At 58.5% G+C, this 227,766-nt stretch carries 228 protein-coding genes, 9 tRNA genes and 1 pseudogene (1 of these 238 cut by a window edge); 136 read left to right on the top strand and 102 right to left on the bottom strand.

The genetic code is table 11. The annotated features are described in order from the left end of the window. The 3 genes from K6117_RS03725 to K6117_RS14530 all read right to left on the bottom strand — a co-directional run. Positions 1 to 849, bottom strand: partial view of a helicase HerA-like domain-containing protein gene (locus tag K6117_RS03725; protein WP_221792368.1) — the 5' portion only. 750 nt of this gene lie to the left of the window's left edge; only the first 849 of its 1,599 coding nucleotides appear in the window; the start codon lies at positions 847 to 849; its stop codon lies off the left edge, out of view. 120 nt (positions 850 to 969) lie between these two features. Beyond that, entirely contained in the window at positions 970 to 2,343 is a 1,374-nt protein-coding gene (locus tag K6117_RS03720) for a putative O-glycosylation ligase, exosortase A system-associated (RefSeq protein ID WP_221792367.1), read from the bottom strand. Next, the gene (locus tag K6117_RS14530; RefSeq protein WP_281422090.1) at positions 2,336 to 2,470 is read right to left on the bottom strand and encodes a hypothetical protein; all 135 of its coding nucleotides are present in this window, start codon (positions 2,468 to 2,470) and stop codon (positions 2,336 to 2,338) included. Before K6117_RS14530 ends, K6117_RS03720 begins: the two co-directional genes overlap by 8 nt. A 129-nt stretch (positions 2,471 to 2,599) precedes the next feature. On the opposite strand from K6117_RS14530, the gene K6117_RS03715 reads away from it, so the two are divergent. Together K6117_RS03715 and K6117_RS03710 are read left to right on the top strand one after the other, a co-directional pair. Continuing rightward, positions 2,600 to 3,826, top strand: a complete 1,227-nt coding sequence (locus K6117_RS03715) for a TIGR04063 family PEP-CTERM/XrtA system glycosyltransferase (protein WP_221792366.1) — start codon at positions 2,600 to 2,602, stop codon at positions 3,824 to 3,826. A gap of 32 nt (positions 3,827 to 3,858) precedes the next feature. Next, a complete protein-coding gene (locus K6117_RS03710) occupies positions 3,859 to 4,845 on the top strand; it encodes a hypothetical protein (protein ID WP_221792365.1) in 987 nt (328 codons plus the stop codon). Positions 4,846 to 5,116: 271 nt separating this feature from the next. On the opposite strand, the gene K6117_RS03705 is transcribed toward K6117_RS03710, so the two are convergent. Then, a tRNA-Pro gene (locus K6117_RS03705) sits at positions 5,117 to 5,193 on the bottom strand. Between the two features lie 147 nt (positions 5,194 to 5,340). Between K6117_RS03705 and yajC the strand changes: the two genes are divergently transcribed. Genes yajC through secF form a run of 3 tightly spaced genes read left to right on the top strand, consistent with a single transcriptional unit; the run spans position 5,341 to position 8,339 of the window. After that, complete coding sequence (gene yajC, locus K6117_RS03700) at positions 5,341 to 5,682, top strand: preprotein translocase subunit YajC (RefSeq protein ID WP_221792876.1); 342 nt, start codon at positions 5,341 to 5,343, stop codon at positions 5,680 to 5,682. A gap of 55 nt (positions 5,683 to 5,737) precedes the next feature. Continuing rightward, positions 5,738 to 7,351 (top strand): protein translocase subunit SecD, encoded by a 1,614-nt coding sequence (gene secD / locus K6117_RS03695; protein ID WP_221792364.1) that lies wholly within the window; start codon positions 5,738 to 5,740, stop codon positions 7,349 to 7,351. 13 nt (positions 7,352 to 7,364) lie between these two features. After that, positions 7,365 to 8,339, top strand: coding sequence for a protein translocase subunit SecF (secF, locus tag K6117_RS03690; RefSeq protein ID WP_221792363.1), 975 nt, complete (start codon positions 7,365 to 7,367; stop codon positions 8,337 to 8,339). Here secF and K6117_RS03685 read toward each other — a convergent pair. Next, positions 8,323 to 9,495: a glycosyltransferase gene (locus K6117_RS03685; protein ID WP_221792362.1), complete on the bottom strand. Its 1,173-nt coding sequence runs from the start codon at positions 9,493 to 9,495 to the stop codon at positions 8,323 to 8,325. The two genes, secF and K6117_RS03685, sit on opposite strands and share 17 nt — an antisense overlap. Positions 9,496 to 9,597: 102 nt before the next feature. Here K6117_RS03685 and K6117_RS03680 point away from each other — a divergent pair, with 102 nt between their 5' ends. Genes K6117_RS03680 through ligA form a run of 3 tightly spaced genes read left to right on the top strand, consistent with a single transcriptional unit; the run spans position 9,598 to position 14,099 of the window. Further along, positions 9,598 to 10,377, top strand: a complete 780-nt coding sequence (locus tag K6117_RS03680; RefSeq protein WP_221792361.1) for an outer membrane protein assembly factor BamD — start codon at positions 9,598 to 9,600, stop codon at positions 10,375 to 10,377. Positions 10,378 to 10,386: 9 nt separating this feature from the next. Then, positions 10,387 to 12,048, top strand: a complete 1,662-nt coding sequence (gene recN, locus K6117_RS03675) for a DNA repair protein RecN (protein WP_221792360.1) — start codon at positions 10,387 to 10,389, stop codon at positions 12,046 to 12,048. Next, complete coding sequence (gene ligA / locus K6117_RS03670) at positions 12,048 to 14,099, top strand: NAD-dependent DNA ligase LigA (RefSeq protein WP_221792359.1); 2,052 nt, start codon at positions 12,048 to 12,050, stop codon at positions 14,097 to 14,099. The genes recN and ligA overlap by 1 nt, the downstream gene beginning before the upstream one ends. On the opposite strand, the gene K6117_RS03665 is transcribed toward ligA, so the two are convergent. Then, positions 14,093 to 14,485: a YkvA family protein gene (locus tag K6117_RS03665; protein WP_221792358.1), complete on the bottom strand. Its 393-nt coding sequence runs from the start codon at positions 14,483 to 14,485 to the stop codon at positions 14,093 to 14,095. The two genes, ligA and K6117_RS03665, sit on opposite strands and share 7 nt — an antisense overlap. After that, a complete protein-coding gene (locus K6117_RS03660) occupies positions 14,482 to 15,528 on the bottom strand; it encodes a quinone-dependent dihydroorotate dehydrogenase (protein ID WP_221792357.1) in 1,047 nt (348 codons plus the stop codon). Before K6117_RS03660 ends, K6117_RS03665 begins: the two co-directional genes overlap by 4 nt. Before the next feature lie 429 nt (positions 15,529 to 15,957). Here K6117_RS03660 and K6117_RS03655 point away from each other — a divergent pair, with 429 nt between their 5' ends. Further along, the gene (locus tag K6117_RS03655; RefSeq protein ID WP_221792356.1) at positions 15,958 to 16,254 is read left to right on the top strand and encodes an SEL1-like repeat protein; all 297 of its coding nucleotides are present in this window, start codon (positions 15,958 to 15,960) and stop codon (positions 16,252 to 16,254) included. Here K6117_RS03655 and K6117_RS03650 read toward each other — a convergent pair. Genes K6117_RS03650 through K6117_RS03630 form a run of 5 tightly spaced genes read right to left on the bottom strand, consistent with a single transcriptional unit; the run spans position 16,235 to position 19,626 of the window. Next, positions 16,235 to 17,374 carry a GNAT family N-acetyltransferase gene (locus K6117_RS03650; protein ID WP_221792355.1) on the bottom strand — a complete coding sequence of 380 codons (1,140 nt, stop codon included), beginning with the start codon at positions 17,372 to 17,374 and terminating at the stop codon, positions 16,235 to 16,237. The two genes, K6117_RS03655 and K6117_RS03650, sit on opposite strands and share 20 nt — an antisense overlap. Before the next feature lie 5 nt (positions 17,375 to 17,379). After that, on the bottom strand, positions 17,380 to 18,159 hold the full coding sequence (locus K6117_RS03645; RefSeq protein WP_343211736.1) for a glycerophosphodiester phosphodiesterase family protein: 780 nt from the start codon (positions 18,157 to 18,159) through the stop codon (positions 17,380 to 17,382). A gap of 1 nt (position 18,160) precedes the next feature. Continuing rightward, positions 18,161 to 18,646: a RidA family protein gene (locus tag K6117_RS03640; RefSeq protein WP_246604794.1), complete on the bottom strand. Its 486-nt coding sequence runs from the start codon at positions 18,644 to 18,646 to the stop codon at positions 18,161 to 18,163. Between the two features lie 54 nt (positions 18,647 to 18,700). After that, positions 18,701 to 19,333, bottom strand: a complete 633-nt coding sequence (locus K6117_RS03635) for an HAD family hydrolase (protein ID WP_221792353.1) — start codon at positions 19,331 to 19,333, stop codon at positions 18,701 to 18,703. After that, the gene (locus K6117_RS03630; protein ID WP_221792352.1) at positions 19,330 to 19,626 is read right to left on the bottom strand and encodes a DUF3572 domain-containing protein; all 297 of its coding nucleotides are present in this window, start codon (positions 19,624 to 19,626) and stop codon (positions 19,330 to 19,332) included. The genes K6117_RS03635 and K6117_RS03630 overlap by 4 nt, the downstream gene beginning before the upstream one ends. A 42-nt stretch (positions 19,627 to 19,668) precedes the next feature. Here K6117_RS03630 and K6117_RS03625 point away from each other — a divergent pair, with 42 nt between their 5' ends. Beyond that, positions 19,669 to 20,034 carry a response regulator gene (locus K6117_RS03625; RefSeq protein WP_221792351.1) on the top strand — a complete coding sequence of 122 codons (366 nt, stop codon included), beginning with the start codon at positions 19,669 to 19,671 and terminating at the stop codon, positions 20,032 to 20,034. Positions 20,035 to 20,179: 145 nt separating this feature from the next. Here K6117_RS03625 and K6117_RS03620 read toward each other — a convergent pair whose 3' ends face one another. Then, positions 20,180 to 21,595, bottom strand: a complete 1,416-nt coding sequence (locus K6117_RS03620) for a sigma-54-dependent transcriptional regulator (protein WP_221792350.1) — start codon at positions 21,593 to 21,595, stop codon at positions 20,180 to 20,182. 131 nt (positions 21,596 to 21,726) lie between these two features. Here K6117_RS03620 and msrA point away from each other — a divergent pair, with 131 nt between their 5' ends. Beyond that, entirely contained in the window at positions 21,727 to 22,260 is a 534-nt protein-coding gene (msrA, locus tag K6117_RS03615) for a peptide-methionine (S)-S-oxide reductase MsrA (RefSeq protein WP_221792349.1), read from the top strand. On the opposite strand, the gene recF is transcribed toward msrA, so the two are convergent. Genes recF through K6117_RS03595 form a run of 4 tightly spaced genes read right to left on the bottom strand, consistent with a single transcriptional unit; the run spans position 22,261 to position 25,465 of the window. Further along, positions 22,261 to 23,343 carry a DNA replication/repair protein RecF gene (gene recF, locus K6117_RS03610; RefSeq protein WP_221792348.1) on the bottom strand — a complete coding sequence of 361 codons (1,083 nt, stop codon included), beginning with the start codon at positions 23,341 to 23,343 and terminating at the stop codon, positions 22,261 to 22,263. Between the two features lie 21 nt (positions 23,344 to 23,364). After that, complete coding sequence (locus tag K6117_RS03605) at positions 23,365 to 23,724, bottom strand: DsbA family protein (protein WP_221792347.1); 360 nt, start codon at positions 23,722 to 23,724, stop codon at positions 23,365 to 23,367. Between the two features lie 9 nt (positions 23,725 to 23,733). After that, a complete protein-coding gene (locus K6117_RS03600) occupies positions 23,734 to 24,102 on the bottom strand; it encodes a DsbA family protein (RefSeq protein WP_221792346.1) in 369 nt (122 codons plus the stop codon). 19 nt (positions 24,103 to 24,121) lie between these two features. Beyond that, positions 24,122 to 25,465 (bottom strand): M48 family metalloprotease, encoded by a 1,344-nt coding sequence (locus K6117_RS03595; RefSeq protein WP_246604793.1) that lies wholly within the window; start codon positions 25,463 to 25,465, stop codon positions 24,122 to 24,124. Between the two features lie 271 nt (positions 25,466 to 25,736). Here K6117_RS03595 and K6117_RS03590 point away from each other — a divergent pair, with 271 nt between their 5' ends. Both K6117_RS03590 and K6117_RS03585 read left to right on the top strand, forming a co-directional pair. Beyond that, on the top strand, positions 25,737 to 27,866 hold the full coding sequence (locus K6117_RS03590; RefSeq protein ID WP_221792344.1) for a malate synthase G: 2,130 nt from the start codon (positions 25,737 to 25,739) through the stop codon (positions 27,864 to 27,866). 41 nt (positions 27,867 to 27,907) lie between these two features. Next, positions 27,908 to 29,437: a lipopolysaccharide biosynthesis protein gene (locus K6117_RS03585; RefSeq protein WP_221792343.1), complete on the top strand. Its 1,530-nt coding sequence runs from the start codon at positions 27,908 to 27,910 to the stop codon at positions 29,435 to 29,437. Between the two features lie 7 nt (positions 29,438 to 29,444). Here K6117_RS03585 and K6117_RS03580 read toward each other — a convergent pair whose 3' ends face one another. Next, positions 29,445 to 30,251, bottom strand: a complete 807-nt coding sequence (locus K6117_RS03580; protein ID WP_221792342.1) for an NTP transferase domain-containing protein — start codon at positions 30,249 to 30,251, stop codon at positions 29,445 to 29,447. Between the two features lie 73 nt (positions 30,252 to 30,324). Here K6117_RS03580 and K6117_RS03575 point away from each other — a divergent pair, with 73 nt between their 5' ends. Beyond that, complete coding sequence (locus K6117_RS03575; RefSeq protein WP_221792341.1) at positions 30,325 to 31,077, top strand: phosphocholine cytidylyltransferase family protein; 753 nt, start codon at positions 30,325 to 30,327, stop codon at positions 31,075 to 31,077. Here K6117_RS03575 and K6117_RS03570 read toward each other — a convergent pair. From K6117_RS03570 to K6117_RS03555, 4 genes are read right to left on the bottom strand one after another with little or no spacing between them, the layout of a single operon-like run. Beyond that, the gene (locus tag K6117_RS03570; RefSeq protein ID WP_221792340.1) at positions 31,055 to 32,203 is read right to left on the bottom strand and encodes a CDP-glycerol glycerophosphotransferase family protein; all 1,149 of its coding nucleotides are present in this window, start codon (positions 32,201 to 32,203) and stop codon (positions 31,055 to 31,057) included. The two genes, K6117_RS03575 and K6117_RS03570, sit on opposite strands and share 23 nt — an antisense overlap. A 6-nt stretch (positions 32,204 to 32,209) precedes the next feature. Then, positions 32,210 to 32,659, bottom strand: coding sequence for an HIT family protein (locus K6117_RS03565; protein WP_221792874.1), 450 nt, complete (start codon positions 32,657 to 32,659; stop codon positions 32,210 to 32,212). Positions 32,660 to 32,667: 8 nt separating this feature from the next. Next, positions 32,668 to 33,768, bottom strand: coding sequence for a CDP-alcohol phosphatidyltransferase family protein (locus K6117_RS03560; protein WP_221792339.1), 1,101 nt, complete (start codon positions 33,766 to 33,768; stop codon positions 32,668 to 32,670). Next, the gene (locus tag K6117_RS03555) at positions 33,765 to 34,439 is read right to left on the bottom strand and encodes an HAD family hydrolase (RefSeq protein WP_221792338.1); all 675 of its coding nucleotides are present in this window, start codon (positions 34,437 to 34,439) and stop codon (positions 33,765 to 33,767) included. The genes K6117_RS03560 and K6117_RS03555 overlap by 4 nt, the downstream gene beginning before the upstream one ends. Positions 34,440 to 34,574: 135 nt before the next feature. On the opposite strand from K6117_RS03555, the gene K6117_RS03550 reads away from it, so the two are divergent. The 4 genes from K6117_RS03550 (at position 34,575) to K6117_RS03535 (ending at position 35,991) form a co-directional block, all read left to right on the top strand. After that, positions 34,575 to 34,663 (top strand) — tRNA-Leu (locus K6117_RS03550). Positions 34,664 to 34,766: 103 nt separating this feature from the next. Continuing rightward, on the top strand, positions 34,767 to 34,961 hold the full coding sequence (locus K6117_RS03545) for a hypothetical protein (protein ID WP_221792337.1): 195 nt from the start codon (positions 34,767 to 34,769) through the stop codon (positions 34,959 to 34,961). 33 nt (positions 34,962 to 34,994) lie between these two features. Next, positions 34,995 to 35,474 carry a hypothetical protein gene (locus K6117_RS03540; protein WP_221792336.1) on the top strand — a complete coding sequence of 160 codons (480 nt, stop codon included), beginning with the start codon at positions 34,995 to 34,997 and terminating at the stop codon, positions 35,472 to 35,474. Between the two features lie 100 nt (positions 35,475 to 35,574). After that, positions 35,575 to 35,991 (top strand): hypothetical protein, encoded by a 417-nt coding sequence (locus K6117_RS03535; protein WP_221792335.1) that lies wholly within the window; start codon positions 35,575 to 35,577, stop codon positions 35,989 to 35,991. A gap of 21 nt (positions 35,992 to 36,012) precedes the next feature. Here the strand turns inward: K6117_RS03535 and K6117_RS03530 are convergent, their stop codons facing one another. The 10 genes from K6117_RS03530 to K6117_RS03485 form a co-directional block, all read right to left on the bottom strand. After that, positions 36,013 to 37,554 (bottom strand): ATP-binding cassette domain-containing protein, encoded by a 1,542-nt coding sequence (locus tag K6117_RS03530; protein WP_221792334.1) that lies wholly within the window; start codon positions 37,552 to 37,554, stop codon positions 36,013 to 36,015. Further along, positions 37,551 to 38,348: an ABC transporter permease gene (locus K6117_RS03525; RefSeq protein ID WP_221792333.1), complete on the bottom strand. Its 798-nt coding sequence runs from the start codon at positions 38,346 to 38,348 to the stop codon at positions 37,551 to 37,553. Before K6117_RS03525 ends, K6117_RS03530 begins: the two co-directional genes overlap by 4 nt. Further along, positions 38,345 to 39,265, bottom strand: a complete 921-nt coding sequence (locus tag K6117_RS03520; RefSeq protein WP_221792332.1) for an ABC transporter permease — start codon at positions 39,263 to 39,265, stop codon at positions 38,345 to 38,347. Before K6117_RS03520 ends, K6117_RS03525 begins: the two co-directional genes overlap by 4 nt. 36 nt (positions 39,266 to 39,301) lie before the next feature. Further along, positions 39,302 to 39,718, bottom strand: a complete 417-nt coding sequence (locus tag K6117_RS03515) for a DUF3035 domain-containing protein (protein WP_221792331.1) — start codon at positions 39,716 to 39,718, stop codon at positions 39,302 to 39,304. Beyond that, the gene (gene lspA / locus K6117_RS03510; protein WP_221792330.1) at positions 39,711 to 40,223 is read right to left on the bottom strand and encodes a signal peptidase II; all 513 of its coding nucleotides are present in this window, start codon (positions 40,221 to 40,223) and stop codon (positions 39,711 to 39,713) included. Before lspA ends, K6117_RS03515 begins: the two co-directional genes overlap by 8 nt. A 4-nt stretch (positions 40,224 to 40,227) precedes the next feature. Next, entirely contained in the window at positions 40,228 to 43,011 is a 2,784-nt protein-coding gene (gene ileS / locus K6117_RS03505; RefSeq protein ID WP_221792329.1) for an isoleucine--tRNA ligase, read from the bottom strand. 11 nt (positions 43,012 to 43,022) lie between these two features. Then, complete coding sequence (locus tag K6117_RS03500) at positions 43,023 to 43,964, bottom strand: bifunctional riboflavin kinase/FAD synthetase (protein WP_221792328.1); 942 nt, start codon at positions 43,962 to 43,964, stop codon at positions 43,023 to 43,025. Positions 43,965 to 43,986: 22 nt separating this feature from the next. Continuing rightward, complete coding sequence (locus K6117_RS03495) at positions 43,987 to 44,463, bottom strand: dihydrofolate reductase (protein WP_221792327.1); 477 nt, start codon at positions 44,461 to 44,463, stop codon at positions 43,987 to 43,989. A gap of 45 nt (positions 44,464 to 44,508) precedes the next feature. Beyond that, entirely contained in the window at positions 44,509 to 44,730 is a 222-nt protein-coding gene (locus K6117_RS03490; RefSeq protein ID WP_221792326.1) for a hypothetical protein, read from the bottom strand. Between the two features lie 139 nt (positions 44,731 to 44,869). Beyond that, complete coding sequence (locus K6117_RS03485) at positions 44,870 to 45,361, bottom strand: RNA pyrophosphohydrolase (protein ID WP_221792325.1); 492 nt, start codon at positions 45,359 to 45,361, stop codon at positions 44,870 to 44,872. Positions 45,362 to 45,557: 196 nt separating this feature from the next. Here K6117_RS03485 and K6117_RS03480 point away from each other — a divergent pair, with 196 nt between their 5' ends. From K6117_RS03480 to K6117_RS03450, 7 genes are all read left to right on the top strand, one after another. Further along, complete coding sequence (locus tag K6117_RS03480; RefSeq protein WP_221792324.1) at positions 45,558 to 47,432, top strand: 2-oxoacid:acceptor oxidoreductase subunit alpha; 1,875 nt, start codon at positions 45,558 to 45,560, stop codon at positions 47,430 to 47,432. Then, positions 47,429 to 48,469, top strand: a complete 1,041-nt coding sequence (locus K6117_RS03475) for a 2-oxoacid:ferredoxin oxidoreductase subunit beta (RefSeq protein WP_221792323.1) — start codon at positions 47,429 to 47,431, stop codon at positions 48,467 to 48,469. Before K6117_RS03480 ends, K6117_RS03475 begins: the two co-directional genes overlap by 4 nt. A 307-nt stretch (positions 48,470 to 48,776) precedes the next feature. Beyond that, complete coding sequence (locus K6117_RS03470; protein ID WP_221792322.1) at positions 48,777 to 50,186, top strand: cryptochrome/photolyase family protein; 1,410 nt, start codon at positions 48,777 to 48,779, stop codon at positions 50,184 to 50,186. Positions 50,187 to 50,266: 80 nt separating this feature from the next. After that, entirely contained in the window at positions 50,267 to 51,379 is a 1,113-nt protein-coding gene (locus tag K6117_RS03465; RefSeq protein WP_221792321.1) for an ABC transporter substrate-binding protein, read from the top strand. Positions 51,380 to 51,385: 6 nt separating this feature from the next. Further along, complete coding sequence (locus tag K6117_RS03460) at positions 51,386 to 52,330, top strand: ABC transporter permease (protein WP_221792320.1); 945 nt, start codon at positions 51,386 to 51,388, stop codon at positions 52,328 to 52,330. Then, entirely contained in the window at positions 52,327 to 53,175 is an 849-nt protein-coding gene (locus tag K6117_RS03455; protein ID WP_425514679.1) for an ABC transporter permease, read from the top strand. Before K6117_RS03460 ends, K6117_RS03455 begins: the two co-directional genes overlap by 4 nt. After that, positions 53,172 to 54,323 carry an ABC transporter ATP-binding protein gene (locus K6117_RS03450; protein ID WP_221792319.1) on the top strand — a complete coding sequence of 384 codons (1,152 nt, stop codon included), beginning with the start codon at positions 53,172 to 53,174 and terminating at the stop codon, positions 54,321 to 54,323. The genes K6117_RS03455 and K6117_RS03450 overlap by 4 nt, the downstream gene beginning before the upstream one ends. Positions 54,324 to 54,342: 19 nt before the next feature. Here the strand turns inward: K6117_RS03450 and K6117_RS03445 are convergent, their stop codons facing one another. From K6117_RS03445 to dapB, 4 genes are all read right to left on the bottom strand, one after another. Then, positions 54,343 to 55,326, bottom strand: coding sequence for a zinc transporter ZntB (locus K6117_RS03445; RefSeq protein ID WP_246604791.1), 984 nt, complete (start codon positions 55,324 to 55,326; stop codon positions 54,343 to 54,345). A 42-nt stretch (positions 55,327 to 55,368) separates the two neighbouring features. Then, positions 55,369 to 55,779, bottom strand: coding sequence for a hypothetical protein (locus tag K6117_RS03440; RefSeq protein WP_246604790.1), 411 nt, complete (start codon positions 55,777 to 55,779; stop codon positions 55,369 to 55,371). Between the two features lie 49 nt (positions 55,780 to 55,828). After that, the gene (gene nth / locus K6117_RS03435; RefSeq protein ID WP_221792318.1) at positions 55,829 to 56,488 is read right to left on the bottom strand and encodes an endonuclease III; all 660 of its coding nucleotides are present in this window, start codon (positions 56,486 to 56,488) and stop codon (positions 55,829 to 55,831) included. Between the two features lie 161 nt (positions 56,489 to 56,649). Continuing rightward, a complete protein-coding gene (gene dapB, locus K6117_RS03430) occupies positions 56,650 to 57,414 on the bottom strand; it encodes a 4-hydroxy-tetrahydrodipicolinate reductase (protein WP_221792317.1) in 765 nt (254 codons plus the stop codon). A 182-nt stretch (positions 57,415 to 57,596) separates the two neighbouring features. Here dapB and K6117_RS03425 point away from each other — a divergent pair, with 182 nt between their 5' ends. From K6117_RS03425 to K6117_RS03350, 16 genes are all read left to right on the top strand, one after another. Beyond that, positions 57,597 to 58,598, top strand: a complete 1,002-nt coding sequence (locus tag K6117_RS03425; protein WP_221792316.1) for an SDR family NAD(P)-dependent oxidoreductase — start codon at positions 57,597 to 57,599, stop codon at positions 58,596 to 58,598. Between the two features lie 106 nt (positions 58,599 to 58,704). Continuing rightward, complete coding sequence (locus K6117_RS03420; RefSeq protein ID WP_221792315.1) at positions 58,705 to 59,658, top strand: NosD domain-containing protein; 954 nt, start codon at positions 58,705 to 58,707, stop codon at positions 59,656 to 59,658. Between the two features lie 139 nt (positions 59,659 to 59,797). Continuing rightward, the gene (infA, locus tag K6117_RS03415; RefSeq protein WP_123152747.1) at positions 59,798 to 60,016 is read left to right on the top strand and encodes a translation initiation factor IF-1; all 219 of its coding nucleotides are present in this window, start codon (positions 59,798 to 59,800) and stop codon (positions 60,014 to 60,016) included. 15 nt (positions 60,017 to 60,031) lie between these two features. Further along, a complete protein-coding gene (locus K6117_RS03410) occupies positions 60,032 to 60,619 on the top strand; it encodes a Maf family protein (protein ID WP_221792314.1) in 588 nt (195 codons plus the stop codon). After that, complete coding sequence (locus K6117_RS03405) at positions 60,612 to 61,586, top strand: ribonuclease (protein WP_221792313.1); 975 nt, start codon at positions 60,612 to 60,614, stop codon at positions 61,584 to 61,586. Before K6117_RS03410 ends, K6117_RS03405 begins: the two co-directional genes overlap by 8 nt. Then, entirely contained in the window at positions 61,583 to 61,744 is a 162-nt protein-coding gene (locus tag K6117_RS03400; protein WP_221792312.1) for a DNA gyrase inhibitor YacG, read from the top strand. Before K6117_RS03405 ends, K6117_RS03400 begins: the two co-directional genes overlap by 4 nt. A gap of 78 nt (positions 61,745 to 61,822) precedes the next feature. Continuing rightward, positions 61,823 to 61,898, top strand: a tRNA-Phe gene (locus K6117_RS03395). Positions 61,899 to 62,098: 200 nt separating this feature from the next. Continuing rightward, positions 62,099 to 63,820 carry a putative bifunctional diguanylate cyclase/phosphodiesterase gene (locus tag K6117_RS03390; protein WP_221792311.1) on the top strand — a complete coding sequence of 574 codons (1,722 nt, stop codon included), beginning with the start codon at positions 62,099 to 62,101 and terminating at the stop codon, positions 63,818 to 63,820. A 39-nt stretch (positions 63,821 to 63,859) separates the two neighbouring features. Beyond that, positions 63,860 to 64,726, top strand: a complete 867-nt coding sequence (locus K6117_RS03385; RefSeq protein WP_221792310.1) for a TonB-dependent receptor plug domain-containing protein — start codon at positions 63,860 to 63,862, stop codon at positions 64,724 to 64,726. A 27-nt stretch (positions 64,727 to 64,753) separates the two neighbouring features. After that, on the top strand, positions 64,754 to 66,001 hold the full coding sequence (locus tag K6117_RS03380; protein ID WP_221792870.1) for a TonB-dependent receptor plug domain-containing protein: 1,248 nt from the start codon (positions 64,754 to 64,756) through the stop codon (positions 65,999 to 66,001). Between the two features lie 14 nt (positions 66,002 to 66,015). Next, positions 66,016 to 66,570 carry a YfiR family protein gene (locus K6117_RS03375; protein ID WP_221792309.1) on the top strand — a complete coding sequence of 185 codons (555 nt, stop codon included), beginning with the start codon at positions 66,016 to 66,018 and terminating at the stop codon, positions 66,568 to 66,570. Then, positions 66,567 to 68,882 (top strand): response regulator, encoded by a 2,316-nt coding sequence (locus K6117_RS03370; protein ID WP_221792308.1) that lies wholly within the window; start codon positions 66,567 to 66,569, stop codon positions 68,880 to 68,882. The genes K6117_RS03375 and K6117_RS03370 overlap by 4 nt, the downstream gene beginning before the upstream one ends. Next, entirely contained in the window at positions 68,879 to 69,649 is a 771-nt protein-coding gene (locus K6117_RS03365; protein WP_221792307.1) for a response regulator, read from the top strand. Before K6117_RS03370 ends, K6117_RS03365 begins: the two co-directional genes overlap by 4 nt. A 100-nt stretch (positions 69,650 to 69,749) precedes the next feature. Continuing rightward, positions 69,750 to 70,661, top strand: a complete 912-nt coding sequence (locus tag K6117_RS03360) for a lysozyme inhibitor LprI family protein (RefSeq protein WP_221792306.1) — start codon at positions 69,750 to 69,752, stop codon at positions 70,659 to 70,661. A gap of 9 nt (positions 70,662 to 70,670) precedes the next feature. Then, positions 70,671 to 70,847: a DUF4169 family protein gene (locus K6117_RS03355; protein ID WP_221792305.1), complete on the top strand. Its 177-nt coding sequence runs from the start codon at positions 70,671 to 70,673 to the stop codon at positions 70,845 to 70,847. A gap of 4 nt (positions 70,848 to 70,851) precedes the next feature. Continuing rightward, positions 70,852 to 71,046: a DUF1289 domain-containing protein gene (locus tag K6117_RS03350; protein ID WP_221792304.1), complete on the top strand. Its 195-nt coding sequence runs from the start codon at positions 70,852 to 70,854 to the stop codon at positions 71,044 to 71,046. 201 nt (positions 71,047 to 71,247) lie between these two features. On the opposite strand, the gene K6117_RS03345 is transcribed toward K6117_RS03350, so the two are convergent. Together K6117_RS03345 and K6117_RS03340 are read right to left on the bottom strand one after the other, a co-directional pair. Further along, complete coding sequence (locus K6117_RS03345; protein WP_221792303.1) at positions 71,248 to 72,414, bottom strand: acetate/propionate family kinase; 1,167 nt, start codon at positions 72,412 to 72,414, stop codon at positions 71,248 to 71,250. Next, entirely contained in the window at positions 72,411 to 73,361 is a 951-nt protein-coding gene (locus K6117_RS03340) for a bifunctional enoyl-CoA hydratase/phosphate acetyltransferase (RefSeq protein WP_221792302.1), read from the bottom strand. The genes K6117_RS03345 and K6117_RS03340 overlap by 4 nt, the downstream gene beginning before the upstream one ends. A 117-nt stretch (positions 73,362 to 73,478) precedes the next feature. Here K6117_RS03340 and K6117_RS03335 point away from each other — a divergent pair, with 117 nt between their 5' ends. The 6 genes from K6117_RS03335 to K6117_RS03310 all read left to right on the top strand — a co-directional run bounded on the left by K6117_RS03335 (position 73,479) and on the right by K6117_RS03310 (position 80,107). Continuing rightward, complete coding sequence (locus tag K6117_RS03335; RefSeq protein ID WP_221792301.1) at positions 73,479 to 73,901, top strand: NAD(P)H-dependent oxidoreductase subunit E; 423 nt, start codon at positions 73,479 to 73,481, stop codon at positions 73,899 to 73,901. Then, a complete protein-coding gene (locus K6117_RS03330) occupies positions 73,898 to 75,355 on the top strand; it encodes an NADH-ubiquinone oxidoreductase-F iron-sulfur binding region domain-containing protein (RefSeq protein ID WP_221792300.1) in 1,458 nt (485 codons plus the stop codon). Before K6117_RS03335 ends, K6117_RS03330 begins: the two co-directional genes overlap by 4 nt. Further along, positions 75,352 to 78,210 carry a formate dehydrogenase subunit alpha gene (gene fdhF / locus K6117_RS03325; protein WP_221792299.1) on the top strand — a complete coding sequence of 953 codons (2,859 nt, stop codon included), beginning with the start codon at positions 75,352 to 75,354 and terminating at the stop codon, positions 78,208 to 78,210. The genes K6117_RS03330 and fdhF overlap by 4 nt, the downstream gene beginning before the upstream one ends. Next, on the top strand, positions 78,207 to 78,410 hold the full coding sequence (locus K6117_RS03320) for a formate dehydrogenase subunit delta (RefSeq protein WP_221792298.1): 204 nt from the start codon (positions 78,207 to 78,209) through the stop codon (positions 78,408 to 78,410). The genes fdhF and K6117_RS03320 overlap by 4 nt, the downstream gene beginning before the upstream one ends. Further along, positions 78,407 to 79,192, top strand: a complete 786-nt coding sequence (fdhD, locus tag K6117_RS03315; RefSeq protein WP_221792297.1) for a formate dehydrogenase accessory sulfurtransferase FdhD — start codon at positions 78,407 to 78,409, stop codon at positions 79,190 to 79,192. The genes K6117_RS03320 and fdhD overlap by 4 nt, the downstream gene beginning before the upstream one ends. Positions 79,193 to 79,336: 144 nt before the next feature. Continuing rightward, complete coding sequence (locus tag K6117_RS03310; RefSeq protein WP_221792296.1) at positions 79,337 to 80,107, top strand: DUF2569 domain-containing protein; 771 nt, start codon at positions 79,337 to 79,339, stop codon at positions 80,105 to 80,107. On the opposite strand, the gene K6117_RS03305 is transcribed toward K6117_RS03310, so the two are convergent. Further along, positions 80,083 to 81,654 (bottom strand): hypothetical protein, encoded by a 1,572-nt coding sequence (locus tag K6117_RS03305; protein ID WP_221792295.1) that lies wholly within the window; start codon positions 81,652 to 81,654, stop codon positions 80,083 to 80,085. The two genes, K6117_RS03310 and K6117_RS03305, sit on opposite strands and share 25 nt — an antisense overlap. A 587-nt stretch (positions 81,655 to 82,241) precedes the next feature. Here K6117_RS03305 and K6117_RS03300 point away from each other — a divergent pair. The 15 genes from K6117_RS03300 (at position 82,242) to K6117_RS03230 (ending at position 95,734) form a co-directional block, all read left to right on the top strand. Further along, on the top strand, positions 82,242 to 82,439 hold the full coding sequence (locus K6117_RS03300) for a Flp family type IVb pilin (RefSeq protein ID WP_246604871.1): 198 nt from the start codon (positions 82,242 to 82,244) through the stop codon (positions 82,437 to 82,439). 74 nt (positions 82,440 to 82,513) lie between these two features. After that, positions 82,514 to 82,711, top strand: a complete 198-nt coding sequence (locus K6117_RS03295; protein ID WP_246604789.1) for a Flp family type IVb pilin — start codon at positions 82,514 to 82,516, stop codon at positions 82,709 to 82,711. A 160-nt stretch (positions 82,712 to 82,871) separates the two neighbouring features. Further along, a complete protein-coding gene (cpaB, locus tag K6117_RS03290; RefSeq protein ID WP_343211747.1) occupies positions 82,872 to 83,783 on the top strand; it encodes a Flp pilus assembly protein CpaB in 912 nt (303 codons plus the stop codon). After that, positions 83,755 to 85,245, top strand: a complete 1,491-nt coding sequence (locus K6117_RS03285) for a type II and III secretion system protein family protein (protein ID WP_246604787.1) — start codon at positions 83,755 to 83,757, stop codon at positions 85,243 to 85,245. The genes cpaB and K6117_RS03285 overlap by 29 nt, the downstream gene beginning before the upstream one ends. 10 nt (positions 85,246 to 85,255) lie before the next feature. Continuing rightward, positions 85,256 to 85,510, top strand: coding sequence for a hypothetical protein (locus K6117_RS03280; protein ID WP_221792293.1), 255 nt, complete (start codon positions 85,256 to 85,258; stop codon positions 85,508 to 85,510). 17 nt (positions 85,511 to 85,527) lie between these two features. Further along, positions 85,528 to 87,183, top strand: coding sequence for a pilus assembly protein TadG-related protein (locus tag K6117_RS03275; protein ID WP_221792292.1), 1,656 nt, complete (start codon positions 85,528 to 85,530; stop codon positions 87,181 to 87,183). Next, positions 87,180 to 87,758, top strand: coding sequence for a TadE/TadG family type IV pilus assembly protein (locus tag K6117_RS03270; RefSeq protein ID WP_246604786.1), 579 nt, complete (start codon positions 87,180 to 87,182; stop codon positions 87,756 to 87,758). Before K6117_RS03275 ends, K6117_RS03270 begins: the two co-directional genes overlap by 4 nt. Beyond that, the gene (locus tag K6117_RS03265; protein ID WP_221792291.1) at positions 87,755 to 88,378 is read left to right on the top strand and encodes a TadE/TadG family type IV pilus assembly protein; all 624 of its coding nucleotides are present in this window, start codon (positions 87,755 to 87,757) and stop codon (positions 88,376 to 88,378) included. Before K6117_RS03270 ends, K6117_RS03265 begins: the two co-directional genes overlap by 4 nt. Positions 88,379 to 88,388: 10 nt before the next feature. Further along, positions 88,389 to 89,594, top strand: a complete 1,206-nt coding sequence (locus tag K6117_RS03260) for a CpaE/TadZ family protein (protein ID WP_221792290.1) — start codon at positions 88,389 to 88,391, stop codon at positions 89,592 to 89,594. 2 nt (positions 89,595 to 89,596) lie between these two features. Next, the gene (locus K6117_RS03255; protein WP_425514685.1) at positions 89,597 to 90,973 is read left to right on the top strand and encodes a TadA family conjugal transfer-associated ATPase; all 1,377 of its coding nucleotides are present in this window, start codon (positions 89,597 to 89,599) and stop codon (positions 90,971 to 90,973) included. A gap of 4 nt (positions 90,974 to 90,977) precedes the next feature. After that, positions 90,978 to 91,976 (top strand): type II secretion system F family protein, encoded by a 999-nt coding sequence (locus K6117_RS03250; RefSeq protein ID WP_221792289.1) that lies wholly within the window; start codon positions 90,978 to 90,980, stop codon positions 91,974 to 91,976. Further along, entirely contained in the window at positions 91,976 to 92,947 is a 972-nt protein-coding gene (locus tag K6117_RS03245; RefSeq protein ID WP_221792288.1) for a type II secretion system F family protein, read from the top strand. Before K6117_RS03250 ends, K6117_RS03245 begins: the two co-directional genes overlap by 1 nt. Positions 92,948 to 92,949: 2 nt before the next feature. After that, complete coding sequence (locus tag K6117_RS03240; protein ID WP_221792287.1) at positions 92,950 to 94,344, top strand: tetratricopeptide repeat protein; 1,395 nt, start codon at positions 92,950 to 92,952, stop codon at positions 94,342 to 94,344. Next, positions 94,341 to 95,174, top strand: a complete 834-nt coding sequence (locus tag K6117_RS03235) for a tetratricopeptide repeat protein (protein ID WP_221792286.1) — start codon at positions 94,341 to 94,343, stop codon at positions 95,172 to 95,174. The genes K6117_RS03240 and K6117_RS03235 overlap by 4 nt, the downstream gene beginning before the upstream one ends. Then, positions 95,171 to 95,734, top strand: a complete 564-nt coding sequence (locus K6117_RS03230) for an A24 family peptidase (protein WP_221792285.1) — start codon at positions 95,171 to 95,173, stop codon at positions 95,732 to 95,734. Before K6117_RS03235 ends, K6117_RS03230 begins: the two co-directional genes overlap by 4 nt. Before the next feature lie 29 nt (positions 95,735 to 95,763). Here K6117_RS03230 and K6117_RS03225 read toward each other — a convergent pair whose 3' ends face one another. The 3 genes from K6117_RS03225 to K6117_RS03215 are packed head-to-tail and all read right to left on the bottom strand — an operon-like array spanning position 95,764 to position 97,634. After that, positions 95,764 to 96,195, bottom strand: a complete 432-nt coding sequence (locus K6117_RS03225; RefSeq protein WP_221792284.1) for a nuclear transport factor 2 family protein — start codon at positions 96,193 to 96,195, stop codon at positions 95,764 to 95,766. Positions 96,196 to 96,241: 46 nt separating this feature from the next. Further along, a complete protein-coding gene (locus tag K6117_RS03220) occupies positions 96,242 to 96,844 on the bottom strand; it encodes a hypothetical protein (RefSeq protein WP_221792283.1) in 603 nt (200 codons plus the stop codon). A 40-nt stretch (positions 96,845 to 96,884) separates the two neighbouring features. Further along, on the bottom strand, positions 96,885 to 97,634 hold the full coding sequence (locus K6117_RS03215) for a transglutaminase-like cysteine peptidase (RefSeq protein ID WP_221792282.1): 750 nt from the start codon (positions 97,632 to 97,634) through the stop codon (positions 96,885 to 96,887). Positions 97,635 to 98,053: 419 nt separating this feature from the next. Between K6117_RS03215 and K6117_RS03210 the strand changes: the two genes are divergently transcribed. Continuing rightward, positions 98,054 to 98,572, top strand: coding sequence for an acyl-CoA thioesterase (locus K6117_RS03210; RefSeq protein ID WP_221792281.1), 519 nt, complete (start codon positions 98,054 to 98,056; stop codon positions 98,570 to 98,572). A 48-nt stretch (positions 98,573 to 98,620) separates the two neighbouring features. Here the strand turns inward: K6117_RS03210 and K6117_RS03205 are convergent. The 5 genes from K6117_RS03205 to K6117_RS03185 all read right to left on the bottom strand — a co-directional run bounded on the left by K6117_RS03205 (position 98,621) and on the right by K6117_RS03185 (position 102,123). Continuing rightward, a tRNA-Ser gene (locus K6117_RS03205) sits at positions 98,621 to 98,712 on the bottom strand. Between the two features lie 405 nt (positions 98,713 to 99,117). Next, positions 99,118 to 100,041, bottom strand: coding sequence for a hypothetical protein (locus K6117_RS03200; RefSeq protein WP_221792280.1), 924 nt, complete (start codon positions 100,039 to 100,041; stop codon positions 99,118 to 99,120). A gap of 119 nt (positions 100,042 to 100,160) precedes the next feature. Continuing rightward, a complete protein-coding gene (locus K6117_RS03195) occupies positions 100,161 to 100,571 on the bottom strand; it encodes a hypothetical protein (protein WP_221792279.1) in 411 nt (136 codons plus the stop codon). A 344-nt stretch (positions 100,572 to 100,915) separates the two neighbouring features. Then, positions 100,916 to 101,425 carry a helix-turn-helix transcriptional regulator gene (locus K6117_RS03190; RefSeq protein WP_246604785.1) on the bottom strand — a complete coding sequence of 170 codons (510 nt, stop codon included), beginning with the start codon at positions 101,423 to 101,425 and terminating at the stop codon, positions 100,916 to 100,918. Continuing rightward, entirely contained in the window at positions 101,422 to 102,123 is a 702-nt protein-coding gene (locus K6117_RS03185; protein WP_221792278.1) for a cytochrome b/b6 domain-containing protein, read from the bottom strand. Before K6117_RS03185 ends, K6117_RS03190 begins: the two co-directional genes overlap by 4 nt. A gap of 372 nt (positions 102,124 to 102,495) precedes the next feature. Between K6117_RS03185 and K6117_RS03180 the strand changes: the two genes are divergently transcribed. Continuing rightward, complete coding sequence (locus tag K6117_RS03180; RefSeq protein ID WP_221792277.1) at positions 102,496 to 103,269, top strand: DUF1134 domain-containing protein; 774 nt, start codon at positions 102,496 to 102,498, stop codon at positions 103,267 to 103,269. A gap of 61 nt (positions 103,270 to 103,330) precedes the next feature. Here the strand turns inward: K6117_RS03180 and K6117_RS03175 are convergent, their stop codons facing one another. From K6117_RS03175 to K6117_RS03135, 9 genes are all read right to left on the bottom strand, one after another. Then, entirely contained in the window at positions 103,331 to 103,996 is a 666-nt protein-coding gene (locus tag K6117_RS03175; protein WP_221792276.1) for a glutathione S-transferase family protein, read from the bottom strand. After that, positions 103,993 to 104,439: a transcription antitermination factor NusB gene (gene nusB, locus K6117_RS03170; RefSeq protein WP_221792275.1), complete on the bottom strand. Its 447-nt coding sequence runs from the start codon at positions 104,437 to 104,439 to the stop codon at positions 103,993 to 103,995. The genes K6117_RS03175 and nusB overlap by 4 nt, the downstream gene beginning before the upstream one ends. Next, positions 104,436 to 105,728: a histidinol dehydrogenase gene (gene hisD, locus K6117_RS03165; RefSeq protein ID WP_221792274.1), complete on the bottom strand. Its 1,293-nt coding sequence runs from the start codon at positions 105,726 to 105,728 to the stop codon at positions 104,436 to 104,438. The genes nusB and hisD overlap by 4 nt, the downstream gene beginning before the upstream one ends. Further along, on the bottom strand, positions 105,712 to 106,374 hold the full coding sequence (gene hisG / locus K6117_RS03160) for an ATP phosphoribosyltransferase (RefSeq protein ID WP_221792273.1): 663 nt from the start codon (positions 106,372 to 106,374) through the stop codon (positions 105,712 to 105,714). The genes hisD and hisG overlap by 17 nt, the downstream gene beginning before the upstream one ends. A gap of 86 nt (positions 106,375 to 106,460) precedes the next feature. After that, a complete protein-coding gene (gene ribH / locus K6117_RS03155; RefSeq protein ID WP_221792272.1) occupies positions 106,461 to 106,880 on the bottom strand; it encodes a 6,7-dimethyl-8-ribityllumazine synthase in 420 nt (139 codons plus the stop codon). Between the two features lie 2 nt (positions 106,881 to 106,882). Beyond that, positions 106,883 to 108,154 (bottom strand): 3,4-dihydroxy-2-butanone-4-phosphate synthase, encoded by a 1,272-nt coding sequence (gene ribB, locus K6117_RS03150; protein WP_221792271.1) that lies wholly within the window; start codon positions 108,152 to 108,154, stop codon positions 106,883 to 106,885. A gap of 73 nt (positions 108,155 to 108,227) precedes the next feature. Next, entirely contained in the window at positions 108,228 to 108,833 is a 606-nt protein-coding gene (locus tag K6117_RS03145) for a riboflavin synthase (RefSeq protein ID WP_221792270.1), read from the bottom strand. A gap of 22 nt (positions 108,834 to 108,855) precedes the next feature. Then, on the bottom strand, positions 108,856 to 109,812 hold the full coding sequence (gene ribD / locus K6117_RS03140; protein WP_221792863.1) for a bifunctional diaminohydroxyphosphoribosylaminopyrimidine deaminase/5-amino-6-(5-phosphoribosylamino)uracil reductase RibD: 957 nt from the start codon (positions 109,810 to 109,812) through the stop codon (positions 108,856 to 108,858). A gap of 17 nt (positions 109,813 to 109,829) precedes the next feature. Continuing rightward, positions 109,830 to 110,180: a hypothetical protein gene (locus tag K6117_RS03135; RefSeq protein ID WP_221792269.1), complete on the bottom strand. Its 351-nt coding sequence runs from the start codon at positions 110,178 to 110,180 to the stop codon at positions 109,830 to 109,832. A 139-nt stretch (positions 110,181 to 110,319) separates the two neighbouring features. Between K6117_RS03135 and aptA the strand changes: the two genes are divergently transcribed. Then, complete coding sequence (gene aptA / locus K6117_RS03130) at positions 110,320 to 111,624, top strand: omega-aminotransferase AptA (RefSeq protein WP_343211733.1); 1,305 nt, start codon at positions 110,320 to 110,322, stop codon at positions 111,622 to 111,624. A gap of 34 nt (positions 111,625 to 111,658) precedes the next feature. Here the strand turns inward: aptA and K6117_RS03125 are convergent, their stop codons facing one another. Continuing rightward, positions 111,659 to 112,702 (bottom strand): polyprenyl synthetase family protein, encoded by a 1,044-nt coding sequence (locus tag K6117_RS03125; RefSeq protein ID WP_221792268.1) that lies wholly within the window; start codon positions 112,700 to 112,702, stop codon positions 111,659 to 111,661. 111 nt (positions 112,703 to 112,813) lie between these two features. On the opposite strand from K6117_RS03125, the gene K6117_RS03120 reads away from it, so the two are divergent. Genes K6117_RS03120 through K6117_RS03110 form a run of 3 tightly spaced genes read left to right on the top strand, consistent with a single transcriptional unit; the run spans position 112,814 to position 113,980 of the window. Next, complete coding sequence (locus K6117_RS03120) at positions 112,814 to 113,098, top strand: chorismate mutase (protein ID WP_221792267.1); 285 nt, start codon at positions 112,814 to 112,816, stop codon at positions 113,096 to 113,098. Next, positions 113,091 to 113,576: a PaaI family thioesterase gene (locus tag K6117_RS03115; RefSeq protein WP_221792266.1), complete on the top strand. Its 486-nt coding sequence runs from the start codon at positions 113,091 to 113,093 to the stop codon at positions 113,574 to 113,576. The genes K6117_RS03120 and K6117_RS03115 overlap by 8 nt, the downstream gene beginning before the upstream one ends. Further along, entirely contained in the window at positions 113,573 to 113,980 is a 408-nt protein-coding gene (locus K6117_RS03110; RefSeq protein ID WP_221792265.1) for a PaaI family thioesterase, read from the top strand. The genes K6117_RS03115 and K6117_RS03110 overlap by 4 nt, the downstream gene beginning before the upstream one ends. Here the strand turns inward: K6117_RS03110 and K6117_RS03105 are convergent. The 6 genes from K6117_RS03105 to K6117_RS03080 all read right to left on the bottom strand — a co-directional run bounded on the left by K6117_RS03105 (position 113,964) and on the right by K6117_RS03080 (position 119,512). Next, positions 113,964 to 115,010, bottom strand: coding sequence for a COX15/CtaA family protein (locus K6117_RS03105; RefSeq protein WP_221792264.1), 1,047 nt, complete (start codon positions 115,008 to 115,010; stop codon positions 113,964 to 113,966). The genes K6117_RS03110 and K6117_RS03105 overlap by 17 nt on opposite strands. A 75-nt stretch (positions 115,011 to 115,085) precedes the next feature. Next, positions 115,086 to 115,754 carry a nitroreductase gene (locus K6117_RS03100; RefSeq protein WP_221792263.1) on the bottom strand — a complete coding sequence of 223 codons (669 nt, stop codon included), beginning with the start codon at positions 115,752 to 115,754 and terminating at the stop codon, positions 115,086 to 115,088. Between the two features lie 188 nt (positions 115,755 to 115,942). Further along, positions 115,943 to 116,017 (bottom strand) — tRNA-Asn (locus K6117_RS03095). 96 nt (positions 116,018 to 116,113) lie between these two features. Then, on the bottom strand, positions 116,114 to 116,893 hold the full coding sequence (locus K6117_RS03090; protein WP_221792861.1) for an NAD kinase: 780 nt from the start codon (positions 116,891 to 116,893) through the stop codon (positions 116,114 to 116,116). Next, the gene (gene moaA / locus K6117_RS03085; protein WP_246604783.1) at positions 116,893 to 117,903 is read right to left on the bottom strand and encodes a GTP 3',8-cyclase MoaA; all 1,011 of its coding nucleotides are present in this window, start codon (positions 117,901 to 117,903) and stop codon (positions 116,893 to 116,895) included. The genes K6117_RS03090 and moaA overlap by 1 nt, the downstream gene beginning before the upstream one ends. Before the next feature lie 28 nt (positions 117,904 to 117,931). Next, positions 117,932 to 119,512: a lysine--tRNA ligase gene (locus K6117_RS03080; protein ID WP_425514678.1), complete on the bottom strand. Its 1,581-nt coding sequence runs from the start codon at positions 119,510 to 119,512 to the stop codon at positions 117,932 to 117,934. Positions 119,513 to 119,625: 113 nt separating this feature from the next. On the opposite strand from K6117_RS03080, the gene K6117_RS03075 reads away from it, so the two are divergent. The 14 genes from K6117_RS03075 (at position 119,626) to dnaN (ending at position 136,119) form a co-directional block, all read left to right on the top strand. Next, positions 119,626 to 120,195: an NnrU family protein gene (locus tag K6117_RS03075; RefSeq protein WP_221792262.1), complete on the top strand. Its 570-nt coding sequence runs from the start codon at positions 119,626 to 119,628 to the stop codon at positions 120,193 to 120,195. 23 nt (positions 120,196 to 120,218) lie between these two features. Continuing rightward, entirely contained in the window at positions 120,219 to 123,005 is a 2,787-nt protein-coding gene (locus K6117_RS03070) for an ATP-dependent DNA helicase (RefSeq protein WP_221792858.1), read from the top strand. Beyond that, positions 123,002 to 123,544, top strand: coding sequence for a SixA phosphatase family protein (locus K6117_RS03065; protein ID WP_221792261.1), 543 nt, complete (start codon positions 123,002 to 123,004; stop codon positions 123,542 to 123,544). The genes K6117_RS03070 and K6117_RS03065 overlap by 4 nt, the downstream gene beginning before the upstream one ends. A gap of 51 nt (positions 123,545 to 123,595) precedes the next feature. Beyond that, positions 123,596 to 124,603 carry a UDP-glucose 4-epimerase GalE gene (gene galE / locus K6117_RS03060; RefSeq protein WP_221792260.1) on the top strand — a complete coding sequence of 336 codons (1,008 nt, stop codon included), beginning with the start codon at positions 123,596 to 123,598 and terminating at the stop codon, positions 124,601 to 124,603. 91 nt (positions 124,604 to 124,694) lie between these two features. After that, positions 124,695 to 126,977: a phosphoenolpyruvate--protein phosphotransferase gene (ptsP, locus tag K6117_RS03055; protein ID WP_221792259.1), complete on the top strand. Its 2,283-nt coding sequence runs from the start codon at positions 124,695 to 124,697 to the stop codon at positions 126,975 to 126,977. A 133-nt stretch (positions 126,978 to 127,110) separates the two neighbouring features. Next, positions 127,111 to 128,139 carry a helix-turn-helix domain-containing protein gene (locus K6117_RS03050; protein ID WP_221792258.1) on the top strand — a complete coding sequence of 343 codons (1,029 nt, stop codon included), beginning with the start codon at positions 127,111 to 127,113 and terminating at the stop codon, positions 128,137 to 128,139. A gap of 66 nt (positions 128,140 to 128,205) precedes the next feature. Beyond that, entirely contained in the window at positions 128,206 to 129,114 is a 909-nt protein-coding gene (locus K6117_RS03045; protein ID WP_221792257.1) for a tetratricopeptide repeat protein, read from the top strand. Further along, a complete protein-coding gene (tilS, locus tag K6117_RS03040; protein WP_221792256.1) occupies positions 129,104 to 130,117 on the top strand; it encodes a tRNA lysidine(34) synthetase TilS in 1,014 nt (337 codons plus the stop codon). The genes K6117_RS03045 and tilS overlap by 11 nt, the downstream gene beginning before the upstream one ends. A 67-nt stretch (positions 130,118 to 130,184) precedes the next feature. Further along, on the top strand, positions 130,185 to 132,134 hold the full coding sequence (gene ftsH, locus K6117_RS03035) for an ATP-dependent zinc metalloprotease FtsH (protein ID WP_221792255.1): 1,950 nt from the start codon (positions 130,185 to 130,187) through the stop codon (positions 132,132 to 132,134). 66 nt (positions 132,135 to 132,200) lie between these two features. Beyond that, on the top strand, positions 132,201 to 132,791 hold the full coding sequence (locus tag K6117_RS03030; protein WP_221792254.1) for a LemA family protein: 591 nt from the start codon (positions 132,201 to 132,203) through the stop codon (positions 132,789 to 132,791). 32 nt (positions 132,792 to 132,823) lie between these two features. Beyond that, a complete protein-coding gene (locus K6117_RS03025; RefSeq protein WP_246604782.1) occupies positions 132,824 to 133,681 on the top strand; it encodes a TPM domain-containing protein in 858 nt (285 codons plus the stop codon). Further along, positions 133,675 to 134,355: a TPM domain-containing protein gene (locus K6117_RS03020; RefSeq protein ID WP_221792253.1), complete on the top strand. Its 681-nt coding sequence runs from the start codon at positions 133,675 to 133,677 to the stop codon at positions 134,353 to 134,355. The genes K6117_RS03025 and K6117_RS03020 overlap by 7 nt, the downstream gene beginning before the upstream one ends. Next, complete coding sequence (locus K6117_RS03015) at positions 134,352 to 134,876, top strand: NUDIX hydrolase (RefSeq protein WP_246604781.1); 525 nt, start codon at positions 134,352 to 134,354, stop codon at positions 134,874 to 134,876. Before K6117_RS03020 ends, K6117_RS03015 begins: the two co-directional genes overlap by 4 nt. A gap of 133 nt (positions 134,877 to 135,009) precedes the next feature. Then, a complete protein-coding gene (gene dnaN / locus K6117_RS03010) occupies positions 135,010 to 136,119 on the top strand; it encodes a DNA polymerase III subunit beta (protein ID WP_221792252.1) in 1,110 nt (369 codons plus the stop codon). Positions 136,120 to 136,181: 62 nt separating this feature from the next. On the opposite strand, the gene K6117_RS03005 is transcribed toward dnaN, so the two are convergent. Continuing rightward, on the bottom strand, positions 136,182 to 136,712 hold the full coding sequence (locus K6117_RS03005) for a YceD family protein (protein WP_221792251.1): 531 nt from the start codon (positions 136,710 to 136,712) through the stop codon (positions 136,182 to 136,184). Then, on the bottom strand, positions 136,712 to 137,233 hold the full coding sequence (locus K6117_RS03000) for a ubiquinol-cytochrome C chaperone family protein (protein ID WP_246604780.1): 522 nt from the start codon (positions 137,231 to 137,233) through the stop codon (positions 136,712 to 136,714). The genes K6117_RS03005 and K6117_RS03000 overlap by 1 nt, the downstream gene beginning before the upstream one ends. 117 nt (positions 137,234 to 137,350) lie before the next feature. On the opposite strand from K6117_RS03000, the gene K6117_RS02995 reads away from it, so the two are divergent. Beyond that, a complete protein-coding gene (locus tag K6117_RS02995; protein WP_246604779.1) occupies positions 137,351 to 137,833 on the top strand; it encodes an outer membrane protein assembly factor BamE in 483 nt (160 codons plus the stop codon). 32 nt (positions 137,834 to 137,865) lie between these two features. Further along, positions 137,866 to 138,696 (top strand): ATP-binding protein, encoded by an 831-nt coding sequence (locus K6117_RS02990; protein ID WP_221792250.1) that lies wholly within the window; start codon positions 137,866 to 137,868, stop codon positions 138,694 to 138,696. Here the strand turns inward: K6117_RS02990 and K6117_RS02985 are convergent. From K6117_RS02985 to yaaA, 5 genes are all read right to left on the bottom strand, one after another. After that, a complete protein-coding gene (locus tag K6117_RS02985; RefSeq protein WP_221792249.1) occupies positions 138,693 to 139,004 on the bottom strand; it encodes a DUF952 domain-containing protein in 312 nt (103 codons plus the stop codon). The two genes, K6117_RS02990 and K6117_RS02985, sit on opposite strands and share 4 nt — an antisense overlap. Beyond that, entirely contained in the window at positions 139,001 to 139,282 is a 282-nt protein-coding gene (locus K6117_RS02980; protein ID WP_246604778.1) for a putative hemolysin, read from the bottom strand. The genes K6117_RS02985 and K6117_RS02980 overlap by 4 nt, the downstream gene beginning before the upstream one ends. Next, positions 139,248 to 141,989: a DNA gyrase subunit A gene (gene gyrA / locus K6117_RS02975; protein ID WP_246604777.1), complete on the bottom strand. Its 2,742-nt coding sequence runs from the start codon at positions 141,987 to 141,989 to the stop codon at positions 139,248 to 139,250. Before gyrA ends, K6117_RS02980 begins: the two co-directional genes overlap by 35 nt. A 210-nt stretch (positions 141,990 to 142,199) precedes the next feature. Then, entirely contained in the window at positions 142,200 to 142,907 is a 708-nt protein-coding gene (locus K6117_RS02970; RefSeq protein ID WP_221792248.1) for an SDR family NAD(P)-dependent oxidoreductase, read from the bottom strand. Further along, on the bottom strand, positions 142,904 to 143,662 hold the full coding sequence (gene yaaA / locus K6117_RS02965) for a peroxide stress protein YaaA (protein WP_221792247.1): 759 nt from the start codon (positions 143,660 to 143,662) through the stop codon (positions 142,904 to 142,906). The genes K6117_RS02970 and yaaA overlap by 4 nt, the downstream gene beginning before the upstream one ends. 208 nt (positions 143,663 to 143,870) lie before the next feature. Here yaaA and K6117_RS02960 point away from each other — a divergent pair, with 208 nt between their 5' ends. Next, positions 143,871 to 145,103, top strand: a complete 1,233-nt coding sequence (locus K6117_RS02960; protein ID WP_221792246.1) for a tetratricopeptide repeat protein — start codon at positions 143,871 to 143,873, stop codon at positions 145,101 to 145,103. Between the two features lie 90 nt (positions 145,104 to 145,193). Here K6117_RS02960 and K6117_RS02955 read toward each other — a convergent pair whose 3' ends face one another. Next, positions 145,194 to 145,691, bottom strand: a complete 498-nt coding sequence (locus K6117_RS02955; RefSeq protein ID WP_281422088.1) for an Lrp/AsnC family transcriptional regulator — start codon at positions 145,689 to 145,691, stop codon at positions 145,194 to 145,196. Positions 145,692 to 145,984: 293 nt separating this feature from the next. Between K6117_RS02955 and K6117_RS14580 the strand changes: the two genes are divergently transcribed. From K6117_RS14580 to K6117_RS02905, 10 genes are all read left to right on the top strand, one after another. Continuing rightward, positions 145,985 to 147,892 (top strand): histidine kinase dimerization/phospho-acceptor domain-containing protein, encoded by a 1,908-nt coding sequence (locus K6117_RS14580; protein ID WP_221792245.1) that lies wholly within the window; start codon positions 145,985 to 145,987, stop codon positions 147,890 to 147,892. Between the two features lie 117 nt (positions 147,893 to 148,009). Then, positions 148,010 to 149,059, top strand: coding sequence for a polysaccharide deacetylase family protein (locus K6117_RS02945; RefSeq protein WP_221792244.1), 1,050 nt, complete (start codon positions 148,010 to 148,012; stop codon positions 149,057 to 149,059). 40 nt (positions 149,060 to 149,099) lie between these two features. Further along, positions 149,100 to 149,175, top strand: a tRNA-Ile gene (locus K6117_RS02940). 161 nt (positions 149,176 to 149,336) lie between these two features. Further along, positions 149,337 to 150,365 carry a zinc-binding dehydrogenase gene (locus tag K6117_RS02935; protein ID WP_221792243.1) on the top strand — a complete coding sequence of 343 codons (1,029 nt, stop codon included), beginning with the start codon at positions 149,337 to 149,339 and terminating at the stop codon, positions 150,363 to 150,365. Positions 150,366 to 150,569: 204 nt separating this feature from the next. Beyond that, positions 150,570 to 150,749: a hypothetical protein gene (locus K6117_RS02930; RefSeq protein WP_221792242.1), complete on the top strand. Its 180-nt coding sequence runs from the start codon at positions 150,570 to 150,572 to the stop codon at positions 150,747 to 150,749. A gap of 173 nt (positions 150,750 to 150,922) precedes the next feature. Further along, positions 150,923 to 151,783 (top strand): 3-methyl-2-oxobutanoate hydroxymethyltransferase, encoded by an 861-nt coding sequence (panB, locus tag K6117_RS02925; protein WP_221792241.1) that lies wholly within the window; start codon positions 150,923 to 150,925, stop codon positions 151,781 to 151,783. Between the two features lie 118 nt (positions 151,784 to 151,901). Then, the gene (locus tag K6117_RS02920) at positions 151,902 to 152,633 is read left to right on the top strand and encodes a tetratricopeptide repeat protein (protein WP_221792240.1); all 732 of its coding nucleotides are present in this window, start codon (positions 151,902 to 151,904) and stop codon (positions 152,631 to 152,633) included. Beyond that, positions 152,630 to 153,955: a PQQ-like beta-propeller repeat protein gene (locus K6117_RS02915; RefSeq protein WP_221792239.1), complete on the top strand. Its 1,326-nt coding sequence runs from the start codon at positions 152,630 to 152,632 to the stop codon at positions 153,953 to 153,955. The genes K6117_RS02920 and K6117_RS02915 overlap by 4 nt, the downstream gene beginning before the upstream one ends. Beyond that, positions 153,952 to 155,340, top strand: a complete 1,389-nt coding sequence (gene der / locus K6117_RS02910) for a ribosome biogenesis GTPase Der (RefSeq protein ID WP_221792851.1) — start codon at positions 153,952 to 153,954, stop codon at positions 155,338 to 155,340. Before K6117_RS02915 ends, der begins: the two co-directional genes overlap by 4 nt. Further along, entirely contained in the window at positions 155,324 to 155,596 is a 273-nt protein-coding gene (locus K6117_RS02905; protein ID WP_246604776.1) for a sulfurtransferase TusA family protein, read from the top strand. The genes der and K6117_RS02905 overlap by 17 nt, the downstream gene beginning before the upstream one ends. 150 nt (positions 155,597 to 155,746) lie before the next feature. Here K6117_RS02905 and K6117_RS02900 read toward each other — a convergent pair whose 3' ends face one another. Then, the gene (locus K6117_RS02900) at positions 155,747 to 156,238 is read right to left on the bottom strand and encodes a MarR family winged helix-turn-helix transcriptional regulator (protein WP_221792238.1); all 492 of its coding nucleotides are present in this window, start codon (positions 156,236 to 156,238) and stop codon (positions 155,747 to 155,749) included. A gap of 77 nt (positions 156,239 to 156,315) precedes the next feature. On the opposite strand from K6117_RS02900, the gene K6117_RS02895 reads away from it, so the two are divergent. The 4 genes from K6117_RS02895 (at position 156,316) to K6117_RS02880 (ending at position 158,904) form a co-directional block, all read left to right on the top strand. Next, on the top strand, positions 156,316 to 157,428 hold the full coding sequence (locus K6117_RS02895; RefSeq protein WP_221792237.1) for a branched-chain amino acid aminotransferase: 1,113 nt from the start codon (positions 156,316 to 156,318) through the stop codon (positions 157,426 to 157,428). Positions 157,429 to 157,556: 128 nt separating this feature from the next. Beyond that, positions 157,557 to 157,631 (top strand) — tRNA-Gln (locus K6117_RS02890). 332 nt (positions 157,632 to 157,963) lie between these two features. Continuing rightward, on the top strand, positions 157,964 to 158,344 hold the full coding sequence (locus tag K6117_RS02885) for a helix-turn-helix domain-containing protein (protein WP_221792236.1): 381 nt from the start codon (positions 157,964 to 157,966) through the stop codon (positions 158,342 to 158,344). Continuing rightward, on the top strand, positions 158,341 to 158,904 hold the full coding sequence (locus K6117_RS02880) for a hypothetical protein (RefSeq protein ID WP_221792235.1): 564 nt from the start codon (positions 158,341 to 158,343) through the stop codon (positions 158,902 to 158,904). The genes K6117_RS02885 and K6117_RS02880 overlap by 4 nt, the downstream gene beginning before the upstream one ends. Positions 158,905 to 159,453: 549 nt before the next feature. Here K6117_RS02880 and K6117_RS02875 read toward each other — a convergent pair. From K6117_RS02875 to K6117_RS02860, 4 genes are read right to left on the bottom strand one after another with little or no spacing between them, the layout of a single operon-like run. Further along, positions 159,454 to 160,866 carry a sensor histidine kinase gene (locus tag K6117_RS02875; RefSeq protein ID WP_221792234.1) on the bottom strand — a complete coding sequence of 471 codons (1,413 nt, stop codon included), beginning with the start codon at positions 160,864 to 160,866 and terminating at the stop codon, positions 159,454 to 159,456. Between the two features lie 3 nt (positions 160,867 to 160,869). After that, complete coding sequence (locus K6117_RS02870) at positions 160,870 to 161,586, bottom strand: response regulator transcription factor (protein WP_221792233.1); 717 nt, start codon at positions 161,584 to 161,586, stop codon at positions 160,870 to 160,872. A 48-nt stretch (positions 161,587 to 161,634) separates the two neighbouring features. Then, on the bottom strand, positions 161,635 to 162,171 hold the full coding sequence (locus tag K6117_RS02865; protein WP_221792232.1) for a hypothetical protein: 537 nt from the start codon (positions 162,169 to 162,171) through the stop codon (positions 161,635 to 161,637). Positions 162,172 to 162,200: 29 nt separating this feature from the next. Then, positions 162,201 to 162,794 (bottom strand): hypothetical protein, encoded by a 594-nt coding sequence (locus K6117_RS02860; RefSeq protein ID WP_221792231.1) that lies wholly within the window; start codon positions 162,792 to 162,794, stop codon positions 162,201 to 162,203. A gap of 267 nt (positions 162,795 to 163,061) precedes the next feature. Here K6117_RS02860 and K6117_RS02855 point away from each other — a divergent pair, with 267 nt between their 5' ends. After that, the gene (locus tag K6117_RS02855; RefSeq protein WP_221792230.1) at positions 163,062 to 164,645 is read left to right on the top strand and encodes a hypothetical protein; all 1,584 of its coding nucleotides are present in this window, start codon (positions 163,062 to 163,064) and stop codon (positions 164,643 to 164,645) included. Between the two features lie 489 nt (positions 164,646 to 165,134). After that, positions 165,135 to 165,734 carry a hypothetical protein gene (locus K6117_RS02850; RefSeq protein WP_221792229.1) on the top strand — a complete coding sequence of 200 codons (600 nt, stop codon included), beginning with the start codon at positions 165,135 to 165,137 and terminating at the stop codon, positions 165,732 to 165,734. Between the two features lie 6 nt (positions 165,735 to 165,740). Here the strand turns inward: K6117_RS02850 and K6117_RS02845 are convergent, their stop codons facing one another. Beyond that, complete coding sequence (locus tag K6117_RS02845; protein ID WP_221792228.1) at positions 165,741 to 166,295, bottom strand: recombinase family protein; 555 nt, start codon at positions 166,293 to 166,295, stop codon at positions 165,741 to 165,743. A gap of 896 nt (positions 166,296 to 167,191) precedes the next feature. On the opposite strand from K6117_RS02845, the gene K6117_RS02840 reads away from it, so the two are divergent. Both K6117_RS02840 and K6117_RS02835 read left to right on the top strand, forming a co-directional pair. Then, positions 167,192 to 168,679 carry a hypothetical protein gene (locus K6117_RS02840; RefSeq protein ID WP_221792227.1) on the top strand — a complete coding sequence of 496 codons (1,488 nt, stop codon included), beginning with the start codon at positions 167,192 to 167,194 and terminating at the stop codon, positions 168,677 to 168,679. 336 nt (positions 168,680 to 169,015) lie between these two features. After that, entirely contained in the window at positions 169,016 to 169,345 is a 330-nt protein-coding gene (locus K6117_RS02835) for a hypothetical protein (protein ID WP_221792226.1), read from the top strand. Here the strand turns inward: K6117_RS02835 and K6117_RS02830 are convergent. The 9 genes from K6117_RS02830 to K6117_RS02790 all read right to left on the bottom strand — a co-directional run bounded on the left by K6117_RS02830 (position 169,336) and on the right by K6117_RS02790 (position 176,374). Beyond that, positions 169,336 to 169,515 carry a hypothetical protein gene (locus K6117_RS02830; protein WP_221792225.1) on the bottom strand — a complete coding sequence of 60 codons (180 nt, stop codon included), beginning with the start codon at positions 169,513 to 169,515 and terminating at the stop codon, positions 169,336 to 169,338. The two genes, K6117_RS02835 and K6117_RS02830, sit on opposite strands and share 10 nt — an antisense overlap. Positions 169,516 to 169,624: 109 nt before the next feature. After that, complete coding sequence (locus tag K6117_RS02825; protein ID WP_221792224.1) at positions 169,625 to 170,209, bottom strand: hypothetical protein; 585 nt, start codon at positions 170,207 to 170,209, stop codon at positions 169,625 to 169,627. Between the two features lie 61 nt (positions 170,210 to 170,270). Then, on the bottom strand, positions 170,271 to 170,624 hold the full coding sequence (locus K6117_RS02820; protein WP_221792223.1) for a hypothetical protein: 354 nt from the start codon (positions 170,622 to 170,624) through the stop codon (positions 170,271 to 170,273). Then, positions 170,621 to 171,178 (bottom strand): HD domain-containing protein, encoded by a 558-nt coding sequence (locus K6117_RS02815; RefSeq protein ID WP_221792222.1) that lies wholly within the window; start codon positions 171,176 to 171,178, stop codon positions 170,621 to 170,623. The genes K6117_RS02820 and K6117_RS02815 overlap by 4 nt, the downstream gene beginning before the upstream one ends. 284 nt (positions 171,179 to 171,462) lie before the next feature. After that, the gene (locus tag K6117_RS02810; protein WP_221792221.1) at positions 171,463 to 172,968 is read right to left on the bottom strand and encodes a hypothetical protein; all 1,506 of its coding nucleotides are present in this window, start codon (positions 172,966 to 172,968) and stop codon (positions 171,463 to 171,465) included. Between the two features lie 85 nt (positions 172,969 to 173,053). Then, on the bottom strand, positions 173,054 to 173,776 hold the full coding sequence (locus K6117_RS02805) for a DUF6602 domain-containing protein (RefSeq protein WP_221792220.1): 723 nt from the start codon (positions 173,774 to 173,776) through the stop codon (positions 173,054 to 173,056). Further along, positions 173,773 to 174,531: a nucleotidyltransferase family protein gene (locus K6117_RS02800; RefSeq protein ID WP_221792219.1), complete on the bottom strand. Its 759-nt coding sequence runs from the start codon at positions 174,529 to 174,531 to the stop codon at positions 173,773 to 173,775. Before K6117_RS02800 ends, K6117_RS02805 begins: the two co-directional genes overlap by 4 nt. Continuing rightward, positions 174,528 to 175,541, bottom strand: coding sequence for a hypothetical protein (locus K6117_RS02795; RefSeq protein ID WP_221792218.1), 1,014 nt, complete (start codon positions 175,539 to 175,541; stop codon positions 174,528 to 174,530). The genes K6117_RS02800 and K6117_RS02795 overlap by 4 nt, the downstream gene beginning before the upstream one ends. A gap of 11 nt (positions 175,542 to 175,552) precedes the next feature. After that, the gene (locus tag K6117_RS02790; protein WP_221792217.1) at positions 175,553 to 176,374 is read right to left on the bottom strand and encodes a type ISP restriction/modification enzyme; all 822 of its coding nucleotides are present in this window, start codon (positions 176,372 to 176,374) and stop codon (positions 175,553 to 175,555) included. 217 nt (positions 176,375 to 176,591) lie between these two features. Here K6117_RS02790 and K6117_RS02785 point away from each other — a divergent pair, with 217 nt between their 5' ends. Continuing rightward, on the top strand, positions 176,592 to 177,050 hold the full coding sequence (locus tag K6117_RS02785; protein WP_221792216.1) for a hypothetical protein: 459 nt from the start codon (positions 176,592 to 176,594) through the stop codon (positions 177,048 to 177,050). A gap of 78 nt (positions 177,051 to 177,128) precedes the next feature. Here K6117_RS02785 and K6117_RS02780 read toward each other — a convergent pair whose 3' ends face one another. Together K6117_RS02780 and K6117_RS02775 are read right to left on the bottom strand one after the other, a co-directional pair. Then, positions 177,129 to 177,551 (bottom strand): hypothetical protein, encoded by a 423-nt coding sequence (locus tag K6117_RS02780; protein WP_221792215.1) that lies wholly within the window; start codon positions 177,549 to 177,551, stop codon positions 177,129 to 177,131. A 23-nt stretch (positions 177,552 to 177,574) separates the two neighbouring features. Continuing rightward, complete coding sequence (locus tag K6117_RS02775; protein ID WP_221792214.1) at positions 177,575 to 178,855, bottom strand: hypothetical protein; 1,281 nt, start codon at positions 178,853 to 178,855, stop codon at positions 177,575 to 177,577. Positions 178,856 to 179,369: 514 nt separating this feature from the next. Here K6117_RS02775 and K6117_RS02770 point away from each other — a divergent pair. Both K6117_RS02770 and K6117_RS02765 read left to right on the top strand, forming a co-directional pair. Continuing rightward, complete coding sequence (locus tag K6117_RS02770) at positions 179,370 to 179,912, top strand: recombinase family protein (RefSeq protein ID WP_221792213.1); 543 nt, start codon at positions 179,370 to 179,372, stop codon at positions 179,910 to 179,912. Positions 179,913 to 179,931: 19 nt separating this feature from the next. Beyond that, on the top strand, positions 179,932 to 180,516 hold the full coding sequence (locus K6117_RS02765; RefSeq protein WP_221792212.1) for a hypothetical protein: 585 nt from the start codon (positions 179,932 to 179,934) through the stop codon (positions 180,514 to 180,516). A gap of 355 nt (positions 180,517 to 180,871) precedes the next feature. Here the strand turns inward: K6117_RS02765 and K6117_RS02760 are convergent, their stop codons facing one another. The 4 genes and pseudogenes from K6117_RS02760 to K6117_RS02750 form a co-directional block, all read right to left on the bottom strand. Then, positions 180,872 to 181,912, bottom strand: a complete 1,041-nt coding sequence (locus tag K6117_RS02760; RefSeq protein WP_221792211.1) for a zinc-dependent alcohol dehydrogenase family protein — start codon at positions 181,910 to 181,912, stop codon at positions 180,872 to 180,874. A 97-nt stretch (positions 181,913 to 182,009) separates the two neighbouring features. Beyond that, positions 182,010 to 183,188: a tyrosine-type recombinase/integrase gene (locus K6117_RS02755; protein ID WP_221792210.1), complete on the bottom strand. Its 1,179-nt coding sequence runs from the start codon at positions 183,186 to 183,188 to the stop codon at positions 182,010 to 182,012. Between the two features lie 81 nt (positions 183,189 to 183,269). After that, a pseudogene (locus K6117_RS14610) lies at positions 183,270 to 183,443 on the bottom strand (DUF6538 domain-containing protein); the annotation flags it as partial. A 167-nt stretch (positions 183,444 to 183,610) separates the two neighbouring features. Next, positions 183,611 to 183,685: transfer RNA gene (locus K6117_RS02750), tRNA-Gly, on the bottom strand. Positions 183,686 to 183,869: 184 nt separating this feature from the next. Between K6117_RS02750 and K6117_RS02745 the strand changes: the two genes are divergently transcribed. From K6117_RS02745 to K6117_RS02705, 9 genes are all read left to right on the top strand, one after another. After that, a complete protein-coding gene (locus K6117_RS02745) occupies positions 183,870 to 184,766 on the top strand; it encodes a tetratricopeptide repeat protein (protein WP_221792209.1) in 897 nt (298 codons plus the stop codon). Beyond that, positions 184,766 to 185,404, top strand: coding sequence for an LON peptidase substrate-binding domain-containing protein (locus K6117_RS02740; protein ID WP_221792208.1), 639 nt, complete (start codon positions 184,766 to 184,768; stop codon positions 185,402 to 185,404). Before K6117_RS02745 ends, K6117_RS02740 begins: the two co-directional genes overlap by 1 nt. Before the next feature lie 79 nt (positions 185,405 to 185,483). After that, positions 185,484 to 186,479, top strand: a complete 996-nt coding sequence (locus tag K6117_RS02735; protein ID WP_221792207.1) for an agmatine deiminase family protein — start codon at positions 185,484 to 185,486, stop codon at positions 186,477 to 186,479. After that, positions 186,479 to 187,540, top strand: coding sequence for an alanine racemase (gene alr, locus K6117_RS02730; RefSeq protein ID WP_221792206.1), 1,062 nt, complete (start codon positions 186,479 to 186,481; stop codon positions 187,538 to 187,540). The genes K6117_RS02735 and alr overlap by 1 nt, the downstream gene beginning before the upstream one ends. Further along, the gene (locus K6117_RS02725; RefSeq protein ID WP_221792205.1) at positions 187,537 to 188,319 is read left to right on the top strand and encodes an MlaE family ABC transporter permease; all 783 of its coding nucleotides are present in this window, start codon (positions 187,537 to 187,539) and stop codon (positions 188,317 to 188,319) included. The genes alr and K6117_RS02725 overlap by 4 nt, the downstream gene beginning before the upstream one ends. Beyond that, positions 188,316 to 189,092, top strand: a complete 777-nt coding sequence (locus K6117_RS02720) for an ABC transporter ATP-binding protein (protein ID WP_246604775.1) — start codon at positions 188,316 to 188,318, stop codon at positions 189,090 to 189,092. The genes K6117_RS02725 and K6117_RS02720 overlap by 4 nt, the downstream gene beginning before the upstream one ends. Positions 189,093 to 189,094: 2 nt before the next feature. Next, positions 189,095 to 189,511: a VOC family protein gene (locus tag K6117_RS02715; protein WP_221792848.1), complete on the top strand. Its 417-nt coding sequence runs from the start codon at positions 189,095 to 189,097 to the stop codon at positions 189,509 to 189,511. Further along, positions 189,505 to 190,242: a hydroxyacylglutathione hydrolase gene (gene gloB, locus K6117_RS02710; RefSeq protein WP_221792204.1), complete on the top strand. Its 738-nt coding sequence runs from the start codon at positions 189,505 to 189,507 to the stop codon at positions 190,240 to 190,242. The genes K6117_RS02715 and gloB overlap by 7 nt, the downstream gene beginning before the upstream one ends. A gap of 23 nt (positions 190,243 to 190,265) precedes the next feature. Beyond that, the gene (locus K6117_RS02705; RefSeq protein ID WP_425514677.1) at positions 190,266 to 190,490 is read left to right on the top strand and encodes a hypothetical protein; all 225 of its coding nucleotides are present in this window, start codon (positions 190,266 to 190,268) and stop codon (positions 190,488 to 190,490) included. 4 nt (positions 190,491 to 190,494) lie between these two features. On the opposite strand, the gene K6117_RS02700 is transcribed toward K6117_RS02705, so the two are convergent. Both K6117_RS02700 and K6117_RS02695 read right to left on the bottom strand, forming a co-directional pair. Continuing rightward, positions 190,495 to 193,578: an intermembrane phospholipid transport YdbH family protein gene (locus K6117_RS02700; protein ID WP_221792203.1), complete on the bottom strand. Its 3,084-nt coding sequence runs from the start codon at positions 193,576 to 193,578 to the stop codon at positions 190,495 to 190,497. A 48-nt stretch (positions 193,579 to 193,626) separates the two neighbouring features. After that, complete coding sequence (locus tag K6117_RS02695) at positions 193,627 to 194,925, bottom strand: AmpG family muropeptide MFS transporter (protein ID WP_221792202.1); 1,299 nt, start codon at positions 194,923 to 194,925, stop codon at positions 193,627 to 193,629. A 126-nt stretch (positions 194,926 to 195,051) separates the two neighbouring features. On the opposite strand from K6117_RS02695, the gene K6117_RS14400 reads away from it, so the two are divergent. The 3 genes from K6117_RS14400 to K6117_RS02680 are packed head-to-tail and all read left to right on the top strand — an operon-like array spanning position 195,052 to position 198,811. Continuing rightward, positions 195,052 to 196,452 carry a pseudouridine synthase gene (locus K6117_RS14400; protein WP_246604773.1) on the top strand — a complete coding sequence of 467 codons (1,401 nt, stop codon included), beginning with the start codon at positions 195,052 to 195,054 and terminating at the stop codon, positions 196,450 to 196,452. Beyond that, entirely contained in the window at positions 196,449 to 197,000 is a 552-nt protein-coding gene (gene rsmD, locus K6117_RS02685) for a 16S rRNA (guanine(966)-N(2))-methyltransferase RsmD (protein ID WP_221792201.1), read from the top strand. Before K6117_RS14400 ends, rsmD begins: the two co-directional genes overlap by 4 nt. After that, complete coding sequence (locus tag K6117_RS02680; protein WP_221792200.1) at positions 197,000 to 198,811, top strand: ABCB family ABC transporter ATP-binding protein/permease; 1,812 nt, start codon at positions 197,000 to 197,002, stop codon at positions 198,809 to 198,811. Before rsmD ends, K6117_RS02680 begins: the two co-directional genes overlap by 1 nt. A gap of 48 nt (positions 198,812 to 198,859) precedes the next feature. Here K6117_RS02680 and gyrB read toward each other — a convergent pair whose 3' ends face one another. Then, positions 198,860 to 201,361: a DNA topoisomerase (ATP-hydrolyzing) subunit B gene (gene gyrB / locus K6117_RS02675; protein ID WP_221792199.1), complete on the bottom strand. Its 2,502-nt coding sequence runs from the start codon at positions 201,359 to 201,361 to the stop codon at positions 198,860 to 198,862. Between the two features lie 114 nt (positions 201,362 to 201,475). On the opposite strand from gyrB, the gene K6117_RS02670 reads away from it, so the two are divergent. Continuing rightward, a tRNA-Gly gene (locus K6117_RS02670) sits at positions 201,476 to 201,549 on the top strand. A gap of 211 nt (positions 201,550 to 201,760) precedes the next feature. Then, complete coding sequence (locus tag K6117_RS02665; protein WP_221792198.1) at positions 201,761 to 202,390, top strand: trimeric intracellular cation channel family protein; 630 nt, start codon at positions 201,761 to 201,763, stop codon at positions 202,388 to 202,390. 22 nt (positions 202,391 to 202,412) lie between these two features. On the opposite strand, the gene K6117_RS02660 is transcribed toward K6117_RS02665, so the two are convergent. The 3 genes from K6117_RS02660 to K6117_RS02650 form a co-directional block, all read right to left on the bottom strand. After that, positions 202,413 to 203,264: a class I SAM-dependent methyltransferase gene (locus K6117_RS02660; RefSeq protein WP_221792197.1), complete on the bottom strand. Its 852-nt coding sequence runs from the start codon at positions 203,262 to 203,264 to the stop codon at positions 202,413 to 202,415. 80 nt (positions 203,265 to 203,344) lie between these two features. Then, on the bottom strand, positions 203,345 to 204,856 hold the full coding sequence (locus K6117_RS02655; RefSeq protein WP_221792196.1) for a TadA family conjugal transfer-associated ATPase: 1,512 nt from the start codon (positions 204,854 to 204,856) through the stop codon (positions 203,345 to 203,347). Positions 204,857 to 205,016: 160 nt separating this feature from the next. Next, positions 205,017 to 205,496, bottom strand: a complete 480-nt coding sequence (locus tag K6117_RS02650) for a hypothetical protein (protein ID WP_221792195.1) — start codon at positions 205,494 to 205,496, stop codon at positions 205,017 to 205,019. A gap of 100 nt (positions 205,497 to 205,596) precedes the next feature. Between K6117_RS02650 and K6117_RS02645 the strand changes: the two genes are divergently transcribed. The 3 genes from K6117_RS02645 to K6117_RS02635 all read left to right on the top strand — a co-directional run bounded on the left by K6117_RS02645 (position 205,597) and on the right by K6117_RS02635 (position 208,503). Then, positions 205,597 to 207,048 carry an FAD-binding oxidoreductase gene (locus K6117_RS02645; protein WP_425514684.1) on the top strand — a complete coding sequence of 484 codons (1,452 nt, stop codon included), beginning with the start codon at positions 205,597 to 205,599 and terminating at the stop codon, positions 207,046 to 207,048. Positions 207,049 to 207,115: 67 nt separating this feature from the next. Continuing rightward, complete coding sequence (locus K6117_RS02640) at positions 207,116 to 207,886, top strand: SapC family protein (protein WP_221792193.1); 771 nt, start codon at positions 207,116 to 207,118, stop codon at positions 207,884 to 207,886. Between the two features lie 53 nt (positions 207,887 to 207,939). After that, positions 207,940 to 208,503 carry a cytochrome b gene (locus K6117_RS02635; RefSeq protein ID WP_221792192.1) on the top strand — a complete coding sequence of 188 codons (564 nt, stop codon included), beginning with the start codon at positions 207,940 to 207,942 and terminating at the stop codon, positions 208,501 to 208,503. Positions 208,504 to 208,688: 185 nt separating this feature from the next. Here K6117_RS02635 and K6117_RS02630 read toward each other — a convergent pair whose 3' ends face one another. Further along, positions 208,689 to 210,239, bottom strand: coding sequence for a tetratricopeptide repeat protein (locus tag K6117_RS02630; protein WP_221792191.1), 1,551 nt, complete (start codon positions 210,237 to 210,239; stop codon positions 208,689 to 208,691). A gap of 241 nt (positions 210,240 to 210,480) precedes the next feature. Here K6117_RS02630 and K6117_RS02625 point away from each other — a divergent pair, with 241 nt between their 5' ends. The 6 genes from K6117_RS02625 (at position 210,481) to K6117_RS02600 (ending at position 215,980) form a co-directional block, all read left to right on the top strand. After that, entirely contained in the window at positions 210,481 to 211,014 is a 534-nt protein-coding gene (locus K6117_RS02625; RefSeq protein ID WP_221792190.1) for a PEP-CTERM sorting domain-containing protein, read from the top strand. Between the two features lie 464 nt (positions 211,015 to 211,478). Beyond that, positions 211,479 to 212,066: a PEP-CTERM sorting domain-containing protein gene (locus K6117_RS02620; RefSeq protein WP_221792189.1), complete on the top strand. Its 588-nt coding sequence runs from the start codon at positions 211,479 to 211,481 to the stop codon at positions 212,064 to 212,066. 450 nt (positions 212,067 to 212,516) lie between these two features. Then, positions 212,517 to 213,122, top strand: coding sequence for a PEP-CTERM sorting domain-containing protein (locus tag K6117_RS02615; RefSeq protein WP_221792188.1), 606 nt, complete (start codon positions 212,517 to 212,519; stop codon positions 213,120 to 213,122). A gap of 436 nt (positions 213,123 to 213,558) precedes the next feature. Further along, complete coding sequence (locus K6117_RS02610; protein ID WP_221792187.1) at positions 213,559 to 214,143, top strand: PEP-CTERM sorting domain-containing protein; 585 nt, start codon at positions 213,559 to 213,561, stop codon at positions 214,141 to 214,143. A gap of 231 nt (positions 214,144 to 214,374) precedes the next feature. After that, positions 214,375 to 214,821, top strand: a complete 447-nt coding sequence (locus K6117_RS02605; protein WP_221792186.1) for a hypothetical protein — start codon at positions 214,375 to 214,377, stop codon at positions 214,819 to 214,821. Positions 214,822 to 215,407: 586 nt separating this feature from the next. Continuing rightward, complete coding sequence (locus tag K6117_RS02600) at positions 215,408 to 215,980, top strand: PEP-CTERM sorting domain-containing protein (RefSeq protein ID WP_221792185.1); 573 nt, start codon at positions 215,408 to 215,410, stop codon at positions 215,978 to 215,980. Positions 215,981 to 216,046: 66 nt separating this feature from the next. Here K6117_RS02600 and K6117_RS02595 read toward each other — a convergent pair whose 3' ends face one another. Further along, positions 216,047 to 216,226 carry a hypothetical protein gene (locus K6117_RS02595; RefSeq protein WP_221792184.1) on the bottom strand — a complete coding sequence of 60 codons (180 nt, stop codon included), beginning with the start codon at positions 216,224 to 216,226 and terminating at the stop codon, positions 216,047 to 216,049. Between the two features lie 234 nt (positions 216,227 to 216,460). Between K6117_RS02595 and K6117_RS02590 the strand changes: the two genes are divergently transcribed. The 5 genes from K6117_RS02590 (at position 216,461) to K6117_RS02570 (ending at position 219,142) form a co-directional block, all read left to right on the top strand. Next, positions 216,461 to 216,778 (top strand): AtpZ/AtpI family protein, encoded by a 318-nt coding sequence (locus tag K6117_RS02590; protein ID WP_221792183.1) that lies wholly within the window; start codon positions 216,461 to 216,463, stop codon positions 216,776 to 216,778. Positions 216,779 to 216,833: 55 nt separating this feature from the next. Then, positions 216,834 to 217,625, top strand: coding sequence for a F0F1 ATP synthase subunit A (locus tag K6117_RS02585; RefSeq protein ID WP_221792182.1), 792 nt, complete (start codon positions 216,834 to 216,836; stop codon positions 217,623 to 217,625). A gap of 53 nt (positions 217,626 to 217,678) precedes the next feature. Then, complete coding sequence (locus K6117_RS02580; RefSeq protein ID WP_221792181.1) at positions 217,679 to 217,906, top strand: F0F1 ATP synthase subunit C; 228 nt, start codon at positions 217,679 to 217,681, stop codon at positions 217,904 to 217,906. Between the two features lie 95 nt (positions 217,907 to 218,001). Next, complete coding sequence (locus K6117_RS02575) at positions 218,002 to 218,496, top strand: F0F1 ATP synthase subunit B family protein (RefSeq protein ID WP_221792180.1); 495 nt, start codon at positions 218,002 to 218,004, stop codon at positions 218,494 to 218,496. Beyond that, positions 218,489 to 219,142, top strand: a complete 654-nt coding sequence (locus tag K6117_RS02570) for a F0F1 ATP synthase subunit B family protein (RefSeq protein WP_221792179.1) — start codon at positions 218,489 to 218,491, stop codon at positions 219,140 to 219,142. Before K6117_RS02575 ends, K6117_RS02570 begins: the two co-directional genes overlap by 8 nt. Before the next feature lie 89 nt (positions 219,143 to 219,231). On the opposite strand, the gene K6117_RS02565 is transcribed toward K6117_RS02570, so the two are convergent. Then, positions 219,232 to 219,405, bottom strand: a complete 174-nt coding sequence (locus K6117_RS02565) for a hypothetical protein (protein WP_221792178.1) — start codon at positions 219,403 to 219,405, stop codon at positions 219,232 to 219,234. A 267-nt stretch (positions 219,406 to 219,672) separates the two neighbouring features. On the opposite strand from K6117_RS02565, the gene K6117_RS02560 reads away from it, so the two are divergent. Further along, positions 219,673 to 221,790, top strand: coding sequence for an autotransporter assembly complex protein TamA (locus tag K6117_RS02560; protein ID WP_246604772.1), 2,118 nt, complete (start codon positions 219,673 to 219,675; stop codon positions 221,788 to 221,790). A gap of 2 nt (positions 221,791 to 221,792) precedes the next feature. Continuing rightward, positions 221,793 to 225,995, top strand: coding sequence for a translocation/assembly module TamB domain-containing protein (locus K6117_RS02555; RefSeq protein ID WP_221792177.1), 4,203 nt, complete (start codon positions 221,793 to 221,795; stop codon positions 225,993 to 225,995). Positions 225,996 to 226,086: 91 nt separating this feature from the next. On the opposite strand, the gene K6117_RS02550 is transcribed toward K6117_RS02555, so the two are convergent. Beyond that, positions 226,087 to 227,658, bottom strand: coding sequence for a Do family serine endopeptidase (locus tag K6117_RS02550; RefSeq protein ID WP_221792176.1), 1,572 nt, complete (start codon positions 227,656 to 227,658; stop codon positions 226,087 to 226,089). Between the last annotated feature and the right edge of the window lie 108 nt (positions 227,659 to 227,766).

Here is a 227,766-nt window from a genome sequence, read left to right as displayed (position 1 = left end):
CTTGGGTGCTTCATCGAACAGCAGATGGGCCTCATCGAAAAAGAAGACGAGCTTGGGTTTGTCGGGGTCGCCGATTTCCGGCAATTGTTCGAATAATTCCGACATGAGCCATAGCAAAAAGGTCGAATAGAGCTTGGGGCTGGCCATCAACCGGTCGGCGGCGAGGATGTTGATGATTCCGCGTCCGGACTCGTCACAGGCGATGAAGTCGGCAATGTTAAGGGCCGGCTCCCCAAAGAAATGATCGCCGCCCTGGCTGCGCAATTGCAATAAGGCGCGCTGGATCGTGCCGACCGATTGTTTCGAAACATTGCCGAAGCTGGTCGAAATCTCGTCCGCCCGGTCCGCAATATGGACAAGCATGGATTGCAGATCGTCAAGATCAAGCAACAACAGCCCGTCCTTGTCCGCGATGTGGAAGGCGATGGTCAGCACGCCTTCCTGCACCTCGTTGAGGTTCATCAATCGGGCCAGCAGCAACGGCCCCATTTCGGAAATGGTGGTGCGGATCGGATGGCCCTGTTCGCCGAACAAATCCCAAAACTGGACCGGATTTTCGCGATATTGCCAGTCGCTGTCGCCGATTTCGGCTGCGCGCGCCGCCAATATGTCGTGCATCTTATGTTGGGCGGAACCGGCCATCGCCATGCCGGCAAGATCGCCTTTCACATCCGATACGAACACCGGCACCCCGGCGCGGCTGAACCCTTCGGCTAGAGATTGCAGGGTGACGGTTTTGCCCGTGCCGGTCGCGCCCGCAATCAGCCCGTGGCGATTGGCGCGTTTGAGATTGAGCAACTGACGCTGCCCGCCGCCAAGGCCAATGAAAATCCCGTTTTCGTCGCCCATCGCTGCTTACTCCCGATCTGATCACCAAGTGACAAACGCTATCATATGGGCAGAGGATAGCGGGGCCGATGACGGGCGGGAAGGGCTATTCGCCCGCCGATATCGATGGGCTGCGATAATTCATGTGGCGCTGGGGCGCGGCGGCCCTTTGCCCCAGACCACGCCTTGAAGGGCCAAGGCCTGCCGTTCTTTTTCGAGTCTGCGAATATAGGTGTGGAAGCCCATTTGGGTGGCGAGCAGCAGCAGGACAAATGACTGCCATGCGATGCCGACGAACAAAGAGCCGGTCAGAATAATCAATTGGCAATGTTGCAGCGCGGTAGCGAGGGGCGCGATCCATATTTGATCGGGATCGGTGCTGCGTTTGTAACGGCGGCGGATGCGACCCATGTGCCACAGATTCATCACGTGAATAAGCAACCAGATGGCCAGCCCGGGAAAGCCCTGTTCCCCCAGCATTTCAAAATAGCTGGAATGGAATGCCCGCGCCTGATCTTTCACCTCTTTCAACTGCACCGAAGAGGTAGTGTCGTCGCCAATGACCTGTTCCGTATGATAATCGAGCTTGTTCTCGCGATAAATTTCAAAGCCGCCGCCAAGTGGATGTTTCAGCGCGTAATCCCAGGTCCATTGCCATACGGCAATGCGGGTCGATGCCGATTGGTCGGCCTTATATTCCTTGATCGTATTGAAACGATCGCTGAAGCTTGAAGGCAGAAAGATCGGGGCCATCATCGCGGCAATCATGATGGCCGCGATATAAGGCCCGCGTCTTTTCATATCCCGCAAGGTCAACATGCCCAGCATGGCAACGCATATCATGCCGGTGCGCGCCTGCGTCCCGACAGGCATCAGCAAAGATGCGAAGGTCAGTGCCGTCGCGAACATCGTCACGCGCCAGTCGCGCGGGAAGGTCTTGCCATGATGATGGAGCCACCAGATCAACGGGATAAAGGAGATGGCGCACATCGAGATGATGCTGCCTTCATATAGCCCGGTATTGTTGCTGATAATCAGGTTGAGAACGCCATAGCCGCCGCCAGACGCCAAGGTCTTGATTCCGCCGATGATGATGATGGAGGAGGCCGAGACGACCATGAACAATATCACGGCCTCGATCCGCAGGCGCGTGGTCAAGGTGAACGGCACGAAAATGGCAAAGATCATCGCCCGCCACACCCAATCCCATTTGGCCAGCGCTTGCAGATGATAATCAGCATATATCGTCGATACGCCCGCATAGCCGAGCAAAAGCAGCATCAACAACTGGCCCATGGCCAAACGGCTGTTGCGCTTGTTGTCGAACAATAGCCACGTCACCACGGTCAACAAGGCGGCAATCAGCGACAGCGGGATGCTGTTCAGCAGCAGAAAGGCCAATCTTTGCGGGCTGACGAGGTCGATATAGATATAGGTCGGCACGAACAGAAACGGGCGTCGAAAGCAGAGGCCGAACATCAGTGCCAGAAATGCGATGAAGAACAGATCACGCATCGTCGCGGTTCCACCATGCCTTGGGCGGCTTTGGGTTGTCGCTATCGACGTCATTCATGTGCATCAGCCGCCATGTGGCGAGCAGCAGCAGGCCATGGGATATAGCAAGGGCGAAATTATCGATCATCGCTGCTGTAACATCCCATTGTCTACGCTTACCTTTTTCCGTCTCTAACGAACTGAGGTTGACGCTCCGTTAAATCTTGTATGTCAGAGATAGATGCTTGGTTTTGTTGTGCAGCGTGGAAAAAGTTCAATGTCGCTTCGTATCTTGCATGTGCTCGATCACAGCCTGCCCATGTTCAGCGGCTATAGCTTTCGCACCCGTGCCATTTTGAAGGCGCAACAGGCATTGGGCTGGACCGTGGCGGGCTTGACCGGCGTACGCCATGATGGCGGCGGGCTGGCAGAAGCCGAGACGGTTGACGGCATTGATTTCTTTCGCACGACACCGCGCAAACAGTCGGGATGTCCCTTTATCGGGCCACTGTGGTCCTTGTTTGAGGTGTTGGCGCTGCGGCGGCGGACAAAGGCGCTGATCCGTGATTGGCGGCCCGATCTGGTGCATATTCATTCGCCGGTATTGAATGCATTGGGGGCAATGGCGGTGGCGCAGGCGAAGGGCCTGCCGGTGCTTTATGAAATTCGGGCGTTTTGGGAGGATGCGGCGGTCGGCAATGGCACGGGCCGGGAAGGGTCGTTGCGTTATCGCCTGACCCGCTGGCTGGAAACCCGCGCGGTGCGCAAGGCCGATGCGGTTGCGGTGATCTGCGATGGCTTGCGTCAGGATTTGCTCCGTCGGGGTATTGACGATGCACGGATCATGGTCTCCCCCAATGGGGTGGATATGGCGATGTTTGGCACAACACTCGCGCCCGACTGCGCCCTTGCACAGCAGATGGGGATCGATGGGGCGGAGGTGATCGGCTTTATCGGCTCATTTTACGATTATGAGGGGCTGGACATTTTATTGGCCGCGATGCCCGCATTGGTCGCGGCGCGGCCCGGACTTCATCTGGTGCTGGTCGGCGGCGGGCCGATGGAGGGCGCGTTGCATTTGTTGGCACAGGCCAGCCCGGTGGCGGCACATATTCATTTCATTGGCCGGGTGCCGCATGATGAGGTGGCGCGTTATTATGGGTTGATGGATGTGCTGGTATTCCCGCGCAAGGCGATGCGACTGACCGAATTGGTAACGCCGCTCAAGCCGTTGGAGGCGATGGCGCAGGGTAAATTGGTCGCCGCATCCGATGTCGGCGGCCATCGCGAACTGATCCGCGATGGCGAGACAGGGACATTATTCCCGCCCGACGATCCGCCTGCGCTGGCGACGGCGGTGGCCGACATGTTCGCGGATCGCGCCCATTGGGCGACGCGGCGTCTGGCGGCTCGTGAATTTGTCGCGCGTGAGCGTAACTGGTCGTCAAACATTTCGCGATATAAGCCGGTATATGAACGCCTGCTTGGCAGGATGTGTCGATGAGTATGCCTGTGGTGAGTAAGGATAGCGTAGCGATGTCGAACAGGGTTGAGACTGGCAATATCGGCCAGACAAACGGGCGCATGCGGCGGCGCTCTCTCTTGGCGCGGCTGGTGCCGCTGCTGGGCCTTGCGGTCGGCGCGTTGGCAGCGGTGGCAGTGTTGCGTGCGCCCGCATGGCTGATTGAGCAATTGGTGATCGAGGCGCGGCTGGGCGATTATATCCCCGCCGCCCAGCCGCCATTGGGAATGAACGCCCGGATCGCGCTGGCGTTGTGCATGGGCATCGCCGGCACGGCCTGCACCTGGCTGACGCTCAAATGGCTGTTCGTGCCGAAGAATCGGACGCAATGGCCAGTGGCGACGGCATCCACACCGATGGCGCGCGACCTGCATATTGCAGATGAACCGCCCGCCATATTGAAGGAAAAGCAGCAAGTGGGCAGTGCCGGGTTGATGGGCTTGCTGCGACGGCGTCAGCCCGCGACATCGCAAGTTGCTCCCGCTGAGGCGACTGAGGACATGCCGATCCGCAGGCGTCGCCCGATTCTCGCGGCAAGTGAACTTGGACCGCCACTCGACGATATCGATCCCCAAGCCGTTGGAGAATGGCATCCGGCGGAGGAGGTGCCGACTGCCTATGTGCAGCCTGAGTATACGCAACCGGCATATGTGCCGTCTGAATATGCACCGGTTGAGTCGCTTCCACCCGAATATGCGCCAGTTTCAGTCGGACTAGATGAATCGGTGCTGGATCTGGGACCGATGATATTGTCCCCGGCGGTTGAGCCTGCGCCCCATGCGGTTGAAATGACGATCATGGCATCGTCGGAATCGGTGGAACAGGGGGTCGAATCACAGGTTATCATCGCAACCGATGAAATGCCTGCCGCAGCCATATCATCGTTGCACCCGCGCCCGTCGCCTCACGAGAATTTCCCTATGGGGATGCGGTCAAGGGAGGCGCTGGATGCCGCAACCATGCCGTTGGATGCGTTGATCGATGGCTTGAACGGCGTTTGATGGGTGGTCGTGGGTTTACATTACCGAATATTCCTGCACCGGTAGCGGTGGATATGTCTGCGGCAATTGGTTGGCGGCAGGATAGCCCGTCTGATCGATATGCTGCGGCTTCATCTATGCGTGTCGCCGCTATGCGTTAATATTAGGCCCATCGGTACCCGGAAAACCAACGATCACGGCCAACGGTGACGGAGTCGTGCGGCCTGATCTGATGTAAGCGCCTGATATGGCGCACCGACTATGTGCAGAGGATGTGGATTTGCGGATAATTTGGTCGGGGCGACAGGATTCGAACCTGCGACCCCCACACCCCCAGTGTGATGCGCTACCAGGCTGCGCTACGCCCCGACCGGAAGGCCGCGAATAGTCGGGATGATGCCGCTTGGCAAGCCCGGCCATTGCCTATCGCGCCGATTATGTGATAGCCGCCCGAACTCGGAGATTTGAAACCCACTTGGTGGGTCGCCGCCCGATTGAGATAGAAAGCCTGATTTGATGTTCTCTACTACTGCATTTGCCCAGACCGCCGCAGGTGCCGCGCCTTCTGGCCCGGCTGCATTTTTTATGCAGGTTGCGCCGCTGCTGTTCATCTTCGTCATTTTCTGGTTTCTCGTGATCCGTCCGCAGCAGCGCCGGATGAAGGACCAGCGCGCGATGATCGATGCTGCCAAAAAGGGCGATACGGTCATTACCGGCGGTGGCCTGATCGGTCGCGTCACCAAGGTGGATGGCGATGAAGTCGAAATCGAACTGGCCGCCAATGTGCGCGTGCGGGCGATCAAATCGACGCTGGCCGATGTGCGCCCCTTGGGTGGTGCCAAGCCCGCCAACGATTGATTGCTGCCCAACGACTGAGTTGCTGAGGCCAAGGTTTTGAAGAGAGGAATGCCGCGTGCTTGATTTCCCGCGCTGGAAAGTCTGGCTGATCTGGTTGTCGATTGCACTGTGCGTGGTGTTTGCCATTCCCAGCATTGTCCCGGGTCAGTATCTCAAGGCGCTGCCCAAGAGCTTTGCCGAGACAAAGATCAATCTTGGTCTCGACCTTTCCGGGGGGAGTCACATCCTGCTTGAGGCGGATCGTGGCAGCTTCATCAAGCAACATATCGAGACGATGGAAGAAACCGTCCGCACCGAAATGCGGCGCGGTGGCGACAAGATCGAGATTGGCGATATTTCGACGGCGGGCAATCGCCTGAGCTTTTTCGTGCGCGATCCGGCCCAGATCGACGAGGCGCGTGAGCGGATTTCCAAATTCACCGCGGGCGTCGGCATGACCGGCCAGCGCGATTGGAACGTCGCGTTCGAAGATGGCAACCGCATGGTGCTGACCCCGACAGAGGCCGGGATCAATGCCGCGCTCGACAGCGCGATGGATGTCGCGCGCGAAGTCGTATCCAAACGCATCGACGAAATGGGGACCAAGGAACCGACGATCATTCGTCAGGGCCAGGACCGGATCGTCGTACAGGTGCCGGGTTTGCAAGACCCCGATGCGTTGAAATCCTTGCTCGGCAAGACCGCCAAGCTTGAATTCAAGCTGGTCGATCAAACCGCCACGCCGGAACAGGTTGCGCAGCGTCGCGCACCTGCAGGCAGCGAAATTCTGCCTTATTCGGCGGATGCCGGGCCGGGCGTTGCAGGCGGCTTTATTGCGGTGCAGCGCCGGGTGATGATTTCGGGCGATCAGTTGCTCGATGCGCAACAGGGCTATGATCAGACGTCCAACCAGCCGGTCGTCAATATCCGGTTCGACGGGGCGGGCGGGCGTCGCTTTGCCAAGGTCACGCAGGATAATGTCGGCAAGCCTTTTGCGATCATTCTCGATGGTCAGGTGCTGTCCGCGCCGAACATCAATGAACCGATCCTTGGCGGTTCGGCCCAGATTTCCGGCAGCTTTTCGGTCGAAGGCGCGAACCAGCTCGCGATTGCGCTCAGGTCGGGCAAATTGCCGATCGCGCTCAAGGTCGTGGAAGAACGCACCGTCGGTCCGGACCTTGGCGCGGATTCGATCCGCAAGGGCGCGATTGCCGGGATCGTGGCGACCATCGCGGTCGTCTTTTTCATGATGATCACCTATTTGCGGTTCGGCGTGTACACCACGCTCGCTTTGCTGGTGAACGCGTTGATGATCCTTGGGGTCATGGCGATCTTCAATGCGACGCTGACATTGCCGGGGATTGCCGGTTTCGTTCTGACCATCGGGGCGGCGGTAGATGCCAATGTGCTGATCAACGAACGCATTCGCGAAGAACAGCGCCGGGGCCGCAACATCCGTTCGTCGATCGAATTCGGCTATAAGGAAGCCAGCCGCGCCATTTTTGACGCCAACATCACCAATGTGATTTCGGCGATCATTATGTTCTGGTTCGGTACTGGCCCGATCCGTGGTTTTGCCGTGGTGCTTGCCATCGGCATCGTCACTTCGGTCTTCACCGGCGTGACCTTCACCCGTCTGCTGGTGGCAGATTGGGTGAAGCGTTCGCGTCCCAAAGAACTCGTGATTTGAGGAATATCCGGCCATGCGTCCGTTAAAACTCGTCCCGGATAACACCAATATCCCGTTTCTTTCCTATCGAAACTGGGCGATGGCCCTGTCGATCATCTTGATCATCCTTTCCATCGTCTTGTGCTTTACGCGCGGGTTGAACCTTGGCGTCGATTTCGTCGGCGGGCAGATGGTGCGGGTGTCGCTCGATCGTCCGGTGGAGATTGAAACGCTGCGCGCGGATATCGAACGCCTCAACCTTGGCGATGCCAGCATCCAGCAATTCGGCGGACCGAACGAAATCTCGATCCGTATGCCGGTGCCGCATGGCGGCGAAGATGCCGCCAACAAGGCGGCCGGACAGGTCAAACAGGTCGTGCTGAAATCCTATCCTGGCGCGCGTTTCGATGCGGTCGAAACGGTGTCGGGCAAGGTGTCGGACGAATTGTTCCGCACCGGCATGTTGGCGCTCAGCCTCGCGATGCTGGGGATTTCGCTCTATATCTGGTTCAGCTTTGAATGGCAGTTCGGGGTCGGGGCGTTGTTCGCCTTGTTCCATGACGTGGCGATCACCTTCGGCTTTTTCGCGCTGACCCAGCTCGAATTCAATCTGAACGTGGTGGCGGCGTTGCTGACCATCATCGGCTATTCATTGAACGATACGATTGTCGTCTATGACCGCGTGCGAGAAAATCTGCGGAAATTCCGCAAGATGGAGATTGTGCCGCTGCTCGATTTGACGGTCAATGAAACGCTGTCGCGCACGATGATGACCTCGCTCAGCCTGATCGTCGCGTTGTCGATCCTGTTGTTCATGGGCCCGGATGTGATCTTCGGCTTTACCGCCGCGATGTTGCTCGGGATTGTCGTTGGGACTTTCTCTTCTGCCTATGTCGCCGCGCCGATTCTGGTCTGGCTCAAGGTCGGGCCGGACAGCTTCATCCCGCCGGAAGAGCGGCGGATGGGTGGCGATGTCGATAATGCAGAGCGGATTACGCCGCGCGATTAACGAGTTGGGCGAGGTGTTGATATAGCACCTCGCTATTGCGCTGCCACGTAAAGGGCGCGGCCAAGTTTTGAGCAGCGGCGCGGTCGGGCGGTGTGTCGATCATCGCCCGAATGGCGGTCGCAATGGCCGCCGGTTCGGGCGCGACCAGATGCCCGGCTTGGCTGTCCCCCAATAATTCCCGCCCCCCGCCGACATCGGTGATGACAAGCGGTGTTCCGCAGGCCAGCGCCTCCACCCATGCATTGGCCAGTCCCTCGGACGCAGAGGGCAGGCACATCACCTCCGCCGCCGATAGCCAGCGGGCAATTTCGGTTTGAGTGATCGCGCCGGTGAATTGCACACGGTCCGCCACGCCAATGGCCGCTGCCTGTCGCCGCAAGCGATCCGCCTCCGGCCCCTTGCCGATCAGCACCAGTCGGGCATCGGGCAGATGTGTCATGGCGTCTATCACCAATGACTGGCGCTTGCGGGGGATAAGCGCGCCGATGGTGGCGATGAGCGGTCCTGTCACCCCCAAGGTCTGTTTCGCCTGCGCGCGGTCCATCGGCTGGAAAGTGGCGAGATCGACGCCGGTATAATGCAGGCGGATCTTGTCGCACTCCATTCCCAGCGTGATCATATCATCCCGCAATGCTGCCGATACCGCCAGCAAGCCATCGGCCTTAAGACCGGACTGCAAGACCTGTGGCCCGGTGTCATGGCGGTTGCCCCAATAATGAATGTCCGCGCCGCGTGCCTTGATTGAGAAGGGGATGCCCAATGCTTGCGACAACAGCATCGCCACCGGGCCATCAGGCCAGAAAAATTCGGCATCGATCACGTCGAACGGTTTTTCCCTGTGCAACTTCTCGACCAAAGGCATGATCGCACGGGCCATCAGGCCGGGGGTCAGTCGCGCACCGATGATCGGCCACAGCGGAAAGCGCGGACGGTGGACCGGGATACCCGCCCAGTGTTCAAACAGCGGCAGTTGCCGGAGCGCCGCATAAGGCCCGAATCTGTCCAAGGGGGCAAGCGGCAGGCCAAGCGGGGAAATGACCGTGAGGTCGACATCCGGGCGCTGGGCGAGGTGGCGGGTCTGGTGGCCGACAAAGACCCCGAATCCGGGGCGCACGGCATCCGGGAACAGGGTGGATAGGGTGAGTACGCGCAACATTGACCCGCTTTATATCAATCAAATGTTGCGATCACCTTATTGATGCGAACAATGGACAATAGTCGCTTGGCGGATGCGATTGGCTCGGTTAAGACATCGCCCATGCGCAAGAACATGTATCGCCCCGCCGCCCTTATTCTCGCAGCCCTTGCTGTGTTGCCGCTTGCCGGTTGCGCGACGAAGAGCAAGAGCAAGGCAGATGCCAGCTATGTCGCGCGGGATGTGGATACGCTCTACAATCTCGCCAAGGACCGGCTCGACCGTCGTCAGTATAAGCTCGCTGCCGCGCTGTTCGATGAGGTGGAGCGCCAGCATCCCTATTCGCCTTGGGCCCGTCGCGCCCAGTTGATGAGCGCGTTCAGTTACTATCTGGCCCGCGATTATGCCGAATCCATCGGTTCGGCCCAGCGCTTCCTCGCGATCCATCCGGGCAATCGCGATGCGCCTTATGCCTATTATCTGATCGCGATCAGCTATTATGAGCGGATCGAAGACGTTACCCGCGACCAGAAGATCACCCAGCAGGCGCTGGATTCGCTGGAAGAGCTGGTGCGCCGCTATCCCGACACGCGCTATGCCGCCGATGCGCGGGTCAAGCTTGACCTTGTGCGCGATCATCTCGCGGGCAAGGAAATGGAAATCGGTCGTTTCTACCAGCGTCGTGGCGAATGGTTGGCGTCGGTGATCCGTTTCCGCAAGGTTGTCGATGATTATGGCACGACCACCCATTCGCCCGAAGCCTTGCTGCGCCTGACCGAGAGCTATCTCGCCTTGGGCGTGCGGGATGAGGCCAAGCGCGCTGCGGCGACGCTCGGCCACAATTATCCGGGGTCGAAATGGTATGCGCGCGCCTTTGAGTTGATGAACAAGCATCCTGCCTGATATTAAGGCATGCTGACACATCTCGCCATTCGTGATGTCGTCCTGATCGAGGCGCTGGACCTGGAGTTTGGCGCAGGGTTGGGTGCGCTGACGGGTGAAACCGGGGCGGGTAAATCGATCTTGCTGGATTCGCTGGGCCTTGCACTGGGTGCACGGGCCGATAGCGGGCTTGTCCGCCACAATGTGCCGCAAGCGAGCGTCACCGCCAGCTTCGACGTGCCGCCCGATCATGCGGTCCATGCGATCTTGGCCGAAGAGGGCTTTGCCGGGGAGCCGGGCGAACCGTTGATTCTCAAGCGCATCGTCAAGGCCGATGGCGGCAGCCGCGCCACGATTAACGGCATGCCGGCGGCGGTCGGGCTGATTCGTGATATAGGCGCGATGCTGGTCGAAATTCATGGCCAGCATGATGAACGCGGCCTGCTCAACCCGCGGGGGCATCGGGCATTGCTCGATAATTTCGCGCGGCTGGATGCCGCAATGGTGGCACGGCTGTGGCAGGAATATCGCGAGGTCGAGGCCGAATTGGCCGGGGCGCGCGACCTGCTGGAAACGGCGCTGCGCGACCGCGAATATCTTGAACATGCGGTCGGTGAATTGCGGAAATTCGCGCCTGAACCGGGTGAAGAGGAAATTCTCGCCGAACGCCGCGCCTTGATGATGAAATCGGCGCGGCTGGCCGAGGATCTGCACAAGATCCGCGATTTGGTCGAACCGGGCGAGGCGGGGCTGTCGAAATTGCGGCAGGCGGCGCGCTTGCTCGAACGGATCGCGCCGGAACATGCGGTGCTGGCCGAGGCGCTGGCGGCACTGGATCGGGCGCTGATCGAAGGGTCGCTGGCCGAGGAAAAGCTGGAAGAGGCGGCGCGGGCGATGGTCTATTCGCCTGCTGATCTCGATGATGACGAGACGCGCCTGTTCGATCTGCGCGCGCTCGCCCGTAAATATAGGGTGCAGCCGGATCAATTGGCCGAACATGCCGATGCGCTGGCCGCGCAATTGGAGGCGATTGAAACCGGGGAAAACCGGTTGGTCGGGCTTGAGCGCCGGGTCGAGACCTGTCGCAAATCCTATGTGCAGGCGGCGACCGCGCTGTCGGCGGCGCGACGCGCGGCGGGTGCACAATTGGACCGGGCGATGGCAGGCGAATTGCCGCCGCTCAAATTGGATGCCGCGCGCTTTCGCACCGTGGTCGAGCCATTGGCGGAAGGCCAATGGGGCGCGGGCGGCATGGACCGGGTGGAATTCGAGATCGCGACCAATCCCGGCGCGCCCTTTGCGCCGCTGATCAAGATCGCATCTGGCGGCGAATTATCGCGCTTCATCCTCGCGCTGAAGGTCGCTTTGGCCGAACAGGGCGGGGCGGTATCGATGATCTTCGACGAAATCGACCGGGGCGTCGGCGGCGCGGTGGCGAGCGCGATTGGCGAACGCCTGCATCGCCTGTCACGCGTGGCGCAATTGCTGGTCGTCACCCATAGCCCGCAGGTCGCGGCACGGGCCGACCATCAATTTCTGATCGCCAAGACCAGCGACGGCACGGTCGCGCGCACCGGGGTGCGGCAATTGTCGCAAGTTGAACGGCGCGAAGAAATCGCCCGTATGCTCTCTGGCGCCGAAGTGACCGATGAAGCCCGGTCGCAGGCGACCCGACTGCTCGAAAGACTGTAATGACCGAGATCGCGCATATGACCGAGGCCGATGCCGCCAATCGGTTGATGCGGCTTGCCCGCGAGATTGCCAAGCATAACCGGCTTTATCACAATGACGATGCGCCGGAAATTTCGGACGCCGCATTCGATACGCTGATGCAGGAAAATGCGGCGATTGAGGCGGCGTTTCCGCAATTGATCCGCGTGGATAGCCCATCGCGTTTGGTCGGCCATGCGGTGTCGTCGCCGCTGGCGAAGTTGCCGCATGCCAAGCCGATGCTGTCCTTGGGCAATGCCTTTGCCGATGAGGATGTGGCCGATTTCATCGCGTCGATCCGGCGATTTTTGCGCCTGTCGGATGATGAGGGGGTGGCGCTGACCGCCGAGCCGAAGATCGATGGCCTGTCGTGTTCGCTGCGCTATGAACATGGCGCGTTGGTACTGGCGGCAACGCGCGGCGATGGCGCGGTGGGCGAGGATGTCACCGCCAATGTTCGCCATATTGCCGATATTCCGCAGCATTTGCCGGATACTGCCCCGCCCGTGTTCGAAATCCGGGGCGAGGTCTATATGGCCAAGGCGGATTTCCTTGCGCTCAATGCCCAGCAGGCGGCACGTGGCGGCAAGATTTTCGCCAATCCGCGCAATGCCGCCGCTGGGTCGCTGCGCCAAAAGGATGCTAAGGTCACCGCCGCCCGTCCGTTGCGGTTTCTCGCCCATGGCTGGGGCGAGGTGTCGTCTTTGCCTGCCGATACCCAATATGGGGTGATGCAGGCGATAGCGACTTGGGGTGTGCCGGTCGATCAACGGCTGGTCCGTCTGGTGGGCGGGGATGCGGTGTTGGCCCATTATCGCGCGATTGAGGCCGAACGCGCCGATCTGCCGTTCGACATTGATGGCGTGGTCTACAAGGTCGATCGGCTCGATTGGCAGGAGCGCTTGGGCTTTGTCGCGCGTGCGCCGCGTTGGGCGATTGCCCATAAATTCCCGGCAGAACAGGCGCAGACCAATTTGCTGTCGATTGATGTGCAGGTGGGCCGCACCGGCAAATTGACGCCAGTCGCCCGGTTGGAGCCGGTGACGGTCGGCGGCGTGGTTGTCAGTAATGCGACCCTGCATAACCCGGATGAAATCGCGCGGCTGGGCGTGCGGCCCGGTGATCGCGTCGTGCTGCAACGCGCGGGCGATGTGATTCCGCAGATCGTGACCAACCTCACGCGCGATGTGCCGCGCGCGCCTTGGGCCTTTCCCGATCATTGCCCGGAATGCGGATCGGAAGCGGTGGCGGAAGAGGGCGAGGTCGATGTACGCTGCACGGGCGGGCTGATCTGCCCGGCCCAGCGGATCGAGCGGTTGAAGCATTTCGTCAGCCGGGGCGCGCTCGATATCGAGGGCTTGGGCGAAAAGAGCATATCCGAATTTTTCGAGGCCGGATTGATCCGCAGTCCGGCGGATATTTTCCGCCTGCATCGCCACCGCGCGGCCATTTTGGGCCGGGAGGGCTGGCAGGAAAAATCGGTCGATAATCTGATCGCGGCGATTGAGGCCAAGCGCAACCCTGCGCCCGAACGCTTTCTCTTCGGCCTTGGCATCCGCCATGTCGGGCAGGTGACGGCCAAGGATCTGGTCAAGGCCTTTGGCACGGTCGAACGCGTGGCCGAAGTCGCGACCCGCGAAGACGGTGCGCTGGAACTGACCGGCATCGATGGCATCGGCCCGGTGGTGGCGGAAGCCCTGCGCGAATTTTTCCATGAACCGCATAATCGTGCGGCGTGGGATGATTTATTGTCGGAAGTATCGCCGCCCGCCTTTGTCTCCAACGTTCGCGCATCGCCGGTATCGGGCAAGATCGTGGTGTTTACCGGCAGTCTTGAAACCATGAGCCGGGATGAGGCCAAGGCGCAGGCCGAAAGCCTCGGTGCCAAGGTGTCTGGTTCGGTATCCGCCAAGACCGACCTTGTGGTCGCAGGGCCGGGGGCGGGGTCGAAGTTGAAAAAAGCGAGCGAACTTGGCGTGACGGTGATGGATGAGGCGGGCTGGCACGCGTTGGTGGGTGAGACGACTCAATAAAATCGCATCGCCATGAATTGCATCGCGATCAGCGCCAATAATCCAAGCCAGATCAGCACGATCACAATCGCTGCCTTATTGCTGACCGGTCGGTGGCTGGCGGCTTCGGCGGTGGCGAGATGGACGGCCCAGCGGTCATCGGGGATCAGCCGGGTGAACAGCCAAATGCCAAGCGGCAACAACAACAGATCATCCAGCATGCCCAAAACCGGAATGAAATCGGGGATAAGGTCAATCGGCGACAGCGCATAACCCGCGACTAGCCAGCCAATGAGGCGGGTCGGCAATGGCACTTGCGGATCGCGGGCCGATAGCCAGACGGCATGGGCCTCGATCCGCAAGCGATGGGTGAATTGCTGCACCCGTGCCATAATTTTCGCCCTCATCGCCCGATGGCTTGGCTGATATTGGCAAAGCCATCGCGGGTGAGCAACGTCTTCAATTCGGCGCAGATGCGGCTGGCGAGGCCCGGCCCATGATAGACCAATGCGCTGTAGAGCTGGACCAATGACGCGCCCGCCCGGATGCGGGCATAGGCCTGTGCGCCCGTGCTGATCCCGCCTGCTGCGATCAACGCCAGTTCCCCGCCCGATGCGGCGCGGAAGTCCTTCAACCGTTGCAGCGCCAGATCATGCAGCGGCGCGCCCGACAGGCCGCCTGCTTCGGCGGCCAAGGCAGAATGCAAGGGTGGGCGGGTGATCGTGGTGTTGGAGACGATCAGCGCATCGAGCTTTTGGGCGAGGCCGACCGCGACAATATCGTCAATATCCGCCGGTTCGAGATCGGGCGCGACCTTGAGGAAAACCGGCGGACCTTTATCGCCCGCGACCTCTGCCCTCGCGGCCATCACGCCCGCGAGCAATTCCTCCAACGCGCCGCGATCCTGCAAGGCGCGCAGGCCGGGCGTATTGGGGGAGGAGATGTTGATGGTGAGATAGCTCGCCACGCCCGCCATGTTGCGCACGCCGGTCGCATAATCTTTGATGCGGTCGGTCGCGTCCTTGTTCGCGCCGATGTTGACGCCGATGATGCCAGACTTCCCCTTTATCCGCTGCAACCGCTGGAGCGCCTCCATCTGCCCGCCGTTGTTGAAGCCCATGCGGTTGATGACGGCCTCGTCTTCTTTCAGGCGAAAAAGGCGCGGGCGCGGATTGCCCGTCTGTGGCAAGGGGGTGAGCGTCCCGACCTCGACAAAGCCGAAGCCCATGCCGAGCATCTGGCGCGGCACCTGTGCATCCTTGTCGAACCCGGCGGCAAGGCCGATTGGATTGGAGAAATTAAGGCCCGCCACTGACACCGACAGCATTGGGTCAAGGGCAGGCGGCGCACCTGCGGGTAGGCAGGACAAGAGCCGGATCGTCGATTTATGCGCGGTTTCGGCATCAAGGGCAAAGATCGCGGGGCGGAGCAAAGGAAATAGGCTGGTCATGGCCCCATCTATGCCAGCGGGGCGGGGATGCGTCAAAAGCCGAGTTTGGGATATCCGGCATCGGTACAGCAGAGGCTGCATCAGGGGTGCCATTTTAGTTTCGGCCATTGCGGTCGTTACTGACTCGGTAAGCATGGCAGGCGCGGTGTTTCGTTATTGTCAGATTGGCAAAAGAGCGCGCGAGGGCAACGTGGATGAGACGAAAAACATCCAAAATGGGGGGTGGTTAACCAGTGGATCGGGCTAAATTGTCAAGGATCATGGTTAATGAGCGGTCAGTGATCGCCGTGTATTTCTCCTGAATACCCTATTTTTACAATGAGAAGGTCAGAAAAACATCATCACCAAACAAGATGGATGCAGCGTTAACTATTTTTAAAACCATTATGGTCAGAACGGTTATCAGGAACATCCAAGGAGGGACAGACCATGGGTAGTATTGCAAATTACACGGATTTTCGGATCGATAGTCAGTTGGCGGATGCGGCGGCTGGTAATTATGAAGCCTGTTATGAACTGGGCGTGGTCTATTCGACCGGGCTGCATGGCGTGGATATGGACCTTATTCAGGCGCATAAATGGTTCAACCTTGCCGCAGTGCGAGGCGATGAACGGGCACAGGCCTGCCGCGCGGAAGTATCGGAAGAAATGACCGCGCGCGAAATCGTCGAGGCGCAGCGTCAGGCGCGGGCATGGTTGCAGATGGTCAGTCGTCAGGCCGCCTGAACGGTAGCATTTCCGCCAGTTCGGTTGCGTGCAGTTGTAGCGTGCGGCGTTCGCGTGCCACAAAATCGGCCACCGCCTCGCGAAAGCGGGTGTCGGGCAGATAATGGGCCGAGCGCGTGATGATGGGCGCATAGCCCCGGGCGATTTTGTGTTCGCCCTGCGCCCCGGCCTCGACCCGCGCCAGATGGTGCTCGATCGCGAAATCCATCGCCTGATAATAGCAGAGTTCGAAATGCAGGAACGGGCGGTCATCGGTCGTACCCCAATAACGCCCGAATAAAGCCTCCGCCCCGATCAGATTGAGCGCGCCCGCGATGGGCCGGTCGCCATCATAGGCAAAGACCAGCAAAATGCGGTCGGCCATGGCCTTGTTCAACAGCGAAAAGAACGACCGGGTCAAATAGGGCGTGCCCCATTTGCGCGCGCCGGTATCTTGATAAAATGCCCAAAAGGCGTCCCAATGCGCCTCAGTAATGTCGCTGCCGGTCAGATGGCGGATGTCGAGGCCTTGGCGCGCGGTGTCGCGTTCCTTGCGGATCGTCTTGCGCTTGCGCGACGGCATCTCGCCAAGGAAATCGTCGAAGCTTTGATAGCCCCGGTTTTCCCAATGATATTGCAGTCCATCGCGGATCAGCCAGCCCGCTTGTTCAAACAAGGCGACTTCATCCTCGGTGATGAAATTGGCATGGGCGGAGGACAGGTTGTTCTGTTCCGTCATCGCCGCCATCCCGGCGATCAAATGGCTGGCCACTACCGGGTCGTTGGATAGCAAGCGGCGGCCCGTGACCGGGGTAAACGGCACGGCGGACAGGAGCTTCGGATAATAACGGCCACCGGCCCGTTGCCACGCATCGGCCCAGCCATGATCGAAGATATATTCGCCCTGACTATGGCTTTTGCCCCAAAGCGGGGTGGCGCCGATCAGCTCGCCCGCATCATTGGTCGCGAGCAACGGCATCGGCTGCCAGCCGGTGTCTGCAATGGCGCTGCCCGATTGTTCGAGGCAGCGCATGAAGGCGTGGGTCAGGAACGGGTCGTCATTGCCCGCGCATCGGTCCCATTGGCCCGCATCAATCTGCGCAAAGCCGCTGGCGGTGGAGAGCTTTGGCGTGTTCGGCACAAAAATTATTCCAATAGCCCTTTGGGCGCATCGGGGCCGGGCCGCTCGAAAATCATCTCATCGGCATGGTCGATGGCGATATGTTCGTCCGCCGGGGTTTTCACCGTCCATGTCAAAATCGGCATCCCCTTGGCTCGCATCCTCTTGCTGGTGCCGGACGGCAGGTCGCGAATGTTAAGGGCGAGGAAATCGGGCTGTGCATGGCGGATGGCAAAGCGGCGGAAGACCCGGCCTTGCAGTCGCTGCCACCAGTTTTTTTCCTTTTGTTCGGTAATGACAAGGCCACGAATAATATCGGGCGCATGCAGGCGGAACCAATGGCCGACATCGGGATGGAAGGACATGACCGCAAACGGGCCGGTATAGCCTTCCAACGCGCGGCGCACCGGTTGGCAACGATGGGCGACCGGCGTGGAAGAGTCTCGTGGTGCCTTGACCTCGATCAGCAGCGGCACCCGGCCTTGCACCACATTGAGAATATCGCGCAGCGCGGGGATGTTTTCATCTCCATCGCGCAACGGGAGAGCGACAAGCTGTGCCGCTGTCAGCGCCTCTGCCGGGCCGGTGGCGTGGGTCAGCCGATCCAGCAGGTCGTCATGAAAGACCATCGCCTCGCGATCCTGGGTCAGGATCGTATCAAGTTCGATCCCGAACCCCTGTTCGACTGCCGCCCGGGCGGCGGCGCGGCTGTTTTCCGGCACGCCCGGCCCGTGTAGCCCGCGATGGGCAAAGGGCTGGGCCGTCAGCCATTTGGCCCTTGTCGCTGGGGCAGCCGAGCCTGTCACGTCAGACCTGTTCCGCCTCATCGGCGGTCGGGCGCAGCGCGATGATCGCGTCAATTTCGACGACCGCGCCCAAGGGCAGGGTCGGCACGCCCACGGCGCTGCGGGCATGGCGGCCAGCCTCGCCAAAGACCATTTCCATCAGTTCGGATGCGCCATTGGCGACCTTGGGCTGATCGGTGAAATTGCCGGTGCTGTTGATGAAGACGCCCAATTTCACGATCCGTTCGACCCGGTCAAACGAGCCGAGCGCAGCCTTGGCCTGTGCCAAAATCATCAATGCGCAGGCGCGGGCGGCGGATTGGCCAAAGGCGATGTCGCGGTCTTCGCCGAGACGGCCCAACATGACCTGACCATCCTTGAACGGCAATTGGCCGGAAATGTGGAGCAGGCCGCCCGCTTCGACAGTGGGGACATAAGCCGCGACCGGGGCCGCAGCAACGGGGAGTTGGAGGCCGAGTTCGGCCAGCTTTTCATCGTAGTTGATCATGACCTGTCGATAAGCATGGGCGCGCGCACAAGGTCAAGTCGTGATCGTATAGCTTTATGCCTTATCGGCCTGAACCCCGGCCCGCATCCGTTCCAAAATCCATTCCAGCGCTTCTGGCCAATGATCGACCCGGTGATGGGCGTGGCGCGATGCCGGGACGGTCGGTGCGATTTCCGGATCGACATGCATATGAAGCCGCCAGACCGAGGGCGCATCTTCCGCAACGGAATGATGGTGATGGCCATGATCGTCGACGAACACCGCGACGCTCGGTTGGTATTTCTCGATCAACTCCACCACGCGCGGCCCTTTCGGCCCTTGATTGCAATAGACCGGGAAATGGATGCCCAGTTTCGCCAATTGATCGACCCGGTCTTGTTGCCGGTGATATTCAAGATTGGTCAACACCACGACATCGGCAAATTCGGCGATATGGTGGATCGATTCCTTGGCATACGGCGCGGGCGTTTGCGTGTGCATCGCCTGATCGAAAAAGCCGCCGACGAGCGCCCACATTTCATCCCGGTCCACCACCGGATTGCCCTCACGACGCCGCATCGATTGGGCGTAATCCTGCCCGGTCAGCTTGAAATCGATGCCATGATGCTGGTCTAGCCATTCCCCAAAGGGGGTAAGCATGTGCAACAGCACATCGTCGCAATCGGTGATGAGAAGGGGTTTTGTCATGATGAGAGTGAGGTATGTGCCTGCACCATCCGCGTCAAGGGCAGGTCGAGCGCCTGTGCGCAGGCGATGAGGTCCGGTTCATAGCCCATCAGATAATCGAGCACAGCAAGATGAATCGCCGGTTCCATGATCCGCTGGCGCAATTGATCACCGGTCAGGCCGGTCAAGCCCAGTAATCGATCGGTGCGCGGCCCGTCCTGCAATACCCAGACCAAGGCCTGTAGGGCGATGGTGCCAGAATCATTGCCTGTGTCATTGGCGCTGCCGTCGGCGATTGAGTTGTCCTGTGTCATCCCCTACACAGGTGGCAGTTTGCGATCATGGGGTCAAATGGCGTGGCGAAGAAGGTATTGGTTGTCGAAGATAACGAGCTGAACTGCCGCCTGTTCTGCGACCTGTTGCGCGTCCATGGCTATGACAGCGAAGCCGTGCGCGATGGCCGGGAAGTGATCGACAAGGTGCAGGAGTTGCGCCCGGACCTCATTATCATGGACATCCAGATGCCACATGTGAGCGGGCTTGACCTGATTCAGGCGATCAAGGGTGAGGCGGAAACCAAAATGATCCCGATCATGGCGGTCACGGCCTATGCGGCGCGCGGTGATGAAGAGCGCATCCGGGCGGCAGGGGCCGAGGGTTATGTCTCCAAGCCGATTGCGCTGATGCCGTTCATCGCCGAGGTGCAACGCTTGATAAATTAGGCTTTTTGTCGGGAGTTGTGAGGCCCGTCTTTGATCATTGTCCCAACGGCGGCATCGCCGCCGCAAGGCGGAACGGCCGCCCGAGCTTATTGCGAGGAAGCCAAGGCGACGGATGTCGCCGCCCGGCGTTTGAGGGACTAATAAATCAAGCCACCTCAGAAATGCCCAATTCCGCGAGCTTGCGATAGAGCGTCGAGCGCCCGATGCCGAGGCGACGGGCGACTTCCGTCATGCGGCCACGATAATGGCCGATGGCAAGGCGGATGACATCGGCTTCGATCTCATCAAGCGTACGAATATGGCCTGCGCCATCGAAGAGCGCCACGGGTGCGGGCGCGGTGAGGGCGGTCAGATGGGCGCGTTGGGCTGGCATCATCGGTAATGACGCGACCGGCTGGCGCGTGATGCGGGCGCTTATCTGCGGGAAATCAAACATGGTCAGCACATTGTCGTCGCATCGTGCGGCGGCGCGGAACAACACATCATGCAACTGCCGGACATTGCCCGGCCAGTCATAACGCATCAGCAGCCGGAGCGCGGCATCGTCGATATTGAGTGTCCGCTGTCCCGCCATGCGCTTGAGGAAATGCTGCGCCAGATGAGGAATGTCATCCAGCCGGTCGCGTAAGGGCGGGATCAGGAGCTGGACCGCATTCAGGCGATAATAAAGGTCTTCGCGAAAACGTCCGGCCTCGACCTCTGTCGCGAGGTTGCGGTTGGTCGTGGCGATGATGCGGACATCGACGATCTTGCTGCGTTGCGCGCCCAAGGGCTGGACCTCGCCCGTTTGCAGCAGATGGAGCAATCGGACCTGCGCGGGCAGGGGCAATGCCCCCACGTCATCCAGCAGGATCGTGCTGCCATCCGCCTCGGCAAAGCGGCCAATATGGCGGTCGAATGCGCCGGTGAACGCGCCGCGTTCATGGCCGAACAATTCGGATGCGATCCGATTTTCCGGGATCGCGGCGCAGTTGACGATGGCCATGTCCCGTTTGGCGCGCGACGATGCGCCGTGAATGGCATGCGCAAAAGCATGGGTGCCGACGCCGCGTTCGCCCTCGATCAGGACGGGAATGCGCGCGCGGGCTGCCTTGGCAGCAATCGCAAGTGCGGTGCGAAAACCGGGGGTTGCGCCGACGATTTCCTCAAATCCCAATGCCGGGGAATGTTTCTCGCTGAACGGGCGGAGTTCGCCTTGCAGGACATCCGCCACGGTCGCGAGTTGGAGAGCGTGGAGCAATTGCGGTTGTGATATCGGCTTGCGCAGATAATCAGTCGCGCCTGCGCGGATCGCGGCATCGGCGGCGTTATGATCGGCCAGCATCATAATGATCGGGAGGTCAGGATAGGTGGCCCGCAATCGGGCGATGTCCTGTTGATCGTCGATCAGCGCGGCCCGCATTTTCGGCCCTTTGGGTGCATTCAGCGCCCATAGGGCCGCATCGCCATTTGCTGCTTCACAAAGCTGCCAGCCCATTTGCGCGACCATGTTCGATACCAGCCGCCCTAGCGCCGGATCGTGATTGATCAGCAATAGCCCCTGCGCGTCGCGCTGCCTCATTTGTCCCCCAAGCATTCGATAATGCGGTCTCGTTATAGCCGGATAATGGTAAATGAGACCCTAACGTCCTTGCGATAAACAGCGGCGATAAAGTGGCTGGCGGATGTGGATTTTACGCCTATATTGGCGGCATGACGACAAAATATGCGATCCTTGCTGGCGGTTGTTTTTGGTGCACCGAGGCGGTTTTCCGCCAGTTGCAGGGTGTATCGGGCGTCGAAAGCGGTTATATCGGCGGACATATGCCCAATCCTGACTATCGTTCGGTGTGTGGGGGCGCGACTGGCCATGCCGAGGCGATCCGTATTGCCTATGACCCGGATCAGATCGGTTATGATGCGTTGCTCGATATTTATTTCGCGACCCATGATCCGACCCAGTTGAACCGACAGGGCAATGATGTCGGCACGCAATATCGCTCGGCGATCTTCCCGCTGGACGATGACCAATTGGCGGCGGCACAGGCGGGGATCGAACGGGCGCAGGCGGATTGGCCGCAGCCGATTGTCACGACGATCGAGGACGGTCAGGCGGTTTGGTACCCGGCTGAGGATTATCATCAGGATTATTGGATCGGCGAAGGCCAGCGCAATCCCTATTGCCTCGCGATCATTCCGCCCAAGCTCGCCAAGTTGAAAAAGGGCTGGGAACAGCGGCTGAAATAATCAGGCTTCGGTAATGGCGTGGTCTTTCACCAGATAGAAGCGCATCGCATCATCCCCGGCAAAGAGCGATAGGTCGGTGCCGGTCATCCAATATTGCGAGCCGCTGGCCGCCAGCCGTGCGAACAAGGCGGCGCGGCGCAACGGGTCGAGATGGGCCGCGACTTCATCCAGCAGCAGGATCGGCGGTTCGCCACGCTGTTCGCGCACCAATTCGGCATGGGCGAGAATGAGCGCGAGCAACAACGCCTTTTGCTCGCCGGTCGAACAACGGTCGGCCGGTTGCTGCTTTGCATAATGGGTGACGTTGAGGTCGCAACGATGCGGACCGGAGAGCGTGCGCCCGGCGGCGGCATCGCGCGCGCGGCCACGCGCCAATTCTTGGGTAAAGGCGGCTTGATCCAGCCCGATCCAGCCTTCCAGCGCCAGCACAGGCCGGGCAAAGGGACCATGATCGACCACCGCCAGTTTCTGCCCCAAGAGATCGAGCGTCTCACGCCGGGCGCTGTCCAGCATCGTCCCATGTTCGGCCATCTGGCTTTCAAGCGCCATCAGCCATGCAGGGTCGGCGGGGCGTTCATCTGCCAAAATGCGGTTGCGCTGGCGCATCGCGGCCTCATAACGCGCTGCATGATGGGCATGGGCGGGGATCAATGCCTGCACCAACCGATCGAGAAAACGGCGGCGGCCACTCGCCGGTTCGGTGAACAGCCGATCCATCGCCGGGGTCAGCCAGATCAATGTCAGCCATTCGGACAGGGCGCTTTGCGTTGCCTGTGCGCCATTGATCCGCACCATACGGCGTTCCGGTGCATCGGCGGTCGTGCCGCAGCCAAGATCCACCGGCCCTTGCGGCCCGTTGATCCGCGCCGCTACACCAAAGCCGCCTGGACCGCCGCTTTGCGCCATATCGCCAAGCGCCGCGCCGCGCAGGCCGCGACCCGGCACCAACAGCGAAATCGCCTCCAGCACGTTCGTCTTGCCCGCGCCATTTTCGCCGACCAGCACATTTGCGCCCCGCGCCGGGTGGATCACCGCGTCGCGATAGGAACGGAAATGGGTCAGGCTAAGGCGTTCAATCTGCACAGGGCCGAGCCGTAGCGTCAATCAGTCCTTTTGGCCAGCGGTGCGGGCCTTGCGGGCTTCTGCCACCGCCTGACGCAGCGTATCATAGCCGACCGCGCCGGAAATGACCCGGTCGCCCACCACGAATGTCGGGGTGCCGGAGAAGCCGAGCTTGCGCGCAATCGCGACATTTTTTTCCAGTTCCTGGGCAATGGCCGGATCGGTCAGTTTCGGCACGATGCCGATTTGATCGACGGTCTTGTTCAGGCTCGCGCTCGATAACGGGCCTGCGGCGAACAGGGCATCATGGAACGCATAATATTTGCCCGATTGTGCGGCAGACAGGCTGGCCTTGGCCGCCAGTTCGCTTTCCGCGCTCAGGATCGGGAGTTCGCGGAACACGATTTTCAGCTACGGGTCGCTTTTGAGCAGGCGATCCACATCCTTCACGCTCGCGCGGCAATAGCCACAGGCATAATCGAAAAATTCGACCAGCACGACATCGCCCTTTTCATTCCCGGCCCATGCGCCGGCAAATGGCGTTTCGAGCATCGAGCGATAGGTGGCGATTTGTTTGGCCTGTTCGCGTTGCTGCAACCGCTCCATCGCGGCGGGGATGACCTCCGGATGGGTCATCAGATAGTCGCGGACGATGTTTTCGATTTCGGCACGATCCATATGGCCCGCAATCTTGCCAGTCGCGGCAAGGCCGCCCACCGTGCCACCGCCGATGACCAGCCCGGCCAGACCTGCCAATATCATGCCCTTGTTCAACTTCATGTGATTCAACGCCTTTTGATCATCGCTTTTTATGCTTCTTGTCATCCATAGCGTCGCGCGACGTCATGGCAATATCTTGCGCCCTGATCCAATCGGGCGTGTCCTTGGGAATTCCTTTCATCGCGGCTTCGGCGCTGTGCATGGCGGGGCCGGGCTGTCCTTCCAGTGAATAGCGCTCCGCCGTGGCCAGTGCGGCGCGGGGGCGGTCGCCTTCATGTTCATAGACGATGCCGAGCTGATACCACGCAAAGGGGTTGTTATTGTCGCGCTGCACCGCGATCCGCAGCACTTTCTTGGCCTCGGCATAATTACTGTCATCCTCGGTCGCGATCAGGGCATGGCCAAGAATGGCGGCAATCAATGGCTCGCCATTGGAACGAGCGACGGCCTCTCTCAGGGCTGGAATCGCCTCTTTGGGCTTGCCGGATTCGAGCAGGATCTGCCCTTGCAGTTCAAGGAAATAGGGGTCTTTGGGCGCGATTTTCATCAACGCACCGGTTTCTGCTGCCGCCTTGTCGGGCCATGCAGCCTTATGCCACGCATAGGCGCGGGCATAATGGGCAGGGACCGATTGGTCGCTTTCCGGATAGAGGCGCTGGGTGACGACCGGGTCTTCGAGATAGCCGGTCAGCTTGGCCTTGATCCGCAGGAAACGGGCCTGCAACGCCGGGTCGCTCGGCTTGGTCCAATAAGGCGAGGCCTTATATCCATCCTCCAGTATCGCGATACGGTCGCGCGATAAAGGGTGGGTCTGGGCATAGGGATCAAGCGAGGCGTAGCTGGAGGAATAGCGATATTCTTCCTGCATCAGCTTGCGGAAAAATTCGATCGAGCCACGCCCGGAAAGATGGGATTTCAGCAGATAAGATGCGCCCGCCAAATCGGCGCTGGATTCCTGCGCCCGGCTGAATGCGAGATATTTGCCCATCGCGGCCTGTTGGCCCGCCATCAGGATCGCCATGCCCGCATCGCCGCCGCCGCCCGCCGCCATCGCCGCAGCGCCCAACAGCAAGGACAGGATCGAAATACTAGTCGCGGCATTCGCGCCTTCGCTGGAGCGGATGATATGGCCGCCCGCGATATGGCCGAGTTCATGCGCCACCACGCCTTGGAATTGCTCGACATTATCGGACGCGCGGATCAGCCCGCTATGGATGTAGATCGCCTGACCGCCCGCGACAAAGGCATTGATTGATTTGTCGTTGAGCAGGACAATGTCGACATTGCCGGGTTTCAGCCCTGCAGCTTCGACCAAGGGCGCGGATGCATCGCGGAAAAAAGCCTCGGTCTCGGCATCGCGCAGCACCGATTGCGCGACTGCCGGTTGTGCCAGCAGCATGGCCAGACCGGCAAAGGGAGTCATTAACCGCCGCAGCGGCAAGGGGAGGCATGTCATCAGGGCAGACTAGCCTGAGCAATGATGAACCGCAAATGAAGGCGGCGGCATCCGAGGCTTTAGTCTAATTCCCGCCATATTGCGTTGCAAAATAAGCAGGCAGCTTATAGATGAAATCCACCTGTCTCCTCCCCATTGAGAAGGTCACATCATCACATGCCCGCGCGGGCGCAAGGACGGCTATCGGGCCGCTCGGGCATGAATCAGCGTGGGTTGTCAGGGTTGTCAGGGATTTAAAATGACCAACTATGTCGAACGTTTCGGGTTGAAGGTCGCGGCTGAACTTGCTGCTTTCATTGAACAGGACGTGCTACCGCTGACCAATGTCGCGGGGGATGCTTTCTGGTCCGGCGCAAGCGGCGTGTTCGAACGATTCGCCCCTGAAAATCAGAGCCTTCTCGCCAAGCGCGATCAGTTGCAGGCCAAGATCGACGATTATTATCGCGACGGTGCAGGCAAGACCGCCGATAGTGCGGCGACGACCGAATTTTTGCGCGAGATCGGTTATCTTGTGCCGGAACCGGCCCCGTTCCAGATCACGACCGATCATGTCGATCCTGAAATCGCAACGATGGCCGGGCCGCAATTGGTGGTGCCGGTACTGAATGCGCGCTTCTTGCTGAATGCCGCCAATGCGCGTTGGGGTAGCCTGTATGATGCGCTTTATGGCACGGATGCGTTGCCGGGCGCGGCCCAGCCCGGTGGCTATGATGCCGCGCGGGGCGCGCAGGTGATTGCACGGGCGCGGGCGTTTCTCGATGAGGCATTCCCGCTCGCAGGCGGGATTAGCTGGACCGATTATCCGGGCGGCCTGCCGGTGCTGGCCGACCCGGCGCAGCTTGTCGGCCTGACCGGCAGCAAGGCTGCACCAACCTCGATCCTGCTGCGTCACAATGGCCTGCATGCCGAAATCGTGATCGACCGCAACCACCCGATTGGCAAGACCGATCCGGCTGGCGTGGCCGATGTCGTGCTGGAATCGGCGCTGACCACGATTGTCGATCTGGAAGATTCCGTTGCGGCCGTCGATGCCGAGGACAAGGTTGCGGCCTATCGCAACTGGCTCGGCCTGATGACCGGCAATCTGGAGGCGAGCTTTGCCAAGGGCGGCAAGACCCTGACCCGCAAGCTGGAGGCGGATCGTAGCTTTACTGCGCCCGATGGCGGTACATTGACGCTGAAGGGCCGCAGCCTGTTGCTGGTGCGCAATGTCGGCCATTTGATGACGAACCCTGCGGTGCAGCTGGCCAATGGCCAAGACGCGCCGGAAGGCATTCTCGATGCGCTGATCACCAGCCTGATCGCGACCATCGATTTGAACGGCAAGGGTGTCCACCGCAACAGCCGTGCAGGGTCAGTCTATATCGTCAAGCCGAAGATGCACGGGCCGGAAGAAGCGGGCTTCACCGACCGCTTGTTCGATGCGGTGGAAGATGTGCTGGGCCTTGCCCGCAACACGCTGAAGGTCGGGGTGATGGACGAGGAGCGCCGGACTTCGGCGAATCTCGCGGCGTGCATCCATGCGGTGCGCGAACGGTTGATCTTCATCAACACCGGCTTTTTGGACCGGACCGGCGATGAAATGCACACCGCGATGCAGGCGGGCGCGATGATCCCCAAGGCCGAAATGAAATCGAGCGACTGGATCACGGCCTATGAAGCCCGCAACGTCGCCATCGGTCTTGCGTGCGGTCTGTCCGGCAAGGCGCAGATCGGCAAGGGCATGTGGGCCGCGCCCGATCGCATGGGCGATATGATGGAGCAGAAGATCGGCCATCCGCTGACCGGTGCCAACACCGCATGGGTGCCATCGCCGACGGCGGCCACGCTCCATGCGCTGCATTATCACAAGGTCGATGTCTTTGCCCGTCAACGGGAAGTGGCTGGCCAGCCGGTTCCGGCGCTTGAAAAGCTGCTGACGATCCCGCTGGCGCGTGGCCGCAACTGGACGGCGGAAGAAGTGACCCGCGAACTCGATAACAATGCGCAGGGCATTTTGGGCTATGTCGTGCGCTGGATCGATCAGGGCGTGGGCTGCTCCAAAGTGCCGGACATTCACGACATCGGCTTGATGGAAGACCGTGCGACCTTGCGGATTTCGTCGCAGCATATGGCGAACTGGCTGTTGCATGGGGTCTGCACCCCGGCGGATGTCGATGCGGCGTTCAAGCGCATGGCGTTGAAGGTCGATGGCCAGAATGCGGACGATGCATTGTATGAACCGATGACTGGCCATGAGGAAACGAGCTTCGCCTATCGTGCGGCGCGGGCCTTGGTGTTTGAGGGCGTATCCCAGCCGAGCGGCTATACCGAGCCGCTGCTGCATGCATGGCGTCGGCGCAAAAAGGAAGCGGCTGCCAACGCTTGACCCTTTGACACGGCGCGAGATCGGTATAGGGGGTTAACCCCATGATCGAAAACGGCTCCGTTACCCAGCATGATGTCGCCCGAGGGGCGGGGGCTGCGCTTGTGGCGCGGCTCGGGGCCGTGTTCGAACTGATTTCCCAGCCGCTTTATGTGTGGATGTTCGGGCTGGCGGGCTTTGGCGTCTATGCCGTGATGTGGGCGGCGATCAATCTGGTCGAAAATGTCGCCGATCTTGGCGCGACCTCTGCCCTGCAACGGGTGGTCCCGCAGGAAAATAGTCGGGCAGGCCAGTGCAAGGCATTGCTGGCGGCAATGGTGATCGGGGTGTTGCCCAATCTCTTGCTGGCCGTCATCGGTTTTGTCGGCGCGCCATGGCTGGCATCCTATATGAACGTCGCGGCAAATGACCGGGATATGCTGGTCGGTGGGATTCGGCTGTTTGTCTGGGCCTTGCCTTTATGGGCATTTATCGAGGTGGCAACCTCGGCCTTGCGGGCGCAGCAGGTGTTCGGGGCGGAAGTGCGCCTGCGAATATTCTGGGAGCAGATCATCCGCTTTGCCTTTGCCTTTGGCTTTTGGTCGATCGGCTTTGGGGTGGAGGGGCTGCTTTATGGCCATCTCGCGTCATTATTGGCAACGGCGTTGCTGTCGATTCGCTTGCTGTTACGCTATTATGATTTTCGCGCCGATGATGAAGCCGGTGATGAAACGGGCCATTGGGGGCGGCGGTTCCGTTTGGTCCTGTTTGCGGGGCTAGGGACGTTGCCTGCCAATATCACGGCCCGTATCTATGGCGATGCGCCGCCGGTTATCGCCAATTTACTGGTGCCGGGGGCTGGCGGGGCAGCAGCAGCAGCCATTTACACCATCGCTCGCAAGGTCAGCTCGGTCGTGCAGCTGATCCGCATCGCCTTGTCCTATGTCGTCACGCCCTTGGTATCCAAGGCCGCCGGGCAGCGCGATCATGCGGCGATAGAGTCCATATATGGTTTTTCCACGCGCTTGTCGGTCGTTATTGCCTTGCCGCTGACGGCGTCGATGATGGTGGGCGGGCCGGCCATTCTTGACATGTTCGGGCCGGGGGCGCTGGCGGGCTGGTCGTTGCTGGCCATCCTTACCTTTGCCCGCGCGGTCGAGGCGTTTGCCGGTCAGGCCTCGGCAGTCCAACAGGTGATCAGCTCTTATCATCACCCATTATTTGCGAGCCTTGGCGGGATGGTTTTTGCCGTATTGGTGGGGGTGGTCGTGCTGCCTTTTTCGGCAATGAATGCCATTGCCGCGGGGGTTGCCGTCGGCATGATCGCGGCGGCGCTCATTTCAATGTATCAGGTCAATCTGCATGAAGGACTGCACCCCTTTGGCGCGCCCTTTGGCCGGGTCTTGCGTAAAACATTGGCGGTGACGGTCTTGGTTGCCCTGTTGTCCGGTCTGTCGCTGCTGGCGCCGCCCTTTGTTCGTCTGGGGCTGTTGCTGCCGATCATGTTCGGCGGCATCTGGTTGGGGCTGCGCGTCGCCTTGCCTAAAGAGGACAAGATGGCCTTTGGTCGTTTGAGTCGGCGTTTACGCCTCTGACGCTCTATTATGCGTCGGATGGAGGCCTGCCTGCGAGGATGGTCGTTACCAGCACATGATCGTCCGGTTTGTCGACATCGATTGCGGCTTCGGCAAAGGGCAGGATCGCAGGCTTGGCCCGCACCCCGATCCGTCGTCCGGCAATGGCCAGCGCCTGTGGCAGCGAAAGAATGCGCAAGGCCGCGCCCAATAAAAGCGGCAGGCCGAACGCCCCGATCACCGCGCGCCCCTTTTTGCGATGCTGTTCAATCGTGCGCCAGATTTCCAGCACGGGCAGGGCCTTGTTTGATGCGAACCAGAACAAATTCGCGCCGCTATACGCGCCGCCTCTGAATTTTAGCCAAGTGCGCCGATTATGCGGATAGGCGCGCAACAGGGTGCGCGCTTCCACCATCGCCGCGACCACATCGGCATCATCTTGATGGCAAATGTCGAGGAAATGCTCGGCAATGGCGTGGGTCAGTAAGACATTGTCGACCGTCGTCACCATCAAGGGAAAGTCCGCGTCAGGCGATGCCATCAGATCGATCAAAGTCCCGCTGATCGACGGGCCGCAGGTGCGGAAAATGACATGGGGATGGGCGTCTTGCCATGGCTTGCCCATATGCTCCGCGAGCAATTCCGCCTGTTGTGCCAGCACGAAGATGCGTCGCGCCCCGGATAGATGGGGCAAGAGGTCGAGCATCCGCGTCAGCATATTGCGACCATTGACCTCGACCAGCGCCTTTAGCTCTTGTCCGAACGCGGCGGCGAGTGGATCTTTGCCGGGGCGTTGTCCCGCGAGCAGGGCAATATCAAAACCAGTTGCATTCATTGAAATCTTATAAGCCCGTATCTGGGGCAGACAATCATAGTTCCGCCATTTTTTTCACGCAGAGCCTGCCGCCATGATTGAAAAAGCTATTATTCTCAGTGCAGGGCAAGGGTCGCGCCTGTTGCCGCTAACCGCCGAAATGCCGAAATGCTTGATCGCGTTGGAGGGTAAATCCCTGCTCGCATGGCAGATTGAGGCGCTTGCAGCGGGCGGCATCCGCGAGATTGACGTCGTGACCGGATTCATGACGGATAAGGTCGAGGCTGAACTGGCCAAGCTAGCCCGTCCGGGGCTGATCCTGAAAACGGTGTTTAATCCCTTTTTCAAGGTCGCGGATAATCTCGGCTCGTGCTGGATCGCGCGCGCAGGCATGGACCGCGATTTCGTAATCCTGAACGGCGATACGTTGATCTCGCGTGAGATTGTGCAGCGCGTGTTGTCGACAGAGGCATGGCCGATCACCGTTACCGTCGATATCAAACCCGCCTATGACAGCGACGATATGAAAGTATCGCGCGATGGCGATCAGTTGAATGCGATCGGCAAGACGCTGACGGCGGATCAAAGCAATGCGGAATCTATTGGTTTCCTCGCGTTTCGGGGTGAGGGCGTGGCCCTGTTCCGCGACACGGTGGAAAGCTTCATGCGCACCCCTGCCGGGGTCGAAAATTGGTATCTGAAGATCATCGATGCGATTGCGCCCACGGGCAAGGTCGGCACGGTGTCGATCAAGGGGCTGGATTGGGCCGAGGTCGATTTCCTGAGCGATATCGAGGTCGCGACCAAGCTGGCGCAAAAATGGATCAGCCAGCTTGGTGGTGCATGAAGTCGAGGATTTGATCGGCGGCGATTTCCGGGGCGTTATCGGGTGCGCCGTTGAATGCATCGAGGATCGCCTGCCGCTGAATGTCCTCGAAATCTGAAAATGTTGCAAAGCTGCGATCAATAGCGGCAATGATGTCGTCAACGCCTTCGATCACGGCGCCAAATCGCCACATCGCATAATCGGGGTCGTTCTCCCAATCTTGATGATGCGCGTTGATGAAAATGCACGGGCGCGGGTGTGCGGCGAACTCATAGACCTGGCTGCTGACATCGCCGATATAGAGGTCGGCGGCGTTGGTATAGGTCATGTCGCTGCAACGTTCGGAGCCAAGGTCGATGATCACCCGGTCTTTTTCGGCCAGTTGCTCGAGCGCGCTACGGCTTGCCGAATGGAGCGGCTCGTTTTCGAACATGCGGACATGCGGCGCCACGATCAGATTATATCGGCCGTCCTGTTTAACCGCCTTGATCAGCGCGCTGGCACATGCATCCCAAGACGATAGCGCCGGGGCGAAATGGGCATTGTACAATATGGTCTTGCGGTCATTGTCGAACAGCCTTGGCGGCGACAGTGTTGCGCGCTTTTGCACCGCCGCCAGCTTGATATAGCCGGAGACAAGGCAATTGTCCGGTCGGACGACGCCCGCATCGATCATCCGTCGCTTGTCTTTCGGGCCGGCGACGATGACAAGATCGAAGCACTTGATGCGTTTTTCAAATCCCTTCGCGCGATCGCCTGCGCCATGGGGAATGTGGATAAGCGCGGGGCATGCGCCCGGTAATGACTTCAAAACGGTCGTGGTGCGTTCGGAAGTCAAAATCGCATCGCATCGCCGCATCGCCCTCGCCCATTGCAGCAAGGCGGGGAGCTTGGGGTGCGAAATTCCCATCAGTCGCGCGGTCAATGCCCGCATCCATCGGCTGATCTCCATGATCACGAAGGTGCAGGGCGCAGCGTCGAAACTGGCGAGCATGGCCTCGGCATGCGTCTGTTCTTCCTGACTGAGCACGAAGATCGTCACGCCGACCCCCGGCTTGCGCGACAAGGCTGCGACCACTGGCACGATATGCAAATATTGGTGACGCCCCCCGATGAGGCTGACGCCAATATTGAGGGGGCGGCGCATGACGGATCAGACCGTCGGTGCTGGCATGGCGGGAAAACCGGACTGCAAATGCGTTACCAATGCCGATGTTTCGGCTTCTGAAAGGCTATGCGCCTCACCCAGAGCAGGGGGCTTTGGCCAGCCGGCATCTTCGATAGTCAGCCCTGCACCGCTGCGACTGCCCACATAGCGCGGGATGACATGGAAATGGACATAAGGGTCGACCATCATCAGCATCAGATAATTGATCCGATCATAGCCGATCACGGTTTTAAGCGCGGCTTCAATCTCATGGGTGATCGTCGCCAGTTCGGCATAAGCGCCGGGCAACAGATCGCCAAAGGCCATGGCTTCGCCCTTGGCCGCGAGAACGAGCGAGCCCAATGTCGGTTGCGCCGGGCGGACCAGCAATATCCAATAGGCATATTCGCGGACCAAGGTCTGCGGATAGCCGAATTTGCGGATAGTGTCGTTCACGCCCTCATTCATGCCGGGGCTCGCAACCATGATATAATCGGCTTGCCCTGCGCTTTGACAATCGCCGCCTGCAACATCTGGAGCAGGTGAATGCCGAGCGAAATGACCGTCCAATAGGCGACCCAGATCAGGCCCAGATCGGGCCGACCGATCAGCAGTCCCGCAAACAGCAGGACCATATTCGGGTTGCGCCGCGCGGTGATCAGGCGGAATTGGGAATCAATCGGCCGCCAGACATGGATATGAATGCCGAACGCCCAGATGAAGATGCCCTCGATCACGCGTTGGGCGACATAGCCGCCAAAGATCGCGATGAGGATGAAAATGAACATGTGGTAGCCGAGCGGATAGCCCACTGTCGCACAGCCGAATGCCCATGCCAGCCACCAGAATGGCGGGTGGACCAGGTCGATGCCATGATCGAACACATTGCCCCAATAAGACGAGGTGATGGTGCAGCGCGCGAGCTTGCCGTCCACCGTGTCCAGCACCATGAAAATGAAGCCGAGCAACATGCCGGTCCAGAAATAGCCGGCATAGAATAAATAGGTCGCGGCCACGCACAGGATCGCGCCAATGGCCGTCACCATATTCGGGGTCATGCCGAGCTTGGCCGCGATACGGGTCAGTACCAGTGCGAATTCAGGCCATAGATATTTGGTGAGAATATCCGTCACGCCCTTATAGGCGCCGAAATAGCTCTTGCGCTCGATCTCCTTGACGGTGGTCGGGGTGAGGATCGAGAGGAACGGGGTATCGAGCTTGCGTAGCTCGTGATTATAGATTTGCGGCTGGCTGTTGAACTCGATCACCGCATGATCCGCCGGGATCTCACCGCGCGCCAGCGCTGCCGCGTCATCCGCATGGCGCAGATGGGCGAGCACCGGCACGCCGCTGATGGTGACGACGATGCCGGGATTGGCCGTTACATGCCGCAGCCATTGCGGGTCGAAGGCATAGCCCGTGTCCGCCCAAATGGCCGCATCGGGCGCGAGCGCGCTCTCCACCTGTTGCTTGTCGAACAGGCGGGTGATCCTAATGGCGCTGGTCATGCCCCAGATGGGCGTATCATTATCACCGGTTAGGATCAGGCGTGGGCTGTTGGTCATGCGAATGTCTTTACGCTCCAGCCGTTATTGACGGCAATATGATGCAATTTGCGTGAGGGATTAACCGCCACCGGCCCCGTTGACCAGCGCAGCGTCGGCAAATCGGATGAACTGTCGGTATAGAAACGCGCTTCCATGCCCGTCTTGGTAGCACCTTGATCGTCAAGCCATTGCTGGATCATGTCAAGCTTGTCCTGCCCATAGCAATTGGGCGATGCGATCCGCCAAAGATAGTCGCCAACGGGCGCCTGTGCCTGCACCGTGGCGATGACATGCTCCATGCCGAGCAGACGTCCCAAAGGCGCCGCGTAATAATCGGGGGAGGCGGTGGCGAGTACCAGCCGATAGCCATCGCGACGATCCCGTTCGATCAGGTCGAGCACTCCGGCATGCACATTGCGGCGCATCACATGGTCGGCATAGGCATTACTGAGTGTCGCCAGTTCATCTGCTGTGATGCGTGATCCGACCAACAGCAGGAAGCCGCGTTCCTTCAGGGCCTTGCGATCATATATTTTCGCGACATAGCCCAGCATCAGCACGATCCAAATGGGCAGCAGCAGCAAGCGCCAGATCGCCCGTCGCCGTGCGGCGAAGATCAGAAATGGCGTATAGGTGCCGATCCGGGTGATGGTCCGGTCAAGATCGTAAATGGCGAGCTTCATCGTCATTGTCTAAACGGTCCGCACGAGGTGAAGTCAAGGCTGAGGGGCAAAATCAACCGGCATTATCAAATTTATGGCGCCCGCCCGATCCACCCTCTTGGCCTTTTCGGATCGCCTGCCTATAGCGGCGATACATGCTGTGCGGGCGTGGCGAAACTGGTAGACGCACCGGACTTAAAATCCGTTGGACCGTAAGGTCTGTGAGGGTTCGATTCCCTCCGCCCGCACCATGTACCATTCCCTATCGAGATGATGGCGAAACCAGCTTCACTTGCGGTTGAAGGTGATTTTCAGTGTGTGCGCCGTGGTGGTTTATAATGTAAATACATTTACATGCGTAAAAGTTCTTTATATGTTCCAATTTTGTTTTTGGGGCGTATCATGACTAGTGGCGTAAGTAGAGAGCAAAAATCTGCCGATCGTCTCGCTTTTGAACATTATCTGATTCCAGAAGATATTGTTGGCCAATCGGAGGATCGCGCGCGGATTGCCGGGGCCATTTATCGCCGGGCGACAGGGGTAAGATAACCATAATGGTACATCATTGATTGGGGAGATGTGATGACAAGCATCGGACGTGCGCTCTTTTTTCGGCTGGCGATATTGGTGGTCGTGCTTGCTGGTGGTGAGACCATTGCGGCGGCACGGCAGGCGAGGGCGTTTTCTCCGGCTGATTATTTGTACCTGCCGCCCCTGTCGGCAGCAGAGCGGATTGAGTCAAAAGAATTATTTCCGATCTTGAGATATCGATCCTTCCCTGCATCCTTGCGCGCCCTGATGCAACGATCAGATATCGAGCTGAATCGATGTATATTCTGGCCAAGTCTGGAGAGTGCGATGGGCAGGCGGGCGTGTAATATGTGGCGTCGGGCGAGGGTGAAATTGGAATCGCATGGGTGGTGCTGGGGCGGATCGCGGATACTCGCCGAACAGCATTGGCTCCCTTGCGCGCAAGACCCCTTTTATTTCGAAGGTGCCTTGATGGGTGAGGGCGATATGTTTTCGGCTGCCGATATACAGGAGGCAAGGACGCGGCGTTGATGGCGCATCAATGACGGAGGAGTGGATGATGGCAAGCATTGGGTGTGCGAAAATGTTTCAATTCGCCGTGTTGGCGGTCTTTCTTGCCGGCGGTTGGATAATGACGCATCCTCCGCATGAGGGGCAGTTCAGCCAGGCCGATTATTTGTATTTGCCACCTCTGCCGGCAGAAGAACGGTTCGATATTGAGAACGCCATACCCATCAGTAAATTTGCCACCTATCCCGCCGCGGTGCGCGTGTTGATGCAGCGTGCCGAATTTGAGCAGGGTCGATGCAGGATTGGGCCGGGTCATGATGGTCCGATGGGCGGGGTGGCGATGTGGGGGTGCAATATATGGCGGCGTGCGCTGGCGATATTATCGGCGCATGGCTGGTGTTGGGGCGGGTCGGATATTGTCGCCGAACAACATTGGTTGCCTTGTAAAGAGGTGCCTTATGCTGCCGCAGGCGCTTGGGTGGAATATGAAGATTATTTTTCAGCAGCCGACATTCGGGAGGCGCAAAAATGGCATTGATTAAGTTTGCCCATGACCTTCTTATTGGCTGGCGGCGATCAATGCGCGGCTGATGTCGGTGTGTGGTGCGCGGATCAGCATTTCCGTGTCGCCCTGTTCGATGATCCGGCCCTGATCCATCACGATCACCCGATGGCAGAGTTGCCGCGCTACCGCGAGATCATGGGTGATCATCAGCATCGCCAGCCGCCTTTCGCGCTGCAATCGGCGCAACAGATCGAGAATGCGGCCCGCGACCAGCACGTCCAGCGCGGAGGTCGCCTCATCAAGAATCAGCATCGCGGGATCGGTGATGAGCGCGCGGGCAATCGCCACGCGCTGCGCCTGTCCGCCAGACAGTTCATGCGGGCGTCGGTCGGCGAGATTTGCGTCCAGCCCGCACTCCGCCATGATGCTGAGGACAAATTGGCGGCTGGCCCCCCGTCCAAGGTGATGGGCAGGCTCTGCGATGATATCGGCCACGCGCCAGCGCGGATCAAGGCTCGCGACCGGGTCTTGAAATACCGGCTGGAACCCCGCGCGATCATGTGCCTGCATCTTGGCGCGGGGTGGGAGGGGCAGGCCGCGCCATGTTACCTCCCCCGCATCGCACGGCCCAAGTCGGGCAATGGCGCGGGCCAAGGTCGATTTGCCCGATCCCGATCCGCCGACAATCGCGACGGCCTCGCCCTCATGCACCATCAGGCTGGCATCAGCGACGGCCTGCAAATGCGGGCGTCGCCAGCCCGGCATGGGGAAGCTGACGGCGATGTCCTGCGCTGCCAACAGGGCGGCGCCGATTACCGGGCGCACCGGTATGGGATCGGTCAGGCGCGGTGTCGCGGCCAGTAATTCCCGGCCATAGTCGCTGGTCGGTTGCGATAATATCTGATCGGACGGGCCGGTTTCGATCATGTCGCCTTGGCGCATGATGATGATCCGGTCCGCGATGCTGGCGACGCTCGCCAGATCATGGCTGATCAGCAGCATCGCCATGCCCCGGTCGCGGCACAGGCGGTTGAGCAAGTCCATCACCTCACGCCGCAAGGTGGCATCAAGCGCGGTTGTCGGCTCATCCGCGATCAACAGTGCCGGGCGATGGGCAAGGGCCATGGCGATCATCACGCGTTGGCGCTGGCCGCCCGATAGCCGGTGCGGAAATTGCCGCAGCCGTTCGGCTGGCCGGTCGATCCCGACATCCACGAGGGCCGCGATGAGCGTGTCCTGATCGGGCAGGGCCGCACCTGCTTGGCAGAAGGCCTCCGTCAGATGGGCGGCGATGTTGAGGTGCGGCGACAGGCTGGTGAGCGGTTGCTGGAACACGAAGCCTGCATGTCGCGCGCGCAATGCGGACAGGCTGGCGGCATCCGCGCCGATCACCGGTTCGCCGCACAGATAGGCCTCGCCCCCGGCCACGCCCGGCGACAGGCCGAACGGGGCCATCCAGCTTTGCGATTTGCCCGATCCGGATTCGCCGACCAAGGCCACACATTCGCTCGGCGCAATCGCGAGGTTGAGGTTTTGGACGACCTTGCGGCCCTCAATCGCGACCGTGACGTTGCGATAATCGAGGACCGCCGTCATGCCGCCCACCGGTCGCGCAGCCGTTCACCCAGCAGGGTCAGGCTGATCACCAAGGTCACCAGCACCCCACCCGGCACCAGCAAGGCCATCGGGAACACATCCATATCGTCTGCGCCTTCCTTCACCAAAATGCCGAGCGAGGTCATCGGTTCCTGCACACCAAGGCCGAGGAAGGAGAGGAAGCTTTCCACCATCACCACCTGCGGCACCGTCAGCAGCAAATATGCGAGGATCACCGCCGCCATATTGGGCAGGGCATGGCGGAAAATGATGAAGCGCGGGCTGGCACCTGCGGCCTCTGCCGCAAGGATGAACGGGCGCTGGCGCAAGGCGAGCATCTGCCCGCGCACGACCCGCGCCATCGTCAGCCATTCGACCGCGCCAATGCCGATGAACACCAGCAGGATCGACCGGCCAAATACGACCATCAACAGGATCACCACGAACATGAACGGCAGGGCATAGAGCGCATCGACGATCCGCATCATCACATTGTCGATCCGCCCGCCGCACCAGCCCGCGAGCGCGCCCCATAAGGTGCCGATGAGGAGCGAGACCGATGCTGCGGCAATGGCGACCATCGTTGTGATCCGCGTGCCGATCAATGTGCGGGACAACAGATCTCGCCCGACACTGTCGGTGCCGAGCAGATGGCCGGGGGTGAGGGCCGGGCTGCTGACATGATCCCAATCGATGATCCGATAATCCCATGGCAGGAACGGCGGCAACAGCCAAGCGGCGGCCAGAATCAGCAGCACCAACATGGCGGGCAGGGCATTTAACACCCGGCTCATCCGCGCACCCGTGGATCGAGCCAGCCGTACAGCACATCGGCGATGAGGTTGAACAACACGATCAGCGCGGCGTAGAGCGTCACCACCCCCATCACCAAGGGATAATCACGATTGAGCGCGCCCTGCACGAAATAGCGCCCAAGGCCGGGCAGCGCGAATATCGTTTCGATTACCACCGCACCGGTCAATAGCCCTGCCGCCGCTGGCCCGGCGTAGCTGATCACCGGCAATAAGGCGGGGCGGAGCGCATGGCGGGCGATCAATCGCCAGCCCGATATGCCGCGCCCCTGTGCGGCGCGGATATGGTCCTGCGTCATGATCTGGGCCAGCCCGGCGCGGGTGAGCTTTGCCACCGCGCCCATGGTCGGGAGGGTGAGCGCAAGGACCGGCAACACAAGGTACACGGGCGCGCCATCGCCCCAGCCCGCGACCGGCAACCAACCGAGCCACAGGGCAAAGACCAGCGCCAATATCGGCCCGGTGACAAAGGTCGGTAGCGCGGTCAGCAAGGTCATGCAGAGCATCAGGCTGCGGTCGAGCGGGCCATTGGGGCGCAATGTCGCGGCCAGCCCAATGGCGATGCCGCCCGCCATCGCGAGCAGCAGCGCCAACGCGCCGATGAGGAGCGAGACCGGCAGGCCGGTCCAGATCAGATCGGTGACGGTAAAATCCCGATAGACAAGGCTTGGCCCGAAATCGCCATGGGCAAGCCCGGTGATATAGCGCCCGAACTGGACGATGATCGGTTGATTCAGCCCATAAGCGGCATCGAGCGCGAGGCGCGTTTCGGGATCGAGCGGGCGTTCGCCGTCAAACGGGCTGCCCGGCGCGAACCGCATCAGGAAGAAGGACAGAAAGACGACGGCCAATAACGTCGGGATCGACGCCATCAGCCGTCTGAGGATCAGCCCGAACATGTCAGCCGAAACTGCGGGCCGACCCGGTGCGGACGCTTATTGCGGGGTCGCGCCGGTGGTCGGTGCGGTGCTTTCCGGTGCGTTCAAAATGTCCTGCACGCCCGCGCCCTTGTCGACGACATTGGTGTTGGGGTCGGTCACGTTCGAACGGCTGGTGCCGGTGCGCACGCCGCCCGCTGCCGAGATCAGGCCGCTTTCCGCCGCAGAGCGCACGGCAGCGCCGCCGAACATCGCCTGCAACGCCTGGGTGCTGCTATCCGCTTCTTGCGGGCGCGGCGCGCCGGGACGCGGCGGGGTGAGGGCGAAATCGGGCGGGATCACCAATGGCGCATGACGCGCGGTGGCGAATTCATCCGGGCGTTCGCGGTTGATCACGCCGCCGGTCTTGCCACCGCAAGCGGAGAGCGCAAGCAAGGTCGAGGCCGCAGCCACGGTCAGGATCGTCTTACGCATGTTCCGTATCTCCGTTGTTCATCTTGTTCGTGGTGAAGAAAGCCCGCACCAATAATATCAATACGCCTATCGTAATCGCGGCGTCGGCAACATTGAAGACCAAAAACGGTCTGAACGCACCAAAATGCAAGTCGATGAAATCAACCACATAGCCGAACCGCGTGCGATCGGTAATGTTGCCGATTGCGCCGCCCAATACCAGCGCCAATGCATAGACATCTGCCCGCATCCGTTCGCGCAATATCCAATAAGAGACGCCGAGCGCGATGAGCGCCGTCACGCCCACCAATATCCAGCGCTGTGCCGCGCTATCCGCCGTAAACATGCCGAGTGAAATGCCGTGATTTTCGACCCAGCTCAGATTGAGAATCGGGCTGAGCGTGATCACTTGCCGCGATTCGAGCGCCAGCGGGCGGATGATCGCGAATTTCGTCGCCTGATCGACCGCAAAGACCAGCAAGGCGATGAAAAAGCCCAAAAAGCGATGATGGATTTTGGCCGTCATCAGATCAGCCGTTCACCACATCGTCGCAACGATCGCATAATGCGCCGTCTTCCGCCACATCCGGCAGCAAGCGCCAGCAGCGACCGCATTTGTGATGTTCGGTCTTGGTGATCTGAATTTCGTTCACACCAGCGACTGGTTTCGCAGATGCCGTGATGAACAGTTCAGCCAGATTAATGTCGCGATAGCCACCAACAATTGCATCAATGTCCGGGATCGCGACTTCCGCTTCAAGGCTGGAGCGGATGATCTTTTCGCGGCGCAGCGGTTCAATCGCTTCGGTTACTTGGGTCCGCAACGCGCGCAACTCGCTCCATTTAACCGCGAACGTGCTGTCGCCATGCCATGCGCGTTCCATTTCCGGCCAGACAAGGAAATGGACCGATCCATCTTCCGACGGATAACGCGCCTGCCACACTTCTTCTGCCGTAAAGCAGAGGATCGGGGCGGCATAGCGCACCAAGGCGTGGAACAGCAGATCGAGCACATGGCGATAGGCCCGGCGCTTCGGATCATTCGATGCATCGCAATAGAGGCGGTCCTTGCGGATATCGAAGAAGAAGGCCGAAAGGTCGTTGTTGCAGAAATCGCTCAGCGCCCGGGCGTAACGGTTGAATTCATAGTTCAGCGCCGCGTCCTTCAACTCGTGATCGAGTTCGGTCAGCAGGTGGAGAACATAACGCTCCAGTTCCGGCAGGGCGTCAAATGCAACGGCTTCTTCTTCAGAATATCCATCAAGAGCACCAAGCAAGTAGCGGAAGGTATTGCGAATCTTCCGATAGGCATCCGAGGTGCCGGCGAGTACCTCTTTGCCGATGCGGACATCGTCGAAATAATCGGTGGAGGCGACCCACAAGCGCAGAATGTCCGCGCCGGATTCGTTCAGGATCTTCAACGGATCGACGACATTGCCCAAGGACTTGGACATTTTGCGACCCTGACCGTCCAGTGCAAAACCATGGGTCAGCACCTCCCTGTAAGGTGCGCGGCCACGGGTGCCGCAGCTTTCGAGCAAGGAGGATTGGAACCAGCCGCGATGCTGATCCGAGCCTTCGAGATAGAGATCGGCAATCGTGCCGACGCCATAACGCGCCTCGACCACAAAGCTATGGGTGGAGCCGGAATCGAACCATACATCGAGGATGTCGTTGACGACTTCATAATCGGCGAGATCGTAATCCGCGCCCAAGAGCGCCTGATGATCGGCGGCGAACCATGCGTCTGCGCCGCCCAGTTTGAAGGCGTCGATGATCCGGTGATTGACGGCAGAATCATTGAGATACTGGCCGCTCTTGCGATGGACATAGAGCGCAATCGGCACACCCCATGCGCGTTGGCGGCTGATCACCCAGTCCGGGCGGCCTTCGACCATCGCAGTGATGCGGTTTTCGGCGCGTTCCGGCACCCAGCGCGTATCGCGGACCGCGCCAAGCGCGGTTTCGCGCAAGGTCGCGTCGTTATGGTTCTTGTCCATCGGGATGAACCATTGCGGGGTGCAGCGATAGATGACCTTGGCCTTGGAGCGCCAGCTATGTGGATAGCTATGCTTGAACGCCTCGGCGGACAGCAACGCGCCCGCATCACGCAGGTCGGTGCAGATCGGGCCTTCCGGCGCGTTCAGCTTGGGGTTGATGACGGACAGGCTCTCGCCGCCCATCCATGCCCAATCGGCGCGATAGCGGCCATCCGGTTCCACCGCGAATACCGGGTCGATGCCATTGGCCTTGCAGGTGAGGAAATCGTCCTCGCCATGATCTGGAGCTAGATGGACAAGGCCGGTACCCGCATCGGTCGTGACGAAATCACCGGCGAGGAACGGACGGGGCTTGGCGAAAAAGCCGCCCTTTGCATGCATCGGGTGACGGGCGGTCGCGCCAGCAAGGTTTGCGCCGCTGAACGTCTTGATCGTCTTGGCATTCGCAAATTGCGCGATCAGCGCCGCGCGTTCGACCGACAGCAGCCAGCGTGCGCCGTCTTCACTTTCAAACAGGCCATATTGAATCTCCGGCCCAAAGGCGAGTGCCTGATTGGTCGGGATGGTCCATGGCGTCGTCGTCCAGATGACGGCCTTGGCGCCGACCAGCTCCGGCGCATTTGGCGCGTCAGAAATTTCAAACGCCACCTCGATCTGGGTCGAGGTGATGTCTTCATATTCGACCTCGGCTTCGGCGAGCGCGGTCTTTTCGACCGGGGACCACATCACCGGCTTGGACCCGCGATAGAGCTGGCCGCTTTCGGCGAATTTCAAGAGTTCTCCGACGATTGAGGCTTCCGCCTCATATTTCATCGTAAGATAGGGGTCTTCCCAATCGCCCATGATGCCAAGGCGTTTGAACTGTTCTTTCTGCACGCCGACCCATTTGGCGGCATAGGCGCGGCATTCGGCGCGGAACTCATTGGCCGGGACTTCGTCCTTGTTGAGCTTCTTGTCCTTATAGGCCTTTTCGATCATCCATTCGATCGGCAGGCCGTGGCAATCCCAACCCGGGACATAGGGCGCGTCTTTGCCCATCAACGATTGCGAACGGGTGATGATGTCTTTGAGCACCTTGTTCATCGCATGGCCCATGTGAATGTCGCCATTCGCATAAGGGGGGCCATCATGCAGGATGAACTTCGGCGCATCCGCGCGTTGTTCGCGCAGGCGCTGGTACAGGCCGAGCTTTTCCCAATGGGCGAGAATGGCCGGTTCCTTCTGGGCCAATCCGGCCTTCATCGGGAAATCGGTCTTCGGCAGGAAGACGGTGCCTTTATAGTCTTCGGTTTTTTGGCTTGGCGTGTCGGTCATGGTCACAGGCTCTAGGCAAGGATGGGGTAATCGGCAAGGATTTGCCGTGCCTGATCGCAATCGGCCCGCATTTGGGCCGTGAGCGCATCAAGACTGTCGAATTTTGCTTCCGGGCGGAGATAGGCGATCAGCTCGATTTCGAGAATCTGATCGTACAGGTCGCCCGAGAAATCGAAGAAATGGGTTTCCAGCAATTCAATCGGCGGATCGAAGCTGGGGCGAATGCCGATATTCGCCGCGCCATTCAGCACGCGCCCATCGGGCAGGCGGCCCCGCACGGCATAGATGCCGTATTTCGGGCGGACATAATTGCCCAGCACCATATTGGCGGTCGGCATGCCGATGGTGCGGCCCAGCTTTGCGCCATGCTGGATTGCGCCTTCAATCGTAAAGGGGCGGGTGAGCAGCCGCGCGGCGGTCGCGCAGTCGCCATCGCGCAGCGCATCGCGAATGCGACTGGAGGAAATAACGCCCTCCTCATCGCGCACCGCCGCGACGGTTTCGACGATCAGGCCGTCCGCTTCGCCTTCCTTGTGCAGCAGGTCGACATTGCCGTCGCGGCCCTTGCCAAAGGTGAAATCATCGCCCGTCACCACGGCGCGCGCGCCTGCACGGTCGATCAGCCAATCATGGATGAAATCTACGCCGCTGACGCCTGCCAGTTCTTCGGCGAAATGATAGATCATCATCGCATCCGCGCCCGCCGCCGTGAACAGATGTTCGCGCTGATTGAGCGTCGTCAGGCGGAATGGGGCGGCGTCCGGTTGGAAATAGCGGATCGGATGCGGATCGAAGGTCGCGACAATCGCCGGACAGCCGAGTTCCCGCGCGCGCGCCACCGCCCGACCGACCACGGCCTGATGGCCGAGGTGGAAGCCGTCGAAATTGCCAAGCGCGATCACGCCGCCGCGCAGCGCCTGATCCAGCCGATCCTGTCCGTGTATTCTTGTCATGACGAGCGGCGCTATAGGGCGTTTAAACGCGTCTTGCCAGTGTCACGAAACGATAGCCGTCATGATCCTCGCGCGCGGTCTCTTTCCAGTCCTGTTCATCGAAAGGCGGCATGAATGCATCGCCCTGCACCTCCAGATCGACTTCGGTCAGTTCGATCCCATCGGCGCGCGCCATGAACAGGTTGAAGATTTCCGACCCGCCGATGATCCAGATGGCCGCAGGGTCGCCTTGGCTGGCCAATGCCAAGGCTTCATTCGCATGATGGACGACTTCGGCCCCTTCGCGCTGCCAATCATGGTCGCGGGTGAGGACGATATGGCGGCGACCGGGCAGGGGCTTGGGGAAGCTCTCAAATGTCTTGCGCCCCATCACCATCGGCTGGCCCATGGTCAGCGCCTTGAACCGTTTGAGATCGGCGGGGAGGTGCCAGGGCAATTGGCCGTCAAGGCCGATGACGCCGTTCACAGCGCGGGCGAGGATGAAGATGATCGGTGGCATGTAGCCTGAACTAGCCCGGGTGGGCGCGGAAGGAAAGGCCGCACCTTATTTTACGGCGGACTTGTCCCGGATGCTGTCGAACAAGACGCCGCCCGCGATGAAGACCGAGAAGGTGCACACCGAAAAGAATACCCAGCCCATATTGCCCGGATATTGATGCAGATAATGTTCGCCGCGTTCGACCGCGCCGACGGACAGCGCATAAATCACCGCGCATGCTTCAAAGCGGGTTTTGATCTGAAAGAGGCGGGCGATTTTGCTTATCATGAAAATCTATAAGCAAGCACCGTGCCAATCCCGGAAAATTGCGATTTCGGCATTAACAGACATGGTTACTTGTAAATTAATCCGACAGTTTTTGAGGTTAATAGGCCATTTTTGTGTTAACTATTGCGCGATTTTTGCGTTATTCTGCCGGGCCGATCAGTGGGCGGAACTCATCAAGAATGTCGTGATACAGTGCCTGTTTGAACGATACGATCAATTGCGGCACCTGTTCCGGTTCGGCCCAGCGCCACGCGCGGAATTCCTGATGCTCGGTCATGATGTTCACATCGTCATCATGGCCAAGGAAGCGCATCAGGAACCAGATTTGCCGCTGGCCACGATATTTGCCCTTCCATAATTTGCCGATCAGATCATCCGGCAGGTCGTAAAAGCGCTCCTCGGAAGATTGGGCGATCAGGCGAATCAAATCCGCGCGGATGCCGGTTTCTTCGCCGACCTCGCGGATGGCGGCATCGAGCGGGTCTTCGCCCTTGTCCACCCCGCCTTGCGGCATCTGCCATGCATCGGCGCTGCTGTCTGCGCGCTGGCCTACGAAAACCAGACCTTCGCGGTTCAGCAGCATGATCCCGGCGCAGGGGCGATAGGGCAAATGGGCAAAGCTGTTCGACATCGGGATTCCTGATCTGGCGTGGTGATGATGGGCTGGTTTCACTTTAGCTGTTTTCGATCAAGCGCAAATTAGGCTAGAACCCAAGTCTTTCTGGGACAGGGTGCAGCATTTCTTCGTTGAGGAGAGGCCTGCTCTGTCCTAGGGGAGTGGAGCAAAGTGGCAATTGACTTGCCATATAACGACGCAGGAAATTGGAATGGCATCAGTCGCTCAGACGCTGGAATCCGGCAGTTCCGCCGCAATTCAGAATGACGAATCAATCGTTGTCCGCTTCGCAGGCGATAGTGGCGACGGCATGCAGCTCACGGGTGGGCAGTTCACGCTTTCATCTGCGCTGTCGGGCAATGACTTTGCGACATTCCCGGATTTCCCCGCTGAAATTCGCGCGCCGCAGGGCACGACCTTTGGCGTGTCGGCGTTCCAGATCAATTTCGGTTCGGGCGCGATCGATACGCCGGGCGATGCGCCGGATGTGCTCGTCGCGATGAACCCGGCGGCGTTGAAGACCAATGTCGGCAATTTGAAGCCGGGTGGCCTGATCATCGCCGATGAAGGCGAATTCACCGCCCGCAACCTCACAAAGGCCGGTTACACGGTCAACCCGCTCGACGATGGCAGCCTGAACAAATGGCAGCTCGTCAAGTTCAACATTTCCCAGCTCACCCTTGATGCGGTCAAGCCCTTTGGCCTTGGCAATAAAGAGGCGCTGCGCTGCAAGAATATGTGGACGCTCGGTCTCGCCTTGTGGATGTTCGACCGTGATCGTCAGCCGATGATCGATTGGCTGAACGGCAAGTTCAAGAAGAACCAAGTGCTGGCCGATGCCAATATCGCCGCGCTGAACGCAGGCCATGCTTATGGCGAAACCATCGAAATCGGTGGTCAGGTCAAGCGTCATCACGTCAATCCAGCCCCGGTTGCCCCCGGCCTGTATCGCACCATCACGGGTGCAGAGGCCGTGGCTTATGGTCTGGTCGCGGGCACGCAATTGGCGAGCATGCCGATGTTCTTCGGCGGCTATCCGATCACGCCTGCGTCTTCGATCCTGCATTATCTGTCGGCGCTCAAGGAATATGGGATCACCACATTTCAGGCGGAAGACGAAATCGCCGCTATCGCCTCGGCCATTGGCGCAAGCTATGCGGGCCAATTGGGCGTGACCTCGTCTTCGGGGCCGGGGATCGCGTTGAAGGGCGAAGCCATCGGCCTTGCGATCATGACCGAATTGCCGCTCGTCATCGTCAACAGCCAGCGTGGCGGCCCGTCGACCGGCCTGCCGACCAAGACCGAGCAATCGGATCTGTATCAGGCGGTCTATGGCCGCAACGGCGATGCGCCGATGCCCGTCATCGCCGCACGTTCGCCTTCGGATGCGTTTGATTGCGCGATTGAGGCAGTGCGGATCGCGGTGCAATATATGACCCCGGTCATGTTGTTGACCGATGGCTATATCGGCAATGCGGCAGAGCCTTGGGCCGTGCCGGATATGTCGACCTACAAGCCGTTCCCGGTCAAGTTCCTCGACACCGTGCCGGAAGGCGGGTTCAAGCCGTTCTCCCGCGATGAAAAGCTCGCGCGGCCTTGGGTCAAGCCGGGGACACCGGGCCTGATCCATCGCATCGGCGGCATCGAAAAGCAGATCGACACCGGCCATATCGATTATTCGCCTGCCAACCATCAGGCCATGACCGACATCCGCAAGGCCAAGGTCGACGGCATCGCCAACAGCATTCCCGATCAGGATGTGTGCATCGGCGCGGCGGGCGGCAAGCTCGCGGTCGTCGGCTGGGGTTCGACCTATGGCGCGATCCATCAGGCCGTCAGCCGCGCCCGCGCCAAGGGGCTGGATGTGAGCCATATTCACATCCGCCACATCTGGCCGATGCCGAAGAATATGGGCGAATTGCTGCATAGCTATGACAAGGTCATCGTGCCGGAAATGAACACGGGCCAGTTGAAAACCGTGCTGCGCGATCAATATCTGGTTGATGCCAAGCCCGTGAACAAGGTTTCCGGCCAGCCATTCACCATCGCCGAACTTGAAGTTGCAATCGAGGAGTCGCTCGCATGAACGATATGACCACTATCGCCAAGACGACGCCCAAGGATTGGGAAACCGATCAGGAAGTGCGTTGGTGCCCCGGCTGCGGCGACTATGCCATTTTGAAGGCGGTGCAGCGCACCATGCCGGAACTGGGCGTCAGCCCGGAAAAGACGGTGTTCGTATCGGGTATCGGCTGCTCGTCGCGCTTCCCATATTATATGGAAACCTATGGCTTCCACACCATTCACGGTCGCGCCTGCGCGGTCGCGACGGGGGTGAAGCTCGCGAATCCGGAACTGGATGTGTGGATCATCACCGGCGATGGCGATGCGCTGTCGATCGGCGGCAACCACACGATGCATTTGCTGCGTCGCAATCTGAACTGCCAGTTGTTGTTGTTCAACAACGAGATTTACGGCCTGACCAAGGGGCAATATTCACCGACCAGCCAGGTGGGCACGAAGAGCCCGTCGACGCCGTTCGGTTCGGTCGATCGTCCAGCCACGCCTTGCGCCTTTGCGATGGGTGCGGGTGCGCGTTTCATTGCCCGGGCGATTGATACGAACAAGAATCTGCCGACAGTGCTGAAGGCGGCCCACGCCCATCAGGGCGCGGCGTTCGTGGAAATCTTCCAGAATTGCATCGTGTATAATGACGATGTGTTCGCGCCGTTCACCGAAAAGGCCAATGCCGGTCCGCACCAGCTGTGGCTGGAAAATGGCAAGCCGATGCTGTTCGACGGCGGCAAGAAGGGCATCGCCCTTGATCGGAAAGAACTCCATCTCAAGACGGTCGATGTTGTCGATGGCGATTGGGAAGCGGCTGGCGTCATCGTCCATGATGTCAAGAACCGCTCGGTCGCCCATATGTTGATCGACCTGCGTCTGGTCGATGGCTTCCCGATTGCGTTGGGCGTGATCTTCGACGATCCGCGCCCAACCTATGACAGCGCCGTCATCGCCCAGAATATCGAAGTCTCGAAGGGCAAGACCCCGGACCTGCAAAGCCTGCTCGCCAAGGGGCAGACCTGGACGGTCGAGAAGGACAACACTGTTTTCGGTTGAGTGGTTTCACTTTTTTGTTTGTCCCTCAAACGCCGGGCGGCGGCATCCGCCGCCTTGGCTTCCTCGCAATAAGCTCGGGCGCGCGTTCGCGCTTGCGGCACTGTGTGCCGTTGGTGGCCATTTCCAAGGACTGACCTTGCTATCCCCCGCCAACGGCTGCGTTAGCAGCCGCAAGGCCGAACGGCCACCGCCGCTTATTGCGGCGTAGCCAAGCGGGCGGATGCCCGCGCCCGGCGCCTGAGGGGTAAACAAAAACGCGGGGCTAAACAAAAATGGACTTTATCGCCCAACGGGATAGTGAAGCGTGATGACCCAATCATCTGCTACCCCCGTCATCCTCTGGCTCCGTCAGGATTTGCGCCTGTCCGATCAGGCGGCATTGGTCGCCGCCGTCGAAAGCGGGCATCCGGTATTGCCGGTCTATGTCCTGGATGATGCGGCTGCGGGGGATTATGCGGTCATGGGGGCGGGGAGATGGTGGCTGCATCACAGCCTGTCCGCCTTTGACGCGAGTCTCAGGGCCAAGGGATCGCGCCTGATCCTGCGCAAAGGGAATAGCGCGGATGTCCTTGCCCAATTGGCGGCAGAGACCGGCGCGGTGGCGGTGCATGCGACCCGCCATTATGAACCTTGGCACAAGGCCGCCGAACAGGCCGTGGCGGCGCGCATGAAACTTAATGTGCATGAAGGCGCGGTGCTCTATCCGCCTGCGCTGGTGCGCTCGAAAACCGATAGCCGCTATCGTATGTTTACCCCTTGGTGGAAGGCGTTGCTCCAGCATATGCCGCCGCCCAAGCCCTTGGCCGCGCCACAGGCGATCCCTGCGCCGACCCTCTGGCCGGACAGCGACGTGCTGGATGACTGGTCCCTATTGCCGCGCAACCCCGATTGGGCGGCGTCGTTCGGCGAATATTGGCAGCCGGGCGAAGAGGCGGCCAAGCAGCGGTTGCGTGATTTTCTGCCGCATATCGATGCCTATAATGAGGACCGGAACTTTCCCGGCAAGGTGATGGGCGTATCGCGCCTGTCGCCGCATCTGCATTTCGGGGAAATCTCGCCCGCGCTCATCTGGCATGTCGCGGCACGCGAAGCGGGCGAGGGTGCTGCGCCCTATCTGCGCGAGGTCGGCTGGCGCGATTTCGGGATCAATATGATCGATCAGTCCCCGGATTATGGCTGGGTCGATGGCCGCGCGGCGCGGGGCGCGTTTCCATGGCGCAGGCCGGATCAGGATGAGGCCGCCGCCCGCGATCTAAAGGCATGGCAGCGCGGCATGACCGGCTATCCGATCATCGATGCGGGGATGCGGGAATTATGGGCGACGGGCTATGTCCACAATCGCATTCGGATGCTGGTGGCGAGCTTTCTCGTCAAGCATCTCTTGATTGACTGGCGCTGTGGCGAACGCTGGTTCTGGGATACGCTGGTCGATGCTGATTATGGCAATAATTCTGTCGGTTGGCAGTGGATCGCCGGGACCGGGTTTGAATCCAATCCCTTTGGCCGGATCATGGCGCCCTTGGGCCAATCGGAGAAGTTCGATTGTGGTGCCTATATTCGGTTATGGGTGCCGGAACTGGCGGATTTGCGCGATCCTTATATCCATGATCCGGAGGAATTCGGGGTCCGGCCCAAAGCCTATCCGCGCAAGATCATCGGCCATATGGCGGCGCGGACGCGGGCGATGGCGGCGTCTTCGCAGTTGCAAAAAAATTGACACAAATGGGCTTGCTCTAATTTATCAATGCCATAAGCTAACCCCATATGTAGACGCCATGACATCACAGGAGTCGAGCTATGGATAAAATGTCGTTGTTGCGGGATTCGATCATGGGCCGACGCTCTTTGCTGAAGAGTCTAGGCGCAGCCGCCATTGGCATCAGCTTCACCGGGGGACTTGCGGCCTGTAGCAAAGGCGGAGACAAGGCCGCGGGCGGCAAGGAAGAGCCAAAGCTCAATTTCTACAATTGGGATACCTATATCGGCGAAACCACGCTGGATGATTTCCGGGGCGCGTCCGGCATTGATGTGAACATGAGCCTGTTTGCTACCAATGACGAATTATTCGCCAAGCTGCGTGCGGGTAATCCCGGTTTCGATGTGATCGTGCCAAGCAATGATTTTGTCGAACGGATGGTCAAGGCAGAAATGCTGATGCCGCTCGATCATACCAAGATTCCGAATTTCAAAAATGTCGGCGAGGCGTTCAAAAATGTCTCGTACGATCCCAGCCGCGCCTATTCCATGCCCTATACCTGGCTGACCTTGGGCATCGGCTATCGCAAGTCCAAGGTACATGCCAAGCCGGATAGCTGGAAGGTGTTGCTCGACAGCGATGAATATAAGGGCCGGATTGCCTTGCTGTCCGAGGCGGGCGATCTCTTCCGCCTTGCCGCCAAATATAAGGGGCATAGCGTCAATGGCGTGACCAAGGAAATGATGCCGGAGCTGGAGGCCATGCTGAAAAAGCAAAAGGCCAATGTGAAGGCCTTCCACGAAGACAATGGTCAGGATTTGTTGTTGTCGGGCGAGGTTGATCTCGTGCTCGAATATAATGGCGACATTGCCCAGATCATGAAGGAAGATCCGGACATCGATTTTGTCATTCCCAAGGAAGGCAGCCAGTTCAATTCGGACAATCTGGCGATCCCCAAGGGCGCGCCGCATCCTGAAAACGCCCATGCGTTCATCAATTATCTGCTGGATGCCGAGGCAGGCAAGAAGATCAGCGAGACCATTCTCTATCCGACGCCCAATGAAGCGGCGAAGGCGCTGATGCCAGCAGAATATAAGAATAATCCGGTGATTTTCCCGCCGGCGGACGTGCTCGCGAAATGCGAATATGCCGCCTATAATCCGGAACTCCAGCCGCTGTACGAAGAAGCCTTTACCCGCATTCGTGCGGACTGACGGCCAATGACCGGCGCAGGGGGGCAGAGCTGGCGCACACAAAAGCGGGTGTTTGCGACGATCGCGACGGGGCCGATTTTGTGGCTGCTGTTGTTCTTCATTATCCCCTTGGCGGTATTGTGGGCCTATAGTTTCGGGCGCAATGTCGGCCTGACGGAAATCGAGATCAGTGGCACCTTCGCCAATTATGCCAAGGCGATCGAGCCTTTATATTTGCAGATTTTCGGCAAATCGATTGCAGTCGCGGGGTTGACGACCTTCATCTGCCTGATCGTCGGTTTTCCGGTGGCGCTTGCGATCACCTTTGCCACGCCGAAGTGGAAGCCTTGGCTGTTGCTGGGGATCATGCTGCCGTTCTGGACCAACCTTTTGATCCGCACCTATGCGCTGATGGCGGTGTTGCGGACCGAGGGCTATGCCAATCAGAGCTTGGGCTGGCTGTGGCAATTATCGAGCAATGCGCGGGTGGTGCTGGGGTTGCAGCCGCTTGACGCGTTTGAACCATTGCATCTGCTCTACAATAATTTCGCGGTGGTGCTGGGGCTGGTCTATGTCCATTTGCCGTTCATGGTTTTGCCCCTTTATGCGGCGCTCGATCGGTTGGATCGCTCGTTGATCGAGGCGAGCCTTGATCTGGGCGCGGGGCATTTTCGCACCTTGTTGACCATCGTCGCGCCCTTGGCCGCGCCGGGGATTATTTCCGGGGTCGTCATCACCTTCGTCCCGGCATTGGGGGCCTATCTCACCCCCGACCTATTGGGTGGGACCGATAGCCAGATGATCGCCAATGTCATCGAACGCCAGTTCAAACGCGCCAATGACTGGCCGTTCGGCTCGGCTTTGTCCTTCATGTTGATGTATGCGACCTTCATCATGATCGCATGGCAGGCGCAGCGCGAACGCAAGCTCATGCGCACGGGCATCGGGCCAGATGTGGGAGCGCGGGCATGATGCGCCGCCTGCGCCCGGCGATTGCGCCGCTTGATTATACCAGGCGCTGGTCGATGCGCCTGTGGGTCGGGCTGGTGATGTTCTTCCTTTATGCGCCGTTGGTCGCGTTGATGGTGTTCAGCTTTAATGACAGCCGCCGCAATATCGTCTGGCGGGGCTTCACCACCAAATATTATGACAAGGTGATGCACAATGACATGTTGATGGAGGCGCTGGGCAATTCGCTTACCATCGCCTTTTTCACGACGATCATTTCCTTGGTCTTGGGCGGCCTTGCAGCGGTGATGTTGTGGCGTTTTCGCTTCCCTTGGAAAGCGGCGGTGGAAGGGGCGATGGCCCTGCCGATTGTCGTGCCGGAAATCTGTTTCGGCGTCGCGATGCTGATCTTCTTTGCCCAGATCGGCTGGCCGACCGACATGCCATGGCCGTTCAGCCTTGGTGCGATCACCATTGCCCATGTCACCTTTTGCTTCCCGTTTGTTGCGATGGTGGTGCGGTCGCGTCTGGCCTCGTTCAATCGCGAGGAAGAGGAGGCGGCCAAGGATTTGGGCGCAAGCGAATGGCAGGCGTTTCGCGATGTGTTGTTGCCGCATATGAAGCCGGGGCTGATCGCGGGGGCGCTATTGGCATTCACCATGTCGCTGGATGATTTCGTCATCACCTTTTTCACCTCTGGCCCGAATACCATCACCTTTCCGGTGAAGGTCTATTCGATGGTGCGTTTCTCGGTCACGCCTGAGGTGAACGCCGCATCGACCTTGTTGATCGTGCTGACCGTCATCATGACGAGCGTGGCGCTCTATTTTCAAAACCGCATGGTTCAAAGCGGGAAAGGCCCAGCATGACAAACTCTCCGCCGAACCGGGCCAATAGCGATACTGCGGCGATCAAGCCGATTATCCAGATCCGCAACGTGACCAAGAGATTTGGACAATTGGCGGCGGTGGACGATGTGTCGCTCGATATCATGCCGGGCGAATTTTTTGTGCTGCTGGGGCCATCGGGCTGCGGCAAGACGACCTTGTTGCGGATGATCGCGGGGTTCGAACTGCCGACCGAGGGGCAGATTTTGATCGACGGGCAGGACATGACCGGGGTGCCGCCCAATCAGCGACCCGTGAACATGGTGTTCCAAAGCTATGCCGTGTTCCCGCATATGAATGTGCGGGACAATGTCGCTTATGGCCTGAAAATCGCGCGCACGCCGAAAAAGGACATTCGTGATCGGGTGAATGAGGCGCTGGCGCTGGTGAAGCTGGACGGGCTGGGGGATCGTATGCCCGATCAGCTATCGGGGGGGCAGCGGCAGCGGGTGGCGCTGGCGCGGTCGTTGGTGATGCGGCCCAAGGTGTTGCTGCTGGATGAGCCTTTGTCCGCGCTCGATGCCAAATTGCGGGCGGCGATGCAGTTCGAACTCGCGGATTTGCAGGAAAAGGTCGGGATCACCTTTGTCACCGTCACCCATGATCAGGATGAGGCGCTATCGATGGCGAGCAGGATCGCGGTGGTGAACAAGGGGCTGATCGCCCAGATGGCGACGCCGTCCGATCTGTATGAATATCCGGCCAATCGCTTTGTCGCGGATTTCGTCGGCTCGGTGAATTTGTTCGAGGGCAGGCTGATCGTCGATGAACCGGAGCGCGCGGTGGTCGAATGTCCCGCCCTTGGCCGGGTATATATCAATCATGGCGTGACCGGCCCGCATGAAGGCACGGTGCATGTGGCTTTGCGACCAGAGAAGATATCGCTCTATCGCCAGGGCGAGGCACCGCCCGCGCCGGATGCGCCGGTCGGCCATAATCTGGCGGATGGCGTGATCAAGGGCATGTCCTATCTCGGCGACATCACCGTATTTCAGATATTGATGCCATCAGGGCAGGTGATGCGCGTATCGCGGCCCAATCTCTCGCGCTTCGATCAGGAGGATTTTACGTGGGAAGATCGGGTGTCGATGCGCTGGCATTCGTCCAGCCCGGTGGTCTTGCTGGCCTGATCTCTAGCCTTCTGGCCCCTTAACCGCGCGTCCAGCGGGTGCGTTTGAAATAATAGGCCATGGCGAGGCTGACGATCAGACAAAAGCTGACCACGCCCCAAAAGGCCCAAGGCGCATGGGCATAAGGGATGCCATCGACATTCATCCCCAACAGGCCGGTGAGGAACGTCAACGGCAGGAAGATCAGCGCGACGATGGAAATCAGCAACGCGCGCGTATCCATCAATTCCGAACGGCGGTCGGTCAATTCTTCGCGCATCAGCGCGGATCGTTCGCGGATCGCCTCCAATTCTTCCCCCATGCGGGCGAAGCGATCGGCGGCGTTGCGGAGTTGCAGCACATCATCATCGTCGAGCCAATCCGGCCCCGCGACCGAAAACCGTTCCAGCGCGTGATATTGCGGCAGGACGAAGCGGCGGAATTCAATCGACTGGCTGCGAATTTCGCTGACCTTGTGGCGGTGGAGATAGAGCGGGGCGGATTCCATCCCCAGTTCGAGATCATCCAGCGCATCGCCCAATTCCGCGATCTGATTATCGAGCCGTTCCGAAACCAGCGTCGCGAAACAGGCGACGAGATCGCCCGGATCGCGGTGTCGACCGGCGTTGAACTTATCGATCACCGCCGCCATGACCTCGCTGTCGCGCATGCTGACGGTAATCGCCCGATGGGGGGTCAGCCACATGCGGATCGAGACCAATGCGTCCTGATCATCGCCGGGAACAAGGGCCGGGGCGCGCAGGTTCAGCAGCACCCCATCTTCAATCGGCTCGTAACGCGGGCGGGTTTCCATCGTGACCAGTGCCTGACGCACCAGTTCCGGCACATGATCCTGCTGTGCCAGCCATGTGATGGTGGCGGGATCGCGCCCGTTCAGATGCGTCCATTCGAACATCAGTTCAGCATGGGCGGGATCACGATATTGCATCGTCATCGTCGCCATTTGCTTAGGTGCGGTCTTGTCCGCCATGTCACATTCGCCCGGTTGAAAATCCGCCATCATGCCATCTGTTTATGCGCGATGGCGGTCTTGGCCAAGCGTTGATTATTTCGGTATTTCCATCGGCTGGAATTTGCCAAGGCCGCATGATGCGCCAAGGCCCAGACCGCCGTTAAACCCGCCATTGCTGTGCAGCACGGTGATCATATCGACCGAACATAGCTGCGACAAGCTGGTCTTGTAGAGGAAGCGTTCCTCAAACCCAAGCGAGGGGCAGCTATAAGGCAATTCATTGCGCATGATCTTGCGATTGCTGATATAAAAATCGATAATCTTGTCGTTGCGGACACGGGTGTTGCGGATTTGACTGAGGTTGATGCAATTGACGGGCTCGCCGGTCGGCTTGGCCAATTCCCATTTCTTGTCTTTCGACCGGGCATCGGCATGTTCTGTAAAGCCGATGCCGCCGCCAATCAGGGCAGCCAATAATGCGGGTATCATGATCTTCTTGTTCATGTCGCCACTCCTGTACACGTCCCGGCAATGATGTGCCGGTCACTCGGCCTTATGAAGCCTTGGTCTTCAATATAGGCGCAGGTGTTTTGGATTTAAAGGCACAGCAACTGGCGACCGGGCAGCGCCAGCATTTGGGCGTGCGCGCCTTGCAAATATAGCGCCCATGCAGGATCAGCCAGTGATGGGCATGAAGGCGGAATCGCGCGGGCGTGGCCTTTTCCAGCTTTTTTTCGACCTCCAGCACTGTTTTGCCGGGCGCAAGGCCGGTGCGGTTCGACACGCGGAAAATATGGGTGTCGACGGCAATCGTCGGCACGCCAAAGGCGGTGTTCAGCACCACATTGGCGGTCTTGCGCCCGACGCCGGGCAGGCGTTCGAGCGCCGCGCGATCCTGTGGCACCTCGCCTTGATGTTCGCGGACCAATATGTCCGACAAGGCGATGACATTCTTGGCCTTGGTGTTGAACAGGCCAATGGTCTTGATGTGTTGTTTTAAGCCCGCTTCGCCCAAGGCCACCATTTGCGCGGGCGTTTTGACCCGTTCAAACAACGCGCGGGTCGCCTTGTTGACCCCGATATCGGTCGCCTGTGCCGATAAGGTGACGGCGACCAGCAATTGATAGACATTGCCATATTCCAGCTCGGTCTCCGGCTTGGGATTGTTCGCCGCGAGGATGGAATAGAAGGTCTCGATGTCGGTTTTTTTCATCTTTGTTTTGTCCCTCAGACGCCGGGCGCGGGCATCCGCCCGCTTGGCTTCCTCGCAATAAGCTCGGGCGGCCGTTCGGCCTTGCGGCACGGCGTGCCGTTGGTGGGGGATAGTGAGGTCTGTTCTTTGAAAATGCTACCCCCGGCGTGTGGCGCTCCCCATCAAAGCCCCAGCACATCCTCCATCCGGTAACGGCCTGCGGGCTTGCCGTGCAGCCATTGCGCCGCCTTGATCGCGCCCTTGGCAAAGATCACCCGGCTTTCGGCGCGGTGGCCGATTTCGATGCGTTCGCCATCGGTGGCGAAGATGACCTGATGGTCGCCCGCGACCGAGCCGCCACGCAGCGCGGCAAAGCCGATATGGCCCGGCTGCCGCATACCCGTAATCCCGTCGCGCCCGCGATCCGCCACATCGGCAAGTGGCACGGCACGACCCTTGGCCGCGGCTTCACCCAACAACAGCGCGGTGCCGGAGGGGGCATCGACCTTGTGGCGATGGTGCATTTCGACAATCTCAATATCCCAATCGTCGCCCAAACGCGATGCGACATCGCGTACGACCGCCGCCAACAAGGTGACGCCAAGTGAGGTATTGCCGGTTTGCAGGATCGGGATATGCGTGGCTGCCGCATCGATCAGGGCGTGATGTTCCGGCTCCAGCCCGGTCGTGCCGACGACAATCGCGCGATCTGCGGCCTTTGCGGCCTCCAGATGCGCGCCAAGCACCACGGGGGAGGAAAAGTCGATCAATACATCGCATTGGCTGGCCAGCGCCGCGACATCGGTGCCGACCGGCTGGCCCGCGACCTTGGCCGATACGCCCGCGCGATCCACGCCGCCTGCAACCGCTACGCCCGCCTGTGCGGCTACATCGGCGATTGCCTGTCCCATGCGGCCCGCCGCGCCCAAGATACCGATTGTCGTCATCTGTCTGCCTTTGTCGATCTTTGTGGGGCTTAATGGGCCGAATGCGAGTTCAAGGCAATATCGAGCTGCGTATCAAACGGTGTATGGTTCCGGGCAAGATGGGCCAATGCGCCACAATCTTAACAACTTGTCGCTTTATCGGACGCATGAAGCCCGTTCCGGGTGGATAGGAAAAGCAGAAAATGGCGACCATCATCGTTACCGGCGTAGCAGGTTTTATCGGCATGCATCTGGCCGATCGTCTGATGGCGCGAGGCGATCATGTGATCGGCATCGACAATATGAACGATTATTATGCGGTCCAGTTGAAGCGAGACCGCATTGCCTTGCTGCAACAGCAATATGGCGGCCGTTTTACGTTTCTCGAACTTGATTTTGCCGATGATCGGGCGCTGGAGGCAGGGCTTGCCGGGCTGGAATTCGACCGCATCGCCCATTTGGGGGCGCAGGCGGGGGTGCGCTATTCCATCGAAAATCCGCGGGCTTATGTGCAGTCGAACCTTGTCGGCCATCTCAATCTGATGGAAATCGCCCGCGCGCGTCAGGTTGCGCATATGGTCTATGCATCGTCATCCTCGGTCTATGGCGGCAATAAGGAATTGCCGTTCCGGGTGGAAGATCGGGTCGATTATCCGGTCAGCCTCTATGCTGCGACCAAAAGGGCGGATGAGCTGATGAGCGAGAGCTATGCCCATCTCTATCGCATACCGATGACGGGACTACGATTTTTCACGGTCTATGGACCATGGGGACGACCCGATATGGCGATGTGGATTTTCACCAAGGCGATTTTCGCCGGTGAGCCGATCCCGGTATTCAACCATGGCCAGATGCTGCGCGATTTCACCTATATCGACGATATCGTGTCCGGCGTGGTCGCGTGTATCGACAATCCGCCGCAAGACGATGGATCGATAAAGGCAGGCGGCAGCGCGTCGCCGCATCGCATCTATAATATCGGCAATCATCGCGCCGAAGAACTTGGCCGGATGATCGATGTGCTGGAAGACGCGATCGGATTGAAGGCGGTGCGCGATTTTCAACCGATGCAAGCGGGCGATGTGCCTGCGACCTATGCCGATATCAGCGCCATTCAGGCCGATCTCGGTTTCCAGCCCGCAACCGGGATCGAATCGGGCATCCCGCGCTTTGTCGATTGGTATCGCGCCTATCATCAATTGTGATGCGCGCGGGTAAAATGGTAAATATCTGGCCGTAAACCATTAATCATGTGGACGGCTTGGGCTGTAAATGGCAATTTCAACACGATGTTTGTTGGAGTAACGAGTCGTGTACAAGTCGATTTTCCCATCCCTGCTCGTGGTCCTGCTATTGGCCCTGCCGGCGGTGGTGCCGGTACTGGCTCAGTCCGAAAGCGCCCCGTTCGAGATTGAGGAGACGGGCCAGAGTTTCTGGCGGCTGGACGATGCGGTCGCGGAGATGGGGGCGAAGCCGGTCACGATCAATATCCAGCCCGGCACCTATCATGACTGCGCGGTGTTCGAGGATCGCGACATCACCCTGCGCGCGGACAGGCCGGGGTCGGTGATTTTTGACGGCACCATTTGCGAGGGCAAGGCGGCGGTGGTCTTTCGCGGCAGAAATGCGGTGGTGGACGGTATCATCTTCCAGAATATGGTGGTGCCGGACGGTAATGGCGCGGGCATAAGGTTGGAGCGCGGCCATCTGCGCGTCGTGAATGCGGTATTCCGCAATAGCCAGCAGGGCATATTGACCGCCCCGGACCCGACATCGGCGATCGTCATCGATCACAGCACCTTTTCCCGACTTGGCCGGTGCGATGGGGGCAATGCGTGCGCGCACAGCCTGTATGTCGGCGATTATGGCTCGCTGACCATCACCAATTCCCGTTTTGAAAAGGGGACGGGCGGCCATTATCTCAAGAGTAATGCAGGCCGGAACAATATCACCGACAACAGCTTTGACGACAGTCAGGGCGTGGCGACCAATTATATGATTGATCTGCCCTCCGGTTCGGTTGGCAGCATCACCGGCAATATGTTCGTGCAAGGCAAGAACAAGGAAAACCATAGCGCATTCATTGCCATTGCGGCGGAAAATCGCGGCCATCGCTCCGGCGGACTGGTGATTGCTGATAACAAGGCCTCGCTTGCGCCGAATGTGCCATGGTCGACATGGTTTGTCGCGGACTGGAGCCATGAACCGCTGCGGATCGGCCAGAACGCGCTGGCGCAGGGGATCGGTGTGAAACAATTGCGGTGAGGTGAGGGGGGCATTTCAACCTGCATTGGGGCTCCTTTCGTCCATCGCCCTTATGTGTACGCTTTTCCTTCCCTTCTACGTTGTTTCGCGCTAAGGCCCCGTTCGAAATTCCTCGAATTCCGGATAGTAAAGAGACCGCATGGCGAAAGAAGAATTGCTGGAAATGCGCGGGACGGTGGTTGAATTGCTGCCCAATGCCATGTTCCGCGTGAAGCTCGAAAATGACCACGAAATTCTCGGCCACACCGCCGGGAAGATGCGTAAGAACCGCATTCGTGTGCTGGTTGGTGATGACGTTTTGGTCGAACTGACCCCTTATGATCTGACCAAGGGCCGGATCACTTATCGCTTCAAATAGGCCGGGACGGGCATTTTGCCGCTGATCCTTGCTTCCGCCAGCCCGCGTCGGCTGGAGCTATTGGCGCGCCTTGGCGTGGTGCCTTTGGCTGTCGATCCCGCCGATATTGACGAACATCACGGCAAGGCCGAACTGCCGCTCGATTATGCGCGGCGCATGGCATGGGAAAAGGCGGCGATTGTTGCCGCGCGCCATCCGGGCAAGATCGTGCTGGGCGCGGATACGGTCGTGTCCTGCGGTCGGCGCATCCTGCCCAAGGCCGAAGATGAAAAGACCGCGCGGCAATGTCTTGAGTTGCTGTCCGGTCGCCGCCATCGCGTGATCAGCGCCGTCACCGTGATCGATGCCGAGGGCAATGCCCGCCATCGCGATGTGACGACGATTGTCGCTTTCAAGCGCCTGTCCGATGATGAACTTGCCGCCTATCTGGCGCTGGGTGATTGGCATGGCAAGGCCGGGGGCTATGCCATTCAGGGGGCGGCAGAGGCGCTGGTGCGCTTCCTGTCCGGCTCCCATAGCGCGGTCGTCGGCCTGCCTTTGTATGAAACCCGAATGCTGCTGCTGGCCAGCGGCTGTGCCTCGGATAGCCTCTGTCTTGGCTGAATGGCTGTATGAGGCGGGCATCGGCGAACGCCGTGCCGTGCTGATCGACGATGACCGGATCATTGCCGCCCGGATCGAAACCGATGAAGACGGCTTGCCCCCCGATAGCTTGGTTGAGGCCCGTTTGGGGCCGCAGGTAGTGCCAAAGCGCACCGCGCTCGCCACGCTGGAGAATGGGCAGGCGGTGATGCTTAATAAGCTGCCCAAGGGCGTGGCGGAGGGCGGGCGCTTCTTGTTGCGCGTCACTAGGGTGCCGATCCCCGAACCGGGCAATCCCAAGCTGGCACAGGCCTTTCCGGCCCCGGACGAATCACCGATTGCGGGGCCTGATCTGCTGGCACGGATCGAGGCGACGGGATCGCCGGTGCGCCATTGCCTGCCGCATGAACCTGATTGGTTTGAACAGGCAGGTTGGGGCGAGTGTTTGGATGAGGCCGAAACGGGCCTGATTCCCTTTCCCGGCGGGTTGTTGCGGATGAGCCTGACCCCCGCGATGACGATTTTCGACGTGGATGGCAGCCTTGCCCCTGGCGCTTTGGCGCGGGCGGCGGCGCAGGCGGTGGGGGAGGCGATCATGCGTCATGACCTTGCCGGGTCGATTGGCGTCGATTTTCCCAGCATGGAAGGCAAGGCCGAACGGCTGGCGGTGGCGGAGATATTGGATGCCGCGCTGGAAGGGCCGTTTGAGCGCACCGGCATCAATGGCTTTGGCTTCCTGCAAATTGTCCGGCCACGGCGGTTTATATCGTTGCCGGAGCGGGTGAAGGGGGATGCGGCGGGCCATCGGGCGCGGCGGTTGCTGCGGCAAATCGCGCGGGAGGTGCCGCCGGTCGCGGTGGATCGACCGGTGGACAGGAGTGTGCTGCGCTGGCTGGAGCAGCGGCCACAATATCTGGAGCAACTGCGCCGGGCGACCGGCGCTGCGATTGTTTTTCGCCTGCGAGATGTTAGTGAGGCTGCATCATGACCAGCAAAAATACCAAGAACTGCCCGATCTGCGGTAAGCCGCCATCACGCGAACACGCGCCTTTTTGCTCGGTTCGCTGCAAGGATCGCGACCTTGTTCAGTGGCTGAACGAGGGCTATCGCATCCCTGTTCGAGAGCAGGATGACGAGGGCGAATAAAATTTTTTGGTTTGAAGGCTGGACAGCCACGCCGTTCCAACCCTATAGGCCCGTCACCAACCGGCGGTAACGCCAAATGCCCGGGTAGCTCAGTTGGTAGAGCATGCGACTGAAAATCGCAGTGTCGGCGGTTCGATCCCGTCCCCGGGCACCATTTCCCAAATATCCCTGACATGACGGCAATGCGCCTTTGATCGGTTTCGGATCATGTTGACGGCCCGAAACGGGTGGTGCGCGATCTTGTGGCCCGATCGACCGTAAAACCATAAGATGTTGTTAAGAATTGACTGATAGCCGCGTTGGGCTATGTCCTTGGCGTCGAGTATGTGGCGTATTAGCTATTGGTAAAAGTCTATGTTGCGTATCAATGGACCATCTAGGCCGGTCATGATGCTGTGCCGCACCTTGCTGGTGGCGGGGGGCATTATTGGGCTTGGTGCGCTGGTGGGGAGAGTGGATTCGTCCCTCCCGATCTTATTATTCCCGATGACGGCCTTTATATGCGGCATTATCGTTGCCCGAAACAAATGGCGGATTGATCGGATATCTTTGGCTATCAGCGAATCCGGACGCAATCTGGAATCAATTGCCCGAGGTCATTTCGACGTGTCCGCGCAGGATGCACATATCCCCGAGATCACATCGCTCAATGATGCGATTAGCCATATGTCGGTGCAGGTGCGCGAAACGGTTGAAAATCTGCAATTGGCGGCCCAGCGCGATCCGCTGACGCGTCTGCCTAACCGTGCCCATTTTCAGTATCTGGTGGAGCGCCAGATCCTCGACCATGAACAACAGGATCTGGTGTGCGCGCTGCTGTTCATCGATTTTGATGGCTTCAAGGTGATCAACGATACCCTCGGCCATCGCGTGGGCGATCAGATACTGCAAATGGCATCCGAACGGCTGAAGCTCGCGACACGGGTGGCGGATCGGGTCGGGAGGGTGGTGCAGGATGAACCATCGGTCCCTACGGCCCATTTGTCGCGGCTGGGCGGGGATGAGTTCACAGTCTTTCTGGGCGATATCCAATCCGAGACGATGGCGCGCAAGGTGGCGGGACGGGTGTTGCGCGTATTGGCCGAACCGTTCGAACTGGGTGCGCGGTCGATTGCCGCGGGCGCCAGCATCGGCATCGCGATGTGGCCGCGCGATGGCGATAATTACGATCAATTGCTCCGCGCGGCGGATACCGCGATGTATCATGCCAAGCAACAAGGCCGGGGCAGGATTGAATGTTACAGTGCGGTGCTGGACGAGGAGGCGCGTGCCAGTGCCGAATTGGAACAGGAGTTGCGGCAGGCACTGGCCGAAAACCAGTTCGTGCTGCATTATCAGCCGCTATATGATTGTCGCACATTGCAAATTGCATCGGTAGAGGCGTTGATCCGGTGGAATCATCCGCGTCGCGGTTTGTTGCTGCCCGGACATTTCATGCCGATGGCCGAGAAGATGAGCCTCATCAACGACATTGGCGAATGGGTGCTGTCCACGGCAGTCCGCCGCATATCCGCATGGGCGGAGGATGGGTTGCGGGTTAAGGTGTCGGTCAATGTATCCCCTCATCAATTGCGGCAGATGGAGTTTGTGGCGCTGGTCAAGGCGTCCTTGCATCGCTGGAACGTGCCGCCGGAATTGCTTGAACTGGAAATCACCGAAACAAGCGCGATGAAGGATGTCGAACTCGCTGCCGATCGGTTGACGATGATGCGGGCGCTTGGCGTGTCGGTGGCGCTTGATGATTTCGGGACCGGCTATTCCAACCTTGCCAGTCTGACGACCCTGCCGATCAACAGCCTGAAACTCGACCGTTCATTGATCGAACATATTGTCGACCATCCGGATGCCCGAACTCTGGTGCAGACGATGATCGGCATGGCATCGGGCCTTGGCTTCAAATCGGTGGCGGAAGGTGTGGAAACCGGCGAACAGTTGGAAATGCTGTCGGTGATGGGCTGCAATATCGTGCAGGGCTATCTGCTGTCCCGTCCGGTGGATGAGGAGACACTCCGCAAGTTGCTGGATGGAACTCATTCCGGACCAATGTTTAATAACCCATTGGGGAAGAATCTCTAGCGTCGATCACCTAACAGTTGGTGAGCGTTGCGTATGTATGTGAATTGGAAGAATGTTGTTTTGGCTGGCGTGATGTGCGCCGGCGTCATGCCGGTGGCGGCATTGGCAGCCGAAAATACGGCCCCGGCCAATGTGACCGGAGATACGGCTGTCGATGGACTGCTTGATCTGCCATTGGAGGAATTGCTGACGGTGGAATCGACTTCGGTCGCGAAAAAGCGACAGAAAGTCAGTGAATCTGCAGCTGCCGTGTTTGTCATCACCCAGGAAGATATTCGCCGTTCCGCGGCATCCACGATTGCCGATCTGTTGCGGATGGTGCCGGGGATGGAAGTGGCGGACATTCAGCAAGGCAATATCGTCGTATCGGCGCGCGGCTTCAATTCGATGTTCTCCAACACGATTACCGTGATGATCGATGGTCGCCCGACATATATGTCATCCATTTCGGGCATATTATGGGACATGACGTCGCTGCCCGTGTCGGACATTGAGCGGATTGAAGTGGTGCGCGGGCCGGGGACGACGCTTTGGGGTAATAATGCCGTCAATGGCGTCATCAACATCATCTCGCGCCACAGCAGCGACAGCCAAGGCGTGATTGCCGATGTGCGATTGAGCGGGCGCAAGCAGCAAGGATCGATATCCTATGCCGATCAATTGGGTGATGCGTTCAGCTATCGCCTGTATGCGATGGGCTCGGCGGATGGGGGCTATGTCGATCAACAGGGCAAGGATCTCACCACGACCACCCATCATGCGTCACTTGGCGGGCGGATGGATTATGAACCGGATGGCGACAACACATTCACCTTCCAATCGGAAGTGGCTAAGGGGAATAACAGCTTTGCCCTGAATGTGCCGCGGTCGGACCCGTTCAACCTCGGCTATGATCGGCAGGTGTAGCATAATGATTTCAACAGCTTATATGCGCTGGGCCGTTGGACCCATCGCGCAGGTGCCGATCTGGATTGGTCTGTACAGGCGAATTACGATCATTTTACCCGCGTTGAAGTTGGCCCGCGCATCAAAAATGATACGTTCAACCTCGATTTCGGGGCGCGTTGGCGGGCTAGCCCGCATCATGAGTTGAATGTCGGGCTGACCGGGCGTTTGTCCCATGATGATGTGCAGGGCAGCTCACTTCTGTTTTTCGACAAGCCTGTGGCGACGGATCGCTGGATCAGCGGCTATGTCCAGGATGATATCAGCCTTATTCCCAACCGTCTGCGGCTGACGCTTGGCAGCAAATTTGAATATAATAATTTCACCGGGTTCGAGGCACAGCCCAGCGCCAAGCTGTTTTACCGCATTTCGCCTGCGTTGGCGGTATGGGGCGGTGCATCGCGGGCGGTGTTGACGCCTTCGCGGATCGAGCGCCACGGACAAGGGATGTTGACCCTCAGTAATGCGGGCACTGCCCAGGCGTCGTCCGGTATGGATGAGACGACCTATGTCCGGCTGGAAGGTGTGCGGCATCTCAAATCGGAACGGCTCGTGGCACTGGAATTAGGGGCGCGCGCCCAATTTGACCGCAATTGGTCGTTGGATCTGAGTGTTTATGCCAATCATTATGATCGCCTTCTCACGATGGAACCGATCGGTTTTGAACCGATTTACGTGCCATTCGTGCCGTTCCCAGTCGGGTCGATCATCATTGCCAATGTCGCCAATAACGGCGAGTTAGACAGCCGTGGCGTTGAAGTGCTGCTGACCGGTCGATTGACGCCTTTTTGGAAGGTCGATTTCAATTATTCCGAAATTCATTTCAGCAATATGCTACCAGTGGCGCGTCCCCCGATTATCTCCAATATCGGTATGACCGAAATTGGTGCCGCCAATGTGCAGCCGGAGGCGCAAAATGGCGGCGCGAAATTGTGGATTTTCCCCGATTATTCGCCCAAGCATCAGGTCGGTTTCCGCAATATGCTGGATATCGGGGATAAAATATCGATCGATACGCATGTGCGTTATGTCGCGTCATTGGTGAATGGCCGCGTGCCTGATTATGTCAGCCTTGATGCGCGGTTGAGCTATCGCCCGACCGAGACGATCGAATTGTCGCTTGTCGGGACCAATCTGAATACCAAAAAGCGTCAGGAATATCTCCACCCGCTGATTCCGGTGCCGGATAGCTATACGCCGCGTGTCGTTTCGATGCAGGCGCGCGTTCGGTTCTGAGGAGAGGGAGGGCCATGCGCGTCTCCACGGGCAAGATCATCAACACCAGATTGACCCGTGCGGTGACGTTATGGGCGCTGATGATCTGTGTCGCCGTGACGGGCGTACAGCCGGTGCGGGCGGATGAAAATAGCCCGAACCGGCTGAAGGCCGCGATCATGTTCAACATCTTGCGGTTCGTGAATTTCCCGTTGGAAGATGCGGGGCGGGCATTGCGCCTGTGCGTGGATCGGGATGAAGACGCTGCGCGCGAATTGGCCCTGCTGCATGGTCGCCATGTCGGCGACAGGGATGTCGAAGTCCGGCTGATGGATTTTGCGGCAGTCGGCGGGGCTGGTTGCGACATTGCCTATCTGGGCAATGGCTCCGCCGCCAGCATCGCGCGATTGAGCCAACGGGGCCGCTTGCTGGTGGGCGATGGTCCGGGATTTATCAATGGTGGCGGGACCATCGGTCTTGTCCGATTTGGCAATCAGATCCGGTTTGAAATCAACGCGCGGGCTGCGCGTCAATCGGGGGTGTCGATCAGTTCCAAGCTGATGCGTCTTGCTGCACGGGTGCAATCATGATCCTGTTTCGAACAACACATCTGTTTTCCGCCCTTGGGTTTCGCGCCAAGCTGAAATTATTGACGTTGCTGTCTGTCGCCTTTGCATTGTTATTATCCTGTATCGGGCTAATCGCGGTGCAATATCGCAATGACCGGGCGGCATCGCTTGGCCGCCAGTTGCAGATTTCGGAAGTGATCGCGGTCAATCTCAGCGCCGCGATTGTGTTCGGCGACCGCGCGGCGGCGCGGGAAAGTCTGGGATCGGTGCGCGGCATCACCGATATTGATTGGGCCGGGGCCTATAATGGCAAGGGCGCGTTGGTGGCAGGCTATCGTGGGGCCGAGCTTATCGGCACCGCCGACCCGCGCCATTTGATCACGCTGAGCACCCCGCATGAAGCGTTTAAATTATTGGACGGCGAAATTCGCCGACCGATATTGGTCGATGGCGAACGGGTTGGCGAATTGCGGGTCGGCTTTCATTATCGCACCATCGGGGCGATCCTGTGGGATGCCGCGCCAAGCGCGTTCGCGATCTTTTCATTATGTATGGGTTTCGCCTATTTCGCGGCCAAATGGCTGGGGCGCATGGCGTTCGATCCGATTGAACGTTTGTCGCGGGCCATGGGCCGGATCGGCCAGTCCGGGGATTTTAGCCTGCATCTGTCGCGCGATCAGGACCGGGATTTCAACGTCATCGTCGATAGCTTCAACGCGATGGTACTGGAGATTGAGGCGCGCAACACCGAATTGTCGGATGCGGCCAGCAAGCTGAGCCTTGCCCGCGACGAGGCGGAAAAGGCGAACCTCGCCAAATCGCAATTCCTCGCGAATATGAGCCATGAATTGCGCACGCCATTGAATGCGATCATCGGCTATACCGAAGTGCTGCAAGAAGAATTGATCGCCGCCAACATGGGCCGGTCGGTCGAGGATGTGCAATGGATTTATAGCTCGGCGCATCAATTGCTCGTGCTGATCAACGAGATACTCGATCTGTCCAAGATCGAGGCGGGCCATGTCGATCTGGATGTGCATGAATTCGATGCGGCAAGGCTGTTGCAGGAAGTCGGCGCGATGCTGGAACCGCTGGCGGTGCAAAAGGACAATCGCCTGCAAATTCAGATTCATCCCTCAATGGGGATGGCGCGGACCGATGCGACCAAATTGCGTCAGTGCCTGCTCAATCTCGGCAGCAACGCCTGTAAATTCACCGAACATGGGCAGGTGTTCATCCTCGCCCGCGCCAGCGAGGACATGTTGTATTTCGATGTGGCCGATACGGGCATCGGCATGACGGAAAAAGAATTGAATCGCTTGTTCAAACCCTTTGTGCAGGCCGATGCCTCGACCACCCGCCGTTATGGGGGGACGGGCCTGGGCCTTGCCATCACTTGGCGTTTTGCCGAATTATTGGGGGGCGATGTGACGGTCGCGAGCGCGCCGGGCGAGGGGACGAATTTCACCTTGCGGGTCAAGGCCGATATGCGGATCGATGATGATGCACCGATCCCGGCGGCGGTGTTGCCGCATCCCGAAGACATGGTGACGGCGCGCAACAGCGATCGTCCGCTGGCGTTGATCGTCGATGACGAGCCAAGCGCGGTGCAATTGTTGATGCGGCTGGTAAAGCAGGCGGGTTATGATGCGATGGTCGCGGGCGATGGCGAAAGCGGGCTGATGAGCGCGCGTACCCATCAGCCGGACTTGATCCTGCTCGATATCGGCCTGCCCAAAATGGATGGCTGGCAGGTGCTGGATGCGATGGAAGGGGAAAATAGGCTGCAATCCATCCCGACGGTGGTGGTGAGCGTGGATGACAATCGCCGCCGGGCGCTTGATTCCGGCGCGTGCGAGCATCTTGTCAAGCCGGTGAACCGCCACGAGCTTTCGGATATTCTGACCCTATATGCAGGCCGCAATGATGGGTTGATCCTGATCGTTGAGGATGATGCCGCCACCTCGCGGCTATATGAACGCGGTATCGGCCAGATGGGTTTCGCGACCAAGACGGTGACCAATGGGCGGGACGCGCTGGAGGTGCTTGCGCAGCGCCATGTCAGCCTGATCGTGACCGATTTGAAGATGCCTCATGTCGATGGCTTTGAACTGGTGGATGCTGTGTCGCAAATGCCGCCAGACCGCCGCCCGCCGGTGATCGTCGTCACGGGCAAAGTGTTGCGCGAAGACGAGGCCGAATTACTGGCAGGCAAAATCGTCCAGTTGCTGCCGAAAAGGGGGCTGTCCCCCCGGACGCTCGTGTCTAATATTGCCGGTATTTTTGGGCGTGTATCGGCAGCGCCTGTGACTTTAAGCGGAGAAACCGCATGAACATGCCCTTTTCGATCAATGCCCAGATGGATCAGCCTGTCCATGTGCTGGTGGTGGATGATGTCGAGGCCAATCGCGCCGTCTTGTGTCGCCGGTTGGAAAAATTCGGCTATAGCTATCAATCGGCAGACAGCGGCGCTGCCGCCTTGGCGATATTGCAGCAGGACATGCCTGATATTATCCTGCTCGATTATATGATGCCGCAGATGAACGGGGTGGAGGTGCTGCGCCAATTGCGCCGCGATCCGCAGACGCAGGAGGTGCCGGTCATCATGGTAACGGCGCGGACCGAGGGCGATGCCGTGATCGAGGCGCTGGAAGCCGGGGCTGATGATTATGTGACCAAGCCCATTGATTTCGAAGTGTTGCGGGCGCGCATGGAAACCCAGCTTGAAAAGCGCAGCAGCGCGAAGCAATTGCGCCGGGTGAATGCGGTGCTGGATGAACGGGTGACGCTGCGGGCGATGGCTTTGGCCGATTTGCAGGATGAACTGCGCGACGAAATCCGGCGGCGGCAGGCGCTGGAGGCGGAAGTCGAGGCCGCGCGCAAACGCGCCTTGCCCGTGCAATTCGATAGCGTGCAGGTGGCCGAACTGATTATCGAGATCGACCGGATTACGTTGAGCATTTTCAACGCCGCCACCGGTGGACGTGCGCCCAATCTCGCCTTGCTGGCGGAAATGCGCAAACTGGTGGGCGCGGCGGTGGCGTTGGTAGGGGGGGGCGGTGAAGCCGGAGAAGCGGTTCCCATGCGTAATATGGCCTGAATATCGCTACATGGCGGCTTTTTGATTTGAAATATGCGTATTGGGGGCGCTAATCCCCTTTGGATGCATATTTCAGGCTGAAGAGCCGGGGGAACCATTGATGTTGAAACTGTTGTTGCCGCTATGTCTGTCGCTGGCCTTGGCGGGGTGCGGCAAGGCCGAGGTGCAGTGTTCGGACGAGGCCGCCCGCGAGGTCGTGACCGATTTGATGCGGGACCAGCTCAAGCAGCGGGTGTCGGACAATCTTTCCAACGATCCCAATGCCGCAGGCGCGATTGGCCCGTCGAAAATCAAGGCCGCGATTGCCAAGCTCAACTTCATGGTGGACGATATTCGCACCTCCAAGGAAGACCCCAACAGCACCAAGCGTCATTGCACCGGCACGTTGAAAATCCGTTTCCCGGTGGAAATGCTCAACAATGCCAATAAGTCGCGCAGCGCATTGGCGATGACCAGCGTGTCCGATTTCGCCGATGCGAGCGGGGTTGAACGCGCGGCGGATAATTTCACGACCGAGCTGAATTTCAGCATCCAGCCGACCGATGACGGCAAGAAGATTTTCGCGGAAACCGATAGCGAAAACGCCATCCTGCCATTTTCCGCCGAAATTCTGGTGTCCGATCTGCTCAACCCGGCGATTGAAGGCGCGCAGCGTCAGCAACAGATCGTCGCGCAGCAGCAAGAAGCGGAATCGCAGGCGGCCTTAGATGAACAGCGCAAGGCCAATCTCGCGCTTGCTCAGACCGAAAACAAGCTGGCGGTGCAGGTGATCGGCGCATTGTGGCAATCGCTGCCCGCCGATACGCGCGAGCAATTATTGCCGCTGCAACGGGCATGGATTCGCAAGAAAAATGCGGATTGCCGGGTCGAGGCCGCAGGCACCTCCACCGATCCGAGCGAATTGGAAACCGCGCGTCTGGGTTGCGAGACGCGGGAAAACCAGTCGCGCACCAATTGGCTGCGGCAATATCAGAACCCTGAAAGCGATGGCAGCGAGGGGTATAATCAGTAAGCTGGGATCATGGGTGAGGTGATCAATCTTCGTCAGGCCCGCAAGGCCCGCGACCGCAGCGCCAAACAGGTGCAGGCGGCGGCCAATCGCGCCTTGCATGGCCGCAACAAGGCGCAGCGGCAGGCTGAAGAGATGGAGGCTGCTCGGCTGGCCCATCTGCTCGACGGCGCGAAGATCGACGATTGATCGGATGGACCTGCCGCAAAATGAACCGGTGACGCCATCGCCTTGCAACGGTGTCTGCACGATAGATCGGGCCAGCAACTGGTGCGTGGGTTGCGGGCGGAACTTGGATGAGATCAGCCAATGGCCGACTGCCGATGAGGCCAAGCGTCGGGATATTGTCGCGCGCCTGCCCGCACGCATGGCCGTGCTTGGGGGCTGATTTTCTAAGGCCCGTGATGGGGTTTGGTGCCTCTTGCGCCTCGTCCCTAGTCCCTCGTCATTCCCGCGAAGGCGGGAATCCATAAAGCACCACCGGATTGAAGGGCGTGTACATCTCATTGGTCCGCGCTGTCTGGATTCCCGCCTTCGCGGGAATGACGAGGGGTGGTGCGGGAATGACGAGGGAAGAGTGGGGGGTGACCTAAGCGATCAATGCGCGGGTCGCGCGCGCGATGGGGAGTTCCTCATTCGCCTCGATCACCTGCACCCGCACCGCGGATTCCACGTGGCTGATGGTCGCGGCATTGCGGGCATTGGCCGAGGTATCCAGCATGATGCCCGCCCAGCCAAGCCCATCGCAAATGCGCGCGCGCATCGCGGCGCCATGTTCGCCGATGCCGCCGGTAAACACCAATATATCCAACCCGCCCAGCGCCGCCATGAGCGACCCTATTTCACGCGTCGCGCGATAGGCGAACAGGTCCAGCGCCTCAATGGCGCACGGGTCGCTGCTTGCCTCCAAGATGCGGACATCGCCGCTGATCCCCGATACGCCCAACAGGCCAGATTGCTTGCCCAGCATATCGGACACGGCCTTGGGCGTCATGCCGCGCTGTTCGATCAGATGGAGGACGAGGCCGGGATCGATCGCACCGCTGCGGGTCCCCATCATCAGGCCATCGAGCGCGGTCATGCCCATGGTGGTGGCGATGCTGCGTCGCTCCCGCATCGCGCACAGGCTCGCGCCATTGCCGAGATGGGCGACGATGACCCGGCCATCGGCGCGGGGACCGGCAAGGCTGGGCAATATTTCCGCGATATGCTGATAGGACAGGCCGTGAAATCCGTAACGTTCCACCCCTTCATCCGCCAGATGCCGGGGCAAGGGGAAGAGCTTGGCCAAGCGGGGCTGGGTGCGGTGGAACGCGGTATCGAAACAGGCGATCTGCGGCAGATCGGGCCATGCGGCGGCCACGGCGGCGATACCAGCAAGATTATGCGGCTGATGCGCGGGCGCGAGCGGGACGAGGGTTTCCAACTGCGCGAGCATCTCCGCATCGACCCGCATGGGGGCCGCGAAATCGCGCCCGCCATGGACGACGCGATGGCCCGCCGCCACCAGTTCCAGCCCGGCGATCTGTTGGGTCAGGCGATCCAGCAGCCATTTGACCTGCACCTTATGGCCACCCGGTTGCAAGACCGCCCCGTCCAATATCTGCGCCGCAAAGGTGCCGGTCGCCTGGATGGTCGGCGTGTCACCCGCCTCATCAATCACGCCGCGCAGATGGAGGTCGAGCTTTACCTCATCATACAAAGCGAATTTGACGCTGGATGATCCGGTGTTGAGGACGAGGATGAACGCGCTCATGATTTGGCTTTCACGCGGTGGCGGGCGAACAACAGGGCGAGCGCCGCCGAGGCCGTGCGGGCGTCGGCATCGTCCGAACGGCTGGTCAGCATGATCGGCACGCGCGCGCCCAATACAATGCCCGCGACTTGTGCACTGGCGAGGTAGATCAATTGCTTGGCGATCATATTGCCCGCCTCCAGATCCGGGGCGATCAGCACATCCGCATCGCCCGCGACCGGGGACACGATATGCTTGATCATCGCGGCCTCATGCGAGATCGCATTATCGAACGCGAGCGGGCCATCCAATAAGCCGCCGGTGATCTGGCCGCGATCCGCCATTTTGCACAGGGCTGCGGCTTCGATAGTCGAACGCATCCGGGGGTGGACGGTTTCAATCGCCGCCAAAATCGCGACCTTGGGCAACGCGATGCCGAGCGCATGGCACAGGTCAATCGCATTGCGGATGATGTCGGCCTTGTCCTCCAATTCCGGCACGATGTTGATCGCGGCATCGGTGATGAACAAGGGCTTGTGATAATTGGGGACGCCGAGCATGAACACATGGCTGATCCGCCGGTCGGTTTTCAAGCCGTTCGGGGCCATGACCGCGCTCATCAATTCATCGGTGTGGAGCGACCCTTTCATGATCGCCTCAACCTCGCCCGCACGGGCAAGGCGCACGCCTTCTTCTGCCGCTGCATGGCTATGTTCGGTATCGACCCGATCAATGCCGGTAATGTCGATATGCGCGGCAGTGGCGGCGGCATCGATCTTGGCCCTTGGCCCGATCAGGATCGGATCGATCAAGCCTGCATCGCGGCCCTGCACCGCGCCGAGCAATGAGGCCTCATCCACCGGATGAACGACCGCCGTCCGCATGGGGGGGAGGTGCAATGCCTGTGCCAGCATCCGCGCAAAGGGGCTGTCATGCGGATCGCAAGGGGCATTGTTGGATGTGTGCATTACTTAATCTCCGTCGCCGGATGGCATGGTATCTTGGTACAAGGCGCGATACTCGATTGTCGACCTATTATCGGTTCAACATCTGGGCATTCCCAGAGATTTATATATGATGGCGACATGCAACAGCTTGATGACATCATCGCCAGCCATCAACATCAGCAAGGTCCGCTTTTGCCGATCCTGCATGAGGTGCAGGTTGCCTATGGCTATATCAGCGAAGAGGCGATCCGGGCGATTGCGGCCGGGTTGAACCTCAGCCGTGCCGAGGTGCATGGGGTGGTGAGCTTTTATCATGACTTCAAGGCCGCACCCGAACCCTATCCGGTGGTGAAATTATGCCGGGCAGAGGCGTGTCAGGCGCGGGGCGTGGCGGCGCTGGATCAGGTGGTGGCAGATGCCACCGGGGTCGCGATTGAAACGGTCTATTGCCTTGGCCTGTGTGCGGTGGGGCCTGCGGCAATGCTGGCGGGGGGCGAGGTGCATGCGCGGCTGACGCTAGAGAGTTTTGCGGCGTTGCTGCAATCGGAGGTCGCGCGATGAAGGTGCGTTTGTCCGATGATGCGGTGGCGCGGGCCACTGGCGCGGATGCGGTGGCGGCGGCGTTTATCGCTGCCGGGGTGGAGGTTGAGCGCGTATCGAGCTGGGGGATGCACTGGCTGGAGCCATTGGTCGAGCTGGACGGGCTTGGCTATGGCCCGGTGACGGTGGCGGATGTGCCAGCGATCATTGAGGGGAAGGCAAGCGGCATCGGTCGGATCGAGGATCATCCCTTTATAGCGGCCCAGACCCGGATCACCTTCAAGCGGGCGGGCAGGACGCGCCCCTTGAGCCTTGACGATTATGCCGCGACCGGCGGGTGGCAGGGGCTGGCCAAGGCGCGAGATATGGGCGCGGCGGCGGTGGTGGACGCGATCATCGCATCTGGCCTGCGGGGCCGGGGCGGGGCGGGCTTTCCGACCGGAATCAAATGGCGGACGGTCGCCGGGGCGCAAGGTCCGCGCAAATATATCGTCGCCAATGCGGATGAGGGCGATAGCGGCACCTTCGCCGACCGGATGTTGATGGAGGGCGATCCGTTTCAATTGATCGAAGGCATGGCGATTGCGGGCCTTGCGGTCGGCGCGGATGCGGGCTTTGTCTATATCCGGTCGGAATATCCAGATGCGATTGCCAAGATGCGGGCCGCGATCACGGCATCGGCGCATTTGGTCGCGCCATTTGCTTTGGAGGTGCGGGTGGGCGCGGGGGCCTATGTCTGTGGCGAGGAAACGAGCCTGCTCAATTCCATCGAGGGCAGGCGCGGCGAGGTTCGGGCCAAGCCGCCATTGCCTGCATTAAAGGGGCTGTTCGGCTGTCCAACCGTCGTCAATAATGTCCTGACCTTTGCCACGGTGCCGTGGATCATCGCGCAAGGGGCGGAAAAATACGCCGCCTTGGGCATGGGCCGTTCGCGCGGGACGATGCCGATCCAGCTTGCGGGCAATATCCTGCATGGCGGGCTGTTTGAAACCGGTTTCGGCATGACTTTGGGCCAATTGGTCAATGACATTGGCGGAGGGAGTTTTTCGGGTCGTCCGGTCCGCGCGGTGCAGGTCGGCGGGCCATTGGGGGCTTATCACCCGGTCAGCCAGTTCGATCTGCCATTTGATTATGAGGCCTTTGCCGCCGCCAATGGCTTGATCGGTCATGGCGGGATCGTGGTGTTTGACGACACTGTCGATATGGCGCGCCAAGCCCGGTTCGCCATGGAATTTTGCGCAGCGGAAAGCTGCGGCAAATGCACGCCCTGCCGGATTGGATCGACCCGTGGGGTGGAAACGATCGACCGGATTATCAACGGCGAGGAGGTCGCGGCCAATCTCGCGCTTGTCACGGACCTTTGCGACACCATGAAATCCGCGTCTTTATGTGCATTGGGCGGATTTGCGCCCTATCCGGTGATGTCGGCGATCACGCAATTTCCGGAAGATTTCGCGGGAGGTGAACAGGCATGACCTATCAGCCGCAAGCCGATTACGGCACGCCTGCATCGGGCGCGCATGAAATGGTCACGCTGATCATCGACGGGCGCGAAGTGACGGTGGCGGCGGGAAGCTCCATCATGCGGGCGGCGGCAGAGCAGGGAACGGCGATCCCCAAATTATGCGCGACCGATATGTTGGAAAGCTTCGGTTCCTGCCGATTGTGTCTGGTGGAAATTGACGGGGTGAACGGCACGCCCGCCAGTTGCACCACCCCGGTTGCCCCCGGCATGGTCGTGCATACCCAGACACCTCGGCTGCAAAAATTGCGGAAAGGGGTGATGGAACTCTACATCTCCGATCACCCGCTCGATTGCCTGACCTGTGCGGCCAATGGGGATTGCGAATTGCAGGATCAGGCGGGCGCGGTCGGCCTGCGCGATGTGCGCTATGCGGCGGATGCGACCCATTTGGGACAGGCGAAGGATCTGTCCAACCCCTATTTCGATTTCGATCCGGCCAAGTGCATCGCCTGTTCGCGCTGTGTCAGGGCATGCGATGAGGTGCAAGGTACGCTCGCGCTGACGATGGAGCATCGCGGCTTTGCATCGAAAATTTCGGCGGGGCTGGCCAGCGATGATTTTCTGGGGAGCGAATGTGTGTCCTGCGGTGCCTGTGTGCAGGCCTGTCCGACCGCGACATTGATCGAGAAATCGGTGGTGGAGATTGGCACGCCGGATCGGTCGGTTGTCACCACCTGCGCCTATTGCGGGGTGGGCTGCACATTCCGGGCTGAAATGCGCGGTGAACAACTCGTGCGGATGGTGCCGTGGAAAGAGGGCAAGGCCAATCACGGCCATAGCTGCGTCAAGGGGCGCTTTGCCTGGGGCTATGCCCAGCATCGCGACCGGGTGCTGAAACCGATGATCCGCGCGTCCATCGACCAGCCGTGGCGCGAGGTCGAATGGGATGAGGCAATCCAATATGCCGCCAGTGAATTACAGCGGATCAGCGCCCAATATGGCCGCCATGCCTTGGGCGGGATTACGTCCAGTCGCTGCACCAATGAAGAGACGTTTCTCGTGCAGAAATTGGTGCGGGCGGGCTTTGGCAATAACAATGTCGATACCTGTGCGCGGGTGTGCCATTCGCCGACCGGCTATGGTTTGAAAACGACCTTTGGCACCTCGGCGGGGACGCAGGATTTCGACAGCGTCGATGAGAGCGATGTCATCCTTGTGATCGGCGCGAACCCGACCGATGCCCATCCGGTCTTCGCCAGCCGGATGAAGCGGCGGTTGCGGGCTCAGAATGGCAGGCCGGGGGCAAGGCTGATCGTGATCGACCCGCGCCGGATCGATCTGGTGCGCTCTCCCCATATTGCGGCGGATTATCATCTGCCGCTGCGTCCCGGCACCAATGTCGCGGTGCTGACGGCGATGGCCCATGTCATCGTGACCGAAGGGCTGGTGGATCACGCCTTTATTGCCGAACGCTGCGATGCGGAAGAATATCGCGACTGGGCGGATTTCGTCAGCCTGCCGCGCAATAGCCCGGAGGCGCTGGAGCCGGTTATGAGCGTGTCTGCCGCCGATCTGCGCGGGGCGGCGCGACTGTTCGCGACCAGCGGCAATGGCGCGATTTATTATGGTCTGGGCGTGACCGAACATTCGCAAGGTTCCTCCACCGTGATGGCGATTGCGAACCTTGCGATGGCGACCGGCAATATCGGGCGGCGCGGGGTGGGGGTGAACCCGTTGCGCGGCCAGAATAATGTGCAGGGCGCATGCGATATGGGCAGCTTCCCGCATGAATTATCCGGCTATCGCCATATTTCGGATGATCAGGTGCGTGCGGATTTTGAACGCGATTGGGGGGTGGCGCTCGATCCCGAACCGGGCTTGCGTATCCCCAATATGCTCGATGCCGCGACCGATGGTAGCTTCAAGGCGATCTATATTCAGGGCGAGGATTTGCTGCAATCCGACCCCAATAGCAGCCATGTCGCGGCCGGATTGGCGGCGATGGAATGCGTGATCGTCCATGATCTTTTCCTGAATGAAACAGCGAATTACGCGCACGTCTTCTTGCCCGGTTCGACCTTTTTGGAAAAAGACGGGACGTTCACCAATGCCGAACGGCGCATTCAGCTGGTCCGCAAGGTGATGTCGCCATTGGCGGGGCTGGCGGATTGGCAAGTGACGCAACGGTTGGCGCAGGCGATGGGGCTGGATTGGGATTATGCCCATCCGTCTGAAATCATGGATGAGATCGCGCGCCTGACCCCGACATTCGCAGGGGTGAGCCATGCCCATCTGGATACGGCGGGATCGCTGCAATGGCCGGTCAATGCGGCGGCGCCCGAAGGCACGCCGATCATGCATGAGCAAGGCTTTGTGCGCGGCAAGGGCAAGTTTGTCGTGACCGATTATGTCCCGACCGATGAAAAGACTGGGCCGCGCTTTCCGTTATTGCTGACCACGGGCCGGATCTTGAGCCAGTATAATGTTGGTTCGCAAACGCGCCGGACATTGAACGAGGTCTGGCATGATGAGGATGTGCTCGAAATCCATCCGGTCGATGCCGAAGATCGCGGGTTGAAAATGGGGGATTGGGTGAAACTCGCGAGCCGCGTCGGGGAGACGACCCTGCGGGCCTATGTCACGCCCCGTGTCGCGCCGGGGGTGGTGTATACGACCTTCCATCACCCGGAGACACAGGCCAATGTCGTCACCACCGAATTTTCGGATTGGGCGACCAATTGCCCGGAATATAAGGTGACGGCGGTGCAGGTCTCGCCCTCCAACGGCCCAAGCGACTGGCAAAGGGCGCATGACGCGCGGGCCACGCAATCGCGGCGGATCAGCCATGGGGAATTGCCCGGATGACCCATTTGGAAAAATTGGTGATGATGGCGAACCAGATCGCCCAAAATCTCACACATGAACCGGACCCGGCGGCGGCGGTGGCGGCACATATTCGCCTGTTTTGGGACCCGCGGATGCGAGCGATGATCTGCGCGGAGGAGGTTGGGGGCCTCATCCCGACGGCCAAGGCGGCGGTGGCGTTGATTAGGCCAGCGGCATGACGGCGAGCCGGATTGCGCCCGTTCGGCGCGTGACGTTGGCGGGAGTGGAGGCGGCCAGCCGCGCTATCCCGGTCGAGGTGCCGGTGGCGATTGAATATAATGGTCTTGGCTATGCGGTGATGATGGCGACGCCGGTCGATTTGCATGATTTCGCGCTCGGTTTTTCATTGTCCGAACGGGTCGTGACGACGGCGGAAGATGTGACCGAGGTCGAGGCGGTGGAACTGGCGCAGGGCTGGTTGCTGCGGATTCAGATTGCGGAACATTGCTTTGCCCCGGTGCGCGAACGCATCCGGGTGCGGGTGTCGGACAGCGGCTGCGGCCTGTGCGGGCTGGAAAATCTTGAACAGGCGGTGCGCGATGTGCCGCGCCTTGCGCCTCGATTTCGGCTGGAACGCGCGGCGGTGTTTCGCGCCTTGGGCGATCTTGGGACGCATCAACCGCTCAATCAGGCAACGGGTGGGGTGCATGCCGCGGCCTTTTGCGCGCCGGATGGGGAAATCCTGTTGGCGCGGGAGGATGTGGGCCGCCACAATGCGTTCGATAAGCTGATTGGCGCGATGGCGGGGCAGGGCTTGTCCGCCGCCAGCGGGTTTTTCCTGCTGTCGTCGCGGTGCAGCTATGAACTGGTGGAAAAGGCGGCGCTGGCGGGCGGGGCGCATCTTGTCACCATCTCTACTGCCACCAGCCTTGCGGTCGATCGCGCGATAGCGGCGGGGATGACCTTATTGTCACTCGCGCGTCCGGATACGGTGTTGCTGTTCAACGGGGAGGTGGATTGAGCGGGCGACTTTATTCGCTGCTCGTGCTGAATATTGGGGATTTTCATCGATTATGGATGAATTCGCCTGAAATTGAATAAATAATTAACTTATTAACGGGTATTTTGATGCTCTGTATATTTGCAGAGTGAAGGAATGGCCGCCATGATTGACCGGTTCACATCGAGTCTGACCCGCCGCAGCGTTGCGGTCGTGCGTTCACTTGATGCCGAGATGCCTGTGATCCTGCTCGTCTGGGTAGTGGTTGCCAGCATGGCATGCGTCATGCGGATCGGCCTGCCGGATGCGCCTGTCAATGACGCGCATTGGACGGTGGCCTTGCCTTATGTGCTTGTCGTGGGTGGCCCGGTGGTGGCGATGCTGCTGGCGCTCCGTCTCTTTCCTTCTGGGGCGCTATACACGCAGCCGGAAATCCGGTTGTCGCGCTATGGCCGCTGGGCGCAACTTGATTGCGTCAAGGTGCGCCGCCTGCCGCAATTCGGCGCGGCAGGGCTGATGGCGCTGTTGCTGCTCGGCATTTTGCTCAATGTCCCGGTGCGGACGTTTGAATTTCTTGTCGCCATGCCGGCGCTTGATACCGCCGCTTCCGACTCCTTGCGCATGGCCGTTTATGCGATGACGGCGGATATCGTCATGACCTCCAGCCTTTATGCCGTTGCCTTTGTGATGGCGTTGCGGCTTGTCCCCTGGTTTCCGCGCTTCCTCGGCATCGTATGGGGTGTTGACCTCTTGACGCAGCTGGCAATCGGTCAGCTCGTATCTGGTCAGCAGATGCCGGGGTCGATCAATGCCGCACTCAGCCTGATGCTGGAGGGCAATATCCAAAAGGCAGGGATCGGCATTGCCTTGTGGCTGCCCTATCTCATCATGTCGGACCGGGTGAACCTGACCTATCGTAACCGGGTGCGGATCTGATCGGCCTTGGCTGACGCCTTGATCGGCTCCTGCCGTATGTGGATGACGGCCCATTTATCCGCGTAAAAACGCTTCCAGCCGGGTTCGCGATCCATATATTTGGTGAGCTTGTGTTCCGGCGGCAGGAGGCTCCAACGGAAATGCCATTTCTTGTCCGCGACCCGCCATTTGCGAAGGTCGTCGGCACTGGTGATATCGAAATATTCTTGCATGAACTTGTCGCCATACATATCGGCGCGCCCGTCGATGAACACAGGGATGCCCGCGTAGATCAATGCCCCGCCCTTGCCATATTCATTGAATCCGGGCTGTGTCCGCAAGGCGGCGGGGAGCTTGGAAATCGCCTTGGAAGGGGAGCCGTCGCTGTCCGGGCGTTGCATCGGGGTCAGGAGCCTAGCAAAGATCAGGCCCGTGGGCGCCAATGCCAACGCGGCCAATAACCAGCGATAGTGATGCCAATGCCGCGCGACGGTCGAGAGAATATCGGGCCGGGGCAGCTCGCCCTCGCGGAGATAGGCGCGGCCCAATGGTTCGATCAGGATCAGGCTGGTGACAATCAGGAAAACCGCCTGATGGCGCACATGGGTCAGTGCCATATGCAGCAGGAAAATGATCAGCAATAAACGGACAACCGGTATCCGCACGTTGCGGAATAAACAGGCAAACAACCCGAGATACAACGCGAAGCTGAAATAGCTGATGCTGGTAAAATTGGTGCTATGCCATTCGGAGATCATCGACAATGTCTTCATCGTCGATACGGTCAAGGGGAACATCAGCCCTTCTACCCCCGAGGGGGTCGCGATGGCCGCCAACAGGCAGACAAGGCCGAACAGCGCCCATTGCTTGATGATCTCGATATAGGCCGACCTTGGCGATGGCCTTGGGGTCGATACCAGCGCATCCAGCGCAAAGACTGCCGACAGGAACAGGCCGATAGCATAGCTGCCATGCAGATTGGCCCATGCCAGCATCATCATTGCCAACCACAAGCTTGGTGCCGTGTTCCGCTCCCGCGCGCGCAGCATCGCCACGACCCAACAGGCGAGAAACACCCAGACGAGCACATGCGGCCGGACCAAGGTGGCGGGCAATAAGCCGAAAAAGCATAAGGCGGCGATGCTGGTGGCGGTTACCGGCGTCAGCCAACGCTGTGCGTAGAGCGAGATGATGGCGATCACCAGCCCAAAAAAAAGACCGAAGACAAGCATCAGCCCCGGCCAGCCCAATGTCGCAAAAATGCCATGCATCACGACTTCGGCCAACCATTCATGGGCCACCCATGGACGACCATGAAAGGTGTAGGAAAAGGGGTCGGTACTGGGGATTTGCAGATGTTCAATGATGTAGCGCCCGGCAGCGAGATGCCAGCCCGTATCGCCATCTTGCAGGACATTGGGGTGGAACATGAATACCGTCGCCGCGATCAGCGCGGAGAGAAACGTCAATATCAGCCCATTGGTCGAAGACAGGGTTTTAGGCTGAGGTTGGGCGACAATGTTGTCCGCCATCGCCTGTTCGGGTGCGTGTTGAATTGAAACCGGCATCAAATGATCCATTTCCCCCGAGCCTGCGTCATTGCCATCTGCGATACGCCGGGCGGTCTTAAAAAATGCCTCTAAGGCGTAAATCTTTAAATCAGACCTATAAACATGAAATCTGCAGCTGGGGAATGGCTTCTTTGGCGGCGTGTTCGATTTCTTGGTACTGTAAAATCATGCTGGCTATGGGGAGGCGATATTGTTTGGCCCTGACAATTCGTGTCAATTTTTGATGTATGAACATCCGCGACGGCGATAGTTAATATCGGGTTGAAGGTCCGAATCAATCCAGTTGAAAGCAAGGGCGCGGTCGCAGATTGAAATCGTTGAATTAACTACAAAAAATGTAAAATACTATTTTCGACAAATATTAAATTATTGAAAACAAGCAATTAAAAATTTATTTATTGACACTTGAGCCATTTCGGCGCTTTTTCGTGGCAAGCAATGATGTGTTTTCCGTCTTTGGCCGGCAAGCTCCCATCTCAAAATAGGGGGCAACCGGGTCGCGCAAGGTCGATGGCCCTGGCACATCTCAACTGCTTTTTATTACTCGGATTTTTTCGGGTGGGGACGAAACAGGGAGTGTGATGATGAAGTCTTTTCTCAAAAATATGTGGAATGATCAAAGCGGCGCATCGGCAGCTGAATATGCGCTGATCCTCGCGATTGTCGGCACCGGCATTGCGCTGGCGGCGGTTGTTCTTGGTGGCTCTATCGGTAATGCGATGAATAAGTCATCGAATTGTATTTCTGCTACTACAGCAACAAGAAACGCTGCTTGCCAATAATCTTGGGGGTGCTGCATGTTATTTAATGCTGCGGCACCCTTTTGATTAACTAGCTGTATGTGGAGAAGAGTAAGATGAAAAATTTTCTCAAGAATATGTGGAACGATCAAAGCGGCGCATCGGCAGCTGAATATGCGCTGATCCTCGCGATTGTCGGCACCGGCATTGCGCTGGCGGCAGTTGTTCTAGGTGGCTCTATCGCTAATGCGATGAATAAGTCATCGAATTGTATTTCTGCTGATTCCGCTGGTAGAAATGCTGCCTGTCAGTAATCTGTTGGGGTGTTGCATGCAGTTTAACGATGTAACACCCTTTTGATTATTTAGTAGTATTTTGGGGTGGCTATAAACTTCTATAGCTATTCGATGTCGGCTTCGGCCTTCACGCATTTCGGGGGAAAGCGTCACCATGCCACAGCAACGATCATTGATCGTGATAGCCCTTGCCATCGTGCTGGGGCTTGTTGCCGTTTACCTGGCCAATATCTGGCTGGGCGGCGTCGAGCAGAAACAGCAGCAGGTTGCTGCGCCGACCATGGCCAAAGTGGCCGTGGCGCGGGTCGAAATGGACTATGGGACGGAAATCACCCCTGAAATGGTCCAGATCGTCGATATGCCGGCGGCCAATCTGCCCCAAGGCGCGTTCGGTTCGATGGCCGAATTGTTGCCGATGAACAAGCCACGCGTGGCGATCCGCCCGATTGCGGTGAACGAGGTGATCCTCGCTTCCCGCGTCTCCGGCGAAAATGGTCGGGCATCATTGTCGGCATTGCTGCATCCTGACATGCGCGCTGTGTCCGTGCGGGTGAGCGAAGCTTCCGCCGTGGCCGGGTTCGTTGTGCCGGGTGAAATCGTCGATGTGCTGATTACGCGGACGATGCCGTCGACCGATGGGTCTTCGGGCGAAGTCACCGATGTGTTGTTGCAGCAGGTGCGTGTTCTCGCGATGGATCAGAACGCCAGCGAAAACACCCAAAAGCCGGTTGTCTCCCGAACGGCTACGCTGGAAGTGAGCCAGGTCGATGCGCAGAAGCTCGCGCTGGGTGAGCGGGCCGGGGCGTTGAGCCTCGTCCTGCGCAAATCGGGCGAAGCGAAGAAAGATACGCCGAACATCGTGACAACGGTCAGTGTCGAAGACCTGCGCGATGGGGCCTATGGCGGCGGTTTCCGCAATGCAGGGCCAGCCTTTGTGCCAAGCGCGCCCAGCATGACTACGACGTCCGCCAGCCCGGCATGGCGTCCGGCAAAGGCCGTGCGTCGCAAGCCGTCCAACCAAGTCACCGTTCAGGTTGTGCGCGGCACGACCAACACCAGCTATGAGGTTCGTCGTCATGCAGGGTTCTAAGTCCTTCGCCCGCGTGGCGCTCTTGATGGCTGCCACCGCGTTGCCGCTGTCGCCGATCATGGCATCTGGCGTGCAGGCCATTGGCGGCGACGCCGGGGCGCTGCATTCCGGCCAGCTTGATGTGCCGGTCAACAAAAGTCAGGTGCTGCGCGCCGACACCCCATTCACCAAGGCGATGATTGGCAATCCCGACATTGCCGACATCATGCCGATGAGCAACAAGTCGCTTTATGTCCTTGGTAAAAAGGCCGGGACGACGACCTTGATGCTGTATCAGGGCAGCACACTGACCTCGGTCGTGGATGTGACGGTCGGCCCGGATGTCGTGTCGCTGCGTCGCCAATTGTCCGATCTGATGCCGAATGAGAAGATCGCGGTGCGGATGTCGAACGAGTCCGTCGTACTGTCGGGCGTCGTATCGAGCGGCCCTGCCATCGACCGCGCCCGCCAGATCGCCGGCACCTATGCCGGTGACAAGGTCGTCAACATGCTGTCGATCGGCGCCTCGCAACAGGTGATGCTGGAGGTCCGCTTTTCGGAAGTGAACCGCACCGTCGGCAAGCAAATCGGCCTCAATCACAGCTTTGAAGGCAATAAAGTGTCGGGTGTGATTGGCGATGGCGTCGATCTGTCTTCCACGTTGAACAGCGCCTTTGGTGCGGGGTCAGTGGCCTATTCAATCGGCAGTTTGAAGCTGTTTTCGACGCTGGATGCGTTGGAGCGCAAGGGTCTGGTCAAGACGCTGGCAGAGCCGACATTGATCGCCTTGTCGGGTGAAACCGCATCCTTCCTTGCAGGTGGCGAATTCCCGGTGCCTGTATCGCAGGATAATAGTAATGGTGGTAGCGGTGGCGGCTCCATCACGGTTGAATTCAAGCCGTTTGGCGTTGGCCTTGGCTTTACCCCGACCGTGCTGGACGATGGCATCATCAACATGGTGGTCGAACCGGAAGTCAGCTCGATCGATCCATCCGCCTCTGTCACTGTTAATGGCTTGAACGTGCCGGGTCTTCAGACTCGCCGTGCCAAGACAACGGTCGAATTGCGCGATGGCCAGTCCTTTGTGATTGCGGGCCTGTTGCGCAATGATTTCAACGATACCATGCGCCAGATGCCGATCCTTGGGTCAATTCCGATCCTTGGTTCATTGTTCCGTTCGACCGGGTTCCAGAAGAGCGAAACCGAACTGGTCATCATCGTGACGCCACGTCTGGTGCGACCGATGAAGCCAGAAGACGTCCAACTGCCGACCGACCGAGTGGGCAATCCGCATGAGCTCGACCTTTTCCTGTTGGGTCGGACAGATACGGCGGTGGGCATCAATCCGCTTGATCCCAATGCACCGCCGCCGGAACAGCGTATGTCGAAATCTGGCGCGGTCGCACCAGCACCGGTTCCGGCACCTGCTGGGCAGGGCAATCCGAAGACGGGGCTGGACGGCCCGGTCGGCCATGAATTCTAGGAGTCAGGCAATGAACATCAGAAATCTGGCCGTTGCGCTCATGCTGGTGCCGCTTGCGGCCTGCACCGCGAATGACACGACATTTGGCGGTGCCGTGCGACACAATGTGGCGATGCAGGTCATCGATCCGGACCCGCAATATCAAGGTACGCCGATGGAAGGTGGCGATGGCGAAGTCATCGGCAAGGCCGTCGAGCGTTACAAAAAGGGTGCGGTCAAGCAGACTGTTTCCGTCAAGACGACAGAAGCAGTGAGTTCCAAATAATCGGGAGTTTTTCGTTCATGTTACGGGGCTGGATCAAGCGGGGCTGGCAGGACGAGAGGGCTGCAGTTGCGCCGACGGTCGCGCTTGCCCTGTTCGGCTTGATCGCGGCGGGCGGTCTGGCGTTCGATTATGCCCGAATGGCGGCGCTGGATACCGAACTCCAGAATGCGGCGGATCAGGCGGCATTGGCCGCGGCCAGCCAGCTTGACGGGATTGTGGCCGATACCGCCACTGCCGAACTTGGCGCACAGGCGCGGGCGACCAATGCCGCCAGCCAATTGGTCCAAAATCTCGCAGTATTCGCCAATGACGGCAATGCGTTCGCGGTTACGATTCAATCTGTCACTTTTTGTAGCGCGTTCAACGATGCGGTCGTCGACACGACTGCGGCCTGTACTGTGGCTGCCGGTGATGCGGACACCAAGGTTGCATGGGTGACGGTTGCCTCCCGCAAGGCCGTTTATGCGTTGACGCCGGTGATGGCACTGATGGATTCCGGTAACATGTCGGCGGAGGCCGTCGCCGGACTTGGCGCAGCGATTTGCAAGGTGCCGCCGGTCATGATCTGCAACCCGCAAGAAACCGGGGGCAATACCAGTTTCAATGTGGGCGCGCTGGTCGGCAAGGGCCTCAAGCTGGTGTCAACTGGGGGTGGTGGATGGGCGCCGGGGAATTACGGCTATCTCAACACCAATGGCGGCAGCAGTGGCGCACCGGGTATTCGCGAGGCGCTTGGTTGGGACACGCCGCCGGGGCAATGTTTGCCTGAAACTGGCGTTGATACCAAGCCGGGGGTGACCGTTACCGTGACGGATGCGCTCAACACCCGTTTTGATATTTACGATAATGGCGCTGGCGCAGGTTGCCCCTCGGGCGGCAATTGTCCTGCATCGATCAATTCGACCAAGGATCTGGTGCGCGCGCAGGGCAATAATGCCGCCAGTTGCACCCTTGGCAATAATGGCTGGAAAGAGGTGGGTACCACCAGCGCAGATGTATATTGGCCAACGACGAACCAGACGCTCGCAGCTCAGGGGATGAATGCGCCAAAGGCAATGGGCTATCCGCGCGACATTTGTCATGCGATTGATTCTGGCGCTGCCGGTGCATGTACGACTGCTGTTGGTAGTGGGATATGGGATCGAGACGCTTATTTTAAGACGAATTATGGTTGGGCGACTGCCAGCGCATGGCAGACCAATACCAATACGGCTCTTAATCCCTTGCCATCCAATCCCACCCGTTATGATGTGTATGTTTGGGAAATTCTCCATCGTGGGGAAACAGTAGGTGGGCGAGCGATCCTCAGTACGTCTGGTCGCGGCACCGGCGTCGGTAATGGTGCAAATGAATTACGTGCGTATAATGCCTCTGTATGCAGCGATATCAAGGGATATGGCACAGGCACAGTGCCGGGCGGCAGTGTGGTTGATCGCAGGCGTTTGTCGGTCGCGGTCGTCAATTGCCTTGCCAATAGCGTCAACGGCAGTTCAACCAACGTCCCGGTCGAAACCTGGATCGATGTATTCCTGACCGAGCCATCGGTCAATCGAACGGGGCGTACACAGGCTGGCGACATTTATGTCGAGGTCATTGAAGAAGCGACTGCCGGGGCATCGGGCGCGACTGCAGGTCAGGTGATACGGCGCGATATGCCGTATTTGATCCGATGATGGGCGATGTTCGCGCCTTTTTGTCGCTCTGGTCCGACCGCACCGGCACAGCCGGGGCGGAAATGGCGCTGGTGACGCCGTTGTTGATGATCATTATGTTCGGTGCGTTCGACCTTGGCAATTATTTCTACAGCCAGCATGTCGTGGTGAAGGCCGTGCGCGATGGCGCGCGTTATGCGGCGCGGCAGGGCTTTGGCCATTATAGCTGCCCGACCGGATCGGCCACTGGCACCGTCGTCGATGCGGCGGGTGTAACGGCGGCGACCTTGCAGACCAATGTGAGCGATGTCACCCGGACGGGCAAGCTGCACCCGGTCGCGACGGACTCGAAGGACAGCCCACGTCTTGCCTATTGGACGACGACCTATGACAGCCCCAATACAGCGGTCAATTTGGCGGTGAAATGCACGCCGATCACTAATTACAGCGGAATTTATAAAGGGGCGCCGGGCGGCGTGCCTACGGTACGGGTGTCGGCAGACGTGAAATATCAGTCCTTGTTCAACACCATCGGTTTCAATGCGACGACGCTCTATATGCGGGCGGAATCCGAAGCGGCGGTGATGGGGTTATGAGCGGCTTCCTCTCTCGTCTGCGGCGTTCGCGCAGCGGTGCCACGGCGGCGGAGTTCGCGCTCGTGCTGCCCGTATTGTTGCTGTTCTTGTTAGGGATCATCGAGGTCGGGCGGCTGATGTGGTTTTGGAACAAGGCGGAAAAAGCCACCCAATTCGGCGTGCGCTATGCCGTCGTGACCAAGCCGGTGCCGACGGGCCTTGCGGGCTATAATTTTAACGGTGTCGGTGGCCTGACGCAGGGCGATCTCATTCCCGATACGGCTTATGGCCGGATGACCTGCACCAGCACGGGTTGCACCTGCGATACGGGTACGTGCGGTTGGGGCACAGCAGCGGACAATGCCGCTTTCACCAAAATATATGATCACATGAAATTGATATTGCCGGAACTGCAGGTCGCAAATGTAGTGGTGCAATATTCGCCATCGGGTCTGGGATATGCAGGAAATCCCAGTACGACCATGCCCGATGTTTCTCCGCTGGTGACTGTCGGCATTACGGGACTGGTCTACACACCAATGTTGTATACGTTGTTTGGAAGTACAGGGATTACTTTGTCTGATGGCCTTTTTCAGTCGTCGTTGACGATGGAAGACGCGTCGGGCGCGGTATCGAATTAAGGGACATGTTGTGACTAAAATGGGAGAACGCGACATTAACGGCCAGAACTTCAACGTTCATCGCGAACAATCGGTGGCGCGGATGCTGATGTCTGCGCAGGAGATCGCGGAACTCAATGTCATTGGGACTGACATTGCGGGTTTCACGATCATTGCGCATGCGATTGATGCCGCGGCCAAGATTCCGGTGGATGATGTCGCATCGTCGCAGGTGTTGCTGGTCGAACTGCGTCAGGATGATCCGGCGTCGATGCAACGGTTGGTCAGCCTGTGCGAAGATGTGCCGAACGGGCGCATCATTGCATTGGTCCGCGATCCATCGATTGCCGTTGTGCGCCTGTTGATGCGCAATGGCCTGACCGATGTGCTGACCTTGCCGCTGATGCGCGACGAACTGGAGCAGGTATTGCACCAGATTCGCGATTCCATGCAGGAAGAGGCGGTTGCGGATCATCAGCTTGGCAAGGTCGTGGCGATCATCCCAAGCGTGGGCGGCGTGGGCGTGACGACATTGGTGACGCAGGCGGGCGCGTTGCAAGCGCATCGCGATGAAGACCTGTCGCGTGAGGCCTGTATCATCGATCTCGATCTCCAGTTCGGCAATGCGGCGACCTATCTAGGTCTTAATCCATCGCTGACGGTGGCGGATATGATCGAAGCCGGTCCGCGCCTTGATCGCGATATGCTGCTTGCGGCCTGCGCCAAGGGGCCATTGGGCGTCCGGGTAGTGGCTGCGCCGCCGGACATCATGCCATTGGAAGCGGTCAGCACCGATCAGATTTTCAATCTGGTCGATCTGGCAGCCCGCGAATTTCGCACGGTCTTCCTCGATTTGCCGTGCAATTGGACGAACTGGTCCTTGTCGCTGATCGGGCGGACAGACCTGATCATCTTGGTGATCGAGCTGACCGTGGCGAGCCTGCGTCAGGCGCGCCGTCAGCTCAATTTGCTGGCGAGCCAGGGTCTGCAAAAGGTGCCGGTGATGATCGTCGCCAATCGCGTGCAAAAGCGCCTGTTCCGCACCATCAGCCTCGCCGATGCCGAACAGGCGTTGAAGCATCCGGTGCATTATTCGATTGAAAATGACTTCCCGTTGCTCTGCACGGCGCAGGATCAAGGGGTGTTGATCGGTGACATCAAATCAAAAAGCAAGGTGGCCAAGGATCTGGTGACCATGCTGGAAGGATGCGATGAAATGTTAGGACGCAGCGAATGAGCATGTGGCAGATCAAGAAGCCGGGCGAAAATTCTCCGCCCATCGACAATGAACCGGCTGTTCGGCCGACGGTGATGCAGAACGGCGTCGCGCGTGGGTCGGGCGTCGATCGTGCGACGATTGATCTCAAGGTGGAAATCCACCGTCAGCTCCTTGATCTGATTAACCTGTCGGCGCTTGAAACCATGTCGCGCGCGCAGGTCGAGTCCGAAATCGGCGATATCGTCCAAGAACAGCTCGCGAAACAGCACCACGCGCTTAATCTGGAAGAGCGTCGCCAATTGGTTTCGGACGTGCTGGATGAATTGCTGGGTCTCGGGCCGTTGGAGCCTTTGCTCAAGGACCCGAGCATCACCGATATTCTCGTCAACGGCTATAATACCGTGTTCGTTGAACGCGGGGGCCGGTTGGAAGAAACCCATGTCCGGTTCAAGGATGAACGCCATTTGCTGCGGATCATCCAGAAGATCGTGTCGGCGGTGGGCCGTCGCATCGATGAGTCCGCGCCATTGTGCGATGCCCGACTTTCCGATGGCTCGCGCGTTAATGCCGTGATTCCGCCTTTGGCGGTCGATGGGTCGTCGCTCTCGATCCGTAAATTCGCCAAAGTCCCGATCCGCATGGAAAAGCTGATCGAATTCGGCAGCGTGCCGGAACCGATGGCGCAGGTCATGCAGGGCATCGTCGCAGGACGACGCAACGTGCTTATTTCCGGCGGTACCGGTTCCGGTAAGACGACGCTGCTGAACGCGATGTCTGCCTATATCGATGGCCGCGAACGCATCGTCACGATCGAAGATTCGGCGGAATTGCAGCTGCAACAACGCCATGTTGTCCGGCTTGAAACCCGCCCGCCCAATATCGAAGGCAAGGGCGAGGTCACCCAGCGCGATCTTGTGAAGAATGCGCTGCGTATGCGGCCTGATCGTATCATCATCGGTGAAGTTCGCGCCGGCGAGGCGTTCGACATGTTGCAGGCGATGAACACCGGCCATGACGGGTCGATGACCACCGTCCACGCCAATACCGCCCGCGATGCATTGACCCGTATCGAACAGATGATCGGGATGAGCGGGATCGACATTGCGCCGCGTTCCGCACGCAACCAGATCGCCTCGGCCTTGAACATCGTGGTGCAGGTCGCCCGTCTGCCGGACGGCAAGCGCCGGGTCATCAGCCTGTCGGAACTGACCGGCATGGAAGGGGAGGTCATCACGATGCAGGACATCTTCCGGTATAAGCTGACTGGGCGCGCCGATGACGGTTCCGTTCTCGGCCATTTCGAAGCGACGGGCATTCGACCGAAGTTCATGACCGAATTGCATGACCGTGGCATCAACCTGCCGGCGGAACTTTTCCGCCCCGATCAGAAGTTCTAACGCCATGACCACAGACATGCTGCGCCTTGCGATCCTGATCTTGCTTTTTATGGCGGTGATGCTGTCCAGCGAGGCGTTGCTGAGCTGGTATCGCGGTCGCAATTACAGCGAACGGGCGGTCAACCGGCGATTGAAGTTGATCGAAGGGGGGATGGCCCGCGAGGCCGTGACGTCCAAATTGCGGCTCGATACCGCTGCGCCGACGGTGCTGCCTGCGCCTTTCGATGGCTTCGAGCATCGTCTTGCCCATATGCTGCATGCGGCGGGCCTGAATTTCCAGCCGATCTTTATCCTGCTGTTGATGGTAGGCGGGATGCTGGCGATTATCGGGAGCGTCAGCCTGCTGACCTTTAGCGGGGGTCGCCAGATGTCGCTTGGTACCTTTGTGATGGTGGCCAGCTTCGCCTTGGCGGTCTCGGTGATCTTGCCAATGATGGTGTTGTCGCGGATCGCGGCAAAGCGGCGCAAAAAGGTGGAAGCGCAATTCCCGGTGGCACTTGATGTGTTTGTGCGCGGTTTGCGCGCCGGCCATCCGATTGCGTCCGCGCTTGATCTGCTGACCACGGAAATGTCCGATCCGATCGGCAGCGAGTTCGGCCTTGTCGTCGATGAAGTCACTTATGGCGCGGAATTGTCGGATGCGTTGCAGTCGATGGCGGATCGCTGGGAATTGCAGGACATGCAGATGTTCGTCGTCAGCCTGTCGATCCAGCGGGAAACGGGCGGTAATCTTGCGGAAATCCTCGAAAATCTCGCTTCAGTGATCCGTGATCGCGCATCGATGTTCATGAAGGTGCGCGCGCTCAGTTCCGAAGGCCGGATGACGGCGGTGATCCTGACCGGCCTGCCGATCATGGCATTTTCGGCGTTGTTCATGCTCAATTCGTCCTTTTACCTCGATGTGGCGGACGATCCGGCGTTTATTCCGGGATTTGGCGGGCTGCTGATATTGTATCTGATCGGCTATTTCACAATCCGTCGCATGATTAACCTGGAGGTCTGATGATGGCGAGTATCACCGCATTCGGATGGGACAGGGTAGCGCTGTTATTGGCGATTTTTGTCGTTGTCGTGCTTCTCGTTGTCGTTGCCAGTGGCGCGATTTCCCGGCGTCTGGCCGTGCAACGGCGCGTGGCCGAAACCATGTTGGAAGATAGTTTTGGCGGTTCGGCGACGCTGCGCAGCGAAGTAACCAAGAATATCTGGACAAGCTTGATCGACAAGATCGAACAAGGCGGTCTGTCGCTTGCGGATACGCGTGAAGACAGTTTGCGGGCCAAGATGATCGCGGCGGGCTATACCTCGCCTTATGCGTCGCGCTGGTACACGCTGATCCGTATCGTCACGACCTTGTCATTCCCTGCCTTGGTCCTGACGCTGGCACTGCTGTCGCAAAATCCGCCGTCGATTATCAAGCTGTACTTCATGGGCGCGATTTCCGCGTTGTTCGGCCTGTATATCCCCAATGTCTGGGTCTCGGCGCGGGCAGACCGGCGGCGTCATCAGATCACCAATGGTTTTCCCGATGCGCTTGATCTGTTGCTGGTGTGCATCGAGGCGGGTCTTGGCATGGAGGCTGCATTTGATCGGGTCGGGCGTGAAATGGCCCTTTCGCACCCGCTGATTTCCGAAATGCTGGCGACGATCGTGCTGGAAATGCGCGCGGGTCGCAGCCGGGAAGAAGCCTTGCGCCGCATGGCGGACCGCGCACAGGTCGATGAAATCAAGGCGTTTGTGACCCTGCTTATCCAATCCGATAAGCTCGGTTCAAGCATCGGCACGACATTGCGGATCTATTCCGCCGAAATGCGTGAAAGACGCCGGATGCGGGCAGAAGAAAAGGCCCATCGCCTGCCGGTGCTGCTGTCAATTCCGCTGGTGGCGTGCATGTTGCCGGTGATGATCGGGGTGCTGATGCTGCCCGCCGCCATTCGCGTTATCCGTCAATTGATTCCCGCCATGGGAGGTAACTGAGCATGAACCGTCTGACTGCATCCTGCATCATGTTCGCCGCTTATGGCGGCGTGGTGGCCTGTTCCCCCAATAACAAGATGGTCGAAGTCCGCCCGCTTCAGTCGAATCCGGTGAGCGAAGGCGTATCTGCGCTGAAGGGCCGGGAATTGTTCAGTCGTGGCCAATATGCGCTGGCGATTGAATCGTTCCGTCGGGTCGTGCGCGAGGCACCGGATGCGCCAGAGGGCTATAATGGGCTGGCGGCTTGTTATGACATGATCGGGCGCTTTGACGTCAGCGAGAAATATTATCAGATGGCCTTGGCGCGTGCGCCGATGGATGGCCGGATTTACCGCAACATGGCGCGCTCGCTCGACATGCAAGGCCGCAAGGGCGAGGGGGCGGCCCTGCTGGCAGAATGGCAGGCGATCGAGGCCGGCAAGATGGTCGTGGCGGCGATGCCACCTGCTGCGCCTGTGGCGATTGCCGCCGAAGCCGCGCCAGTGACCGCCGCAGTCGCGGCCTCTGCGACAGTTGAGGCAGAGGTTGCGACACCCGTGGAGGCCGCAACAGTGGAGGCCGCGCCGGTTGAGGCTGTATCGACACCAGTGGCGGTGGCGATGCCGACACCCGTTTCGATAGCTGCGCCTATAGTCTTGGCGGAGGCCGTCGCGGTTTCCGGGGCAGTAGCCAATGCCGCGCCGATCCAAATCCCGACATTACTCACACCCATTGGCGCGCCTGCAATGGTGGCCGCGCCGGTGCAGCCTGTGGTGCCGATGAAGTCCGCCACATTGATAAAGCCAGTCGCACCCGTAAAGGTCGCGCTATCGTTGCCCACCGCGCCCTTGAAGGTCGCGGCAGTGCAACCGCATTATCTGGCCGCGCTTGTCGCGCCGGTAAAGGTTGCTGCCCCGGTGAAGGTCGCGCCGGTTACAACCGCAACCGCAACCGCAACCGCAACCGTTGCCAAGCCTGCGCCCACGCCCATACCAGTTGTTGTCGCGGCGCTGGCGCCGCTACGCAGCATCGCCACCAAGCAATCGCCGCAGCAGCCTGTCAAGCAGGTGGGCAAGCCCGTTGCCAAGCAAGTCGCCATTCAGGCCGTTAAACAACCGGGCCGCCCCTCCATCCGGCTGATCAATGCCGCGGGCCAGACTGGCCTTGCGCGTTGGGCGCAGCAGCAATTGGCGCTGTCGGGGATTAACCAGACCCAGACCGCCAATGCGACGCGTCGTTATCGCCTGTCATGGGTCGTCTATCCGCGCGGCCAGCGTGATCGCGCATTGGCGGTGCAAAAAAGCCTGCCATTCCCGACCCGCATTTTGCAAGAATCGCGTGCAACGCGCATCGTGGTCGTGCTGGGTGCCAATGCGCGCGGCATGCAGACGGCGGCACTCAAGACCCGGCGGGGATGAAGCGCGCGCTGTTTCTTGCCGCTTTATTGGCGTTCTCGCCAGTGGCGGCCCAGCAGGATACGCTGGGGCTGATTGAACTCGCCCTGATCAAAGGGCGGCTGGTGCAGGCGGAGGACATGATCCGTCTGGCACGGCAAGATCGCAGCATTTCTGATCCCACCCGGCTGGATGAGCTGGAGGGGCGGCTGGCTCTTGCTCAAGGCCGGGCGGGCGATGCGTTCGCGGCCTTTGATCGCGTGCTGTCGGTCGAACAGGAAAATTGCCGGGCGATGGAGGGGGCAGGTCTTGCCGCTTTACGCCTTGATCGGGTCAATGCGGCGAAGTTGCGGCTCCGTGATGCGGTCGCGCATTGTCCGGAACGCTGGCGCGCATGGAATGCGTTGGGCGTGATCGCGGATCGCATCGGGGATTGGGTCGAAAGCATGCATGCTTATGGTGAGGCACGTGCGATCGTCCCGGATGAAGTGACCGTCATCAACAATATGGGCTATTCCCTGATCTTGCAGGCGCGCTTTGCCGAGGCGGAGACGATCTTGCGTGAGGGGCTGCTGCTTGTGCCCGATGATACTCGTCTGCTCAACAATCTCGATCTTGCGACGATTGGCGCGAATGAACCATTGCCGGATCGTATCATGCCGGAAGATGGGACCTCGCCAGACCCGGCGCAACAGGCACTGCGCTTGAACAATGCCGGATTTATGGCCTATTTGCTGGGTAAAAGCGAAGTCGCCAAGGGCTATTTGCAACAGGCGCTGGAAACCAGCCAGGTGCATTATGACCGGGCGCAGGCCAATCTTGATCTGGTGCAACAACGGGAGCCGCAAAAATGATCGACATCGTCAAATATGGGATGTGGTCCTTGTTGATCCTCGCGGCGTTGCAGGATGTGATGCAGTTGCGAATTTCAAACCTGTTCGTGCTGGCAATTCTGGCCCTGTTCCCATTTTGGCTGGTGGCAGTGGGGTTCAATCTTGATGTCTGGCAAAATCTGGTGGTATTCGCGCTCGCCTTTGTCCTCGGTAGCCTTGCCTTTCATTTCGGGCTGATCGGGGGCGGCGATGCCAAATTGTTCATGGCCGGGGCCTTGTGGTTCAACCTTGCAGATGCGCCGCATTATCTGATGTCGATTGTCCTGTTCGGCGCGTTGATGACTTTTGTCCTGATCATATTGCGCCGCGTTCTGCCGTTGTTGGGGTTTAAACCATCACCCCAGGACAAGGCGGACGAAGCGCGTGGCGCAGGATGGGCGATGCTGGAACCAAAAGGGCCGATCCCTTATGGCGTGGCGATTGCCGCCGGGGCGATTTTGTGCGCCGTGCTCTATGGTTTCGATCCGCAGCCCGTGCTGCATTTGCCGGCGGTCGATTTTACCCCGCGCGCGGTCGTTTGATCCGCGCAGTAAAAGCAATAGCTGCCCCGTCAATAAGGGTGGTCGAGATGGACTTTCTTGAAGATCCGTTCCTCGAACATCCAATGCCCATCTTCCCGGATGTAACGGTCGGCATATAGGCCGTTCAGATGATAGGTCATGTTTTGCTGATCGACGATCAATTCATTCGTATAGGACCAGCCATAGCCGCTATCGCCATCGATCATGATAGCGGCAGGCTGGTTTTGAAACAGGCGGGTGTTGCGGCCTTTCAGGCCTGACTCATTCTTCATCATATAGATCCAGCGATCGACAATGACATCGCGGCCCTCATAGGCCTCATCGCTCGGTTGCCATTTGCCCTGTGCGGACCAACAACTGCCCCACAAGGGCGCATCGCGCCGGGTGATCGCATCGGCATAGGATTCATACAGTTCGCGCACGGCCACGCGGTCTTCAAATGCTCCGGAATAGTTTCTCATTGCGCCATCGCCGCCTGAATACTGGTCGTCTGAATACGGGCTGGCATCACAGATGATCCGCCGTAAAGGGAATATTGCCCTTGTCATGATCTGAAAAGAGCTGGGGCGATTTGACCTTCAGGTTCAACTCGCGGTTGAGAAGGTAGATATAATAGAGGTGATAAGCGGACAAGATCGCCCATGCCATGACGATCGCGCCGTTCAGCATCAAGAACGACATGTGCTGATTGGCCACCAGATAGCCGGATGAAAACAAGATCATGCTGAACAGGTTCGACAAGATCATCAGGTTCAAAATGCCAGCACTGATCCCGTAAATCTGGCATTTGATGACCGTCAGCGGATATAGGCCCGCCACGCGCCCAATCACATTGATCACAATGTAGAAAAAGATGAAGCAATCGACCACCGGGACGAGGATCAGCAGGATGATCCAATCCTGCACCAAACGTTTATAGCGCGGCACGTGAATGCCGCGATTGGTGGCCCGCTCCAGATCGTAGATATGCGATAATTCCAGTGTCGGGATCACGAAAAACAGCAGTTTTACCAGCGTCCAGATGCCCGCGAGGATATAGAGATAATCGCCAAAATTGACGCTTTCGAACTGGCCTGAAAAATACTGATTCACTTCCTGTTCGAAAAACATCCGTATTCGTCTCCATTAAGCGGTCCATCAGGCCCGCGAATTATTCGCGGGTCTGATCGTCCTGCTTGGCCGCGTAGCGCGTGGTGGGCTGACGCGCATAGCCATGCAGCCAGACGTTGTTTTCGCTTAGCGTCATGATTGGCCGAAAGTCGAATACGGCAGCAGCAGGAAAGATTTTCGGCGCGCGTTGATCAAGCGCCCAAAGTTGATCGCCGACCTTGACCGACAACAAGGCATGATCGCGGCGTGCCAGCAGATCATGGCCAATCGTCAGATACATGTCCGAACGCGAAAAGCCGACCGCGTTCAGCAGCATCATTTCAAGGATCGCATAATCCTCGCAATCGCCGCGCCGACTGGCCATGGTTTCATTGGGCGTCGCCCAATAATCATCGACTTGGTAGAAACGGGCATCATCGACATATTCGATAGTGCTGGTGACATAATTGTGGATGAACTCGATCCGTTTCACCGGGTCGGCAATGGCCCGAGCATGGGTGACGGCGGTGCTCCAGCGCACGCCACCGCCCGGCACGGCGGCACGGCGCATCTTGGCGTCAAAGGGAGAGTGCGAAATCCTGATCCCCAAAGTGTTGTACATCGCGGGCAGGGGCTTGGGCTTGGTACGGGTATCCGCGATCAGGCCGAGCACGAAGATCAACGAGATGATCGAAAGAATGGCCGCCGTGACGAGCGCGCCCGATTGCCGCAGATAATCCATCAGTCGATAGACCGAATAGGAAAACATATCGATGAACCTGTGTCCCTTTGGGTAATGGATATCGGTCATGCGTGCCTCGTTGATCTTGATTCCTGTCCGTCGGACGTATGAGTCGTCGCGAACGCCGGTTTGCAACAAACAGGGCTTTTTCAGCGGTCAAACTGACCGCTTAAAAACCAATTTCCAGCGCGTTAACGTTGGCGTTGTCCTCAAGTCCGACATGGTCAACCTTGGCGGCACCATGTGCTCTTTCTTATCTATCTATAATTTCTCCTAGCATAAAAATGGGCTAATTGTAAAAATATAATTCATTAATTAATCGCCATTGAACGGTCTGCTGATAGTCTGTGGCGGCGCAGATCGGGCGCTTCTTGCGCCCCCATTTGCGTTCGTGATGGCATTGACCTATCGCATGTGAAGGGCATTGTGTTGCGGCATTGGCCTGTGGTTGTTGGCGTTGCTGATATGACATCAAGGAAGCCTCCCTCATGGATCTGCCCTCCCACCAATTGACCATGACGGTCCTGATGACGCCGGACACCGCGAATTTTTCGGGGAAGGTGCATGGCGGCTCTATTCTCAAGCTGCTTGATCAGGTGGCCTATGCCTGCGCCAGCCGTTATGCCGGATGTTATGTGGTGACGCTCAGCGTGGATCAGGTCATGTTCCGCCAGCCGATCCATGTGGGGGAGTTGGTGACCTTTCTGGCATCGGTCAATCACACCGGCACGTCTTCGATGGAAATCGGGATCAAGGTCATTGCCGAAGATATTCGGGCAAAGGTCGTGCGGCATGTGAATAGCTGTTTTTTCACGATGATTGCCGTCGATGACGCTGGCAAGCCGACGCCGGTGCCGCCGTTGATCCCGGAAACTGCTGACGAGCACCGTCGTTTTACCGTGGCCGAGGTGCGTAGGTCGATGCGGCGCGAGATGGAGGCAAAATTCGTCGCCATCCGTCAGACGGGGCATGGCAACGCCGATGAAGGTCATGCCCCTGGCAATTAATGGGCTGATTTTGAGCGGGGGATTGTGGGCAATTTAGCGCAGCGTAAATGGCGGAGACGGAGAGATTCGAACTCTCGGTACCCTATTCAGGGTACGACGGTTTAGCAAACCGTTGGTTTCAGCCACTCACCCACGTCTCCGGCCTTATTTTTCAATCACTTAGCGCTGTATTATATACTATAACACATTTGCTTTGCAATTTTAACCAGCGTGTCTTTGCTAGCTATTGAAAAATAACGAGTTTTTAGAAAAATGAGCGGTTTTTAAGGCCGTTATTTTTCTAGCTGTGGCTGCCGAATAGTGGAATCATGGGGGTGTGTCAAAGGCATTTTAGTCCCATTTTTATTCTCCACCATCTGATGGGATTTCGCACATGGCAGTCGAGGTGGATTGTGATGGAAACGCGGATTGATCCACATTGTCAGTGCGCGCTGACGATCTGCGAAAGACTGTCATTGGCGCCGGAAAGTCGTGCGGATGACGCATTTATAATGAAAAAAGCCCCGGCGATAACCGGGGCTTTTCACTTTTATGGGCGGGAGATATCAGAATTTGTAGCTGATCTTACCCGTCACGACATGTTCGTTATAGTTCGAAAAGACGTAGTTCGAGTTCCGGTTCACATAGCGATATTCCGGCTTGAACACGAACTTGCCGACCAGTGGTAGTTCGGCGCTAGCCTTGAAGGTCGAGCGATTTTCTTCGCGCTTTTCGCCGATGGACGGCGTGATGTTGTCATATTGACGTTCGCGATACGCATAACCGAATTTCACCTTGCCCGCGCGATCCAGCAGGGTGATCGGGAGCTGCAGGTTCGCGCTCAGTTGGAAGCCGTCATAATCAAGGGTGGGACTGACAGTGTTTTCATGCTCGTAACGCGCGCCGAAACTGACATAGGCCTTGTTATTCATGAAGAAATAATAGGCGCTGCCGTCGATTTGCTGGTTCTTTGCATCCCGGCTGTCGAAGGTGTCGAAGTTTTTATCGAGATAGGTATAGCTGCCGCGCACATAGAGCGATTTCGCGACGAAGCCGCTCACTGACGGGCTGATCTGGTGCATGTCGAGAAAGCCTTCGCCGCCCAACAGGATATGGGAGAAGCTGTAATCGGCGCCGACACCTACTCCGGCGACCTGCGTGTCGAGCCCCGCCGATAATGTATGGGTCTGCATGTCGAAATCGGTAAAGTCCGAATGCAATGTCTGTTCGAAATCATAGCCGAGCGTGAGCGCGGTCTTGTCCGCCAATTTGGCCTTGTACTTTGCCTCTGCGCCCAAAATGCCGAGCACATCGCCCTGACGGGTGATCACATCGGTTTGTTCGACGGATACATTGCTATCATATTCTGCACCGGCGGTGACCACCAGCGAGAATGGCTTTTCATCCTTGGCCTGTGCCGAAACGGTCGTCAGCACGGCTGCACCCGCGACCAGCATCGCAGCACGGCGCGTTGCAAATTTGTAGTTCATCTTTTCCCCTTTGTCCGCGTGACGGACCCATCATGACAAACGAGGCTGCGAACTTGCCGCAGCCCCGATTATCGTCACATTGAATTCAAGCGATACATGCCGCTGATTTCGATCTCAGCTTAGCCGACGGATTCGTGAACTTCGTCCTCAGCTTCGTCTTCGGCTGCTTCCTTGGCGGCTTCACGAGCGTCTTCAGCCGCCTCATGAGCTGCTTCGGCAGCTTGTTCAGCGGCTTCATGCGCAGCTTCGTCAGCCTCTTCAGCGGCTTCATGCGCAGCCTCATCAGCGTCTTCAGCCGCTTCATGCGCAGCTTCATCGGCTTGTTCAGCGGCCTCATGGGCAGCTTCATTGGCGTGTTCGGCGGCCTCATGCGCGGTTTCGTTGGCGCTTTCCGTTGCCTCGGACGTTGCTTCTTGTGCAGCTTCACTGGCCACATCAGAGGCCATCGCCGCGACCGGAGTCATGGCATAGGCAAAGACGCCTGTCGTCAGAAGCAGGCTCTTGCGCAGATGTGCGATATTGATTCTCATTCTAGTTTTTCCTTCTGCTGCAACCTTGAATGTTGTTTAAGAATGACATGCGCCGCATCCATACTTAACTTTTCATTCGCATTATTTTATTAAATTCTTATATATTAACCGCCAATGAAGTTCAATTATCTTGTTTGGTTACTGTGGGTTAACTGTAACTCGACGGCAAGTTGAGAGAGGCGCTACAGCCACCACAGGTGCAATCCCCACAGGGCATGCCCCACTCATGGTCAAGCTGTACCGATGTAGGCAGATGGGCAATAAACCTTCTGCTTATTTGGTGCCTGATAAGCAGATGCTTATCTTCGCAATGCCGAAGCGTTCTATCCGGGCAACTGCGCCCGTTATCCGTTTCCTATGTCGAGAAGGTCTTCAAAGAATAGGCAAACAAAAGCGGTTTGGTTGGTGACATTGGCCTTGGCATATACCCTTGCCAACTGGGCGCGCACGGTGCCCTCGGCAGTGCCGCGCAATTCGGCAATTTGGGCGATGGTGCAGCCTTTGAGTGCGAACATCGCTACATCTGCCTCGCCCTTGGTTAATTTCCACGCCGCAAAGCGATGCCGGATAAGGTCCGCCAATGCGCCCGAGGCGATGGCCAATGCCTCGTCGCGTTGCCTAGCTTGTGCCAGCATGACGTTAACAGCCTGTGCGCCGAAGACGACGCCAGCAAATAGCGCAAAGGATACGATGCTCTCTATGACAATGTGCATGTTGAAGCCGATGGCAAATATGTCACCCATGGCATCGGCGAGGAAGAAGATCGCGCCCAACGCTTGCAGCACCACGATGGCCGCTACAGCCATTGTTTGTCGGTCGCTGTGCTTGGAGAATTTTAGGGCCTGTCTGGTCATGGGCGCGTTCGGTTCCATCGGGGGATCATCGCAGCAATGGTTTCGCGGCCAGAGCGATGCGTTTCGAAGACGACACCGGCAAGATGGAGCGCGATCAGGAGATAGAGCAGGTTGACGGCCACTTCATGGACCTCGACCAAGATATTTTCTTCGCCTTCATCCGCTTCTCCGGCAATTTCGTGTGCGCGGTCTTCAGTCGTTTCGTCATCGCGTTCGACCTCTCTGTGCTCACCTAGGGCAATCGTACCAGCCAATTGTGCCTCACCCTCATGCTGCGCATGATTTGCCGACGGGTCAGCAGGTGGCGGGCCGGACAGCGCGATGCCGCTGGCGATGATGATGCCAAGCATAGCCCAGATAGCATAAACCATTAATGCACCAAGTGGATTATGTGACTTATGCCTGGCGACCTCCCCTCGACGAATTTCGGAGATATGCATGAGAGCGCGGGAGGGGCTGGGCGGAAAAGCGGAAAAGCGCGCTTCTGATGGACCAATCAGTCCCCATAACAGGCGAAGTGCTAATAACGCAGCCAGGCTGTAGCCGACCCAAATATGCCAACCAGAACCTTCCTCTGTCACCAACGCATTGCCAATGATGGCCGCTACAATACCCCAGTGCGTCAATTTGACGATCGGATCCCAGCGGCGCGGGATGTTATCAATTTGTTGTGCCATACTGAACCCTTGCTCTTTCATCCGTCGGATATAAGGCCGACGACTTTGGCAAGACAATGAACCGTCCGCTTATTTGATCACTGATAAGCAGATGCTTAGAGCGCCATCATTCACTTTGTGGTTGGGGGCGTGATGCTCGTGGCAGCTCGATTAACGCTGGAGGCGAGTGAGGTTGCCGAGTGCTGCAGGCAGGCCCATAGGCGGACAAGCCGAGGGGGCAGGAGGAGATATTACCCTTTGATATTATGCCGTACGCGTCATCCGGCGTAAAATTGACTCGGTCTGGCGCTGGTTCAGGGTGCAGCAAGGTGAACTAGGCAATCTGGGGTTGCTCGCAACATTATGTCGGTTAAGGATAATCGTCTGGCTTCGGGAAAAGGGAGGTAGTTTTTCATGTCCGGATCTCGTTATGGCGCTCGCCTGACACAACGACTTGGGTGCGTGCTCTTTGGCATGGCAGTCATTTACGCCCCAATCGCGTCCGCGCAGGTACAGCGGGTTGATCCCGATGCAGGCCTGCAGGCGGATGTCGCGCCCGTGCCGCAAAGCGAGGCTGGCTATGGGACCAATGTTCCGCCAGAAACGGCTGTTGCGGCTGCACCTGCAACGCCTGTTGCAAGCGCCGCGCCGGTGGCCAGCAATGCAGCAGAGGCTACAGCTCCCACAACCATAGCCAACACAGCGCCGACCTATCAGCAGCAGGATGTTATTGCCGCTGCCGAAGGCGTGTTCGGCAAGGGGGCTGAAGGGCTGGCGAAGCTGATCGAGAAGATTTTGAAGGATCAGGGCGAACCCAATGGCTATATCGCCGGGCGTGAAGCCGGGGGCGCGGTGTTCGTCGGGGTGCGTTATGGCTCTGGCACATTGACCCATAAGGTCGAGGGGAAAATGCCCGTCTATTGGACTGGCCCATCGCTCGGTTTCGATCTCGGTGCCAATGGCGCGAAGACCTTTGTCCTTGTCTATAATCTCTATGACTCGCAGGAATTGTTCAAGCGCTACCCGGCAGTTGAAGGCAATGCCTATGTCGTCGGTGGCTTTACCGCCAGCTATTTGCGGAGCGGTTCGGTCGTGTTGATCCCGATCCGGCTGGGCGTTGGCTGGCGCTTGGGCGTCAATGCCGGATATATGAAGTTCAGCAAGGAATCGCGCTGGAGCCCGTTTTAATAAGGAATTGAGGGGGCGAGGCTGGCCTCGCCCTCACTTTAGCTTGCGATGACTGGCCTGCTTATGATTGCGCGGGCAGTTCGAACCGGTCGATGATCCATTCTTCGGCCTGTGCGCCGCCGATCCATTCCTGCATGAACGGGTGCGAGATGACGGCCTGCATATAGCCTTCCGCAAAGCGCGCGACCGGCAGGCTGTAGGTGATGAGCCGGGTGATAACCGGCGCGAACATGATATCGACCGCGCCAAATGCGCCGAACAGGAAATCGCCATCGCTGCCATAACGCGCGCGGGCCTGCGCCCAGAGCGTCATGATCCGGTCGATATCGGCCAGCACGGCCTCTGATGGCGGCTGGGCCGGATAGACGCGGCGGATGTTCATCGAATGCTCGCGGCGCAGGGCCATATAGCCGCTGTGCATTTCCGCAGCCATTGATCGCGCCATCGCGCGCGCAGCGGGATCTTGCGGCCAGAAACGGGTGCCGCCCGATTTTTCATCAAGATATTCGAGAATGGCGAGGCTGTCCCACACCACAATCTCACCGTCCCACAAGGTCGGCACCTTGCCGGCGGAAGGCGCTAGATCGGGATCGTTGCGGCGCTTTGCCCATGCGTCGTCATACAGCGGCACGACGATTTCTTCGAACGGCAGGGCTGATTGCTTAGCGGCAAGCCAGCCACGCAGCGACCAGCTGCTATAGGCCTTGTTGCCGATAATAAGCTTCATTGCCCGCGCACTTTCTTGGCGATGCCATCGAGCAGGCCATTGGCGAAGCCCTTTTCGCGCTTGTCGTAAAAGGCATCAGCGACATCGAGATATTCGCTGATGACGGTCGCGGTTGGCACATCGATGCGGGCCATCAGTTCATAGGTTCCGGCGCGCAGGATCTGGCGCAACGGGCGATCCAGCCGTTGCAGCGTCCAGCCCTCGGCCAGATGATCGGTGATCAGCGCGTCGATTTCATCGCGGCGGGCATCGACGCCTTTGACGATATCATCGAAAAACGTGACTTCCGCCGCGACATAGGTCGCGTCTTCAATCGTCGCGCCCAGCCGATGCTGGTGAAATTCATGCAGCAGGACAGGGAGTTTCGTTTCCTCCATTTCCAACTGATACAAAGCCTGCACCGCAGCGAGACGGGCGGCGGAGCGCGATTTGGAGCGGCTCATCGTGATAATCTCCGGGCAACGGAAGAGGCATGGGCGGGCAGACCTTCGGCCTCGGCCAAAGCAACAGCGGCAGGACCGATCGCTTGGATCGAACTGGCCGTGCAGGCGAGGAAGCTGGTTCTTTTCATGAAATCGAGCACCGAAAGGCCGGAGGAAAAACGCGCGCGTCGCCCGGTGGGCAGCACGTGATTGGGACCGGCGACATAATCGCCGACCGCCTCGGGCGTATGACGGCCAAGGAATACGGACCCGGCATGGCGCACCCGATCGAACAAGGCGTCCGGATTGTCGATCGCCAGTTCGAGATGTTCGGGCGCCAGCCGGTCGATCAGCGCGGCGGACCCCAGTAGATCGTCGGTCAGGATGATGACACCATGTTCGTGCCAGCTTTGGCGGGCGACCGGGCCGGTGGCGAGGGCATCCAATTGACGCGCAATGGCGGCCTCGACCGCATCGGCGAAGCTGCTGTCATCGGTGATGAGAATGGATTGGCTGCTTGGGTCATGTTCGGCCTGGCTGAGCAAATCGGCGGCGATCCATTCGGGGTCATTTTTGCCGTCCGCGACCACGAGAATTTCGCTTGGACCTGCGACCATATCGATGCCGACCACGCCAAAGACCTGGCGCTTGGCCTCGGCCACCCAAGCATTGCCGGGGCCGGTGATGACGTCCACCGGCTTGATCTTGTCGGTGCCATAAGCCAGCGCGCCAATCGCCTGTGCGCCGCCGATACGCCATAATTCATCGACGCCTGCGAGTTCGGCTGCGGCCAGCACCAGCGGATTGATCTCCCCCTTGGGGGTCGGCACGGTCATGACCAGCCGGGTGACGCCCGCGACCTTGGCCGGAATGGCGTTCATCAATACGGAGGACGGATAAGAGGCGCGGCCACCCGGCACATAAATCCCGGCGGCATCGACCGCGCCCCAGCGCGCGCCGAGGCGAACGCCGGTTTCGTCGGTATAGTCGCGATTTTCCGGTTTTTGCGCGGCGTGATAGGCGCGGATGCGCTCGGCGGCGCATTCGAGCGCGGCGCGAAGTTCGGGTGCAAGTCCTTCAAGCGCGGCTTTGCAGGCGGCGCGGTCTATTTGCCAGCCGTGCTGTTCAAGATCGAAACCATCGAATTTCGCGGTGAGCGCGGCCACTGCCGTGTCGCCGTTTTGGCGGACGTCGGCAAGGATCGCGGCGACATCGCGCGACACATCTTGATCGGCCTCGCGCCGGGCGTGGACAATATTGTCGAACTGCGCGGCAAAGCCCGAATCTTGTGCGTCAAGCCGTATCGGCACGGACAGCCTCCCGGAACGCCTGCACAATCGGCCCGATCACATCGGCGCGCGTCTTGAACGCGGCGCGATTGACGACCAGCCGGGCGGAGACCTGCGAAATCACTTCGACTTCGACCAGCCCATTGTCCTTCAACGTCTTGCCGGAAGATACCAGATCGACGATCCGGCTCGACAGGCCGAGGGTCGGGGCCAATTCCATCGCGCCGTTGAGCTTAACGCATTCGGCCTGCACGCCGCGCGCTTCGAAATAGCGCTTGGTGATGCCGGGATATTTGGTCGCGACGCGGACATGGCTCCAGCTGCGTGGATCGTCATGGAGCGCCATATCGGTCGGTTCCGCGACCGAAATGCGGCAATGGCCGATGTTGAGATCGACCGGCGCATAAAGTTCGGAATAGTTGAATTCGTCGATCACATCCGAACCGACAATGCCCAATTGCGCCGCGCCATGCGCGACAAACGTCGCCACATCGAACGCGCGGACGCGAATGATGCCAATGTCCGGGCGGTTGGTGGCAAAGCGCAACGCCCGGCATTTGGGGTCGTGAAAGCTGGCTTCCGGCTCAATTCCCGCCTTTGCCAGCATGGGCAAGGCTTCGTCCAGGATGCGGCCCTTGGGCACGGCGAAGATGATCTGATCCGACATGATAGCCGCGCTTTACGTTCTGCGCCGCCCGGACGCAAGCAAAGCCGTGCCGGAATATCGGATCAGCGCATCCGCGCCCCTGTTGATCAGGCGAAGCGGCTCTTGAGATCGAGCAGGGCGAGCGCGGCCTTGGCGGCCTCGCCACCCTTGTCCTTTTCCGCACGCTTGGCGCGGGTCAGGGCTTGGGCCTCATTTTCGACCGTCAAAATGCCATTGCCGATGGCGATGCCATCCATGGTCAACGCCATGATGCCGCGCGCGCTTTCGCCCGCAACGATTTCGAAATGATAGGTTTCGCCCCGGATCACGACGCCCAAGGCGACGAACGCATCATAGCGCCCGGATTCTGCGGCAAAGGCAATCGCCGCCGGGATTTCGAGCGCGCCCGGCACGGTGAGGGTTTCATGTTGATGCCCGGCTTCTTCCAAAGCATGGCGCGCGCCGTCCAGCAGCATGTCATTGAGATGGGTGTAGAAGCGGGCTTCCACCAAGAGAATTTTTGCCATTATCAAGCCTCCGGGATCGGCCGTTCGCCGACGATATTGATGCCATAACCTTCCAGCGCGACGATATGGCGGCTGGAATTCGTCAGCAGGATCATTTCATGCACGCCGAGTTCGGCGAGAATTTGCGCGCCGATGCCATAGGTCCGCAGATCCATCGCTTCGCCAGCTTCACCCGCGATTTCCGCGACCAGACGATCTGGATCATTGGGCGAGAGCAGGACGATGACGCCCGCGCCCTCGCGCCCGATTTCAGCCATCGAGCGTTGCAGGATGCGCTTCCTTGCGCCCGGCTGGCCGAGCAGATCGGAAAAGATCGAGATAGAATGGACGCGGCACAGGGTCGGCTGATCGGGGACAACCCGGCCTTTTTGCAGGACGATGTTGAGCGAGCCGTCGATCTTGTTGCGGAAGGTCTTGGCGGTCCAGTCGCCGCCATAATCCGAGACGAACGCGCCTTCCGACACCAGTTCGACGAGATGATCATATTGGCGGCGATAGGCGATGAGATCGCGAATCGTGCCCATTTTCAGGCCATGTTTCTGGGCGAAGGCGACACAATCGTCGAACCGCGCCATCGTGCCATCGTCCTTCATGATCTCGCAGATCACGCCCGATGGGTTGAGACCGGCAAGGCGCGACACATCGACCGCGGCTTCGGTATGGCCCGCACGGACCAGTACACCGCCATCGCGGGCGATCAGCGGAAAGACATGGCCGGGAGTGACGATATCTTCCGGGCCTTTGCTGCCGTCGATCGCCACACCGATGGTCCGCGCGCGGTCGCCCGCAGAAATGCCGGTGGTGACACCTTCGCGCGCCTCGATCGAGACGGTGAAGGCGGTTTCATGACGGGTGCCATTTTGGCGGCTCATCAATTCAAGGCCGAGATATTCACAGCGGGATTTGGTCATCGTCAGGCAGATCAGCCCGCGGCCATGCATCGCCATGAAGTTGATCGCATTCGGGGTCGCCATTTGCGCCGGGATGATGAGGTCGCCCTCATTTTCGCGGTCTTCGTCATCGACGAGGATGAACATGCGCCCGTTGCGCGCTTCCTCGATGATTTCTTCAATCGGGACAAGGGCAGGGCGCGCCTCACGCAGGTCGAGATAGGCTTCGAGCTTGCGCAGCGTGTCGGCAGTCGGATTCCAGTCCGGCGCATCAAGATCGCGGAGCGTGTTGGCGTGAAGACCTGCGGCGCGGGCCAGCCCCGAACGGGAGATGGAACCCTTGGCGACAAGGTTGCGGAGTCGTTGGATCAGTTCGCTGCTCATGTGCTCAATCATCACATTGAAATGTGATTGGCAAGCGAGAATGTCACATTGGCCTATTTGGAGCGCTCAATGATTAGCCCCGGACGGACTGCATCCGTTGGAGGTAACGGGCCAACACATCGATTTCGATGTTGAGCTTGCGCCCCATTGTCAGGCTGGAAAAGGTCGTCATTTCCCATGTGTGCGGGATGATGTTGATCGTGAACAGCGCATGGCCGTCGGCTTCGTCCATCACGTCATTGACCGTGAGCGAAATGCCGTCGAGCGTGATCGACCCCTTGGGGGCGATGAACGCGGCCAGCGATTTGGGGGCGCGGATCGTGATCTTGTGCGAATCGCCCTTGGGTTCGACAGCAATGACCTCGCCCACGCCATCGACATGGCCGGTGACGATATGGCCGCCCAATTCATCGCCGAGCTTCAACGCGCGTTCGAGATTGAGGCGGTTGCCCTCGACAAACAGGCCCGGCGCGGTGCGCGAGAGGGATTCGGCGGAAATGTCGATCGTGAAGCTGTCGGCGGTCTTGGACACGACCGTCAGGCAGACGCCGGAACAGGCAATCGAGGCGCCAATATCCACGCCGCCCATTTCATAGCCACAGGCGATTTCAGCCCGCAGGTCGCCACGCTGTTCGACCTTGCGAATGGTGCCGATGTCGGAAATGATGCCTGTGAACATGATGTCGCCTTATCTGATGTCGTCAAAGCTGTTGGGCGCGTTGGTATACGTCGAGCGTGTCGATGCCAAGGGTGCGCTTGTCGATCTGTCGCCATTGGCCATGGGCATCGGCCAGTGAATTGAGGCCGATATCGCCGAGACAGGCCTTGCCCCGACCGATCAAAATCGGGGCGCGATACAAGAGCAACCGATCCACCAGACCTGCCTTTAAAAACGCGGCGGCGGTCTCTGCGCCGCCCTCGACCATCAGATATTGGACGTCATGAAGGCCGGTGATGGATTGTGGCGAGGTGATGCCGGTCCAGCCCATTGGCGCAGGCTGGCGGCTGAGAAGGATGCGTTTAGGGGCGCGGTTTTCCAGCCCTTCCAGTCGGACATCGAGCCGGGGCGCATCTGCATCGAATGTGCCGCGTCCGACCAAGATCGCATCATGGCGCGCGCGCTCCAGATGGACATGCCGCCGCGCGGTCTCGCCCGTTATCCACTGGCTTTCGCCATTTTCCCGCGCGATGCAGCCGTCCAATGAGGTCGCGAGTTTGAGCGTGACGAACGGGCGCTGGTGTTCGATCTGCATCAGCCATCCGGCAAGGACATCGCGCGCGGCGGCAGTAGCGCTGTGCAAAATATCGACGGTGATGCCTGCCGCCCGCAACCGGGCAAAGCCTTGACCCGAGGTGCGGGGGTCGGGATCGGTGAGGGCGGCGACCACCCGGCAGATCCCGGAGGCGATCAACAGATCGGTGCAACATGGCCCGCGCGGGCTTTCATGAGCGCAGGGTTCGAGCGTGACATAAGCGGTCGCGCCCTTGGCCTGTTCGCCGGCTTGTTCGAGTGCCATCGCCTCGGCATGGGGGCGGCCACCGACCTGGGTCCAGCCCCTGCCGATGACCTTGCCGTCGCGCACGAGCACGCACCCGACATTGGGATTAGGCATGGTGCGCGCCCGTCCACGTGTGGAGAGCGCCAGCGCTGCCGCCATCAAGCGGGCGTCGAGGCTCACTCGGTTTTCATGCCCAGATCGTCGGCGAGCTTTTGGAAGCTCTTGCGCTTGGCGGCTTCGGCAGCGGCCTGCGCATCGCGACGGCGGTTGAAATCGGCAAGCTTGCGGGCCTGCCATTCCTTGTACATCGGATTGTCCGGATTTTCAGGCAGGATGTCGCCGAACACCATCAGGTCTTCTTCCGTCTGGGCTGGTCGGCGGAAATCATGCATCACCGCGGCCAGCATGAGAAGGGGCATGAGCAGCGACAAGACAATCAAGGCATAATTGCGTTTTCCGCTGGTCGAAAAAAACGCAGCAAGATCGCGAAACGCCGCGCGCGGCGTGGAGGGGCGGGGAAGGGGCATGGCGCCTTATTATCGCGTGGCGAGGTTATTTGCCAATGCCGATTATATTTACCCTTTGGATGGTGGCTGACAGGTCGAATAATACAGGCTAAACATCGAAATATCAGGTGCTTTCCCTCTTTGCGCGAAGGAACTCTTTGTGATCCACCTCGACCAATTCTGGATGCCGTTCACCGCGAACCGCCAATTCAAGGCCGCGCCAAGGTTACTCTCTTCGGCCAAGGGCATGTGGTATATGGCGGATGACGGGCGCAAGGTGCTGGACGGTACCTCGGGCTTATGGTGTGTGAATGCGGGCCATGGCCGCGCGGAAATTACCGAGGCGGTGGCGCGGCAATTGGGGGAATTGGATTTCGCGCCGACCTTTCAAATGGGCCATCCGATTGCGTTTCGCTTTGCCGAGGCGCTGACCTCGATTGCGCCGGGGGGGCTGGATCGCATCTTTTTCACCAATTCGGGGTCGGAATCGGTCGATACCGCGCTCAAGATCGCGCTCGCCTATCACCGCGCCTGTGGGCAGGGGACGCGGACCAAGTTCATCGGGCGCGAACGTGGCTATCATGGCGTCGGCTTTGGCGGCATTTCGGTTGGCGGGCTGGTTGGCAATCGTCGCCAGTTCGCGGCGCAATTGCCCGGCGTCGATCATCTCCGCCACACCCATGATCCGGCACGCAATGCGTTCACCAAAGGCCAGCCCGAACATGGGGTGGAACTGGCCGACGATCTGGAACGGCTGGTGCAATTACATGGGGCGGAGACGATTGCGGCGGTGATTGTCGAGCCGATGGCCGGGTCCACGGGGGTGTTGCTGCCGCCCAAGGGGTATCTTGATCGGCTGCGCGAAATTGCGACGCGTCATGGCATTTTGCTGATTTTCGATGAGGTCATCACCGGATTTGGGCGATTGGGGACACCTTTTGGGGTCGAGGCCTTCGGCGTGGTGCCGGATATGGTGACGACCGCCAAAGGGTTGACCAATGGCTGCATCCCGATGGGCGCGGTGTTTTGCAGCCGCGAGATTCACGATGCGATGATGCAGGGACCGGTGAACGCGATCGAACTGGCGCATGGCTATACCTATTCCGGCCATCCGGTGGCCTGTGCGGCGGGGCTGGCGACGCTGGATATTTATGCACGGGAAGGGCTGCTCTCTCGCGGCGCGACGCTCCACGCCAAATGGGAAGCGGCGGTCCATCAGTTCGATCATCACCCCTTGGTGGCGGATGTGCGAAATTACGGTCTGGTCGCGGGGATTGAACTGCAGCCGCGCGACGGTGCCCCGGGGGTGCGGGGCTATGATCTGTTTGTCGCGTGCTTCAATGCAGGCCTATTGGTCCGCGCGACCGGCGACACCATCGCCCTGTCGCCGCCGCTCATTATCGAAGAGGCGGAGATCGATCTGATGATGTCGATCTTTGGGGGTTGTTTGGACTCTTTGTTATAGTCCCTCAAGCGCCGGCTGGCGTTTGAGGCTTATCTCAAAACGCCCGTGCGACGGCGAATTCGACGGCTTCGATCAATGCGGCCTTGGCTTGGCCATTCGGGAATGCACCAAGGGTGTCGATGGCCTGTTGGCCGTAAAAGCGCGCTTTGGCGAGGGTGTCGGCAATGGCATCGGTCTGCTGGAGCAATTGCTTGGCGTGCAACAGATCGTCGTCGCTGACGCGGCGGCCTTCCATGGCGTCTTTCCAGAATGCGCGGGCCTGATCGTCGCCCCGGGCATAGGCAAGGATGACCGGCAGGGTGATCTTGCCGTCGCGGAAATCGTCGCCGGTGTCCTTGCCCATCGTCTGTTCGTCCGAGACATAGTCAATCGCGTCATCGACCAATTGAAACGCGATGCCGAGATAGCGGCCATAGGAATCGAGCGCGTCTTCGACCTTTTCATCACGTTCCGCGACCACGGCGGAAATGCGGCAGGCGGCGGAGAACAGGGCAGCGGTTTTAGCACCGATAATCTCAAGATATTTGGCTTCGCTCGTGTCGATCTGGCGCTGGGCAGTCAATTGATTGACCTCGCCCTCGGCAATCACGGCGGACGCATTGGCGAGGATTTTCAGGACGCGCAGCGAGCCATCCTCGACCATCAATTCAAAGGAACGGCTGAACAGGAAATCGCCGACCAGCACGCTTGCGGGGTTGCCCCAGATGATGTTGGCGGTGCGTTTGCCCCGACGCATGCCGGAACCGTCGACGACATCGTCATGCAGCAAGGTCGCAGTGTGGATGAACTCCACGGCGGCGGCTAATTTATAATGGCGGTCGCCCGAATATTCGAGCAGCTTCGCACAGGCCAAGGTCAGCATCGGGCGCAGGCGTTTGCCGCCGCCTGCAATCAAATGGCCTGCCAGTTCCGGGATCAACGGAATGCGGCTTTGCATCCGATCAAGGATGACCGCATTGACCTGATTCATCCCGCCCGCGACCAAGTCCAGAATGGGCTGAAGGGACGGTTCGGACTTGCGATGGATTGGCACGACATTATTCGTCACGACGGTCGAAAGCTCCCCGGAACGCCGCATCACACGGCAAGCTGTCGGACCCGATGCGCCGACGAGGCGAAAAAGTCCATAATTTTCCGGCCTGCAAAACTGGCTTGCAAAACGGGCGCGAGGCCTTGAATAGATGACATTATGAATGATCAGGTGCTGGCGGGCTATCGCGAAAGTATTGACAACATCGACGCGGCGTTGGTGTTCATGTTGGCTGAACGCTTCAAGATCACCAAGGCGGTTGGACGCTATAAAGCGGAACACCAATTGCCCCCGGCTGATCCCGGTCGCGAGACGTCGCAGATTGAACGGCTGCGCGGATTGGCCAAGGCTGCTAATCTCGATCCGGATTTTTCCGAGAAATTTCTGCGCTTTGTGATTGATGAGGTGATCCGTCATCATGAGCGGGCACGGGAAAATGGCTGACGATATTCGTGCGAGTCAGACGGAGCGCGACCTGATTTTGGGCGCGACCGATCCTGATTTCGAACGGGTTGTCAGGTGGCTTCTCGGCCATGGGCATGGCCTAGCCATCGGGACTGAATATATCGGTCATGGCGAAGATTGGGTGGAATTGGGGCTGTGCCAGCGGCCCGATCTGGTTGCTGACCCGGCGACCGGGGTGATTGCATCTGGCCCGATTATTACGCTGCTCGATTTTGCGACCAGCGCCAGCACATGGCTGCGCCGCAAGAAAGTTGCGCCCAATGCGACGCTGGATTTGCGAATCGATTATCTGCGCCCGGCCCGGCCCGGCGCGAAGATCGTGGCGCGGGGCGAATGCTATGCGGCGAAACGCACCGTCAGCTTTGTCCGTGGCATCGCCCATGACGGCGACCCGGAAGATCCGATCGCGCATTGCGTCGGCACGTTTTTCAATATGGATGAAAAGAGTTCTGTATGAAGAATACGGGCATGCCGAATGGGCAAAAGACGGTTGATATGCCCTATGCAGCAACGCTCGGTTTAAGGTTTGAGCAGGATGCAGACGGTGAGTGGCTGGCGATCATGCCGCGCGCTGACACGCTTGGCGGCCGCCCCGGTTTTGTGCATGGCGGGGCCTTAGCGGGGATGCTGGAATGCGTCGCGATCCACAAGGTCCAGACTGTCGCCGCACCGCGCGAAGGGCGGTTGGCCCGTCCGATCAACCTCAGTATCAGCTATTTGCGCGGGGCTACCCACGAGAATTGCTATGCCAAGGCGGAAATCGTGCGCCTTGGCGGGCGGATTATCGTCGTGTCGGTCCGCGTCTGGCAGGACGACCCCCAAAAGCCCGTGGTGATGGGGCAGGTCAGTTTGATGCGTTGAACCGACCCGAGCCAAGGCGATGGGCGGCGACGACCACCATCGCCAGCAACAACGCGCCCATTGCCTGATGGCCGACGGCAATCGGAATAAAGACACCGCTATACAAGGTGGCGATGCCAAGGCCGATCTGGGCCAGTACGATGAAGATCAACCCATAAGCGAGGCCGATTTCGCCGCGTTTGCGCAGGCGCTGCGACAGGAACAGGATCGCGCCCGCCACGGCCCATGCATACCAGCGATGGATGAACTGGACGACGACCGGTTGGTCGATCACATTTTGCCAGAAAGAGGTGAATAACGGCACGCCATCAGGGAATATCTTGCCGCCCATCAACGGCCATTCCGCAAAGGCAAAGCCCGCATCTAGCCCCGCGACAAACGCGCCATAGCAAAGTTGCAGCGCCAACATCGCCAGCACCAACACCGCCGCGCGGATCATTCGCGCCGGGTGGTTGATCCCGGTTTTGGCCAAGGCCCGGAGATCAAGCGCCGTCCACAACAGACCGGCCATGATGAACAGCGCCATCAGCAAATGTGTCGCGAGGCGCAGATGGCTGACCGCCGGATTGTTGACAAGGCCAGAGGCGACCATCCACCAGCCAATCGTGCCCTGCAGCCCGCCCAATGCCAATAAGGCGGTGAGGCGCGGGCCATAGCCGCGCGGGATCTGTTTTTTCACCCAGAACCACAATAATGGCAATGCGAACGCCAGCCCGATCAACCGCCCGATCAGCCGGTGGAGATATTCCCAGAAATAGATCGCCTTGAATTCGCCCAGCGACATATGCCGATTGACGAGCTGATATTGCGGGCTGGTCTGATAGGATTGGAACTCGGTGGCCCATTGTGCGTCGTTCAACGGGGGGATCGTGCCGCGTACCGGTTCCCAGCGGACCATCGACAGGCCAGATTCCGTCAGCCGGGTAATCCCGCCGACGACGACCATCAAAAAGACCATGAGGGCCATGACGAGCAGCCAATTGGCGATGGCGTTGGGCCGGGGGTTACCGGAGAATTCTTTGTGCGACATGGCGCGCAGCTATGATCCGATTTCACGCGGGTGACAAGTATTCGCCGTTATCTGTCCGGTTTGGCTGAGCAATGATTATCCGATAAACGTGGCAAACTCTTCCAATGCGGCGCGTTCCGACGGGAAATTATTGGCGGCGTGATCCGGATCGCGATAGCCGATTGCCATGCCGCAAAAGAGCATGTGATGATCGGGGGCCTGCACAAATGTTGAGATGGTGTTGTGGAACAAGGCCCAGCATTCTTGCGCACAGCTATCCAGTCCTTCCTCGCGCAACAAAAGCATCAGGGTTTGCAGATACATGCCCATGTCCGACCATTGCGGTGGCCCCATATAGCGCTCAATAAAGCAGAATAGCCCTACCGGGGCGTCAAAGAAACGATAGTTGCGATTGAACCACATGCGCCGGCCAGCACGATCTTCGCGCGCGATAGCAAGCCCATTGTACATCGCTTCCCCGATCTTGTATCTGCGGTCGGCATAAATCCCCTCTAGTTCGGGTGGGTAGATGTTAAATTCACTGCCTTCGCCTTTCGGGTTCGATGCAATTTTTTCTTCCATCAATGATTTGAGCTGAGCGAGCGGTGCGCCGGTTACGACATAGATATGCCATGGCTGCAGATTGCCACCAGAAGGTGCGCGCCCGGCCTGTTCTATCAGGCGACGAATAAGTGCTGGATCGACCTGCTTATCAAGAAAAGCACGCACGGAACGGCGTGTGGCAACGGCTTTGCTGATGCGCATGTGGACAGATCCCATATGGTGTCGTGACACTGTGTCAGCCTGATATGCGATTTATTTGGTTCAACCAATGCCATGCCTTATTTTGGCGGCGGGCAAAGTGAGTGACATGCACATGCGTGCGCCAGACCTCATGAAGATTGAGGCCTGATCGCTTTATATCAAATTGCTGTGGATACAGGATTGGAAAATGGCTCCCCGGGCCTGATTCGAACAGGCGGCCGTCCGATTAACAGTCGGATGCTCTACCGCTGAGCTACCGGGGAATAACCATTTCCGCGCGATGTTGAACCGTTCAGTTCGTCATCGTTGGCGGGCCTATAGCAGCGGATTCGAACGTCATGCAAGGCCTTGGCGAAAATTTATCCGATCGCGAATTGTTCCATTGCAATTCGGTCGTCCAACGCATGTTCCGGGTCGAACAAAAGGGTGAGTGCATTTGTCCGATCAATGGCGACTTCCACCGTTTCGACATCGCGATATTCGCGTTGATCGGCGACCGCGCTGACCGGGCGTTTGGCCGCGTCCAGCACCCGGAAGGTGATATGGGCGCGGTCGGGCAGGATGGCACCGCGCCAGCGGCGGGGGCGAAACGGGCTGATCGGGGTGAGGGCCAATGTCCCGGAGTCGAGTGGCAGGATCGGGCCTTGGGCCGAAAAATTATACGCGGTCGAACCGGCAGGGGTGGCGACCAACACGCCATCGCACACCAGTTCAGGCAACACGACGCGGCCACCGACCGTGATTTCGAGCTTGGCCGTCTGGCGGGTTTCGCGCAGCAGCGACACTTCGTTAATCGCGGGCGAGCTGAATTTTTCGCCGCTGATGGTCGTGACTTTCATCGCCAAGGGGGAAACCGTCACCGGCTTGGCCTTATTGAGCCGTTGCAGCAGATCATCATCACTGCGCCATTCGTTCATCAGAAAGCCGAAGGTGCCAAGGTTCATCCCGAACACCGGGACATTCTGCTGCCGCGCCAGCATGTCATGCAGCACTTGCAACATAAAGCCATCGCCGCCCAAGGCGATCACCAACGATGCATCCTCGATATCGACCCAATCATATTTCCGATGCAGTTCTTCGAGCGCGGCCTCTGCCTGTGGCGTGGGGGAGGCGAGCAATGCCATCTTCATATAATTGATCATCCGCCTGTTACATTCATATGGCGCTGCACCGATGGCACGCCCGCATCCATATCCTGTTCGAACTGATGTCGCAGCGGTTTCAGCCGCAACGCATCGTCCATCGCCTGATGCATGGCGGCTTCTCCACCATTGCGCAAGGCGGATAGCAGATCGACCTTGTCGTCATGGCCGAGGCAGAGATAGAGCCTGCCCGTCGCCGACAGGCGGACGCGGTTGCAGCCATCGCAGAAATTGTTGGATAGCGGCGTGATCAGGCCCAATTTCAAACCAAGCTCGCCCACCCGCCAATAACGAGCCGGGCCACCGCTCGTGTCACTGAGGGACGCAAGGCTGTATTCCTGTTCGATCCGCGCGCGTAGTTCGTTCAGCGGCAGATAACGGTCTGTCCGGTCCTCGTCGATCCGGCCCAAGGGCATGGTTTCAATCAGGGTCAGATCATGGCCTTCACCCGCGCACCAGCGCATCAGCGGCAGGATGTCGTCCTCGTTCAGACCTTTGAGCGCGACCGTGTTGATCTTGATCTTGATCCCGGCATTCGTCGCGGCGCGGATGCCCGCCAGCGTGCGATCAAGCTCGCCGCGCCTTGTGATCTGGTGGAAGCGATCAGGATCGAGGCTATCGAGGCTGACGTTGATGCGGGCGATGCCCGCCGCCGCCAGCGCATCGGCGTGGCGATCAAGATAGGTGGCGTTGGTGGTGAGGGTCAATTCCTCCAGCCCGCCGCCTTGCCCCAATCTCTTACCCAGATGGGCGGCGAGTTGGTCCACGCCTTTGCGGACCAACGGCTCGCCGCCGGTCAGCCTGATCTTGGTCACGCCGCGATCGATAAAGGCATCGGCAATCTGGCCCGCCTCTTCGATTGACATCACCGCCTCACGCGGGAGGAAGGTCATGCTTTCGGCCATGCAATAACGACAGCGCATGTCGCACCGGTCGGTCACCGAAAGCCGCAAATAGCGGATTCGGCGGCCAAAGGGGTCAACCAGCGGGGTGTTATTGACGGTCAATGTTCCTCCTGCGGTGCAGCAGTGAAATTTACAGCGCGAGTGCCTCCGCGATCAGGCGGCGGCTGTTGTCGATGCCGTAGAGCGCGATGAAGCTGCCCATGCGCGGCCCGGCACTTGATCCCAACAATGTTTCATACAATGCTTTGAACCAGTCACGCAAATTTTCGAAGCCGCAGTCCTTGCCGATGGCATAGACGATGTTCTGAATATCCTCTGCCGTGGCATCATGGGCAAGACCCGCCAGTTCCGCATCCAGTTTTTGCAAGGCCGCGATTTCATTGTCTGAAGGCTTGCGGCGGATCAGGGTCGGAGCGATGAAGTCGCGATTATAGGCAAGGGCGTTGCCGATCAGCGCATCCAGCTCCGGATATTGGTCCTTGGTCGCGCCGGCGACATAATTGGCGAGATAGGCCCAGACGCGGTCGTTGGTGGCATCCGCCCCCATCACGCCGACAAGGTTGAGCAACAGGCCATAGGTTACAGGCAAGACCGTGGTCGGCACCTTGCCATTGTGGATATGGTGAACCGGGTTGCCGAGCTGCTTATCAATATCCTGTGTCGGGTAATTGCCCCGGAACTGGAGATATTCATCGACCGCGCGCGGGATCACGCCAATGTGCAATTGCTTTGCGCTTTTGGGTTCGCGATAGGCGTAAAAGGCGAGGCTTTCTTCCGAACCATAGGTCAGCCATTCTTCCAACGACAGGCCATTGCCCTTGGATTTGGAAATCTTCTCGCCCTTTTCGTCGAGGAACATTTCATAGATCAGGCCTTCCGGCTTGTGGCCGCCGAGCACGCGGGCGATCTTGCCCGATTGCACGCCGCTATCCGTCAGATCCTTGCCATACATTTCATAATCGACGCCAAGCGCGACCCAGCGCATCGCCCAATCGACCTTCCATTGGAGCTTGGCCCCGCCGGACAGGATGCAATGTTCGATCATCTTGCCGTCATCTTCAAAACGGACGATCCCGGCATCGGCATCGACCACGTCGATCGGCACCTGCAACACCACGCCGCTGGTCGGCGAGATCGGCAGGGTCGGCGAATAGGTCGCCGCGCGTTCGGCGCGCAGGGTCGGCAGCATGATGTCGAGAATGTCCTGATTGTGGCGCAGGACATTGCGCAGCGCCTCATCGAATACACCGCCGCGATATTGTTCGGTCGATGAACGGAATTCATATTCGAAGCCGAATTGATCGAGGAAACGACGCAGCATCGCATTATTATGCGCGGCAAAGCTGTCATATTCGCCGAATGGATCGGGAATGGCGGTCAATGGCTTGCCGAGATGGGTGCGGAGCAATTCCTGATTGGGGACATTGTCCGGGACTTTCCGCAGGCCGTCCATGTCGTCGCTAAACGCGATGAGCTTGGTCGGCAGGCCGGACATTTCCTCAAACGCATGGCGGACCATCGTGGTGCGCAGCACTTCGTTGAACGTGCCGATATGCGGCAGTCCCGACGGGCCATAGCCGGTTTCGAACAAGACCGGCGCGGGCTTGCCATCCGGGCCGATCTTGCCGTGGGGCAGGCGTTTCAATACCCGGCGCGCCTCTTCATAGGGCCATGCCTTTGATTTGAGTGCCGCTTCTTTGATATCGCTCACGCTTGAGATTCCCTTGATGATAGACGCTTGCCGCTTGCCCCCGCCTGTCCAGTCGGGCAGACAGAGCAGTAATTGGTGCGATGCAGCGCTAGGACAGACGGCGGGATGATGCAATGGAAACACTGTTTGCAGGCGTGATCATTTGGACGATGGCCCATCTGATTGCGTCGGTCGCGCCGGGTTTGCGGGCTGAATTGGACGCACGCATGGGGCTGGCATCGCGCGGGTTGATCGCGTTATTCATCCTGACGGGTTTGGGCCTGATGGTGGTCGGCTGGCAATCGGCCGTGCCGCATTCGGTCTATGATCCGCCCTTTTGGGGGCGTCATCTCAACATGGCGTTGATGTTCATATCGGTCATGTTGGTCTTTGCCGGGCGGGACCATTCGCGGATTCGTCGATATCTGCGCCATCCGATGCTGACCGGTGCGGTGATCTGGGCGGTGGGGCATTTGCTGGCCAATGGCGATAGTCGTTCGGTCGTGTTGTTTGCCGGCATCGGCCTGTGGGCGTGTGTGTCGATAGGCACGATTTCCAAGCGCGAAGGGGCGTGGGTGAAGCCGGTGAAGGTGGCGGGCATTGGCCGGGAAATCTTGGGCGTCACTGTCGCGTTGATTGTCTATGTCGCGCTTGTTTGGGGGCATGGCTATTTGACGGGCGTGCCGTTACTGCCAAACGGGTGAACCCCGCCGATTCCTTGAAGCATATGCCCCCTGCGCTCTATGCCAGCCATAGCGGCACATGGATCGCGCGCGGCGATGGCGATGGTGAGAGCCGCGCGATTGGGCGGGGGGAGGCGATTGCCCGCCTGTCCGATACGCCGACGATCTTGCTCAATGCGCCGTTGGTGGCGCAGCGTCTGGGCCTGCCGGAATTGGCCGGGCTGGATGTGCTGGAACTGATCGCCTTCCTCTATCCGGCGCGTTTTGTCGTGCCGACGCCGGGCGGGCTGGCTCGTTTTCTCGGCATGGCCCCGCCGACCAGTGATGCGGAGGCAGCGCCATTTTTGCAGCGTGCGGTCGCGCGGATTTTCGAGAAGATCGCGGCCAATGCCCATGGTGGCGAGGATTGGCCCGAACGCATCGGCGCATGGACCAGCGGACAATCGCTCGCGCGGTTGCGCTGGCCTTGGGCAGCGCTGATCAACCCGTTTTTGCGCCAGCCGCATGAGGCCGAGCCTTGGCTGTTTTCACGTCTGCCGGAATGGGAGGAAAGCGGCGATTTGCCGCCGCCGCGCCCGGTGCGGTTGAACCCGGTGGCGGTGCAGGATCAATTGGCATTTCTGGTCGGGGATACCGGCGAAGTCCGCATCGGCCAGCAGGAATTCGCACAGGCCGCGACCAATGTCTTCGATCCGCGCCCTGCAATGGATCAGCCGAATCTGTTGCTGGCCGAGGCCGGGACGGGGATCGGCAAGACCTATGGCTATCTCGCGCCGAGTGCGGCCTGGGTCGAGGCATCGGGCGGGACGGTATGGATTTCGACCTATACTAAGGCGTTGCAACGCCAGCTCAATCGCGAGGCATTGCGCCTCTATCCCGACCCGGAGGAGCGCCGCCGCAAGGTCGTGGTGCGCAAAGGTCGGGAAAATTATCTGTGCCTGCTCAATCTCGAAGATGCGTTGCAGGGCGGATTTGCGGGGCGGGCGGCGATTTTGGCGCAATTGGTGGCGCGTTGGGCGGCCTATAGCCAAGATGGCGACATGGTCGGCGGCGATTTGCCGGGCTGGTTGCCGACTTTGTTCCGCCGCGCGGGCGCGACCGCGCTAACGGATCGGCGCGGCGAGTGCGTCTATGCCGGTTGCCCGCATTATCGCCGGTGCTTTATCGAGCGGGCGAGCCGGGCCTCGGCGGTAGCAGATATTGTGATCGCCAATCACGCGTTGGTGATGCTGTTGGCCGATCGCCAGCGCAATGAGGCGCGCGGGTTGAAGCGGGTGGTGTTCGATGAGGGCCATCATGTCCATGACGCCGCCGATTCGACCTTTGCGCTGGCGTTGACCGGCCAAGAGGCTGTCGAATTGCGCCGCTGGATCATCGGGCCGGAAGGCAAGCATCGCGGGCGGCGGCGCGGGCTTTCGGCGCGGTTGATGGATGTCGCAAGCTATGATGAGGCAGGCGGCGAGGCGCTGAATGCCGTGGTGACGGCGGCGCAGGCGCTGCCGTCCGATGGCTGGCTGGGGCGGATCGGGGAGGGCGATCCGTTCGGCCCGATTGAGGCGATGTTCGCGGCAATCCGCGCGACGGTCTATGCCCGCGCATCGGCGCAGGATGCGGGCTATGGGCTGGAAACTGAGGTCGCGGAACTGGATGGACCGATGGTCGCGGCAGTGGCCCCGGCGATGGCGGCGCTGGAGGCGATCTTGCAGCCGATGATTCGGCTACGGACGCGGTTGATGGCGGTGATCGAAGAGGCACCGGATTGGCTCGACGCGCAGGCGCGGGCGCGGGTGGAAGGGGCGCTCAACAGCCTCAACTGGCGCGCGCAACTCTTGGGCGGCTGGCTTGCGATGCTGGGGCGTTTGGGCGGGGTGGCGGACCCGGATTTCGTCGACTGGCTGGCGCTTGATCGCGCGGATGGGCGCGAATTTGATATGGGGATGCATCGCCATTGGCTCGATCCCGGCAAGCCTTTTGCCGAAACGGTGTTGAAACCGGCGGATGGCGTGCTGATGGCCTCCGCCACCTTGCGCGGCAGCGAAGACTGGGCGGTGGCGGAGCAGCGCAGCGGCATGAACTGGGTCGATGCGCCGGTCCGGCATTTTGCGGCGCTTAGCCCGTTTAACTATGCCGAACAGGCGGAACTGGTGATAGTGACCGATATCAAGCGCGGCGATGTCGCGGCGCTGGCCGGGGCTTATGCGGCGCTGATTCAAGCGAGCGGCGGCGGGACATTGGGGCTGTTCACCTCGATTCAGCGGTTGCGGCAGGTGCATGCGCGGATTGCCGACCGGCTGGCGCGCGAGGGTTTGCCGCTGTTTGCCCAGCATGTCGATCCAATCGATACCGGGACATTGGTCGATATTTTCCGCGATGATCCGCATGCGTCGTTGATGGGGACGGATGCGTTGCGCGATGGGGTTGATGTGCCGGGCGACAGCCTGCGGATGGTGGTGATGGAGGGCGTGCCCTGGCCGCGCCCGACCGTGCTGCATGGCGCGCGCCGCGCGGCCTTTGGCGGGCAGGCGCATGATGATCGAATCATCCGGGCGCGGCTGGCGCAGGCGTTCGGGCGGTTGATCCGCAAACAGGATGATCGCGGGATGTTTGTCCTGTTATCATCGGCGATGCCGTCGCGGCTATTGTCGGCCTTTCCGCCCGGCATGCCGGTGCGTCGGATGACGCTGGCGGATGCGGTGGCCGAGGTGCGGCGCAAATTGTCGCAGCCTGGTCTTTCATCCGGCGACGATTTGCGGCATCAGCAAGAACCGCAACATCAGGCGATAAGGGTGCAGCAAGATATTGCACCCACTGCCGAACCGGAGAGCCCATGAAACGCCTGATCCTTTTCCGTCATGCCAAGTCCGGATGGGAAGATGCGGTGTCGCGCGACTTTGATCGACCGATCAACGCGCGCGGGCGCAAGGGCGCGCATTTGATGGGGGAAAAGCTGCGGGACAATGGCCCAGGCTTCGATCATGTGCTGGCCTCGCCCGCGATCCGTGTGGTGGAAACGATTGAGGAATTTGAAAAGGGCTTTGGACATCCGGTCGAACCCGAATGGGAAAAGCGCATCTATCTCGCGTCGTGCATGACGTTGCTGGATGTCGTCCATGATGCGGATGATCAATATGCGGCGATCATGCTTGTCGGCCATAATCCCGGCCTTGAAGACATGGTGCTGATGCTTGTGCCGGATGACGGCAAAAGCCCGGAACGCGACGAGATCGAGGAAAAGCTGCCGACCGCAGCGATTGTCGAATTGACGATTGATTGCGATCATTGGGCGGATATTCAACCGCGTTCGGCCCGGATCACCCGGTTCATGCGCCCGCGTGATTTCGATCCGGCGCTTGGCCCGGATCACGGTTGAGACGCGTTTTTGCGCGATAATCTCTTGAAATATTAATGTGAAGGAATGCGTATGACGGCGGCGAAACCCAAAGTGCTGGTGACCGGTGGCGCGGGTTATATCGGCAGTCATGCCGTGTTGGCGCTGCTGGATTCAGGTTATGAGGTCGTGGTGATTGACAATCTCATCACCGGCTTTCGCTGGGCAGTGGATGAGCGCGCTGTGTTCGCCCAAGGCAATATTGAGGACGATGCATTTGTCTGCGACCTGTTGCAGAACCATCGGATCGGCGCGATTTTGCATTTTGCCGGATCGGTCGTGGTGCCGGAATCGGTTGAAAATCCGCTCAAATATTATCGCAACAACACGGCGGCCACGCGCAGCCTGCTGGAAAGCGCGGTCACATCCGGGGTGCGGCATTTCATCTTTTCATCGACCGCCGCCACCTATGGCACGCCCGAACGCGTACCGGTGAAGGAGGGCGATCCTAAACAACCGATCAACCCTTATGGCACATCGAAGTTGATGACTGAAATGATGCTGAGGGATGTCGCCTTTGCCCATCCGATCAATTATTGCGCCCTGCGTTATTTCAACGTCGCGGGGGCCGATCCATTGGGACGCACTGGACAGTCGACGGCGGGTGCCACCCATTTGATCAAGGTGGCGGTGGAGGCGGCGCTCGGTAAAAGGGCGGAGGTCGGCGTGTTCGGCGCCGACTTCGATACCCCGGATGGCACCGGCGTGCGCGATTATATCCATGTGAGCGACCTTGCCGTGGCGCATGTCGCGGCATTGGAGGCGTTGATCGCCAGCCCGCAGGAAAACCTTACACTCAATTGCGGCTATGGCCATGGCTATTCGGTGCTGGAAGTATTGGATGCGGTCGAGCGCGTCAGCAACCACAAGATCAAGCGGGTGATGCAGGGCCGTCGCGCGGGCGATCCGGCGGCCTTGGTCGCGGATAATAAAGCGATCCTTGCGTGCCTGCCCTGGCGACCAGCACGGGATAATCTCGACCTGATCGTGACGGATGCCCTGAATTGGGAGCGGCGGCTGAGCGAACGTCAGCCTGTCTAAGCTGCGTCCAAAGGGGGGCGATCAATAATAGATTGTCCGGTGGTCGCTGGTTGCATTGCATTTCCTGCATTACTTCCTCTAGGATCGACTTATGCCAGAAACCGATCCGCATTCGCCTGCCTTTGCCGCCCGCAATATTTTGCGGAACCTGCATGATATCATGGCCTCGCGCACCAGTCCGCAGGCCAAGCTTAATCAGGTGGTGCAAGTCATTGGTGAAGCACTGCATTCGGAAGTCTGTTCGATCTATTTGCTGCGCGATGGTGCGCTGGAACTTTATGCGACGCGCGGTCTTAATCAGGCGGCGGTCCATGTGACCAAGCTGGCGCTGGGCGAGGGGTTGGTCGGGACGATTGCCGAAAATGTCGAGGTGTTGAACCTTGATGAGGCGATGGCTCATCCGGACTTTGCCTATAAGCCGGAAACGGGCGAAGAAATGTTCCATAGCTTTGCGGGCGTGCCGATTGTGCGGCGCGAGGCGGCGGTGGGCGTTTTGTGCGTCCAGCATGCCGATCCGCGCCGTTATGCCGAGATTGAAATCGAGGCGTTGCAGACGACGGCGATGGTGTTGTCGGAACTGATTGCGGGCGCGGGGTTGGTCGATGCGGCGCTGGTGCGCGGGGTCAGCAGTCACGATAGCGGGCCGCAGGATTTGACCGGCTTGAAACTGGTCGATGGCATGGCGATGGGGATCGCCGTGTTCCACCAGCCGCGCATCACGGTAGAACACACCGTCGCCGAAGATGTCGAGGCCGAGCGCCACCGCGTCTATTCCGCCTTTCGCAAGATGCGCGAACAGATCGATGCGATGGCGGCGCAGGCTGAATTCGGCGGCACGGGCGAACATCAGGATGTGCTCGAAACCTATAAGATGTTTGCCTATGACGAGGGCTGGTCGCGCCGGATCAATGAGGCGATCGATAGCGGCCTGACGGCTGAAGCGGCGATTGAGCGCGTGCAGCAGCGCACCCGGATGCGGATGCGGCAGATACAGGACCCGTTGCTCGCGGAACGCATGCATGATCTGGAGGATCTCTCCAATCGGTTGTTGCGGATCGTGTCGGGCCAGCTTGGCACGGCGGCGCAGATGGGCTTGCGGCAGGACACGATTCTGATTGCGCGCAACCTTGGTCCGGCGGAATTGCTAGAATATGATCGGCGGCGGCTGAAAGGCGTGATCCTTGAAGAGGGGTCGCTGACGGCGCATGTCACCATTGTCGCGCGGGCTATGGGCGTGCCAGTATTGGGGCGCGTCCCCAATGTCCGCCGGTTGATCGGCGAAGGCGATACATTGCTGCTCGATGTCGGAGAAGGGCGCGCTATTGTCCGGCCAAATTCGGCGATGGAGGATGGTTTTCTCTCCAAACTCGCGCTGACGAACAAGAAACGCGCCGAATATGCGTCGTTGCGCGATGTGCCTGCCATGACCAGCAATGGCAAGCGGATCAAGTTGATGATCAACGCAGGTCTGCGCGACGACATCAGCGCGATGGATGTGATGGGCGCGGACGGGATCGGTTTGTTCCGCACTGAATTTCAATTTCTCGTGTCGGCGACCCTGCCGCAGCGCGAGCGCCAGCAGCGACTGTATCGCGAGGTGCTGGAAGCGGCAGGCGAGCGTCAGGTCGTGTTTCGCACCGTAGATATTGGCGGGGACAAGGCGCTGCCGTATTTGCGCGAAGACCATACGGAAGAAAATCCGGCGATGGGTTGGCGCGCGATCCGATTGTCGCTGGATCGCGATGGCCTGATGAAGGTGCAGGCGCGCGCGTTGATCGAAGCGGCGGCCGGGGCAACGCTCAACGTCATGTTCCCGATGGTGTCCGAGCCTTGGGAATTCGATCAGGCACGTGACTTGTTTGAGGCCCAGAAAAACTGGGTCGCGAAACAGGGGCGCAGCCTGCCGGTGCAGATTCGTTATGGCTGTATGCTGGAAGTGCCGGCATTGGCGGAATGGCTGGATGTTTTGTTGCCCAAGCTCGACTTTCTGTCGATCGGCACCAATGATCTGACACAGTTCCTGTTCGCCGCCGACCGCGCCAATCCTCGGCTGGCCGAGCGTTATGACTGGCTGTCGCCCGCGATTTTGCGGTTCCTGCGCCGCGTCATTCGCGCTTGTCAGGCGGTTGAAATGCCGCTCAGCATTTGCGGTGAAATGGGGGGGCGCAGATTGGAGGCCATGGCCTTGATCGGCATGGGGATTGAACGGCTGTCGGTGACCCCGGCGGCGGTTGGTCCATTGAAGGCGATGCTGCGTAATTTCGACCCGGATGACTTGGGGCCAAAGCTGGATGCATGGCTGGATTATCCCGAAGGCGATCTGAGGGAGAAGTTGGTTGATTATGCGACAATAAATGGCGTGATAGCAGACTGAAATTTCACTGGATATTTGTAAGATTAATTGACATTAAATGCGCGGCGTCTTTGAAAGCGCCAAAAATAATGTCGCGTATAATAATGGCGCAGGGTCGCACCCGTTGCCAGACAAGTCAGTGCAGGAGATTTGGATGAGCGAAGTCACGGAGGAAGGCCTTGCTCGCGAGGCGGAAGTGTCAGTCGCAGGCGCGCTTAAGGCTGCCCGCGAAGGCATGAACTTGTCCATCGATGACATCGGGCAAAAGACCCGCATCCCGCTGCGCTTTCTCAATGCGATCGAGGCTGGGGACCATTCGGACCTGCCAAGCGCCATGTACGCAGTCGGATTTGTGCGGACCTATGCCAAAGCGGTCGGGCTTGATGGCCAGGCGCTTGGCGAACGTTTTCGTCAGGAAATCGGTTATGATCGGGCGCGTACTGCGATGCCCGAATTTATGGAAGAGGCGGACCCTGCACGCGTCCCGCCACGGTGGTTGGTCTTGGGTGGCGTGCTGGCGGCCTTGCTGGTGGCGCTCGCTTATTGGGTGATCCGGGCGCAGTCCGTACCAAGTAATGAGGAAATTGCTCAGGCAGTTGCCGGCACCGATGTGCCGGTGGCGCAGCCGGGGCCCGTGGCCAAAACACCGGCGGCGATTGCGCCTGCAACTACATCTGGCAATGTTCAGGTTGTGTTGACGGCAGTCGAGAATGTCTGGTTGCGCGTGTATGAACGCAACGGCGCAACCTTGTTCGAACGCGAACTGGCGAAGGGCGAAAGCTGGCAAGTGCCGACCAATGCGGTCGATCCGTTGATTTTGACCGGTCGGCCACAGTCGTTGATTGTGCGCGTGGGCGCGGACGTCATGCCGCCGCTTGGCAAGGGGGATAAGTCGATCAATGACGTGAGCCTGAAGCCGGAGGCGCTGCGCGCGCTGGCCCAGTCGGGGGTGGCAGCGGCCACAATGCCCGCTACCGCCACGTCAAATGGGCAAGTGAATTCGGATGCAAAAGCGGTTGCCCCCGTGCGTGCCAAGCCGCTACGGCGGCGGACGCAGGGTAATGATGCGGCTGGTTTGCAGTCCGCTTCACAAGACGCTGCGGCATCGGCGACATCGGGCGCAGCGCCATCGTCCCCAACGGGGCCATCACCTGTGGCGGCGGTAGCCCCCGAGGGGCAATAAGGCTAAAATTTAATAGTATAAGTATCTGCTATAGCAGTAGTTCATCAGGGTGAAAGGTACGAAGTAATGGTAGCGAAACTGTTCACAAACGCGTTGCTGGTGTCGGTGGCGTTGTTGGGCGCGACGCCGGTCATTGCACAGGTCGCCTCGCCCACGACCACGATCCCGGTAAGGGTCGACAAGCTGGAAAAGGAAATGCGCGCGGTGCAGCGCAAGGTATTTCCGGGCGGCGCGGGCATGACGGTGGAGGCGCAGGTGACGCCGACGGCACCGACAGCGGCGGGTGTACCGGCATCGAGCCTGATTTCGGACATGACGACCCGCGTTGATGCGCTGGAGCGGCAACTTGCGACGCTGACCGGGCAGGTCGAGCAGCAGGGTTTCCGCCTCAAGAAAATCGAAGATGCGATGGCCGCGCAGAAATTGGCGGCCGATGCGGCGGCAGCGGCGCTGGCACCGGTGACGGCTGCGCCATCCTCTGTGGCGGCGACTGCCAAGCCTGCGGCGCAGGCGGCGGGCGTGGCGGGGGCGAGTGCCGCTGCGACGACAGCTGCGATGGCCAGTAAACGGCCCCCCAGCGGCGATCCGGCAGAGGATGGTTATCTCACCGGCTATGATCTGTGGGAAGCCAAGGATTATGCCGGGGCGCAAAAGTTGTTGAGCGATGTGGTGAAGAAATATCCCAAGCACAAGCGTTATAGCTATGCCCAGAATTTGCTCGGTCGCGCCTATCTTGACGAGGGCAAGCCGGTGACGGCGGCGAAGGTGTTTCTGGAAAATTATCGCACCAACCCGCAGGGCGAACGCGCGGCGGATAGCCTGTATTTCCTTGGCGTGACATTGATCGAGCTGAAGAAATTGCCGGATGCGTGCAAGTCGTTCGATGAATTGCAGGCGGTCTATGGCGCGAATTTGCGCGATTATCTCAAGCAGCGCCTGCCGGTCGCCCGCAAGGAAGCGCGCTGTGGCGTTTGACGCGGATCTTCCCAATGAGCCCTTGGCCCAAGGCCTTGGGCGTTGGGTAGATCGCTTTCGCAAGGATCTGGAACTGATCGACGATCTCGATCCGGCCTTGCTGAAACAGCCGGGCGGGATTGCGGTGTCGGGCGGGCCGGACAGCATGGCGCTGATGTGGCTGATGTATCGCATCCGTCATGGCGGCGTGCGGGTGGTGTCGCTCGATCATAAATTGCGGCCCGAAAGCGCCGAAGAGGTGCGGCGGGTGGCCGAACAGGCACGATTGTTCGGCCTGCCGCATGATATTTTGATGGCGGAATGGCCGGACGGGCCGCCGACCGCCAATATTCAGGACGAGGCCCGCAAGGTCCGCTATCACGCGCTGGCGCGTTGGGCCGCCGAACATAATATCGCGTGGATCATGACGGCCCATCATGCCGATGATCAGGCGGAAACCATGGTCATGCGGCTGGTGCGCGGTTCCGGCCTGTCGGGATTGAGCGGCATCAGGCGGATGCGCCGCGCCGGACCGGCGATGCTGGTGCGTCCATTGCTGGACTGGCGCAAGGCCGAGCTGCACCAATTATGCGAAGAAGCGAAGATTCCGGTCATCCTCGATCCGTCGAATGAAGATGAGCGCTACGACCGCACCCGCATGCGCAATATGCTGGGCCAGCCGGGCATGCCCGATGCGGTCGGGTTGGCGGCGACGGCGGATCGGCTGGCAGGCGCGGATGAGGCGTTGGCTTGGGCGACGGATCAGGTGGTCCGCACGCGGTGCAGCTGGCCGGGGGATGGCTGTCGTTTCGATGTCGCGGACCTGCCTGATGAACTGGTGCGGCGTGCCTTGGTGCAGATTGTCGCGCATTTTGGCGGTGAAGTGCGCGGCCAAGTGGCGCATCGTGCGATGCTGGCGGCGCGTAGAGGTGAGGTGGTGACGCTGGGCGCGGTCCAGTTGCGGCCCGGTGAAACCTGGCTGTTGCGGAAACTCGACACGGAATCTTCACCAATCACCGCTTAACTGATGTTCAGCCATTGAGTTTATCGCTGCGCTGCCTATCTTCATGAGCTGAAAGGTAGCTCTTAACATGCAAGATGAACGCGATCCCACCCCGACGCCCAATCCCTGGATGCGCAGCCTCGCCATTTGGGTCGGTATTTTGGCGGCAATGGTGCTGGTCGTCTCCCTGTTTGAAGGCGGTCGGACCGACGCTTCAGGGTCGAACATCGCCTATTCCGAATTTCTGAAAAAGGTCGATGACGGTAATATTCGTCAGGTCGAAATCGCGGGCGAGGTCGTGACCGGCACGTTGAGCGATGGCAAGACGTTCAAGACCGTCAATCCTTCCGATGCCCGTCTGGTGGACCGGCTGACCGAAAAGCAAGTCGCGTTCCGCGCCAAACAGGCCGAGGAACCGAGCCTGTTGATGTATATCCTCTATCAGACCTTGCCGTTCCTGCTGCTGCTGGGCCTTGGCTTTTTCGTCATGCGTCAGATGCAGAAAAATGCGGGTTCCGGCGCGATGGGCTTTGGCAAATCGCGGGCGAAGATGCTGACGGAAAAGCAGGTGCGGGTGACGTTCGAGGATGTCGCGGGCATTGATGAGGCGCGTGAGGAATTGCAGGAAATCGTCGATTTTCTGCGGGACCCGGGCAAATTTTCGCGTTTGGGCGGTAAAATCCCGAAAGGCGCGTTGCTCGTCGGTTCGCCGGGGACCGGCAAGACCTTGCTGGCGCGCGCAATTGCGGGCGAGGCCAAGGTGCCGTTTTTCACCATTTCCGGTTCGGACTTTGTGGAAATGTTCGTCGGCGTCGGCGCGAGCCGGGTGCGCGACATGTTCGATCAGGCCAAGAAATCCGCGCCGTGCATCCTGTTCATCGACGAAATCGATGCGGTCGGTCGCCATCGTGGCGCAGGGCTTGGCAATGGCAATGATGAACGCGAACAGACGCTCAATCAGTTGCTGGTCGAGATGGACGGGTTCGAGGCCAATGAAGGCATCATCATCATCGCCGCGACCAACCGTCCGGATGTGCTTGATCCGGCATTGCTGCGGCCCGGTCGCTTTGACCGTCAGATCGTCGTGCCGCGCCCGGATATCGAGGGGCGCGAGAAGATTCTCGCCGTCCATATGAAGAAGATCCCGCTCGCGCCCGATGTCGATGCCCGCACGATAGCGCGCGGCACGCCCGGCTTTTCGGGCGCTGACCTTGCCAATCTCGTCAACGAGGCGGCGCTGATGGCAGCGCGGCGTGGCAAGCGTCTGGTCGCGATGGCGGAATTTGAAGCCGCCAAGGACAAGGTGATGATGGGGACTGAACGCAAGTCCATGGTCATGACCGAAGATGAAAAGAAGATGACCGCCTATCATGAAGCGGGCCATGCGATTGTCGCGATGCACGAACCGGCATCGGACCCGATCCACAAGGCGACGATCATCCCGCGCGGTCGTGCGCTGGGTATGGTCATGCGCCTGCCAGAGCGTGACAGCTATTCCTATCATCGCGACAAGATGCACGCGAATATGTCGGTCGCCATGGGCGGTCGCGTCGCGGAAGAGTTGATCTTCGGCTATGACAAGGTGTCGTCTGGCGCATCGGGCGACATTCAATATGCGACCAAGCTCGCCCGCGATATGGTGACGCAATGGGGCATGTCGGACAAGCTCGGCCCGTTGCAATATGAAGAGCCACAGGGCGAAACCTTCCTCGGCTATTCGCAATCGGCCCGCGTCCATATGTCGGATGAAACGGCCAAGACGATCGATACGGAAATCCGGCGGATCGTTGATGGCGGCTATGACAAGGCGAAAGAGGTCTTGAGCCAGCATATCGACGAGCTACATGCACTCGCCAATGCGTTGCTTGAATATGAGACCCTGTCTGGCGACGAGATCAAATCCTTGCTGGCGGGCGAGGGGATTGGTCGGCCCGATAGCAATGCGGCCAAGCCTGTCGCGCCAACGGGTGGGGGGTCCTCCATTCCCAAGTCGCGCCGTTCGGGCGGTCTTGGCGGCGCGGCGCCGATGGGCGCGTAACCGTTGCAATATCCCGGCCCCGACGATCATGCATCGCCGGGGCCGATCTTTTTGGGGGATAAGTTGATGTCTGGTTTTCGTCGCGCGCATTTGATGGCCATTCCGTTGGCGTTTGCGGTGTCATCCTGCGGGATCAATTCTGTCCCGACCCGTGAAGAGGCGGTCAACGCCGCATGGGGCAATGTCGAGGTGGAATATCAGCGGCGCAACGACCTGATTCCGGGCCTTGTGGCGACGGTGAAGGGCTTTGCCGCGCAGGAAAAATCGGTGCTGGTCGCCGTGACCGAGGCGCGGGCCAAGGCATCATCGATCCAGATCAAGGCCGAGGATTTGAGCAATCCTGAGAAAATGGCGCAATTTGAGCAGGCGCAGGGCCAATTGGGGGCGTCATTGGGGCGTTTGCTGGTGACATCGGAGCGTTATCCGGACCTGAAATCGAACCAGAATTTCCTGACCCTGCAAACCGAATTGGCGGGGACCGAGAACCAGATCAGCATCGCACGGCGCGATTATAATGCGGCGGTGCAGGACTATAATATCACGATCCGCACCTTCCCCGATATGATGGCGGCCAAGCTGATCTATGGATCAAAGCCGAAAACGCCGTTCAAGGCGACCTCTGTTGGGGCGGAAAATGCGCCGAAGGTGGCGTTCTGACGGCTGTGATGGCCATGAATGCCATGACGGCGATGACAGCCATGATGACGAGGGGGCGCGGGCTTCGCACTTCGGCTGCGGGGATGGTGTTGGGCCTGATGTTGATGTTGTGCGTCTGGCCGATGCTGGCGCTTGCTGCGGACAATGCTGCGGCCATGAATTTTCCGCCCCTTACCGGGCGGGTGGTCGATACGGCAGAGATGATCGGCCCGGCGACTGAGGCCACATTGACCGAGGATCTGGCGGCGCTGGAGCGTGATAAGGGCATGCAGTTCGTGATCGCGACTATTCCGTCGCTGCATGGCCAGACGATTGAGAATTACGGTTATCAGCTCGGACGGCATTGGGCGATTGGCCGCAAAAAGGTCGATGACGGGGTGATTTTGTTGGTCGCGCGCGATGATCGCAAGTTGCGGATCGATGTCGGCTATGGCCTGACGCCGGTGCTGACGTCCGGCCTTTCGGGCCTGATTATCCAACAGGCGATTTTGCCCCGGTTTAAACAGGGCGATTTCAGCGGCGGGATCAAGGCCGGGGCGGGTGAAATTATCACGCAATTGCGTCTGCCTGCGCCCGCCGCCGAGGCCCGCGCCAAACGGATCGTGGCGGCGCAGAAAGAGGCGGAGGCACAGTCCGCCCAGATGAATTCGATCTTCACCTTTGTCTTTGTCGCGATTGTGTTGTTCGTGCTGTTTCGTGCGCGGCGCGGCATGGGGCAATTTTATCGCCAAGGCGGGATGCCGGTGGTGATTTGGGGACCGGGCCTTGGTTCGGGTGGATTTGGCGGCGGTTTTGGGGGTGGCGGTTTCGGCGGCGGTGGATTTGGCGGCGGCGGATTTTCTGGCGGCGGCGGTAGTTTTGGCGGTGGGGGTGCTTCAGGGGGATGGTAGGACAATATCTGGAAGACAAGTCGCGCGCCCATTTGGCGGCAGCGATTGCGCGCGCGGAAAGCGGCACCAGTGGCGAGATTCTCGTAGTCAGCAACGAATTGTCCGACAGCTATCATGATGTCGGCCTGCATTATGCCATTGGCGTGATGTTTTTGAAGCTGGGCGCGATCTGGGCGATGGGACCAGAGCGGCTGCATCGGGTGATGGTCTATTTCTGGGGCTGGAACGGGCCAAGCGGCTATTATCAGATGCTCGGCACGTTGTTTTGCACGCTTGTGCTGACGTTCCTGATCGTGCGTTATGCGATGGCGTGGATGCCGGTGCGGTTGAAGCTGACGCCGCGTTCGACCAAGCGCCGCCGGGTGCGCCGCCGTGCCTTATTGTTGTTCAATGCGATGGCGCGGGGCAAGACCAGCGGCCATACGGCGGTGCTGCTTTACCTTTCCACGGGCGAACATATGGCCGAATTGGTGGCGGATCAGGCGATTCATGGCAAGGTCGATCCGGCGATTTGGGGCGATGCGATGGCCGCGCTGGTCGATGCGCTGCATGACGGGCGGATGGTCGATGGGTTGATTGCGGCGGTCGACCGGATCGGGATCGTGCTGCATCAATATCTGCCGATTGGCGCGGATGATGTGAATGAATTACCGGATCGGATTGTCGAGCTTTGACCGGTCAGCCCATTCACAACGCCTGGGAAGGCAAATACATCACGGTCAAGGTTGATGGCACATGGGAATATGTCAGCCGGTCGCATAATATGGGCGCGGCGGTGATCCTCGCGATTGATGACGGCCATGTGTTGCTGGTCGAGCAATATCGCGTGCCGTTAAAGCGCAATTGCCTTGAACTGCCCGCGGGTTTGGTCGGGGATGCCGGTGTGCCGGAAGACAGCGTGGATGCGGCGCGGCGCGAGCTGGAGGAAGAGACCGGCTATCGCGCCGAGGTGATGACCGAAATCGGGCAGTTTTATTCATCCCCCGGCATGGTGTCGGAATGTTTCACGCTGTTTCGGGCGAGCGGCCTGACCCGCGTGCATGCAGGCGGCGGGACGGAGGATGAGGCGATCGTCGTGCATCGCGTACCCTTGGCCGAGATAAGCGCATTTGTGGCCGCCAAACGCGCCGAAAATGTCGGGATTGATGTGCGGGTGATGTCGTTATTGGCGATGGCCGGGGCTTTGGGACTTTGATGGACCAGAAATCGGCTTCGTTTCGGGTGATTTGCGCATGATTCGCATCTGATTTGCAGCTGCCTACTGGTGTCGATGGATTTGCTCGTTATAAGGCTGAATCACATTATCCGAAGACTTTCAGGGGACCGGAATGAAGGCGACAATCGAACGGGCAAATTTGTTGAAAAGCCTGAGTCACGTGCAGTCCGTCGTTGAACGGCGCAATACGATTCCGATCCTTTCCAATGTTCTGATCGAAGCCGGTAGCGGCGGTCTGCGCCTGATGGCGACCGATCTTGATTTGCAGATCGTGGAACAAGTACCTGCCGATGTCGAAGTCGAAGGCGCGACCACCGTATCCGCCCATATGCTGTTCGACATTGCCCGCAAATTGCCGGAAGGTTCGCAGGTCAGCCTGTCCGCCGCCGATGGCAAATTGGCGATTGTGGCCGGGCGTTCGCGCTTCAACCTGCCGACATTGCCGCGCGACGATTTCCCGATCATCGCCGAGGGCGATCTGCCGGTGGCTTTCACCTTGCCGGTGGAAACGCTGAAGATCATGATCGACAGCACCCGCTTCGCGATCTCGACCGAGGAAACCCGTTATTATCTCAACGGTATTTTCTTCCATGTCACCAATGAGGGCGAGCCTTCGTTGCGGGCAGCGGCGACCGATGGTCACCGTTTGGCCCGGGTGACGATGGAACGTCCCGATGGCGCGGAATCGATGCCGGACATCATCGTGCCGCGCAAATGCGTCGCTGAAATTCGTAAATTGCTCGATGAAGTCGATGGCAATGTCGAATTGTCGATGAGCGCATCGAAGATTCGCTTTGACCTTGGTTCGGCGGTGCTGACCAGCAAGCTGATCGACGGGACTTTCCCGGATTACAGCCGCGTCATCCCGACCGCGAATGACAAATTGCTCAAGATCGATCCCAAGAGCCTGATGGCGGGCGTCGATCGCGTGGCGACGATTGCGTCGGAAAAGACCCGCGCGGTCAAGGTGTCGCTGGAGCGCGATCGCGTGATCCTGTCGGTGACCTCGCCGGAAAACGGGACGGCGGCCGAAGAACTGGCGAGCGATTACACCGCCCCTGCGATGGAGATCGGTTTCAACGCGCGCTATCTGATGGATATTCTCAGCCAGATCGAAAGCGATCTTGTCGAGGTGCATCTTGCCGATGCGGCGGCCCCGACCTTGATCCGCGAGCATGATAAATCGCCCGCGCTCTATGTGCTGATGCCGATGCGGGTCTGATCCCGTATTACAGCTTTATGGAAAAAGCCGCGTACCGGGGGAACCCAGTGCGCGGCTTTTTTTTAATTCTTCTTCAGCAGGTTCGCGAGTGCGCCGAATGGTCCGGCTTCGCCTTCCGACAAGACGCCCGCCGCTTTCAATACGGCATCGGCATTGGGGCTGCGCGGGAAGGGATCGAGCGCGAGATAGAGGGTGTCGGCCAGCGCCTCGCCAAGGTCGAACTGGCTGCCGGTATATTCGATCGTGTCGCAATCCTCGGCATCAAGCTCGATTTCTTCCTCGAAATCCTCGCCAAGATCGGTCGCATGGCGAAAACGCAGGTTGAATTCTGTGTCGATGGTGACGGGCAGTTCATCGCCCGTTGCCACGCAACGCTGCGCGAGTTCGCCGCGAAGCGTGCCTTGGGCGTGAATGCCATCGGCTTGTGCGCGCAGGGTCAGGGTCGCGCCGATATGATCGAGCCTTGGCAGGTCGAAGCGCTTGGCTAGCGCCGCGCGTTCGGTTTCATTGGCGGCCAAAGTAATGACGCGCCCTTCCGGGCTGGCCTGTCCGGCCTCGATCACATAGGACCATTCGGGGCTGTTGTCGGTCATTATTGCACCCATTCACCACGGACCAAGGCCGCGCTTTCCATCTGATTGAGCGCCGCATTCAGGCGCTGCAATTCCTGTTCTACAAAGGCCAGCGCCGCTGGTGTCGGCGCAGCGTCGCGCCAGACATTGCGGACCAGCACGTTCGCCAGCGGTTCCTTGCCAGCGAGCGCATCGCGGATCGCGGCGATGCGGCCACCGAGCAGGGCCATCATCTTGCCGATATGCTTGCCCACGACAATATCGCCAATGCCCATTTCGCGCAGCTGACCATCCATGTCGTCGACAAATAATTCCGTGAGCCGTGCCCCGGCTTCGCCCATTTCTTGCCCGTCCTTTTCAAACCGGAGCAAGATGAGCGCAGTGACGGTGGCGACCATTTCGAAACGGCCTTCGACCGTATCGGGGACAGCGCCTTCGATGTAATAAGCGGGTAGCCGGGCATGGCTGACAATGGCCCGATAAAGGGCAGTTGGGCGTTCATCCCGGATTGAACGACCGAACAGGCGACTGAAAAAAGACAAAAGGGCCTCCCATGATGCAGCGCGAGCTTGCCTGACGGGCTCATAAGCGCATATTGAGCGAAAGCAATGCCGGTGCAACGGGTGAATGACCCGAACCCGCCCGGCCACGGAGTGTTAATGATGAACCTGTATTCCCGACCGATCCGTTTGGCGTTGGCGATGCTTGTAGTGACGACGATTGCCACTGGCTGCACCCGCATTCGGGATCACAAGGGTTTCGTTGGCGAACAGGCGTTGGTGACCGGCATTCAGGCGGGCATCGACAATCGCGATTCGGTGGAACATACGCTGGGCCGTCCGACTTTCGTCAGCCAGTTCGACAAGAATGTCTGGTATTATGTGTCGCGCGACACCAAGCAGATTGCCTTCCGCAATCCCAAGCCGGTCGACCAATATGTGCTGACCGTTCAATTCGATCAGGCCGGCAATGTCGCGTCGGTCAACAAGACCGGCAAGGAACAGATTGTCAGCCTGACGCCGGATGACGATCGCACCCCGACCTTGGGCCGCGAACGTGGCTTTTTCCGCGAATTGTTCGGCAATATCGGCACGGTCGGCGCAGTTGGGCAGGGCGGCGGCTCTGCGGATAATCCTAATTAATCCAACGTCAGCACGGTTGATCGGTTTTTCACATGGATGATGTTGCGGTGTTGTTGGGCCGGGTGGCGGATGCGCTGGAACGGCTTGCGCCGCCCTTGGCAGTGATGGCCGATGCGGGTGCGGGGCCAGCCTATGTCTGGCGGCATCACATGCTGCATGCGGCCACGCATTTTTCGCCACTGCCGCTGGATGTGCTGACAGGGATTGATCCGCAAAAATCGGTGTTGCTGGAAAATACCGAGCGGCTGGCGGCGGGCCATGCGGCGCATGATGCCCTGTTATGGGGATCGCGCGGCATGGGCAAATCGGCCTTGGTCAAGGCGGTGGTCGGCGCGTGTCAGCGGGACGGCAAGGATGTAGCGTTGATCGAGGTATCGGGTGATTCGCTCGATAGCTTGCCGGATCTGTTTCGGATCATCGCCGATACATCGCGTTGTTATGTGCTGTTTCTCGATGACGTCGGCTTTGAAGAGCAGAGCGCCGCGCCCCGATTGCTGCGGTCGTTGCTGGAAGGTGGGGCCGAGGCCCGGCCCGCCAATGCGCGGCTCTATGTGACGTCCAATCGTCGCAACATCGTGCACCGCGACATGCGGGAACAGGATGATCCGATCAACATGCGCGATGTGGTCGATGACCGGCTGGCGCTGGCCGACCGATTTGGCCTGAGCCTTGGCTTTCATGCCTGTGATCAGGATCATTATGTCGCGATGGTTGCGGGCTATGCGGTACGGCTGGGGCTGGAGTTCGATCCGCTGGATGCGATCCAATGGGCGACCCAACGCGGGGCGCGTTCCGGGCGCATTGCGTGGCATTATGTGCAGGAACTGGCCGGACGCGCCGGGCGGAGCGTTGCGGGGCTTTAAGCCTTAACGGTGGCGCGGACGCAGGCGAGGGGCAGCGCGCCATAGACATGGGGAAATAATGCCCCACCGCGCGAAACTTCCCAGCGCACCAGATCGCCCAATATGCCAAGGTCAATTTCCGCGATCACCAGCCCGGTCTGACCGGCGAAATGCTTGTCCATTGTCGCCTGCACCTGATCGGCGGCGGACAGGTGGATATAGCCATCATGCAGATCGACCGGCGCGCCATGGAACATGCCGTCCGCGACAAATTGCGCCCATTGATCCGCAGTTAAAATCTTGAAGGCAATAGGCGGCATATCGGTCATCGGCAGATCTTGTCCCGGAACAGCGCCCATTCTTCGCAATTCTGGCCATCCGGCAAATGGCAGATGCCGACATCGCCATTGGGGGTAGAGCGAATGTCCAGCCTGCCACCCTGTGCGCCGCAATAGACCGAGGCCGGATTGGCGAGCGATACCGGCGTGGCCGGGGAGGGCAGCGGGGGCGAGGTTTTGGACTGACAGGCCGGGAGCATCAGCATCCCGGCCATTATCAATATTGCTTTGAAATCAGGCGTCGCCACCATCTTCATTGCCATTTTCATGTTCACTCTCCAACGCAACATTACCATCGATGGCATCTTCAACAGCGTCTTCGTCGCCATCTTCGTCCTTGTCGATCCGCGCGGCGGAGACGACATGTTCATCATCGGCGACGTTGAACAGGCGGACGCCTGCCGAACCGCGACCGATCACGCGCATCGTATCGAGCGGCAGTCGGATCATCTTCGCCTGATCGGTGACGAGCAGTAATTGCTGGTCCTTCGATGCCGGGAAGCTGGCGACAACCGTGCCGTTGCGGGCGATATTGTCGATATTGGTGATCCCCTGACCACCGCGACCGGTGCGGCGATATTCATAAGCCGACGAGATCTTGCCATAGCCATTGGCGCAGACGGTGAGGATGAATTGTTCCCGTTCCGCCATTTGCGCCATGAGGTCAGCAGGCAAGGTCGGTTCGTTTTCATTATCCTTCCACGGGGCTGCGCGGAGATAGGCTTCGCGCTGTTCCTGATCCGCGCCCGAACGATGCAGGATCGACAGCGAGATAACCTCGTCATCGCCCTTCAGGGTCATGCCGCGCACGCCGGTCGAGGTCCGGCTCTGGAATTCGCGGACATCGGTGCCTTCAAAGCGGATCGCCTTGCCCGCGCGGGTGGCGAGCAGCACGTCATCTTCTTCGGTGAGGAGCGCAACGCCAATCAGGCGGTCGGCGCTGTCATCGTCGAAGCGCATCGCGATCTTGCCGTTCGACGGAACGTTGGTGAACGCGTCCATCGAGTTACGGCGCACCGTCCCCTTGGCGGTGGCGAACATGACATGGAGTTTGCTCCATTCATTTTCGTCTTCCGGCAATGGCAGCACGGTGGAAATGGTTTCGCCCGCCGCCAAGGGCAGCAGATTGACCATCGGGCGACCGCGCGTGGCCGGGCCGCCTTCCGGCAGCTTCCAGACCTTCATGCGATAGACCTTGCCATGGGTCGAGAAGAACAGCACCGGCGTATGCGTGCTGGTCACGAACAATTCGGTGACGACGTCTTCGTCCTTGGTCGACATTGCCGAACGGCCTTTGCCGCCGCGTTTCTGTGCGCGGAAGGCCTCCAATGGGGTGCGCTTGATATAGCCGCCCATGGTGACGGTCACGACCATTTCTTCGCGTTCGATCAGGTCTTCATCGTCGATATCGGACCCGCCGATAGTGATTTCCGAACGGCGCGGGGTTGAAAATTCGCGGTCGATGGCGTCGAATTCTTCCAGCATCACCTCATAGAGGCGGACGCGGTTGCGCAGGATTTCGAGCAGTTCTTCGATGCTGGCGGCGAGCTTTTTCAACTCGTCGCCGATTTCGTCGCGACCCAAGGCCGTCAGGCGATGGAGGCGCAGATCGAGGATCGCGCGGACCTGTGTATCGGACAGGCGATAGCTATCGCCGCCCACATCCAGCTCAACCGCCTCAACCAGCGCAATATATTGTGCGATTTCGGCGACCGGCCATTCGCGGGTGAGCAATTTTTCGCGCGCTTCTGCCGGGCTGGAGGAGCCACGGATGATGCGGACGACTTCATCGAGATTGGTGACGGCAATGACGAGACCGAGCAAGATATGTGCACGGTCACGAGCCTTCATCAGTTCGAACTTGCAGCGGCGCGTGATCACTTCTTCGCGGAATTTGACGAAGGATTCGATGATGTCGCGCAGCATCAATACTTCCGGACGACCGCCGCGAATGGCGAGCATATTGGCCGGGAAGCTGCATTGCGCCGGGGTGTGCCGCCATAATTGGTTGAGCACGACATCCGGGGTGGCATCGCGCTTCAGATCGATGACGATGCGGACGCCTTCGCGGTTCGATTCGTCGCGAATGTCGCTGACGCCTTCGATCCGCTTATCCTTGGCGGCTTCGGCGATCTTTTCGACCAGACCGTTTTTGCCGACCTGATACGGAATGGCCGTCAGCACGATCGAACGACGGTCGCCACGGCCTTCTTCGACCACATGGCGCGAACGCATCATGATCGAACCCTTGCCGGTGGTGTACGCATTGCGCGCGCCACCCTTGCCGAGGATCAGGCCGCCGCTCGGGAAATCGGGGCCGGGGACGATCTCGTGCAGTTCTTCGGACGTGATCAGCGGATTGGCGATATAGGCGCGGCAGGCGGCCAGCACTTCGCCGAGATTGTGCGGCGGAATATTGGTGGCCATGCCGACGGCGATGCCGCCCGCGCCATTGACGAGCAGGTTCGGGAAGCGGGCAGGCAGGACCTGCGGTTCGCTTTCCGAGCCATCATAGTTGGACTGAAAGTTGACGGTGTCCTTGTCGAGATCGTCGAGCAGGCTGTTCGTCACCCGCGCAAGACGGGCTTCCGTGTAACGCATGGCGGCGGGCGGATCCGGGTCCATCGAACCGAAGTTCCCCTGACCGTCGATGAGCATGACGCGCATCGACCAATCCTGCGCCAAGCGCGCCAAGGCGTCGTAAATCGCGCTATCGCCATGCGGGTGATATTTACCCATCACGTCGCCGACGATGCGGGACGATTTGCGATAGGGCTTGCCCGCGACATAGCCTGCCTCATGGCACGCGTAGAGAATGCGGCGATGCACCGGCTTCAAACCATCGCGCACATCAGGCAGCGCGCGCGACACGATAACGGACATGGCATAGTCGAGATAGCTCGACTTCATCTCGTCAACGATGTTGATCGGGCTGATGTCCGAAGGGGCGGCGAGTAATGTCTCGTCGGTGCTCAATTTATCACTTTCAAGCTGGTGCGAATAAGGTTGCCGGACCCTAGCGCCATGGCCTCGAAAACACCAGTATTTTTCGCATTTTCCGCCGGATTGAAGGGCGATTTAAGGGTGTTTCAACATACTGTATTTGCATGGAAAAAATGCGTTTTTCGGCAGATGTGTTGCTCTGGCACATTTAGGGGCCGAAATGGGGCGGAATTACAGCAGGTTTCAGGGCGTGATTTCCGCCCCATCCCACGCAAAGCACCGGCCCGTATCAGACGGTTTCAGCCCGTCCAGCACATCCAGCAACTGCACCGCCGCCCGGTCCGGCGAAAATAATTGGCCGGGCGCGACATTGGCCTGAAAGGGCTGGCTGAGGCTGCTATCCACCGTGCCGGGGTGGAGACCGACGCAGATCGCGCGTTTATGGGTGCGGGCAAGCTCGATCGCCATGGTGCGGATGATCTGGTTGAGCGCGGCTTTCGCGGCGCGATAGCTGTGCCAGCCGCCGAGACGATTATCGCCGATGCTCCCGACCCGCGCGGATAGCGCCGCGAAAATGGCGCGGTCGTCGCGGGGGAGGAGGGGAAGGAAATGCTTGGCCACCAGCGCCGGGCCGACCGCGTTCACCGCGAAATTGCGCAGCATCCATGCGGGGTCGATCTGGCTGTTTGCCTTTTCCGGGCCGTTTTCATGGTCGTGCAACAGGCCTGTCGCCACAAATACGAGGCCGAGCGGCTGGCTGCCGAGCTTGGATTGCACGAATGCCGCTGCGGCCTTGACGCTGGCCTCATCGGTGATGTCGATATGCGTGGGGCCGTCATCACTGCGCGACAGGCGGAGGACTTGGCTAAAGCTGCCTTCCTCTTCCAGCGCGTCGGCCATCGCGCGGCCAATGCCGCCGGATGCGCCGATGATGATGGCGGTCCCGCTCATCCTTTGACGAAGCGCCAGACATGCGCATCCGATCCGGTCGGATCAAAGGCATAGCCATCGCTGTCGAATTGTTTGACGGCTTCGAGATTGTCGAGGCGATGTTCGCAGACATAGCGTGCCATCATGCCGCGGGCCTTTTTTGCGCCAAAGCTGTTGAAGCGCAGGCCCTTTGGTCCTTGCTCCTTGAAGTCGATGCTGACGATTCGCGCCGATTTGGGCGGGTGGGGGGCGACGGCCTGCCAATATTCATTGCTGGCGAGGTTGAGGATCTCGTTTGACCCGTCTTCGGCGGCGTCCTTGCCCAATTGGGTCGCGATTTTCTCGCCCCAGAAATCATAGAGATTCGGGTGATTGTCCGGTCCCCAGCGTGTCCCCATTTCGAGGCGATAGGGCTTCATCGCATCCAATGGGCGCAACAGGCCATAAAGGCCGGACAGGATGCGGACATGGTCTTGCGCGAAGTCGATCGCCTCTTCCGGCAGGCTTTTCGCCTCGAACCCGGTGTACACATCGCCATTGAATGCGAACAAAGCCGGGCGTTCCGGTTGGTCGTCAAAGCCATGATAACGTTCGGCATTGAGCGCCGCGAGCTTATCCGAAATATGCATCAATTCGCCAAGCTGGGCGGCAGAAAGCTGTGCCGCGCCCAAAGCCAGCCGCGCAATTTCCTTGGGGAAACGCGGGCGGGTAACCTCCAACGGCGGCAGGGTCGATTTGTAGTCCAGCGTTTTCGCGGGCGAGAGGGTGATGATCATGACTGGCACTGGTAACAATCAAGAAGCGCGAGGCCAAGTGCTATTGGGTCAGGTGCTTTGGGCGCAATTCATTCAAGCTTCGTTCAGCGGTGCAATGCGATGTGCAGCTAATGCGATCATCTCACTTGTTTGTCGGAACACGGCAAGTTAACTCAGGTGTCGTGAAGCACATCCGACGGCGTGGCCGTTGCACTAGGAGAATATGGTGATGAAGGCAGTTTCCTCTTTTGCGCTCGGTCTGGCGCTGGTTCTTGGCGGCGTGACCGCTGGTGCGGTTGCCCCGGCTGTGGCCAAGGAAAAGCCGGCCAAGGCCAAGGAGTTCAAGCTTGGCAACAAGCTGCGTGAGGCGCTTGCCCCGATCCAGAAGGCACTGGAAGCCAATAATATCGAAGCGGCCAAGTCGGCACTGACGGCGGCGGAAGCGGTTGCGGCCACTGGCGATGAAAAATTCGTTGTCGGCCAGTTTTATGTGCAGACCGGCGGCAAGGCCAATGACCGCGCGATGCAGGGCAAGGGCATCGATATGATGATCGATAGCGGCAGCGCACCTGCGGACATGGTCGGCGCACTCTATCAGAATCAGGGTAGCATCGCCTATCAGAGCAAGGACTTTGCCAAGGCGGAGGCTGCTTTTACTAAGCTGGTCGAAGTCAATCCGGCAGATAGCAGCAACCTCATCAGCCTTGGCGAGCTGCAATATCGCAATGGCAAGGCTGAACTCGCCCTGCAGACGATTGGCCGCGCGATTGCCGCCAAGGAAGCCGCTGGCACGCCTGCCGATCAGCCTTGGTATCAGCGCGGCCTGTCGATTGCCGCTGACAAGAAGCTGACCCCGGAAATCATTCGTTTCGGCAGGATGTTGGTCAAGGCCTATCCGAGCGCACAGAACTGGCGCGATTCGACGGAATTATACCTGCAGCAGGTCAAGCTTGACCCGCAGACGTCGCTTGATCTCTTCCGTCTGCGCTTCGACACCAAGTCGCTGATGGGTGAACGCGATTGGTATGAATATGCCGAAACCGCTAATGGTCGCGGTCTGCCGGGCGAAACCAAGACGGTGCTGGATGCGGGTCTTGCCAGCGGCATGTTGCCGAAGGACAGCCGCGCCATCGCCGAGTTGAAGGCCGATGCCGTCAGCCGGGTGTCGGCGGATCAGGCTAGCCTGACCGGCGCAGAAGCGCGCGCCAAATCGGGTGCGGATGGCAAGGCCGCCAAGGGTACGGCGGACGCATGGCTGGGCTATGGCAATAACGGCAAGGCGATTGAGCTTTATCGTCTGGCGGCGAGCAAGGGCAATGTCGATCTGAATGAACTCAACACGCGCCTTGGCATTGCGCTGCTGCGTTCGGGCGACAAGGCAGGTGCGTTGGCGGCGTTCAAGCAGGTCACTGGCCCGCGCGCCGATGTCGCCGGTTATTGGATCATTCTCGCCAGTATGTAAGTGCTTGGCATGTAAGCTGCGGGTTTCGACCTGAACGAAAAAAAAGGCCCTCGGATCATGATCCGGGGGCTTTTTGTTGCTTGAGGCAGATTATTTCGCATTGATGTCGATGGGAAAGCCGCCGACATCCTTGCTGGTGCGGATCGTCAGCGAGGTTTTGACATGGGCGACGCCGGGTGCGGTGGTGAGGCGAGACGTCAGCAGCGACTGGAATTCCTGCAAATCATGGGCGACGATTTTCAGGATGAAGTCGATTTCGCCGTTCAGCATGTGGCATTCGACCACTTCCGGAATATGCTGCACATGATCTTCAAACGCGCGCAGATCCTGTTCGGCCTGACTTTTCAGACTCACCAAGGCGAATACGGTGATGGTATATCCAAGCGCCGCGCCATTCAGCCGCGCCACATAGTCGCGGATTAGCCCGGCCTCTTCCAACGCCTTGACCCGGCGCAGGCAGGGCGGCGCGGTCAGCCCGACCTTGCGGGCGAGATCGATGTTGGTCATCCGCCCGTCTTGTTGCAGGGCGGCGAGAATCTGCCAGTCGATCTCGTCGAGCCGGGTGCGCGATGAACCGATGATAGCCAAGATTGCTCACACTCCCCTGCCGCGCGTGCGCGGATGTTGTTTCACCCTGCCGCGCATGCGCGGACGTCATTTCATTGGCCTGCGTTGCACCGGCCATGCTTCGCATATAAGCGCTTTTATCCGTCGGGCAATTGTCCCACTTTGTGACGCCTTGATTTTGCAAGCGCCAAGCCCTTCCCGAAAAGGGGATAGAGAGTTAACAAATAGTTTCTAACATATTTTGTTGTTAACATTGCTATGTCAGGCGGCATGAATGCCTGGTGGGGAATGAATACTGTTTTGGGGAATATATAGTGCGCTTTGACGACCGGATTGCCACCATTACCGCGCAAGGGAGCGATGATCCGCGCGCGCGGGCGGCAATGTGGCGTCAGATGGTCGATATTCTCGCCCAGCAAAAGACGCGCGATTTTTCCAGCATGTCGCGGGCGTCCGCTTTTGCTTTTCTCGAAGAGGCCCGCGAAATCGTCGACCCATTGGGCCGTCGGGCGATTGCCCATGCCTTGTCCGGGCGGCATTTGCCGATTGATATATTGTTGTTCTTCGCCGCCGACCGCCCCGATATCGCCGCGCCCTTATTGCTGAGCGTCAAATTGAGTGCAGAAGAATGGCAGGAGGTGATCGTCGCGATCAGCCCGGTGGCGCGGTCGCTGGTGCGCCAGCGGCCCGATCTGGATGAGGCGATCAAGCGCCAGCTTAATTCTTATGGCGCAAGCGACCTGATGTTGCGCGATCAACGCGACATGGGGATGGCCTTGGATCTTGGCGGGATGGAGATGGCCGAAGTGCCAGCGCCAGCGCCAGCGCCTGCACCGGTTGAGCCGGTTGCACCTGAAATATCAGCACCTGAATTTATGGCTCCGGCGGCTCCAGATAAGCCAGCGGCGAGCTTTTTATCGGCGCCGCGCGCTGTGCAGATTCGCGAATTGGTGGACCGGATCGAAGAATTTCGCGAGCGTCGTCGGTCCGAGCCGTTTGTGCCGCTGCCGCGTGCCGATCATGAAGACGAGGATCAGGACGCCGAGGCCGAAATTGAGGCCCAGATCGATGCCAAGGTTACCGAGGCCAAGAACAAGGTGCAGGCTGATCAATTGCGCCATTTCCGGTTTGAGGCCGATCAGGATGGCGTGATTTTGTGGGTGGATGCGCTGGAACGCACGCCGTTGATCGGGTTGAACCTTGCAGAGGCCGCCGCGATCATGGGATTCGGCGTCGATGGCCATGTGGCGGGCGCGATTACGCGGCGCTCGGCATTTCGCGATGGGCGGTTGTTGGTGGCGGGCAAATCCCGCGTCGGCGGCCAATGGTGCATTTCCGGTGTGCCGTTGTTCGATGAATCCACTGGCCGCTTCCAAGGCTATCGCGGCACCGCGCGCAGGCCGTATCCGCATGAATCATCGGCTGATATGGTGGCTGCGGCTGCACCTGCCGCCCATGTCGGCAATCTGGTCGAGGCCGTTGACGACGGCGAGCAATTACAGCGCCTGCGTGAACTGGTGCATGAATTGCGTACGCCATTGAATGCAATCAGCGGTTTTGCGGATATGATCCGCAGCCAGTTTTTTGGCCCGGTGCCGCATCAATATCGTGAACAGGCCGAAACGATCATCGCGTCCGGCGCGGAATTGACGCAGATTTTGGAAGATCTGGCCCTGTTGGTGCGCGGCCCGGTCCATCGCTTTGGCCAGACAGCCGTCCTTGATCGCGAGGATGAAGCGGGGGTCGATGGCGGCGAAGTGTTGCGGCGCGTATTGGCGGCCCATCAGGGGCAGGCCGATGCCCGGCAATTGACGTTGCAGGTCGAAATTGGCCGGGGCTTGCCGCCGCTGGCGGTGGGCGAACAGGTGCTGGAACGCGTGTTGTCGCGGTTGATCGGCAATTTGATCGAACTGTGTCATCACGGCGAGAATGTCAGCATTGACTTCCTCTGCCTGCCGCGCACGGATGGCAGTGGCTGCGTTTCCATTTCCCGTCCGGGCAAGCTGCTGGGCATCGCAGCGGAAGAATTATTTGATCCCGATCGCGCGCAGGGCGAGCGGGGCGAGCAGAGCATGGATGCGGCGCGGCTGTCACTGGGCTTTACCCTGCATTTGTTGCGCAATGTCGCACGGCAATTTGGCGGCGATCTTGATATTGCCGATCATGATTTCCTGCTGTTGATCCCGGCGGTGATGAGCGAGCATCAGATCCGTTTTCCCTGATATCGCCATCTTATTTGTCGGATAACGCCGCTTAGGCTAGTCTTTGTTAATGTTGGGCGTTTATGGGCTAATGACAGGCCTTCATCGCCGGGTAACATTGCAAGACTGGAGCTTCAGTTGGAGTTGCGTATTCAGGGGGATGCAGATTTGGGGGGCGGCAGGCTTGATGGCCTGCCCGGGCCTGAAAGCACGTATCGTTTCCGTCCTGAATTCGGCCAGCGTTTCATGCTGTTCATCGATACCGAGGAGGAGTTCGACTGGAGCCAGCCCACTGCGCGCAGTTCGGTGGCCACTTCTGCGATGACGGCATTGCCACAGGCGCATAGCCGCCTTGCAGCTTATGGTGCAAAGCCCGTATATTTGTTTGATTATCCGGCCATTTCCTCCCCTAATTGCACAGATGTCATGGGGCCGTTGCTGGCTTCGGGAGGGGCATCGGCGGGGGCGCATCTGCATCCTTGGGTCAATCCGCCTTATGATGAAATCATGAATGAGAGCAACAGCTTTGCCGGTAATTTGCCGATCGAACTGGAGCGCGCCAAGTTGCACATTCTGACCCAAAAGATTGAGCAGACCTTGGGGGTTCGCCCGCTTTGTTATCGATCCGGGCGCTATGGGGTGGGGCCGGCTACGGCGATGTTGCTGGAAGAGGCCGGGTATCGCGTCGATGTCTCGGTCCGCAGTCATTTCGATTATAGCGCCACTGGCGGCCCCAATTTTGCCGGATATCCGATTACGCCCTATCGCGCAGGGCCAAAAGGCGGGTTGCTGGAAATCCCGCTGACTGCTGCATTTCTGGGACGTTGGCGGCAAAATGGGGCGAACATCTATGCCCGGACGAGTCGCATCCCCTTGGCCCATGGGGCATTGGCCAGAGCCGGGCTGTTGAACCGCATTGCGTTGACGCCCGAAGGCATGCCGGTGCAAGAGGCGATGGAAGCCGTGCGGATATTGCAGGGCGAAGGGCTGCAATTATTCAGCCTGTCCTGCCATTCGCCCAGCTTTGCGATCGGCCATACGCCCTATGTGCGCGACAAGGCCGATCTGCGTCGGTTTTACGAATGGTGGGACAGGATATTGGGGTTGCTCATATCCCTTGGCGTGACCGGGGTAGGGCTGGATGAAGTGCTCGCCGATCTCGATGCGCAAGATCGGGGCTTGCGGTAATATAGCGCAAGCGGCTATCGGGGCATCACGCTGGTCGGTCGGGCCTGTAGCTCAACGGTTAGAGCAGGCCGCTCATAACGGCTTGGTTGGGGGTTCGAGTCCCTCCGGGCCTACCAGCGTATTGATAAATATCATTATTTTTTCAGTTTGCGCCAGACGGTGGCTAACCCAATGAACAGGGTTGGACATTTTGTGGTTCGCTTATGATTGCCCGGTATTGACGCAAAAATAATGCCGCATCGCCTGCGAGATTGCAGCCATGCGGGAGAGGGCGATAATGAAGGCAGCAGTATTTCGCGAACCGGGCCAGCCACTGGCAATCGAGACGGTCGATGATCCGACCCCGGCAGCGGGTGAGGCGATTATTCGCGTCCATCATTGCGGCGTTTGCGGCACCGACCTCCACACGACCGAAAGCCATAATGCGCCGGGCGTGGATGGCGTGGTGCTGGGCCATGAATTTGTCGGCGAAATCGTGGCATTGGGGGCGGATGCGCCCGCAGGCTGGCAGGCGGGGGATCGGCTGGCGTCTTTGCCGTTTATCGGTTGCGGCCGCTGTCTGGCGTGTCTGAAAGGCATGCCGTGGCAATGCGCGGGCCGCCAGATTATCGGGTCTGCCGAAGTGCCGGGCGGTTTTGCCGAATATGCGCGGGTGCATCTGAATGAAGCGGTGCGCCTGCCGGATGCGGTGAGCTGGGAACGCGGTGCGTTGGTCGAGCCTTTGGCGGTCGCGCTCCATGCGGTGCGGCAGGTCGGGCGCGGGATTGCCGGGCGCGATGTGCTGGTGATGGGGGCGGGGCCGATTGGGCTGGCCTCGGTCCTGTGGTGCAGCTTTTTTGGCGCGCGTCAGGTGATTGTCAGCGAAATCGATGCGGGCCGCGCCAATATGGCGTTGCAATTCGGGGCGACCGGCCTGATCGACGCCAAGGGCGATGTGGCCGAACAATTCCGCGCGTTGACCGATAGTGTGCCGGACCTCATCATCGAATGCGTCGGCGTGCCGGGGATGATCGCGCAGGCCATCGAGCTTGCGCCTTTTGGCGGTGAGATTCTGGTCGTCGGTTTCTGCATGAAGCCGGATAGCTTCATGCCTGCGCTGGCGATGGTGAAAGAACTGGGGATGAAGTTCGTGATCGCCTATGACAAATCGGACTTTCAGTTCGTGGTCGATATGATGGCGGCCGGGCGGATCGATGCCGACCGGATGATCACCGATATCGTGACGTTCGAGGCCTTTCCCACCGCGTTTGAATCACTGCGGCGGCCCGGCAATCAGTGCAAGATACTGCTTTCGCCATTGGGTTGAGGTCCCACTATTTTCTGATGGGGCGGCGCTTTGTCATCAAGGCGACATCATCTTTCATTAGATGAGGCGATACATTCTTTGTTCATCATCTCTTTTTTATAAAGAGGGTGTGAAGTGGGATGTTCTCCAAAATCCTGAAATAAGGCCGTGAAAACGAGCCTTATTCTCTATGAAAGCCCGTTGTATGCGTGAAGGTGATGTCAGATGAGGCCGTTATCCACATCCGATCTGTCGGTATTGTCGCGTTATCCTGTATCCTTGCAACAGGCTGCGCTCGCGCTGTGGGGCATGGATAAAGAGGTGGGCGGCGATGCCCTGTTCACGCGAGCGCCGTCCGGTGGTGGTGCCGATAGGGGCGTGCGCGCGCATGATAGCGTCAAGTGATCGACAGGCGATAACTGCTCATCTACTGGCGCGTCCGCGCAATCTTCATTGAGAATTCGACATGAGACGGATACAGCGGGTTGAAACGCGCGCGCTGTTCGTTCTGAACTGGTCGTCGTGGCGAGATTCGACGTTCACGGGGCTATTCAAGTTCCGGCATCAAGGACCAGATCATGTCCACCACTTTTACCTTCGATAACAGCACTTCCCGCGCGAATCCGACGCCCGCGCCGATGCGGCGGTTGACGGTGCCTGCCATTCGCGAACGCAAGGGGGCGGAACCGTTGGTGATGCTGACCGCTTATACGGTGCGGATGGCGCAGTTGCTCGACCCGCATTGCGATATGTTGCTGGTCGGGGATTCACTCGGGCAGGTGATCTATGGCCTGCCATCCACGGTGCCGGTGACGGTCGAAATGATGTGCGCCCATGGCGCGGCAGTCGTGCGCGGTTCCTATCACAGCCTTGTCGTTGTCGATCTGCCGTTCGGTTCCTATGAAGCCAGCCCCATGCAGGCGTTTGAAACTTCGGCGCGGATTATGAAGGAAACGGGCGCGGCGGCGGTCAAGCTGGAAGGCGGGGCCGTGATGGCGGAAACGGTGGCGTTTCTGTCGGCCAGAGGGATTCCGGTGATCGGTCATGTCGGCCTGACCCCGCAGGCGGTGAATGCGCTCGGCGGCTATGGCGTGCGCGGACGCAGCAGCGCGGAAGCGGACAAGATCGTGGCGGATGCCAAGGCGATTGATCAGGCGGGGGCGATTGCGGTGGTCGTGGAGGGCGTGGTTGAACCGATCGCGATCGCGGTGACCAAGGCGATTGCCTGCCCGACCATCGGGATTGGCGCATCGGCGCAATGTGATGGGCAGGTGCTGGTGACCGAGGATATGCTGGGCATGTTCGACCGCGTGCCGCGCTTTGTGAAGCGTTATCACGAGATCGGCGACGAAATCGCGCAGGCCGCCGCCACCTATGCATCCGAGGTGCGTAGTCGCAGCTTCCCGACGCCGGATCAGACCTATCAGCCCAAGATCTAGGCCAAGGACTGATGTCGCAGGGCCGTTGCAGGCGGGTGAGGGCCGATAAAAGGCTTTCGTCTGCGGGCAGGAGGCACTAAGGTCCCGCCCGAATAACCCCGTTTGCTGGAGAGCATAATTGGCCTTGCCGCCCGAGAATAACGAAGCGTTTCTGCGTGAAGTCGATGAAGAACTGCGCCGGGAACAGATCACAGGCTTCTGGCGGCGCTGGCGCGTGGCTATCATTGGCGGGACCGTGATCGGCCTCGCGACGCTGGGCGGCTGGCTTTATTATCAGCATAGCCGCGAGCAGGAAGCCGCGCGGCATGGCCAGTTGCTCGATGATACGCTCGCGGCGATGTCGACGGGCGATATGCGTAATGTCGAGGCCAATCTGAAGACGATTTCGGCCTCGCATGTCGCCGCCTATCGCGCATCGGCGATGATGGCGCAGGCGGCGATGGCCGCGTTGCAGGGCAAGGAAAAAGACGCCGTCGCGCAATATGCAGCTGTGACGGCGGATGAAGACCTTCCCCCGCCATTTCGCGATGCGGCGGTCATTCGCCAGACGGCGCTTGAATATGATGCGATGCCGCCACAGGCGGTGATCGACCGGTTGAAGCCATTGGCTGCGCCGGGCAATGCATGGTTCGGTTCGGCGGGCGAGATGACGGCGCTCGCGATGCTCAAGCTCAATCAGAACGCGCAGGCGGCGGCGATGTTTGCGGCCATTGCCAATGACAAGCAGGCCCCGGCATCTATCCGTCGTCGCGCGACCCAGATGGCGGGCTCGCTTGGCGTGGATGCGCTGGGTGATATGGCGAACGATAATCAGAATATGACTGCTGACGAGAAGGATAAGGCCGAATGAAGCGCGTCGTAATGGCTGTGGCCATGTTGAGCACTCTGTCAGCATGTGGCGTATTGGGCGGTGGCGGTGGCGATAAAAAGCCGAAGACACCGGTGCTTGGGCATCGCATTCCGGTGCTGAATGCAGATACGGGCGTGGAAATCGATCCTGCGCAGGCTGATGTGCAGGTGCTGTTACCGCCGCCATTGGAAAATGCGGAATGGAGCCAGCCGGGCGGTAGCGCTTCCAAGGCGATGGGTAATCTCGCTTTGTCGCGTGCGCCTGCCAAGATCTGGTCGGTGTCGATTGGGCAGGGCAGCGGCAAGCGGGCGCGGATCGGTTCCTCGCCTGTCGTGTCGGGCGGCAAGGTTTTCACCATGGATGCGGATGCCGAGATTCGCGCCTTTGATGCAGCCACGGGCAAGTCGCTCTGGTCGTTCCATCTTGTCGGCAAGGAAGACAAGCGCTCGGTATTTGGTGGCGGCGTCAGTGCGCAGGACGGCAAGGTCTATGCGACCAACGGCCTTGGCGAGGTCGCTGCGCTTGACGCGACGACCGGCGCGATCTTGTGGCGGACCAAGCCGGGCGGGCCGCTGCGCGGTGCGCCGTCGATTGGCTATGGCAGCATCTATGTGATCAGCCAGGATAACCAGATTTACGCCATTGATGCGGCGACCGGCAAGCTCGCTTGGAATGATGCGAGCACGTTGGAAGTGGCGGGCATTTTTGGCGCGGCGGCACCTGCCGTGGCGCAGGGGACTGTGGTTGCCGGTTTTTCCAGCGGTGAACTGACGGCGTTCCGTTATGAAAATGGCCGGGTGTTGTGGCAGGATGCGCTGACCCGCACCAATATGATGACCTCGGTATCGGCGCTGGCGGATATTGATGCCAGCCCGGTGATCGATTCGGGTCGTGTCTATGCGATCGGCAAGGGTGGCCGCATGGTCGCGCTTGAAATGCTGACCGGCCAGCGCATGTGGGAAATCAACATTGCGGGCATCGCGACGCCTTGGGTAGTTGGTGACTGGATCTATGCCATCACCGATGATGCGCGCTTGTTGTGCATCAATCGCAACAGTGGCCGGATCAAATGGGTTAGCCAATTGCCGCGCTATCGCGATCAGAAGGATAAAAAAGGCCCGATTTCATGGGTGGGGCCAGTGCTGGCGGGCAATCGCCTGATCTTGGCGTCTAGCGATGGACGTTTGACGAATGTCGAGCCGTTGCTCGGCACAATTGGTTCGACGGCGCGTGCCGGTGGTTCGATCATGTTGCAGCCGGTAGTGGCCAATAACATGATGTATTTGCTCGATGATGATGGGAAGCTTAGCGCGTGGCGATAAAAGACCTGCCTGTAATTGCCATCATTGGCCGACCTAATGTCGGCAAATCGACGTTGTTCAATCGCCTTGTCGGCAAGAAACTCGCGCTGGTCGATGACCGGCCCGGCGTGACGCGTGATCGTCGCGAAGGCGAGGCGAATTTGTTGGGCTGTGATTTCCGCATCGTCGATACCGCTGGTTTCGAAGATGAAGATCCGCAGACCCTGCCGGGGCGGATGCGGGTGCAGACGCAAGCGGCGGTGAATTCCGCCGATGCCGTGCTGTTCATGATCGATTCTCGCGCCGGGATTGTCCCGCTGGATGAGGAAATTGGTCGTTGGCTGCGCGGTGGCGATGTGCCGGTGATCCTGTTGGCCAATAAGGCCGAGGGCAAGGCGGGCGAAAGCGGCATTCTCGATGCGTTTTCGCTGGGCTTTGATACGCCGGTGCCGATCAGCGCCGAACATGGCGAAGGCCTTGTCGATCTGTTCGAGGCGCTGCGTCCTTATATCGATCGCGGCGATGACGAAGAAGAGGTTGAGGCCGAGGAAGAGGATGAGGACGCCTGGATCACCCAGCCGCTCAAGCTCTGCATCGTCGGTCGTCCGAATGCGGGCAAATCCACGTTGGTCAATCAATTGCTGGGCGAAGATCGCATGATCACCGGCCCGGAAGCAGGGATCACGCGTGATTCGATCACCATCGACTGGGAATGGAAAGACCCGGACGGCGGCAAGATGCGGCCTGTCCGCCTGATCGACACGGCGGGGATGCGCAAAAAGGCACGGGTGCAGGACAAGCTCGAAAAGCTGTCGGTTGCGGATACGCTCCATGCGGTGGATTTTGCCGAGGTCGTGGTGTTGCTGCTCGATGCGACGCGCGGGCTGGAATTACAGGATCTGAAGATCGCGGATCAGATCTGGTCGGAAGGCCGGGCGCTGATTATCGCGCTCAACAAATGGGATGTGGCGGAAAATCAAAGCAGCCTGTTCCAAGGTGTGCGCGGCGCGCTGGATGAAGGTCTGGCACAGGCCAAGGGCGTGCCGTTGCTCGCCGTTTCGGGCCGCACCGGCAAGGGGCTGGACCAGTTAATCGGCGCGGCATTCGAACTGCGCGAGCAATGGTCGAAGCGTGTATCCACCGGCCAGCTCAACCGTTGGTTCGAGCGCGCGGTCGAGAATAACCCGCCGCCTGCGCCGGGTGGTAAGCGCATCAAGCTGCGTTACATCACCCAGATCAAGACAAGGCCACCAAGCTTTGTCCTGTTCGGCAATCGCACCGACGAACTGCCGGAAAGCTATCGCCGCTATCTGGTGAACGGCCTGCGCCGCGACCTTGGTTTTGGCACGGTGCCGGTGCGGCTGACCATGCGGTCGTCGAAAAACCCCTTTGACAAGAAGGACTGATACCGGCGCATCTATCTCGCGGGCCGAAGAGCAGATCGACGCCCGCGGGATGCGTTGTCCTTGGCCTGCGTTGCAGCTTGGTCGGCGGATGCGGGCTTGTATGGATGTGCCGGGGGCGGTGATTGCGATTACCGCCGATGATCCGCGCGCCGGGGGCGAATTGCGCGCGGTGGCGCAGGCGCTGGGCTGGACCGAGATATTGTCCGAAACGGCGCATGAATATCGCTTCAAAGCGCCGGATCGGTGTGATGGGTAACGCAGGCTTTACCAGATTCGATTCATAAGGGTGTTGCCGGTTGTATCCCGGTTTGACGCCCCATTTGAGCATTCCCGCGTATATGGGGAGTCAATTTCGTACTGCACCGTCGTCTTGTCCCCCAAGGCGGCGGTGCAAACGTATCTGACGTTATGAAGCGATATTCGGCCCGACCATATCGCGCTCATCCGGCGGGACCAGCCCTGCCAATACCCCCCAAAAACCGTCAAGTGCCGCGTTCCCGGCCTCGCCATAAGCGCGGGTCATGGAGGCACGCAGCGGATCGAAGAGGCTGGCTTCAAATGCGGCACCCGCCTCTGTCAGGCGGAGCAGGCGCTGGCGACGATCGGCTTGGCCCTGTTCGGTGGCGACAAATCCGCGCGCGGCGAGGTCGTTGATGACACGGGCGAGCGATTGCTTGGTGATCGCGAGGATGCGGAGCAACTCACTTACGTTCAAACCGGGCTGACGACCGATGAAATATAACGCGCGGTGATGGGCGCGGCCAAGTCCTTGTGCGGCAAGGCCTTCGTCAATGCCGCGATACAGCCTTGTATAAGCGAAATAGAGCAATTCGATCCCGTGGCGAATATCCGCCTCATTGCGCGCGACAATATGATCGTCAGGAAAAAGGGCAGTCATATTGACGTATCTTGCGCTTGCTTTTACCAAATGGCAAGGCAGTTTGCAGACCAACTTTTTTCGCAGGACATCAATCCATGGCCACCGATACGCTCGACGTTTCCGCAACCCCCTCTTTGTTGGTGGAGCGCAATCCGAACCCGGTGGACCCTGCAACGCGGGCGGCTTTGATTGCCGAACCCGGTTTTGGCCGGGTGTTCACCGATCATATGGCGATTATCCGTTATTCCGATGCCAAGGGCTGGCATGATGCGAAGATCACCGCGCGCGGGCCGATCCCCCTCGATCCGGCGGCGGCGGTACTGCATTATGCGCAGGAAATCTTTGAAGGGATGAAGGCCTATCATCTCGCCGATGGTGGGATGGCGCTGTTTCGTCCCGAGATGAATGCCAAGCGTTTCTGCGATTCTGCGCGTCGTTTGGCGATGCCGGAAATTCCGGAAAAATTGTTCGTCGATTCGGTCCGCCAATTGGTGGAAACGGATCGCGACTGGTTCCCGCCGGTTGAGGGTGGGTCACTCTATTTGCGCCCGTTCATGTTTGCGAGCGAAGTGTTTCTTGGCGTGAAGCCGTCGGCGGAATATCTTTATATCGTGATCGCATCGGCGGTGGGCGGCTATTTCAAGAGCGGCGCACCTGCCGTGTCTTTATGGGTGTCGCAGGATTATACCCGCGCGGCCCCGGGTGGCACCGGCGCGGTGAAATGCGGCGGCAATTATGCGGCCAGTCTTGCCGCCCAAGCCGAAGCGATCCGCAAGGGTTTCGATCAGGTCGTGTTCCTCGATGCGGCAGAGCGCCGTTATGTCGAGGAACTGGGCGGCATGAACCTGTTTTTCGTTTTTGAGGACGGATCGATCCAGACCCCGCCATTGGGTGGCACGATCCTGCCGGGTATCACGCGCGATTCGCTGCTGACGCTGGCGCGGGAAGAGGGGCTGACGGTGCGTGAAGAGCCATATGCGATCGATCAATGGCAGGCGGATGCCGAAAGCGGACGTTTGAAGGAAAGCTTTGCCTGTGGCACGGCTGCCGTGGTGACGCCGGTCGGTAAGGTGACAAGCCCGGACTTCAGCTTCACCATCGGCGATGGCGGGGCGGGGGCGCTGACCCTGCGGTTGAAGCAGCGTCTGGTCGATATCCAGCGCGGTGTCGCACCCGATCCCCACCATTGGGTGATGCGTCTCGATTAAGCCAAGATTCCGGCGATTCAGGGCATTGCGAATTTCAGCGGCCTTGGTATAGGGGGCGCAATTCGAGGGGGTGGTCGATTGATCGCACCACCTCCACCCGGCCAGATTTGATTTGGCAGGATAGATATTGGGGCGTAGCCAAGCGGTAAGGCACTGGTTTTTGGTACCGGCATGCGGAGGTTCGAATCCTCCCGCCCCAGCCATCCGCAGAAAATCATAGATGCGTCAGCCAAATCGCTTAATGGCTCGGCAATTATTGGCGGCGTCGATTTTTTTATAAAAATCACAAATTTTACAATTCATTGTAGTCGGTTGAAAAATTATCACATCGTTTCATAAATGAAACGTCTTGCAAAATGTCGGTGCGCAGGCGATAAATATCGGGCGACCCTTGATCTGAAAATTTTCAGACTCAACGGAAAACCCGGTCAGTCCACTGGCCGGGTTTTTTGTTATTAGGCGCAAAATGAGCCGATATTGGCAATGTCTTTGCCATGGCTGCACTTGATTCCAGTTGCCTCCCACGCCCTCCATCATGTTAGAGAGCGTTATGGGAAATGATGTGCCTACCGCGCCAAGCTATGTGCGCCTGCTGAACCTGCTGGCGGCGGTGCGCAAGATTACGCCATTTACACATCTCGAAGCGGATGAAGAGCAGTTGCTCAATGCGCTGGCGCTGATCTGGCATGAGCCGCGCAATGTGACGGTGGCGGATGTGATGAGAGAGGCAACAGATGTGTCCCGCAGCACGATTTATCGGCGTTTGCTGGGCCTGAAACGTAAAGGTCTGGTCGAATTCAAGGACGACCGCGCAGATCGGCGACTCAAGTTCGTTTTGCCGACCACGCTTGCCGATGAATATATCGCCCGGTTGAGTGCGTGCATTGACGATTTGCAGGTCGAGGCGCGCAGTTGACATTGACATTGCGCCAATGCGCCCAAATCGCCGCACGGCACATCGCAACTATCTTTGGCGTGGCGGCAGTCTGGATCGTTTTTTTTCGACTGAACGGGCTCATCTTTTATGGCCTTGATCATTCGGTGTTCGCCAGTTGGATATTCTTGCCTGCGGCGGTGCGCATTCTGGCGGTGCTTATCTTTGAAACGCCAGCAGCCTGGGGGCTGATGCTGGGCGCCTTTGCCACCAGCGCGCCGGGGACGGATATGTCGCATGTGCTGGCGATCTGTTTCATGTCCGGATTTGCGCCTTATGTCGCGGTGCGTGTCTGTCAGAAATATATGGGCCTGTCGTCGGACCTGTCCGGCATGGGGGTCGGCGATATTATCAGGCTCTCATTCTATGGCGCATTGTCCAATGCGGTGCTGCTCAACCTGACATTATTCGTGCTGGGGACGACGCACATCGACCTTGTCCAAGTGGGGACGGTATTTGTTGGTGACTTGCTGGGGACGGCGCTCGTTATTTATGCGCTGGCGGCATTATTGTGGCTGTTATCGTCCCGACGCAAGGGTTGATGGCTGCATAGGCAACGCTCATGAGGCTGCGCTCATGGGTTTACGAATCTATGGACCGAGGATCTGGCGCTTTCTGGGAGTCACGCATTCTGACGATGTCGGGCCGAGATGAATCACGCGATATATGAAATCGACTTCTTCACCGCATAGAGGATGCGAGTTCGCAGAGAGTCGGTGCGACCAGCATCCGCCCGAGGACTGGCAAAATATGTGATATTTTTTGAGGGGCCTGTGCGTGGTCGCACAATATGCGCGCATGGCAGAATAAGAAAAACCGCCCGAAGGCGGTTTCTTCTAAATTATTTGTTTTCTTTGGGAAAACTGGAGCGGGCGATAAGGAGTCGAATTCTCGACCTCAACCTTTCTGTCCGCCTGCCGTCCCGCAGGGATTCGGCCCCCATGGCCCATTGCTGCGTCAGGAAGCTTTGAGATATCGACATAGTCCTGCGCCTTCCGAACCATTCTGTCTCAAACAATAGGTTCTGACTCTGGCTCCCGCAGGCGCAGAGGTGTTAATGCCTACGCATCCGGAAATGAGGCGTACTGGCTTCAGGCGGGGAAGAACATTTCGAACACTGTCTGCCCGTCGCTTGCAACGCGCGAATCCACCGTGCCTTCATGTATGAGCGACACTTCGCGCACAATGAACAGTCCCAGCCCACTCCCCTCTATCGAGACATCCCCCCGCAAGGCGCGCTCGAAAAGTGCGCGGTCGGGCGTGAAGGGGCGCGTGGGAATATTCCGGACTTCAAAAATCATGCCCAATCGATCTTCGTCGACAGAGATTTTCACCGTAATGGGGGTTTCGGGTGCGGAGAACTTGATCGCATTATCTAGCAGATTGCGAAAGGCCAGACGCAGCAGCACCGGATCACCCTGAATGAACATCGGGCAATCCGCACCCAGCAGCGTGATACGCCCGTGCGCCGTGAGCGGGCAATCGCCCTTGGCCAGTTCCGCCACCTCTGCCAGATCGACAGAACGGGCGTTCTGCCGCGATTTGCGTTCAATCAGGCTGGCGGCGACGATGGCGTTCGACAGCGCCAGCACCACCTGATCAATAATGTCATACAGCCGCGCGACCGGCTGCGACATCCCCAGTGCCGCCAGACGCTGGCCGTCGATGGTGCGCGATATTTCCTGAAGCGCTGCCTGTGCATTGTTTAACGGCTGACGCACTTCATGGGTCAGCAGTTCGAGCAAGGCATGGCGTTCCTGCGCGATGGCCTCCATTTCGCGCCCGCGTTCTTCAGCCAGACGCCGTCGCCGGATGAGTTCGCGTTCTCGCGCACCTTTCAGTACGGTAACCCGCGTCAGCCGACCGATGACAACGGCGATAAAACCGATGTGGACAAGGAGCAGTTGCAGCAGGTTCAACCCGAAAGCGATCGATTGCGCCATACCTTGCGAAAAATAGGCAAAACTTTCGTTCCCCCCCAGCGCGCGCGCGCTCAATCCGGCAAGAATTACGCCGGATACCGTGAACGATATGATGAGCACCCCACGGCCTTGGATGCCGCGCCAGCGCGTGTTGCGTGAGGCGCCGTGCGCGATCAGCAACGTCAGCAGGCTGAGCGTCCCCAGTGAAAACGATAGTCGTGCCGCCAGCCATCCCGCCTGATCCAGCAGCTTGTACACGGCCATGAACAGCGCAACCAGCATCGCCATGTGCCATGCCCGCCGCCTGCGCTGCGCTGCGGGAATTACCGCCAACAGCTTAAGTGCTGCGGAGACGATGACCAGTGTCGTCGGCAGCAGAAAAACCACATTACCGAACGGAATTTCCGAACGCAGGATAAACAGCGGAAACGCTATGGCCGTCGTCAGGTTCGAGGCCAGCCACCAGCGCAGCCCCGAACTGGCCGTCAACTGCGTCATCAGGCCAAGGCAAATTGTAAAAGCGATCAGCAGGCCAAGATAAGCCCACTGGACAGTAGTGACATCGATCAGCAGGCCAGCCACATGCTATCCTGCGTCGCTCGTCACGTCGATAGTGGCATAGCCGCTACCGTGAATGGTTTTTATCGGGGCTGGTTCGCGGGTTTGCTGTTCGATCCGGCGGCGCATGCGGAACATTGCAGCGTCAAGGTTCCGGTCATCCTTGCTGGGCACAATGTCTGCTGCTTCAGCCAACGACTGGCGCGAAACCGCTTCCCCGCCTTCCAGCAGCAGGCGGGCGAATAGCTTTTGTTCGGTTCCCGTCAGCGCCGCCTCATTGCCGGAAGGTGAAACAAGGCAGCCGCTACGAATGTTGAATGCCCATTGCCCGCGAGAAACCGGCTGCGGCCCCAGTCGCCGCGTGACAGAAACGACCGCCTGATAAACCTGATCGAAACGGACCGGCTTGTTGATGAACATGTCCGCGCCAGCAGCCAGCGCACTGGAAAAGGCATCCGGCCCCATGCGCCCGCTGATGACAATGATGCCCGCGTGGCTGTGCGCGCGGATCATGCCGATCAGATCCACCCCGTCTGCGCCGGGCAGTGTCAGATCGATCAGAAAGAACCCGGCGGAGAGCGCGGCGGGGGCGCTCAAAAACGCCTCTGCCGAAGCGAACGCCATCACCCGGCATCCGCGCGCCTCCAGATAACGTGTCAGGAACGACACAAAATCCACGTCGTCATCGACCACACAGACCGAGGCCGGAAACACTTCGCCCACCCGATACCCCCTATCGATCAAAGGCTGATCCTTTGCATCAAGTGTGCGGGCAAGGCCAGCGGGTTTGTGCTATTTGCCGTTCCACAAGGTCGAAACGCCGGTGGCATCGACTTTGGCTGTGCACGCGGCTGTGAAATTGTACGGCGCCTTGTAAACCAGCTTGAAATCGTAAGCCGTCATCGGCGTGGGCGATGTCACGAATACGCGGCCGATATATACCGTCGAACCATCGGCCTGCACCGATCCGGGGTAAAGCCTTGTTCCATTTGGGTCGCCCCCCTGCGTCGCGTTGAGCGACAACTGGCTGGGAATGTAATTAGTGCCGCACACACCCATGGTGGCATAGATAATCGAGGAAGCGCCCCGCGTGCTTTTGAATCCGATGGCCTGGCCGAAACAACTGCCGTTTATCGGAAAGACCATAAGCGATACGCTTTCCTGATACATAATCTGGGCGGACAGCGTGAATGTCGACGGGCGGAGTGCGACGCTGGATTGGCCCGATCCCACATTTGCGCAAACCGCAGCGTCAGCGGCAACCGCAGCGGCGGATTGCAGAGCGCAGACAAGGGCGGCGGCAGCAGCAACTTTTTTGTTCATGTTCATGTCTTTCGGAATAAATGTAGAATTTAGGGTTAGCGAGTCCAGTTAGAGGAATCTCCGCTACCAAAATTACCGGTTACTTCGGCTGCACAAAATGAAGTAAAATCTCCATTTATATTTGTAACTAATTTGTAGTCATAATGATTGCTAACGTAGTAATCGAGATTTGTGGTGCTTGCAGTAGTCCCCAACGTGCTTTTATTTATTAAAAGAGGCACTCTTCCAACATAGCTATTACTGCCATCGGATGCCATTGTTCCAACGCGATCGACAGTTGCGTATCCCCATGCGCCACCTGTGCCGCCCGCTTTGCCGCATCCCGGATATGGCATGATGGACTTCTGGCCAGCTCCTTTTGTAGCGATGGAGCTGGATGTGGTTTTCGTATCCGCATTGCTTGCACAGCCGAGCCCTCTCGCCTGAACCCAAATCTGAAACGGACCGTTCCCTATAGTGAACTCTCGCAGTTCGATCGTGGCATAGGTTGTCGTGACTTTAGCCATCCCGCTGGAAAGGGTGGCGCATATAGGCGCGGGAAGAGTTGGGACAAAAGTTGCTGCGGCCGCGGTCATGGCGTTCGTCATCAATGCCGCAATCGCAACAGTCATGGCTGGGCGGTTCATCATCTTGTCCTTCCACTAAACGGCGGCAATCGACCGCAATAAATCATATATGATCTATTTTTATATATTCGCAACGTGAATAGCACCCATTCCGAGACTACTCCCGATCGGAACATGTCAATGCAATCATAATTCAGGAGCGCCCTGAATCCTGCAAAAAGCTGCATCATCAAGCGTTGCAACGGCACCAATATGGCCGCTGTTAAGATTGACACAACGAGCGAGCGTATTAGAAAATTATCATATATATGATCATTTGTGAGATTTGCGATGCGCGCACATTGCCGGATTTTGTTACTAACCTCGCTGTGCATGCTCATCGCCCCAGCGCAGGCGGCAACGCCTGAAAATCATGACGCCGATCTGTCAACGCTTAACCTTGCTCTCAAGCGCACACCGCTTGATCCCCGCCTGAATTTTCTGGCGGGCCTGTCTTACGAAATCAGTTCAGTTCCAGGCACCGAGCGACGGGAAATGGCGCGGACAGGCTATCTCATGGCGCTTAAGAGCGATGCTGCCTTCTGGCCTGCACATGTGCAGCTTGCCCTCATGGCGCTGGAAGATAGGGATGCACAGGCGGCGCAGCGTCATTTTATCGAAGCCGCACTCATCAAACCAGATGAGCCTGTTATATTTTACGGATTGGCCCGATCTGCCTATATTTCCGGCGATCTGGCACTGGCGGCAACGGCTTACGCCGGTGCCGTGAAATTGCGGACACCGGCCTCGGAGGACGACTTTATAACGGGGGCTGCGATATTGGCGAAAGCGGGTGATCGGGGACAGGCTGAGCATTATGCCCGACAGCTTGCCATGACGCACAATGGATCGGTGCCGATGGTTACCAGCGCATTTCGTCCTGCCGCCGATCATCAGGAGCCGGCTGCATCGGAACCCGTGCCAGCCGAGCCTGAAATAGCGAGCAAAGCAGGAATGGTCGACATCATCATCCTGCGCAAGGATGAGATGGAAACATCGATGAGCGGGATAAACCTGCTCGACGCGCTGACGCTTCAGTTGGGCGGCAGCCTGATCAACGCGCGCTGGGCTTCGTCGCGCGATCAGGCCACCGGCATGCTATCCAGCAACAAGCTTGATATTACGCACGAACTGACAGCATCGATCCCCTCGGTCACCTATTCACTCAACATTGCCAATGCACAGGATGGCTGGTCAACCGTGCAGACCCAGCAGGCGCTGCTGATTTATGATGGTGAAACATCGAAAGTGACGCTGGGCGATTCCCTGACTTATGCAACCGATGGCCAGCTCAACAGTGCGATGGCCACCAAGGATGTCGGGTTGATGCTACAGGTTAAGCCGACTTTTGCGCCAGACCACACCGTCCGTCTGGACGTTTCAGCTAGCCTGGAAGACTTTCTTGGCGGCTCCTCCGTGGGCAGCTTCCGGCAATCGGTGCAAACTGCCAAGACGACAACCGATGTCGTTGCGTTAATGAAGTTCGGCGAAACAATCCTGCTCAGCAGCGGCATGCAAGGGGTCAACGAGCGGGCCTCGAGCCGGACACCGGTTGTCAGTGCAATTCCTATGGTTGGCAAGCTTTTCAAATCACAGACAAAAACAAAGACTAAGACCAGCATCATTATCATGCTGACCCTGCGCCCGCAGGGAAGTGAAAAATTGCCTCATGTAGATGATCGCGAGCGGGCAAATTTCGAAAACATGAAAGAGGAATTGCTGGAACAACTCGATAGCAAGGACCGGAGTGCCCATTTTGAAAGGTTTATACCGGATAGGCGGACCATTTCATACCAGTTGGAAAACCCCGCCCGTATGCATGACACTGCCTATTTGGCACGGGCAGGGGTGATATTGCACACGCATCCGGAATGACCCGCGTCCTGGCCCGGCGTGTTCGCATTCGGTCACCGTTCAAATGGGTGGGGCAGGCGGCTCTCAAGCCTTAACGATTTTGCTGACAGTGGCTTAATGACTCATGATGCTGATTTGTCAGCACAGTCGTTAGGTCATGGAGAAACTAGCGGAAATGGGATTCTGGAAATCCGTGGATTTTCCGGAAAATCCGAACACGATCCGAACATGGTATATTTATCGATTTTTGGGAACAGGGTTTCGCCGAAACCCTTGGAAAACTGGAGCGGGCGAAGGGAGCTGTCCGATCCCGGCCATGATCTTGTCGATCATTTCCCTCACCATCCCCCGACGCCTCTCGACATTCTAAGCGGTGTGCGATGGTCTCATCGGATGATTCCGTATCATCCGGGGTAACGATATCAGGAGCGTCTTGGTCGATCATTTGTTGATCGTCGCACAGATCGGCAGGGCGTCAACGATTTCATCATGTGACTGGAAGGCGCTTATGTGGATCGTCGGCGTAACGATCTTGTCCGGATCGATCTGGCCACCTACCGTCCGAGTATGGCTGATAACGACCATTCGACATCCGGTTCACTGCTCACGATCTTCGATATCGTGGACAAGGCTGTGTTGGATCAGCACTGTCGGTCGGTGGTGATCCATCAATCGGATTTAGCCAACCTGATCTTGGCCTGCATGACGGAAGCAATTCCCATCCGCCATTTCCGGTTCCACAAGCATCATCATCCTGAGCACCTTGCGCTTACGGATTCTGATTTCGAAGCTTTCACTGATAATGGTGTGGGACCATTTTCCAAGAAGGCACAGAAGCTCGCGAACAAGGTCGATCAGACATTTGAGCAGCGGCGCTTGTTAAACGGACACCTATTCACCTCTGTCAAAAATCTCGATGAATGGCACCTGTTCTATTTCGACCAGCGAGATACTGATCCGCACGATAACCACTGGAAGCATGGCGAGCACATTCACCTGATGAACTGGGTGACGCACCCTCGGCTATCTGCCCCTGATATCGTGCATAAGATCGAGGCCGAAGATCGACCGAAGCTCAACGGCAAGCTCCATATCAGATACCACCGTTGATGGCTGTTAAGCGGCCAATGCGCGATAGACTGACGCCCTGCCAATCTTGAGTTCTCGTGCAATATCAGTGGGCCTCATGCCTTTTGCGCGAAGTTGCTTGATCTGATGGGGGTCAATGGTTGCGGGTCGCCCCTTGTAGACATCTTTCAGTTTGGCCGCTTCGATCCCGCGCCGCTGTCGTGCTTTGATGAAGTGTTTCTCGACGGAGCCGATCATCCCGAACAAGGTCAGCATCAGCTCGCCCATGATATCGGAACCATCGAACCGGATCATGGGATCATGAACGCGCAGGACCGCCTTCTTCTCAACGATCCGTTTGGCGATGGTGAGCAGATCGCCGGTATCGCGGGCAAGACGATCTGGGTGAAGGGCGAGAAGCTCGTCCCCGGGTTCGATCAAGCGAAGGGCTGCTTCGAGTTGATCGCGACCATTGAGGGATGATCCGTTGCCGACATCGCAGAAGACGACGACCGCGCCGAGTTCTTCGAGCCGGGTCTTCTGGCTGGTAATGTCTTGACCGTCATCGGTCGAAATGCGCGCGTAGCCCAATGTCTTGGCCATTCGTCGATCCTGTCTCATTTGGTTCTAAGACTGGACTCCCACAAAGTCCCAAAATGTCAAGAAATACCCATATGAGACACTAATCTCGTCTCATGCAGTGTTCCATTTAGGGTTACCCATGTGGATCAGGTCAGGATTGACAGTCGCCCCGGCGCGAAAATGATTTTCGGGGCAGGTCGAGCAGATCGTCACGCGAATAATGCGAACCGGGCTCGCAGCATGATATCGTGTCCGCGATCTTTGACATCGTGAACGACCGGGGTGGCGTAATCTGGTGGATCGTTCACCAAAATCAATCTTGGGGAAGCCCGTCGCGCGATTGATCTCGCATGTCCGCTCACCGATCTAATCGGGGTGGCGGCTGCGCCGCTTAATCACTGGATCAGGTTGGATGTCGAGGTGATACAGATATGGAGATAAATCTGAATCGAACACCTGCTTCATGTCGAGCACATCAACTTCATCAAATCGACCGCCGAGGTGGCGAGATATCGCAGATGTCGAGCCTTCGACAGCGGGCACGCCAGTTTCAATGGGTTAGCGAGGCCGCGACGAGCTAAGCCGATGTGACTGTAGTCCTGCAAATGACAGCTAAGAGGTCGAAGCCATCTGAATACAAGCCTTCATTTGAGCACGCGTGCTCAAATAAACCATTGTATTAATATGTTTCTCCCGCCCTTTGCATTGCTCATCCGGCGCAAGCGCCTGCTTCGCAATGACGGCAGGTCAGGATGGATAAGCCCAATTTATGAACAACTCGATATCGCGTCCAAATTAACTCATCTGTATACTATAGAGTTTTTTCGGACAAATAGAACGTCGGGCGGACATTTAAATATTGCACGGACAATGTGAGGCACTGTATAAGTAATTATTGTAAAGAGTAAGAGTGTTTTGTGAAAGTATACGTTGATGAGTCACCTGCCGGTTCAGGAAAAACCTACCGATCCATAGAGAGAATTAATAGAAGTAAGTGCAAGGTGTTGTTCTTTACTGAGAGAACCAATAGCTTCGATGAACTGGAACGCGACATCCGGGATGCGGCCCAACGTCTCGGGACCAGTCCGACAATCCACCAAATCAACGGTAATATCGAGGGGCGATCTCGCAATGTCGTAAGGCAGATCGAGGCGGTTCCAGTCGATTATGCGCTCAATGACCATGTCATTGTGATTGCAACCCATGCAGCAATGCTACGATCCGATTTCTCCGCGTTTGCGGGCTGGCAGATTGTGGTCGATGAAGTTCCTACATTTCTAGATTTCGAAGAGAAGAATACGCACTTGGATGTCAGTTTCTTTTCAAAATATTATCACATTCAGCCGCTTGCAGATGGATGGTCGGAAATAACTGTCACTATGGAAGGTGAGAAGATATCGGTGGCAGACATAAAGGACGACTATTCGCATTCACACTTAAGTCAGTTCCACTTCCGGGTGCTAGAAGCCAGCAGGCCGAGTGCGGTCCGTTCTGTGCGGTGCAATCTACAGTCTTGGTCGGACATGGAGTGTCGAAAGGTGAAATGGGCGTGGGCAAGCGTCTTTTCGATGCGGCAGTTGAAAGCTTTTGATCGAGTGGAAATGCTAGGAAACCAATTTCGGGAAAACATCGGCTGTGAGTTAGTTAGATTATTTGATGGTGACAGCGTCGAGTGGGTGCCAATTTCTCATCCTGCTCAGGCCAGACATTTCAACCACCGGGATGTTGTGATCAACTACTTCTCGAAGGAACGCCCGATTTCCGCCAGTTTTATCAAGGGGAATGGAGGGGTGGAAATCCTCTACCAAATCGCATCGGTCCTCAGAGCCCAATTGCCTGAGGAAAAATCGATATGGTCGGCAAATGACAAATCTGATGATGGCAAAAAGTCTATTAAGAAACTTCTAGCGCTTCCTGAGAATGATTACCTGCGTCCTAAGCAAGCAGGAACAAACGATTTTTCGAGATTCAGCCATGCTGCGATGATATACTCAGCAAAGCCTTCTAATAACATGCTCCAATTCATGAAGGCACTCGGGATATCCTCGGAAAATTGGACACGAAGCGTTGAGCAAGAGACGATCCTCCAATTTGTTACAAGGACCAGTGTGCGTGATCCAGCGAACGGAAACACTGTTTTCCTCTGGGTTTTTGACCGCTGGCAGGCGGAATATCTAAAGGATTACTTCGACGGGTTACCGCACGTGACGGCAACTATGACCCAGATTCCTCTGGATATCGCGGTGCCACCGAAATCTAAGGGGGGCAGGCCTCGGATTATCCGGACTCCGCAGGAACAGGAGGCACATAGGGCCGAAAAACGGGTGGAAGACACGGCCAAGAAGCGCGTGAAGCGGGCCGCGAAAAAAGCGGCGGAGATGAAGGCGAAAGAGACCAAGGAGTGAAGGCAGTGCTGGGAGACGGGTGTGGCCGGAAACTGCTAATCCCCGGCCTTCATTGCTTTGAAGGATTATTGGCCTTTACCCCCATATCACACAAAAATCGCCCTTCACGGCTACCGTCGAGGTAAGCAAAACCAATTATTATTGGTGCACATGTGGCCAGAGCAAGCAACAGCGATGCTGCGAGGGCTCGCATAAAGGCACGGCGTTTTATTCGCTTGCATACGTCGCGGAAACTGACGGAAAAATCGCTTTCTGTGGCAGCAAACGGACGGGAAAGCCGACGCTCTGCGATGGCAGTCACAATCGCCTTTAAGCACCCTCGCGCCCCCGATCCGCGTGCGCGGCAATCTCGGACGAAGGACATCACGCTACCATTTTAAACAGCAATGCATCATCTTCGCGCTCGAACTCGAAGGCAATAACGTCCGCCGTGCGAACTGTTTGTTTCCAACGTCCGACGCATTGCTTCTTGCACCAGATGCGCAGATTGTCGCCTCGCTCCTCGGAACATTGAGGCTGATCGATGGAGATTATGACAGTGGCGGCGGTTGTGAAGTCATTGTTGAAGCGCCTGTGGAGTTCGGCAAGGCTGGCCGCAGAGATTGGTGTTTTCATCTTGTATTTAGCTTCGACCAATCACTCAAGGCACAGAACAATCATCGGTGAGGAAGCGTCTCATCCAGTTGAGTGAGCCATGCCTTCATTTCATCGGCGGACATCGAGGGCGACACATTCAACGCGGCTGCTTTAATCATCTCCACGAAGTCGTCTGAATAATCGCCGGTGCACAGCGGGCAGTCCTCAGCGGTTGCGGGATCATTGGGATCATAAATCATTTTGCTAACCTTGCCTCAAGCTCCGCAGACTTCCGCGTTCGAAAAGCTAAAAGTTCATGATATTCCTTATCGAGCAATGAATCTGCTGATCGAGTGTAAAAATCCACGCTCAGTCTTCATGATCAAAAGCGCCGAGCATTGCATAGACCACTCGGGCGGCTGGCGGAGTCGCAGGGACCTCGCGCAAGGGGCCATCCGGTTCTCGGACCCAAGGCGGCACCCATTGATCAGGATGGACCAAATGAGGGATAAAAGGGTGCCGATCTCGACCTATTAAAGTCACACCTTCATCGATCCATTTAGTAGATTCATGCCATAGCCATTCATGCCATAGCTGGCCGACCATCTGATTGAAGGTCACATCGAATTGGGCAGCCATCCGCCCAGCATAATTTTTCCACCGTCTAATTGACATGCGATCTACGCCCATCAACCCAAGCGCACGGTGAACTTTCTGGGCATCAAACTTGTTATTTTGGTTTGTCCGAAGCCCGCGCGCGTTGAGTTGCCCTACAATCCCGGCAAGCGTTGTTTCCAACTCGCCTTGGCGAGCTAGCGCAAGGATAACGGAACGGATCTCCCATAGCAGATGGTCCGCCTTTTGAGTCCGGATCGTTCTACTCCGGCCTCGACCTAAGTCGTCATTTTTAACGCAAGATACCATAAATCCACCAAATCGTAAAACCGCGCTCATTTTAATCACTGGCCCCAGTCGCATTGCTCGCAGGGCGTTATTCCGTGTTACAGTCGCAGAGTTAAATCTCGCAGGAAACTAGAGCGACATAATTTCCAGCGCCTAGCCTTTCAGCAAATGAAATATATCTCGCTAGCAAAGTGTCAGATTTCATCTCCTCGACAGGTCCATAACACTCATCAAGAATGCTCAACAGCTCTGTGCCGTTTACCTTCACTGCGAAAGCGCCCCAATCGACCTGCGCCCCATGATATCGACCATCTCGCGCAAGGTCTCTGATCTTGAGATAAAGGGCCGTATCATTCCAGTCGGGCAGAAAGCGCCCACCCACTGGTATGTTGCCACTATAATTACCTTTCCAATCAAGGGCACCATTCTCACCCAATTGGCCGATATAAGACCAGCGCATAGTCATGGCCGTTGGCCATAAGCGTCATCAAATGCTGCTTCTAAGCTGAGATTCTGACCTCGCAGGCCCTCGACGACTTCTCGTGCCCAGTCGAAATATTGCCGCTTGCGTTCCAATGGCCAGTTCGCCGGGGGGCTTGCGACAAGATCGCGCAGATTACTAATTTTGTCAGCAAGCTTCACCAGTTTCGCGTCTGTAGATTTGGAAGGGGCTTTGGCGATTTGGAGAAGCTTGCGCTCCTCTTTGGATAGAGACTTGTCGTCCGTGACTTCGGCGACGATTGCGGCGACCTTCTTACCAAATCGCGCTTCGAGTTCATCTAGCGTCGTCTCAGTGTCTTCGATGGTGTCGTGCAAGAGTGCGGCTGCAAGGACAACCGGGTCAGAAACGCCTCCTTCACGGGCAAGGATGTCGGCCAAACCGAGCGGATGGTTGATATAAGGGGATGCAGCAGCATCCTTGCGGCGCTGATGACGGTGACGGTCAGCCGCAAACGATGCTGCGTGCAAGACCAAGATCAGGTCTCCTTCAATTTTCATACCCACTGACACATCATCCACATTGCAACTCTCTTGCATAATACCTCGACTCATTTGCCCAACAGATGGGGATTATTCGCAAATGGTGGCTGCCTATAATGCGCACGGAACTTCGCAATGAGGTCCGCCTCCACAGACAGAGGATACACCCCCAGAGTTGGATTTCATGCGGCAACTACAGATTCCGAGCCATTTAGCTGCCAGATCCACCTACCACCCCAATGTTCGATCTTGAGGCAAAGCTTTTCAGTTGGCGTTGTAACCTCTCAAAATTGCTTTCAAACCCTTCCGCTCATCGAGTTCTGTCATGGTTCACCGTAAATGACATATTTTTCCGTCAGCCCCTTCCGATTGAAGAGGTCTTCCTGCTTACGTGCGGACACGAGCAGGCTATCGATTTCACTGTCAGGATCATCCCACATTGGGTGAGCAAATAAGCGCTTGAGGCATGATCGGATCACTTCAAGTCGCGCATGATCAATGTCGGGGCGATGAAGTAGGTGCTCACGATCCTCGCTGGTCATGCAATGCAGCGCGTAAAAAAGGATGCTCTTAAGATAAGGTGCCCATGTCAGAACCGAGCCTTTATGCCATATCCGACGCGCTTTGAGCTGTTCATTGCTAAGGCTTTTACCTTTAGTATGCGTCACCCAATTTGCGATACCTGTTTCGGCGACTAATATCGCAGACAAAGCCGCAAAGTTGGCGGCCTCAGCATTCCGATGGTCCCTTTCGCAGGTGAAGCGGGCCGAAGAAGGCTCAAGATAAAGACACGCACGGAAAATTGTCTTTTCGAGCAAATCCATGGTTAATGGATAGGACGCATCTTTAGAAGCCGCGGCGACATATTGCTTAAGTTCAGAACTTTCAAGTGCTGCAACCTTGATCGCACTTCGGAGCATATCCTTGCTTTGCAAAGATGTGAATGATTTGTTGGTCGAAAGGAAGCGCACAAAACACTCTTCGCTATGGTCCTCGGGAGCGGTGTCCGAAATAAACTCATCGAGCATTTCTTTATAGATCACAGAGAGCCGGTCGAGCAGTGTGGATGTATAAAAGGGAACCTGCTTCAACTTTGAGTGAGCTTCCAGATTTGTGATCATCAGACCGTCGAAGAGTCTCTTTGCCCGCTCATCGGAGGTGGGGGAGACGTATACTTTGATGTCTATCTCGGCCTGATTGTTGAGAACTTGAGCAGCCAGCTTATGCTGTCCATCAAACAGCTTGAGTTTGTTTCCCAGTAGTCTCGCAATTGAAGGTGCGAGTTGCGGATGAGATTTGAGGTGATCGCGGATCGCTATGAGGCGCTTGTAATCTATGACGCGAGGTTGGAGGCCTTCTTGATCATCATTCTCCAACCAGCAGATGGGAATACGTCCATAGAAATAGGGCACGTCCAATATGCCATCCTGATACAGCGGAAATGAAAGCTTAGTGGCTCCATCGTCTATGGAGATTTGATTCCCGCTCTTCACAGCAGCAGTCGTGCGTTTTTCGATATCCTTAAGTTCAAATATGTCCTGCAAGCGGATATTATTCTTTCGGTCTTGAAATAACCGTTCCAGCCTGAGGTTATCCCGGACATCATAGAGGGAATCCGCAGATTTACGTCGATTTAACTCTTTTAGCACAATGCGCACATTAGAGAGACTAGTTTCACCATCCTTTGAAAATGCTTGAATATGATCATATTCTACGTGGTCATCATCGCCAATGATCTGGCCTGAGATGAAGCAGCGTAGAATACCGTCACTATCACTTTGCTGCTTTCGAACCTCAAGCTTCTCACTATCAGTCAGAAGTCTTTTCATTATCATCCCCTCTGAAATTACCACTCTTAGCTAGATACTTGCATGATTTTTGGTAAAACTGATCTGTGCGTTGCCCACCAAAGGATCAATCCGCAAGCCAGCGTGCATAAGCGCGCACATCAATCATAGGCACGGTTGCCGAGGTTTGGAGGCGCGCGATCAGTTCCAAAAGGAAGGCGGTTGCCGCTTTGGTATGTGGCGCTAGAACATAACGATCCAGCTCTTCGCGGTAAAATAGTCCTTGTGCGGCTACGCAGCCAATATCGAGGAGGGAATGCTCATCGCCTTTAGCCAGTGCGGCTTCCAGAGGAGCACCTAGTGCGGGCTTCCACTCACTTTCCAAGGTCAAGATACCACCAATAATCCAAGGAAGCGGTCGCGGCGGATAGGTGCCTCCTGCATGAGGGATCGGCAGGCTCGTTCGATGAAGTGCGCGGACACTCGCAATCTTCTTGTGAGCGTAATCCACCTGAGCTGCATCGAGGCTTTGTTTTGCCTCGAACACAGCATAGACGCTCTCCGCTGGGATGACTTTCACTCCGTCATGTTGGAAAACGAACGGGGAATATTGCCGGTCGAAAATCACAATATCCAGTTGGTCACTCGATCTGTTCTCGCTGTCGATGACAACCGCGCGCGCAGCTTGGTATCGTTCGGGCAAGTAATCAGATAGAAGGCTGAGCCAGACAGCTTCGCTGGCATCGCCCTTCAAGACGGGATGGCCCATCGTGTCACGACTGGTTTGGAGCCGTTGCCTGACCCCGTCGTTCAAAGAGCTAAGCAATGTTGTCAACGACCAGCCTGTCATTTTACAATCTGATCCCAATTTGATGACCGAAGTGCGACAACAGTAGCTGTATGGATGCGCTGGCGATCCTGAGCAGTCAGGTCATCGGAGATGATATTGTTGGTGTTCGCCGGATCAACAATCCGCGCCGAAGGGAAGCGGTCGTGGAGATATTCGAACGCCGCCCAAACTCGTTCCGACAATGTGCCAAAACGACCGCTCAGCGCGCTGATCACTGCCAATTCGATACAAAAGGATGGGAAGTCCAAACCCTTCTGATCACGCCAAAGTTTTAGGATTCTGATTTCGTCTGCGCAACCGGAGGCTGCGACGCGCGAGATGTGCGTGATGACGTTAGTTTTTGTCCAAGTATCAGCACGACGGCGATAAAGGCTGTGGTCACTGGAATAAGCATTTTGGCGCTTTCCGGGCACCAAATCGACGCTGTAGCCTCCAACATTGATGTTGATCGATACGTTTTGGCGCTTCGGGGCGTATCCCCGAGCGGTCATTTGGCTAAACAGAGTTTCGTAGACTTCCTTCATTGGGTTCGGCACCGTCTCAGCGACCGATATGAAGAGGTCGATATCGGTGCCGCTGCGATTGGCCGTGCCTTTGGCAAATGAACCGCTTGGGTGCACGGCGTTTAGATGCTCACCGCCCCACGTAATCAAGGCTGGCATAATGATGTTTTGCACAGCGCGCACGGGCGACATCAGGCCAGTATCGACCTGTTCCCGAAGAAGTATGCTCGCGAGATATTGGTCTGCTGTCATTTGGCTCCCATCCCGCTGGCGTCTGCAAGAAGCCCACACGCGAGTATTGTGATGAGATTGGCGGCTTCACGAACACTGGCTTCACGAATCACGATCCGTTGCCCGACTTGGTAGCGGCTGTCGCCGCTCTTTTGAACGTAGTCTGCATCCACAATTCCCTGCGTATGAGCTAACAGATGGCGCTGTTGAAAAGCGCATTGCAACGTAGCCAGTTCTGCGGATGTGAGGATATCGTTATATGATTTCCCAGTGGCGGCAGACCATAGACCGCTACCTTCGGAGAGGTTCTGGAAAGCATTGCGCCGGGCGGCATTGGCGTTCGGCATGGTTGCATAAAGCGCCTCAGCGTAACGCTGAAAGGCGGTTACGGCGTTTTGGAGGCTATTTTCGACTATTAAACGGACCGTATTCTCAGACGTATCTCGATCCACGATTGCCGTTCTAACGGCATCAAGCGCGTCAAGCGATTGGATAATGCCTGCGACAGTCTGGGTGAATTGCTGATCGGCGGCGTTATAGCCACAGGAGGGGCAGAAGAATGCAGCGCCGATGACGGCGTAGTGACATGCACAAGCCGGACAGGTAATTTTCAAGCGCATCGGTTCCGCAGCGGCTGGCGGAAGTAGAACTTGCGTTGGGCGCTGGTTCACCTTCATGGTGATCGAAATGAAGCTGCCCTTAACTTGATTGCTATTCCATTGGGCCGCATCACGCGCCACTGCGTTGTTTAGCTCGCCTGAAAGATGAGCTACGGCAGCCTGTTGAGCGTGCTCGATTTGTTGCTGTGTCCACCACTTTTCCGATGTTGCCGTGTGTCCGCAGCTCGGGCAAAACACCTCCTCATCACGAACCTTGTCCTTCCAATCTTGGTTTAATATCTTGAACTGGAAGAGGCATTCTTCGGAAGGGCATTCCCGGTCGAAATATCCCTCCACATCATCCTCAATCGGGATAGATAACTGTGTTCGACCTTCCATTGCTTGGAGCGCGCGAAGTGTTTCGCCGAACATAGTTCGGCGGCTCATAACAAGTCGCCCAACTTGGGCAATCCCCTCACGATCTTCATCGTTTCGAGACTAACAGTGACAACGCGCTGGAACAGTTTCAGCGGATAGGCCGGGTCTTGCATCGTTTCGTTGGCGTAGGCGTTGGCGTCCCAAACGATACCGCTGGCTTTATCGTCCTTCACGCCTTGGCGCTCGATCACCCATTCGAGTGCTGGCTTGCCGTTGACGACATAATCGTAGGCTTCGAGCGGGATGCCTGTGATAGTGATGTTGGCGTTGTAGATCACTGTGGACTTGTCGAGGTTGGGGCGCTTTCCACCAAACTTCATCTTTTTGACTCGGTAGAAGCTGACCAGATCAGAGATGTGAGCAAGGCGCAGGTCGCCTTGGGCGATTGTAACCGGATAAGGTTCAACGCTGTCGTAATCGCAATGCATATCTCCCAGCTTGCGTCCGGCCTCGACGAAGGCCCAAAAGTCCTCGGCTTTCTTCACCGCAGGAATGCGCGGCAATTGTTTGGACAAGTTGTCGGCATAGCGGGCGCGGTAATCCTCGGAATGAAGCAAACCATACACATAATAGAAGAGGTCATCCTTGGTGATGGTTTCGCAGGGATAGGCGGCTTGGAAGTGGGCGAGGCCAGCATCAGTGATGGCGTCGCGTGTGTTGGACGCAAAGTCCGGCTTTGTTCCCGCGAGTAAGTCACCTTGGCGATCATCATTCGATACAATGTTTGTATTTTCATGAATATATCGGGGGAAGCATTGGCTATTAAACATCACTTGGAGATCGGGTACATCCTTCGACCAATTGACGGGACGGCGAGCAATCGGCATTGAGCGGGACCAGAAGTGGTTCGAAATCGCATGCACGCGGATCGCATCTGAAACGATCCAGATTGGCGCTGAGGATAAGAAAGCGCTGCCTCTCTCGTTGTGACCCAAGAGGGTTACGATAATATCTAAATAAGATGCTGTAATAATTTATTTATTTTACCGCGACTGAATATCGCGAACGCACAACTGCGCCCTGCACACGAAAAAGGAGGTTTTTATGGCTGTAAGAAAAGTTTTGACTAAGAAAGAGGCCGAGATCGAAGCATACCATATTGCCAAATATTTGGATGGAAAAAAAATTGCACGAATTGGTGGCCTTATCAATTTTCATTTCAGCGAAGTATGGGATGGAAAGTGGAAGGACGCAGAATACCGATTGTGGAACAATGATTTCTATATTAGCTTTAGCCGTATTAAGCACACCGATGGTCGTATTCGAGATGCATATTCAGATACAGAAAATCTGATCTTTTTTGCTCTTTTCGTGGTTCAACATTTTCCTCAACCCGGTGGCGTGAGATTGCAATGGCATAACAATTTGATGATTCCGGAACTGGTCAAAGGAACGTTGGAGAAGGCTGAAAGACGTTTTTACGAGCATCCTCTTGGCGGTAGTTTTCATGACATTGAAGAAAGTGTGAGGCATGCACAAACGCTGGCCAAGCTCACTTCCTGATTTTCTTGGTCTGCCTGACAGGCGGTAGCACTTCGTGCAATTTTCAATAACACGCTGCTACCGCCTATCAGTTCTATCTCACCCAGCCATTCGTTGATGCATGCCGATAATCCCAGTTGCGCTGCACCCGATGGCAATGGTGGCGGATTGATCCTTCACCTCGAAGCGTGGAGCCGGAAATTGAAGAATATTTTCGGATGCACCTTCCATGCCATTTGAAATGGTTTCAGTCACTTTGCGTTTGAAATTACGTCTTCTTTCCACCCCTAGGTGCACCAACCAGTCGTAGCGACTATAGCCTAGCGCCGGTTCGATCATTTTCAGCAACTTATGGCTGATCAACAGAGCGTGGCTCGCCCCCTTCTTAAATCGGAAGCCGATGTTCCGACCGGCAGATTGATTGAACTCATCGATATGTCGCAAAAGCACAAGGTCGCGTCGAGCACACCACGCGTTCAGTGCTTGGTGTTGTTCATACTCAGCAGGACAAAGAAACGTCATGGTCTGAACAATCTTGCGACCAATCAGGTCACTTGTCTGGCCTCATCCTTACTGCTCGCGCTCGCAAAGTCCCGTTCGATACGATGGGTAGCCTCATGTTCCGGGCTGTCGATGTAGACGTCTTCGTCGATAGGGTCGTGCATCTTAAGCACCCACTCTGCCATCATAATACCCAAGGGTTCTTCGAGAGGGGTAGATTTGATTACATGGCTGTCACGACCGAAAAATCCGATGGTGGGGTAATCCTCGCGCATCACAGATGACGGGGTATTGTCGCTGGCGCTGTTGAAGAAAAATGCCTTCCAATATCCCCCATCAAAACTGATTCGGTTGAGACGGGGCCAGCCGCAATTAGGGTAAATCTCCCTGAGGCGGTCTTCACAGTGGGCGATCTCATCAGGCGTATATTGTCCTGAGGTGGGGATCACAATGTTCGTTTGTCGCTTCTCTACACGATACTTTCTCACGGGCTCAGCGAACAAGTTTGGCCGGTGAAATAGTTCGGTAACGTTTGGTGCCACCCTACCGCGCCATTCTTCCCAGAGCGGGAGTTGAGGCACAAGGGTATTCGCCGGAATACTAAGTAAATGGTTGTCTTTAGTCCGGCGGTGACCGTTGGGTAATCGCCGATATTGCTCCGGATGCCTCAAAGAGTCGTCAAGCTCGTATTCGGCTGGATCGATCCCGAAGCATTCATATACCGTTTTGGCCAGAAGGTCCCAGTGAGCCTTGAGACCCGCGCGAGGGCTGTCAGGCACCTTATCCATCTGACGACATATTGAATGGGTCTCGAACGCAATGTGAAAGTGGAAGGATTTATTACCGGACCAAACGACGGTGATTCCTAGGAAGTCTGCCCATTTAGAGCATTTTTTATACAGCTTTCCGATGACGCTGTCTGTTTTACTCTTTCCACTAGACCGTAGCCACGAAAGTTGGCGGCAAAAGAAGGCGAGGTCTGCTTCATCGAACTCAAATGTGTAGATTTGCAGCGGTCCAAGGAAAACACGCTTACTTGGGTAGTGATACGTAGGGTCGGTTGAATCGACGGCCATCAAAGAATTAGCAAAAAATGAATTATCTTCCATTTTTAATGTTCCCGCAGCAACCTTAGCAGCGCGGTTATGATTGCGACCCTTTGTATAATATCCATATGAGACCGGGTAATATACCGTCCCGTCATAGATGTGCTTTTCTAATTCTTTTTCTAATATAGTTCCAGACTTCTTCAGTGATTTTTCGAACTGTGTGATTACTTTTTTTCCAAGTGGTTGTATGTAAGGAATAATGTTAAAGTTACGCATACTTATACTCCAATAATAAAAGACCTGCGTGGTGATGGTCACGCAGGTCTTAAATCGTATGTAGTATGCGCTGTAACACTACATGTTATTTATGATCCCAGATACCATCACGCATCGCATGTGTATTTAGTATTATGATAATACATTAACAGATGATGTCGCGTCCATATTATTCGCGCAATATATTTCGGCTGATGTGACTGAATGGAATCCCCCCGTGAAGCGGTATTCTTATTAATACTATAAATATAAAACCGCTTCGCGGGGGGTTTTGCCTAAAAACTCCACCCCCCTTCACGTTAGTCACATCAGCCGAACCTGACATTGATGGCTTTATTTCAAAGCCGGGTGGAGCTCGAATTGGAAGAGCCGCAACATCCACCCAGCGATCCGCATGGGTAAACCTTCCGGCACGGTTGGGATGTGACGGGATCGGCTGTGACAATAGGATTATGTTGCGCATTTTTGAACATGTGAGAGTCTGGGTCTAGATCGTATTGTTACAGGAGGCCCGATGCTCGTCGGTTACGCACGCTGTTCGTCAATCACCCAGTCCCTCGACATCCAACTCGATGATCTCCGCCAAGCCGGATGTGAGAAGATTTTCAGTGAGAAGGTCAGCGGACGCTCGACCAAGGATCGAGATCAACTGGCTCAAGCCCTCGACTTCGTGCGTGAAGGTGACACGCTGGTCGTGACACGGCTCGACCGTCTCGCCCGGAGCGTCAACGATCTGCACCAGATCATTGAACGGCTGACCGCAAAGAAGGTCGCATTCCGCTGTTTGTATCAAGGTGGCGTCGATACGGACACATCGCCGGGGCGACTGATGTTGTCGATTTTGGCAGCCGTGGCAGCGTTCGAGAATGACATCCGTCGTGAACGGCAACTGGAAGGAATTGAAAAGGCAAAGGCCCAAGGCAAATATCTTGGCCGTAAACCCAGTGTCGATACTGCCAAGGTCAGCGAACTGCATGCCAATGGCCTGCGACCATCACAGATCGCGCGTGAACTCAAGATCAGCCGCACCAGCGTTTATCGCGCACTGGCTGCGTAATATGAGTGCAGAGGCCCTCATGGCATCTTTCTTCGAATGGCAATCTCCTGACGAGATGTGCCAGCGAGTGGAACGACTTAAGATCATGCTGGGTAATGACGCTTTCCAGCGTCGTGGCCGTGCCTTCCGGGAAGCGTTCATCGCGGCTCGTATTGCCCGAGCTAATGGACAGGATGCCGTGCGCTTGTTGCCCGAGACGAACGATGAAGTAACGCCCGACTTCGATGTCCGCAAAGGGGATCACCTGAAACGATACGAAACCACTGAGGCTGATATCCCCGGTCGTCGAAGGCAGCTTGAGTATCGTGATCCGAGATCATCAGAACCCGATCTAATGGGCCTCACGGCGTTAGATGTGATGGTGAATCACATTCAATCGCTCGCCCGAAAGAAAGCGGCAAAGCCCTATCGAGACTGCACAGGCCTCGTCATCTACCTGAACCCGCCAATGTTTAGCTTCAACCCAACATTCAGCACCGCCCATATGAAAGATGCCACGGAACCTGCTGCCAAGGGCTTCGAGGAAGTCTGGCTTCTACGAGAACAAGCTACCTTGCTATGGAAGGACGGACACTTCCTCAAATGGATGCCAGACGATATCTAATCGTTATGAACTCATTGACGGCCTGCCGATCTGTGCGACGATGACGAGATGATCAACCCAGACGCTCCCAACATCGTTACCCCGGATGATACGGAATCATCCGATGAGACCATCGCCCACCGCTTAGAATGTCGAGAGGCGTCGGGGGATGGTGAGGGAAATGATCGACAAGATCATGGCCGGGATCGGACCGCTCCCTTCGCCCGCTCCAGCGATTTCCAACATATTGGAAAACCGTCGAAAAACCGTCTCGCACGGGAGCATCGACAACTTTACCACACAGAATTACTACACAATGCGCGCTCCACAGTCCCGCCAAGTGTCTGTGATAATGGTGTAAATGATCTTTCAGACGTTATGTTGTTGAGAGCACAACCTTAAGTGCCTTTTCCTTCGCTGCATTCCCAAAGACCTCATAGGCTTCGATGATGTCATCGAGCTTGAACCGATGAGTTACCAGTTGAGCAGGATTGAGCCGTCCCGACTGAACCGTCTTGAGTAGCATCGGAGTGGTATTAGTGTTCACTAGGCCTGTTGTGATCGTAACATTCTGAATCCAGAGAGTTTCGAGATGCAGCTCGACGCTTTTCCCGTGAACGCCAACATTGGCAATATGTCCACCGGGCGCAACAACCTTCTGGCAGATATCAAACGTCGCAGGGATGCCCACAGCCTCAATAGCGACATCAACCCCAACACCGCCCGTCATGGTGAGCAATTCGTCTACTGCCGTGCCACCGGAAACATCGATAACATCGGTCGCACCAAACCGCTTGGCAGCCTCAAGCCGATTGGGGTCAGTGTCGAGCATCACCAGCCTCGCCGGTGAATAGAACTGTGCAGTCAATAACGCAGCCATCCCAACTGGACCCGCGCCAACAATTGCCACGATGTCTCCGGGTTTTACTTGCCCGGAGAGGACGCCGATCTCGAATCCGGTAGGCAGGATGTCGCTGAGCATGACTAGTGCCTCTTCGTCCGCACCATTGGGAATCGGATAGAGGCTGTTGTCTGCATGCGGGATGCGAACATATTCCGCTTGTGTGCCATCTATCAGATGTCCCAAAATCCAGCCGCCGTCCGAGCAATGGGAATAGAGTTGCCGCTTGCAATTGGAACAACTGCCGCAGGATGTGATGCAGGAAATCAGAACATGATCCCCCTGTTTGAAGTTCTTCACGCCGGTGCCGACTGCCTCAACGATGCCGACTCCCTCATGTCCAAGGATGCGCCCGGGGGTTACAGCCGGGACATCACCCTTCAATATGTGCAAATCAGTGCCACAGATTGTCGTGCGAGTGATCCGGATGATCGCATCCGTAGGCTTCGCAATCGATGGACGGTCTTTGTCGAGCCACGCCTTCTGGCCGGGGCCTTGGTAAACGAGAGCTTTCATAAGGCGTCTTCCGATCTAAGAGAGGATCGCGGTGAGTCGAATATTCATACTACGCCTGATTTCAGTTCCCTGTAGTCCTATATTCCGTTGGGCAGAGCTATTGGACTAAGTGGTCAAGCTTGAGGCCGGGGTATCGGATGCGGTTGATGGCTTCGTTGAGGATAGATGCCCGGAAGCCATCGCCGTAAATGCCATCTATTCCCGATCCTGTCGCACCGGATGTCCATCCGCCAAGTGCGAGGGAAACTTCTCGATCTGCGCGGCTCTCACGTAGTGCATCGCGAAAGCAGTGCCTGTAGCTATGAAAGCAGGTGAGGGGCTCGGATGCGCCAATGTTGAGGAGAAATCTGCTGAACCATTTGGAAAAATTGGTGCTTCGATAGCCATGAGGGCCGGGTGACAATTCGTGAAAAAGGTCTTCGTGGCCGTCGCGTCGCTGCTCTGCGACAAAAGCCAAAATCCCAATCCGTATTAATTCGTTGTGAATCGGTATTGCTCGTTCGCTGGCTATAGTCTTCACGCGCTTTGCACCTTCCGACCCTGCGATGTCCTCTATCACGACGAAACACTGCACCCCGTCCAACTCACGGATATCGGCCACCTTCAATTGGCAAATCTCATTCATCCTCATTCCTGAGAATAAAGCGATAAGCGGAATCCAGAAGCGAGCACGCCGGGGCCGAGCATCACCAACCTTTGCGTAGTTGTAAACATCATCGACACAGCCAGTATAGAGCGTCGAATGGAAGATGAGTTGCAGTTGCTCCATTGAGAAGGGGCGGCGCTTGTCGCGCTTCTTCACAGGGTCGGGCAGGCGCAAACCCTTGGCGGGACTTTTGTCGAGATACCCTTCCTCAACAGCCCAGTTCAGCACGCCTGAGAACTTGTTAAGATACGCGTTCACATTCGCGATGCTGATCACTCCTGCATCAGCGCGCTTCTGTGCAGCCTCAACAGCCTGCACGATTGTGAGGCCGGGGAACTTTCTATCTGCGTGGCGCGGCACCTTTGTGAGCATCTGGACGAATCCTCGTGCTTGCTCACGTGTGATATCGTTGATGGCAATATTTTCGCCGAAAAACTCGATGACCCATTTTCGGGTGGTTCGATACGCGATTCTTGTTCGCTCACACCATGTGTGCCGGGGATCGGCGGTGTAGAGGTCGTAGACTTCTCCCAGCGTCTTGGTCGCGGGTGGGAGGGAAGGAGGCTGAGTCGCTCCCATATATTCGTTATTAGCCAGCCGTTCTGCGACCTTCTCAGCCAGAATGGCCATGGCATTTGCACTGGATGGTATTTTCGATGATCGGGCAGCGTAGGGATCGGTGATTAGACCGAGCACCACCCGCGCGGATTCCAGTTCGGCTTCGATCTCCGCCGCCGCGAAGTGAACTCGTCGAGCAGCGATTTGGACGCTGTCAGTTCTTAGCGAACGCCATAGCTCAGACCGTCCGATGACCGTTTTCAGAGCATCAGGGACACGGCGACGTAAATGGTAGATTCTGCCTTGGAGGCAGATGCCTTTGGGCAATTTGTGGAGTGGTCGCGTGTAGTAGTCTGAAAGATCATTTACACCATTATCACAGACACTTGGCGGGACTGTGGAGCGCGCATTGTGTAGTAATTCTGTGTGGTAAAGTTGTCGATGCTCCCGTGCGAGACGGTTTTTCGACGGTTTTCCAATATGTTGGAAATCGCTGGAGCGGGCGAAGGGATTCGAACCCTCGACCCCAACCTTGGCAAGGTTGTGCTCTACCCCTGAGCTACGCCCGCTCTGGCGTTTGGTGAGGAGCAACTCCTCGCCGGGTGAGGGCCAACTAGCAGGGAGATTCTGATCCGGCAAGGGGGGAATGCGAGAAAAAATTCAGGGCTTGGAATTAGGGACCATCATCCCCAAATATGGCCCACGTAATTTGGTGGTGACGATAGGGGTGAAACGAAGGTGGCGACATTGGGGATGAGCGCGGCAGACCGCGAAATGATTGAGGCTTTCAAGCGGGATGTGGTCGACCCTTCGATGACGTCGCTGGTCATTCTCGATTTCTGGGCCGAATGGTGCGGGCCGTGCAAGGCGCTGACTCCGGTGCTGGAAAAAATCGCTGCGGAATATGCGGGCAAGGGTGTTCTCCTCGCCAAGATCAATGTCGATGAACAGAAAATCGTCGCCGCCCAGTTCCGGGTGCAGAGCATCCCCACCGTCTATGCCGTGTTTCAGGGCCAGATCGTCGCGGACCTGACGCAGATGCGTAGCGAAGGCCAATTGCGTCAGATGCTCGATCAGATCATCGCGCAATTGCCGATTACCGGCCCGGCGGATGCGCAGGCCGAGGATCTGGCCCCGTTAATCGCGATGGGCGAGGAAGTATTGGCCGCAGGCGATGTCGCGCGGGCAGAGGCGATGTTCTCCCAATTGATCGAGATGGCCCCGGATAACGGCGCCATCGTCGCAGGCTTGGTGCGGACCCGCATTGCGCAGGGCATGATGGATGAGGCGGAGGCCGTGTTGAACGCCGCGCCCGCATCCTTGGCGAAGGATCAAGGGTTGCAACAATTGCGGGCGTCGCTGGCACTGGCACGCAATGCCGTGCCGGTGCAGGATATGTCGGGGCTGGAGGCGCGTCTTGCCGCCAATGGCGATGATCATGAGGCGCGGTTCGAATTGGCGGGCGGGTATCTGGCTGCGGGCAATCGCGATGCGGCGGCAGATGCGCTGCTGGAGATTATCAAGCGCGACCGTGCCTGGAATGAGGGTGCGGCCCGGACGCAATTGCTGCAATTGTTCGAATCGGTCGGGTTGGAAGACCCTTGGGTTGCCGCCCAGCGCCGTCGCCTGTCCGCTGTGTTGTTCGGCTGATGACAGGCCCGGGCCGATCAGCCTTGCCGATTTTCCCGCTGGAAGGGGCGTTGCTCTTTCCGGGGGGAAGCCTGCCGCTTCATATTTTTGAACCGCGCTATCGGGCGATGGTCGAGGATGCCTTGAACGGCGATGGATTGATCGGGATGATCCAGCCCAGCGGCAAGGACAGCCGCAGCCTGTTTGATATCGGCTGTGTCGGTCGAATCATTGATTGCAGCGAATTGGCGGATGGCCGGTATAATATCGTGCTGGAAGGCGTGGCGCGTTTCCGGGTCGTGCGTGAGCTGGAGGTGACGACACCCTATCGGCAGGTCGAGGCGGCGTGGCAGGAGGCCGATCTGGATGAGGATCGCGACCTGAGCATCAGTCCAATCATGCGCAGCGCGTTGGAAACCGAATCGCGGCGTTTTGCCGATCAGCACGGCTATCAGGTCGATTGGGGGGCTGTGCGCCAATTGGATGACGAAACCTTCGTGCATCTGGTGGCGCAGGTCGCGCCATTCGATCCAGCGGCCAAACAGGCGTTGCTGGAGGCCGACAGCCTGACGGCCCGCGCCGATTTGCTGATTCAGTGCATGGAGTTCTTTCGTCTGTTTTCGGTCAGTGGCGATGACGAGCGGGTGACGCTGCAATAAGCGGCTGCAGCTGCAATATCTTGGGCGGTGAGGGGCGGTGTCCGGGTGACAAGGCCCACGCCAGACGTTATGAAGCCGCATGACATTGTTTCAACCTCCCGAATGGGCTCCGCATCAGGCTGTGTGGATCGGATTTCCGAGCGCTGCCGACCTTTGGCTTGAAGATCTGGCCCCGGCGCAGGCGGAGGTCGCAGCATTTGCCCGGGCCGTCCATGCCAAGGGTGCGGGCGAGCGGGTGATTCTGGTCGCGGCGGATGGGGTTGCGGCGGCGGTGGCCCGCCAAATGATCGGCGATGCGGCAGAGGTGATTGTCGAACCGTTCGGCGATATCTGGCTGCGCGATACCGGGCCGGTGATCGTCCATTATGAAGGCGATGGCCTGCGGGCGTTGCAGCATCATTTCAACGGTTGGGGCGAAAAATACGACCTGCCTTATGATGACAGCATCGGGCTGCGGCTGGCGGCGCGCCAAGGGCTTCGCAACACCGATTGCGACTGGATTTTCGAGGGCGGCGCGGTCGATGTCGATGGCGCGGGCCTGTTGGTGACGACCGAGCAATGTCTGCTCAACCCCAATCGCAATCCCGATCTCGATCAGGGCGATATTGAATTGCTGTTGCGGCTTGAATTCGGGATCGACCGGGTGCTGTGGTTGGGCGAGGGTTTGGTCAATGACCATACCGATGGTCATGTCGATAATCTGGCGCGTTTTGTCGCGCCGAATGTACTGGCGGTGCCGGTCGCACATAATGGTGATGACCCGAATGTGGCGATTTACGCCGATGCCCGCGCCCGCGCCAAATCCTTTGGGGTCGAGGTGGTCGATATTCCATCGGCGGGGCTGCATGAACAGGATGGCGAGATCATCCCGACCAGCCATATGAATTTTTACATCGGCAATGCTTCGGTGGTGGTGCCGACCTATGGCGGGACCAGCGATCTGGAGGCGGTGAAGTCGATTGCGCGACTGTTTCCGGGCCGTCGCGTGGCCGGGTTACCCGCCAATCATATACTGACGGGGGGTGGATCATTCCACTGTATCAGTCAGCAGATTCCCCTGATTCCGGGCGTCTGATGCCTGATTCTGCAAAGGGCGCACCTGCCGGGCCGCTGCGCTTGACGCTGGATCGTCGGGCGCTGGCGGACAATTGGCGCTGGCTGGCGGGTCAAAGCGGGACCGCGCAGGCCGGGGCGGCGGTCAAGGCCAATGGCTATGGCCTTGGCGCTGCAGAGGCGCTCAAGACGCTTGCCGATGCAGGTTGCCGTGTATTTTTCGTCGCGACATGGGCCGAGGCGGTGGAGCTTGCGCCGTTGGCGGCGGGGCTGGAACTGCATGTCCTGCATGGTGTGCGGGATGAGGATATGATGGTGGCGGGGGGGCTCGATGCGCGGCCTGTGCTCAATTCTGCCGATCAGGTGCGGCGCTGGCGTGAACAGGGCGGCAATCGCTTGTGCAGCGTGATGGTCGATACCGGCATGAACCGGCTGGGAGTCAGCGTAGCAGAGCTCGCATCGGGGCTGTTGCAGGGCTTGAACTGCGATCTGCTGTTGAGCCACCTCGCCTGTGCAGATGAAGATGTGGCGATGAACCGGGTGCAGCTTGATCGCTTTGCGGGACTGGGCGCGTATGCGCCGGGCTGCCGGATGAGCCTTGCCAATAGTGCGGGGATCAGCCTTGGCCGGGATTATCATTTCGATCTGACTCGGCCCGGATTGTCGCTTTATGGCGGCATTGCGCGGCCAGAGGCGCAAGGTCATATTCGCCCTGTGGCCCGGATCGATGCGCAAATATTGCAGCGGCGGACCTTATTGGCGGGTGAAAGCCTTGGCTATAACGCGACCTTTACCACAGCGCAGCCGATGGAATTGGCGATCCTCAACCTTGGCTATGCCGATGGCTATTGGCGCGGATTTTCGGGGCGGGGCCGGGCCTTGGCGGGCGATGTCGCCTTGCCGGTGATGGGCCGGGTGTCGATGGACCTGACCGCGATTTGCGTTGATGCGATGCCAGCATTGCGCGAGGGGGATTGGGTGCAGATCGATTTTGAACTGTCGCACGCGGCGCAATTATCCGGCATGTCGCAATATGAACTGCTGACCGGTCTTGGCGGCCGGTTTGAAAGGCGTTGGGCATGATGTTGATATTGCGTATGTTGGCGGGGCTAGGGCGGGCCGTCATTGGCGTTTTTGCCGGGGCAGGGCGGTTGGTCATTTTCGCCGCGCAGGTGATCCGCGCGGCTTTATTGCCGCCATATTATTTCGGGCGTTTGTTGGAACAAATGGCGCTGATCGGCTGGTTTTCCCTGCCGGTGGTCGGCTTGACCGCATTGTTTACCGGCGCGGCGCTGGCGCAGCAGATTTACATCGGCGGCGGGCGTTTCAATGCGGAATCGACGGTCCCGGCGATTGTCGTGTTCGGCATGATCCGCGAATTGGGACCTGTGCTGGTCGGCTTGATGGTCGCGGGGCGGGTGGCCTCCGCCATGGCGGCAGAGCTTGGCACGATGCGCGTGACCGAACAGATTGATGCACTGGCGACGCTACGCGCCGATCCGTTTCGCTGGCTGATTGCGCCGCGTTTGGTGGCGGGGGTGTTGATGCTGCCGTTGCTGGTGATGGTCGCGAATGCCATCGGGATCATGGGCGGCTGGTTATTGTCGGTGAACAAGCTCGGTTTTAACAGCGGTGCTTATCTCGCCACGACCCGCAAGTTCATCGAGCATGACGATTTCGTCATGGCCTTGATGAAGGCGGCGGTGTTCGGCTTTTTCATCGCATTGCTCGGTTGCTATCACGGCTATCGCGCAAGCGGCGGCGCGGCAGGCGTTGGTGCAGCCACCACCCGCGCGGTGGTGTCGAGCTTCATCATGATCCTGTTGTCCAATCTGATTATCACATTGGCGGTGTTTGGATGAGCGAGATCGAGGATAAAATGCCCGAAACTGGCGAAGCGGTCCCGATGATCGAACTGATTGATGTCCGCAAATCCTTTGGCGCGAAAAAAGTGCTGGATGGCGTCAATCTGCGCGTGACCAAGGGGGAATCGTTGGCGGTCATGGGCGGGTCCGGCACCGGCAAATCGGTGATGCTGAAATGCATTCTCGGTTTGATGAAGCCCGATAGCGGCAGCATCCTGATCGCGGGGGAGCCGATGACCGGGGCAACGAGCCGGGATCAGCAGCGGTTGCGCGCGCATTTCGGCATGTTGTTTCAAGGCGGCGCATTGTTCGACAGCCTGCCGATCTGGCGCAACGTGACCTTTGCGCTCACCAATGGGCGCGGCGGCCATCGCAAGGAGATGCGCGACAGGGCGGCGATGCTGCTGGAGCGCGTCGGCCTTGGGTCGGAAGTGCTGGATTTGCGGCCAAGCTCGCTCTCCGGTGGGATGCAGAAGCGCGCGGCGCTTGCCCGTGCCATCGCGCATGAGCCGGACATTTTGTTTTTCGATGAACCGACCACCGGGCTTGATCCGGTGCTGGCGGGCCGGATCAACCGCCTGATCGTGCAATTGGTGAAGGAAATGGGCGCAACCGCCGTCACCATCACCCATGATTTGCATAGCGCGCGGACGATTGCCGATCGGGTGGCAATGCTGCATCAAGGCAAGGTGATCTGGGATGGCCCGGCGAGTTCGCTCGATAATAGCGGCAATGAAATTGTCGATGACTTTGTGAAGGGATTGGAATGAGCATCAAATATCTTCACACCATGATCCGCGTGTCCGATCCAGAGGCGACGATCCGGTTTTTCGAATTGATCGGCCTGAAGGAATTACATCGTTATGATAATGATGCGGGGCGTTTCACGCTGATTTTTCTGGCAGCACCGGGTGATGAGACGGCGCAGGTAGAACTGACCCATAATTGGGGCGAAACCGGCTATAATGGCGGGCGGAATTTCGGGCATCTCGCATATGAGGTCGATGATATTTACGAAACATGCGCGCGGTTGATGGCGGGTGGCGTCACGATCAATCGCCCGCCGCGCGATGGCCGCATGGTGTTTGTGCGCTCGCCTGACAATATTTCGGTGGAGCTATTGCAATCCGAAACGCCTTTGCCCCCGGCAGAGCCTTGGTTTTCCATGCCCAATGTGGGTGAATGGTAATGGCGCTGGAGATCGTTCGCATCCCGGTATTGTCGGATAATTATATCTGGCTGGTCCATGATGTGGCCTCCAGCGAGACCGTGGTGATCGATCCGGCGACATCGGACGAGGTGTTGGCCGAGGCCGCAAAGCGCGGTTGGACCATTACGCAGATCTGGAACACCCATTGGCACGGCGATCATGTCGGCGGGAATGAGGCGATCAAGCTGGCGACCAATTGCCGCATCAGCGGGCCAAAGGCTGAGGCGGACAAAATCCCGGGGCTGGATATGGCCTTGGGTGAGGGCGACCGCGCCCGGATCGGTGCATTTGAGGCGGAAGTCTGGGATGTGCCTGCCCATACTGCCGGGCATATCGCTTATTATCTGCCGCAGGCCGGGGTCGTGTTTGTTGGCGATACGTTGTTTGCGATGGGTTGCGGGCGGTTGTTCGAAGGCACGCCCGCGCAGATGTTTGCGAATATGCAGCGATTGGCGCAATTGCCGCCCGAAACCGCTGTCTATTGCGCCCATGAATATACGTCTTCCAATGGTCGTTATGCGCTGTTTGCCGAGCCGGATAATGCGGATGTAAAGTCGCGGATGGTAAAGGTGGAACAGGCGCGCGCCGCAGGTGAGGCTACGGTGCCGACCAGCATCGCGCTGGAACGCGCGACCAACCCATTCATGCGGGCCACAAATGTGGTAGAATTGGCCAAGCGCCGCGCGGAGAAGGATGATTTCAAGGGGTGAGCTTTGAAGCCTGAGGGAGAAGGATGATGCGCAATCTACTGTCCCTGATCATTGGCGGGATTAGCCTGTTATTGGTCGTGATTGCGTTCTTTCCGCTGTTGGGTTGGGCCAATTGGTTCATCATCCCGCTGCCGGTGATCGGCCTTGCGATTGGCGTCACCGCGCCACAAACGAGCGGGCGCGACCTGAATATCGTTGTGATTGTGGTGGGCGTGATGCGGCTGTTATTGGGCGGCGGTATTTTTTAGCACTTTAAGGCGTAATCCCCGGAATGTCGGTCAGGGGTGTCGGCATATAGCTGCGGATCATCCGTTGCGGGTCGCTCATCATTTCCGCTTGGTTGAGCAGGCTGCGGAACGGGGCGCGGATGCTGATGTTGAAACGGAACGGCAGCTTTTTCAATGTGCCGCTAAAGGGCACTTTGACGCCGGGGCGGATCGGCTCTTGCGCCAGTCCGTCGAATTTCACCCGCGTGATGATGTCGCCATCAAGCGCGCCTTCCAGCTCAATCGTCAGCGCCTGATACCGCAGCGAACGCAGCGCATCGAATGCCATTTTCCCCATGCTGCCCAATTGGGCGCGGGTCAGTTCCCCGACATAAGCGACCGAGCCGCCACCCTTGCGCGCGACGAGATAGCCGCCTTCGATCCGCCCGCCGCGATCATCGAAGATCATCGGGATGACGCCATCGAAAATGCCGCTGGCGCTGATATTCTGATAGCCGAGCTGTTGAATGAACTTGGCGGCATCCAGCCCTTCCACGCGGAAGGCGAGGCGGCGTTCCATCGATTTGTTGAGATCGAGCACGCTCGGATCAAGCGTCAGGAAGCCGCCGTTGAACGGCCAGCGTCCGCCCTCGATTTGCAGCCGGTTGCCGGGCAGTAATTGATATTGGATCAGCCCGTCCAGCACTTCCATGCCGGGGTTGACGTTGCGAATCGTGATTTTCTGCCCCGGCGCCGAGGTGATGCCGAGCAGATCGGTAAACGCGACTTGGGTGGCAAAGCCGTTGACCGGGCCGAAGGCGGCGGCAAAGTCCATATTTTCCGTGCCGAACAGGCCATTGCTGGTGATGGCCTTGGGGGTCCAGTCGATCCGCCCATGGCCGGTCACATCCCCGCGCACATTGGCGATGACGCCAAGGGTAGTGCTGGTCAGCATATCGGGCTGCAACCCATCGGTACGGAAATAGATGCCGGGGACGGTGAGGTCAGCATGGCCGGTGGCTGTATTGAGATCATGGGTGATGTCCACATCGACGATTTGCGTGCCGGAGGCCGGGTGGCGCAAAACGCCATGGGCGTGGATGACATTGTCGCGCAAACTTAGCTCAATGTCGCGCGCCAGCAACGGGCGGAAGCGCGGGTCTTTGAGGATGGCATCGGCGACGCGGACATCACCCTTGGCACTTAATACGCCTTGGCGCATGTTCCACTGACCCGCGCCCTCGGTCATCAACAAAGGGATCGCCGATAATTTGGCGGACAGGGACGTAAATGCGCCCGCGACGCCGGTGGTATCGAACCGGCCATTCAATTGGGTGAAGGCAAATTGGTGCGGGTCTTCGCCTGTGCCAATCGTGATGGTCGTCCCATCCAGCCGGAAACTGAGCGGCACCAGCGGGACCGATAATTTTTCGGCAGTGATGTTGATCGGGCTATCGCCCATCCGGCCCATGAGGCGGGGACCAGCAATCGCGAAGCCGCCCGTCAGCCCTTGTTTGCCGCCGCTCCGCAAAATGGCCGGGCCATTGGTCGGGCAGGCGCGCATCTGGCTTGGTCCGAAGACCGCGCCCGCCGCCGCCAGCCGGGAGAAGCGCAACGGAACGCAGCCCCGGCCAAGGCTGATATGATCGCCGATCTGGAGCGCGACCGGCAGATTGAGGCCATCGACCCGGCCACCGGGGAAATCACCATCCAGTATGAGCCGGGTATCTAGCTGCACATTGCCACTGCCGATGCCACGTAATTGCACTGGCGTCAGGGCAAGTCGTTCACGACCATGGCGCAAGGATGCGATGGTGAGGGTGCCGCTCCCCGCCGTGCCGAAGCGCCATGGGGCCATCATGAAGCGGGTGTCGGGAAAGCCGCCGCCATTCAGGCTGAAGCCCTCGCTCGTCAGGCTGTTGGTGCGAAGGTCGAGGGCGAGCTTGCTGCTGCTGGCGTTGAGGCCGCTGGCGCTGGTGAGTTGCACTTGGTCGAGGCGGAGGCTTTTTTGTGCGGGGGTGTCAATGAAGTTGATGTTGGCGGATAGGCTGAGCGACTGGCTGGTACGGCGAAGCGCATTGTCGAGATCACCCGCGATGCCCGCAATCGGTGTGGCTTTGGCCCCGGCCAATGCGGTGTGGACGGGCCGCAGTATCTGGTCGTCCAGCGCCAAGGATGTGGCATCGAGCCGGGCGGTCAGGGACTTGGCCTTTGGCGACAGCGCATAATCGCCGGTCAGGCTGATCTTGCCATTGACTGCGCCGATCTCGCCGAAATGCGCGGCCTTGTTGCCGAGGCGGAATTTGCCCTTCATCTCATTGAGGCGATCGGCGTTGGCGGTAAGATTGCCGTCAAGGCCGATGAGCCGGTGTTGGCCTTGGCGCAGTTCGGCGGCTTGGCCCCGGATCGCGCCGTTCCAGCCGTTCAAATCATGGGCCAGCCAAATGTCAGGCCGCAACAATGGCGCGGTGAGGGCGAGGTCTTGGCCCTTGCATGTGCCGTTCAGCGCCGCGATTTGCCCGGCGATATGGATGCGGCCAGATTGGGTGCGGACGCGCAACGGGGCGTTCAATCGGCCAAGGGAGCAGTCCTGATATTGCAGGCCATGGGAGCGGATGACGAGCCGCGCCTCAAAACCACCCGGCAGCGGGCCGCGACCGTTCAGCCCGGCCACCAAATTGCCCCAAGGCGTCGTCAATTCCATCGCGCTATCGGCCAGATCGACCTCATAAGCGGGGAGGGCAAATGGTGCGCCACTGGGGGCCGGGCGCAGCCGATCCAAACTGCCGAGCGAGAGCGCGCCCTGCGCGTCCATCTTGGCGCGCAGCCGCAGCCCGATGGCCTGTATCCGTTCGACCCGGACGCCCTTTAGCCCCCAGCCAAGATTGATCCGCACTTCGCGCGCAACCAGATCGGGCCGGGCCGGATCGCCCAGCACGACATTGCGGAGTAATTGATCCTGCGGGCCGATTTGCACCAGTTCATAGCTGGCCGGCACCTGCGATTTCGCCAGATAATTGTCGATGACATCGCTCGCGATGGGCCGACGCATCAACCACAGGCCAAGCAATGCAGCCAATAACAGGGCCGACAGCAATGCCAGCATGATCCGGGAACGCGACATCATCATCAGATGTTCATCGCGCTCTTTGCCATCAACGTCCAGCCAGAATAAATTTTATGCGTGGCCGTTCGGCTCTTCGACCATTTTCATCCGCAACATGATCCAGAACAGGACGATCCCCGGCACTGCGAGCAGGGTCGTGAGCAGATAGAAATTCACATAGCCCATTGTCTCGATCAGCGCCCCTGCGCTCGCCCCGGTCACGAACCGGCCAACGATGCTCGCCCCCGCAGAAATCAGCGCATATTGGGCCGCGGTGAAGCGCAGATCGCACAAGGCCGAGAAATAGGCGACCACCACCACGCCGCCAAAACCGCTGGCCGCATTTTCAAAGCCGATAGCGCCCGCCATGCCGATATTGCTGTGTCCCGCCGCCGCCAGCAGGGCGAAGGAGAAGTTCGACACGCACATCAGGATCAAGGCGAACAGCACTGATTTCTTGAGGCCGAACCGGGCGAAAATCATGCCGCCCGCGAAAATACCGATGAGATAGGCCCAAAAACCGACGCCGATATCGAACACCGCGATTTCATCATTGCTGAACCCCAGATCGTCGAACAGCAGCCGGAACGTCAGGTTAGCGAGCGTATCGCCGATCTTGTGGATGAGAATGAACAGCAACACGAGCAATGCGCCCTTGCGCTGGAAAAATTCCACCAGCGGGCCTTTGATCGCGGCCCAGCTATGCGCCAGCCCCTTGCGCGGCGTCGGTTCGCGATGGCGGGCCGGTTCGCCCAGCACCAATGCGGCGATCATGGCGGGGAATGCAAACAGGGCGCAGGCCATATAGGCGGCGCTCCAGCCCATGCGATCCGCCAGCACCAACGCCAGCGCGCCCGCGCCCGCAGATCCGATCCGCCAGCCATATTGCGACATGCCGGACCCGATACCGAGTTGATAAGGCTGCAAGGTCTCGATCCGATAGGCGTCGATCACGATGTCGAACGTCGCGCCTGCAATACCGACCAGCACGGCGGCAGTGACGGTTGCGCCGAGATGGGCCGAGGGATCGACCAAGGCGAGGTTGATGACGGCGGCAAACACCAAGGTGCCGGTCAGCAGCATCCATGAGACGCGTTGACCCAATCGGCCAATAATCGGCAGATGGACGCCATCGACCATCCATGCCCAGAGGAATTTCAAATTGTAAACGAGAAAGGCAAAGGTGAAGGCGGTGACGGTTTTCTTGTCGATTCCATCCTGCGCCAATCGGGTTGTGAGCGTCGCGCCGATCATCGCATAAGGGAAGCCGGACGAGATGCCGAGGAAGAACGCGCCCAATGGCCCGCGTTCCAAATAGGGGTGAAATGCGGCCCAGATGCTCTTGTTACCAGCCGCTTCACCCGACGCCATGTGTGTATTCCCCGATGAATATGCAATTAATGCGCGAAACTAGCGCAATTTCGCGCTATGGCCAGCCCCGATATGACACAAAGACCACCACGCGCTCCATCCGGCCCACGCGGCCCTCGCAAACCTATGTCCGGCGGAGGCGCTGCCAGAGGTGCTGGCGGTGGTGCAGGTCGAGGTCCGGGCAATAGAGGCTCGGATAACAAAGGGGCTGATCGCGGCCCTGACCGTCGCCCCGAACGTGGTGGGGAACGCCGCCCGGATCGCGGGCCGGAGCGCGGTGGTGAACGCCGCCCTGATCGCGCGCCGGAGCGCGGCGGTGAACGCCGCCCGGATCGCGGGCCGGAACGTGGCGCTGAGCGTCGTCCGGATCGCGCGCCGGAGCGTGGCGCTGAGCGTCGTCCAGATCGTGGACCTGTGCGTGGTGGTGAACGCCGCCCGGATCGTGGGCCGGAGCGTGGCGCTGAACGTCGTCCAGATCGCGCGCCGGAACGTGGCGCTGAACGCCGCCCTGATCGCGCGCTGGAACGTGGCGCTGAACGCCGCCCGGATCGTGCGCCGGAGCGTGGTGCTGAGCGCCGTCCGGATCGCGGGCCGGAGCGCAGCGCTGAACGTCATCCAGATCGTGCGCCAGAGCGCGCCCCGAGCAGAGGCCCGAATAAGGGGCCGGGCCGGGGCAGGCCGGGCGCTGTCGATCCCAATGCGCCGCGTTTGGGCCGGTCTGGTTCACGCATGGTGGCGGCGCGTGCCAAGGGCGCCGGGAAGAGTGGGGGTTTTTCCAAGGCCGTGATGGCGGAGCCGAAGGATGAACAGCGCATCGCCAAGCTGCTGGCCCGTGCGGGCGTGGCCTCGCGCCGCGAAATCGAGCGGATGATCGAGGAAGGCCGCGTGGCACGTGATGGGGTGGTGATCGATACACCCGCGACCATCCTGACGTCATTGCATGGCATTACCGTGGATGGCGTGCCGGTCAAACAGCCGACCCCGGCGCGACTGTTCCTGTTTCATAAGCCGAGCGGCGTGTTGACGACTGAACGCGATCCCAAGGGGCGCAAGACCATCTATGATGTGCTGCCCAAGGATCTGCCGCGCCTTGTGCCGGTCGGGCGGCTTGATATGAACACCGAAGGGCTGTTGCTGCTCACCACCGATGGCGAGTTCAAGCGTCAGTTGGAACTGCCGTCCACCGGGATCGAGCGCAGCTATCGCGCCCGTGCTTATGGCAAGGTGTCGCAGGAGCAATTGGAAGATCTGATGCTCGGGGTCGAGATCGAGGGCGTGCGCTATGGCCCGATCAACGCGAATTTAGAGCGTCGGACCGGGGCCAATGTCTGGATCGAGATGAAACTGACCGAGGGTAAAAATCGCGAAGTTCGGCGCGTGCTTGAATATTTAGGGCTGGAAGTTTCACGACTTATCCGCACTTCTTACGGCCCGTTCGAGATTGGCGAATTGACGGCGGGCCAGATTGGCGAGGTGCGTCGTCACGATCTCGTGGTCTTCCGCAATAGCTTGGAGAAGAAAGCGTGAGGATTATTGCCGGGGAATGGCGGGGGCGGAATTTGATCGCGCCCAAGGGCGATACGACGCGCCCCACCGCCGATCGCACGCGTGAGGCGCTGTTTTCGATGCTTACCAGTCGGTTGGGCAGTTTTGAGGGCTTGCATGTGCTCGACCTGTTTGCGGGTTCTGGCGCGTTGGGGTTGGAAGCCTTGTCGCGCGGCGCGGCGGAGGTTGTGTTCGTGGAACAGGATAAGGCGGCGCTGGATTGCCTGCGGACCAATATCGAGAAATTGGGGGCAGGCACGCGGGCCGTCGTGCGCCAAGGCAGCGTGTTGACGCTTGGTCAGGCGACGCGGACCTATGATCTGACGATGATGGACCCGCCTTATGAAACGGGTGCTGGCGGCGTGGCGATGGACAAATTGGGCCGCCTTGGCTGGTTTGCGCCGCATTCCTTGATCAGCGTCGAAACGAAGAAGAATGAAGTGCTGGACGTAGCCGGATTCGCACCCGATGTCGTGCGCGATCATGGCAAGGCGCGGCTGCAATTATTCCGTTATGAGGCCGTTGCTTAATGCCGCCGATGGAAGAGACAAAGGACGTTCCCACGCCCGGCATGGACGTGATGCGGCGTTTTTTGCCCTATTTATGGCCGAAGGATCAGCCCGCGTTGCGGGCGCGGATCATCTTGGCGATGGTGTTGATCCTGCTGTCCAAGGCTGTGCAGATCAGCATGGGTTTCCTTTATGGCGCGGCGGTCAATCGCATGGCGCCGGGGCATCAGCAGGCGGCAATCGGATTGGCGATGGCGCTGGTCATGGCCTATGCGGGCGCACGATTTGGCGGGGTGTTGTTCGATAATCTACGCAATACCGTGTTTGAACGGGTCGGGCAGGATGCGACGAGGCGGTTGGCGGTCAATGTCTTTGCCCATTTGCATCAACTCTCGTTGCGCTTTCACCTGGGGCGGCGCACCGGGGCGGTGACCAAGGTGATCGAACGCGGGACCAAGAGCATCGACACGATGCTCTATTTCCTGCTGTTCAATCTTGCGCCGACGGCGATTGAATTGATCGCGGTGATGGCGATTTTCTGGGTCAAATTCGGTTTTGGGCTGGTCGCGGCCACTGCCGTCATGGTGGTGTTTTATAGCTGGTTCACCCGCACCGTGACCGAATGGCGCGCCAAATTGCGGGCCGAGATGAACGACCTTGATACGGCCACAGTGGCGCGGTCGGTCGATAGCCTGTTGAATTACGAAACCGTCAAATATTTCAACGCCGAAGACCGCGAAGTTGAGCAATATTCTCGCGTCGTCAAGCGCTATGCCGATGCGGCGGTGAAGTCGGAAAACTCGCTGGCCGCGCTGAATGTCGGCCAGTCGTTGATCACCAATCTGATGATGGCGGGTGCGATGGCATTTACCGTTTGGGGCTGGTCGCAAGGGCGGTTTACGGTTGGCGATGTGGTGTTGGTCAATACGTTGCTGGCGCAATTGTTCCGTCCGCTCGATATGCTGGGCATGGTCTATCGCACCATTCGCCAAGGCTTGATCGATATGGCGGCGATGTTCGAACTGATCGATACCCCGACCGAGGTCGAGGACGCGCCGGATGCGGCGGTGCTTGCGCTGGACGGGGCGGCGGTGACGTTCGACAATGTCGCCTTTGCCTATCAGTCGGATCGACAGATCTTGAACGGGATCAGCTTTCATGTGCCAGCGGGTCATAGCCTGGCGATTGTCGGGCCTTCGGGGGCGGGCAAATCCACCCTCGCGCGGTTGTTGTTCCGTTTTTATGATGTGACGGGTGGCTGCATCTTGGTCGATGGGCAGGATATTCGCCGCGTGCGGCAGACGTCATTGCGGCAGGCGATTGGGATTGTGCCGCAGGATACGGTGCTGTTCAATGAGAGCATCGGCTATAATATCGGCTATGGCCGGGCAGGGGCCGATCAGGCGGCGATTGAGGCGGCGGCGCGCGGTGCGGCGATCCATGACTTTATCGCGGCCCAGCCGAAGCAATATGCGACCGAAGTGGGCGAGCGCGGGTTGAAGCTGTCGGGTGGCGAAAAACAGCGGGTGGCGATTGCGCGCACCTTGTTGAAAGATCCGCCGATCCTAATCCTTGATGAGGCGACGAGTGCGCTTGATAGCCGGACAGAGGCGGAAATTCAGGCGACGTTGACCGAGGTGGCCGAACGCCGCACCACGATCATGATCGCGCACCGGCTTTCCACAATCCAGCAGGCGGATGAGATCATCGTGCTGGAAGCGGGCCAAATCGCCGAACGCGGCACCCATGCGGCATTGCTGGCGCAACAAGGGCTTTATGCCGAAATGTGGGCGCGGCAGGCCAATGAGGGCTTTGAAGAAGCTGCGGCGTAGTTTGCTTGTCCCTCAAGCGCCGGATGGCGTCTGAGGGACAATTATCTTTTACACGTCCAAATTCGCCACGTTCAGGGCGTTTTCCTGAATGAAGTCGCGGCGGGGTTCGACGACATCGCCCATCAACTGGGTGAAGATTTCATCGGCCATATCGGCCTGCGACACTTCAACCCGCAGCAATGAACGGTTGGACGGATCGAGCGTGGTTTCCCACAATTGATCCGCATTCATTTCGCCCAGACCTTTATAACGCTGGATCGACAGGCCCTTGCGGCCCGAAGCGATCACTGCATCAAGCAGATCGGAAGGCCGGGTGATCGTGATCACGCCCTTGGCCGCCACCGCAGGCAATTCGCCTTCGTCGGCCTGATCATCCGCACCCTCGCCCGATTGGGCAACGCTTTTCGCCGTCACAAGGCGTGAGGCGGCGGAATAGCAGTCCATTTCCTCGGCCATCAGGCTGTGTAGGCGACGCGCCTCTTGGCTGACGATGAAGCTCGGTTCGATGATGTGGTGATCGGTCACGCCGCGCCACAGGCGTTCGAGGTGATAGCCGCCTTCTTCCGCGATACGGGCGGACCAGCGGGCTTCCGGATCGGCGCGGTTGAGCCATGCGGCCACCAGTTGCAAGCGTTCGGCACGGCCATCCCGTTCCAATGTCGGGTCGAGCGCGCCGGTCAGGCCCAAGGCCTCGATAATCGTCGAGTCATAACGACGCGGGACATAGCGCATCAGGCTGCGGACACGTCGGCCATGATCGACCAAGGTCTTCAGATCCGCGCCGGAACGCGCGCCCTTGGCGGTTTCCAGTACCAATGCGGCAACGCCGGCCTCGACGAGATAATCATCAAGCGCGGCATCGTCCTTCACATAGACTTCCGACCGGCCCTTGGCGACCTTGTACAATGGTGGCTGTGCGATGAAAAGGTGACCATTATCAATGATCTGTCGCATATGCCTGTAGAAGAATGTCAGCAGCAAGGTGCGGATATGCGCGCCGTCGACATCGGCGTCCGTCATGATGACGATTTTGTGATAGCGCAGCTTTTCAATGTTGAAATCGTCGCGAATGCTGGTGCCCAAGGCCTGAATCATCGTCCCGATTTCCTTGGACGACAACATCCGGTCGAGGCGCGAGCGCTCGGTATTCAGGATCTTGCCCTTCAGCGGCAAAATCGCCTGATAATGGCGATCGCGGCCCTGTTTGGCCGATCCGCCTGCCGAATCCCCTTCGACGAGGAACAGTTCCGACTTGGCCGGGTCGCGTTCCTGACAATCGGCGAGCTTGCCGGGCAGGGACGCAATGTCCATCACGCCCTTGCGCCGGGTCAGTTCACGCGCGCGCTTGGCCGCTTCACGCGCGGCGGCGGCGTCGATGATCTTCTGAACAATCGAACGGGCGTGCTGGGGGTTTTCCTCCAGCCATTCGGCCATTTTATCGGCCATCAGGCTTTCCAGCGGCTGACGGACTTCGGACGAGACGAGCTTGTCCTTGGTCTGCGAACTGAACTTCGGATCGGGCAATTTGACCGACACGATGGCGGTCAGGCCTTCGCGCATGTCATCGCCGGTCAGCGTGACCTTTTCCTTTTTCAACAGTCCGGATTTTTCCGCATAATTGTTGAGCGTGCGGGTCAGCGCCGCGCGGAAGGCCGCGAGATGCGTGCCGCCGTCGCGCTGCGGAATGTTGTTGGTGAACGGCAGGACGTTTTCATAATAGCTGTCGTTCCATTCCAGCGCGACATCGATGCCAACGCCATCGCGCTGGCCATTGACGGCGATGGGATCGGGGAACAGCGGCGTTTTGGCGCGGTCCAGATATTTGACGAACGCGGCGATCCCGCCTTCGTAATAAAGTTCATGTTCGACCCGTTCCGCATGGCGGGCATCGACGAGAAACAGCCGCACGCCCGAATTGAGGAACGCGAGTTCGCGATAGCGATGTTCGAGCTTTTCAAAATCGAATTCGGTGATCTTGAAGGTTTCGGGCGAGGGCAGGAAGGTGACCTTGGTCCCTTTCTTGCCTGCGGGCGCGGGGCCGACGATTTTCAGCGGGGCCACGGCATCGCCATGGGCGAATTGCATGTAATGTTCCTGCCCATCGCGCCAGATCGTGAGATCGAGCGTGGTCGACAGCGCATTCACCACCGACACGCCGACGCCGTGCAAACCGCCCGACACCTTATAGGCGTTGTCGTCGGAGGTGTTTTCGAACTTCCCACCCGCATGGAGCTGGGTCATGATGACTTCGGCAGCCGACACGCCTTCTTCGGAGTGGATGCCGGTCGGGATGCCGCGACCATTGTCCTCGACGGTGACGGACCCGTCCGGATTGAGCTGGATGACGATCTTGTCGCAATGACCGGCCAGCGCCTCGTCAATCGCGTTATCCGACACTTCGAATACCATGTGGTGCAGGCCTGATCCGTCATCGGTATCGCCGATGTACATGCCGGGCCTTTTCCGAACTGCATCAAGGCCTTTCAGGACCTTGATCGAGTCGGCGCCATATTCGTTGGAGTTCGGTTGGGAAGTCGTTTCTTCAGTCATGCATAGCCTATAGGCAATGGGGCGCGGCAAGCCAAGCATAACAAGCTTCAGATAGGTGAAAGCCGGTTGACCGCATCGCGCCATCATGGCAGTGGGCGGCTAGTGCATGGATAAGCGGGTGTAGCTCAATGGTAGAGCAGAAGCCTTCCAAGCTTACGACGAGGGTTCGATTCCCTTCACCCGCTCCAGATATTTCCCATACAGCATAATTTGCGACCGAGGCGCATGCCTTGGGGGAACCCTCGATTCTTTTGATGGCTCTCCGCGCCAAGGCGCTACGAGCGTGGTTCGATTCCTTATCGCTCGCCTCAAAGCTAAACTCTTCCCATTATTGTTGCGATTGATGCCGCAATAGACACCGCATTTGCCGGGGCGGTGCGGAATGTTTATGCACCCTCTATGCAAAACGCCCTGTTGCCCGCGACCATCGCGCCTGTGCTCGAATTTCTCAACGCTGCCGGTATTGCGGTATTTGCGGCGTCCGGCGCGTTGCTCGCGGCGGAAAAGCGGCGGGATATTGTGACGTTCATCTTTTTCGCCGTCGCAACCGGGGTCGGTGGCGGCACGATCCGCGATATTCTCCTTGATGCGCCAGTGTTCTGGACGCTCGAAAACAAGACGCTGCTGATCTGCTGCATCGCCGCCATCGGGGTGTGGCTGACCCCGGTGCGGTTCTGGTCGGGCCGGGCGCTGTTATGGTGCGATGCCATCGGCCTTGCCGCCTTTGCAACCTATGGCGCCGCCAAGGGCATGGCTTATGGCATTGCGCCGCTGCCCGCGTTCAGCATGGGCGTGTTCACGGCCTGCATGGGTGGGGTGATCCGCGATATGCTTGCGGGTGAGCCGTCGATCCTGATGCGATCCGAGCTTTATGTGACGGCGGCTGCGCTGGCATCGGGGTTGATGGTGGTTTTGACCCTTAACGGCCTGCCAAGCTATGTGTCCGCGCTTGCCGCGACGGTCGCGGGTCTGTCATTGCGCGGCATGGCGTTGGTGAAAGGCTGGGAACTGCCGACCTATCGCCGGTAACGCCCCCGCTTAATAGTCCGGTTTAATGCTTCGGCTTGACGAATTTGAGCGTCATCCGGTCGGATTCGCCAATCCCAAGATATTTGGCGCGGTCCTGATCGCCAAGGCGCAGCACCGGGGGCAGGGTCCAGACGCCGTTCGGATAATCCTTGCTGTCCTTGGGGTTGGCGTTGATCTCGCTGCTGGCCTTGAGGCGGAAACCGGCCTGTTCGGCCAATGCACGGACCGTGGCGACCTTGATATAGCCGCTGGTCCGTTCCTTTTCGTCATCGGCATCTTCGTTCAGCCGGTGATCGACCACGCCGAGCACGCCGCCCGGTTTCAGCATATCGAACATTTCCTTGAATGCCGCCGCGCTGTAATCGGCACTATCGACATTCATCGCGCCCATGCGCCAATTATGGACGTTGCGGAAGGTCACGACCATATCCGCCGTGCCGGGTGCGACCGGCGTGCCGCCGAGCAGGGAAGGGAAGTTTGCGCGTTCGACCTTGCCGTAAAGTTCGGGTTTGGATGCCAGTAATTGTTCGATGCTGGCGGAGCCGCGCCCCGGCGGGCTGGCGATGATCAGCTTGCCCCGATGGGCGAGATAGGGGGCGAGAATTTCGGTGTACCAGCCGGTGCCGGGCCAGATTTCCACGACCGTCATCTGCGACCTGATCCCGAAGAAGCCAAGGGTTTGCGCCGGGTGGCGATATTGATCACGGGCGCGATTGGCATCGGAACGGTGTGTCCCGGCAATCGCGGCATTAAGCGCGGTATCGGATTGCGTGGCGGCGGCGGTCGCGGTGCCTGCACCAAGCCATGCACCAGTTACGGCAACAGTGCCAAGAACGAGCGCAATAAAACTGACTTTGGCGGCGATACGGGACATGATGTGCTCCTGTTGTGCGCAGGTGCAAGCATGCTCCGGTAGCGTATAATTCGCAAGGGCTTAGACTAGGTACTTGGCCTTTAGAGACAGGCGTCGAGATACGCCTCGTCAAAGCCGAACTGGCGCGCCTTTTCGAGCGTATAGGGACGCAGGCCCATCGAGCGATATTCGCCCACGATCTTGCCGTCGCTGCCTTCGTCCAGATATTCGAACTTGAACAATTCCTGCGTCACAATGACGGCGCCTTCCATCCCGATGACCTCGGTCACATTGGTGATGCGGCGTGAACCATCGCGCAGACGCTTGACCTGAATGACCAGATCGACCGAATCCGCAATCTGGCGGGAAATGGCTTCCTTGGGCATTTTGATGTCGCCCATCATCACCATGTTTTCCATACGCCCCAAGGCTTCGCGCGGGCTGTTGGAGTGGAGCGTGCACATGGAGCCATCATGGCCGGTGTTCATGGCGGCGAGCAGATCGAAGCACTCGCTGCCACGGATTTCGCCGAGGATGATGCGATCCGGGCGCATACGCAGGGCGTTTTTCACAAGATCGCGAATGGTGATTTCGCCTTGGCCTTCAAGATTGGCCGGGCGGGTTTCGAGCGGGAGCCAATGCGGCTGTTGCAATCGAAGTTCCGCGGCGTCTTCGATTGTCAGCACGCGTTCGCCGGGGTCGATCATCTTGGACAATGCGTTCAGCATGGTCGTCTTACCGGAACCCGTACCGCCAGAAATGATGATGTTGAAGCGGCAGGCCCCGGCGATTTTCAGCGCGGTCGCCATTTTTTCGGACATGGAGCCGCCCTTGGCCATCATGTCGAGGGTGATCGGCTTGGCCGAGAATTTACGAATCGAGATGGCGGTGCCGCGCAGGCTGAGCGGCGGCACGATCACGTTGACGCGAGAACCATCAGGGAGACGCGCATCCGCGAGCGGGCTGGTCTGGTCAACGCGGCGACCCACGCGGTTCACGATGCGCTGCGCGATCTGGAACAGATGCTCTTCATCGCGGAACTGGATCGGGGCAAGTTCAAGCCGACCTTTACGTTCAATATAGGTCTGGTCCGGGCCGTTGACCATGATATCGCTGATTGCCGGGTCGCTAAGCAATTCTTCGAGCGGGCCAAAACCGAGCAATTCGTCGACCAGCACCTTTTCCAGCGCGAATTGTTCGCGGCGGTTGAGGTTGATCTTCAATTCGGCCAGCACTTCCGAGATGATCGGGCGGAATTCCTCGGCCAGCTCGTCCTTGGTCAGCGTGGCTGCGGCTTCCGGGTCGACACGTTCCAGCAAGCGCGGGAGGACCTGTTCCTTGATCTTGTGGACCGAGGCTTCGAAACCTTCTGCCTTTACCAGCCCGGGATCGCCGGAGGTCGCCTCGCGTTCGGCAAGCCGAGCCATGGCATCGAGCTGGACCGGGATGATATCCGGGGACAGCGATGGCGGCATGTCCAATGGGGAGGGGGATGATTCCTGATCGTCATCGCCCAATGTCAGGTTTGAACTGCGCATGGGGCGCGCGACACCGAAGGACGGACGCACTGCGCCTGTTCCGGTTAGTCCACCACGCCTGCCGAATGCTGTCATAATTGCTCCATCGAAACCGACTTTCGCCGAAACCTGCCTTATCCTTAAAAGAAAAAGGTGAAGGAATTGGAAACTTTCCGGTGGGATGGGGGTCTAGGGCTTTCAAGCCTTTGCAGTTGAATTGATGCAAAGAAGCGCAAATCTGTGCAATCGGCGCGTCTTAATCGTCGCGATCAGGTTGTTGAGGCTCCAATTTTCGGAAGCGCAGGATCTCGCATCCGCCACCTGAGCGCGCATGGATCGAGTCACGACGCGCGCAGATGCGTCCATCGGGATTGGGCTTGAGATAAAATCCCGAATAAAAATCCAGCGCAGGACATTCGCGTTCGAACCGCGCGCGGACCCGTTGGCGGCCCTTGAGGAAGAAATCCACGGCCCCGCCTCTGGTGACGGCTGCGCCTGCAATCTGTGACGATTGGATGCATTTCGGCCCTTTGCGCTCCTTGTATTCAATCGGGGCGGCGATGGGGGGCGGGCGCACCGGCACCCGGATGATGACCCGTTCCTGCACCAATACCTGCGCCACACGCAGATGATCCACATCCGAATCGACCCGGTTCGATTCAACCATGACCGGTACGGCCCGCAAGGGCGCCGTCGCGGCGATGGAGGTCAGAAACAGGGTCAACAACATGGGCATGTCAGGCAGTTTCCTTGGGCATGATGCGATCCTAAGCAACTGCTGATTGAACCAAGGATGAATTGTCCATCACGACTGTTGCCGATATACCCCCATAATGATGAACAAAAGCGATGCAATTCCACCATTGGAAGAACTTGCGGCCATTTTGGGGACACGCGGATTTTCTCGCGATCCCGATGACATGGCGCCGTGGTTGACCGATTGGCGGCAGCGATATCAGGGGCGGGCGCTGGCGATGGTGTCGCCTGCAACTCTTGCCGAAGTGGTGGCGGTCGTTCGTTTCGCGGCGGCGCATCGCCTGCCGATCGTGCCGCAGGGCGGCAATACGTCGATGGTGGCCGGGGCCGTGCCGGACGACAGCGGGCGCGCCTTGTTGCTGTCCATGCGGCGGATGAACAAGATTCGCAGCATTCGTCAGGCGGATAATGCGATGGTCGTCGAGGCGGGGGTGATTCTTACCCATGTCCATGAGGCGGCTTTGGAGGTCGGCTTGCGTTTCCCTTTGTCGCTGGGGGCGAAAGGCTCGGCAACGATCGGCGGACTGGTGTCGACCAATGCGGGCGGGACGCAGGTGCTGCGGTTCGGGCCAATGCGCGCGTTGGTGCTGGGGATTGAGGCGGTATTGCCGGATGGCAGCGTCATCGAGAGCCTCGCGTCGTTACGTAAGGATAATCGCGGTTATGACCTGCGACAATTATTGTGCGGGGCGGAGGGGACGCTTGGCGTGGTCACGGCGGTGACGCTGCGGCTGGTGCCAGTGTTGCGCCAGCGGGTGGTCGCTTGGGTCGGGCTGGATAGTCCGCAGGCGGCGCTCGATTTGTTGCGGCGGTTGGAGCAGCGACTGGGTGATTCGGTGGAGGGGTTCGAACTTGTCCCGGACATCGCACTCGAACTGGTGTTGCGCCATATTCCCGGCACGCGTGCGCCGCTGGCGACCGATTGCCCCTGGTATGTGCTGGTCGAATGCGGCGCTGTTACGGCGGGCGATGAACTGCAAATGGCATTTGGCGCGGTGCTTGAAGACGAGATCAATGCAGGCCGGGTGACGGACGCGATGATCGCCGCCAATGGCGCGCAGGCCGAGGCCTTATGGCATTTGCGCGACAGTATTTCCGAGGCCGAGCGCCATGACGGCACGGCGGCCAAGCATGATGTGTCGGTCGCGGTGTCCGATATGCCGCGTTTCGTGATGGAAGCCGCCGCCGCAGTGGAGCAACGCTTTCCCGGCGTACGGGTGATCGCCTTTGGCCATCTTGGCGATGGCAATGTCCATTTCAATGTGCGGGCGGCCTTGGGGGCCGATTCCCAGGCATGGCTGGTGCGCGAAGGCCATGATGTGACCGCGTTTGTCGATGATCTCGTCGTCAAGGCGGGCGGATCATTATCGGCTGAACATGGCATCGGTCAGATCAAACTTGCGGAATTCGCACGTATTTCCGAGCCTGCACGGCTGAACATGTTGCGGGCGATCAAGCAGGCGCTCGATCCGCATGGGATCATGAACCCCGGAAAATTGCTGCCTCTTGCGCCAGAGGACAGCATTCCATAGACGTAGGCGCGAACTGATGTCCCTATAAGGGTCCATCAGCCAATGAGATATTCAGGAGACATGACTTATGGCGACTGCCGACCAGGCAAATGCCCTTCCGCTGTTGTACAATGATCTGGTGCCGCTTTCGAGCCAGGAACACGCAGATTATCGTGTCCGGCGGATCGACAGCGCGCCTTTCCTCAAGGATGTGCATGCGGTGCCGCTGACGGTCGAGGAATTCATCCTTGCCCAGCGTTTTTATCCGATCATCTTTTCGGTGGGCGAAAATCCGGTGCCTTTGGCGCTGATGGGCCTGAATCAGGGCGTGAACGTGTTCGTGGAAGACAAGGGCGAATTGCTCAACGAAGTCTATGTCCCGGCCTATATCCGTCGTTTTCCGTTCATGCTCGCCCGTCTCGATCAGGGTTCGGAAGAGTTGTCGCTCTGCTTCGATCCTTCAAGCGAAGCCGTTGGCGCATTTGACGAAGGCGAGGCGTTGTTCGTCGATGGCCAGCCTTCGGACGTGACGAAGAACCTCCTCGCGTTCAACGAACAGTTTGAAATCGCAGGCCAGAAGACCGGGCAGTTCCTGAAGGAATTGGCCGAGATGAAGCTGTTGATGGACGGCGAAGTGACGATCCAGCCGGAAGGCGCGGATAAGCCGTTCGTGTATCGCGGTTTCCAGATGATTGACGAGAACAAGCTGCGCGAACTGCGTGGCGATCAACTGCGCAAGATGATGCAGAGCGGCATGCTGCCGGTCATCCATGCCCATTTGTTCTCGCTGTCGCTGGTGCGCGATATTTTCGCGCTGCAAGTGAGCCAAGGCAAGATGGCGGTGGCCGAGGCCGCCTGATTCGCGCCTGATCAAAGCCTTGGGGAAGGGGTTTCGCGATGGAGATTGTAGGAATGAACGACCAACAGACCTATTCGAACACCGCCGTGCGGCTGCATTGGCTGATCGGATTGCTGATTATCGGCAATCTGATCGGCGGTCTTGCCCATGATGCCTTTCCCAAGGACATGATCCCGACCGTGATGGGCCTGCACAAGGCGACCGGCATTCTGATTCTCGTTTTGTCCCTGTTCCGCCTTTATTGGCGGTTGACCCATCGCCCGCCTTCTTCGGCGGCGGGGTTGAAGGGCTGGGAAATCGGGCTGTCGCATCTGACCCATTGGGGCTTTTATCTGCTGATGATCCTGATCCCGGTATCGGGCTGGTGGATGAGCAGCGTCGGCGCATTTACGCCGGAAGGCCCCAAGCGCTGGCCGATCAGCTTTTTCGGCATGTTCGACGTGCCGTTCCTGCCTGTGGCACGGACCGAAGCCGCAGGCGATTTCTGGCATGAAGCGCATGAAATCACTGCATTTGTGATGATTGGCCTGTTGGTGCTGCACATTGCAGGCGCGATCAAGCATCAATTCGATGGCCATCCGGTGCTGTATCGGATGCTGCCATTCATGAACCGTTGAGTTAAGCGCGCTTCCCTATCCGCCTTATCGTCATTCCCGCGCAGGCGGGAATCCAGACAGGACGGACCGGTAAGGGGTGAGTAACTTTCGATCCGATGATGCTGTATGGACTCCCGCCTGCGCGGGAATGACGAAGGGATAGGGAGAAGGGGCGCGAGGTTTATCCCCGCGCCCGTCCTCGCTCATTATTTGGCGCTGGCCAGCGTGTTCCAATGTAAGCGAATATCATCATTGCTCGGCATGGCTGTCACGGCCTTGCGCAGCAGTTCAATGGCTTCATTGGTCTTGCCCTCGGATTTGAACAGCGCCCAACCAAGCGTGTCGAGGATGATGGGATCATCCGGCGCAAGGGCCAGCGCCTTGCGCGCCAGTGCCACCGCACCTGCCGCATCGCCCAATTGCAACCGGGTATTGGCGGCATTGTTCAGTACGATGGCGTTGTTGCCTTTGCCGCTATTGATCAGCCCTTGATAAATCGCGTCTGCCTTTTTCCAATCGCCCGCCTCGATCGCCGTGTTGGCGGCGACCATTTCCGGGCCGATCGGGTCGGGCTGGCTGGCCTTGGCGGCGCGTTGTTTATATTGCTCATGGGAGGCATCGCCGAGATCGCCCGTCAGCTTCGCGGCAAAGACGAGGATGAGCGGGGTCGCATTTTGCGCCTTGGCCAAAGGTTCCAGCGTTTTCCATGCGGACTTATTGTCCCCGACCTTGGCCTGTGCATAGGCCAGGGCAAAGCGCGCCCGACCGTCTTCGCCGCCATTGGCGAAGAACTTACGCAATTTGGTGATGGCCTCTTCAAACCGGCCCTTTTGGGCGTCGATCGTACCGCTCAACATCGTCAACGCCGGAAAGGCTTCGGCATTGCCGCCCAATGACTGCATGATCTTCACCGCATCGTCGATTTTCCCGGCGTCATAGGCCATTTGCGCCGCGAAATAGCCGCCGACCGGGTTGCCCGGCGCAATCGCGCGCAGCTTGTCCAGCCATTCCTTCGCCGCTTTTTTATCGCCCTTGTCATTGGCAATCGCCGCGAGTGCCAGCATCGCGGTGATGTCCGAGGGCCGCAATTCCACCGCATGTTTGAAATACGCCCCTGCCGCGTGGCTATCCTTGAGCGCCAACGCCAATTGGCCCGCAAACAGGATCGCATCGACATTATCCGGTGCGGCCTTGGTCATCGCGGCGGAGATTTGCTTGGCCCGGTCGATCTCGCCATAGGCCACGGCGCGGGTGGCATCCAGCACCATCAAATCGACCGAATTGGGAAAGCGTTTCAGCCCCTCATCCAGCGCCGCGAGCGCCTTGTCCTGCTGGCCTGCAAGCGAATGCGCCTTCACCGCAATCGCAAAGCCCTTGCCATCGGACGGGCCGCCCGGTCCCAAGGTTTCAAGCGCGAGGCGCGACTTGCCGTTGATTAGATACGCCTGTGCAAGCAGCGGGCGCGCCTTCATGCCCAAGGTTTGATCATCGACCAGCATCTTCAAATCGGTGATGGCGCGTTCGGCATCGCCCAGTTCCAACGCCACTTCACCCGACATTAGCCGGGCCTGTTTGTTGTCGGGATTGGCATCCAGCGCCTTTAACAACAGGATGCGAGCGGTGGCATGGTCATGTTTAGCCACCGCCGCCTGCGCCTCCTTGAACGGATCGGCGGCTTCGGAAGAACAGCCACCCAGCGCAAAAGCGAGGGCAGCGGCGATGCCGACTGTGAGCGGCGCGGAATATGTCTTTTTCATACGGACCTCGTGACAGATGTCCGTGAAAATATCATTAAGAGAAAACAAGGTAAATCATGATGTTAGTCTGATATTTGTGTCGGATTTCTTTACATCTGGGATGATTTGAATTGGGTAATTTATATCCAACATTCTGTTTTTGCTTGATAAAATTAAATTGGCACGTTGTATGCTTTAATTGGATCGTAAGCGGTTGTTAATGAACTGTTTTGGTGTAATTTTTTGAGTGAGGGAGCGTAAGATGAAAATGCAGAAGATGATTTTTGCAATGGGTGCGGCGTTGGCGGCAGTGATTGGCGCAAGCCCGGCTTCGGCGACGATTTATACCTATACGGCCAGTGGTGGGCGCACTCTGGTAATTAACACGGAGGCTAAAACGGGGTCGGCGCAGTGGGGTGCCTCCAGTGCCAATTCCTTTACCTTTACAGGTAATGATCTTGCCCTATTTGCCGGGGGGGCGAATCCGCAATTTTCAGGATTGATACGTTTGACCGGCCAAACCCAATTCGAAGGTAATGTAAGCAATATAGCTGCGCGTTTTGTATTTTCTCAATCATCAGGTTTCGGACCTAACTTAATCGTATTTAAAAAGAACCCTCTTTCACCAACTGAAAGCGATCTAACTGAATGGGCAGGCCCTTTTAATCTCACCACTGTCGTTCCCGAACCTGAGATGCTGGGCCTGTTTGGTGCGGGCGCGGTGATGGTGATGATGGGGCGGCGGCGTCGTCCTTTGGGCAAGGTGCAGGGCAACGCTCGCCTTGCCATGGCCTGATCGATCAGCAGGGTCTGGCGGGGTGTGATCGCCGCGCCAGACCTGCTTTCATCATCGCACATCAAAGCCGGTGGCCAAGGTCGCCGGCTTTTTTGTGCCTCTGGGGGTTCATTTCCGCGCCTCCCTCGTCATTCCGGCGCAGGCGGAAATCCGTAAAACGCCATACGATCGAATGGCGCACCCGCCACGTCAGTCCACTTTGTCTGGATTCCCGCCTGCGCGGGAATGAAGAGGGAAGGGGAGGGTGTGGAAGGGTTGTGGGGATTATTGTGTATGGAAGTGTCGGAAAATATTACACTTTTATACCAGTAAGATTAATGTATACTATATAAGTATCTGTTTTTTTGCTATAAATTCATCTTGGCACGGATCGTGCTAATTTTTTGGTTGTTGGCACTGTCCAGTAACGCGGCAATGAGCCGATTGTTGATGTCAGTTGCGTAAGATTGGAGATTGCTATGAACATGAAGAAGGTGATTTTTGCCATGGGCGCAGCCTTGGCGGCAGTGATTGGTGTAAGCCCGGCCTCTGCGACGATTTATACCTATACCCGCACGGATGGTATCAAGCTTGTAATCGATACTGTTGCGCGAACTGGTACATTTTCCGGATCAGCCCCTGGGCTAAATCCAGATATTAGGGATGTTAACCTTTTTTTTGCGGCGTCTGGTTTGAACAATTTTAACGGCAGCTTAACCACTACTTTTACGACGCAGCTGGGTCACTTTGAGGGCTCTCTGACGAATCAATCTGGTCAGGTTTTTACGCCTAATACAGTAGCCGGAGCGATCTTTCTGACAATAAATCCCACTGGCGGCGTAATAAATATTATCAAGAATAACGGTTCATGGACAAATAATTCGGGTGCTTATACATCAATGTTATTGGGTGCGCTGACGTCTGTCGTAGAGCCAACCGCCGTCCCCGAACCCGCCATGCTGGGCTTGTTCGGTGCGGGTGCGGTGATGGTGATGATGGGGCGGCGGCGTCGGCCTTTGGGTAAGCATTTTGCGGGCAAGGCGCAGGGCTCCCCCCGCCTCGCGATGGCCTGATCGATCAACAGTGTCTGGCGGGGTGTGATCGCCGCGCCAGACCTGCTTGCATCATCGCACATCAAAGCCGGTGGCCAAGGTCGCCGGCTTTTTTGTGCCTGCGGCATGTCGTCTCCGCAGCTCCCAGATCGTCATTCCCGCGCTGGCGGGAATCCAGAAACACCATCGGATCGAAGGGCGCGCACCCTGCGCCGGTTCGCCCTGTCTGGATTCCCGCCTGCGCGGGAATGACGAGGGACTGGGATAGGGGGCGGGGATGGCAGCATGGGAAAGTGTCGGAAAATATTACACTTTTATATGTATATGGATGGTGAATATTTTATAAATACACGTTTTTCGGTGATAAATGCTTCTTGGCACGGACTGTGCTTATCAATCGCTGTTGGCGCTGCACGGTAACGCGGCAAGGTGCCCTGCGTTGATGTCAGTTGCGTAAGATTGGAGTTTGCGATGAACGTGAAGAAAATGATTTTTGCGATGGGCGCGGCCCTGACGGTGGCCGTTGGCGCAAGCCCAGCCTCAGCGACACTATATACCTATACTACCACCGTAGGCGTGTTCAAAGTTGACACCGTATCGAAGGTGGGATCTTACATTGGTAATCCCGGTGTTAGCCAGACCAACATCAATTTTTCAAGTAATGCCTTTGCGAATTTTACGGGTGGTTTAACGCCTAGTTTCGTTGCTGTGCTTGGTTCGCTTAGCGGCAGGGTTTCCATTATCAGTGGCGGCCCTAGTTTTTCGGGTGACATATTTACGTTGACCAGCGCCAGCCAGACTGCCGTGACTAACGGTCAAACAACTATAGACTTTGATGGTATCGGCAGAGTGCATTTTCGTGGGGGGACTTGGGCCAATTCGACCGGTTTGACCGTGGGGGATTGGTTCGCAACCCTCACCAGCGTCACTTCCGAGCCAAGCCCTGTCCCCGAACCAGCGATGCTGGGCCTGTTCGGTGCGGGCGCGGTAATGGTGATGATGGGGCGTCGTCGTCGGCCTTTGGGTAAGCATTTAGCGGGCAAGGCGCAGGGCGGCACCCGTCTCGCGATGGCCTGATCGATCAACAGGGTCTGGCGGGGTGTGATCGCCGCGCCAGACTTGCTTGCATCATCGCACATTGAAGCCGGTGGCCAGGGTCGCCGGCTTTTTTGTGCCTGCGGCGTGCCGTTGCCGCACCTCCCCGATCGTCATTCCTGCGCAGGCGGGAATCCAGAAACACCATCGGATCGAAGGGCGCGCACCCTGCGCCGGTTCGCCCTGTCTGGATTCCCACCTGCGCGGGAATGACGAGGGACTGGGATAGGGGGCGGGGATGGCAGCATGGGAAAGTGTCGGAATATATTACACTTTTATATGTATATGGATGGTGAATATTTTATAAATATACGTTTTTCGGTGATAAATGCATCTTGGCACGGACCGTGCTTGTGATGGGGCCGTGGCGCTGCATAGTGCCGATGTGCGTTGCGTAAGATTGGAATTTGCTATGAAAATGAAGAAAATGATTTTTGGGATGGGCGCGGCTTTGGCGGCGGTGGTCGGCGCAAGCCCGGCCTCGGCGGCGGTTTATAAATATACTGTGCACCGTACCGATTTTCCCGCCAATATTGTTGATACGATTACTTTGGACACTGCGACAGGTGCGGGTAACTGGAGTAGCAACGATCCATTTTCTTTGAATGTCGTATTCACTTTCCCGGTGGATTCAACAGTATATAGTGGCACGTCACCACAATTCACTCTCCACAATCTCACTAATGTTTCCGGCATTCGTACGCTTAATGGCGTAATTTATAATTTGAATTTAAACCTGCAACCGCCTGAGCTTACCTTTGTTGCGGGCGTTGTTGTACTTTCTGCAAGCTGGGGTCCAAATGGTGAAGGTGGGAATTTGCTGGCGAACATCACTGGTTTCGAAGACATAACGCCAATTACGCCAGTATCCGTCCCCGAACCCGCGTTGCTGGGCTTGTTCGGTGCGGGCGCAGTGATGGTGATGATGGGGCGGCGGCGTCGGCCTTTGAGCAAGAGTTCTGCTGGCAAGGTGCAGGGCAACGCCCGCCTCGCGATGGCCTGATCGCCGCGCCAGACCTGCTTTCATTTTCGCACAAAAAAGCCGGTGGCCGTGGTCGCCGGCTTTTTTGTGTCTGTGCCATATCGGGCGGGACCTGTACCGAAACTCTATATTAACACATTGTTTTATAATGGAGGTATATGGTTTCACCGATGAATCACGTCGTCTCTCTGGGGTAGGATGTGGTGCGTGGTGGCGATTGCAAACAGTTGGTGGCGTAAGAGGGAGCGTACGATGAAGATAAAGAACACGCTTTTTGTCATGGGGGCGGCTTTGGTGGCGGTGATGGGGGCAAGCCCGGCCTCGGCGCGCATTTTTCAATATACGTCGAATAGCACTGGCGATACGCTGACGATCAATACGCTCACGGGAACGGGTACGTTTAATAATGGTCTTTTGAACATGCGGTTCACAAGTAATGATTTTGCTACATTTGCGGGGGGCGCGAACCCTGTTGGTACATTCATCTTTACGTCTCTTAGCGGGGGAGGCGTATATGGGAATATAGTCAATACGAATCTAGCCGATGTCGGTTTGGGGCGGCCACGCATCAATTTTGAAGGAGCCAACCCGCCCTATATTATCGTGAGAGGGATTCAATTCGGTAACCATATTGCTGATTGGAATTGGGGGCCTGTTTTTAGCAGTGCGTACAAGGTTCAGACTCAAGGTGGGCGATGAGGGGAGCGATGGGGCGTCGACGTGATGGGCGTTGGCTTGCGTGTCGCTACATAGTCTGATCGATCGATAATAGTTCGCGGGGCGTGCTTGCCACACCTCTGGCATTTGCATTTTCAGATAAAAAGCCGGTGACCATTGTCGCTGGCTTTTTTGCGTGAGCCAGATCGCGTGCGGATCATATATCGGGAAATATTACACTTTTATACAAGTATGAATAAAATATACTTTATAAGTATACGTTTTATGGAAATAAATTCATTCCCGAATGGACGAGGATACAGGCTGGTTGGACCAACACGGGGTAAGCGCGCTTCGAACCGATGGTGCTTCTGGATTCCCGCGCAGGCGAGAATGACGAAGGATGAGGGGGGATGTATCCGAAAAATGAATATATAAGTAATTGATTTTTCGATAAAATTATGTCGAAGATTTTTACAATCTGACGACAAGCTTGCCTGTGTTTGACAACGAAAACAACGCGTTTGCGCGCCTGAAGGCGAATTGGCACGGTCCCTGCACAGTTGTCACCATCACCATCGGATGTGGTGGCTGAAAATTGTGTTTCCAGCTTTTTGGGGGATATGTGATGAATATCAAGACACAGCTTGTCACGATCGGCGCGGCGCTGGCGGCGACTGTCGCGATGGCCAGCCCGGCCTCGGCGACAATTTATCAATATACGCTGGCCAATAATGACGTGGTGCGGATTGATAACGTTACCGGCACCGCAACGTTCAAGGGGACCAATATCAATGTGCAGATGGCAAGTGCTGAGTTTAAGAGCTTTATGGGTGGGGAAGCGGCGGTCGTTAATTTTGGGGCGACCTTGACATCATTGACTGGGACACGATTTTTTACTGGTATTGGGCAGCTAATACCAATTACGCTTGTTGGCCAGAATCCTTTGCGGACATTTACATTACAGGGCGGCGTAGCCTTTCTTAACACGCATTGGGGTACGGGTAATATTGATGATGGTTTTCTGACTGATAATTACGCAAATTCTATCGTAGCCTATGCGGTAGACCCAACCGCCGTACCCGAACCGGCGATGCTGGGCCTGTTCGGTGCGGGCGCGGTGATGGTCATGATGGGACGGCGGCGTCGCCTCTCTGGCAAGGCTGTAGCTGGCACGGGTAAGCTCGTGCTCGCCTGCTGACACCATCTTGAATGACGTGAAGGGTTCTGCCGATCCGTGAACGGGTTGGCGGAACCCTTTTGTGTTTCATGCCATGCCACCTTCGTCATTCCCGCGCAGGCGGGAATCCAGATAGGGCGGACCAACACGGGGCGCGCGCCCTTCGATCCGATGGCGTTTCTGGATTCCCGCCTGCGCGGGAATGACGAAAGGGAGGATGCGGTCGTGGGATTTCCTATCTTTGTCATGCTGAATCAAGTTCAGCATGACGAGAGGGTGAGGGAAGGCGTACAGGCAATTTTCGTCCACCGGTGCCGCAGATTTCGGCGGTTGGCGGGGTCTTGGTCCGGTCCGATCTGCGATAGGGCTGGACAAGCGGTTGACGTCACCGCAAATGCTTCCTAAAGGGGCGGCGCTTGGCGGCGGCATGCGCTGGCTTTGGCCTTGTCCCGGTGGTGTGATCCTTTTCGGATTCGCGCCGACAGGAAAAGGAGCAAGGCCATGGCGGATGAAGCCGGACAGGATCAGGGAGGCGAGGGGGATCAGCGTCTGTCATCGTTGGAAAAACGGTTACAGGACACCCATCACGCCGAAGCGATCAGAACAGGCAAGGCCACGCAAACGCCCAGCAAGGGATATTCCCAGGGCAATCGCGTACTTGCGGAACTGATCGGTGGTCTTGTTGGCGGGGCGATCATTGGCTGGTCGATTGACAGCCTGTTCGATACCGGTCCGTGGGCGCTGTTGGTCATGATGATGCTCGGCATCGCGGCGGCCTTCAGGAATATTATCAGGATTTCGCAGGAGCATCCGGAGTGATTCGGGCGCTCCTTGTGTAGGCAGACACCAAGTTTTTAACGAGGGAAGATCAAGCGTGGCGGCAGAAGGCGGCAAAATTGATCCGATGCACCAGTTTCTGGTGGAACCGCTGTTTGGCAACAGTCTGACCCTTGGTGGGTACAACATTGCCTTTACGAACAGCGCATTGTGGATGGTGCTCACTTTGGTCGCCATCTGGGTGTTCATGCTGGGCGGCATGAAGCGCGAGCTGGTGCCGGGCCGTTGGCAGGCAGCCGTGGAAGGCGCTTCGTCGTTTATCTCGAACATGGTGCATGCGAACATCGGGCCGGAAGGCAAGAAGTTCACGCCCTATATCTTCTCTTTGTTCATGTTCATCCTCGTGGCGAACGTGCTGGGCATGATGCCGGTCGGGATCGTCCCGAATGTGCATCCGTTCACCGTCACCAGCCACATTACGGTGACGGGCGTGCTCGCGATCGTCAGCTTCTCAATGGTGCTGATCGTCGGTTTCGCCCGCCATGGCCTGCATTTCTTCTCGCTGTTCGTGCCGCATGGCACGCCTGCGTTGATGCTGCCGCTGATCGTGCCGATTGAACTCATCTCGTTCCTGATCCGTCCGTTCAGCCTTGGTCTGCGTCTTTTCGTCGCGATGACCGCCGGGCATATCTTGATGAAGGTGCTGGCCGGGTTCGTGATCGGTGGTTTGAACGCAGAGGCCGCTTGGGTGGCCCCGGTTGTCGGTTTGCCGGTGTTCGTGCTGATGGTCGGCATTTCGGTGCTCGAACTGCTGGTCTGCGCGATCCAGGCTTATGTGTTTGCCTTGTTGACCTCGCTCTATCTGAACGATGCGGTCAATTTGCACTAAGAGTTACGTTTCACTTATTACCCCCATCTGAATTACAACGAAGGAGTTTAATCATGGACGCAGAAGCAGCAAAGTTCATCGGTGCCGGTATCGCCGCAGTTGGCGTCAGCATCGCTGCCCTCGGTGTGGGCAACGTGTTCGGTTCTTTCCTCGAAGGCGCACTGCGCAATCCGGCTGCCGCTGATGGCCAGCAGGGTCGCCTGTTCATCGGTTTCGCCGCAGCCGAACTTCTCGGTCTGCTGGCGTTCGTTATCGCGATGATCCTGCTTTTCGTCGCCTAATATCCGGTCTGCCGATGTGGGGGTGGCGACATCTCCGCATCGGCGGTTCCTCCGGGGGGACTATGCCCCGGGATGAATAATTTCAGAGAGCGGCAATGCCTCAATTAGACCAAATCCTTGGAACCTATGCCTCGCAGATCTTTTGGCTGCTGGTGGTATTCGGGACTATTTATCTGCTGATCGGCAAGGGCATGTTGCCCAAGGTTGAACAAACGATCGATGCCCGCGACCGTCGCATTGCCGAAGACCTTGCTGCGGCCGAACTTGCGCGGGTGGCTGCGGCTGATTCCGAACATGGTTGGCAGGACGCGTTGGAAGCTGGCCGTAACGAAGCCGTGCGGACAACCCAGACGGCCAAGGATGCGGCGGCCAAGGCCAGCGCGATCCGCCTAGCGGACGTGGATGCCGCCCTTCATGCCAAGCTTGCCGAAGGTGAAGCTGCCGTACAAAAGGCGCTCGCATCGGCACAGGCTGATCTCGAATCCGTGGGCGCGGAATTGACGGGCGATCTTGTCGCGCGTTTGTCCGGCGCTACGATTACAGATGCCAAAATTAGCAAGTCAGTAAAGGCGGTGATGGGCAATGCTTAATCCTGTAACCGTTGAAAACCAGCAGGCTGCTGTGGCTGCCCCGGTTGCCGGTGCGCCAGTCGCTGGTGTAGACGTCGAAGCGGCCAATGCTGCTGAAGCTACACATGCGGTGACGGAAGTTGCCGGTGAAGAACATCATGTCGATCCGACCGGCCTTGGCCTTGATGCCACCCAATGGGTGTCGTTGGCGATGCTGGCGGTGATCGCCATCATGGTCTGGAAAAAAGTCCCGGCGATGATCGCATCTGGCCTTGACGCCAAGATTGCGGGCATTCGTGAGCATCTGGATGCGGCGGCAAAGTTGCGTCTCGATGCCGAAGGGCTGAAGGCGGAATATCAGGCCCGCGCTGCACAGGCCATCATCGACGCCGATGCCATCCGTGCACAGGCCAAGCTTGATGCCGATGCACTGACCGCGCAGGCCAAGGTCGATGCGGAGGCACTGATTGTGCGCCGCACCCGCATGGCCGAAGACAAAATTGCCGCCGCCGAACGCGCTGCCATCGCCGAAGTCCGCGCCAAGGTTGCTGATATCGCGGTGCGTGCCGCGACCCAGCTGATCGCCGAAAATCATGGCGCGACCAATGATAAGCCGCTGGTCGAAGGGACCATCGACGGTATTGGTAACGCGTCGCTCAACAGCTGATCTTATCAGTTTTAGCGATATAAAAAGGCCCGGCCACCTGATAGGTGCCGGGCCTTTTTGCGTCTGGGCGCCTTGTCGGTTTTAGCGGCTTATTTCTTGAGCCAGAGATAGACCGAAATGGCGATCCCGGCGGCAAGGCCGATCAGAAAGCCGATGACAGGCTCGCCAAAACGGCCCGCAATGACGGCACCACCGATGGAGCCGATGGCAATGAAGACACCGCCCGCCTTAGGTGATGACGGGCGATTGGGGGCGTTGGTCATGATGGCGGTCTCGCTTTGATGTTGCCCCGGTTTCGATGCGAATCCCGGTGCGTTGGGATTGCTCCTAAAGGCTTGCAAGCGGTGGGGGAAGCCTTGGCAAAGCGGTGGATGGCGCTGGGTTTCAGACGATGATGTTATGACAGCGTCAAATGCGCGCTCGCCGATGAGCCCGCAGCATCTGATATTGGCAGTGTAAAGGCCAGAAAATGCGACAATGAACGATAATCGGGCATGGTAGGTTCAGAATTTCGGCGCTAGTAACATTGCATGGATTTTGTTCGTCACCCCCGGCAGGCGACCATTGCACTTGCGTGGATGTCGATGGCCCTTCCGGGATCGGCGATGGCGCAGGAATATGCGCAGGTGGCTGGGCCAGCGACTGAAGCGCCTGTTGCGCAGATACCTTCCTCTCAGACCATATCGGGCAGTGATGATCTGCTCGATCCGTTAAGCCCGCTTGATCCGATGCCGGACATGGATGTGGCCTGGCCCGACATTGCCGATATTGCGACGCCCGATCCCACACCGATCGAAATGGGCGGGACGATGATACCGCCTGCTGAACCGGGTACGCCCATTGAGGCGCAGCCAGCGCCGATACCGATACCTCAGGAGTCCGTTGCCTCAGAATCGCCCCCCCCAGAGGCTGTGTCGGAGGTTCACGAAGCGCGTTACGCGGTTGAACTCAATGGGGTTGAGGGGCTGGCGGCGGAGGGCTTGCAGGTCCGCTTCAAATCATTGTCGTTGTTGCATCAATATGCTTCCGACACCGCGAATGTGGCGCAGATCGACCGGCGCGCGCGCGAAGATGCGGTGATGTTGCAGCAATTGCTGCAATCCTATGGCTATTATGATGCTGAGATTGCGACCGAATTGGGGGCCAATATTGGCGGACGCATCACGGTGTCGCTGATTGCGACGCCGGGGCCGCTATATCATTTTTCCTCGGTCGAACTGGTGGGCCTTGATGAAGAGGATCCCAAGCTGCGTTCGGCGATACGTAATTTCGGCATCAAGTCCGGCGATGCAGTCGATGCCAATCGGCTGGAGACTGCGCTGGCGCAGTTGAAGACGGCGCTGGGGCGCAATGGTTATGTCTTTGCCGAGGTCAAAGAGTCGGATGTCGAGATCGACCATGCCGATGCGGTCGGCACGATGAAGATCACGATCAATGATGGCGGCAAACACCATATCGGGCAGATCATCATTAAGGGCCGTAAATTGTTCAGCGCGCGCCATATTGGCCGGATTGCTCGCTTCAAGGCGGGTGATACCTATGATGCGGCGGATATGGAAGATTTGCGGCGGGCATTGATCGCGACCGGGCTGGTGTCCACTTCCGTGATCACGCCGGTGAAGGCTGCGGATGGCGAGCATGTCGATATCGAGGTGGCGCTGGAACAAGCGCCGCTACGGACAATTGCGGGCGAAGTCGGTTATGGCTCGGGCGAAGGGCTGCGCGCCGAAGTCAGTTGGCAGCATCGCAATTTGTTGCCGCCGGAAGGGGCTGTCACCTTTCGCGGGGTTGCGGGTACGCAGGAGCAATTATTGGGGGCGACGCTGCGGCGCGGGAATTTCGGACGCCGCGACCGGGTGCTGACCGGCAATGTCATCGCCAGCAATGTCGACCGTGCCGCCTATCGTGCGAAATCAATCGTGCTAGGGGCCGGAATCGAACGTCAGACCAATATCGTCTGGCAAAAGAAATGGACATGGTCTTACGGGGCCGATTTCATTGCCTCGGATGAAACCGATAGCAATGTCGATACGGGCGTCGATCGTCGCCGCACGTTCATGATCGCTTCTTTGCCATTGTCTTTGGCCTATGATGGGTCGAATGATCTGCTTGATCCGACCAACGGTTTTCGCCTGTCCGGGCGCGTCACGCCGGAATTATCATTCCGTAATCAGCGTACCGCCTATGCGCGGGTGCAGGTGGATAGCAGCGCCTATGTGCCGGTCGCTGATCGGGTGGTGATGGCAGGTCGGGTTCGACTGGGCATCATCACCGGTGCAGGGCGGGCAGAATTGGCCCCGTCACGGCGTTTTTATGCGGGTGGCGGGGGCTCGATCCGAGGCTTTGGCTATCAGGAAATCGGCCCGCGCGATGTGTTTAACGATCCGGTGGGCGGGCGCAGTCTTGCCGAATTCGCGATTGAGGCGCGGATTCGTTTCGGCAACTTCGGGGTCGTTCCATTTCTCGATGGCGGCAATCTCTATGCAGCGGGCCTGCCGACGTTCAAAGACCTGCGTTATGGGGCGGGCATCGGGGTGCGCTATCACACCAGCTTTGGCCCGATCCGCGTCGATGTCGGGACGCCGCTCAAACGCCGTGTCGGTGAAAACCGGATTGGCGTTTATGTCTCGCTTGGCCAGGCCTTTTGACGATGACGGACACGCCCGACATGATCGAGGAAACGGAAGTCGTGATCGCGGCGACCGCGCCACGGCGTCACCGCTGGCCAAGGCGGGTGTTTCTTGCTGGCTTGGCGGTGATATTGTTGGCGGTGGCCGCATTGGCGGCGCTCGATACCGATATCGGTCATCGCTTTATTGCGAGGCAGATTGCGGCGCAGCGACCATCTTCAGGCCTGCGGATCGAGATTGGCCGGATCGATGGGTCGATCTGGCGACAGATGACCTTGCGGGATCTGCGTTTTAGCGATCCCAAGGGCCGTTTTCTGACGATTTCGGCGGCGGAAGTCGCGTGGCAGCCCTTGGCATGGTTCAACAACCGCCTACAGATCAACCGGCTGATTATTCCCGATCTCGCACTTGATCGGCTGCCGAAACTCAAGCCATCGGCCAAAAAGACGCCGTTGCTGCCGAGCTTCGACATTGTTGCGCGCGACATACGCATCCAACGGGCGAGAATTGGCGCGGCGATTGCGGGCAAGCCACAAGTGGCGCGGGTAGAAGGCGCGTTATCGGCGCGTAGCGGTGAATTGCGGGTGGAACTCGATGCGAGCAGCAGCGCCCGCGATGTCGCCCGTATTCGGGTGGAGGCCGTGCCGGATGACAATCGCTTTGATGCGTCTGTCCGTGTGGAGGCCCCAACGGGCGGGGTGATCGGGCCATTGCTTGGCACCAAAAGGCCATTTTCGGCGCGGATCGAAGGCGAGGGCGACTGGCAGCATTGGCGCGGCGCGGCGCATGCGGAAATGGAGAAGGTCGAGCTGATCGATCTCGCGCTGGCCAATAATGAGGGACGGTTCGATCTGAACGGCACACTTGCGCCGAGCCGTTTTTTAAAGGGCAAGCTGATGCGCCTGTCCGCCCCGACGATTGCGGTGGCGGGAACGGCGCAGCTTGAAAATCGCAAGCTGCGGGGTGCGATCGGCCTGAAGAGCGGGGCGCTCAATCTGCGGGCGCAAGGGGCGCTCGATCTGGGGCGCAATCGGTTTGAACAGGTCGAAATGCGGGCGCATTTGCTGAAAGCTCCCGCCTTGTTTCCCAATATGACGGGGCGCAATATCGCGCTTGTTGCGCGGTTTGACGGGGCGTTTGAAACGGCCAGCTTTGATTATCTGCTGACCGCGCCCTTTGTCGCCTTTGATACCACCGGCTTTGAAAATGTGCGGATTACCGGCAAGGGGCATTTGTCCGCCAGCCCGGTCATCTTGCCCGTCAATATGACCTCGTCGCGGGTAACCGGCGCGGGTGATGTGGTGGGGGGCATTCTCCAGAATCTCAGTGTTAATGGCGCAGTCAAAGTGACGGCGAAGCTGCTCACGGGTGAGAAATTGGCGCTGCGTTCGGATAAGCTCAATGGCGACCTTGCACTGGTGATCGATCTGGTGACGGGCAAGTTCGATGTGTCGATCAACGCCGGGATGCAACGTTATCTGATCCCCGGCCTCGGCCTTGTCGATGTGATGACCGAATTGACCGTGGTCCCCGGCCCGGATGGCAAGGGGTCGCAGGTCGGCGGGCGCGGGCGGGCGTGGATCAGGCGGTTCGACAATGATTTCTTGCGCGGCCTTGCAGGCGGGTTGCCGGTCATCGATACGCGATTGGCGCGCGGGCGTGATGGGATCATCCATTTTATCGACCTGAAACTGACCGCGCCGACATTGACGATGCAAGGCACGGGTTTCAGACGGCGCGACGGCACCTTCTTTTTTGAAGGCAAGGGCGTGCAGGGCCAATATGGTGCCTTCGATATCCTGCTGGATGGCCGGATAGATCGGCCAAGGCTGGACTTGTTGTTCGCCTCGCCCAACCCCTCTTTGCGGATCAGGCAGATGCGCCTGCTGCTCGATCCTTCGGCGGCGGGCTATGATTGGCGGGCCGAGGGCCAGTCGATGTTCGGTCCGTTCCAGGGGCAGGGCCAGATCTTGATGACGCCGGGTGTGGATACGCGCATCGCGGTGGCGCAGTTGTTGGTATCGGGGACCAATATGGGCGGGGTGCTGACCTCGCGCACCGGTGGATTCGATGGGCGGCTTGACCTGAGTGGCGGCGGGATCAGCGGGCAATTGTCCTTCTCCCCGGTCGATGGCGTGCAGCAGATCAAGGCGCGTCTGCGCCTGCGCAACGCCAAGGTAGAGGGCGCGACTCCGATCATGGTCCGCGCGGCACAGGTCGATGGCAGTATCTTGCTCGATCCTGCGGGCACGAGCATCAACGCGACGATTGGCGCGACCGGCCTTCAGCGCGGGCCGATTTCGCTCGCCCGCTTTGCCGGGAATTTCGCGTTGCAGGGCGGGGCCGGTACGATCAAATCGAGCTTTGCCGGGGCGCGTGGGCGTAGTTTCGAAATCCAGTCGGTGGCAGAGATTACCCCTGACCGCTGGCAGATTGCCGCACAGGGCAGTGTCGATCGCAAGCCGATCCGATTGGTCGATGAGGCGGTGCTGACGCGCACAGATGATGGCTGGCAGCTCTCGCCGACCGCCTTGGAATTTGCCGGTGGGCGCGCGCGCGTGTCCGGGCTGTTTGGCGATGGCCGGGTGTCGGTCGATGCCGATCTGCAACGCTTGCCATTGACCATCGCGGATATTCTTCAGCCGCAATTGGGCCTTGGCGGGATTGCGACCGGCAGGCTCCATTATGTCCATCCGGGCAAAGGGCGCGGCACGCCGCAGGCTGACCTCTACCTCAAGATCAAGGGGCTGACGCGTTCGGGCCTGATCCTTTCTTCTCGCCCGGTCGATGCCGGGGTGAATATCGCGCTGCGTGATCATGCGTTGTCTGCCCGCGCCCTGATCGCGACACAGGATGGCAAGGTGATCGGTCGCGCCCAAGGGCGGATTGCACCATTGGGCGGGCAGGGGACATTGATGGACCGGCTGGCGGCGGCACCATTGTTCGCGCAGCTGCGTTATGACGGGGCGGCGGATACGTTGTGGCGGATGATCGGGGTCGAGACGATCGATCTGTCCGGCCCGGTCGCCATCGGCGCGGATGTGACCGGTACGGCGGCCAATCCGATCATCCGTGGGTCGATGCGGTCAACCAAGATGCGGTTGGAAAGCGCCGTGACGGGTGCGGTAATCGACAATATCGAAGCGACCGGACGGTTCGATGGCTCGCGCTTGCTGATCAATCAATTCCAAGGCGGGATGAAGCACGGGGGCAAGGTTGCAGGCAGTGCGACCTTCGATATTTCCGCCGAGCGCGGGGTCGGTATGGATATTCGCGCCGATCTGAAAAATGCCGAACTGGTTGATCGCGACGATCTGGGGGCCATTGTTTCGGGGCCGCTCACGATCAAATCTGATGGCCGTACCGGCGTGATTGGCGGAAAATTGGTGCTGGAACGCAGTCGTTATCGTCTCGGACGAGCGGCAGCCAGTTCCATTCCGACGATCAATGTGCGCGAGATCAATGGCGAGACGCGTGCGGCGACGACCAGTAATGCCGGGCCGCATACTGTCTGGCGTTATGACCTGGATGCCAAGGCGCGTAACCAGATGATGGTGACGGGTCTTGGGTTGGATAGCGAATGGCAGGCCAATCTCCATATTGGCGGCGCGGTGTTGAACCCGGAAATCATCGGGAGCGCGTCGCTGGTGCGCGGCGGTTATGAATTTGCGGGCCGCCGGTTCGACCTTGATCGTGGCGAGATCAGATTTACCGGCGATGTCCCTCCCGATCCGGTGCTGGATATTTCGGCGCTGGCGAATGTGTCTGGATTGAATGCGACGATCCGCGTGACCGGGACGGGATTGCGGCCCGATATCAGCTTCACCAGTATTCCTGCGCTGCCGGAAGATGAGTTGCTGGCGCGGTTGTTGTTCGGGACGTCGATCACCAATTTGTCCGCGCCAGAGGCTGTGCAATTGGCGGCGGCGGTGGCGGCGCTCAATTCGCCGGGCGGGGGGCTGAACCCGATCAATTTCGTCCGCAAGGCGACGGGGCTGGATCGGCTGCGGATTTTGCCGGCAGATGTGGCGACTGGCATCGGGACATCGGTGGCGGCGGGCAAATATATTGGCCGCCGGACCTATGTCGAGGTGATCTCGGATGGCGCAGGCTATAGCGCGACGCGGGTGGAGTTCCAGATCACCCGCTGGCTGTCATTGCTGTCCTCGGTATCGACGATTGGCCGCCAGAGCGTGAACGTGCGGGTGTCGAAGGATTATTGATCAAGACTTGGTCTGTCATATCTTGGCGATGATAAAAAAGGGGCCCGGCATGATACCGGACCCCTTTTTGGTCTGTGATCGGGCAGGCGGCTTATTTCGCCGTCAGCTTGATGCCGATATAACGCGGCTGGCTGGGGCCGCGTTGCAGCAGCAGCAAGACGCTGGGTCGATTGGCCTTGCGGGCCGCATCGACGACCGCCCATGCCGCATCGGCACTGGCGACCGGGCGCTGGTTGATCGAGAGAATGATATCCCCGCGTTGCAGCCCCTGTGCGGCGGCATCGCTATTGGGATCGACGGCGGCAATCACCAGCCCCTTGGTCGTGGCAGGCACGCGGAGTTGCTGGGCGATTTGCGGCGTCATCAATTGCAGGCTGAGGCCGGTCGAGGCTTGCAACGCCTTGGGCCCTGCGGCTGTGCTGGGGGCGGTTGCCGTGCCATCATCATTGCCATCGCCTTCAAAATTGGCGGCCAGCTTGTCTTCCGACGGGCGTTCACCGACAATCGCTGTCACGGCCTTGCGTTCGCCACCGCGCAATAATTCGATCGGCACCTTGGTCCCGACCGGCAGATTGGCGACGATGAATGACAGGGTTTCATCCGGGGTGACGGTACGGCCATTGACGGTGAGGATGACATCGCCTTGCTGGATGCCCGCCTTGGCAGCGGCCTGACCGGGGACGACCTGTTGGACGATTTCGCCCTGATTTTTGGGCAGGCCAAGCGATTGCGCGATATCTTCGGTCATCGGCTGAATACCGACGCCGAGATAGCCGCGCCGCACCTTGCCTGCGCCCATCAATTGATCGATGACCGGCTTGGCCTGTTCAGCCGGGATAGCGAAGCCGATGCCGACATTGCCGCCGGTCGGTGAGAAGATCAGCGTGTTGATCCCGATGACATTGCCGTTCAGATCGAACATCGGCCCGCCGGAATTACCCTGATTGATCGAGGCATCGGTTTGGATATAGCGGTCATAGGCGCCGCCCTGGCCGGTATTGCGGTGCAAAGCCGAAACGATGCCCGCCGTGACCGTGCCACCCAGTCCATAAGGATTGCCGATGGCCACCACCCAATCGCCGACGCGGGTGCGGGTGGAATCCCCGAACTGCACGAACGGCAAATTCTTGGCTTCGATCTTGAGCAAGGCCAGATCGGATACCGGATCGCGGCCGATGACCTTGGCCACATATTCCTTGCGGTCGGGCAGGGTGACGGTGATCGACGAGATGGTGACGTTGTTCCGCGCGCCTTCCGCCCCGCCAGAGATGACGTGATTGTTGGTCACGATATAGCCATCGGCGGAAATGATGAAGCCGGAGCCGAGCGAGGTCGCCTCCCGCGTGACGGGGTTGCCATTGGGCGCATTATTATTCGGCGCGATGCCGGGGAACATGTCTTCAAATGGAGAGCCGGCAAACGGATTGAACCCGCCTGTATTGACCTCTACTTTTTGCGTGGTGGAGATGTTGACGACGGCTGGCTGCAATTTGCTGACCAGATCGGCAAAGCTGACAGGGGCGCCGGGACGTGGCGTCATGGCGGCATTCACCGCACCTGACGCGTTCTGCGCGACCTGCGCCCCAACCGGCAGTTGGGACGTCATCGTCGCCACTGCGCCGCCTGCGAGCAGCGCGGCCGTAATGCCATAGGCGTAACGCACGATCCTTGTTCTCCTGTCTAGACCCTTGGGACCGATGTTTCGATCCTAGGGGGAGTTTGGTCAAGTCAGTCTGAACTGAAATTGAACGCGGTGATAACAAATTAACAT

It is taken from the genome of Alteraquisediminimonas sediminicola, from assembly GCF_019740335.1.
Taxonomy (GTDB): Bacteria; Pseudomonadota; Alphaproteobacteria; order Sphingomonadales; family Sphingomonadaceae; genus Alteraquisediminimonas; species Alteraquisediminimonas sediminicola.
Note: the sequence above shows the minus strand (reverse complement) of the source record. Positions and strands in the feature narration are given on the sequence as shown.

Coding starts and splice junctions, on each gene's coding strand:
- K6117_RS03720 (WP_221792367.1), bottom strand. CDS start 2,343: ATGCGTGATCTGTTCTTCATCGCATTTCTGGCACTGATGTTCGGCCTC.
- K6117_RS14530 (WP_281422090.1), bottom strand. CDS start 2,470: ATGATCGATAATTTCGCCCTTGCTATATCCCATGGCCTGCTGCTGCTC.
- K6117_RS03715 (WP_221792366.1), top strand. CDS start 2,600: ATGTCGCTTCGTATCTTGCATGTGCTCGATCACAGCCTGCCCATGTTC.
- K6117_RS03710 (WP_221792365.1), top strand. CDS start 3,859: ATGTCGAACAGGGTTGAGACTGGCAATATCGGCCAGACAAACGGGCGC.
- yajC (WP_221792876.1), top strand. CDS start 5,341: ATGTTCTCTACTACTGCATTTGCCCAGACCGCCGCAGGTGCCGCGCCT.
- secF (WP_221792363.1), top strand. CDS start 7,365: ATGCGTCCGTTAAAACTCGTCCCGGATAACACCAATATCCCGTTTCTT.
- K6117_RS03685 (WP_221792362.1), bottom strand. CDS start 9,495: ATGTTGCGCGTACTCACCCTATCCACCCTGTTCCCGGATGCCGTGCGC.
- K6117_RS03680 (WP_221792361.1), top strand. CDS start 9,598: ATGCGCAAGAACATGTATCGCCCCGCCGCCCTTATTCTCGCAGCCCTT.
- recN (WP_221792360.1), top strand. CDS start 10,387: ATGCTGACACATCTCGCCATTCGTGATGTCGTCCTGATCGAGGCGCTG.
- ligA (WP_221792359.1), top strand. CDS start 12,048: ATGACCGAGATCGCGCATATGACCGAGGCCGATGCCGCCAATCGGTTG.
- K6117_RS03665 (WP_221792358.1), bottom strand. CDS start 14,485: ATGAGGGCGAAAATTATGGCACGGGTGCAGCAATTCACCCATCGCTTG.
- K6117_RS03660 (WP_221792357.1), bottom strand. CDS start 15,528: ATGACCAGCCTATTTCCTTTGCTCCGCCCCGCGATCTTTGCCCTTGAT.
- K6117_RS03655 (WP_221792356.1), top strand. CDS start 15,958: ATGGGTAGTATTGCAAATTACACGGATTTTCGGATCGATAGTCAGTTG.
- K6117_RS03640 (WP_246604794.1), bottom strand. CDS start 18,646: ATGATCAACTACGATGAAAAGCTGGCCGAACTCGGCCTCCAACTCCCC.
- K6117_RS03635 (WP_221792353.1), bottom strand. CDS start 19,333: ATGACAAAACCCCTTCTCATCACCGATTGCGACGATGTGCTGTTGCAC.
- K6117_RS03630 (WP_221792352.1), bottom strand. CDS start 19,626: ATGACACAGGACAACTCAATCGCCGACGGCAGCGCCAATGACACAGGC.
- K6117_RS03620 (WP_221792350.1), bottom strand. CDS start 21,595: ATGAGGCAGCGCGACGCGCAGGGGCTATTGCTGATCAATCACGATCCG.
- msrA (WP_221792349.1), top strand. CDS start 21,727: ATGACGACAAAATATGCGATCCTTGCTGGCGGTTGTTTTTGGTGCACC.
- K6117_RS03600 (WP_221792346.1), bottom strand. CDS start 24,102: ATGAAGTTGAACAAGGGCATGATATTGGCAGGTCTGGCCGGGCTGGTC.
- K6117_RS03595 (WP_246604793.1), bottom strand. CDS start 25,465: ATGACTCCCTTTGCCGGTCTGGCCATGCTGCTGGCACAACCGGCAGTC.
- K6117_RS03590 (WP_221792344.1), top strand. CDS start 25,737: ATGACCAACTATGTCGAACGTTTCGGGTTGAAGGTCGCGGCTGAACTT.
- K6117_RS03585 (WP_221792343.1), top strand. CDS start 27,908: ATGATCGAAAACGGCTCCGTTACCCAGCATGATGTCGCCCGAGGGGCG.
- K6117_RS03580 (WP_221792342.1), bottom strand. CDS start 30,251: ATGAATGCAACTGGTTTTGATATTGCCCTGCTCGCGGGACAACGCCCC.
- K6117_RS03575 (WP_221792341.1), top strand. CDS start 30,325: ATGATTGAAAAAGCTATTATTCTCAGTGCAGGGCAAGGGTCGCGCCTG.
- K6117_RS03570 (WP_221792340.1), bottom strand. CDS start 32,203: ATGCGCCGCCCCCTCAATATTGGCGTCAGCCTCATCGGGGGGCGTCAC.
- K6117_RS03560 (WP_221792339.1), bottom strand. CDS start 33,768: ATGACCAACAGCCCACGCCTGATCCTAACCGGTGATAATGATACGCCC.
- K6117_RS03555 (WP_221792338.1), bottom strand. CDS start 34,439: ATGACGATGAAGCTCGCCATTTACGATCTTGACCGGACCATCACCCGG.
- K6117_RS03545 (WP_221792337.1), top strand. CDS start 34,767: ATGCGTAAAAGTTCTTTATATGTTCCAATTTTGTTTTTGGGGCGTATC.
- K6117_RS03540 (WP_221792336.1), top strand. CDS start 34,995: ATGACAAGCATCGGACGTGCGCTCTTTTTTCGGCTGGCGATATTGGTG.
- K6117_RS03535 (WP_221792335.1), top strand. CDS start 35,575: ATGACGCATCCTCCGCATGAGGGGCAGTTCAGCCAGGCCGATTATTTG.
- K6117_RS03530 (WP_221792334.1), bottom strand. CDS start 37,554: ATGACGGCGGTCCTCGATTATCGCAACGTCACGGTCGCGATTGAGGGC.
- K6117_RS03525 (WP_221792333.1), bottom strand. CDS start 38,348: ATGAGCCGGGTGTTAAATGCCCTGCCCGCCATGTTGGTGCTGCTGATT.
- K6117_RS03520 (WP_221792332.1), bottom strand. CDS start 39,265: ATGTTCGGGCTGATCCTCAGACGGCTGATGGCGTCGATCCCGACGTTA.
- K6117_RS03515 (WP_221792331.1), bottom strand. CDS start 39,718: ATGCGTAAGACGATCCTGACCGTGGCTGCGGCCTCGACCTTGCTTGCG.
- lspA (WP_221792330.1), bottom strand. CDS start 40,223: ATGACGGCCAAAATCCATCATCGCTTTTTGGGCTTTTTCATCGCCTTG.
- ileS (WP_221792329.1), bottom strand. CDS start 43,011: ATGACCGACACGCCAAGCCAAAAAACCGAAGACTATAAAGGCACCGTC.
- K6117_RS03500 (WP_221792328.1), bottom strand. CDS start 43,964: ATGACAAGAATACACGGACAGGATCGGCTGGATCAGGCGCTGCGCGGC.
- K6117_RS03495 (WP_221792327.1), bottom strand. CDS start 44,463: ATGCCACCGATCATCTTCATCCTCGCCCGCGCTGTGAACGGCGTCATC.
- K6117_RS03490 (WP_221792326.1), bottom strand. CDS start 44,730: ATGATAAGCAAAATCGCCCGCCTCTTTCAGATCAAAACCCGCTTTGAA.
- K6117_RS03485 (WP_221792325.1), bottom strand. CDS start 45,361: ATGTCGAACAGCTTTGCCCATTTGCCCTATCGCCCCTGCGCCGGGATC.
- K6117_RS03480 (WP_221792324.1), top strand. CDS start 45,558: ATGGCATCAGTCGCTCAGACGCTGGAATCCGGCAGTTCCGCCGCAATT.
- K6117_RS03475 (WP_221792323.1), top strand. CDS start 47,429: ATGAACGATATGACCACTATCGCCAAGACGACGCCCAAGGATTGGGAA.
- K6117_RS03470 (WP_221792322.1), top strand. CDS start 48,777: ATGACCCAATCATCTGCTACCCCCGTCATCCTCTGGCTCCGTCAGGAT.
- K6117_RS03465 (WP_221792321.1), top strand. CDS start 50,267: ATGGATAAAATGTCGTTGTTGCGGGATTCGATCATGGGCCGACGCTCT.
- K6117_RS03460 (WP_221792320.1), top strand. CDS start 51,386: ATGACCGGCGCAGGGGGGCAGAGCTGGCGCACACAAAAGCGGGTGTTT.
- K6117_RS03455 (WP_425514679.1), top strand. CDS start 52,327: ATGATGCGCCGCCTGCGCCCGGCGATTGCGCCGCTTGATTATACCAGG.
- K6117_RS03450 (WP_221792319.1), top strand. CDS start 53,172: ATGACAAACTCTCCGCCGAACCGGGCCAATAGCGATACTGCGGCGATC.
- K6117_RS03445 (WP_246604791.1), bottom strand. CDS start 55,326: ATGATGGCGGATTTTCAACCGGGCGAATGTGACATGGCGGACAAGACC.
- K6117_RS03440 (WP_246604790.1), bottom strand. CDS start 55,779: ATGAACAAGAAGATCATGATACCCGCATTATTGGCTGCCCTGATTGGC.
- nth (WP_221792318.1), bottom strand. CDS start 56,488: ATGAAAAAAACCGACATCGAGACCTTCTATTCCATCCTCGCGGCGAAC.
- dapB (WP_221792317.1), bottom strand. CDS start 57,414: ATGACGACAATCGGTATCTTGGGCGCGGCGGGCCGCATGGGACAGGCA.
- K6117_RS03425 (WP_221792316.1), top strand. CDS start 57,597: ATGGCGACCATCATCGTTACCGGCGTAGCAGGTTTTATCGGCATGCAT.
- infA (WP_123152747.1), top strand. CDS start 59,798: ATGGCGAAAGAAGAATTGCTGGAAATGCGCGGGACGGTGGTTGAATTG.
- K6117_RS03400 (WP_221792312.1), top strand. CDS start 61,583: ATGACCAGCAAAAATACCAAGAACTGCCCGATCTGCGGTAAGCCGCCA.
- K6117_RS03390 (WP_221792311.1), top strand. CDS start 62,099: ATGTTGCGTATCAATGGACCATCTAGGCCGGTCATGATGCTGTGCCGC.
- K6117_RS03375 (WP_221792309.1), top strand. CDS start 66,016: ATGCGCGTCTCCACGGGCAAGATCATCAACACCAGATTGACCCGTGCG.
- K6117_RS03370 (WP_221792308.1), top strand. CDS start 66,567: ATGATCCTGTTTCGAACAACACATCTGTTTTCCGCCCTTGGGTTTCGC.
- K6117_RS03365 (WP_221792307.1), top strand. CDS start 68,879: ATGAACATGCCCTTTTCGATCAATGCCCAGATGGATCAGCCTGTCCAT.
- K6117_RS03360 (WP_221792306.1), top strand. CDS start 69,750: ATGTTGAAACTGTTGTTGCCGCTATGTCTGTCGCTGGCCTTGGCGGGG.
- K6117_RS03355 (WP_221792305.1), top strand. CDS start 70,671: ATGGGTGAGGTGATCAATCTTCGTCAGGCCCGCAAGGCCCGCGACCGC.
- K6117_RS03350 (WP_221792304.1), top strand. CDS start 70,852: ATGGACCTGCCGCAAAATGAACCGGTGACGCCATCGCCTTGCAACGGT.
- K6117_RS03345 (WP_221792303.1), bottom strand. CDS start 72,414: ATGAGCGCGTTCATCCTCGTCCTCAACACCGGATCATCCAGCGTCAAA.
- K6117_RS03340 (WP_221792302.1), bottom strand. CDS start 73,361: ATGCACACATCCAACAATGCCCCTTGCGATCCGCATGACAGCCCCTTT.
- K6117_RS03335 (WP_221792301.1), top strand. CDS start 73,479: ATGCAACAGCTTGATGACATCATCGCCAGCCATCAACATCAGCAAGGT.
- K6117_RS03330 (WP_221792300.1), top strand. CDS start 73,898: ATGAAGGTGCGTTTGTCCGATGATGCGGTGGCGCGGGCCACTGGCGCG.
- fdhF (WP_221792299.1), top strand. CDS start 75,352: ATGACCTATCAGCCGCAAGCCGATTACGGCACGCCTGCATCGGGCGCG.
- K6117_RS03320 (WP_221792298.1), top strand. CDS start 78,207: ATGACCCATTTGGAAAAATTGGTGATGATGGCGAACCAGATCGCCCAA.
- fdhD (WP_221792297.1), top strand. CDS start 78,407: ATGACGGCGAGCCGGATTGCGCCCGTTCGGCGCGTGACGTTGGCGGGA.
- K6117_RS03310 (WP_221792296.1), top strand. CDS start 79,337: ATGATTGACCGGTTCACATCGAGTCTGACCCGCCGCAGCGTTGCGGTC.
- K6117_RS03305 (WP_221792295.1), bottom strand. CDS start 81,654: ATGCCGGTTTCAATTCAACACGCACCCGAACAGGCGATGGCGGACAAC.
- K6117_RS03300 (WP_246604871.1), top strand. CDS start 82,242: ATGAAGTCTTTTCTCAAAAATATGTGGAATGATCAAAGCGGCGCATCG.
- K6117_RS03295 (WP_246604789.1), top strand. CDS start 82,514: ATGAAAAATTTTCTCAAGAATATGTGGAACGATCAAAGCGGCGCATCG.
- K6117_RS03285 (WP_246604787.1), top strand. CDS start 83,755: ATGAGGTTCGTCGTCATGCAGGGTTCTAAGTCCTTCGCCCGCGTGGCG.
- K6117_RS03280 (WP_221792293.1), top strand. CDS start 85,256: ATGAACATCAGAAATCTGGCCGTTGCGCTCATGCTGGTGCCGCTTGCG.
- K6117_RS03275 (WP_221792292.1), top strand. CDS start 85,528: ATGTTACGGGGCTGGATCAAGCGGGGCTGGCAGGACGAGAGGGCTGCA.
- K6117_RS03270 (WP_246604786.1), top strand. CDS start 87,180: ATGATGGGCGATGTTCGCGCCTTTTTGTCGCTCTGGTCCGACCGCACC.
- K6117_RS03265 (WP_221792291.1), top strand. CDS start 87,755: ATGAGCGGCTTCCTCTCTCGTCTGCGGCGTTCGCGCAGCGGTGCCACG.
- K6117_RS03255 (WP_425514685.1), top strand. CDS start 89,597: ATGTGGCAGATCAAGAAGCCGGGCGAAAATTCTCCGCCCATCGACAAT.
- K6117_RS03250 (WP_221792289.1), top strand. CDS start 90,978: ATGACCACAGACATGCTGCGCCTTGCGATCCTGATCTTGCTTTTTATG.
- K6117_RS03245 (WP_221792288.1), top strand. CDS start 91,976: ATGATGGCGAGTATCACCGCATTCGGATGGGACAGGGTAGCGCTGTTA.
- K6117_RS03240 (WP_221792287.1), top strand. CDS start 92,950: ATGAACCGTCTGACTGCATCCTGCATCATGTTCGCCGCTTATGGCGGC.
- K6117_RS03235 (WP_221792286.1), top strand. CDS start 94,341: ATGAAGCGCGCGCTGTTTCTTGCCGCTTTATTGGCGTTCTCGCCAGTG.
- K6117_RS03230 (WP_221792285.1), top strand. CDS start 95,171: ATGATCGACATCGTCAAATATGGGATGTGGTCCTTGTTGATCCTCGCG.
- K6117_RS03225 (WP_221792284.1), bottom strand. CDS start 96,195: ATGAGAAACTATTCCGGAGCATTTGAAGACCGCGTGGCCGTGCGCGAA.
- K6117_RS03220 (WP_221792283.1), bottom strand. CDS start 96,844: ATGTTTTTCGAACAGGAAGTGAATCAGTATTTTTCAGGCCAGTTCGAA.
- K6117_RS03215 (WP_221792282.1), bottom strand. CDS start 97,634: ATGACCGATATCCATTACCCAAAGGGACACAGGTTCATCGATATGTTT.
- K6117_RS03210 (WP_221792281.1), top strand. CDS start 98,054: ATGGATCTGCCCTCCCACCAATTGACCATGACGGTCCTGATGACGCCG.
- K6117_RS03200 (WP_221792280.1), bottom strand. CDS start 100,041: ATGAACTACAAATTTGCAACGCGCCGTGCTGCGATGCTGGTCGCGGGT.
- K6117_RS03195 (WP_221792279.1), bottom strand. CDS start 100,571: ATGAGAATCAATATCGCACATCTGCGCAAGAGCCTGCTTCTGACGACA.
- K6117_RS03190 (WP_246604785.1), bottom strand. CDS start 101,425: ATGACCAGACAGGCCCTAAAATTCTCCAAGCACAGCGACCGACAAACA.
- K6117_RS03185 (WP_221792278.1), bottom strand. CDS start 102,123: ATGAAAGAGCAAGGGTTCAGTATGGCACAACAAATTGATAACATCCCG.
- K6117_RS03180 (WP_221792277.1), top strand. CDS start 102,496: ATGTCCGGATCTCGTTATGGCGCTCGCCTGACACAACGACTTGGGTGC.
- K6117_RS03175 (WP_221792276.1), bottom strand. CDS start 103,996: ATGAAGCTTATTATCGGCAACAAGGCCTATAGCAGCTGGTCGCTGCGT.
- nusB (WP_221792275.1), bottom strand. CDS start 104,439: ATGAGCCGCTCCAAATCGCGCTCCGCCGCCCGTCTCGCTGCGGTGCAG.
- hisG (WP_221792273.1), bottom strand. CDS start 106,374: ATGTCGGATCAGATCATCTTCGCCGTGCCCAAGGGCCGCATCCTGGAC.
- ribH (WP_221792272.1), bottom strand. CDS start 106,880: ATGGCAAAAATTCTCTTGGTGGAAGCCCGCTTCTACACCCATCTCAAT.
- ribB (WP_221792271.1), bottom strand. CDS start 108,154: ATGAGCAGCGAACTGATCCAACGACTCCGCAACCTTGTCGCCAAGGGT.
- K6117_RS03145 (WP_221792270.1), bottom strand. CDS start 108,833: ATGTTCACAGGCATCATTTCCGACATCGGCACCATTCGCAAGGTCGAA.
- ribD (WP_221792863.1), bottom strand. CDS start 109,812: ATGGCGGCAGCGCTGGCGCTCTCCACACGTGGACGGGCGCGCACCATG.
- K6117_RS03135 (WP_221792269.1), bottom strand. CDS start 110,180: ATGCCCCTTCCCCGCCCCTCCACGCCGCGCGCGGCGTTTCGCGATCTT.
- K6117_RS03125 (WP_221792268.1), bottom strand. CDS start 112,702: ATGCGGCGTTCCGGGGAGCTTTCGACCGTCGTGACGAATAATGTCGTG.
- K6117_RS03120 (WP_221792267.1), top strand. CDS start 112,814: ATGAATGATCAGGTGCTGGCGGGCTATCGCGAAAGTATTGACAACATC.
- K6117_RS03115 (WP_221792266.1), top strand. CDS start 113,091: ATGGCTGACGATATTCGTGCGAGTCAGACGGAGCGCGACCTGATTTTG.
- K6117_RS03110 (WP_221792265.1), top strand. CDS start 113,573: ATGAAGAATACGGGCATGCCGAATGGGCAAAAGACGGTTGATATGCCC.
- K6117_RS03105 (WP_221792264.1), bottom strand. CDS start 115,010: ATGTCGCACAAAGAATTCTCCGGTAACCCCCGGCCCAACGCCATCGCC.
- K6117_RS03100 (WP_221792263.1), bottom strand. CDS start 115,754: ATGCGCATCAGCAAAGCCGTTGCCACACGCCGTTCCGTGCGTGCTTTT.
- K6117_RS03075 (WP_221792262.1), top strand. CDS start 119,626: ATGGAAACACTGTTTGCAGGCGTGATCATTTGGACGATGGCCCATCTG.
- K6117_RS03070 (WP_221792858.1), top strand. CDS start 120,219: ATGCCCCCTGCGCTCTATGCCAGCCATAGCGGCACATGGATCGCGCGC.
- K6117_RS03065 (WP_221792261.1), top strand. CDS start 123,002: ATGAAACGCCTGATCCTTTTCCGTCATGCCAAGTCCGGATGGGAAGAT.
- galE (WP_221792260.1), top strand. CDS start 123,596: ATGACGGCGGCGAAACCCAAAGTGCTGGTGACCGGTGGCGCGGGTTAT.
- ptsP (WP_221792259.1), top strand. CDS start 124,695: ATGCCAGAAACCGATCCGCATTCGCCTGCCTTTGCCGCCCGCAATATT.
- K6117_RS03050 (WP_221792258.1), top strand. CDS start 127,111: ATGAGCGAAGTCACGGAGGAAGGCCTTGCTCGCGAGGCGGAAGTGTCA.
- K6117_RS03045 (WP_221792257.1), top strand. CDS start 128,206: ATGGTAGCGAAACTGTTCACAAACGCGTTGCTGGTGTCGGTGGCGTTG.
- ftsH (WP_221792255.1), top strand. CDS start 130,185: ATGCAAGATGAACGCGATCCCACCCCGACGCCCAATCCCTGGATGCGC.
- K6117_RS03030 (WP_221792254.1), top strand. CDS start 132,201: ATGTCTGGTTTTCGTCGCGCGCATTTGATGGCCATTCCGTTGGCGTTT.
- K6117_RS03025 (WP_246604782.1), top strand. CDS start 132,824: ATGACAGCCATGATGACGAGGGGGCGCGGGCTTCGCACTTCGGCTGCG.
- K6117_RS03020 (WP_221792253.1), top strand. CDS start 133,675: ATGGTAGGACAATATCTGGAAGACAAGTCGCGCGCCCATTTGGCGGCA.
- dnaN (WP_221792252.1), top strand. CDS start 135,010: ATGAAGGCGACAATCGAACGGGCAAATTTGTTGAAAAGCCTGAGTCAC.
- K6117_RS03005 (WP_221792251.1), bottom strand. CDS start 136,712: ATGACCGACAACAGCCCCGAATGGTCCTATGTGATCGAGGCCGGACAG.
- K6117_RS02995 (WP_246604779.1), top strand. CDS start 137,351: ATGATGAACCTGTATTCCCGACCGATCCGTTTGGCGTTGGCGATGCTT.
- K6117_RS02990 (WP_221792250.1), top strand. CDS start 137,866: ATGGATGATGTTGCGGTGTTGTTGGGCCGGGTGGCGGATGCGCTGGAA.
- K6117_RS02985 (WP_221792249.1), bottom strand. CDS start 139,004: ATGACCGATATGCCGCCTATTGCCTTCAAGATTTTAACTGCGGATCAA.
- K6117_RS02980 (WP_246604778.1), bottom strand. CDS start 139,282: ATGAAAATGGCAATGAAGATGGTGGCGACGCCTGATTTCAAAGCAATA.
- K6117_RS02970 (WP_221792248.1), bottom strand. CDS start 142,907: ATGAGCGGGACCGCCATCATCATCGGCGCATCCGGCGGCATTGGCCGC.
- yaaA (WP_221792247.1), bottom strand. CDS start 143,662: ATGATCATCACCCTCTCGCCCGCGAAAACGCTGGACTACAAATCGACC.
- K6117_RS02960 (WP_221792246.1), top strand. CDS start 143,871: ATGAAGGCAGTTTCCTCTTTTGCGCTCGGTCTGGCGCTGGTTCTTGGC.
- K6117_RS02935 (WP_221792243.1), top strand. CDS start 149,337: ATGAAGGCAGCAGTATTTCGCGAACCGGGCCAGCCACTGGCAATCGAG.
- K6117_RS02930 (WP_221792242.1), top strand. CDS start 150,570: ATGAGGCCGTTATCCACATCCGATCTGTCGGTATTGTCGCGTTATCCT.
- panB (WP_221792241.1), top strand. CDS start 150,923: ATGTCCACCACTTTTACCTTCGATAACAGCACTTCCCGCGCGAATCCG.
- K6117_RS02915 (WP_221792239.1), top strand. CDS start 152,630: ATGAAGCGCGTCGTAATGGCTGTGGCCATGTTGAGCACTCTGTCAGCA.
- K6117_RS02900 (WP_221792238.1), bottom strand. CDS start 156,238: ATGACTGCCCTTTTTCCTGACGATCATATTGTCGCGCGCAATGAGGCG.
- K6117_RS02895 (WP_221792237.1), top strand. CDS start 156,316: ATGGCCACCGATACGCTCGACGTTTCCGCAACCCCCTCTTTGTTGGTG.
- K6117_RS02885 (WP_221792236.1), top strand. CDS start 157,964: ATGTTAGAGAGCGTTATGGGAAATGATGTGCCTACCGCGCCAAGCTAT.
- K6117_RS02865 (WP_221792232.1), bottom strand. CDS start 162,171: ATGAACATGAACAAAAAAGTTGCTGCTGCCGCCGCCCTTGTCTGCGCT.
- K6117_RS02860 (WP_221792231.1), bottom strand. CDS start 162,794: ATGATGAACCGCCCAGCCATGACTGTTGCGATTGCGGCATTGATGACG.
- K6117_RS02855 (WP_221792230.1), top strand. CDS start 163,062: ATGCGCGCACATTGCCGGATTTTGTTACTAACCTCGCTGTGCATGCTC.
- K6117_RS02845 (WP_221792228.1), bottom strand. CDS start 166,295: ATGGCCAAGACATTGGGCTACGCGCGCATTTCGACCGATGACGGTCAA.
- K6117_RS02830 (WP_221792225.1), bottom strand. CDS start 169,515: ATGATTTATGATCCCAATGATCCCGCAACCGCTGAGGACTGCCCGCTG.
- K6117_RS02825 (WP_221792224.1), bottom strand. CDS start 170,209: ATGAGCGCGGTTTTACGATTTGGTGGATTTATGGTATCTTGCGTTAAA.
- K6117_RS02820 (WP_221792223.1), bottom strand. CDS start 170,624: ATGACTATGCGCTGGTCTTATATCGGCCAATTGGGTGAGAATGGTGCC.
- K6117_RS02810 (WP_221792221.1), bottom strand. CDS start 172,968: ATGAAAAGACTTCTGACTGATAGTGAGAAGCTTGAGGTTCGAAAGCAG.
- K6117_RS02805 (WP_221792220.1), bottom strand. CDS start 173,776: ATGACAGGCTGGTCGTTGACAACATTGCTTAGCTCTTTGAACGACGGG.
- K6117_RS02800 (WP_221792219.1), bottom strand. CDS start 174,531: ATGACAGCAGACCAATATCTCGCGAGCATACTTCTTCGGGAACAGGTC.
- K6117_RS02795 (WP_221792218.1), bottom strand. CDS start 175,541: ATGTTCGGCGAAACACTTCGCGCGCTCCAAGCAATGGAAGGTCGAACA.
- K6117_RS02790 (WP_221792217.1), bottom strand. CDS start 176,374: ATGCCGATTGCTCGCCGTCCCGTCAATTGGTCGAAGGATGTACCCGAT.
- K6117_RS02785 (WP_221792216.1), top strand. CDS start 176,592: ATGGCTGTAAGAAAAGTTTTGACTAAGAAAGAGGCCGAGATCGAAGCA.
- K6117_RS02780 (WP_221792215.1), bottom strand. CDS start 177,551: ATGACGTTTCTTTGTCCTGCTGAGTATGAACAACACCAAGCACTGAAC.
- K6117_RS02775 (WP_221792214.1), bottom strand. CDS start 178,855: ATGCGTAACTTTAACATTATTCCTTACATACAACCACTTGGAAAAAAA.
- K6117_RS02770 (WP_221792213.1), top strand. CDS start 179,370: ATGCTCGTCGGTTACGCACGCTGTTCGTCAATCACCCAGTCCCTCGAC.
- K6117_RS02765 (WP_221792212.1), top strand. CDS start 179,932: ATGGCATCTTTCTTCGAATGGCAATCTCCTGACGAGATGTGCCAGCGA.
- K6117_RS02760 (WP_221792211.1), bottom strand. CDS start 181,912: ATGAAAGCTCTCGTTTACCAAGGCCCCGGCCAGAAGGCGTGGCTCGAC.
- K6117_RS02755 (WP_221792210.1), bottom strand. CDS start 183,188: ATGGCCATTCTGGCTGAGAAGGTCGCAGAACGGCTGGCTAATAACGAA.
- K6117_RS02745 (WP_221792209.1), top strand. CDS start 183,870: ATGAGCGCGGCAGACCGCGAAATGATTGAGGCTTTCAAGCGGGATGTG.
- K6117_RS02740 (WP_221792208.1), top strand. CDS start 184,766: ATGACAGGCCCGGGCCGATCAGCCTTGCCGATTTTCCCGCTGGAAGGG.
- K6117_RS02735 (WP_221792207.1), top strand. CDS start 185,484: ATGACATTGTTTCAACCTCCCGAATGGGCTCCGCATCAGGCTGTGTGG.
- alr (WP_221792206.1), top strand. CDS start 186,479: ATGCCTGATTCTGCAAAGGGCGCACCTGCCGGGCCGCTGCGCTTGACG.
- K6117_RS02725 (WP_221792205.1), top strand. CDS start 187,537: ATGATGTTGATATTGCGTATGTTGGCGGGGCTAGGGCGGGCCGTCATT.
- K6117_RS02720 (WP_246604775.1), top strand. CDS start 188,316: ATGAGCGAGATCGAGGATAAAATGCCCGAAACTGGCGAAGCGGTCCCG.
- gloB (WP_221792204.1), top strand. CDS start 189,505: ATGGTAATGGCGCTGGAGATCGTTCGCATCCCGGTATTGTCGGATAAT.
- K6117_RS02705 (WP_425514677.1), top strand. CDS start 190,266: ATGATGCGCAATCTACTGTCCCTGATCATTGGCGGGATTAGCCTGTTA.
- K6117_RS02700 (WP_221792203.1), bottom strand. CDS start 193,578: ATGATGATGTCGCGTTCCCGGATCATGCTGGCATTGCTGTCGGCCCTG.
- K6117_RS02695 (WP_221792202.1), bottom strand. CDS start 194,925: ATGGCGTCGGGTGAAGCGGCTGGTAACAAGAGCATCTGGGCCGCATTT.
- K6117_RS14400 (WP_246604773.1), top strand. CDS start 195,052: ATGTCCGGCGGAGGCGCTGCCAGAGGTGCTGGCGGTGGTGCAGGTCGA.
- K6117_RS02680 (WP_221792200.1), top strand. CDS start 197,000: ATGCCGCCGATGGAAGAGACAAAGGACGTTCCCACGCCCGGCATGGAC.
- gyrB (WP_221792199.1), bottom strand. CDS start 201,361: ATGACTGAAGAAACGACTTCCCAACCGAACTCCAACGAATATGGCGCC.
- K6117_RS02665 (WP_221792198.1), top strand. CDS start 201,761: ATGCAAAACGCCCTGTTGCCCGCGACCATCGCGCCTGTGCTCGAATTT.
- K6117_RS02660 (WP_221792197.1), bottom strand. CDS start 203,264: ATGTCCCGTATCGCCGCCAAAGTCAGTTTTATTGCGCTCGTTCTTGGC.
- K6117_RS02655 (WP_221792196.1), bottom strand. CDS start 204,856: ATGACAGCATTCGGCAGGCGTGGTGGACTAACCGGAACAGGCGCAGTG.
- K6117_RS02650 (WP_221792195.1), bottom strand. CDS start 205,496: ATGCCCATGTTGTTGACCCTGTTTCTGACCTCCATCGCCGCGACGGCG.
- K6117_RS02645 (WP_425514684.1), top strand. CDS start 205,597: ATGAACAAAAGCGATGCAATTCCACCATTGGAAGAACTTGCGGCCATT.
- K6117_RS02640 (WP_221792193.1), top strand. CDS start 207,116: ATGGCGACTGCCGACCAGGCAAATGCCCTTCCGCTGTTGTACAATGAT.
- K6117_RS02635 (WP_221792192.1), top strand. CDS start 207,940: ATGAACGACCAACAGACCTATTCGAACACCGCCGTGCGGCTGCATTGG.
- K6117_RS02630 (WP_221792191.1), bottom strand. CDS start 210,239: ATGAAAAAGACATATTCCGCGCCGCTCACAGTCGGCATCGCCGCTGCC.
- K6117_RS02625 (WP_221792190.1), top strand. CDS start 210,481: ATGAAAATGCAGAAGATGATTTTTGCAATGGGTGCGGCGTTGGCGGCA.
- K6117_RS02620 (WP_221792189.1), top strand. CDS start 211,479: ATGAAGAAGGTGATTTTTGCCATGGGCGCAGCCTTGGCGGCAGTGATT.
- K6117_RS02615 (WP_221792188.1), top strand. CDS start 212,517: ATGAACGTGAAGAAAATGATTTTTGCGATGGGCGCGGCCCTGACGGTG.
- K6117_RS02610 (WP_221792187.1), top strand. CDS start 213,559: ATGAAGAAAATGATTTTTGGGATGGGCGCGGCTTTGGCGGCGGTGGTC.
- K6117_RS02605 (WP_221792186.1), top strand. CDS start 214,375: ATGAAGATAAAGAACACGCTTTTTGTCATGGGGGCGGCTTTGGTGGCG.
- K6117_RS02600 (WP_221792185.1), top strand. CDS start 215,408: ATGAATATCAAGACACAGCTTGTCACGATCGGCGCGGCGCTGGCGGCG.
- K6117_RS02595 (WP_221792184.1), bottom strand. CDS start 216,226: ATGCTGAACTTGATTCAGCATGACAAAGATAGGAAATCCCACGACCGC.
- K6117_RS02590 (WP_221792183.1), top strand. CDS start 216,461: ATGGCGGATGAAGCCGGACAGGATCAGGGAGGCGAGGGGGATCAGCGT.
- K6117_RS02580 (WP_221792181.1), top strand. CDS start 217,679: ATGGACGCAGAAGCAGCAAAGTTCATCGGTGCCGGTATCGCCGCAGTT.
- K6117_RS02575 (WP_221792180.1), top strand. CDS start 218,002: ATGCCTCAATTAGACCAAATCCTTGGAACCTATGCCTCGCAGATCTTT.
- K6117_RS02570 (WP_221792179.1), top strand. CDS start 218,489: ATGCTTAATCCTGTAACCGTTGAAAACCAGCAGGCTGCTGTGGCTGCC.
- K6117_RS02565 (WP_221792178.1), bottom strand. CDS start 219,405: ATGACCAACGCCCCCAATCGCCCGTCATCACCTAAGGCGGGCGGTGTC.
- K6117_RS02560 (WP_246604772.1), top strand. CDS start 219,673: ATGGATTTTGTTCGTCACCCCCGGCAGGCGACCATTGCACTTGCGTGG.
- K6117_RS02555 (WP_221792177.1), top strand. CDS start 221,793: ATGACGGACACGCCCGACATGATCGAGGAAACGGAAGTCGTGATCGCG.